This window comes from Klebsiella sp. R390, assembly GCF_051131745.1.
Classification (GTDB): domain Bacteria; phylum Pseudomonadota; class Gammaproteobacteria; order Enterobacterales; family Enterobacteriaceae; genus Klebsiella.
This window is the reverse complement of record NZ_CP180445.1, coordinates 5,040,618-5,271,303: the sequence shown is the minus strand read 5'-3', so window position 1 is coordinate 5,271,303 and position 230,686 is coordinate 5,040,618. Positions and strand designations below refer to the sequence as shown.

The 230,686-nt window shown below is 55.7% G+C and carries 213 protein-coding genes and 1 pseudogene (2 of these 214 only partly in view); 111 read left to right on the top strand and 103 right to left on the bottom strand.

Annotated elements, in window-relative coordinates:
- The 5 genes from ACMYSP_RS24675 to ACMYSP_RS24655 form a co-directional block, all read left to right on the top strand.
- Positions 1–720 carry the 3' portion of an ABC transporter substrate-binding protein gene (locus ACMYSP_RS24675; RefSeq protein WP_434584692.1) on the top strand. It extends 264 nt beyond the left edge of the window, so 720 of the gene's 984 nt are visible here — the last part of the coding sequence; its start codon lies beyond the left edge, outside the window; it ends in the stop codon at positions 718–720.
- Complete coding sequence (locus ACMYSP_RS24670; RefSeq protein ID WP_434584690.1) at positions 717–1,547, top strand: ABC transporter ATP-binding protein; 831 nt, start codon at positions 717–719, stop codon at positions 1,545–1,547. The genes ACMYSP_RS24675 and ACMYSP_RS24670 overlap by 4 nt, the downstream gene beginning before the upstream one ends.
- A gap of 1 nt (position 1,548) precedes the next feature.
- Complete coding sequence (locus ACMYSP_RS24665; protein ID WP_434584688.1) at positions 1,549–2,364, top strand: ABC transporter permease; 816 nt, start codon at positions 1,549–1,551, stop codon at positions 2,362–2,364.
- A 19-nt stretch (positions 2,365–2,383) separates the two neighbouring features.
- The gene (locus ACMYSP_RS24660; RefSeq protein WP_434584686.1) at positions 2,384–3,787 is read left to right on the top strand and encodes an FAD-binding oxidoreductase; all 1,404 of its coding nucleotides are present in this window, start codon (positions 2,384–2,386) and stop codon (positions 3,785–3,787) included.
- Between the two features lie 116 nt (positions 3,788–3,903).
- Positions 3,904–5,181 (top strand): TonB-dependent receptor, encoded by a 1,278-nt coding sequence (locus ACMYSP_RS24655; RefSeq protein WP_434584685.1) that lies wholly within the window; start codon positions 3,904–3,906, stop codon positions 5,179–5,181.
- A gap of 141 nt (positions 5,182–5,322) precedes the next feature.
- Here ACMYSP_RS24655 and ACMYSP_RS24650 read toward each other — a convergent pair whose 3' ends face one another.
- The 3 genes from ACMYSP_RS24650 to ACMYSP_RS24640 form a co-directional block, all read right to left on the bottom strand.
- The gene (locus ACMYSP_RS24650) at positions 5,323–6,153 is read right to left on the bottom strand and encodes a DNA/RNA non-specific endonuclease (RefSeq protein ID WP_434584684.1); all 831 of its coding nucleotides are present in this window, start codon (positions 6,151–6,153) and stop codon (positions 5,323–5,325) included.
- A gap of 86 nt (positions 6,154–6,239) precedes the next feature.
- A complete protein-coding gene (locus ACMYSP_RS24645; RefSeq protein ID WP_434584682.1) occupies positions 6,240–7,040 on the bottom strand; it encodes a hypothetical protein in 801 nt (266 codons plus the stop codon).
- Positions 7,041–7,593: 553 nt separating this feature from the next.
- The gene (locus tag ACMYSP_RS24640; RefSeq protein WP_434584681.1) at positions 7,594–8,196 is read right to left on the bottom strand and encodes a DJ-1/PfpI family protein; all 603 of its coding nucleotides are present in this window, start codon (positions 8,194–8,196) and stop codon (positions 7,594–7,596) included.
- A 578-nt stretch (positions 8,197–8,774) separates the two neighbouring features.
- Between ACMYSP_RS24640 and ACMYSP_RS24635 the strand changes: the two genes are divergently transcribed.
- From ACMYSP_RS24635 to ACMYSP_RS24620, 4 genes are all read left to right on the top strand, one after another.
- Complete coding sequence (locus ACMYSP_RS24635) at positions 8,775–9,800, top strand: amino acid ABC transporter substrate-binding protein (protein WP_123754368.1); 1,026 nt, start codon at positions 8,775–8,777, stop codon at positions 9,798–9,800.
- 66 nt (positions 9,801–9,866) lie between these two features.
- Positions 9,867–11,045, top strand: coding sequence for an amino acid ABC transporter permease (locus tag ACMYSP_RS24630; protein ID WP_434584680.1), 1,179 nt, complete (start codon positions 9,867–9,869; stop codon positions 11,043–11,045).
- Between the two features lie 15 nt (positions 11,046–11,060).
- Positions 11,061–12,161 carry an amino acid ABC transporter permease gene (locus tag ACMYSP_RS24625; protein WP_434584679.1) on the top strand — a complete coding sequence of 367 codons (1,101 nt, stop codon included), beginning with the start codon at positions 11,061–11,063 and terminating at the stop codon, positions 12,159–12,161.
- A gap of 8 nt (positions 12,162–12,169) precedes the next feature.
- Positions 12,170–12,931 (top strand): amino acid ABC transporter ATP-binding protein, encoded by a 762-nt coding sequence (locus ACMYSP_RS24620; protein WP_434584677.1) that lies wholly within the window; start codon positions 12,170–12,172, stop codon positions 12,929–12,931.
- Positions 12,932–12,975: 44 nt separating this feature from the next.
- On the opposite strand, the gene ACMYSP_RS24615 is transcribed toward ACMYSP_RS24620, so the two are convergent.
- From ACMYSP_RS24615 to ACMYSP_RS24595, 5 genes are read right to left on the bottom strand one after another with little or no spacing between them, the layout of a single operon-like run.
- Positions 12,976–13,866, bottom strand: coding sequence for a transglutaminase family protein (locus ACMYSP_RS24615; protein WP_434584676.1), 891 nt, complete (start codon positions 13,864–13,866; stop codon positions 12,976–12,978).
- Positions 13,863–16,409 carry a circularly permuted type 2 ATP-grasp protein gene (locus tag ACMYSP_RS24610; protein WP_434584675.1) on the bottom strand — a complete coding sequence of 849 codons (2,547 nt, stop codon included), beginning with the start codon at positions 16,407–16,409 and terminating at the stop codon, positions 13,863–13,865. Before ACMYSP_RS24610 ends, ACMYSP_RS24615 begins: the two co-directional genes overlap by 4 nt.
- A 24-nt stretch (positions 16,410–16,433) precedes the next feature.
- Positions 16,434–19,778 carry a DUF2126 domain-containing protein gene (locus ACMYSP_RS24605; RefSeq protein ID WP_434584674.1) on the bottom strand — a complete coding sequence of 1,115 codons (3,345 nt, stop codon included), beginning with the start codon at positions 19,776–19,778 and terminating at the stop codon, positions 16,434–16,436.
- Positions 19,775–20,719: an alpha-E domain-containing protein gene (locus tag ACMYSP_RS24600; RefSeq protein ID WP_434584672.1), complete on the bottom strand. Its 945-nt coding sequence runs from the start codon at positions 20,717–20,719 to the stop codon at positions 19,775–19,777. The genes ACMYSP_RS24605 and ACMYSP_RS24600 overlap by 4 nt, the downstream gene beginning before the upstream one ends.
- Before the next feature lie 5 nt (positions 20,720–20,724).
- Positions 20,725–22,176: a circularly permuted type 2 ATP-grasp protein gene (locus tag ACMYSP_RS24595; RefSeq protein ID WP_434584671.1), complete on the bottom strand. Its 1,452-nt coding sequence runs from the start codon at positions 22,174–22,176 to the stop codon at positions 20,725–20,727.
- A gap of 308 nt (positions 22,177–22,484) precedes the next feature.
- On the opposite strand from ACMYSP_RS24595, the gene ACMYSP_RS24590 reads away from it, so the two are divergent.
- The gene (locus ACMYSP_RS24590) at positions 22,485–23,306 is read left to right on the top strand and encodes an isocitrate lyase/PEP mutase family protein (RefSeq protein WP_434584670.1); all 822 of its coding nucleotides are present in this window, start codon (positions 22,485–22,487) and stop codon (positions 23,304–23,306) included.
- Positions 23,307–23,326: 20 nt separating this feature from the next.
- Here ACMYSP_RS24590 and ACMYSP_RS24585 read toward each other — a convergent pair whose 3' ends face one another.
- Positions 23,327–24,157 (bottom strand): SDR family oxidoreductase, encoded by an 831-nt coding sequence (locus tag ACMYSP_RS24585; protein ID WP_434584668.1) that lies wholly within the window; start codon positions 24,155–24,157, stop codon positions 23,327–23,329.
- Positions 24,158–24,914: 757 nt separating this feature from the next.
- Between ACMYSP_RS24585 and ACMYSP_RS24580 the strand changes: the two genes are divergently transcribed.
- From ACMYSP_RS24580 to ACMYSP_RS24565, 4 genes are all read left to right on the top strand, one after another.
- A complete protein-coding gene (locus ACMYSP_RS24580) occupies positions 24,915–25,442 on the top strand; it encodes a fimbrial protein (RefSeq protein WP_434584666.1) in 528 nt (175 codons plus the stop codon).
- 49 nt (positions 25,443–25,491) lie between these two features.
- The gene (locus tag ACMYSP_RS24575) at positions 25,492–26,169 is read left to right on the top strand and encodes a fimbrial biogenesis chaperone (protein ID WP_434584664.1); all 678 of its coding nucleotides are present in this window, start codon (positions 25,492–25,494) and stop codon (positions 26,167–26,169) included.
- 86 nt (positions 26,170–26,255) lie between these two features.
- Positions 26,256–28,682 carry a fimbria/pilus outer membrane usher protein gene (locus ACMYSP_RS24570; RefSeq protein ID WP_434584663.1) on the top strand — a complete coding sequence of 809 codons (2,427 nt, stop codon included), beginning with the start codon at positions 26,256–26,258 and terminating at the stop codon, positions 28,680–28,682.
- 16 nt (positions 28,683–28,698) lie between these two features.
- Positions 28,699–29,712, top strand: coding sequence for a fimbrial protein (locus tag ACMYSP_RS24565; RefSeq protein ID WP_434584661.1), 1,014 nt, complete (start codon positions 28,699–28,701; stop codon positions 29,710–29,712).
- 88 nt (positions 29,713–29,800) lie between these two features.
- Here the strand turns inward: ACMYSP_RS24565 and ACMYSP_RS24560 are convergent, their stop codons facing one another.
- Complete coding sequence (locus ACMYSP_RS24560; RefSeq protein WP_434584660.1) at positions 29,801–33,370, bottom strand: response regulator; 3,570 nt, start codon at positions 33,368–33,370, stop codon at positions 29,801–29,803.
- Positions 33,371–33,410: 40 nt separating this feature from the next.
- Positions 33,411–34,043 (bottom strand): acid-sensing system DNA-binding response regulator EvgA, encoded by a 633-nt coding sequence (gene evgA, locus ACMYSP_RS24555; protein ID WP_434584659.1) that lies wholly within the window; start codon positions 34,041–34,043, stop codon positions 33,411–33,413.
- Between the two features lie 439 nt (positions 34,044–34,482).
- On the opposite strand from evgA, the gene ACMYSP_RS24550 reads away from it, so the two are divergent.
- Positions 34,483–35,550, top strand: coding sequence for an HlyD family efflux transporter periplasmic adaptor subunit (locus ACMYSP_RS24550; RefSeq protein WP_434584657.1), 1,068 nt, complete (start codon positions 34,483–34,485; stop codon positions 35,548–35,550).
- A gap of 41 nt (positions 35,551–35,591) precedes the next feature.
- On the opposite strand, the gene ACMYSP_RS24545 is transcribed toward ACMYSP_RS24550, so the two are convergent.
- Both ACMYSP_RS24545 and ACMYSP_RS24540 read right to left on the bottom strand, forming a co-directional pair.
- Positions 35,592–35,894 carry a helix-turn-helix domain-containing protein gene (locus ACMYSP_RS24545; RefSeq protein ID WP_434584656.1) on the bottom strand — a complete coding sequence of 101 codons (303 nt, stop codon included), beginning with the start codon at positions 35,892–35,894 and terminating at the stop codon, positions 35,592–35,594.
- Between the two features lie 87 nt (positions 35,895–35,981).
- Positions 35,982–36,530, bottom strand: a complete 549-nt coding sequence (locus ACMYSP_RS24540; RefSeq protein ID WP_434584654.1) for a helix-turn-helix transcriptional regulator — start codon at positions 36,528–36,530, stop codon at positions 35,982–35,984.
- A 203-nt stretch (positions 36,531–36,733) separates the two neighbouring features.
- Here ACMYSP_RS24540 and ACMYSP_RS24535 point away from each other — a divergent pair, with 203 nt between their 5' ends.
- Together ACMYSP_RS24535 and ACMYSP_RS24530 are read left to right on the top strand one after the other, a co-directional pair.
- Positions 36,734–38,260, top strand: a complete 1,527-nt coding sequence (locus ACMYSP_RS24535) for an EAL domain-containing protein (RefSeq protein WP_434584652.1) — start codon at positions 36,734–36,736, stop codon at positions 38,258–38,260.
- A gap of 130 nt (positions 38,261–38,390) precedes the next feature.
- Positions 38,391–39,005, top strand: a complete 615-nt coding sequence (locus ACMYSP_RS24530) for a DapH/DapD/GlmU-related protein (protein ID WP_434584651.1) — start codon at positions 38,391–38,393, stop codon at positions 39,003–39,005.
- Positions 39,006–39,065: 60 nt separating this feature from the next.
- On the opposite strand, the gene oxlT is transcribed toward ACMYSP_RS24530, so the two are convergent.
- Positions 39,066–40,328, bottom strand: a complete 1,263-nt coding sequence (gene oxlT, locus ACMYSP_RS24525; RefSeq protein WP_434584650.1) for an oxalate/formate MFS antiporter — start codon at positions 40,326–40,328, stop codon at positions 39,066–39,068.
- 324 nt (positions 40,329–40,652) lie between these two features.
- Positions 40,653–41,852 (bottom strand): MFS transporter, encoded by a 1,200-nt coding sequence (locus ACMYSP_RS24520; RefSeq protein ID WP_434584648.1) that lies wholly within the window; start codon positions 41,850–41,852, stop codon positions 40,653–40,655.
- A 108-nt stretch (positions 41,853–41,960) separates the two neighbouring features.
- Between ACMYSP_RS24520 and ACMYSP_RS24515 the strand changes: the two genes are divergently transcribed.
- The gene (locus ACMYSP_RS24515) at positions 41,961–42,908 is read left to right on the top strand and encodes an AraC family transcriptional regulator (protein ID WP_434584647.1); all 948 of its coding nucleotides are present in this window, start codon (positions 41,961–41,963) and stop codon (positions 42,906–42,908) included.
- Between the two features lie 20 nt (positions 42,909–42,928).
- Here the strand turns inward: ACMYSP_RS24515 and ACMYSP_RS24510 are convergent, their stop codons facing one another.
- On the bottom strand, positions 42,929–43,207 hold the full coding sequence (locus tag ACMYSP_RS24510; protein ID WP_434584646.1) for a VF530 family DNA-binding protein: 279 nt from the start codon (positions 43,205–43,207) through the stop codon (positions 42,929–42,931).
- A 389-nt stretch (positions 43,208–43,596) separates the two neighbouring features.
- On the opposite strand from ACMYSP_RS24510, the gene ACMYSP_RS24505 reads away from it, so the two are divergent.
- From ACMYSP_RS24505 to ACMYSP_RS24490, 4 genes are read left to right on the top strand one after another with little or no spacing between them, the layout of a single operon-like run.
- Positions 43,597–44,625, top strand: coding sequence for an isopenicillin N synthase family dioxygenase (locus ACMYSP_RS24505; protein WP_434584644.1), 1,029 nt, complete (start codon positions 43,597–43,599; stop codon positions 44,623–44,625).
- Positions 44,626–44,649: 24 nt separating this feature from the next.
- A complete protein-coding gene (locus tag ACMYSP_RS24500) occupies positions 44,650–45,456 on the top strand; it encodes a MetQ/NlpA family ABC transporter substrate-binding protein (RefSeq protein WP_434584643.1) in 807 nt (268 codons plus the stop codon).
- Complete coding sequence (locus ACMYSP_RS24495; RefSeq protein ID WP_434584642.1) at positions 45,453–46,244, top strand: methionine ABC transporter ATP-binding protein; 792 nt, start codon at positions 45,453–45,455, stop codon at positions 46,242–46,244. The genes ACMYSP_RS24500 and ACMYSP_RS24495 overlap by 4 nt, the downstream gene beginning before the upstream one ends.
- A complete protein-coding gene (locus tag ACMYSP_RS24490) occupies positions 46,241–46,900 on the top strand; it encodes a methionine ABC transporter permease (RefSeq protein WP_434587305.1) in 660 nt (219 codons plus the stop codon). Before ACMYSP_RS24495 ends, ACMYSP_RS24490 begins: the two co-directional genes overlap by 4 nt.
- Positions 46,901–46,945: 45 nt before the next feature.
- Here the strand turns inward: ACMYSP_RS24490 and ACMYSP_RS24485 are convergent, their stop codons facing one another.
- Positions 46,946–48,013 carry an NAD(P)H-dependent flavin oxidoreductase gene (locus ACMYSP_RS24485; protein WP_434587303.1) on the bottom strand — a complete coding sequence of 356 codons (1,068 nt, stop codon included), beginning with the start codon at positions 48,011–48,013 and terminating at the stop codon, positions 46,946–46,948.
- Positions 48,014–48,104: 91 nt separating this feature from the next.
- Here ACMYSP_RS24485 and ACMYSP_RS24480 point away from each other — a divergent pair, with 91 nt between their 5' ends.
- Positions 48,105–48,947, top strand: coding sequence for a LysR family transcriptional regulator (locus ACMYSP_RS24480; protein WP_434584640.1), 843 nt, complete (start codon positions 48,105–48,107; stop codon positions 48,945–48,947).
- A gap of 6 nt (positions 48,948–48,953) precedes the next feature.
- On the opposite strand, the gene ACMYSP_RS24475 is transcribed toward ACMYSP_RS24480, so the two are convergent.
- From ACMYSP_RS24475 to ACMYSP_RS24465, 3 genes are all read right to left on the bottom strand, one after another.
- Entirely contained in the window at positions 48,954–50,132 is a 1,179-nt protein-coding gene (locus ACMYSP_RS24475; protein ID WP_434584639.1) for a YbfB/YjiJ family MFS transporter, read from the bottom strand.
- Between the two features lie 91 nt (positions 50,133–50,223).
- Entirely contained in the window at positions 50,224–50,844 is a 621-nt protein-coding gene (locus ACMYSP_RS24470) for a LysE family translocator (protein ID WP_434584637.1), read from the bottom strand.
- A gap of 150 nt (positions 50,845–50,994) precedes the next feature.
- Positions 50,995–51,441 (bottom strand): glyoxalase, encoded by a 447-nt coding sequence (locus tag ACMYSP_RS24465; protein ID WP_434584636.1) that lies wholly within the window; start codon positions 51,439–51,441, stop codon positions 50,995–50,997.
- A 191-nt stretch (positions 51,442–51,632) separates the two neighbouring features.
- On the opposite strand from ACMYSP_RS24465, the gene ACMYSP_RS24460 reads away from it, so the two are divergent.
- The 3 genes from ACMYSP_RS24460 (at position 51,633) to tam (ending at position 54,290) form a co-directional block, all read left to right on the top strand.
- Positions 51,633–52,823, top strand: coding sequence for an MFS transporter (locus ACMYSP_RS24460; protein ID WP_434584634.1), 1,191 nt, complete (start codon positions 51,633–51,635; stop codon positions 52,821–52,823).
- A 228-nt stretch (positions 52,824–53,051) separates the two neighbouring features.
- Positions 53,052–53,342, top strand: coding sequence for a hypothetical protein (locus tag ACMYSP_RS24455; protein ID WP_434584633.1), 291 nt, complete (start codon positions 53,052–53,054; stop codon positions 53,340–53,342).
- A gap of 186 nt (positions 53,343–53,528) precedes the next feature.
- Positions 53,529–54,290: a trans-aconitate 2-methyltransferase gene (tam, locus tag ACMYSP_RS24450; RefSeq protein WP_434584632.1), complete on the top strand. Its 762-nt coding sequence runs from the start codon at positions 53,529–53,531 to the stop codon at positions 54,288–54,290.
- A 215-nt stretch (positions 54,291–54,505) separates the two neighbouring features.
- On the opposite strand, the gene ACMYSP_RS24445 is transcribed toward tam, so the two are convergent.
- The 10 genes and pseudogenes from ACMYSP_RS24445 to sad all read right to left on the bottom strand — a co-directional run bounded on the left by ACMYSP_RS24445 (position 54,506) and on the right by sad (position 64,717).
- Entirely contained in the window at positions 54,506–54,946 is a 441-nt protein-coding gene (locus tag ACMYSP_RS24445) for a GNAT family N-acetyltransferase (protein ID WP_434584631.1), read from the bottom strand.
- A 369-nt stretch (positions 54,947–55,315) separates the two neighbouring features.
- On the bottom strand, positions 55,316–56,017 hold the full coding sequence (locus ACMYSP_RS24440; RefSeq protein WP_434584630.1) for a DUF2931 family protein: 702 nt from the start codon (positions 56,015–56,017) through the stop codon (positions 55,316–55,318).
- Between the two features lie 10 nt (positions 56,018–56,027).
- The gene (locus tag ACMYSP_RS24435) at positions 56,028–57,716 is read right to left on the bottom strand and encodes a T6SS phospholipase effector Tle1-like catalytic domain-containing protein (RefSeq protein WP_434584629.1); all 1,689 of its coding nucleotides are present in this window, start codon (positions 57,714–57,716) and stop codon (positions 56,028–56,030) included.
- 151 nt (positions 57,717–57,867) lie between these two features.
- Positions 57,868–58,032 (bottom strand): annotated as a pseudogene (locus ACMYSP_RS24430) (helix-turn-helix domain-containing protein); the annotation flags it as partial.
- A 218-nt stretch (positions 58,033–58,250) separates the two neighbouring features.
- A complete protein-coding gene (locus ACMYSP_RS24425; protein ID WP_434584628.1) occupies positions 58,251–59,702 on the bottom strand; it encodes a tagaturonate reductase in 1,452 nt (483 codons plus the stop codon).
- A 102-nt stretch (positions 59,703–59,804) separates the two neighbouring features.
- On the bottom strand, positions 59,805–60,332 hold the full coding sequence (locus ACMYSP_RS24420; RefSeq protein ID WP_434584627.1) for a GNAT family N-acetyltransferase: 528 nt from the start codon (positions 60,330–60,332) through the stop codon (positions 59,805–59,807).
- An 81-nt stretch (positions 60,333–60,413) separates the two neighbouring features.
- Positions 60,414–61,835 carry a GGDEF domain-containing protein gene (locus ACMYSP_RS24415; protein ID WP_434584626.1) on the bottom strand — a complete coding sequence of 474 codons (1,422 nt, stop codon included), beginning with the start codon at positions 61,833–61,835 and terminating at the stop codon, positions 60,414–60,416.
- 126 nt (positions 61,836–61,961) lie between these two features.
- A complete protein-coding gene (locus tag ACMYSP_RS24410; protein ID WP_434584625.1) occupies positions 61,962–62,327 on the bottom strand; it encodes a DUF4186 domain-containing protein in 366 nt (121 codons plus the stop codon).
- Positions 62,327–63,229: a glutaminase B gene (glsB, locus tag ACMYSP_RS24405; RefSeq protein WP_434587301.1), complete on the bottom strand. Its 903-nt coding sequence runs from the start codon at positions 63,227–63,229 to the stop codon at positions 62,327–62,329. The genes ACMYSP_RS24410 and glsB overlap by 1 nt, the downstream gene beginning before the upstream one ends.
- Positions 63,230–63,331: 102 nt before the next feature.
- Entirely contained in the window at positions 63,332–64,717 is a 1,386-nt protein-coding gene (gene sad / locus ACMYSP_RS24400) for a succinate-semialdehyde dehydrogenase (RefSeq protein WP_434584624.1), read from the bottom strand.
- A 105-nt stretch (positions 64,718–64,822) separates the two neighbouring features.
- On the opposite strand from sad, the gene ptrR reads away from it, so the two are divergent.
- On the top strand, positions 64,823–65,701 hold the full coding sequence (ptrR, locus tag ACMYSP_RS24395; RefSeq protein WP_434584623.1) for a putrescine utilization regulator PtrR: 879 nt from the start codon (positions 64,823–64,825) through the stop codon (positions 65,699–65,701).
- Here the strand turns inward: ptrR and ACMYSP_RS24390 are convergent.
- Complete coding sequence (locus ACMYSP_RS24390; RefSeq protein WP_434584622.1) at positions 65,655–66,137, bottom strand: GNAT family N-acetyltransferase; 483 nt, start codon at positions 66,135–66,137, stop codon at positions 65,655–65,657. The two genes, ptrR and ACMYSP_RS24390, sit on opposite strands and share 47 nt — an antisense overlap.
- Positions 66,138–66,280: 143 nt before the next feature.
- Here ACMYSP_RS24390 and ACMYSP_RS24385 point away from each other — a divergent pair, with 143 nt between their 5' ends.
- Positions 66,281–67,228, top strand: coding sequence for an L-lactate dehydrogenase (locus ACMYSP_RS24385; protein ID WP_434584621.1), 948 nt, complete (start codon positions 66,281–66,283; stop codon positions 67,226–67,228).
- 63 nt (positions 67,229–67,291) lie between these two features.
- Here the strand turns inward: ACMYSP_RS24385 and ACMYSP_RS24380 are convergent, their stop codons facing one another.
- Together ACMYSP_RS24380 and ACMYSP_RS24375 are read right to left on the bottom strand one after the other, a co-directional pair.
- Positions 67,292–68,086: a PhzF family phenazine biosynthesis protein gene (locus ACMYSP_RS24380; protein ID WP_434584620.1), complete on the bottom strand. Its 795-nt coding sequence runs from the start codon at positions 68,084–68,086 to the stop codon at positions 67,292–67,294.
- A 9-nt stretch (positions 68,087–68,095) separates the two neighbouring features.
- Complete coding sequence (locus tag ACMYSP_RS24375; protein ID WP_434584619.1) at positions 68,096–68,893, bottom strand: PhzF family phenazine biosynthesis protein; 798 nt, start codon at positions 68,891–68,893, stop codon at positions 68,096–68,098.
- Positions 68,894–69,095: 202 nt separating this feature from the next.
- On the opposite strand from ACMYSP_RS24375, the gene ACMYSP_RS24370 reads away from it, so the two are divergent.
- Positions 69,096–70,292 (top strand): sugar transporter, encoded by a 1,197-nt coding sequence (locus tag ACMYSP_RS24370; protein WP_434584618.1) that lies wholly within the window; start codon positions 69,096–69,098, stop codon positions 70,290–70,292.
- Between the two features lie 86 nt (positions 70,293–70,378).
- On the opposite strand, the gene ACMYSP_RS24365 is transcribed toward ACMYSP_RS24370, so the two are convergent.
- The gene (locus ACMYSP_RS24365; protein ID WP_434584617.1) at positions 70,379–71,047 is read right to left on the bottom strand and encodes a MarC family NAAT transporter; all 669 of its coding nucleotides are present in this window, start codon (positions 71,045–71,047) and stop codon (positions 70,379–70,381) included.
- Positions 71,048–71,281: 234 nt separating this feature from the next.
- Between ACMYSP_RS24365 and marR the strand changes: the two genes are divergently transcribed.
- The 3 genes from marR to marB are packed head-to-tail and all read left to right on the top strand — an operon-like array spanning position 71,282 to position 72,351.
- On the top strand, positions 71,282–71,716 hold the full coding sequence (marR, locus tag ACMYSP_RS24360; protein WP_123754409.1) for a multiple antibiotic resistance transcriptional regulator MarR: 435 nt from the start codon (positions 71,282–71,284) through the stop codon (positions 71,714–71,716).
- A 17-nt stretch (positions 71,717–71,733) separates the two neighbouring features.
- Positions 71,734–72,114: an MDR efflux pump AcrAB transcriptional activator MarA gene (marA, locus tag ACMYSP_RS24355; protein WP_123755483.1), complete on the top strand. Its 381-nt coding sequence runs from the start codon at positions 71,734–71,736 to the stop codon at positions 72,112–72,114.
- 30 nt (positions 72,115–72,144) lie between these two features.
- Positions 72,145–72,351, top strand: a complete 207-nt coding sequence (gene marB / locus ACMYSP_RS24350; protein ID WP_434584615.1) for a multiple antibiotic resistance protein MarB — start codon at positions 72,145–72,147, stop codon at positions 72,349–72,351.
- A 65-nt stretch (positions 72,352–72,416) separates the two neighbouring features.
- Here marB and ACMYSP_RS24345 read toward each other — a convergent pair whose 3' ends face one another.
- From ACMYSP_RS24345 to eamA, 3 genes are read right to left on the bottom strand one after another with little or no spacing between them, the layout of a single operon-like run.
- On the bottom strand, positions 72,417–72,893 hold the full coding sequence (locus tag ACMYSP_RS24345) for a GNAT family N-acetyltransferase (RefSeq protein WP_434584614.1): 477 nt from the start codon (positions 72,891–72,893) through the stop codon (positions 72,417–72,419).
- A gap of 11 nt (positions 72,894–72,904) precedes the next feature.
- Complete coding sequence (locus tag ACMYSP_RS24340; protein ID WP_434584613.1) at positions 72,905–73,342, bottom strand: GNAT family N-acetyltransferase; 438 nt, start codon at positions 73,340–73,342, stop codon at positions 72,905–72,907.
- Positions 73,343–73,368: 26 nt separating this feature from the next.
- Positions 73,369–74,268 carry an O-acetylserine/cysteine exporter gene (gene eamA / locus ACMYSP_RS24335; protein WP_434584612.1) on the bottom strand — a complete coding sequence of 300 codons (900 nt, stop codon included), beginning with the start codon at positions 74,266–74,268 and terminating at the stop codon, positions 73,369–73,371.
- Between the two features lie 192 nt (positions 74,269–74,460).
- Between eamA and ydeE the strand changes: the two genes are divergently transcribed.
- Both ydeE and ACMYSP_RS24325 read left to right on the top strand, forming a co-directional pair.
- Entirely contained in the window at positions 74,461–75,660 is a 1,200-nt protein-coding gene (ydeE, locus tag ACMYSP_RS24330) for an efflux MFS transporter YdeE (protein WP_434584610.1), read from the top strand.
- Between the two features lie 115 nt (positions 75,661–75,775).
- Positions 75,776–76,246 carry a helix-turn-helix domain-containing protein gene (locus ACMYSP_RS24325; RefSeq protein WP_434584609.1) on the top strand — a complete coding sequence of 157 codons (471 nt, stop codon included), beginning with the start codon at positions 75,776–75,778 and terminating at the stop codon, positions 76,244–76,246.
- A 41-nt stretch (positions 76,247–76,287) separates the two neighbouring features.
- Here ACMYSP_RS24325 and urtE read toward each other — a convergent pair whose 3' ends face one another.
- The 7 genes from urtE to ACMYSP_RS24290 form a co-directional block, all read right to left on the bottom strand.
- Complete coding sequence (urtE, locus tag ACMYSP_RS24320; RefSeq protein ID WP_434584608.1) at positions 76,288–76,986, bottom strand: urea ABC transporter ATP-binding subunit UrtE; 699 nt, start codon at positions 76,984–76,986, stop codon at positions 76,288–76,290.
- Positions 76,987–76,995: 9 nt separating this feature from the next.
- The gene (urtD, locus tag ACMYSP_RS24315) at positions 76,996–77,793 is read right to left on the bottom strand and encodes an urea ABC transporter ATP-binding protein UrtD (RefSeq protein ID WP_434584607.1); all 798 of its coding nucleotides are present in this window, start codon (positions 77,791–77,793) and stop codon (positions 76,996–76,998) included.
- Positions 77,793–78,866 carry an urea ABC transporter permease subunit UrtC gene (gene urtC, locus ACMYSP_RS24310; RefSeq protein ID WP_434584606.1) on the bottom strand — a complete coding sequence of 358 codons (1,074 nt, stop codon included), beginning with the start codon at positions 78,864–78,866 and terminating at the stop codon, positions 77,793–77,795. The genes urtD and urtC overlap by 1 nt, the downstream gene beginning before the upstream one ends.
- Positions 78,866–80,431 (bottom strand): urea ABC transporter permease subunit UrtB, encoded by a 1,566-nt coding sequence (gene urtB, locus ACMYSP_RS24305; RefSeq protein ID WP_434584605.1) that lies wholly within the window; start codon positions 80,429–80,431, stop codon positions 78,866–78,868. The genes urtC and urtB overlap by 1 nt, the downstream gene beginning before the upstream one ends.
- Before the next feature lie 102 nt (positions 80,432–80,533).
- Entirely contained in the window at positions 80,534–81,805 is a 1,272-nt protein-coding gene (gene urtA / locus ACMYSP_RS24300) for an urea ABC transporter substrate-binding protein (RefSeq protein WP_434584604.1), read from the bottom strand.
- 175 nt (positions 81,806–81,980) lie between these two features.
- The gene (locus tag ACMYSP_RS24295; protein WP_434584603.1) at positions 81,981–83,084 is read right to left on the bottom strand and encodes a cobalamin-independent methionine synthase II family protein; all 1,104 of its coding nucleotides are present in this window, start codon (positions 83,082–83,084) and stop codon (positions 81,981–81,983) included.
- Positions 83,085–83,277: 193 nt separating this feature from the next.
- Positions 83,278–83,667, bottom strand: coding sequence for a rhodanese-like domain-containing protein (locus tag ACMYSP_RS24290; protein ID WP_434584602.1), 390 nt, complete (start codon positions 83,665–83,667; stop codon positions 83,278–83,280).
- Positions 83,668–83,735: 68 nt separating this feature from the next.
- Between ACMYSP_RS24290 and ftrA the strand changes: the two genes are divergently transcribed.
- The 7 genes from ftrA (at position 83,736) to ACMYSP_RS24255 (ending at position 91,465) form a co-directional block, all read left to right on the top strand.
- Positions 83,736–84,752, top strand: a complete 1,017-nt coding sequence (ftrA, locus tag ACMYSP_RS24285) for a transcriptional regulator FtrA (RefSeq protein ID WP_434584601.1) — start codon at positions 83,736–83,738, stop codon at positions 84,750–84,752.
- Between the two features lie 50 nt (positions 84,753–84,802).
- On the top strand, positions 84,803–85,018 hold the full coding sequence (locus ACMYSP_RS24280) for a DUF4177 domain-containing protein (RefSeq protein WP_123754423.1): 216 nt from the start codon (positions 84,803–84,805) through the stop codon (positions 85,016–85,018).
- Positions 85,019–85,165: 147 nt separating this feature from the next.
- Positions 85,166–85,261, top strand: coding sequence for a protein MgtS (mgtS, locus tag ACMYSP_RS24275; protein WP_004102377.1), 96 nt, complete (start codon positions 85,166–85,168; stop codon positions 85,259–85,261).
- A 412-nt stretch (positions 85,262–85,673) separates the two neighbouring features.
- On the top strand, positions 85,674–86,057 hold the full coding sequence (locus ACMYSP_RS24270) for a DUF6515 family protein (RefSeq protein WP_434584600.1): 384 nt from the start codon (positions 85,674–85,676) through the stop codon (positions 86,055–86,057).
- Positions 86,058–86,286: 229 nt separating this feature from the next.
- Complete coding sequence (locus tag ACMYSP_RS24265) at positions 86,287–86,481, top strand: hypothetical protein (protein ID WP_434584599.1); 195 nt, start codon at positions 86,287–86,289, stop codon at positions 86,479–86,481.
- A gap of 993 nt (positions 86,482–87,474) precedes the next feature.
- On the top strand, positions 87,475–89,598 hold the full coding sequence (locus tag ACMYSP_RS24260) for a TonB-dependent siderophore receptor (protein ID WP_434584598.1): 2,124 nt from the start codon (positions 87,475–87,477) through the stop codon (positions 89,596–89,598).
- Positions 89,599–89,686: 88 nt separating this feature from the next.
- A complete protein-coding gene (locus tag ACMYSP_RS24255; RefSeq protein WP_434584596.1) occupies positions 89,687–91,465 on the top strand; it encodes a tannase/feruloyl esterase family alpha/beta hydrolase in 1,779 nt (592 codons plus the stop codon).
- A gap of 232 nt (positions 91,466–91,697) precedes the next feature.
- On the opposite strand, the gene ACMYSP_RS24250 is transcribed toward ACMYSP_RS24255, so the two are convergent.
- From ACMYSP_RS24250 to ACMYSP_RS24220, 7 genes are all read right to left on the bottom strand, one after another.
- Positions 91,698–92,138, bottom strand: a complete 441-nt coding sequence (locus tag ACMYSP_RS24250) for a GNAT family N-acetyltransferase (RefSeq protein ID WP_434584595.1) — start codon at positions 92,136–92,138, stop codon at positions 91,698–91,700.
- 216 nt (positions 92,139–92,354) lie between these two features.
- The gene (gene yajD / locus ACMYSP_RS24245) at positions 92,355–92,702 is read right to left on the bottom strand and encodes an HNH nuclease YajD (protein ID WP_123754471.1); all 348 of its coding nucleotides are present in this window, start codon (positions 92,700–92,702) and stop codon (positions 92,355–92,357) included.
- A gap of 446 nt (positions 92,703–93,148) precedes the next feature.
- Positions 93,149–93,979 carry an alpha/beta fold hydrolase gene (locus ACMYSP_RS24240; protein WP_434584593.1) on the bottom strand — a complete coding sequence of 277 codons (831 nt, stop codon included), beginning with the start codon at positions 93,977–93,979 and terminating at the stop codon, positions 93,149–93,151.
- A gap of 203 nt (positions 93,980–94,182) precedes the next feature.
- Positions 94,183–94,554: a TonB family protein gene (locus ACMYSP_RS24235; protein WP_434584592.1), complete on the bottom strand. Its 372-nt coding sequence runs from the start codon at positions 94,552–94,554 to the stop codon at positions 94,183–94,185.
- 106 nt (positions 94,555–94,660) lie between these two features.
- Positions 94,661–95,089 carry a glycine zipper 2TM domain-containing protein gene (locus ACMYSP_RS24230; RefSeq protein ID WP_434584591.1) on the bottom strand — a complete coding sequence of 143 codons (429 nt, stop codon included), beginning with the start codon at positions 95,087–95,089 and terminating at the stop codon, positions 94,661–94,663.
- 79 nt (positions 95,090–95,168) lie between these two features.
- Positions 95,169–95,579 carry a Spy/CpxP family protein refolding chaperone gene (locus tag ACMYSP_RS24225; protein WP_434584589.1) on the bottom strand — a complete coding sequence of 137 codons (411 nt, stop codon included), beginning with the start codon at positions 95,577–95,579 and terminating at the stop codon, positions 95,169–95,171.
- 450 nt (positions 95,580–96,029) lie between these two features.
- A complete protein-coding gene (locus tag ACMYSP_RS24220; protein ID WP_434584588.1) occupies positions 96,030–97,094 on the bottom strand; it encodes a LacI family DNA-binding transcriptional regulator in 1,065 nt (354 codons plus the stop codon).
- A gap of 221 nt (positions 97,095–97,315) precedes the next feature.
- On the opposite strand from ACMYSP_RS24220, the gene ACMYSP_RS24215 reads away from it, so the two are divergent.
- Together ACMYSP_RS24215 and ACMYSP_RS24210 are read left to right on the top strand one after the other, a co-directional pair.
- Positions 97,316–100,426, top strand: coding sequence for a beta-galactosidase (locus ACMYSP_RS24215; RefSeq protein ID WP_434584587.1), 3,111 nt, complete (start codon positions 97,316–97,318; stop codon positions 100,424–100,426).
- A 199-nt stretch (positions 100,427–100,625) separates the two neighbouring features.
- Complete coding sequence (locus tag ACMYSP_RS24210; protein WP_434584586.1) at positions 100,626–101,891, top strand: MFS transporter; 1,266 nt, start codon at positions 100,626–100,628, stop codon at positions 101,889–101,891.
- A gap of 56 nt (positions 101,892–101,947) precedes the next feature.
- Here the strand turns inward: ACMYSP_RS24210 and ACMYSP_RS24205 are convergent, their stop codons facing one another.
- Complete coding sequence (locus ACMYSP_RS24205) at positions 101,948–102,208, bottom strand: hypothetical protein (protein ID WP_174509397.1); 261 nt, start codon at positions 102,206–102,208, stop codon at positions 101,948–101,950.
- Between the two features lie 356 nt (positions 102,209–102,564).
- On the opposite strand from ACMYSP_RS24205, the gene bla reads away from it, so the two are divergent.
- The gene (gene bla / locus ACMYSP_RS24200) at positions 102,565–103,431 is read left to right on the top strand and encodes a PLA/ORN/TER family class A beta-lactamase (RefSeq protein ID WP_434584585.1); all 867 of its coding nucleotides are present in this window, start codon (positions 102,565–102,567) and stop codon (positions 103,429–103,431) included.
- Between the two features lie 77 nt (positions 103,432–103,508).
- On the opposite strand, the gene ACMYSP_RS24195 is transcribed toward bla, so the two are convergent.
- From ACMYSP_RS24195 to ACMYSP_RS24185, 3 genes are all read right to left on the bottom strand, one after another.
- Positions 103,509–103,739, bottom strand: coding sequence for a hypothetical protein (locus tag ACMYSP_RS24195; RefSeq protein WP_123754483.1), 231 nt, complete (start codon positions 103,737–103,739; stop codon positions 103,509–103,511).
- A 164-nt stretch (positions 103,740–103,903) separates the two neighbouring features.
- Positions 103,904–105,949 (bottom strand): peptidyl-dipeptidase Dcp, encoded by a 2,046-nt coding sequence (dcp, locus tag ACMYSP_RS24190; protein ID WP_434584584.1) that lies wholly within the window; start codon positions 105,947–105,949, stop codon positions 103,904–103,906.
- Positions 105,950–106,040: 91 nt separating this feature from the next.
- Positions 106,041–106,163, bottom strand: a complete 123-nt coding sequence (locus ACMYSP_RS24185; protein ID WP_255417649.1) for a hypothetical protein — start codon at positions 106,161–106,163, stop codon at positions 106,041–106,043.
- 464 nt (positions 106,164–106,627) lie between these two features.
- Here ACMYSP_RS24185 and ydfG point away from each other — a divergent pair, with 464 nt between their 5' ends.
- Positions 106,628–107,377 carry a bifunctional NADP-dependent 3-hydroxy acid dehydrogenase/3-hydroxypropionate dehydrogenase YdfG gene (gene ydfG, locus ACMYSP_RS24180; RefSeq protein WP_434584580.1) on the top strand — a complete coding sequence of 250 codons (750 nt, stop codon included), beginning with the start codon at positions 106,628–106,630 and terminating at the stop codon, positions 107,375–107,377.
- A gap of 92 nt (positions 107,378–107,469) precedes the next feature.
- On the top strand, positions 107,470–108,156 hold the full coding sequence (locus ACMYSP_RS24175; protein WP_434584579.1) for a GntR family transcriptional regulator: 687 nt from the start codon (positions 107,470–107,472) through the stop codon (positions 108,154–108,156).
- A gap of 50 nt (positions 108,157–108,206) precedes the next feature.
- On the opposite strand, the gene ACMYSP_RS24170 is transcribed toward ACMYSP_RS24175, so the two are convergent.
- From ACMYSP_RS24170 to ACMYSP_RS24155, 4 genes are all read right to left on the bottom strand, one after another.
- Complete coding sequence (locus ACMYSP_RS24170) at positions 108,207–108,635, bottom strand: universal stress protein (RefSeq protein WP_434584578.1); 429 nt, start codon at positions 108,633–108,635, stop codon at positions 108,207–108,209.
- A 429-nt stretch (positions 108,636–109,064) separates the two neighbouring features.
- A complete protein-coding gene (locus ACMYSP_RS24165; protein ID WP_434584577.1) occupies positions 109,065–110,399 on the bottom strand; it encodes an MFS transporter in 1,335 nt (444 codons plus the stop codon).
- A gap of 715 nt (positions 110,400–111,114) precedes the next feature.
- On the bottom strand, positions 111,115–112,578 hold the full coding sequence (locus ACMYSP_RS24160) for a mannitol dehydrogenase family protein (protein ID WP_434584576.1): 1,464 nt from the start codon (positions 112,576–112,578) through the stop codon (positions 111,115–111,117).
- A gap of 561 nt (positions 112,579–113,139) precedes the next feature.
- Positions 113,140–113,466, bottom strand: coding sequence for a YnfA family protein (locus ACMYSP_RS24155; protein ID WP_434584575.1), 327 nt, complete (start codon positions 113,464–113,466; stop codon positions 113,140–113,142).
- A 142-nt stretch (positions 113,467–113,608) separates the two neighbouring features.
- On the opposite strand from ACMYSP_RS24155, the gene ACMYSP_RS24150 reads away from it, so the two are divergent.
- Together ACMYSP_RS24150 and speG are read left to right on the top strand one after the other, a co-directional pair.
- A complete protein-coding gene (locus tag ACMYSP_RS24150) occupies positions 113,609–113,950 on the top strand; it encodes a DUF1283 family protein (protein ID WP_434584574.1) in 342 nt (113 codons plus the stop codon).
- A 60-nt stretch (positions 113,951–114,010) separates the two neighbouring features.
- Positions 114,011–114,571 (top strand): spermidine N1-acetyltransferase, encoded by a 561-nt coding sequence (speG, locus tag ACMYSP_RS24145; RefSeq protein ID WP_434584572.1) that lies wholly within the window; start codon positions 114,011–114,013, stop codon positions 114,569–114,571.
- Here speG and ACMYSP_RS24140 read toward each other — a convergent pair.
- The gene (locus ACMYSP_RS24140) at positions 114,565–115,242 is read right to left on the bottom strand and encodes a YnfC family lipoprotein (protein WP_434587299.1); all 678 of its coding nucleotides are present in this window, start codon (positions 115,240–115,242) and stop codon (positions 114,565–114,567) included. The two genes, speG and ACMYSP_RS24140, sit on opposite strands and share 7 nt — an antisense overlap.
- 136 nt (positions 115,243–115,378) lie before the next feature.
- On the opposite strand from ACMYSP_RS24140, the gene ACMYSP_RS24135 reads away from it, so the two are divergent.
- The 3 genes from ACMYSP_RS24135 to clcB all read left to right on the top strand — a co-directional run bounded on the left by ACMYSP_RS24135 (position 115,379) and on the right by clcB (position 117,878).
- A complete protein-coding gene (locus tag ACMYSP_RS24135) occupies positions 115,379–115,642 on the top strand; it encodes a DUF1161 domain-containing protein (protein WP_434587297.1) in 264 nt (87 codons plus the stop codon).
- Between the two features lie 162 nt (positions 115,643–115,804).
- Positions 115,805–116,413, top strand: coding sequence for a Tat proofreading chaperone DmsD (gene dmsD / locus ACMYSP_RS24130; protein WP_434584571.1), 609 nt, complete (start codon positions 115,805–115,807; stop codon positions 116,411–116,413).
- Positions 116,414–116,582: 169 nt separating this feature from the next.
- A complete protein-coding gene (gene clcB / locus ACMYSP_RS24125; protein ID WP_434584569.1) occupies positions 116,583–117,878 on the top strand; it encodes a voltage-gated ClC-type chloride channel ClcB in 1,296 nt (431 codons plus the stop codon).
- On the opposite strand, the gene bioD is transcribed toward clcB, so the two are convergent.
- The 3 genes from bioD to ACMYSP_RS24110 all read right to left on the bottom strand — a co-directional run bounded on the left by bioD (position 117,831) and on the right by ACMYSP_RS24110 (position 121,021).
- On the bottom strand, positions 117,831–118,526 hold the full coding sequence (gene bioD, locus ACMYSP_RS24120; RefSeq protein WP_434587295.1) for a dethiobiotin synthase: 696 nt from the start codon (positions 118,524–118,526) through the stop codon (positions 117,831–117,833). The two genes, clcB and bioD, sit on opposite strands and share 48 nt — an antisense overlap.
- 247 nt (positions 118,527–118,773) lie before the next feature.
- A complete protein-coding gene (gene mlc, locus ACMYSP_RS24115) occupies positions 118,774–119,994 on the bottom strand; it encodes a sugar metabolism global transcriptional regulator Mlc (RefSeq protein ID WP_434584568.1) in 1,221 nt (406 codons plus the stop codon).
- Positions 119,995–120,112: 118 nt separating this feature from the next.
- Complete coding sequence (locus tag ACMYSP_RS24110; RefSeq protein ID WP_434584567.1) at positions 120,113–121,021, bottom strand: LysR family transcriptional regulator; 909 nt, start codon at positions 121,019–121,021, stop codon at positions 120,113–120,115.
- A gap of 118 nt (positions 121,022–121,139) precedes the next feature.
- On the opposite strand from ACMYSP_RS24110, the gene ACMYSP_RS24105 reads away from it, so the two are divergent.
- On the top strand, positions 121,140–122,390 hold the full coding sequence (locus ACMYSP_RS24105; protein WP_434584566.1) for an MFS transporter: 1,251 nt from the start codon (positions 121,140–121,142) through the stop codon (positions 122,388–122,390).
- A gap of 34 nt (positions 122,391–122,424) precedes the next feature.
- Here the strand turns inward: ACMYSP_RS24105 and ACMYSP_RS24100 are convergent, their stop codons facing one another.
- Positions 122,425–122,517, bottom strand: coding sequence for a KPN_01571 family protein (locus tag ACMYSP_RS24100; protein ID WP_004862449.1), 93 nt, complete (start codon positions 122,515–122,517; stop codon positions 122,425–122,427).
- Between the two features lie 229 nt (positions 122,518–122,746).
- Here ACMYSP_RS24100 and ACMYSP_RS24095 point away from each other — a divergent pair, with 229 nt between their 5' ends.
- Positions 122,747–124,234 (top strand): carboxypeptidase M32, encoded by a 1,488-nt coding sequence (locus ACMYSP_RS24095; RefSeq protein ID WP_434584565.1) that lies wholly within the window; start codon positions 122,747–122,749, stop codon positions 124,232–124,234.
- Positions 124,235–124,427: 193 nt separating this feature from the next.
- Positions 124,428–124,850, top strand: a complete 423-nt coding sequence (gene asr, locus ACMYSP_RS24090; RefSeq protein ID WP_434584470.1) for an acid resistance repetitive basic protein Asr — start codon at positions 124,428–124,430, stop codon at positions 124,848–124,850.
- 229 nt (positions 124,851–125,079) lie between these two features.
- Here the strand turns inward: asr and ACMYSP_RS24085 are convergent, their stop codons facing one another.
- The gene (locus ACMYSP_RS24085; RefSeq protein WP_434584563.1) at positions 125,080–125,688 is read right to left on the bottom strand and encodes a LysE family translocator; all 609 of its coding nucleotides are present in this window, start codon (positions 125,686–125,688) and stop codon (positions 125,080–125,082) included.
- A gap of 121 nt (positions 125,689–125,809) precedes the next feature.
- On the opposite strand from ACMYSP_RS24085, the gene ACMYSP_RS24080 reads away from it, so the two are divergent.
- On the top strand, positions 125,810–126,721 hold the full coding sequence (locus ACMYSP_RS24080; protein WP_434587293.1) for a LysR substrate-binding domain-containing protein: 912 nt from the start codon (positions 125,810–125,812) through the stop codon (positions 126,719–126,721).
- Between the two features lie 652 nt (positions 126,722–127,373).
- Positions 127,374–128,186, top strand: coding sequence for a trypsin-like serine peptidase (locus ACMYSP_RS24075; RefSeq protein WP_123754506.1), 813 nt, complete (start codon positions 127,374–127,376; stop codon positions 128,184–128,186).
- Positions 128,187–128,189: 3 nt separating this feature from the next.
- On the opposite strand, the gene ACMYSP_RS24070 is transcribed toward ACMYSP_RS24075, so the two are convergent.
- The 3 genes from ACMYSP_RS24070 to mdtJ all read right to left on the bottom strand — a co-directional run bounded on the left by ACMYSP_RS24070 (position 128,190) and on the right by mdtJ (position 131,132).
- Positions 128,190–130,346, bottom strand: coding sequence for a putative bifunctional diguanylate cyclase/phosphodiesterase (locus ACMYSP_RS24070; protein ID WP_434584562.1), 2,157 nt, complete (start codon positions 130,344–130,346; stop codon positions 128,190–128,192).
- Positions 130,347–130,453: 107 nt separating this feature from the next.
- Positions 130,454–130,783 carry a multidrug/spermidine efflux SMR transporter subunit MdtI gene (gene mdtI, locus ACMYSP_RS24065; protein ID WP_434584561.1) on the bottom strand — a complete coding sequence of 110 codons (330 nt, stop codon included), beginning with the start codon at positions 130,781–130,783 and terminating at the stop codon, positions 130,454–130,456.
- A complete protein-coding gene (gene mdtJ / locus ACMYSP_RS24060) occupies positions 130,770–131,132 on the bottom strand; it encodes a multidrug/spermidine efflux SMR transporter subunit MdtJ (protein ID WP_434587291.1) in 363 nt (120 codons plus the stop codon). The genes mdtI and mdtJ overlap by 14 nt, the downstream gene beginning before the upstream one ends.
- Positions 131,133–131,694: 562 nt before the next feature.
- Between mdtJ and ACMYSP_RS24055 the strand changes: the two genes are divergently transcribed.
- The 9 genes from ACMYSP_RS24055 to mdcH all read left to right on the top strand — a co-directional run bounded on the left by ACMYSP_RS24055 (position 131,695) and on the right by mdcH (position 140,146).
- Positions 131,695–132,726 carry an AI-2E family transporter gene (locus ACMYSP_RS24055; RefSeq protein ID WP_434584560.1) on the top strand — a complete coding sequence of 344 codons (1,032 nt, stop codon included), beginning with the start codon at positions 131,695–131,697 and terminating at the stop codon, positions 132,724–132,726.
- A gap of 346 nt (positions 132,727–133,072) precedes the next feature.
- Positions 133,073–134,728 (top strand): malonate decarboxylase subunit alpha, encoded by a 1,656-nt coding sequence (mdcA, locus tag ACMYSP_RS24050; RefSeq protein ID WP_434584559.1) that lies wholly within the window; start codon positions 133,073–133,075, stop codon positions 134,726–134,728.
- The gene (locus ACMYSP_RS24045; protein WP_434584557.1) at positions 134,728–135,588 is read left to right on the top strand and encodes a triphosphoribosyl-dephospho-CoA synthase; all 861 of its coding nucleotides are present in this window, start codon (positions 134,728–134,730) and stop codon (positions 135,586–135,588) included. Before mdcA ends, ACMYSP_RS24045 begins: the two co-directional genes overlap by 1 nt.
- 10 nt (positions 135,589–135,598) lie before the next feature.
- Positions 135,599–135,898 (top strand): malonate decarboxylase acyl carrier protein, encoded by a 300-nt coding sequence (mdcC, locus tag ACMYSP_RS24040; protein WP_434584556.1) that lies wholly within the window; start codon positions 135,599–135,601, stop codon positions 135,896–135,898.
- Positions 135,891–136,724, top strand: coding sequence for a biotin-independent malonate decarboxylase subunit beta (locus ACMYSP_RS24035; protein WP_434584555.1), 834 nt, complete (start codon positions 135,891–135,893; stop codon positions 136,722–136,724). The genes mdcC and ACMYSP_RS24035 overlap by 8 nt, the downstream gene beginning before the upstream one ends.
- A complete protein-coding gene (gene mdcE / locus ACMYSP_RS24030) occupies positions 136,724–137,524 on the top strand; it encodes a biotin-independent malonate decarboxylase subunit gamma (protein WP_434587289.1) in 801 nt (266 codons plus the stop codon). Before ACMYSP_RS24035 ends, mdcE begins: the two co-directional genes overlap by 1 nt.
- Before the next feature lie 141 nt (positions 137,525–137,665).
- Positions 137,666–138,625: an AEC family transporter gene (locus ACMYSP_RS24025; RefSeq protein ID WP_174509321.1), complete on the top strand. Its 960-nt coding sequence runs from the start codon at positions 137,666–137,668 to the stop codon at positions 138,623–138,625.
- A gap of 1 nt (position 138,626) precedes the next feature.
- Positions 138,627–139,247, top strand: coding sequence for a malonate decarboxylase holo-ACP synthase (locus ACMYSP_RS24020; RefSeq protein ID WP_434584553.1), 621 nt, complete (start codon positions 138,627–138,629; stop codon positions 139,245–139,247).
- Positions 139,244–140,146, top strand: a complete 903-nt coding sequence (gene mdcH / locus ACMYSP_RS24015; RefSeq protein ID WP_434584552.1) for a malonate decarboxylase subunit epsilon — start codon at positions 139,244–139,246, stop codon at positions 140,144–140,146. The genes ACMYSP_RS24020 and mdcH overlap by 4 nt, the downstream gene beginning before the upstream one ends.
- Here mdcH and ACMYSP_RS24010 read toward each other — a convergent pair.
- The 4 genes from ACMYSP_RS24010 to ACMYSP_RS23995 all read right to left on the bottom strand — a co-directional run bounded on the left by ACMYSP_RS24010 (position 140,136) and on the right by ACMYSP_RS23995 (position 145,477).
- Positions 140,136–141,062: a LysR family transcriptional regulator gene (locus ACMYSP_RS24010; protein WP_434584551.1), complete on the bottom strand. Its 927-nt coding sequence runs from the start codon at positions 141,060–141,062 to the stop codon at positions 140,136–140,138. The two genes, mdcH and ACMYSP_RS24010, sit on opposite strands and share 11 nt — an antisense overlap.
- A 144-nt stretch (positions 141,063–141,206) precedes the next feature.
- Positions 141,207–142,406 carry a multidrug effflux MFS transporter gene (locus ACMYSP_RS24005; protein WP_434584550.1) on the bottom strand — a complete coding sequence of 400 codons (1,200 nt, stop codon included), beginning with the start codon at positions 142,404–142,406 and terminating at the stop codon, positions 141,207–141,209.
- Positions 142,407–142,600: 194 nt separating this feature from the next.
- Entirely contained in the window at positions 142,601–144,214 is a 1,614-nt protein-coding gene (gene mqo / locus ACMYSP_RS24000; protein ID WP_434587287.1) for a malate dehydrogenase (quinone), read from the bottom strand.
- A gap of 342 nt (positions 144,215–144,556) precedes the next feature.
- Positions 144,557–145,477, bottom strand: a complete 921-nt coding sequence (locus ACMYSP_RS23995) for an N-acetylmuramic acid 6-phosphate etherase (protein WP_434584549.1) — start codon at positions 145,475–145,477, stop codon at positions 144,557–144,559.
- Between the two features lie 174 nt (positions 145,478–145,651).
- On the opposite strand from ACMYSP_RS23995, the gene ACMYSP_RS23990 reads away from it, so the two are divergent.
- Both ACMYSP_RS23990 and dcuR read left to right on the top strand, forming a co-directional pair.
- Positions 145,652–147,271 carry a sensor histidine kinase gene (locus tag ACMYSP_RS23990; protein ID WP_434584548.1) on the top strand — a complete coding sequence of 540 codons (1,620 nt, stop codon included), beginning with the start codon at positions 145,652–145,654 and terminating at the stop codon, positions 147,269–147,271.
- Positions 147,268–147,987: a two-component system response regulator DcuR gene (gene dcuR, locus ACMYSP_RS23985; RefSeq protein WP_434584547.1), complete on the top strand. Its 720-nt coding sequence runs from the start codon at positions 147,268–147,270 to the stop codon at positions 147,985–147,987. Before ACMYSP_RS23990 ends, dcuR begins: the two co-directional genes overlap by 4 nt.
- On the opposite strand, the gene ACMYSP_RS23980 is transcribed toward dcuR, so the two are convergent.
- Positions 147,968–148,921, bottom strand: a complete 954-nt coding sequence (locus ACMYSP_RS23980) for an FAD:protein FMN transferase (RefSeq protein ID WP_434584546.1) — start codon at positions 148,919–148,921, stop codon at positions 147,968–147,970. The two genes, dcuR and ACMYSP_RS23980, sit on opposite strands and share 20 nt — an antisense overlap.
- A gap of 84 nt (positions 148,922–149,005) precedes the next feature.
- Entirely contained in the window at positions 149,006–151,783 is a 2,778-nt protein-coding gene (locus ACMYSP_RS23975; RefSeq protein WP_434584545.1) for a flavocytochrome c, read from the bottom strand.
- Positions 151,784–152,420: 637 nt separating this feature from the next.
- Here ACMYSP_RS23975 and ACMYSP_RS23970 point away from each other — a divergent pair.
- The gene (locus ACMYSP_RS23970) at positions 152,421–153,932 is read left to right on the top strand and encodes an anion permease (protein ID WP_434584544.1); all 1,512 of its coding nucleotides are present in this window, start codon (positions 152,421–152,423) and stop codon (positions 153,930–153,932) included.
- A gap of 54 nt (positions 153,933–153,986) precedes the next feature.
- Positions 153,987–155,636 carry a class I fumarate hydratase FumA gene (fumA, locus tag ACMYSP_RS23965; protein WP_434584543.1) on the top strand — a complete coding sequence of 550 codons (1,650 nt, stop codon included), beginning with the start codon at positions 153,987–153,989 and terminating at the stop codon, positions 155,634–155,636.
- A 73-nt stretch (positions 155,637–155,709) separates the two neighbouring features.
- Here fumA (ACMYSP_RS23965) and ACMYSP_RS23960 read toward each other — a convergent pair whose 3' ends face one another.
- From ACMYSP_RS23960 to ACMYSP_RS23950, 3 genes are read right to left on the bottom strand one after another with little or no spacing between them, the layout of a single operon-like run.
- Complete coding sequence (locus ACMYSP_RS23960) at positions 155,710–157,245, bottom strand: DHA2 family efflux MFS transporter permease subunit (RefSeq protein WP_434584542.1); 1,536 nt, start codon at positions 157,243–157,245, stop codon at positions 155,710–155,712.
- A gap of 10 nt (positions 157,246–157,255) precedes the next feature.
- Positions 157,256–158,434, bottom strand: coding sequence for an efflux RND transporter periplasmic adaptor subunit (locus ACMYSP_RS23955; RefSeq protein WP_434584541.1), 1,179 nt, complete (start codon positions 158,432–158,434; stop codon positions 157,256–157,258).
- Positions 158,435–158,457: 23 nt separating this feature from the next.
- Positions 158,458–158,913 carry a MarR family transcriptional regulator gene (locus ACMYSP_RS23950; RefSeq protein ID WP_434584540.1) on the bottom strand — a complete coding sequence of 152 codons (456 nt, stop codon included), beginning with the start codon at positions 158,911–158,913 and terminating at the stop codon, positions 158,458–158,460.
- Between the two features lie 262 nt (positions 158,914–159,175).
- On the opposite strand from ACMYSP_RS23950, the gene ACMYSP_RS23945 reads away from it, so the two are divergent.
- Positions 159,176–160,810, top strand: a complete 1,635-nt coding sequence (locus tag ACMYSP_RS23945; protein ID WP_434584538.1) for a mechanosensitive ion channel family protein — start codon at positions 159,176–159,178, stop codon at positions 160,808–160,810.
- A 197-nt stretch (positions 160,811–161,007) separates the two neighbouring features.
- On the opposite strand, the gene pcaC is transcribed toward ACMYSP_RS23945, so the two are convergent.
- Genes pcaC through ACMYSP_RS23915 form a run of 6 tightly spaced genes read right to left on the bottom strand, consistent with a single transcriptional unit; the run spans position 161,008 to position 166,072 of the window.
- Positions 161,008–161,397 carry a 4-carboxymuconolactone decarboxylase gene (gene pcaC / locus ACMYSP_RS23940; protein ID WP_123754534.1) on the bottom strand — a complete coding sequence of 130 codons (390 nt, stop codon included), beginning with the start codon at positions 161,395–161,397 and terminating at the stop codon, positions 161,008–161,010.
- Complete coding sequence (gene pcaD / locus ACMYSP_RS23935) at positions 161,390–162,154, bottom strand: 3-oxoadipate enol-lactonase (RefSeq protein ID WP_434584537.1); 765 nt, start codon at positions 162,152–162,154, stop codon at positions 161,390–161,392. The genes pcaC and pcaD overlap by 8 nt, the downstream gene beginning before the upstream one ends.
- Positions 162,144–163,496: a 3-carboxy-cis,cis-muconate cycloisomerase gene (locus ACMYSP_RS23930; protein WP_434584536.1), complete on the bottom strand. Its 1,353-nt coding sequence runs from the start codon at positions 163,494–163,496 to the stop codon at positions 162,144–162,146. The genes pcaD and ACMYSP_RS23930 overlap by 11 nt, the downstream gene beginning before the upstream one ends.
- Before the next feature lie 9 nt (positions 163,497–163,505).
- Entirely contained in the window at positions 163,506–164,708 is a 1,203-nt protein-coding gene (pcaF, locus tag ACMYSP_RS23925; protein WP_434587285.1) for a 3-oxoadipyl-CoA thiolase, read from the bottom strand.
- A gap of 10 nt (positions 164,709–164,718) precedes the next feature.
- Entirely contained in the window at positions 164,719–165,375 is a 657-nt protein-coding gene (locus ACMYSP_RS23920) for a 3-oxoacid CoA-transferase subunit B (protein WP_434584535.1), read from the bottom strand.
- A 10-nt stretch (positions 165,376–165,385) separates the two neighbouring features.
- Positions 165,386–166,072 (bottom strand): 3-oxoacid CoA-transferase subunit A, encoded by a 687-nt coding sequence (locus tag ACMYSP_RS23915; protein ID WP_154143897.1) that lies wholly within the window; start codon positions 166,070–166,072, stop codon positions 165,386–165,388.
- A 167-nt stretch (positions 166,073–166,239) separates the two neighbouring features.
- Here ACMYSP_RS23915 and ACMYSP_RS23910 point away from each other — a divergent pair, with 167 nt between their 5' ends.
- Positions 166,240–167,046, top strand: a complete 807-nt coding sequence (locus ACMYSP_RS23910) for an IclR family transcriptional regulator domain-containing protein (RefSeq protein ID WP_123754540.1) — start codon at positions 166,240–166,242, stop codon at positions 167,044–167,046.
- Here ACMYSP_RS23910 and smrA read toward each other — a convergent pair.
- Both smrA and ACMYSP_RS23900 read right to left on the bottom strand, forming a co-directional pair.
- Complete coding sequence (gene smrA, locus ACMYSP_RS23905) at positions 167,043–167,606, bottom strand: DNA endonuclease SmrA (protein WP_434584534.1); 564 nt, start codon at positions 167,604–167,606, stop codon at positions 167,043–167,045. The genes ACMYSP_RS23910 and smrA overlap by 4 nt on opposite strands.
- 99 nt (positions 167,607–167,705) lie before the next feature.
- Complete coding sequence (locus ACMYSP_RS23900; RefSeq protein WP_434584533.1) at positions 167,706–168,617, bottom strand: LysR family transcriptional regulator; 912 nt, start codon at positions 168,615–168,617, stop codon at positions 167,706–167,708.
- 166 nt (positions 168,618–168,783) lie between these two features.
- Between ACMYSP_RS23900 and ACMYSP_RS23895 the strand changes: the two genes are divergently transcribed.
- Genes ACMYSP_RS23895 through abgT form a run of 3 tightly spaced genes read left to right on the top strand, consistent with a single transcriptional unit; the run spans position 168,784 to position 173,125 of the window.
- Positions 168,784–170,094, top strand: a complete 1,311-nt coding sequence (locus ACMYSP_RS23895) for a M20 family metallo-hydrolase (RefSeq protein ID WP_434584532.1) — start codon at positions 168,784–168,786, stop codon at positions 170,092–170,094.
- Positions 170,094–171,539: a M20 family metallopeptidase gene (locus ACMYSP_RS23890; protein ID WP_434584531.1), complete on the top strand. Its 1,446-nt coding sequence runs from the start codon at positions 170,094–170,096 to the stop codon at positions 171,537–171,539. The genes ACMYSP_RS23895 and ACMYSP_RS23890 overlap by 1 nt, the downstream gene beginning before the upstream one ends.
- A gap of 59 nt (positions 171,540–171,598) precedes the next feature.
- Complete coding sequence (abgT, locus tag ACMYSP_RS23885; protein WP_434584530.1) at positions 171,599–173,125, top strand: p-aminobenzoyl-glutamate transporter; 1,527 nt, start codon at positions 171,599–171,601, stop codon at positions 173,123–173,125.
- A 230-nt stretch (positions 173,126–173,355) separates the two neighbouring features.
- Here the strand turns inward: abgT and ACMYSP_RS23880 are convergent, their stop codons facing one another.
- Positions 173,356–173,622 carry a hypothetical protein gene (locus ACMYSP_RS23880; RefSeq protein ID WP_434584529.1) on the bottom strand — a complete coding sequence of 89 codons (267 nt, stop codon included), beginning with the start codon at positions 173,620–173,622 and terminating at the stop codon, positions 173,356–173,358.
- Between the two features lie 136 nt (positions 173,623–173,758).
- Here ACMYSP_RS23880 and ogt point away from each other — a divergent pair, with 136 nt between their 5' ends.
- From ogt to uspE, 3 genes are all read left to right on the top strand, one after another.
- Positions 173,759–174,274 (top strand): methylated-DNA--[protein]-cysteine S-methyltransferase, encoded by a 516-nt coding sequence (gene ogt / locus ACMYSP_RS23875; RefSeq protein WP_434584528.1) that lies wholly within the window; start codon positions 173,759–173,761, stop codon positions 174,272–174,274.
- A 195-nt stretch (positions 174,275–174,469) separates the two neighbouring features.
- Entirely contained in the window at positions 174,470–175,222 is a 753-nt protein-coding gene (gene fnr / locus ACMYSP_RS23870; RefSeq protein ID WP_004862555.1) for a fumarate/nitrate reduction transcriptional regulator Fnr, read from the top strand.
- A gap of 138 nt (positions 175,223–175,360) precedes the next feature.
- On the top strand, positions 175,361–176,311 hold the full coding sequence (uspE, locus tag ACMYSP_RS23865) for a universal stress protein UspE (RefSeq protein WP_123754548.1): 951 nt from the start codon (positions 175,361–175,363) through the stop codon (positions 176,309–176,311).
- Between the two features lie 136 nt (positions 176,312–176,447).
- Here the strand turns inward: uspE and ACMYSP_RS23860 are convergent, their stop codons facing one another.
- From ACMYSP_RS23860 to pntA, 3 genes are all read right to left on the bottom strand, one after another.
- Positions 176,448–176,636 carry a YdiH family protein gene (locus ACMYSP_RS23860; RefSeq protein ID WP_434584526.1) on the bottom strand — a complete coding sequence of 63 codons (189 nt, stop codon included), beginning with the start codon at positions 176,634–176,636 and terminating at the stop codon, positions 176,448–176,450.
- Between the two features lie 138 nt (positions 176,637–176,774).
- Entirely contained in the window at positions 176,775–178,163 is a 1,389-nt protein-coding gene (gene pntB / locus ACMYSP_RS23855; RefSeq protein ID WP_434584524.1) for a Re/Si-specific NAD(P)(+) transhydrogenase subunit beta, read from the bottom strand.
- 10 nt (positions 178,164–178,173) lie between these two features.
- The gene (gene pntA / locus ACMYSP_RS23850; RefSeq protein WP_434584522.1) at positions 178,174–179,703 is read right to left on the bottom strand and encodes a Re/Si-specific NAD(P)(+) transhydrogenase subunit alpha; all 1,530 of its coding nucleotides are present in this window, start codon (positions 179,701–179,703) and stop codon (positions 178,174–178,176) included.
- Positions 179,704–180,221: 518 nt separating this feature from the next.
- On the opposite strand from pntA, the gene ydgH reads away from it, so the two are divergent.
- The 3 genes from ydgH to folM all read left to right on the top strand — a co-directional run bounded on the left by ydgH (position 180,222) and on the right by folM (position 183,495).
- Positions 180,222–181,172 (top strand): DUF1471 family protein YdgH, encoded by a 951-nt coding sequence (gene ydgH, locus ACMYSP_RS23845; protein WP_123754553.1) that lies wholly within the window; start codon positions 180,222–180,224, stop codon positions 181,170–181,172.
- Positions 181,173–181,350: 178 nt separating this feature from the next.
- Positions 181,351–182,733 carry an amino acid permease gene (locus ACMYSP_RS23840; protein ID WP_434584520.1) on the top strand — a complete coding sequence of 461 codons (1,383 nt, stop codon included), beginning with the start codon at positions 181,351–181,353 and terminating at the stop codon, positions 182,731–182,733.
- Positions 182,734–182,769: 36 nt separating this feature from the next.
- Positions 182,770–183,495, top strand: a complete 726-nt coding sequence (folM, locus tag ACMYSP_RS23835) for a dihydromonapterin reductase (RefSeq protein ID WP_434584519.1) — start codon at positions 182,770–182,772, stop codon at positions 183,493–183,495.
- Here folM and ACMYSP_RS23830 read toward each other — a convergent pair.
- On the bottom strand, positions 183,492–183,827 hold the full coding sequence (locus ACMYSP_RS23830) for a GlpM family protein (RefSeq protein ID WP_123754556.1): 336 nt from the start codon (positions 183,825–183,827) through the stop codon (positions 183,492–183,494). The two genes, folM and ACMYSP_RS23830, sit on opposite strands and share 4 nt — an antisense overlap.
- Before the next feature lie 218 nt (positions 183,828–184,045).
- Between ACMYSP_RS23830 and rstA the strand changes: the two genes are divergently transcribed.
- From rstA to tus, 3 genes are all read left to right on the top strand, one after another.
- Entirely contained in the window at positions 184,046–184,762 is a 717-nt protein-coding gene (rstA, locus tag ACMYSP_RS23825) for a two-component system response regulator RstA (RefSeq protein WP_434584518.1), read from the top strand.
- Between the two features lie 108 nt (positions 184,763–184,870).
- Positions 184,871–186,172 (top strand): two-component system sensor histidine kinase RstB, encoded by a 1,302-nt coding sequence (rstB, locus tag ACMYSP_RS23820; RefSeq protein WP_434584517.1) that lies wholly within the window; start codon positions 184,871–184,873, stop codon positions 186,170–186,172.
- Between the two features lie 341 nt (positions 186,173–186,513).
- Positions 186,514–187,446, top strand: coding sequence for a DNA replication terminus site-binding protein (gene tus, locus ACMYSP_RS23815; protein WP_434584516.1), 933 nt, complete (start codon positions 186,514–186,516; stop codon positions 187,444–187,446).
- On the opposite strand, the gene fumC is transcribed toward tus, so the two are convergent.
- Both fumC and fumA (ACMYSP_RS23805) read right to left on the bottom strand, forming a co-directional pair.
- Positions 187,436–188,836: a class II fumarate hydratase gene (gene fumC, locus ACMYSP_RS23810; RefSeq protein WP_434584514.1), complete on the bottom strand. Its 1,401-nt coding sequence runs from the start codon at positions 188,834–188,836 to the stop codon at positions 187,436–187,438. The genes tus and fumC overlap by 11 nt on opposite strands.
- Before the next feature lie 144 nt (positions 188,837–188,980).
- A complete protein-coding gene (gene fumA, locus ACMYSP_RS23805) occupies positions 188,981–190,627 on the bottom strand; it encodes a class I fumarate hydratase FumA (protein WP_434584513.1) in 1,647 nt (548 codons plus the stop codon).
- Positions 190,628–190,823: 196 nt separating this feature from the next.
- On the opposite strand from fumA (ACMYSP_RS23805), the gene manA reads away from it, so the two are divergent.
- Together manA and ACMYSP_RS23795 are read left to right on the top strand one after the other, a co-directional pair.
- A complete protein-coding gene (gene manA / locus ACMYSP_RS23800) occupies positions 190,824–192,002 on the top strand; it encodes a mannose-6-phosphate isomerase (RefSeq protein ID WP_434584512.1) in 1,179 nt (392 codons plus the stop codon).
- A gap of 98 nt (positions 192,003–192,100) precedes the next feature.
- Entirely contained in the window at positions 192,101–193,651 is a 1,551-nt protein-coding gene (locus tag ACMYSP_RS23795) for a YdgA family protein (RefSeq protein ID WP_434584511.1), read from the top strand.
- Between the two features lie 29 nt (positions 193,652–193,680).
- Here the strand turns inward: ACMYSP_RS23795 and ACMYSP_RS23790 are convergent, their stop codons facing one another.
- Entirely contained in the window at positions 193,681–194,709 is a 1,029-nt protein-coding gene (locus ACMYSP_RS23790; protein WP_434584510.1) for a Mal regulon transcriptional regulator MalI, read from the bottom strand.
- A gap of 176 nt (positions 194,710–194,885) precedes the next feature.
- Between ACMYSP_RS23790 and malX the strand changes: the two genes are divergently transcribed.
- Both malX and ACMYSP_RS23780 read left to right on the top strand, forming a co-directional pair.
- Positions 194,886–196,478: a maltose/glucose-specific PTS transporter subunit IIBC gene (gene malX, locus ACMYSP_RS23785; RefSeq protein ID WP_123754564.1), complete on the top strand. Its 1,593-nt coding sequence runs from the start codon at positions 194,886–194,888 to the stop codon at positions 196,476–196,478.
- Between the two features lie 49 nt (positions 196,479–196,527).
- On the top strand, positions 196,528–197,700 hold the full coding sequence (locus tag ACMYSP_RS23780; RefSeq protein WP_434584509.1) for a MalY/PatB family protein: 1,173 nt from the start codon (positions 196,528–196,530) through the stop codon (positions 197,698–197,700).
- Positions 197,701–197,752: 52 nt separating this feature from the next.
- Here the strand turns inward: ACMYSP_RS23780 and ACMYSP_RS23775 are convergent, their stop codons facing one another.
- A complete protein-coding gene (locus ACMYSP_RS23775) occupies positions 197,753–198,781 on the bottom strand; it encodes a CorA family divalent cation transporter (protein WP_123754566.1) in 1,029 nt (342 codons plus the stop codon).
- A gap of 395 nt (positions 198,782–199,176) precedes the next feature.
- On the opposite strand from ACMYSP_RS23775, the gene yedE reads away from it, so the two are divergent.
- From yedE to add, 4 genes are all read left to right on the top strand, one after another.
- On the top strand, positions 199,177–200,388 hold the full coding sequence (gene yedE / locus ACMYSP_RS23770) for a selenium metabolism membrane protein YedE/FdhT (protein WP_434584508.1): 1,212 nt from the start codon (positions 199,177–199,179) through the stop codon (positions 200,386–200,388).
- Positions 200,385–200,618 carry a sulfurtransferase-like selenium metabolism protein YedF gene (gene yedF, locus ACMYSP_RS23765; RefSeq protein WP_434584507.1) on the top strand — a complete coding sequence of 78 codons (234 nt, stop codon included), beginning with the start codon at positions 200,385–200,387 and terminating at the stop codon, positions 200,616–200,618. Before yedE ends, yedF begins: the two co-directional genes overlap by 4 nt.
- Positions 200,619–200,964: 346 nt before the next feature.
- Positions 200,965–202,485 carry a diguanylate cyclase DgcJ gene (dgcJ, locus tag ACMYSP_RS23760; RefSeq protein WP_434584506.1) on the top strand — a complete coding sequence of 507 codons (1,521 nt, stop codon included), beginning with the start codon at positions 200,965–200,967 and terminating at the stop codon, positions 202,483–202,485.
- A 186-nt stretch (positions 202,486–202,671) separates the two neighbouring features.
- Positions 202,672–203,673 (top strand): adenosine deaminase, encoded by a 1,002-nt coding sequence (add, locus tag ACMYSP_RS23755; protein WP_434584505.1) that lies wholly within the window; start codon positions 202,672–202,674, stop codon positions 203,671–203,673.
- Between the two features lie 28 nt (positions 203,674–203,701).
- Here add and ACMYSP_RS23750 read toward each other — a convergent pair whose 3' ends face one another.
- Positions 203,702–204,742 carry an oxidoreductase gene (locus ACMYSP_RS23750; RefSeq protein WP_434584504.1) on the bottom strand — a complete coding sequence of 347 codons (1,041 nt, stop codon included), beginning with the start codon at positions 204,740–204,742 and terminating at the stop codon, positions 203,702–203,704.
- Positions 204,743–204,933: 191 nt separating this feature from the next.
- On the opposite strand from ACMYSP_RS23750, the gene blr reads away from it, so the two are divergent.
- The 13 genes from blr to gstA all read left to right on the top strand — a co-directional run bounded on the left by blr (position 204,934) and on the right by gstA (position 216,891).
- Entirely contained in the window at positions 204,934–205,083 is a 150-nt protein-coding gene (gene blr, locus ACMYSP_RS23745) for a division septum protein Blr (protein ID WP_434584503.1), read from the top strand.
- A 126-nt stretch (positions 205,084–205,209) separates the two neighbouring features.
- The gene (locus ACMYSP_RS23740; protein WP_434584502.1) at positions 205,210–206,580 is read left to right on the top strand and encodes a GH1 family beta-glucosidase; all 1,371 of its coding nucleotides are present in this window, start codon (positions 205,210–205,212) and stop codon (positions 206,578–206,580) included.
- Positions 206,581–206,797: 217 nt separating this feature from the next.
- Entirely contained in the window at positions 206,798–207,013 is a 216-nt protein-coding gene (gene ydgT, locus ACMYSP_RS23735) for a transcription modulator YdgT (RefSeq protein WP_434584501.1), read from the top strand.
- 67 nt (positions 207,014–207,080) lie between these two features.
- Positions 207,081–207,521: a DUF2569 domain-containing protein gene (locus tag ACMYSP_RS23730; RefSeq protein ID WP_123754575.1), complete on the top strand. Its 441-nt coding sequence runs from the start codon at positions 207,081–207,083 to the stop codon at positions 207,519–207,521.
- Between the two features lie 79 nt (positions 207,522–207,600).
- Positions 207,601–208,182, top strand: coding sequence for an electron transport complex subunit RsxA (gene rsxA / locus ACMYSP_RS23725; RefSeq protein WP_123754576.1), 582 nt, complete (start codon positions 207,601–207,603; stop codon positions 208,180–208,182).
- 1 nt (position 208,183) lies between these two features.
- On the top strand, positions 208,184–208,762 hold the full coding sequence (rsxB, locus tag ACMYSP_RS23720; RefSeq protein WP_123754577.1) for an electron transport complex subunit RsxB: 579 nt from the start codon (positions 208,184–208,186) through the stop codon (positions 208,760–208,762).
- Positions 208,755–211,052 carry an electron transport complex subunit RsxC gene (gene rsxC, locus ACMYSP_RS23715; protein ID WP_434584500.1) on the top strand — a complete coding sequence of 766 codons (2,298 nt, stop codon included), beginning with the start codon at positions 208,755–208,757 and terminating at the stop codon, positions 211,050–211,052. Before rsxB ends, rsxC begins: the two co-directional genes overlap by 8 nt.
- Complete coding sequence (rsxD, locus tag ACMYSP_RS23710; RefSeq protein WP_434584498.1) at positions 211,053–212,105, top strand: electron transport complex subunit RsxD; 1,053 nt, start codon at positions 211,053–211,055, stop codon at positions 212,103–212,105. It abuts the gene before it with no gap.
- 9 nt (positions 212,106–212,114) lie between these two features.
- Positions 212,115–212,735 carry an electron transport complex subunit RsxG gene (gene rsxG / locus ACMYSP_RS23705; RefSeq protein WP_434587283.1) on the top strand — a complete coding sequence of 207 codons (621 nt, stop codon included), beginning with the start codon at positions 212,115–212,117 and terminating at the stop codon, positions 212,733–212,735.
- Between the two features lie 3 nt (positions 212,736–212,738).
- Positions 212,739–213,443 carry an electron transport complex subunit E gene (locus ACMYSP_RS23700; RefSeq protein WP_434584497.1) on the top strand — a complete coding sequence of 235 codons (705 nt, stop codon included), beginning with the start codon at positions 212,739–212,741 and terminating at the stop codon, positions 213,441–213,443.
- Positions 213,440–214,075: an endonuclease III gene (gene nth / locus ACMYSP_RS23695; protein WP_434584496.1), complete on the top strand. Its 636-nt coding sequence runs from the start codon at positions 213,440–213,442 to the stop codon at positions 214,073–214,075. Before ACMYSP_RS23700 ends, nth begins: the two co-directional genes overlap by 4 nt.
- Positions 214,076–214,674: 599 nt before the next feature.
- A complete protein-coding gene (dtpA, locus tag ACMYSP_RS23690) occupies positions 214,675–216,180 on the top strand; it encodes a dipeptide/tripeptide permease DtpA (protein ID WP_434584495.1) in 1,506 nt (501 codons plus the stop codon).
- Between the two features lie 105 nt (positions 216,181–216,285).
- Positions 216,286–216,891: a glutathione transferase GstA gene (gene gstA, locus ACMYSP_RS23685; RefSeq protein WP_434584494.1), complete on the top strand. Its 606-nt coding sequence runs from the start codon at positions 216,286–216,288 to the stop codon at positions 216,889–216,891.
- A 44-nt stretch (positions 216,892–216,935) separates the two neighbouring features.
- Here gstA and pdxY read toward each other — a convergent pair whose 3' ends face one another.
- The 5 genes from pdxY to anmK all read right to left on the bottom strand — a co-directional run bounded on the left by pdxY (position 216,936) and on the right by anmK (position 221,619).
- Entirely contained in the window at positions 216,936–217,796 is an 861-nt protein-coding gene (pdxY, locus tag ACMYSP_RS23680) for a pyridoxal kinase PdxY (protein ID WP_434584493.1), read from the bottom strand.
- A gap of 61 nt (positions 217,797–217,857) precedes the next feature.
- Complete coding sequence (gene tyrS, locus ACMYSP_RS23675; RefSeq protein WP_434584492.1) at positions 217,858–219,132, bottom strand: tyrosine--tRNA ligase; 1,275 nt, start codon at positions 219,130–219,132, stop codon at positions 217,858–217,860.
- 233 nt (positions 219,133–219,365) lie between these two features.
- A complete protein-coding gene (pdxH, locus tag ACMYSP_RS23670) occupies positions 219,366–220,022 on the bottom strand; it encodes a pyridoxamine 5'-phosphate oxidase (RefSeq protein ID WP_434587281.1) in 657 nt (218 codons plus the stop codon).
- Between the two features lie 57 nt (positions 220,023–220,079).
- On the bottom strand, positions 220,080–220,403 hold the full coding sequence (mliC, locus tag ACMYSP_RS23665) for a C-type lysozyme inhibitor (RefSeq protein WP_174509360.1): 324 nt from the start codon (positions 220,401–220,403) through the stop codon (positions 220,080–220,082).
- A 91-nt stretch (positions 220,404–220,494) separates the two neighbouring features.
- A complete protein-coding gene (anmK, locus tag ACMYSP_RS23660; RefSeq protein WP_434584491.1) occupies positions 220,495–221,619 on the bottom strand; it encodes an anhydro-N-acetylmuramic acid kinase in 1,125 nt (374 codons plus the stop codon).
- Positions 221,620–221,881: 262 nt separating this feature from the next.
- Between anmK and slyB the strand changes: the two genes are divergently transcribed.
- The gene (slyB, locus tag ACMYSP_RS23655; protein WP_434584490.1) at positions 221,882–222,349 is read left to right on the top strand and encodes an outer membrane lipoprotein SlyB; all 468 of its coding nucleotides are present in this window, start codon (positions 221,882–221,884) and stop codon (positions 222,347–222,349) included.
- A gap of 236 nt (positions 222,350–222,585) precedes the next feature.
- On the top strand, positions 222,586–223,938 hold the full coding sequence (locus ACMYSP_RS23650; protein WP_434584488.1) for an MASE4 domain-containing protein: 1,353 nt from the start codon (positions 222,586–222,588) through the stop codon (positions 223,936–223,938).
- Between the two features lie 38 nt (positions 223,939–223,976).
- On the opposite strand, the gene slyA is transcribed toward ACMYSP_RS23650, so the two are convergent.
- Entirely contained in the window at positions 223,977–224,417 is a 441-nt protein-coding gene (gene slyA / locus ACMYSP_RS23645) for a transcriptional regulator SlyA (RefSeq protein WP_434584487.1), read from the bottom strand.
- Positions 224,418–224,589: 172 nt separating this feature from the next.
- Here slyA and ACMYSP_RS23640 point away from each other — a divergent pair, with 172 nt between their 5' ends.
- Genes ACMYSP_RS23640 through ACMYSP_RS23630 form a run of 3 tightly spaced genes read left to right on the top strand, consistent with a single transcriptional unit; the run spans position 224,590 to position 227,775 of the window.
- Entirely contained in the window at positions 224,590–224,826 is a 237-nt protein-coding gene (locus tag ACMYSP_RS23640; protein ID WP_434584486.1) for a DUF1656 domain-containing protein, read from the top strand.
- A 10-nt stretch (positions 224,827–224,836) separates the two neighbouring features.
- Positions 224,837–225,733: an efflux RND transporter periplasmic adaptor subunit gene (locus ACMYSP_RS23635; RefSeq protein WP_434584485.1), complete on the top strand. Its 897-nt coding sequence runs from the start codon at positions 224,837–224,839 to the stop codon at positions 225,731–225,733.
- Complete coding sequence (locus ACMYSP_RS23630) at positions 225,733–227,775, top strand: FUSC family protein (RefSeq protein WP_434587279.1); 2,043 nt, start codon at positions 225,733–225,735, stop codon at positions 227,773–227,775. Before ACMYSP_RS23635 ends, ACMYSP_RS23630 begins: the two co-directional genes overlap by 1 nt.
- A gap of 30 nt (positions 227,776–227,805) precedes the next feature.
- On the opposite strand, the gene ACMYSP_RS23625 is transcribed toward ACMYSP_RS23630, so the two are convergent.
- Together ACMYSP_RS23625 and ACMYSP_RS23620 are read right to left on the bottom strand one after the other, a co-directional pair.
- Positions 227,806–228,702: an aldo/keto reductase gene (locus ACMYSP_RS23625; RefSeq protein ID WP_434584484.1), complete on the bottom strand. Its 897-nt coding sequence runs from the start codon at positions 228,700–228,702 to the stop codon at positions 227,806–227,808.
- 48 nt (positions 228,703–228,750) lie between these two features.
- On the bottom strand, positions 228,751–228,993 hold the full coding sequence (locus ACMYSP_RS23620) for a DUF1289 domain-containing protein (protein ID WP_174509365.1): 243 nt from the start codon (positions 228,991–228,993) through the stop codon (positions 228,751–228,753).
- Positions 228,994–229,132: 139 nt separating this feature from the next.
- Here ACMYSP_RS23620 and ACMYSP_RS23615 point away from each other — a divergent pair, with 139 nt between their 5' ends.
- The gene (locus ACMYSP_RS23615; RefSeq protein ID WP_434584483.1) at positions 229,133–229,732 is read left to right on the top strand and encodes a TetR/AcrR family transcriptional regulator; all 600 of its coding nucleotides are present in this window, start codon (positions 229,133–229,135) and stop codon (positions 229,730–229,732) included.
- Between the two features lie 53 nt (positions 229,733–229,785).
- Positions 229,786–230,686: the 5' portion of an alkene reductase gene (locus tag ACMYSP_RS23610; protein ID WP_434584481.1), read on the top strand. The gene runs 197 nt beyond the window's last position; only the first 901 of its 1,098 coding nucleotides appear in the window; its start codon is at positions 229,786–229,788; the stop codon falls past the right edge of the window.

Here is a 230,686-nt window from a genome sequence, read left to right as displayed (position 1 = left end):
CAGGCACTGGAGACCTGGCAGGCCGGCGTACACGCCGTCACCGTGGCCACCGTTTTTCAGCACTCACCAACGGTATTTATCACTCATGACAAAGTAGAGAACCCTGCGCAATTAAAGGATAAAACCTTTCTGCTCGCCACCGAAGCTTATACCTCCTTCTGGCCATGGGCGAAAAGCGAACTGGGGTTGGGCAATACCAAAGTCCGCCCCTATACCTTTAACGTCCAGCCATTCCTGGCGGACAAAAATCTGGTGCAGCAGGGCTACGTGACTTCAGAGCCGTTCTCTGTCGCCAAAGGGGGGAAACCGTTCTACGTTTATCCGCTCAGCGACTGGGGCTACCCTCCCTACGGCAACTCGATTATCTGTATGACCGACACCATCAAGAAACGCCCGGCCGCCGTAGCCGCGTTTGTCAAAGCCTCAATGGAAGGATGGAAAAGCTATCTTCAGGATCCCAGTGCCGGGAATATGTTGATTAGCAAAGCGAATCCGCAAATGGGTGCCGAGCAAATTGCTTTTGGTATTGCCCAGATGAAGAAATATCAGCTGGTCACCGGCGGCGATGCCATGACCAGCGGTATCGGTATCATCACGCAGCCGCGGCTGAAAAAAACCTGGGATATGTTGGTGAAAAACAAACTGATCGACGCCAGCAAAGTGCCTTTTGAACAGACCTATACCCTCGATATGGTCAAAGATGCCGGAGTGATGCCATGAATACCGCGCCCAAACTCACCGTGATGAGCGACAACCGCTTTGTTCAGACACCTGCGGCGCCTGCCATTGAAGTCCTCTCGGCGGAGAAGATTTACAGCAACGGTACCCGGGCGCTGCTGCCTGTCAATCTGACCATCAATCAGGGGGAGTTTATTACCCTGCTCGGGCCTTCCGGCTGCGGTAAGAGCACGCTGCTAAAAATGGTGGCCGGCCTGGTGGAACCCAGTGACGGCAAGCTGATGCTATGGCGACGTGACAGCCGGGAAAAGGCCCAGGCCCCGCTCTCTTTTGTCTTCCAGGAAGCCACGTTGATGCCATGGAGCAGCGTCCACAATAACGTCCGGTTGCCTCTGGATCTTGCTGGCGTCCCGCGCGCTGAAGCTAACACCCGGGTGAGCGAAGCCCTCGAGCTGGTGGGACTTGGCAAGTTTGCCAACGTCCTGCCGCGCGAGCTCTCCGGCGGCATGCAGATGCGCGTCTCTATCGCCCGTGGCCTGGTGACGCGGCCAAAATTGCTGCTGATGGATGAACCCTTCGGCGCGCTGGATGAAATTACGCGTAACAAGCTCGACAGCGATCTTCTGCGCCTCTGGCAGGAACAAAACCTGACGGTAGTGTTCGTCACCCATTCGATTCATGAAGCGGTGTTCCTCTCCCAGCGGGTGATTATGATGGCGGCACGCCCAGGCCGGGTCGTCGAAGATATCACCATCAGAGAGCCGTTCCCGCGCAATGAGGACTTCCGTGTCAGCCCGGCATTTTCCCATTACGCCAGGCAGTTACAGGATAGCCTCTTGCAGGCAAGCCAATCTGGTATGGAGCCATAATATGAAGACCGCAAACGCTAAACCGTGGGTTAATCGTCCACTTTTTCTCAAAATTCTCTATCCGACCATCGTCGCCGTGCTGGTGATCTTGCTGTGGCAGGGCGCGGTCAGCTATTTTCGCATCCCGCAATTTCTGGTGCCTTCCCCCCTGGTGATGGTGGAAAGCCTGTGGACGCATCTGACACCGCTGCTGCTGTCATTACTGTTCACGCTAAAGATCACCCTGATATCGTTTCTCCTGTCGATCGTTATCGGCACGGCTGTCGCGTTTATCCTGGTGCAGAACCGTTTTGTAGAAACCGCGCTGTTTCCGTACATCGTCTTTTTGCAGGTAACGCCCATTGTCGCTATCGCGCCCCTGATCATTATTTGGGTGAAAGATGCCACCCTCTCGTTGGTGGTGTGCGCAACCCTGATGGCGGTATTCCCGATTATCTCCAATACCACCCAGGGATTACGCAGCGTATCGCCTGGACTGCTGAGCTATTTCAGGCTGAATCACGCCAGCCGTTTGCAAGCCCTGGTGCGACTGCGCATTCCCTCCGCGCTGCCCTATTTCTTCGGCGCCCTGCGTATTTCCAGTGGCCTGTCGCTGATCGGCGCGGTAGTCGCGGAGTTTGTTGCCGGTACCGGCGGAACCAATACCGGCCTGGCCTATCAGATCCTGCAGGCGGGTTACCAGTTGGACATTCCACTGATGTTTGCCGCTCTGCTATTGATCTCCCTCGCCGGTATTGCGCTGTTTGGGGTGATGTCCTGGGTGTCGCGCCTGGCGCTCAGCGCATGGCATGAAAGCGAAGCGGTGCAATCTCACTAATTTAACAGGTAGAAAAACGATGACTCGTGAGCAACGTCAACATGCGGTCGCGCTGATACAGCAGGCATTGCCGGCGCTGGAGTGGACCTTACACCCGGCGAAGATTAAACGTCTTTCCCGCGATTTTCACTGGTTCAGCCCGGTGCTCAACCAACAGCTGGAAGGAAAACAGGCGGATGCCGTCGTCCGTCCGCGTAACGAAGAAGAGCTGCGGCAACTGGTTGCCGCCTGCGTACAGCAGCAATTGCCGATTATCCTGCGCGGCAGCGCTACCGGTAATTATGGCCAACTGGTGCCGCTGGAGGGCGGCATACTGATAGATATGACCGCGTTGAATCAAATCTGCGCGCTCAACAACGGCACGGTGCGTGCTCAGGCCGGCATTCGCCTGGCGGACATTGAAGCCGTTACCCGTCCGACAGGATGGGAGCTGCGTTGCATGCCATCGACCTTCCGCCTGGCCAGCTTAGGCGGTCTTTACTGTGGAGGTTTTGGCGGTATCGGCTCCATTAACTACGGCCCACTGGCGGCGCCCGGCAACGTGCTCAGCGTAAAAGTCATGACCGTAGAGGCTGCTCCCCGAGTGTTGACCATTCCGGCACCGCAGGCGCTGCTGCTGCACCACGCTTACGGCAGTAACGGTATCATCCTTGAAGTCGAGCTGGCGCTGGCCCCCACGCACCGCTGGATCGAACGCCTGGACGTGTTTGACGACTTCACCGACGCCCTGAATTATGCCAACGAGTGCCTCCGTTCTCCCGGATTCGTCAAGCGCCAGCTGGCGCTGCTTGCCGCACCGATCCCGGACTATTTTAGCCATCTCAAGGAGCACTATCGGGCCGGGCAGCACGCGGTCATCAGCGTTATCGCCGAGGAGAGTGAAGGATTCTGTCCCGGACTGGTGCTGAAACATAACGGGGAAAATGCCATCCGACAGCACGGCGACGAAGCCCGGGAGCGCAATGCCTCATTAATGGAATACTGTTGGAACCACACCACCTTACATGCGCTGAAGGTCGACAATACGCTGACCTATTTACAAACGGCGTTTAATTATCAGAACTTCCCGCAGCAAATTTTGCAAATGGAGCAGCGATTCTCAGGCGAAGTCATCTCGCATATTGAATTCCTGCGCGATAATGATGGCAATATTACCGCCAGCGGCCTGCAGTTAGTTCGCTATTCGACTGAAGAGCGGCTAAATGAAATTATGCAGATATTTCGTGAAAATGACGTCAACATTAATAACCCACATGTTTATCAGGTTGAAGATGGTAAGCAGGGTGTTATTCGTTCTGACGTCGTCGCCGTCAAAAAATATATCGACCCGGATGGCTTGCTTAACCCCGGCAAGCTGCGAGGCTGGGCCCAGCGCGACCAGTTAGCCTTAGACAGTAACCCCTTGTCCTTACACGATAAATAAATACCCGAGCCTTACTGGCCGCCCTACAAAATAAAAACAAGATGGTATTACCTGCCATTTTTATGGCAGGTATTTTTCTTCCCAAAATTGAAGTGATATTTAACAGGGTGATCTCAATGAAAAGCAAAGCCATGAATCGTGGACTAACGTTGGGTGCGTTGCTCATTTCCCAGGGGATATTCATCCAGGCCGGCCACGCCACAATCCCCTTAACCACCGACTGTAAATCCAGCGTCGCTGGTTCGCTCACCGAATTCTTTACCTGCGGTAGCATCAGCGGCAGCCTGCGCACATTATATTATTCAACCCATAACGCCTATTTTGTTTCGGGCCTATCGCAGGACACGGTCAGCTACGGCGGCAGCGTAAAATACGCCACAGCAGAATATTATGGCGTCAGCCTCGGCGTCAGCGGCATTCTGCAGCGCGGGATTTCCCATAACGATGACCATCTGGTTAACGAACTCGGCCCCAATCAAACCGGCGTCGGCGAAGCCTGGCTCAGCTGGCATGACGATCGGTTCAGGATCACCGCCGGCGACCAGCGGATTAATATTCCTTTTATCGGCGACTATGACTGGCGCATTACGCCAATACTTTTCCGGGCGATTGATGCCAGCTATGGCGATAGCGACAATTTCCTGCATGCCACGAAAATCACCCGCTATAAACCCTGGGGCGACGACCAGTTTCTGGATACCACCGCGTATACCGACATCGAGCAAAGCACCAACGGGATGTGGGGCGTCGGTGGCGGGCGGTCCATCGCATTTGGCGATCGCAAAGTCAACGCCCAGATGTGGTACGAAAACTATGACGACTATACGCGGATCGTCTATGCCGACAGTTTTCTCTCGTGGAATGAATATGCCACTGCACCAAAAATCGGTCTCCAGTTCATTCGCGGCCTGAGCGAAGGTAAAGCGCTGGCTGGCGAGGTGAACAGCACCAGCTATGGCGCGCAGTTCAGTATGAAACTCGCCCCGTCTCTGGCGTGGACGCTGAATTATAACCATATCTCCGCCAACGGTAATGCTTATGGCAACGGCGCTCTGGTGACGCCGTACGCGCACAATACCTCTTCCGGTCCCTACTTCGCTCAGCCCTTCTTTACCAGCACGCAGGACCTGGGCAGCGGCAACGCCTACTCCACCGATCTGAACTGGGCCGCCACGGAGCAGGTTTCCCTCGGCAGCCGCTACTCGTTTATGGATTTAACCCCCACGGCAGGCGCTTCCAGCAGCAACCAGTCTGAATATCTGATCTACGGTACCTACCGTTTCACAGGGCTGCTGAACGGGCTGAGTCTGACAGACTTTGCCGGCGTACAGACCAACTCCACCTCGGCTAAAAATTTCTGGCAAAACCGTCTCGCATTACAGTATGACTTTTAACCCTTTGGCAACCACGCAAGCCGAGGGTACCGATAAAACGTAGTTTTGCTTGCCTGGATAACCCTATCCAGGCTGCATCAAACCTTGAACAAGACGTGCAATACTCAGGATGACAGGAGGACATTGCCTGAGAAACATTATTCAGATTGATGTGCTTACAGAGCACCCCATCTCATTAGCTAAAGTTCCTTTCGTCGCTTTGATCAAGGCTGAGACGTTTGCTGGTAGCGAGGACCAAATCGTCAATTTCGGGTTTGTTTTGCTCTCAATCAGATCCACGGTCACCTGGTAATCACAAAAGTTGGCGCTTTTCGGCGTAGTTTGATCCATCAGAAAAGCCACATACTGCCCTTTATCAGGACTGACGCCGATAAAAATAATCTTCCAGTAAGCACTTGGGATCTCAACCGAAGGAGCCGCAGGTAACGTCGCAATATGCCTTTCGAAAAGAGGCCCCGTGACTGAATAAACGGCAGTAACATCACTTCGGTTGGCCAATTCGCGTTCTTTAGCTTCTAACCTTACCCATGGTCCCTGATTGAGGTCCGATTTTTGTGGTGTAATATTCGACAGATAATTAAGGGATTGCCAGTCTGACGCGCCCCCCAATCCAGCCAATGGCGCCTGGTGTCCGCGATCTACCCCTAGAAGTACATTTGCATTTATATAGGCATCTGGGGGTAGCGTATCAGCTGCAGGTAATGCAGGATCCTGTTTCCAGTCTCGTGGCCGTCCGCTTGCCTGACTGGCTTTCGTTATTTTATACGCCACCCAATTAGCAAATTTACTGTCGCTATTATTGTTCAGGGTATAGCTTTCGCGAACTAATGTTTGCACACTGCCACCGGTCGGGCATCCAACTTCACAATTATCTATTGCAACCGGCAACTGAGTTAATTGGTGATAGCCTGTTGAACAAGACATTAATAATAACACAAACCACAGACACAAATATCTATAGTAAACACGCATTTCAACCCCCATGGGATTACATATCACCGCCTGACAATCAAAATAAAACGCTGCAATAAATTGCAGCGTTTCAATTTAAAGATATATCATTCTAAACATAATGCTTTTACCGTACTGTCACTTTTCTGTGGTGTTTTCATATCATTTAACCACTGTTCCATAGTGGTTTTCTCTTGTTCAGCAAACATATCTTTCACTCGCTCCCAACTGGCGCGGGAAAGACTATATAACGCCTGCTGCAATGAGTATTCAGATTTAAAAGATATAACACCTTTGCTTTTGGTCGAAGAGATTTCAAATGTACTAGCATACAACGTGAATATCACCTGATCATCACCAGTTTGCAAAATATTTTGCGTGAAATTTGATGATTTCTGTTCTTCGTTTGCATAGCTTAGGGCTGCTTTGACTAACGAGGTTACGGATGACTTAATCTTAGACTGGTCGCTTTGTGTAAGCCCATCAAAAGCATCGACAAATGAGTTGATGAGCTCATCTGCATTATGGCTTTGTTGTTTAATATTTTTTGTTTCAGCACTCAACAACGTCAGACAAGGAACATTTGCTATGTTCTGAGTAAATTTCGTAAAATACGCTTTACTCCCGGTTCCATTAGGATCAAGTGCATTATAACCTGATTGCACACGGCAAAGGTTTACAATGGTTTGCAGGCCATCATACATCGTTTGTGGCGCTGACGATGCTGTGTTGAATAGCTGACTATCGCGAATATTTCCTTCGATATATTCTTGCGTTGCAGATGCGATCGCAGGATTCATAACAAGTATATCCTGTGAACTTCGCATAAATACATCTTCATTATTTGCAGGACTGGTAATGTAGTTAAACCAGGCAAGTGTTTTTTCTTTAAGATCTTCAGAATGCATGTTTTATCTCCAGGAAATATTAAATGATTGCAATCACCATACCATGATACGAGGCAAAACAAGTGATTGCCTTGTGATTGATTACATATTAATAGCCAATGAGTTAACATCAAACGCGCAGTATGAAGACAGACAAGTAACTTACATTGCTGGTTGCAATGATGATCGGGCCAGAATATCTGGCGGGCTGCAAATTTGATGTTTTACTAGCTTATATTCTGTCCGTATTTTATCAATCAACTATTCCAGGTAATATTCAAATGTTAGCATCGAGGTTGACTTAACATTCAAAAATCAACCCAATGATTATTATGAAAATAACACCAAAACATTACAAAGAGAAATTCACATGATGTGGATGAATGTCTTAAAATGATAATTTATTCGATCATTAAAGCTGCGCAATTTTATTTTTAAGAACATTATGCTTTTTAACGAAACGGCAGAAAGTGAAACTTCCAGAAAATAACGTAATGACTGTTCGCCATCGCCGATGGGGGGCATACAACAAAAAAATGCGCCGGCAGGCGCATCTTTCGTTCTCTTCAACACATCACTCCCCAGCGCTATTCTCGGTCCAGTCAAACGCCAGCTGTTTCGCGGTTCGTTCTGCCAGTGTTCTGTCAGCCAGGCGTTCAACTAAATGCAGGCACATATCAATACCTGCCGAGATACCGGCGGAAGAGACAATCGGCCCCTCATCGACCCAGCGCATGCCCTCTTTTACCGCTAGCTGCGGGAACATGCTGCGCAGATCGGCGATATCCTCCCAGTGGGTGGTGGCCGACTTGTCGGTCAACAAACCGGCCTTCGCGAGTAAAAATGCCCCCGTGCACACCGATGCGGTGATGGTCGTGGTGAAGGACTGCTGGCGGATCCACGCAATGACCGCCTCCTTTTTCAACTCTGCATCCACAACGCCTCCGGGGATAATCAGGCAGTCGATTGGCGGATGGTTGTCGATTGTCACTTCCGGGGTCAGCTTCAGGCCGGCACGAGCATGGATGGTGTCCTGCGTTTCACCGATCGTGAAGACATTAAACAATGCCGGCTCTCCCCGATGCACCCTGGAGGCACAGGTAAAGACCTCATAAGGTCCGGCGAAATCGAGCACTTCAACATTATCGAAAATATAAATCCCCACGTTTACAGGCATAGATTCACTCCCCTGGAGGTACAAAAAAAACCGCAAAATAGAATTTATAAACCCGATCAACATTACCCTGGCACTAACGATATTCCCTGAATTATTTGCGCGACCAAAATACAGAAATCGAATGATGCCAGGATGAAACAGTTATCGTCATCATGCTGGCGATAGTTGCATCACATAGTGTGTGGATTTTACTTTGCCGCCCTTCTGCCTGTGGGCGATGCCTTCCTCCTTCTCTTGCACAAACATTCCTCAATGCCGCGGGATACAGGCCCTCACGCCGTTGCGGCCACCAACACAACGCGGCGCTGACCGTCTCCACGCCGTGCTTTGTTTTTGTGAAACGCTTGCACCTTTTTTGACAATAACGACTCGTATTGTTCCTTTTTGGTGCTCGGGAATATCCGTAACTTTCTGGGTACTACCGGGGATAAATAAATATGTCTATATGTTTCATCAAGATAAAAAGATGGCATCAAAATTGCCTTTATCGACGTGGCAGACCGACACAGTAAAAAAAACGTACGGTTAAATGCACACACAACCACATAACAACACGATTTCTCCATACAGGATGCTTTATGAAAAAAATGATGCTCTCCACTCTGGTTGCCGCCGCGTCTCTGTTCGCTGTCGCGCAGCAAGCACATGCCGGCACCACGTTGGATGCAATTAAGAAAAAAGGGTTTGTTCAGTGCGGTATCAGTGATGGTTTGCCGGGCTTCTCCTATGCCGATGCGAGCGGCAAATTCACCGGTATTGATGTGGATCTCTGTCGGGCGACGGCGGCGGCGGTGTTTGGTGACGCCAGCAAGGTCAAATACACCCCGTTGACGGCAAAAGAGCGTTTCACCGCGCTGCAATCTGGCGAAGTGGACATTTTGTCCCGCAATACCACCTGGACGTCGTCCCGCGATGGCGGGATGGGATTCTTGTTCGCCGGGGTCAACTATTATGACGGGATCGGCTTCCTGACCCACCAAAAAGCGGGCCTCAAAAGCGCGAAAGAGCTGGATGGTGCTACCGTCTGTATCCAGGCCGGTACGGATACCGAGTTGAACGTGGCGGATTACTTCAAAGCCAACAAGATGCAATACACACCGGTGACCTTCGACCGCTCTGATGAGTCCGCTAAAGCCCTCGACAGCGGTCGTTGCGATACCCTGGCTTCCGACCAGTCTCAGTTGTATGCACTGCGTATTAAGCTCGGCAAACCGGATGAGTTTATCGTGCTGCCGGAAGTGATTTCGAAAGAACCGCTGGGCCCGGTGGTACGCCGTGGTGATGACGACTGGTTCACCATCGTAAAATGGTCGCTGTACGCCATGCTGAACGCGGAAGAAATGGGGATTACCTCGGCAAACGTCGAGCAGATGGCGGCGAAACCGTCCAACCCGGACATCGCGCACCTGCTGGGTGCTGAAGGTGACTTCGGCAAAGACCTCAAGCTCGACAACAAATGGGCATTCAACATCATTAAACAGGTCGGAAACTACCAGGAAAGCTTTGACCGCAACGTCGGCAAAGACAGCGCTCTCAAAATCGCGCGTGGCCAGAATGCGCTCTGGAACCAGGGCGGCATCCAGTACGCACCGCCGGTACGTTAATTCTGCCTTCCAGTCGGGTACCGCACCCTGCGGTACCCAATGCGCTTTTTTGATTGAGGTTTCATCATGTCGCAACGCCCAACCGTAAAAAGGGATTTTTCGTTCGGTAATCCTACGGTTCGCGCCTGGCTTTACCAGATAACCGCCATTGTGGCTGTGTTCGCTGTCGTGGGATATCTGATCCATAACACGGTGATCAACCTGGCCAACCGCGGTATCACCTCCGGTTTCGGTTTTCTCGATCGTAGTGCCGGGTTCGGTATCGTTCAGCATCTGATTGATTACTCGGAGGGTGATACCTACGCGCGGGTGTTCCTCGTAGGGTTAACCAACACCTTGCTGGTTTCCGCGCTGTGTATTGTTTTTGCCTCCGTACTTGGGTTCTTTATCGGTCTGGCGCGGCTGTCGGATAACTGGCTGCTGCGCAAGCTATCGACTATCTATATCGAAACTTTCCGTAATATCCCGCCGTTGCTGCAGATTTTCTTCTGGTATTTCGCCGTGCTGCGTAATTTACCCGGCCCGCGAGAAGCACTGAGCGCCTTCGACCTGGCCTTTGTCAGCAACCGCGGGCTGTACATCCCCTGGCCTACCTATGCCCCGGGCAGCTGGCCGTTCGTGATTGCCCTTGGACTGGCGATCGCCGGCAGCATCGGCCTGCGCCATTACAACCGGCAGCATCAGTTGAAAACCGGTCAGCCGCGACGGACCTGGCCGTTGGCCGCCGGGATGATCATCGTCTTCCCGCTGGCCGCCCATCTGCTGTTTGGCGCCGCCACCCACTGGGATGTCCCGCAGCTGCGCGGCTTCAACTTCCGCGGCGGCTTCGTGATGATCCCGGAGCTGGCGTCGCTGACGCTGGCGCTGTCGATCTACACCTCGTCGTTTATTGCCGAAGTGATCCGTTCCGGTATTCAGTCGGTTCCTCACGGGCAAAGTGAAGCTGCTCGCTCGCTGGGCTTGCCGAATCCCGTGACCATGCGCCAGGTGATCATCCCGCAAGCGATGCGGGTCATCATTCCCCCGCTGACCAGTCAGTATCTCAACATTGTGAAAAACTCCTCACTGGCGGCGGCCATCGGCTACCCGGATATGGTTTCGCTGTTTGCCGGTACGGTGCTGAATCAAACCGGTCAGGCGATCGAAACCATTGCCATCACCATGGCGGTGTACCTGATTATCAGTCTGCTGATTTCGCTGCTGATGAACCTCTACAACCGCAAAATCGCGCTGGTCGAGCGTTAAGAGAACGGAATGACTATGTCTGTTACCACACATGAAACACCGCCAGTGCCGACCAACCCGGCGAGTAAAGCCTGGGCCTGGGTACGTAAAAACCTGTTCTCCAGCTGGACGAACGCCCTGCTAACCCTGCTATGCCTGTGGATTATCTGGAGCGTGATCCCACCGGCGCTGAACTGGCTGGTCTTCCAGGCGAACTGGCTGGGGACCACCCGCGCCGACTGCACCAAAGAAGGTGCCTGCTGGGTATTTATCCATGCCCGCTTTGGCCAGTTTATGTATGGGCTGTATCCGCATGAACTACGCTGGCGCATCAACCTCGCGCTGGTTATTGGTCTGGTGTCGATCGTTCCGATGTTCATCAAATCGCTGCCGCGCCGGGGCCGGTATATTGCCTGCTGGGCGGTGCTCTATCCGGTGATGGTCTGGTTCCTGATGTACGGCGGTTTTTTCGGTCTCGAACGCGTAGAAACCCGCCAGTGGGGCGGCCTGACGCTGACGTTGATTATCGCCTCTGTCGGGATTGCCGGGGCGTTGCCGCTTGGAATTTTGCTGGCGCTGGGACGACGCTCAACCATGCCGGTGGTGCGTACGCTGTCGGTGATTTTTATCGAATTCTGGCGAGGCGTACCGCTGATTACCGTGCTGTTCATGTCATCGGTGATGCTGCCGCTGTTTATGGCAGAAGGAACCACCATCGATAAGCTGGTACGTGCCCTGGTCGGGGTGATCCTGTTCCAGTCAGCCTATATTGCCGAAGTGGTTCGCGGCGGCCTGCAGGCGCTTCCCAAAGGACAGTATGAAGCGGCGGAATCGCTGGCGCTGGGCTACTGGAAAACCCAGGCGCTGGTTATTCTCCCCCAGGCGTTGAAGCTCACCATCCCCGGGTTGGTCAACACCATTATTGCGCTGTTTAAAGACACCAGCCTGGTGATCATTATCGGCCTGTTCGATCTTTTCAGTAGCGTACAGCAGGCCACGGTTGACCCCACCTGGCTGGGAATGTCGACAGAGGGCTATGTTTTTGCCGCGCTGGTCTACTGGGTTTTCTGTTTTAGCATGTCGCGCTATAGCCAGTATCTGGAAAAGCGCTTTCACACCGGGCGTAAATCGCACTGAGGTTTTACATGACACACACAATGACTAATTCTGCTGACGCAATGATGATCTCGCTCGAAAATGTGAATAAATGGTACGGTCAGTTCCATGTATTAAAAGATATCAATCTGCAGGTGAAGCCGCGCGAACGCATAGTACTTTGCGGGCCTTCAGGTTCGGGGAAATCGACCACTATCCGCTGCATCAACCACCTGGAAGAACACCAGCAAGGGCGTATTGTCGTGGATGGTATTCATCTCAACGATGATGTCCGCAACATTGAACGTGTGCGTACTGAAGTCGGCATGGTCTTCCAGCACTTTAACCTTTTCCCTCACCTGACCGTGTTGCAGAACTGCACCCTGGCGCCAACCTGGGTGCGTAAAATGCCGACCAAAGAAGCGGAAGCTCTGGCCATGCACTATCTGCAACGTGTCCGCATTGCGGAACATGCACATAAATTCCCAGGACAGCTCTCCGGGGGCCAGCAGCAGCGCGTGGCGATTGCCCGTTCTCTGTGCATGAAACCCAAAATCATGTTGTTTGATGAGCCGACCTCCGCGCTGGATCCGGAGATGGTCAAAGAGGTGCTCGATACCATGATTGGTCTGGCAGAAGACGGCATGACGATGCTGTGCGTCACCCACGAGATGGGCTTTGCCCGCACGGTGGCCGATCGGGTCATTTTTATGGACCGTGGCGAAATTGTCGAACAGGCGCCGCCGCAGGAGTTCTTCTCTCATCCTAAATCTGAACGTACCCGGGCGTTCCTGTCGCAGGTGATCCACTAAACCTGCACGCAAACTCGCCCCTCAGCACCGAGGGGCGGTTTCACTCAGGTGGCTTCCTGACGCTGCACATCTACCGCCACTTCCAGCGCCAGCGTGGCTCCGCCGTCGAAAATCACCCCCTGTAATGGCGTGACATCGGCATAATCCCTGCCCCATGCGGTCACGATATGTTGCCCCTGAGGCATAAGATCGTTGGTAGGATCAAACTCCAGCCAGCCGCAATCAGGGATAAAAATGGCAAACCAGGCATGTGACGCATCGGTCCCGACCAGTTTTTCCTGCCCCTCTGGCGGCAGGGTTTCGATATAGCCGCTGATATAACGCGCAGGTAAGCCGACGGAACGCAGGCAGGCAATGGCCAGATGGGCAAAGTCCTGACAGACGCCGCGCCTCTCTTCCAGGACCTGCTCGGGCGGCGTGCTGACGCTGGTCGCCACCGGGTCGAAAGTAAACTCGGTAAAAATACGATGAGTCAACGCCATTGCGGCCTGCAGCACCGGGGCATCATCGTGGAACAGATCCGCCGCATAGCTGGCCAGCCGTTCCGAACGACGGATTAACCCGGAATCCAGCACATACTCCTTTGCCATGCGCAGGTCCGGCGTTGGGCAGGCATGCAGCAGGTATCGATACTCGCCGCAGGTCAGCGCGTGGCTATGCAGCAGATCTGCGTGGTGGATTTCATCGATTTCAAACTCACTCTCCATCTCAATGGTGAGCGTGTCGTGCGGTACCTGAATCGAGAAATAAAAGGTCTGGTTGCCAAAATAATCACTTCCCTCATTCTGGTAAACCGGCACCGGCGTGACGGTAATCCGACGCTGTAAACAGCGCTGGCTGGTGGTATTACGCGGCAACAGGTGCGTCATGTTGTAGCATAGCGTCACCGGCGAATTGTACTGGTACCTGGTAAGGTGTCGAACCCGATATTTCATAGGTCAGTCTTCCACTGCGCGTTAATCATTTGCTGCGGCCCGTCGGCATGATCGAAGTACTTGTCGCTCAGCAAGGTGGTAAATTGCTCCAGCTGACTGATTATCTGGGTCATCAGGGCATCCAGTTGTTCACGTTGCCCGCTGTTTTCATCGATCTGCGCCAGCAGATCGATCTCCGCAAGCTGAATATCGGTCAGGGATTTAATGATTGGCCGCAGGTCTGACGTCAGGCTGGAGGTCTGGGCCTCCTGGCGCGGCAGATCGAGGAGATATTTGCGCAGCCGGTCGACCTGATAAATCAACGAACGTGGATTCGTCCCGTCCAGCATTAATAAGTCCAGGCCGGAAATGATATTCATCTGCCCGCGATAGCGGCGACGGAAAGAAATCAGCGCCTCAACGCTCATCAGAACCGATTCCAGAATTTGCTGTTGCTGTAGACCCGGTACCGCGGGAGTCAGCGTGTGCTTCAGCAGAATGGCGGTCAGACGCGCCCGCTCGGCACGTCGGCCAATTTCCTGGAATCGCCAGTCCATACCGCGCAGCATGCTCTCATGATTTAGCCCGGATAACGCCAGCAAAGAGGTGACCAGATTATCCAGCGACTCTTCCGGAAGCTCCGGCAGCCCGTCCTGATAAGCAACTTCTACGGTGCGAATATAATCGCGTAATTCATTGATAATAATCCGTGTATCGGCCGAGAGCATCTCTTTGACCTGCTCGCCGCAGGCCAGCATATTAAGAATATTAAACTTGATGGAGCCGGTGCGCTGACCGTCGCAAACCAGCGACGCGAGTTCATGATTGAGGTCGTCGGGCGCGTCACTTTCTGGCAACGTCCCGGTCAGTGCAGATAATGCCCCCAGCAAAATGTCGCGGCTTTCTGGCATAAAATACTCAACGCCGTTGAGCTGTTTGAACAGAATACGTATCAGGCGCAGGCTCATTTCCGCGCGTTCCGCATAGCGGCCAAACCAGAACAGATTTTCGATCACCCGGCTGGGCAGATTTCCCTCATCACGCGGCAGAGAGTCCGTCAGCGGCGGTAGCGCGGTGTCGTCGTTTTCCCCAAGTATCCACGTATCTTTACTGCGTGCGCCGGATAAATCGCTGACAATACACTCCTCAGCCGACTCAGCCACCCGCGACAGGGTGCCGGGCATCACGCAGTACCCTTGCGCCGTGGCGACGGTAAACCCCCGGAAGATAGTCGGCCGATATTCAATGCGCTGATTATCCCAGACCGGGACATGTGAGCCGGGGACATAGGCCTGTGCTACGTAGTTGTGTGGGCTGGCGGTAATCTGCTGAATAATCAGTTTGCGGCTATCAGCATCGAGGCTATGGCCGTAGATACTTTTGCTGTCAAAACTGCGGTAGGCCGGTTTGATGATCAACTGCTCAAGGTGGCTAATCACAAAATCGCGATCTTCCGCACGCCCGCACCACCAGGTTTTCACCGTGGGGATCGATAGCGGTTCACCAAGCAAATACTGGCTGATGTCCGCGAGGAACGCCAACAGGGCCGGAGCCTCAAGCACCCCGGAGCCCAGCGGGTTTGCCAGCACTACGTTGCCGTTGCGTACCACTTCAAGCAGCCCCGGCACACCCAGTCGCGAGTCAGCGCGCAGTTCCGTCTGGTCGCAGTAGGCGTCATCCATCCGGCGCAGAATCACATCGACTTCCGACAGACCGTTCAGGGATTTTAGCCATACTCTGCCATTCCGTACCGTCAGGTCACCACCCTGTACCAGTTGGAAACCGAGATAGTTCGCCAGATAGGCATGTTCAAAATAGGTGCTGCTGTAGGCTCCGGGCGTCAGGACGACAATGCGCGGGGTATCGGTTTTATGGCTGGCGAGACTCGCCAGGGTATGGCGTAGCGCATGAAAGAACCCGGAAAGCCGCCGCACATGGCTGTTGCGAAACAGCGAGGGCAGCACACGGGAAACGGCAATACGGTTTTCCAGAACGTAGCCGGTGCCGCTCGGCGCCTGGGTCCGATCGCCAATCGCCACAAACTGACCATCGCCACCGCGCACCACATCGACCGCATGGAAAATCAAATTGTGCGCCCCCGGCAGGCGGATGCCATGACATTGCCGCAGAAAACCAGGATGAGAAAAGACAATCTCCGACGGGATAATCCCGTCTTTCAGCAACCGCTGTTCGCCATAGAGATCTTTTAGCATCAGATCGAACAATCGCGAACGCTGCGCCAGCCCGCGTTCTACGGCTGACCACTCCTCTTCCGCCAGCAGCGTCGGAATGATATCCAGCGCCCAGACGTTCGGTGAAAGCGGATCGCCATTGAGGTTATAGGTTGCGCCATCATCGCGCAAAATACGCTGAGCCTGGCGAAGACGGTTTTCCATCCCCTCCACGCCCATCTCGTTAACGCTATTGATCACCTCCGCCCAGTGCGGGCGGAGGGTATTGGTCAGATCGCAGGCTTCGTTATAGATGGCTGTCGGCACATTCCCGACAGAGAAAGAGGCCGGCTCACAGGCCGGCGCGCTTGATTCAGAAAAAGAAGCTGTCATGTATGCTGATTACCCGGCTCAAAACTAAATCCTAGTAGACTTCCTGCGAAGGTCCAACGTATGCGGGTATTCGTCGCCAGGCTCTTCCGCAGGCGGAGCCATCGGGCGTGGAACCTGTTCGTGCTCATAGAATGTCCTGAGCGCGCTGAAGGCCGGCGGAGGGATCAACGCCCCCTGGGTGAAGCCATGATCCCAGAAGCGGTTGACGCGCCGGGCCTCAGCTTCATTGCTGTTAACCGGTCGCGTGTCGTAGTTGCGCCCGCCGGGATGGCTGACGCGATAGCTACAGCCGCCAATGGAAAGCCCGTTCCAGGTATCAATCAGGTCAAACACCAGCGGCGTATTCACCCCCAGCGTCGGGTGCAGCGCCGACGGCGGTGCCCAGGCCCGATAACGAACCGCACCGACCATCTCCCCTTGCCTGCCGGTCGAGCGCAGCGGCACGCGGCGGCCGTTGCACGCCAGCACATAGCGGCCTTCCGTCAACCCCGACAGACGTACCTGAATGCGCTCAACGGAGGAGTCCACATAGCGTGAGGTCCCGGACAGCGTCACTTCCTCGCCCAGCACGTGCCACGGCTCGATGGCCCAACGCAGCTCCAGCTCAATATCATCAATTTGCTGGCGACCATAATGCGGGAAACGGAACTCCTCAAATGGCAGCAGCCACGCCAGTTTGAACGGATAGCCATGCCGCTGCAGGTCATCCACGACCTCTTTGATGTCCTGCCAGACGTAATGCGGCAACATAAACTTATCGTGCAGCTGGGTGCCCCAACGGACCAGCGGCTTGTGATACGGCTCATTCCAGAAACGTGCCACCAGACAGCGAAGCAGCAGCAATTGCACCAGCGACATGCGCGCGTGCGGCGGCATTTCAAAACCGCGAAACTCCAGCAGCCCCAGACGGCCGCTGCTGCTGCCTGCGGCGTACAGTTTGTCGATGCAAAATTCTGAGCGATGGGTATTCCCGGTGACATCCACCAGCAGGTTACGCATCAGCCGGTCCACCAGCCATGGCGTATCAACCAGCCCTTCCGGCATATTCTGGAAGGCGATCTCCATTTCATAGAGGACTTCATCGCGCCCTTCATCCGGACGCGGCGCCTGGCTGGTAGGGCCGATAAACATTCCGGAAAATAAATACGACAGGCCGGGATGATGCTGCCAGTAGGTCACCAGGCTGCGCAGCAAGTCGGGACGCCGCAGCACCGGGCTGTCGGCAGGCGTAACGCCCCCCAGGGTCACGTGGTTACCGCCCCCGGTGCCGGTATGGCGCCCATCAAGCATAAACTTCTCGGCCCCCAGCCGGGTCTGGTGCGCCTGCTCGTACAGCGTTTCAATATTATGAACCAGCTCGTCCCAGTGGCTGGCCGGGTGAATATTGACCTCGATAACGCCGGGATCCGGCGTCAGCAGCAGCTTCTGCACGCGGGGATCTTTCGGCGGTTCATAGCCTTCAATCACCACCGGGATCTGCAACGCGCTGGCCGTCGCCTCGACCGCGTGGATCAGGGCGACATAATTCTCCAGATGAGTGACCGGCGGCAGGAACAGATGAAGCTTGCCCTCGCGCGGTTCGAGGCACAGCGCGGTGCGGACCACGCTTTGACTGCGGTTAGCGGTCGGTTTTTGTTGCTGCAGGGCCTGGCGGGCAACGGGAGCGGCCGCCGTCTCCCCCAGCGTAAAGACCGGCAGCGGTTCACGCGGCTCGAAAGGATCGCGTTCGCTGACGCGGTCGTCCTCGGTCAGTGCCGGCAGCGAATTAAGCGGTAGACGGTAGCCCATGGCGCTGTCTCCGGGGATCAGCGTGATCAGCCCGCCGCGCATCGGCCACTGGCTACTGCGCCACTGTTGGCCATCAAACTCAACGGGCAGAATGTAGCCCGTCGCGCTTTCTATCCCGCGGCTAAGTAAAGCTGCCAACCGTCGCCGTTCGAGGTCATCATCGAGATTCGCCTTCCTCGGATCGGCCCCTTCCGGCAGCCCGTGCTCCAGCCACAGGTAGTAGAGCGCATCTTCATAGGCGGGTTGCAGAAAACCGGTATCAACGCCTAACTGGCGACACAGGGTCTGACCAAAGCGCTGCGCATCAGCAATGTCGTGACCGTAATCCCGATCGACGCGGGCCGCCAGCTGCGGATCGTGCCACAGCGCCTCGCCGTCAGTGCGCCAGAAACACCCCAGCGCCCAGCGCGGGACTTCCTCGCCCGGATACCACTTACCCTGACCATAGTGCAGTAATCCCCCGCGACTGAACTGCGCTTTTAGCCGCAGCAACAGATCTTTGGCGAGACGTAATTTGTCCTTACCCAGCGCTTCGGTATTCCACTGTGGGGAATCCATATCGTCAATGGAGATAAACGTCGGCTCGCCCCCCATGGTCAGGCGGACATCGTTAGCCTGCAGCTCAACGTCTACGGCGCGTCCCAGCGCGTTGATATTCAGCCATTCATCTTCGCTGTACGGCCGCGTAACTCGTGGATCTTCATGAATGCGGGTGACGATGTTGGTATAGCTAAATTCACATTCGCACGGGTCGGTTGCGCCGGTAATCGGTGCCGCAGACTGCGGGTCGGCCGTACAGGCTAAAGGAATATGCCCTTCACCGGCGAACAGACCGCTGGTCGGATCCAGCCCCACCCAGCCGGCACCGGGAAGATAGACTTCGCACCAGGCGTGCAGATCGGTGAAGTCCTGTTCCGGGCCTGACGGACCGTCGAGCGCCTTCACATCGGCAGTCAGCTGCACCAGATAGCCGGAAGCAAAGCGTGCTGCCAGCCCCAAATGCCGCAGTATCTGCACCAGTAACCACGACGTATCCCGACACGAGCCTTTTTGCAACATCAGGGTTTCCTGGCAGGTCTGCACGCCAGGTTCCAGGCGAATACCATAATCAATTTCATTGGCCAGCCGGCTATTGAGCTGCACCAGGAAGGTCACGATAGGTACCATCTCCTCGCAATCAACGCTGTCCAGCCATGCATCCAGTTCCGGACTCTGCTCGGTTATCTTCAGATACGGCGCGAGTTCTTCCTGCATCAAGGCATCATAAGCAAAGGGGAAATGTTCGGCATACTCTTCAATAAAGAAGTCGAACGGGTTGATCACAGTCATATCCGCGATCACCTCCACGGCAAACTCAAGGCGTTTCATTTTTTCCGGAAACACCAGCCGCGCCTGATAATTGCCGAACGGATCCTGCTGCCAGTTTATGAAGTGGTCCTCGGGCGTCACCTTCAGGGAGTAGCCATGAATATGGGTACGTGAATGCGGTGCAGGCCGCAGGCGCAATATATGCGGCGCCACGTTGATCAAACGATCGAACTCGTACGTCGTAGTATGTTGAATCGCAACCCGGATGGTCATACGGCATCCCCTTGCAGGAAATGAAACCAGTTATCGGTAATCAGGTGATGAAGCGCGATCAGGCTAAGCTGAACCTCATTAAGGTACTGGCTGAATTCGCGGTTCAGATCGTGTGAATTATCGACGCCCCGGGTTGCAAGCAGAAGACTGTCGATGTGATCCGCAACGGCAGACGCCCGCGGCAGTTCAGCGGCGGCCAGCTTGATTTGCTGCAGGCAATAGCGCTGCGAACGGGGAAAATGGCCATCAGTGAGCAGCAGAGTGACCACCAACGAGCCTTTAATCGAACAGCGCATGACCCGGCGAAAGCTGAGATAGGCGCTTTGCGATTTGAGCACCTTAGACCACACCACCTGGCCTAACTTGATGCTCTCTTCCTCACGCGCCTGCATCATCAGGGAATTCGCGGCATCCAGAATGCGCGTATTCATATCGGCGCGTTCGAGATAGCGCCCCATGTTGAGAAAATGCCAACCGGCATCACGACTCATCGACCCGGTCAGCAGGCCGATAATTTTCTGGCAGCCTTCAATAACGGTATTAAGGTAAGTATGCCGTTCGGAGCGGTTGATCCCCAGGCGGATATTCTGTCTGGCGTAGAGATCCAGCTCATTAATCAGCTCCCACATTTCGCCCGGCACCACATCGCGGCTGGTACGGATATTTTCACGGACCATTTTTAATGACGACAGCAGCGAATCGGGATTGCTCTCGTCAGCCAGCAGAAACTTCAGGACGTTGCGTTCGTCTTTAATCTTATAGCGCTGGCTAAACAAAGCGACGCCGCTGTTAATTTCAATCAGGTTATACCAGGAGACGGCGATATCGCGTGGCAGATCGTAAAGCAGATCATCATACACGCTGACTAACCGCGCGATATTCTCCACGCGTTCCAGATAACGCGCGCTCCAGTACAGGCGCGCCGCAACTCTTGATAGCATGTTCATTATCGTTTGCTCTCCACGATCCAGGTATCCTTACTGCCACCGCCCTGCGATGAGTTAACCACTAACGAACCTTTTTTCATCGCCACCCGCGTCAGGCCGCCGGTGGTCACGTAGGTCTCTTTGCTTTGCAATATAAACGGGCGTAAATCAAGGTGGCGCGGCTCGAGATAATCTTTGGCGATGAGCGCCGGTGCGGTGGAGAGCTTCAGCGTCGGCTGAGCAATATAATTACGGGGATTTTCCTGGATCAGTTCAGCAAACATCTGCTGCTCTTTTTTGGTCGAGTGTGGCCCAACCAGCATGCCATAACCGCCGGATTCGTTGGCCGGCTTCACCACCAGCTTATCCAGATTCTGCAGTACGTATTCGCGGTGGTCATCGTTCTGGCAGAGGAAGGTTTCAACATTCGGGAGAATCGGCTCTTCGTCGAGATAGTAGCGAATCAGGTCCGGCACATACGCATAGACCACCTTGTCGTCCGCTACTCCGGCACCCGGCGCATTAGCCAGCGCCACGTTGCCGGCTTTCCAGGCCCGCATCAGGCCAGGCACGCCGAGAACCGACTCAGGATGGAAGACTTCCGGGTCGAGGAACATATCGTCAATGCGCCGGTAAATAACGTCCACCCGCTCCGGGCCATAGATCGTTTTGGTGTAGACGCAGTCGTCGTCGCCGACAAACAGATCGGCACCCTCCACCAGTTCAACCCCCATTTGCTGGGCCAGGAAGGCATGCTCGAAATAGGCGGAATTATAAATACCCGGGGTCAGCACCACGATTTCCGGGCGTTCAATCTGCCGCGGCGACAGGGCCGTCAGGGTTTCCAGCAGCTGTGCCGGATAGGCATCAATCGGTTTGATATCGTCACTTTCAAACAGTTCAGGCAGGACGCGCTTGGTAATGGCGCGGTTTTCCAGCATATAGGAGACGCCGGAGGGAACCCGCAGGTTATCTTCCAGGACGTAGAACTGCCCGGTTTCATCCCGGACTAAATCGGTGCCGCAAATATGCGCCCATACGCCATACGGCGGCTTCATGCCGACACACTCGGGGCGGAAATTTTTCGATTCCTTAATGATATATTCGGGAATGATGCCATCTTTGATGCACAGTTGTTCATTGTACAGGTCATTGATAAAGCGGTTCAGGGCGGTAAGGCGCTGCTTCAGGCCGGTTTCGGCGATTGCCCAGTCTTTGGCATCAATGGTGCGGGGAATAATATCGAAGGGCCAGATCCTGTCGATATTCCCTTTGTCGGTATACACCGTAAAACTAATGCCCATTTCCTGGATCGTCGCTTCTGCCGTCAGACGACGTTTTTCCAGCTCATCTGGCGGCAGTGAATCAAGGCATTGGATCAGACGCTGTGCGGAAAGGCGGGGATTACCCTCATGGTCAATCAGCTCGTCGAAAAAGACATCGGCTTCGTAGTTTTTTATGAGTTTATGCATCAGCATTGTTCCTTGTTAAATGGCCGATCGTGGCAATAGTTACTTCACCTATACGGAACCAGCCCCCTTTGATTTGCCTGAAATAGTGAATGCCGTTATCGTCAGTCTCACAAAGATAAGCATAAAGCATGCCATTGATTATTATGTTTAATATCAATGAGATAAAAACGTCACCGTCGTCTTGTTCACGGACAGGCTGCATCATCATGATGCAGGGAAATTTCAGTGGGGCACCAAAATAAGACAGTGCTTTTACTTCTGACTGACGGTCTGATAGCCCCCTCACTTTTACGTTCCGGAGCGTGTTTATGAGCAGTAAAAGCAGCGTTTTTCGCCTTCTTCATGATTCCGGCACTATCTTTGTCATTCCGAATCCGTGGGATGTGGGAACCGCCAGAATACTTGAGCGCATGGGGTTCGCGGCGCTCGCCACCACCAGCGCTGGCCTGGCCTTTTCTCTGGGGATGCCTGAAGGTCAGGTGCCGTGGCAACAGATGATTGACCATTGCCGGACGATCGCCCAGGCAACTTCCCTGCCGGTATCTGCGGATCTTGAAAAAGGCATCGGCGACAGTCCGCAGAGCGCAGCGCAAACCATTAACATTGCCGTGGCGGCCGGGCTAGCAGGTTGTTCCCTTGAGGATCATACCGGTCAGGCAGAAAAGCCTGTCTTCGATCTGGGCCTCGCGGTCGACAGAATTGCAGCGGCTGCGGAATCACGTGATGCCTGCGATCCTGATTTTGTGATTACCGCACGCGCGGAGAATTTCATGTGGGGATATCAGGACCTCGATGCGACCATTCTGAGGCTGCAGGCCTTTGAAAAAGCAGGCGCGGATGTCCTCTACGCGCCCGGAATTCATGACCTTAAAATGATTAAAACCGTCTGCAGCGCGGTGACTAAACCGGTCAATGTGGTGATGGGATTGCCAGGGAACGTCTACAGCGTCGATGAACTGTCGCAGGCTGGCGTGCGGCGTATCAGCGTGGGCGCCTCGCTGGCGAGATATGCCTATGGCGCGTTTATTGAGGCCGCCCAGGAGGTGAGTCGTGACGGCACCTTCTCGTATTCAAAACAGGCCATCAGCTTTTCCGCACTGGAGGCGTTTTTCCGCCCGCCCTCGCAATGATCGCCCTTACATCGGTAAGTTCACCGAGGGCGCAATTCGCCGTATTTGTAAGCGGCCGTGGCGCCACCGTCTATCAGCAGATCGCTGCCGGTGACATAGGTGCCATTGGGTCCAAACAGGAATTCTGCCAGGGCGGCGATTTCATCCGGCGTCCCCCCGCGGCCAGCCGGGGATTTTGCCAGCATATCACGATAGAAGGCGCCCCTTTCCGGGCTGTTAAGTTCGTCATAGGCCAGCGGCGTAAAGACGATACCGGCGCTGATACAGTTAATGCGCGCCCCGCGCTCGCCCCACTTCACCGCCTCCGCCATCACACGCAGCGCATTGCCGCGTTTAGAAATCTGGTAGGCATAGAGGCTGTCCTCGATGGCTTTGACCAGCGGCATTTCGAGCAGCGCTTCTGGCGGTAAGGTCGCCAGATCGTCGGCCTGAGCCTGCGTCAGAGCATCAACGGCGAGGCGATGACTGGACTGTGAACCAATCACCACGGCGGAACCACCAGGCGCAATAACCTGACCAAACTCTTCAAACAGCACGGCACTCCCGTATAAATCCACCCGCAGCAGATCCTGGGCTGTGGCCTGAGAAGGCGATAATCCCGCGGTGTGGATAATCCCTTTAACCTCCCCCAGCGCGCAGGCGGTTTTCACCAGGTCTTGTATCGACTGGCGTGAACGGACGTCTACCGTGGTGAGACTGACCTCAAATCCAGCACGGGACAGGGTATTTTCAGCCTGCTGCGCGTTCCCGACCTGAATATCAGCCAGAAGAATATGTTTACCCACGCTCACACGACGGGCAATCGCCTGCGCTATGGCGCCGCTGCCGATAACGACAATCACGTCTTTCATCTTAACTCCTGATACTGGGGACATTGCGGTAACCAGCCGCCAGAGGCTGAGGAGTCAGCCTCTGGTGCTGTCGATGAGTTCAGCATAGCGGCTAGCGCAGGAGGCGGTAAGTAGGTACAGGGACATGCCCTTATGAGCGTGGTTCATTAATGTACGGTGGAAAATCAAAAATGAAATGATCATGTTAATCCGCCGATCTGCCCTGTTTTCATGCACCCCCGGTAATATTTTCAGGTTTATTTTTGGTCGATACAAAAACAACCGTACTAGTACTGGTTATCATTTACCTTTTGCATTAAATTAAAAACACCGGTACAACAACATACTATCTATTCCAGATACCATACCCCTACCCTCTGCACGTCGCCGTTTTTAAGCCTCGTCCTATACGTGTAGTCCGATCCCCACAGAAGAATAAGGCATCACTGATGTTGCTATCCTGTGATCCAGGTAGAATTAGCCCTGTTGCAACGAACTGGATTTAATGTACTAAAGAATATATGCATTATTATGTTGTTGATAAGAAATGTCGGTTGGCGAAATCCTATCCCGTCTGCCTGTCAATAAATCGCAATATATACCAGATCTACATCACGTTATTACGATGAGGGGAATCAACACACCTCGTCGCCAATACGCTTTAACGCAATCAACGGGCTCTCAGAACTGATTGGTTTGCGGAGATGATGAAAACATTAATGAATGTCGTTAACTCATCAAAATCACATTTAACACTAACTGATTATTGGATTTATATATGAAAAAGATTGCTTTGATCTCCGCGATTACCACTATTCTGTCTTTCAGCGCACTGCAGGCCGCCAATGCTGCCGATGGCGTAATTAACTTCACCGGTAATATTACCGGCACCGCCTGCGTTGTTGATCCTTCGACTATTGCGCAGCCGGTTGACCTCGGCACCGTCTCTACCAGCGCGTTCGCTGGCGGCACCGGTACCACTGCCGCCGCTAAACGTTTTAACATCGTTCTGACCTCTTGCCCGGAAAGCATTTCCAGCGCCAGCATCCGTTTTGATGGCGTCACCGACAGCGCCAACGCATCGATTCTGGCTCTGAGCAATGGCCAGACTGCCACCAACGTTGGTGTCGCACTTTATGAGCAGGACAGTACCACGCTGATCCCGGTGGGTTCTTCCTCCGCCAGCGTCGCGCTGCAGGAAAATATCGATAACACCCTGACCTATTTCGCAAAATACATGGCAACCGGTGCAGTGGGTGTCGGTACTGCGAACGCCTCAACGGCCTTTACCGTTATCTATCAGTAATCATTAAAAGGGCCATTCGTGGCCCTGAACTCTTCTTTCAGGATATCTTATGTTTGCAAAAGTATTGAACACCGCCGCGCTCGGCTCGCTGCTTGCGTCCTCACTTGCCTTCAGCGGGGTTGAAATTGGCGGCACCCGTTTGGTGTATAACGGTAATGCCAGTCAGGCATCCATCAGCGTGAAAAATCCGGATAATAAACCGTACCTGATCCAGTCGTGGGTGAGTAAAAATGAAAATAGCGACGATGGTGACAGCGTATTCTCCACCACTCCGCCATTATTTAAGCTCAATCCGCACACCCAGAACTCGGTACGCGTGACGTTAACCAACAATACCGTCCCTCAGGACCGGGAAAGTGTTTACTGGCTGAATATTAAAGCCATACCGTCTTCATCCGCGGACGCGAAAAATGAATTATTAATCGCAGTGAAAAGTAAAATGAAATTATTTTACCGCCCGGCAGGATTAAAAGGCGATCCTTCGCTGGCATATCAACAGTTAACTTTCGTACAGCAGGGAAATAAGTTAACTGTTCATAATCCATCGCCCTTTAGCGTGTCGCTTTACAAAGTAAAGGTCAATGGCAAGCCGCTAGCCAAACCACCAATGGTTTTACCTTTGCAAACGGTAACCTTGCCTCAGTCTGTCACCAAAGGTGATGAAATATCGTGGAGTGCGATTAATGACTTTGGAGGCATAACGGCTGATTATAAATTTAAAATGTAGGTTAGACTTCTATGCGCCATGCCAACGCGGTGTCAGGCTTTGCTAAATTAACACAGTTATCTGCTTTTGTTTATTTGTGCACCCATATGCCTGCGGCCCTGGCTGAGGATTATTTCTCGCCAGATTTTATTGAAACCCGAAGCGATACGCCGCGGGATATTGATATTTCCAGATTTAGCAAAACGGATGGTCAGGTACCCGGAAACTATCATGTTAATGTCTATTTAAACGGCAATTATATTGAGTCCCGTGATATCACGTTTATCGGCAATGACAGCGACCTGGCCCCGCAATTGACCCATGCCGAGTACGTAAAATGGGGCGTAAAACCCAATGCTCAGCCTGGCTGGATGGCCGTGAAAGATGCATCGACGATAGACAATATCAGCGATCTGCTGCCCGGCAGCCGGGTCAGTTTCCTGTTTGATGAGATGAAACTGGAGCTGTCGATTCCGCAGGAGTACCTGCAGCGCGATCCGCGTGGTTCGGTATCGCCGGACCGCTGGGACGACGGGCTGAACATGATGTTCCTGAACTACACCTTTTCTGCCGCCAACGGTCACGGCAGCGGTGATTCACGAACCGACAGTTACCTGAACCTGCGCAGCGGTATTAACGTTGGCCCGTGGCGGTTACGCAACTACTCAACCTATAGCAACAACGACGGCACAGCGCGCTGGAACACCATTTCCACCTCACTGGAGCGGGATATTAAAACGCTGAAAAGCCAGTTGCGGATCGGCGATGGTTATACCCAGTCCGGCGTGTTCGACAGCGTGAATTTCCGCGGCGCGCAGCTCTATTCTGACGAATCCATGCTGCCGGAAAGCGTGCGTGGCTTTGCGCCGGTAGTACGCGGCATTGCCCAGAGCAACGCCCAGGTCACTATCCGCCAGGGCGGGAATATTATCTGGCAATCCTACGTTCCACCAGGACCGTTTGTGATTGACGATCTCTACCCCACCGCCGCCAGCGGCGACCTGGAGGTCGCGGTCCGCGAAGCGGATGGCGCTGTGCACCAGTTTATCCAGCCCTTCTCGGCGGTGCCGGTCATGCAGCGCGAAGGCCAGCTCAAATACGCGCTGGCCGCGGGAAAATATCGGGCAGCGAACAGCAAAGATAAAGAGCCGGAGTTTGTACAGGCGACGGTGAGCTACGGCCTGCCGTGGGATACGACGATTTACGGCGGCACCCTGACATCGGGTGAGTACCAGTCCGGCGCGTTGGGGATTGGCAAAGGGTTTGGCGATTTTGGTTCACTCTCTTTCGACACCACCTTTGCCCATAGCCAGATGCCCGACAAGACCGAGAACGGCGTGTCGTTTCGCGCGCAGTACGGCAAAGATTTCGCCTCCACGGGCACCTCATTCAGTTTGATGGGTTACCGCTACTCCTCGTCCGGGTTCCGCGATTTCCAGGAAGCGAACGGCGATGTGAACATCTACCGTCAGGGCAGCGATGCCCAGATGGCAGGCAACGACTGGCGCTACGAGCGTAATAAACGCAGCAAGGCGCAGGTGGCGCTGAACCAGCGGCTTGGCGGCTGGGGGAATCTCAATCTCTCGGCCTGGCAGCAGGATTACTGGGGGGGAGACAAAGAGCAGAGCCTGAACCTGACCTACAACACCAGTATCCATGATATCAACTATGGCCTGAACTACAGCTATTCCCGTGGCCCGTGGCATACCGAGAACGACCATATCGTCTCCCTGACGATGCAGATCCCCTTCTCGCGCTTTTTGCCAGACAGCTGGATGACCGCATCGGTCAACAGCAATAAAAAAGGCGACACCACCTCGCAGGTTGGCCTGTCAGGTTCGGCGTTGCAGGAGCGGAACCTCAACTGGAACGTACAGCAGGGTTACAACAGTAAAGGCGCAGACGTCATGGGCAGCGCGGCGGTGGATTACAAAGGCAGCCACGGGCAGTACCAGCTTGGCTATCACTACTCCCGCGATAACCGCCAAATCTCCGCCGGGGCGATGGGCGGTATCGTGGTGCATCCGTACGGTGTCTCTGCCACCCAGCCGCTTGGCGAGACCATGGCGCTGGTGAAAGCCGACAACGCCGCGGATGTGAAAGTTGTCAACAACAGCGGTATTTACACTGACGACAAAGGTTTTGCGGTAGTGCCCTATGTTACCCCGTATCGTCAGAACAACGTTTCGCTGGACACCGCATCGTTGAATAAAAACACCGATGTGCTGAACGACACCCGGACGGTGGTCCCGACAAAAGGCGCGTTGGTGCTGGCGGATTACCCGACCGTCACCGGGTACAAAATCATGCTGCAGTTAAGCGGACACGAGATCCCTTTTGGCGCCACGGCCAGCATTAAACATCACGACAACGTTCCGGAGGGGATCGTTGACGAACGTAAACGAGTCTGGCTCAACGGCGCCCCGGAAAAAGGGATCGTTGAGGTCACCTGGACGGGAGGACGTTGCCAGGCGAGTTATCAGCTAGCGAAGCCATCAGACAGCACGCAGACGCTAACCGCGCAATGTCATTAATCCGGAGAGAAACACAATGTACCGAATGTTAACTGGCGTCCTTTTTCTCGGCCTGGGGTTGTGCTCGCCCAGCGCCATGGCGTGGGACTGCACCACCCTGACCCCCTCCACTACGGTCTCGCCGCAGAACATCACTATTGCGCGTGACCTCCCGGTGGGGGCGATTGTTGGCACACAGGTCGTGACGCCGACGATTAACGCATTTAACTGCGCAGACTCTGAGCTGGGTGTTATTTCCAATCAATACTTTGGGGTGAAAGCGCTCGGCACTTTTGATTCGGTTCAGAATGGGCGTCGGATCTATAAAACCAGCCTCGAGGGGATTGGCTACGCTATCTCCGGCTCAACGTCAAAATGCGCAGGAGGAAGTGCCACGGTCGATGGCAGTAATGCCATTCGGGGCGATGCCAATACGGCCTTACTCTGTGAAAATACCACAGGAATGATCGACCCGGTGCTGGACGGCTCGGTGACGGTCACTTTTTACAAAACCGCCGCCGAGACCGGCTCCGGAACGGTAAATGGCAAAGCGGTGGGCGCACTGGTGCTGCTGAACAACACGCTGCTCTGGCAGTATCCGGAAGCCACCGTGAATATGTCGACCTTCACGGTCACTACGCCGGCCTGTAAGCTGACCACCGCCTCGATCCCCGTTGATATGAAAGACGTCGACAGAAATGCATTTCAGGGTAAGGACTCCACCCCAGGCGATGCCTATACCCGCGCCTTCACGCTGCCGATGACCTGCAACGCCGGCACGGATGTCAGCGTCAAAATGGAAGGCGATATTTTTGACGCCGCCAGGGGGGTGTTTAACATCTCTGGCGGCAATAACGCGGCGACCGGCGTCGGCATCCAGCTGCTGTATGACAACCAGCCGATGGCGTTAGGTTCAGAGGTTGCCGTTGGATCATCGACCGCCGGTGGTGGATTTACGGTGCCGTTAAAAGCGCGTTATTACCAAACCGGGGAGCGCATCACGCCCGGAACGGCAAACGGCATGCTCTCTTTCACCATGACCTATCAGTAACGCCTGACCTGGTTCCCGTCATTCACCGCACGCGCTGGCGCTAAATGACGGGAAGCAGGACGACTAGCGGTGCGGTTACGTCAGGTTGCTACGACTTGCTGCTCCGGATATAGGCCTCGATGGCCGCGCTGAACATCACGATCTGCTGGCCAAGCTGGCCGATCCCCTCTTTTATCACCTCACCCGTTTCCCCTGCCGCCAGCGCATTTTCCTGCTCTTCGGCCATCAGGTGTAGCTTCTTCGCCCCGAGGATCTGCATTGTGCCATTGATGCGATGCAAATGATGTTGCACAACGTTCCAGTCCTGCTGCTCCAGCGCCAGCAACGCCGCGGCGATATCCCGGTCGTTCTCCACCCGGGATTGCTCCAGCATCTGGCACATCAATGTGTTATCGCCCAGGCTGTATGCTTCTAACGTGCGCATATCGACAAACGCCTCAAGCGGGAAGCGCTGGGCGGGCAGGTTGAGATTCATACCGCTTAAGGCGACTTTTAACTGCTGCAGGCTGACCGGCTTAAACAAACACAGATCCATACCCGCTTCAAGACAGCGCTCTTTCTCGTCGGTCTGGGCATTGGCGGTTAATCCCCAAATCGCGATCTGCCGGTTGAATTCTCTCACCCGCTGGGTCAGGGTAATCCCGTCCATCTGCGGCATATTGAGATCGGTGATCAGCAAGTCGTAGTCCCTTTTTTTGATCAGATTCAGCGCCTGCAGGCCGTCTTCCGCCTCTTCAACGTGGTAGCCAAAGGTATCCAGCTGACGGCGCAGCAGGAAACGGTTGGTGGGGTTATCTTCGGCAATCATGATCTTCAGGGTTGCAGGCAGAGGCGCTTCCTGCTCGGCAATTAATAAGCCCGTCGGGATCTTATTCGACACCCGGGTCATCAGCGTCACCATCATGGTCGTGCCCAGGCCCGGCTGGCTGGTCATGCTAAGCTGCCCGGACATGTGCTCGACCATTTCCCGGCAGATAACCAGCCCCAGCCCCGATCCGAGGCTCCGTTTGCCCACGCTGGTCTGGCTGAAGGGTTTAAACAACTGCTGCTGCTCCTGCACGCTGATCCCGACGCCGGTGTCTCTGACGCTGAGCGACAGATATACCCGCTCGTCGCCCAGCGTCTGGGTTTGCGCCAGCACCTCCACGCCCCCTTCAGTAGTGAACTTCAACGCGTTGCTCAACAGATTGGAGAGCACCTGTTTCATCGCCTGCGGATCGAGCCACAGCGCTTTCCCCTCCTCAAGCTGGCAGTGAACGGTAAGCCGGAGATTTTTTTGCCGGGCCACCCCGTCAAAATTCGCCACCGTAGCCTGAATCAGGGACTCGAGATCGACCCACTCCTGCACCAGGCTGAAGTTGCCGGACTCGATTTTCTCCATATCCAGCACGTCACCAATCAACGCGATCAGCGTCTGAGCAGTGCTGTATGCCAGCTGAATCGCCTCTCTGGCCTCTTCAGGACTTTGCTTATGGGTGGTTAACAGCTCAAGGAAGCCCATGATGGAGCTAACGGGCGTACGGATCTCATGGCTCATGCTGGCAAGAAAACGGCTTTTCGCCTGGTTGGCATCGATCGCTTTGTCTTTCTCCACCTGCAGCGCTTTCATTAACTGCCGGGATTCGGTGATATCCTGCCAGCCGCAAATCAGCGTCGCCGGCATATTTTCTGGCATCTGGCATGAGGTCAGCCAGTGGAGAATCAGACGGTCTTCTTCACCATTATTGAGTGTCAGTTGATGGGTGATAACCGCATCGGGCGCCAGTCCTTGCTGAATTTGCTGCTGGAGCTCGGGGAACAGGCCCGACAGCGGGCTGCGCCGGTCAAACAGTGAATAATGCATGGCATTACGGCGTTCCGGGGTGAAAAAGTCGCCGAACGCATTGTTGTAGCTGTCCAGTTCGCCATCGGGGGTGATCACATACACCGGCACCGGCATGGCGTTGGATAAGGTCTGGCGAAAAATCAGCTGGTAGCTCAGCGCCTTCTGCGACGCCTTGCCTTTACTGATGGCCCGCAGAAGATAGACGCCCCACAGCAGGCTGCTGATGACTAACAGCGCTGCCAGCCCGACCACCAGGTAAAACGGCCGGTTATACAGGTTCCAGGTGCCAATTTTCACATCCGGCGCTTTGACCCATTTTCCCGCCAGGTTGAGGATCTCTTTGGGGGGAATATCATCCAGCGCCTGGTTCAATATACTTTGCAGCTCTAACGACCCGCGCGGTATGGCAAAGGCGATTTGTGCCGAGGGCTCATCCGGGATGCGAATATAGGACATTTTGCCGGGATAATAGTGGTCGATGATAAAGCGTGAGGCGAGCTGGGTCGAGACTACCGCATCCACCTCGCCCAGCATCAGTTTGCTGAGCGCGGTACTGGTATTTTCCGCGGTAACCCAGACGATCCCTGGGTATTTCTTTTTCAGCTTATCGCTCAGGCTATGGTAGGCCGGGATCGCCACTTTCGAGCCTGGAATCAATATCTCTTCGGGCGAATGCATGGCGCGGGTGACAAAAACAAACGGGGTCGCAATAAACGGGTGAGTGAATAGCATCTCCTCTTCCCGTTCGGCGCTATAGGTGGCCGTTGCCACCAGATCCCAGCCTCCATTACGCATGGTGCTAACCATCTCCGCATTGGAGTTGGCGATGACCGGCTGAAAAGTAAACCCCGTCTGGAGCTGAATCAGATTGAGGATGTCGCCCAGCACGCCGCGGATTTCATTGTTATCATCCAGCATACTCAGCGGCGCGTAGTACGGGTTGATCAACACTTTGAGCACCGGATGTTTTGCTATCCAGCGCTCTTCACGCGGTGTAAATTTCAGCGCTTTGTTCAAGAATGAAATATTGCCGGCATCGACCCAGGATTGCGCGACCTGTTTATGGGTCTGTTCGTTCAGTGAACTAATAAAGGTATCGAGGATATCCAGCAATTGTTTCTGGCTCTCCAGCACCACAAAATGGTTGCCGAGCTGTGGTTCACGCCAGAATTTCACCATATCGAGAGACTGATAGAAGTCGCGGGCAATAATAAAGCTGGTGGTCAGGTTGCTGCCAAAGAAGTAGTCATTTTCTTTGTTGTCTACCGATGCCAGCGCCTGATAGTTATCAGCGTATTCCGTTACCTCGGCTTTTGGAAAGACGATTTTAATAAACTGCGCCGACGGATATCCGCGTTTAATCGCCACTCGCACCACATCTTTATGATTAAAGAGCGGTTTCATCACATCAGACTGGGTGGTGACCAGCGTCGGAAATGAGCGAACCAGCGGCAACGACACGGTAAACGGCGGCTGCACTGTCTCCTCGCCGGATGGCGTGGTCAGCACCATGTCGATTTTGCCCTCCCTGAGCGCGTCGAGCGCCAGCGGCTTCTCGCTATAATGCTTGATCACCACGCTGACCTGCAGCGCATTTTTCAGCAGCAGCAGATAGTCCGCATTCATCCCGCGATAGCGACCGGTGGTCACACTCATGTTCAACGGTGGCGTCTCGGTGCCGTACACGCCAATCGTCAGGGTGCGCTTCGCAGCAAGCCACAGCAGATCATAATGGCTTAATGGCAGTGCAGGCGTGAACACCTCATAATCACTGGCAAGGGTCAGGGTTGCCGGTTCGCTGTCCGCCGCATGAACCGGAAAGATCGCCGTCATGAGCATGAACAACAACCCGGTAATTCGGTGTATCGCGCATCTAGCCAATTTTGTTTCTCTGGGCAAAAGAAAAAAGATCGATTAACGATTTACAATTCAGCTTTTCCATCAGACGGCTTTTATAGGTGCTCACCGTTTTATTACTAATACACATTTCCGAGGCGATTTTCATATTTTCAGCACCATTCAGAATATAGCGCATCACTTTAATCTCCTGGCTTGAGAGCGATTGCAGCATTTCCTGCTCTGAAGACAGGCTGCCCATAAAACTATGCAGCGATAACGGAAAATAGCTGTAGCCGTTCAATGAGGCATGGATCGCCGCAATGATATTGGTCATCCCCTCTTTTTTACTGATAAAGGCATTCGCCCCGGCATCGGCACTGCGTTTGCCATAAAACAGGTCATTTTTAGCAGAAACCACAATAATAATATGCCCAAAGCCTTTTTTTCTCAGCTTCTCAACCACTTCAATCCCGCTCATCACCGGGATATCAACGTCAACGATCACCAAATTGGGAAACGCTTGCTCTACCATCTGTAACGCCTGGGCGCCGTCGCCCGCCTCTCCCACGATGGTTATGCCTTCGCTCTCCAGCAAATTTTTAATCGCCATGCGGGCCAGCGGGTGATCGTCAACAATAACTGCACTTAACTTTTTGTTTTTTATCATTTTCGCATCTCACTACAATTCAACATCGAGTATGATTGTTAACGAGTTAACAGAGACAGAAACGTTTCCCTCATGGACTGCAGCAATATCCCTTCGCAATACAGTTAAGTTTTACCTTAATCGATTCACGTTATCACGTTCAATTTTAGCCAGTAACATGATTAAGTTTACATTCTCCCGACACAATTTCCATTAATCCCTTAAAACAGTCAATTATTACCTGTTAATCTGTTATGGACTTCACGTGTAGGATATCGCCTGCAAAATTTTCCGATGTGTCCGCTGTATTTTATATGCGTCAAAGATTATCCTTATTCCACGTTTTATCAGCGTAATGATCTTCGTCATTCTCTGTTCAACAATATTATCTCTGCAACGATTAACAAGTTTCCCGCGCGTGAAGCTTTTGTTCCTATTGGATGATGGGTTCTGATTTGTCATGAAATTACGTCATGGTGCATTAATGAATAATGCTAACCACTCCACTTCCTCCCGCACTCTCCCTCGATTTTCTTTCAAGGCAGTGTTGGTCGCATCGTGTTTATTACTGCCCACTGACACTATCCCGTTTAAATATCATCTGCCCGGTACCCATGATGTTTATATCCAGGGGAATGAACTGGCTATTGTTTCGCCAATGAGCGGGCGCGTAGTTTTTGTCGATTCAAACCATGCAGATTTTGTCAATAAAGGCGATGTGCTGGTGCGCATGGATAATACCCAGGCGCTGGCAAGATATCAGCTCGCCAGTAATAAAATCATTAATCTGCTGCAAAAAACCAAAGATCGTTTTGTGAGCGATGAAACTCACCATAGCAATATGGTCAAGGCACAAATGCGCTACCAGCAGGCGCTGAGCGAATATCATCATTCCATGCAATCCCAAAACACCTCGGTGATATCCAAAAAAATGCTGCAACAATCGCTCGCGGCGGTGAGCAGCAGTAAAGTGGTGCTGGACGGCGCCATTAAACAATATCGCCAGAATCAACAGCACACCCAGGCAGCCGATCTGGCCGAACGGCGGATCATGCGTAAAGTTACAGCGGAGTTTCAGGACGCGTCACTGGCCCTGGATCGGACTGAAGTCCGCAGCCCGAGCACCGGCTATGTGGTGCAGCGCTATGTACGTCCTGGAGAAAATGTCAGCTCAGGTGCGTTATTAGTAGCCATTGTCCCTGCCGAACAAATCTGGCTCAGCGCCAGTTTTAAAATCACCCAACTCACCGGGATCCTGATGGGGCAGAAAGTCTCAGTCATAACCGATCTCTACGGCAGTCAGGTGGTACTGGAAGGAAAAGTCGACGGACTGAATCTGGATCTTTCTGCGCTGTCATACCTGAATGGGGAAAATAACTGGAATCGCACGATACCCCGCGTCTTCGTTCGTATCGCGTTGAACCCTCTGCAGATGCGTCGCTACCCGCTACGCCCAGGTATTGCCTCAACCGTGACCTTACTGGCCGACACCAGCAGTGGCCAGCAACAAGATGCGCCCGAGGCCTGACATCTGTCGTCAGGCCAAAGGCAGGACAAATGACGAGGGGTTTATTTATAATAAAAGCGCAAATCGAAACCGCACGCCTCGGCATAGCGTCTTAAAGTTTTGAAACTCGCATGGGTAAATCTTTTTTCCAGACGACTCACCGCCGGCGGCGTCAGACCCAACCTTTTCGCCACTTCTGCCTGGGTCAAGCCTGCCCGTGCGCGCATATCGTTCAGGATGTCCTCTTGCTCGTTGTTTTCCGGGTCTTTCGTTTCATAACTAATCATTGGGTCCTCTAATGCTTCCGCGCTGAGTTTTGAGCTTTTTATAAACTTCATTACTGCCCGACTGGTCTTATTTGGCATAATGACTCCTGATACGTTTTGTTGCCTGTCCATATGATGAAACACGACAGTATTAAAAATTGACGATAGCCAGTCCCCACCGGGCCATTATTTCTGACTAATGGCTTTATATCGGGATATATTTCGGTATAGTGAGATGCGGTTGCGGATATTGAGCTTGTTAATTAACCGGGCACGGTGTGAATAAAAAGCCTTGGTGCTGACACTCAGCTTCTCGACGATCTCATGGGTATCCAGCCCCTGATGCAGATAGGTGAGGATCTCATCATCTCGCTCCGAGATATAATATCTGGCGTGCTTTTCAAAGTTTGACTCATCGCGCAGCACACAGCTGACAATTTCCTGTACCTGACTACCGCGGTCAATCACCGTCACGTTATCGAGGTTTCTTAACGCATAATAGTCGAGGTCGCTGGAGATAAAGACAAATATTTTTTCAGCGCGCGCGGAACACGCCCTTATTTTTGCGTGATTGGCGGTACGCATATCGATAAAGAAACAGCCCTTCGCCACGATTTTTTTAGACAGCAGTGCGCTCAGGCCCAGCCTGAAAAAATAATCATCAGAAATGATCGCGTCAAATAATTCCATATTGCCCTCATCTGGAAAGCGACCGCGACGCCCGGTAATGACCACGCGCGTGATATCAGCTTAGAAGTATGGATACCAAGCATACCCGTCATTAGGCATAATAAAATAAGCAATGGATTATTTTGATGAATGCCAGAGACTACACCTGTAGCTTTACTCTGAATTTATTCAGCATCGTCCTGGTGTTTATTTTGCATTGAAGAAATGAATTTTAAAATATCCTGGTTAAATTTAATTTTCGGTGTCACATGTATCGTCTCCATCCGTTATTTTTGTCGTTTATGATGTTCCTGGTCATCACTGCCTGTGGTGGGCTATTGCTGCTGGAGAAAATAAAAAATAAAAATAACAAAGCCATCATCCATAGCCTGGTCACCCTTGGCAATAGCCTCGATCGCATCATCAACCACGCCACTATCGCGGTAGAAAGAACGACGACCTTGCCGGGGAACGGTTGCAGCAACGACATACAGATGGCGATACGCAAAATCGTCGCCTCCACGCCCGATATCAGAACTCTCAATCTGGCCCGGGGTGACGAGGTCTATTGCTCCTCGGTATTCGGTAAAAACCGCTTTGCAATAGACCTGCCGGAAACACGGGCCAGCGCCCTGTTCCTGCGCCCACACATTACTGACGATACTACCCGCTCATTGCTCATGTACCGGGCGGAGCAACATGGGAAAAGCGTGCTTATTGGCATCGATGATTACGCCCTGCAGCAAGCACTCGGAGGGGTAAAGCACGCCGCGGAGGTGAACATGATTGTCGGTACACTGGCCGTCAACGCCCAGGGTGAAATTCTGCACGCCTGGCGCGATGCGCAACGCATCACGGTTGCAATGCCGCAGTTTGGCTACCGCCTCAGCGCAATCCCAGCGGTTACCCTAAGCTGGCACAGCCTGACGCCACGGGATCGCCTGGCCGCAGCGTGCATTGTGCTGCTGGCGACCGGGCTGGCGATGGTCAGCTACCGTTATCTGCAACGGCGAACCACCCTGCTGTTCATGCTACGTCAGGCGATCGATAAGCAGCAGCTCAGGCCGTGTATTCAGCCGATCGTTGAGGCAAGTTCCGGAAAGGTGGTAGCTGGTGAAGTGCTGCTGCGCTGGGCGCATCCGCGGCTCGGCCCCATCGCGCCGGACCGGTTTATTCCACTGGCGGAACAGCATGGGCTCATTAGCCGTATCACGACGTTATGTCTGCAATCTGTGGCCAGCGTAGCGGCCTCTTCAGAGCTGAATGAGCAGACGGAAACGATGCTGTTTTTTAACGTCTCAGCCGATGCCTTTACAAGCCAGCAGATTCTCGAGAGCTGCCAGCGCTTTCTGCAGCAGACCCACATGACGCGGTTACGTATTGGCCTGGAAATGACCGAACGCGACAGCGTTGAAGATACCGCAGCGGTGAATGCCTTGTGCGAGCGCCTGGATGCGCTCGGGATACCGCTGTCAATTGATGATTTTGGCACCGGCAATGCCAATTATCACCACCTGATGAGGTTCCGCCCTCGCTATATCAAGATAGATAAGCTGTTTACCGCCGGTATCGAACATGACACGGCGAAAGCCGCAATCGTGCGCAACATCATCGCCATCGCCAGTGAGATGCACTGTATGACCATCGCCGAAGGGGTAGAAACCGCAAGCCAGGTAGAGACGCTGGCGGCGCTGGGGGTGTCGCATTTTCAGGGTTATTTCTTTGCCAGACCTGTTGCAGCGGCAACGTTTTTCCGCGATCGCCGCGCCGGTATCGGCCATCGACGAGAAATATAATCCTATGATATATATCAGCATGTTAATTCTGCTACCGACGGCTTTTTTTGACTGACCTGCTGGACCTGGCCCTACATCCATAACCGCGCCAGCTGCCGTCGGCACTACCCACAACAATAAGGTTGCTACGATGATGACACAAAGGGAACGGTTGGCTGGTGGATATTTATATACCGACATGGGGGAAGGCATGCCCGAGGAGCGCCTGCGCGGAAAAATGCTGACCTTTGAATTTAACCACACCTCGCCAGCGGAGCCGGAAAAGCGCGTATCGCTGATCCGCCAGTTAATGGGCAGCGTCGGTAAAAATGTGTGGATTGAACCCCCGCTGCATGTCGCCTACGGCAGTCAGATCACCCTTGGTGATAACTTCTACGCCAATTTTAATCTTGTGGTGGTTGACGACGGCAAAGTGATTATCGGCAATAACGTGATGATTGCCCCAAACGTCACCATCTCAACCACCGGCCATCCGGTCGACCCTACCGTGCGCATCACCGGTCAGCAGTTTTCGCAGACCGTCACGCTGGAAGACAACGTCTGGATCGGCAGCGGCGCGGTGATTAACCCCGGAGTGACCATCGGTCGCAACAGCGTCATCGGTGCCGGCAGCGTAGTGACCAAAGATATCCCGGCTGATGTAGTGGCCGCGGGCGTGCCCTGCCGGGTGCTGCGACCCATCGGCGAACAGGATCGCCAGAACGCGCTGGCAGGCCTGCCGCAACCGGCGGTGGCGGCGGAGTAAGCAAGAGATCCAATGCCGGGCGCAACGGCCCGGCACTGAACAATACCAGAACATCGAGGATTACCGGGCGCTGTGCTGACGGATAAACCGCGCGCGCCAGGGTTTCAGCAGGATAATCGCCAGCGCGGCGGTGATAAAATCAAGCCCGATGGCGCAGCTGAAGACCACATGCCAGCCGTGGGTATGCTGATACAGCAGCGCCGCCAGCGGGCCGCCGAAAATCGAGCCAATTCCCTGCGAGATATACAGCCAGCCATAGTTTGAACTCGCGTACTCGCTGCCAAACGTATCGGTCAGCGTGGAAGGGAAAAGCGAGAATATTTCTCCCCAACCGAAGAACACCACCCCGGACAACAGCACGAACAGCATCGGATCTTCCCGGCATGCCAGCCACAAGCTCATCGCGACCCCTTCGAGGGCGAAGGCGATAAACATGGTATTTTCCCGGCCGTAGCGATCGGAGATAAAACCAAATAGTGGACGCGTCAGACCATTGGTAAAACGGTCGATGGTCAGCGCCAGCGGGAGCGCCGCCATGCCGAAAACCACCGCTTTGCTGATGCCAAAATCTTCCGCGAAGACCGCCATTTGCGAGGTCACCATTAACCCCGAGGTCGACATCATCGCCATCATCGCAAACATCAGCCAGAACAGCGGCTGGCGCAGCATTTCACGAGAGGTAAACTGACGGGTATTCTGTGCAACGGTCTGGCTGACCGGCATCGCCTCACGTTCGGGCGGCAGCTTCAGCCCCTGACTGGCGAGCAAACCCACCGCGGCAAAAATCAGCCCGAACACCGTCATGGTCTGTTCAAGTCCGTAACTGCCCAGCGAGACAGAGATGGGAAAGGTGGTCATGATTGCCCCCATGCCGTACCCTGCCGCAACGGCGCCGGCAGCAAAGCCACGGTTACGCGGAAACCAGCGCACCATTAAACCGACGACGCCAATATAGACAATCCCGGTACCGAGTCCGCCGATGCAGCCGTAAACCAGGTACAGCGCCACCAGGCCGCTGACGTGAGCGGAGAGCACCCAGCTCAGCCCGGCCATCACGGTACCGATGGAGATAAGCAGACGGGGGCCGAATCGCTCAACCAGCCGCCCCTGGAACGGTGAGAAAAAGGTCTGCAGGATAATCAGCAGTGAAAAAGTGACCTGTAATTCCGCCAGCCCTACGCCCAGTTTCTCGGTTAAGGGTCGGGTCAGCAGCGTCCAGACATATTGTGGACTGGAAATCGATGCCATACAGATCAGGCCCAGCGAGAGTTGTGTCCATTTGCCAAATTTGGCGACAGCCAAAGATTCTCTAAGAACGGTCATAAGCAAGCTCCAACAATCCGTTAGCAACGTATAAAAACCCCAGCCGCGGCGCATTCCTGCATCCAGTGTTTGAATTCCTCGAAAACACGGCCTGTCCCGGTTCACAGCAATACTTACACTGCTAAGCATTAAGCGTGCCACGTCGAACAGTGGCTGTTTATCAGTGGGTTAGATTGGATTTCGGCCTATTGGAGGTCAGTTCTGCTCGGGTTGCACCGGCGAAGTGCGGGCGGTTGTTCCTGCAATGTGCAGCACGGTGCCGGTTCCCAACGAAAAAATGCGCCCGCAGGCGCATGAAGAAAGGCATAAAGCAAAAGGGGGACGTTATCGACTGGCAATGGTGGAAGTCACCCGTACGCTGGCAAAGACCATCACCATCGCGCTGATCAGCAGCAGCCCGCTGCCGGTAAAGACGCCGCTGGCGCCGGTGAGATCAAACACCGCCCCGCCACCGGCTGCACCGGCACTGATTGCCAGTTGAATAGACGCGACCAGCAACCCACCGGCGCTTTCCGCTTCGTCCGGCACCGTAGTCGCCAGCCAGGTAGACCAGCCGACCGGCACCAGGCCGAAGGCGAAACCCCACAGGGCGACCAGCAGTCCGTCTACCATCGCGATATGACCGAAGGTGACCATCATCAGTGCCAGCAGTCCCATCAGCAGCGGTACCAGCGCCAGCGTCAGGCGCAGGCTGCGGCTGAGCAGATGCCCGGCGATGGAGGTCCCGACGAAGTTTGCCACGCCAAAGCCCAGCAGAATCAACGAGACGCCTTCCACGCTGGCCTGAGCCACGGTTTCAAGGAACGGGCGCAGATAAGTGAAAAAGGCGAAGTGCCCACTGAAGATTAAAATGGTGGCCAACAGCCCGCCCACCATGCCGGGACGGCGCAGGACGTTAAGCAGCGTAGCAAAGCTACCGGTACTTTCCGGGCGCATGGACGGCAGGACCCACAGCTGCCACAGCAGCGCAATCAGGCTCGGTACCGTGCACAGAATAAACACGTTGCGCCAGCCAATCAGGCCCCCTAAATAGCTGCCCAGAGGGGCTGCCACCACGGTCGCAATCGACACGGCGGAAAAGATCACCGCCAGCGCTTTTGGCACAAAAACCGCCGGCACCAGGCGCATCGCCGTGGCGGTCGACATCGACCAGAATCCGCCGATGGCCACCCCCAGCAGCAGGCGTCCCAGCAGCAGAAACTCCAGCGAGCTGGCAAAAGCCACCATCAGACTGGAGACGATCTGCAGCAAAGAAAAGAACATCAGCACCCAGCGGCGGTCGATATTTTTAGTCGCCGGGGTGATCAGCAGCCCGGTCACCAGCGCGATCAGGGCCGTGGCAGTTACCGCCTGCCCGGCCATCCCTTCACTAACCCCCAGGCTGGCGGCCATCGGAGTTAACAAACTGGCGGGAAGAAACTCTGCAACAATCAGGCCGAAAACGCCCAATGCCAGAGCATAGACGGCGCGCCACGCGGGTTTGGCTGTCGCCATCTCCGCTTCAGCAGTTATGCAGGAACTCATATACATCTCTCCAGAATAATTAACATTGCGACAAGCGTAGGGGTTTCCGTTCGGACGATCTATGATGCATACTCTGCAATTATTGATAATTCGTCCGGGATTGTTTTGATGACTCGCCAGCCTATCGACCTCACCAGTGAACTCCTGCGCGGCATGCGCCTTTCCGGCGTCCACTACCGCCGTATCGAACTTGGCGCTCCGTTCGGCGTCGCGTTCAACGCGGTAGCGGGCAGAGCCCAGTTCCACTTCGTCAGTCGTGGTCCGGTGCAGTTGCGGATGGCCAGCGGCGAGCAGTTCACGCTGGAGAGCGGCGACGCGCTGTTTATTCCCAACGGTGGAAGCCATACCTTTATGTCCGATGCGCAGGCGCCGGTGATTGACGTGATGCAGCTTGCCAGCGAGCCGGTATGTAACACCGTCTGCTGCGTCAAGGACGAAAGCGCCTGCCAAACGGCGGACAAGACCGTTATCTTCAGCGGATGTATGGATTTTGAACTCGGGGGAATGCAGCCGTTGGTCAACGCGATGCCGGAAGTCATGCTGGTGAGCCGGCTGTTAAAGACCTGGCCTGAAATTCACCCGCTGCTGCTGGCAATGGAGCGGGAGTCCCTCACCCGTCAGGCGGGCTATGCCGGGATTCTGGCACGTCTGGCCGATGTGGTGGCGGCACTGATCGTCCGCGGTTGGGTCGAGTGTGGTTGCGGCAACGCAACGGGCTGGGTGCAGGTGCTGCGCGATCCCCGACTGGCCAGGGCTATCTACGCCATGCATCAGCAGCCGGGCGTGAACTGGAAGGTTGAAGCCCTTGCCCGCGAGGCCGGGACCTCCAGATCCGTTTTCGCCGAACGCTTCCTCGCCGCCACCGGCACCACCCCGGCGCGATATCTGACGGATCTGCGAATGCGGCTGGCGGTGCAGTATATTTCCCAGGAAGGCCAGGCGCTGGAGAAAGTGGCCTTCAGGCTGGGTTACAGCTCGCTCGCGGCCTTCAGCCGGGCCTTTAAACGCATTACCGGTAAAGCACCGGGCGCGCTGCGCGGCGAAATGGCGCAGTAAGCCCGCCTGGCGCCCCGCTATTATTTCTTACTCTGCCAGTTGGCCCACGGATTATCGGCCGGGGGCGCGGTGTGCTCAGAAGCTGGCTCATCCAGCGAATCAATATAGAGCTCCTCAACCTCTTTGCGCGCCCATGGCGTGCGGCGCAAAAACTTCAGGCTCGATTTGATGCTCGGATCGCTCTTAAAACAGTTGATGTTGATCCGTTTTGCCAGCTCGGCCCAGCCATATTTTGCCACCAGGGCATTCAGCAGGGCCTCAAGGGTGACGCCGTGAAGAGGATCTTTCGAAGGCTGCATTGCGATGTGTGTTCCTGATACCAGAGAAATGCCGCACACCATACTGGCTACGCCCGCCCGGTGCAAGGCGCACAAGATGTCTGCCCACCTATAGCCTAAATAATTCAGGCCACCAATGCCCAGAAGCTGACACCAGTAAGTGACTGGGGGACGCAGGCGCAGCCAGCACATATGCAGCCTGAAGTATGGCGGGCATATATCCATTTTTCGCAAAAGCACAGAACCCCGCCCGGTAATAAATTAGAAAAGAACGTTATTGGTTGATTATTTCCCGTTGCGGCAAGCTGTGCTCAACCCCCTGACTGAGGAAATCATCATGCGTTGTTGTTGTCCCCATCCGCTGAATCTGAAGAAACGATATTCCCTGAACGCTGTTTTCGGAGCACACAATGAACGCCACCACATTGCCCCTTCTCGATCTGGCGCGCTACGCCGATCCTGCTGAGAAACCGGCTTTTTTAGCTGACCTGCGTCATGCAGCACGCGAGATCGGCTTCTTTTATTTGATCAATCATGGCGTTGATACCGCGTTGCAGCATGCGGTCCAGCAGCAATCCCGCCGTTTTTTTGCTCTGTCTGAGGAGCAAAAGCAGTCAGTGGCGATGATTCACTCCCCTCACTTTCGTGGTTATAACCGCGCCGCTTCGGAACTGACACGTAGTCAGCCGGACTGGCGCGAACAGTTCGATATTGGCGCCGAACGTCCGGCGCTGCAGCTGACGCATGACACACCACGCTGGCAGCGTCTGCAGGGGCCCAACCTGTGGCCACAGGCCCTGCCGGAACTGAAACCGACGCTGCTGAGCTGGCAACGCGCCATGACGCAGGTTGGTACAACCTTGCTGCGCGCTTTTGCCGAAGCGCTGGCGCTGCCTGACAACGCCTTTGATGCCTTGTACGGTGATAAGCCCAACGAACACATTAAGCTGATCCGCTATCCAGGTCAGCATGAAACGCAAAGCCAGCAGGGAGTCGGGGCGCATAAAGATTCCGGGTTCCTCAGTTTTCTGCTTCAGGATGAGCAAAAAGGGCTACAGGTGGAAGTGGCCCCGGGTCACTGGATCGATGCCACTCCGCTGGCGGGCAGTTTTGTCGTCAACATTGGTGAACTACTGGAGCTAGCCACAAATGGCTATCTGCGCGCCACCGTTCATCGCGTAGTGTCCCCTCCGGCGCATCAGCAGCGACTCTCTATCGCCTTTTTTCTCGGTGCACAACTGGATGCCACCGTCCCCGTCTATACCCTGGCACCGGAGCTGGCGCAGGAAGCGCGCGGTCCGGACAGCGATCCGCACAATCCGCTACTGCGAGAAGTGGGCTGGAATTATCTCAAGGGGCGCCTGCGCTCGCACCCGGATGTCGCTGAACGTTACTACCAGGATGTCGTACGCGAACACACTGAGCAATTCATCGTTTAAAACTAAAAACAGAAGGAAAACACCATGAAAAACGCCGCTTTTAAACTGGCAGGGATTGCGCTGTCTCTGTCTCTGGCATGGACATCCGCACAGGCCGCCGCCCTTCGTATTGCCGCGGACCCGGTTCCGCATGCGGAAATACTCAATTACATCAAGAAAATCGATCCGAGTCTGGACCTGAAAGTCATCGAACTGACCAGCGGGGTGAATGCGAATGAACTGCTGGCGAACGGTGACGTGGATGCGAACTATTTTCAGCACGTCCCCTATTTGAAAGATCAGGAAAAAGCGCTGGGTAAAACCTTTGCCGTTGCCGCCACGGTGCATATCGAACCGCTGGGCATCTATTCGCGTAAGCACAAAGACTTCGCCTCATTGCCGGAAAATGCCACCGTCGCGGTCCCGAACAACACCACCAACCTGAGCCGGGCTCTGTTCTTATTGCAAAGCCAGGGCTTGATCAAACTGGCGGCCACATTCACCGATCCGGCCACCACGCTGGCGACACCAAAAGATATTGTGGAAAACCCAAAACATCTGAAGATTCTCGAAATTGAATCCCCACAGATCCCGCGGTCGTTGGACGATGTCGATCTGGCGGTGATCAACGGTAACTATGCGCTGGAGGCCGGGCTCTCGCCTGCCAAAGACGCCCTGGGTCTGGAAAGCGCCAACCATAACCCGTACGCCAATATTCTGGTCACCAATCCGTCTCTGGCTAACGATCCGCGTATTAAACAGCTTGCAAAAGACCTGACATCTCCGCAAGTAGCTGACTTTATTCGCAAACAGTATAACGGTTCAGTGATCCCTGTAGCCCCACAATCATGATTGAAGTCATCGGGCTGAGTAAAACTTATGCCGGAACAGGCCGACCGGCACTGAACGAGGTTTCTCTGCATATTCCAAAGGGTGCCGTTTACGGCATTCTCGGGCGTAGCGGCGCAGGGAAAAGTACGCTGATCCGCTGTCTGAATCTGCTGGAGCGGCCCAACAGGGGCCGCATTATTGTTAACGGGCATGATATTACGCAGATGGATAAAGTCGCCCTGCGCGCTTATCGCTTGCGTACTGGCATGATCTTTCAACATTTTAATCTGCTGCATTCCCGCAGCGTCGCCGACAATATTGCGGTGCCGCTGGAAATAGCCGGTGTGGATAAAGCCACACGTCAGGAACGGGTGGCTGAGCTGCTGGAACTGGTGGGCCTGAGCGATAAAGCGCAGGCCTTCCCTTCTCAGCTATCCGGAGGACAAAAGCAGCGTGTTGGTATTGCCAGAGCGTTGGCGGCAAGGCCGGATGTACTACTGTGCGACGAGGCAACCAGCGCGTTGGATCCTGAAACAACCGCCTCGGTGCTGGCGCTGCTCGCGGATATCAACCGCCGTCTGCACCTGACCATTGTGCTGATCACCCACGAACTGGAAGTGGTCAAAACCTTGTGCGACCATGCCGCGCTACTGGAAAATGGCGAGATTGTCGAAAGCGGAAGTATAGCCGAACTGCTGGCGGCGCCCTGGTCGAAACTGCGCCAGTCCTTGCTTCACGACCCGCAAACGGAACGCGATTTTCTTGCACGTCACGGTTTTCACCGGAGGCCATTATGCACAGTCGCATGAGCTGGGACGATCTCTGGCCACTGCTGCTTGGGGGAACGCTGGAGACCGTATATATGGTCAGTCTGGCCGCACTGTTTACGGTGCTGCTCGGTCTTCCAACCGGGGTGGTGCTGTTTGTTTCGCGCAAAAATGGGCTGTTGCCAATGCCGAAAGTCAATGCGCTGCTGGGGGCAATAATCAATTTTGGCCGTTCACTGCCGTTTATCGTGCTGCTTATTGCACTGATCCCGTTTACCCGTCTGATTATCGGCACCACGCTCGGCAGTACCGCAGCCGTGGTACCGGTGACCATCGGCGCATTCCCCTTTTTCGCCCGGCTGACGGAAAATGCACTGGATGAGGTGGATGACGGGCGCATCGAGGCGATCTTGTCGATGGGCGGCAATGTCTGGCATGTGATCGTTAAATCATTGCTACCTGAAGCTCTGCCGACCCTGCTGGCCGGAATTACGTTGACCATCGTGATGTTGATTGGCTTCTCCTCTATGGCGGGTGTCATCGGCGGTGGTGGACTGGGAGATCTGGCGATTCGTTATGGTTATCAGCGCTTTAATAATGAAGTGATGGTGGGCACGGTGCTGATTCTGGTGGCGATGGTACAAGGCGTGCAAATGGCGGGTGACCGTCTTGTACGCCGACTGGCCCACCGCCGCTGAATCTTACGCGCGTTCGCAATAGTGGCATATTCGCCTGAATCGTCACTATTGCGCTGTCGTAAAACCACATTCGAGAATTAGCGCGCGCATCAGTTCCGCAGCCGGCAGCGCGCGGATCATTCCGACGTTCTCCCCGGCCCAGTGGGCACCAAAGCCCTGCTCGCCCGTCGCTTTTGCCGCGCTGGCCAGCGCTTTCCCCGCATCGTAGGCCACCGGATACGCGGGGACGGCTGACGCGGCGAACTGGCGTCCGAGCTCGCAAAATGCGTTATCAATGCAGCGCGCAGGACGGCCGGAAATTGCGCTGGTCAACACCGTTGGCGGCGTGGGCTGGCGCGTCAGCGCCTGACGATATCCGGCATCGGCCGAAGATTCCGGACAGAGCAGGAACGCGGTGCCCAACTGAGCACCTTGCGCCCCCAGTTGCATCATGTGACGAATACCGGCGCCATCCATTATCCCGCCAGCGGCTACTACCGGTAGCGATACAGCGCGGCTAATGGCCTGAACCAGGGCATCCGTCCGCAGCTGGCGATCGTCGCTCTGCGGGTCGAAGATCCCGCGATGACCGCCCGCCTCATAGCCCTGAGCAATCACGATATCAATCCCCTGGGCGGCAATCTGCTGCGCCTCCGCGACGCTGGTGGCGCTGGCCATGGTCACCACGCCTTTCTCCTGCAGGCGGCGAACCAGGGTCTTGTCCGCCACGCCGAAGTGAAAACTGACCACCGCAGGTGCGAGATCGAGCAGCAGTTCGGCCATCGACTGATGCCCGAGAAAGCTGTCATAGATTTCCGCCAGCGCTTGCGGCGGCTCGCTGGCAAAACGGGTGAAATACGGCTGGAGCGCCGCAATCCACCGGGCTTCGCGCTGTGGATCTCGCTGCGCCGGCGCATGACAAAACAGATTGACGTTAAAGGGCTGCGTGGTCTGCTGGCGGGTGGCGTTGATCAGCGCTTCCGCCTGCGCCACCGTAGAGGCGCCTAATCCCAGCGACCCCAGGCCGCCGGCGTTACTCACCGCAGCGGCCAGCGCCGGGGTTGAGACGCCGGCCATCGGCGCCTGGATAATGGGATAGGCAATATCAATGAGCTGGGTGAGGCGATTCATGATGGGAACCTGTATGAAGATGTGATAGCGGATACTTAACTTCTCTTTTTGAGATGTTAAGATCAATATCATTTCCATTTTAAGAATCAAAACTATGAACCACACCACGTTGCAGATATTTAAAATGGTGGCCCAGGAGCAAAGTATTACCCTGGCGGCGAAAAAGTTAGGCCGTGCGCAATCGAACATCACCACCCGGATCCAGCAGCTGGAAGAGGAACTCGGGGTCGAGCTGTTCGTGCGGGGGAATAAAAAAATGGTGCTCTCCGCTGCCGGCAACTGCTTCCTCGATTACGCCCGGCGGATCCTGAGCCTGGCGGATGAGGCGAAACAGGCGCTGCACCCGGCGACACCGGTGGGAAGCCTACGCCTGGGTTCGATGGAAGCGGCAGCGATCAGCCGGCTGATGCCACGACTCCCGGCATTCCGGACAGCGTGCCCGCAGGTTGAACTGACGCTACAGGTGATGCCGACCCAGCCGTTAATCGAGCAGGTGTTAAACGCCACCCTCGACTGCGCGCTGGTCAGCTTACCGCTGTCGGCCGACGATGACCCCGCCTGTCCGGCGGAGATCGAATTTGCGGAGCTCTATGTCGAACAGTTGATGCTGGTCACCCCAGAAAAGGCCGGCCGCATCCGGCTGGCGGCCTTCCCGCGCGGCTGTAGTTACCGGGCGATCGCCGAAGCCCATTTTGCCGCAGTCGGGAACGTCGATATTCAGGATGTCGGCTCGTATCAGGCGATGATCGCCTGCGTGGCCTCCGGCGGCTATGCCGGGATCCTGCCGCAAAGCGTTATAGAACGGATGACGTTGCCGCAGGGCAGCCAGCTGCAAGCCATACAACCGGCACGCACCCAGCTGATCTGGCGGCGGGGCTACGGCTCCCCTGCGCTGGCTGAATTACGGCATATTATGACCCTTGCCACCGATGGTTGACGCGAGTTAATCGCGACGAGGCGTTTGCGGCAGTACGACCAGCCCCGCTGCCAGAAACAGCGCTGCGGCCGCCGCGATCAACGACAGACTAAAGGAACCGCTCAGCCGATGGAGCGTGCCGGCCACAAGCGGCCCGACGATTTGCCCGACCCCGTACAGCGCCGTCATGGCAGCGATCATATTGAAGCTGACCAGATGGCTCAGACGTCTGGCCTGCGGCAACGCGATGGTCACCGTCCCCATAAAGGTAAAACCAACCAGCAGCGCGCTCAGCAAGCACAGTCCTAATGACGGGTGCCAGGCCGGCAGAATGACGCCCGTTGCCTGAACCAGCAGATTGCCTGTCAATGCCCGACGATAGCCGAATTTCACTACCAGTTTGTGCCAGATAAAGCACGAGGGTACCGCCGCAAGGCCAAACAGCGCCCAAATTTGTATCGGGTCCACCCCGCCCAACGAGCCTGACAAAAACAGTGGCAGATAGGTCGCGGTAATGATGTAACCGAACCCTGCAAGACCGTATACCACCAGTAATGTCCAGGCTCCGGCGGTTTGCCCTTCCCCTGTCATTACTACCGCTTCCACCTGCGCTGACGTGTGCGGCATTTCGGGTGCTGGCGTCAACAACAGACGCACGGCCAGCAGCAACAGGATTGTTGCGCTGATCGCGCAAATAGGCCATATCTGCGGGCTGGAGAGCGCCCACGCTTTACCGAGCGCGATAATCTCGGCGGATAAGAATATCCCCATCCCGACGCCGGAATAGAGCACCGGCGCCCCGTGGTACTGTTTCATATGCTGGAGCAGCCACAGTGAGGCAGCAATCAGCGTCACCGCGCTGAGGATCCCGGCGATACCACGGACCACGATGATCGCCAGCGGCGTGGTAACCCAGGCCAGCAGCGCCAGGCACACCAGAGTGAGTCCGACCGAGACCAGGCTCAGTAGCGTGCTGTCAGCCGGTCGCGCTTTTGAGAGCAGTAGCGCCCCCAGCAGGTAGCCCGCGTAGTTGACCGATGCCGCGAGGTTTCCCTGGCTAAGCGAGAGGGTCTGCTCGCTCAGCATCACCGGAAGAATACCGGTATAGGCAAAACGCCCGAATCCCATCCCAATAATCAGCACCGCTGAAGCGGCCAGTGCCAGCAGAAAAGCCTGAGGTTCCGCCCGAGGTTTACGCACATTCATACCTTGTCTCTGTGATGTGAAAACCAAACTGTAGCGGAGCCCCATAAAAATACTTCGTTACCGGGCGAAATATGGCGGCAGAGTGACCCGATCAGCGGCTGCTTAACGCCAGCCGGGCGGCAAAGAGCATAAATACGCCGCCGGTGACGCGATCCATCCAGCGAACAACGGGCGGTTTTTTTAACACGCCGGAGGCGTAGCGCGTCGCCAGTATCAGCGTTAATGACCACAGCGTACCTATCAGCACATGGATCGCGACCAGCAGGAAGGTCCAGATCACCGGCGAATGGCCGGTGGGGATAAACTGCGGCAGAAAGGAGACGTAGAAGACCCCCATCTTGGGGTTCAGCACATTGCCAAGCATCCCTTTGACAAACCAGTTGTTGGTTGTCGTCGGTGTACCGGGCCGGGTATCAAAGCTTTGCCGCGGACGAAGCAAAAGCTGTATCCCCAACCAACACAGGTAGGCCGCACCGCACCACTTCAGCAGGTTATAAGCCATTTCCGAGGCGGCGAGTAGCGCCCCCAGTCCAAACGCGACGATGGCGCCCCAGATAAAGCAGCCGGTATCAATACCCAGTGCGGCCTGAAACGCTTTCTTACCGCCTTCAACGCTGGAGGTACGAAGAATCAGCGCAGTATCAAGGCCTGGGGTGAGGGTCAACAGCAAAGCGGCTAAGGAATAAGCCAGAAGGGCATCGGCGACGGACATGTACTCTTTCTCCGAAAACAATGATTCTATGGAAAACGGCCTGCGCCAGCAATAGAGAAATATCAGTAGCCGCCCGTTGCGATGGTCACGACGGGCAACTGCTGACATTGTCTTTTACTCGTTAGCTGTCGGTGGCAAGCCGGAGAGCCTTCATGATACCGCCTCGCGCAGCCAGGGCGTGATGGTCAGGCCGGTCAGCAGCCCTTCCGGGCTAAGCAGGCGCGTAACCGTCTGTCCCCATGGCTCTACCCGATTGGCGATCAGCAGTTGATAACCCTTAGCGAGCAGCTGATCGGTGGCGAGCGCAATATCGCGCACTTCGAACTCAATCCACGCCTGAGGTACCGTGACTTCGGCGGGCCATTGTTCCTGACCAAAGCAGGATGCCGCCGCCTGGGCCAGCGGCCAGAGGGCAAAATGTTTCACCCCGGGCAGCGCATCCTGTTCAGTTAACAGGTAGTCTGAGTTGCCGGGCATCGGCTTCAAGGGAAGCCCCAGCGCGTCACAATAAAACGATTGGCTGTCAGCGCTGTTCTGCGTAATCGGGCCAAAGCCCGCCACAAACAGCACATCACTTTGCGCTAAATCTTCAGTCATATTCCCTCCTTGATAAGGAGCAAGCCGGTAAGGCAGAGAGAAAATATATACAGTGAAAACCCGGGCTTGCACAGATTCGTCTTGTCGTAATGCGAATTTTGGTGGGTTCGGCTAAAAACGCATCCTTTACTCGTCCCGGCGGGTGGGTCTGCGCTATGCTGAGCGCCCCTTTGTTTCAATACCATGACGTTATGACCTCTTCAGTCAGCAATACTCAGCTTAATCTGCGCATCATTTCGATCGTCGTCTTCACCTGCATCTGCTATTTGTCGATCGGGCTTCCGCTCGCCGTGTTACCTGGCTATATCCATTATCAACTGGGCTACAGCACGCTTATCGCCGGGGTAGTCATCAGCCTGCAGTACATTTCAACCCTGTTTAGTCGCCCCCACGCCGGACGATATACGGATATCTGGGGTCCCAGGAAAGTGGTCAGCTTCGGGATCGTCTGCTGCCTGCTGAGCGGGCTGTTTACGCTGATTGCCGTAGGGTTGCAGTCGACACCGCTGCTGGCGATTGCTGCATTGTTGATTGGCCGCGTTTTTCTCGGCGTCGGCGAAAGCTTTACCGCGACCGGGGCCACGTTGTGGGGAATTAAAACCGTCGGGGCGGTACATACCGCACGGGTGATCTCGTGGAACGGCGTGGCGACCTATGTCGCAATGGCGGTGGGTGCGCCGCTGGGCGTATTGCTGAACAGCTATTTTGGCATCAGCGGCTTTGCGGTGGTGGTTGTGGTGGTGGCGTTTGTTGGCCTGCTCTTTGCCCGTACGCGCCAGGATGTCAGCGTGACGGCAGGCGTGCGTGCGCCATTCCATGTGGTGGTCCGTAAAATCTGGCCCTTCGGCCTGGGCCTGGCGCTGGGCACGGTTGGATTTGGGGTTATCGCGACCTTTATTACGCTCTACTTTTCTGCCCATCAGTGGCAAGGCGCGGCCTTTACGTTGTCGCTGTTTAGCGTCGGGTTCATCTGCATTCGGTTGGTCGCCGGCAATATGATCACCCGTTATGGCGGCGTGCGCGTCTCGCTGGTCTGTTTTGCCGTGGAGTGTGCGGGGCTGGTGATCATCTGGCTGGCCCCTTCTGCATGGATTGCCGGTTTTGGCGCCCTGCTGACCGGCTCCGGATTCTCGTTGGTGTTCCCGGCGCTGGGGGTTGAAGCGGTACGCCAGGTTGAGGAGCAAAATCAGGGCACCGCGCTCGGCACCTATTCGGCCTTTCTCGATTTAGCGCTGGGACTGACCGGCCCGGTGGCCGGCTGGGTAGCCGGGTATTACACGCTGGATACCATTTATCTTCTGGCCGCCGCGGTCGTGGTGCTGGCATTTATCCTGATTTTTCGCGTTTACCGGCAACAACGTGCCAGTTTGCACCCTGCATAAAGTACGCGCGTCGGTCATCGCCGAAGCGCGGTACCGGCAAAAAAATAATCACTCATTGACGAGGATTCTGCATCCGTGCCAACATCCCCGTCACATCTGGTAACAGGTGTACTGGCGTAACGGGTGAAATAACAGAGATCGCAGGACAACGATCCACGCCCGTTACGTGGCCCAATCCGAATCACTGGCCTGTACAGTGAGTCCCTGAGTCTGGCAGGAAATACGCAAATGCATCAGAGTTTTAATCAGCGTGTTCATTTCTACTACTGCATTCTGGTCGCGCTGAAAATACATGGAAAATCAAAAAAATCAGGTGGCGTCAGGGGAAAGAATAACTTTCTGCTGAAGTGGTTACGTAAAGCTCAGGACAACAATATCTTCCACCCGGATATCACCAGCGAAATTGAGTGGCTGCGCGGAAAAATCATTCAGGCTGGTTATGACACCGATCTGGAACCGATGCTGGATTTTGTCTATGCCACAGCAAAGCGAGCCGAAACCCTCAAAGACAGCGATTAGTCGCCCCTCAAAGCCGGGTTCTCCGGCTTCTCTCGCCGTCAAATACGTTTAGCGATGCGAATAACGTGACGCCGTCACTTTTAATAGCCCGCATCGGTAACAATAATCAGCAACACTAAATGCGTTTTACCTTTGGTCATTGCCCTCTATGCTGATGAACGACATTCATTGTATCCGGAGACATGCATGGCAGACTGGAATCCCTCGTTATATCTGAAGTTTGGTGCCGAACGTACTCGCCCTGCGGCAGAGTTAGTGGCCCGCATTGCCGACCAGTCGGTGACTTTTGCTGTTGATTTGGGCTGTGGGCCGGGAAACAGTACCGCCTTGCTACATCATGCGTGGCCAGAAGCTGCCATTGTCGGCGTAGATAATTCACCGGCGATGCTGGAAGAAGCGGCGCAGGCCCTGCCGTCCTGCCGTTTTGTCACCGCCGACATCCGCAATTATCAGCCTGAACGCCCGGCCGACCTTATCTATGCAAACGCGTCGCTGCAGTGGCTGACGGACCATGAAACGCTGTTCCCCCAGTTGGTCAGTCAGCTTGCACAGCATGGTCTGCTGGCGGTACAGATGCCGGACAACTGGCAGGAACCGTCCCATACGCTGATGCGACAGACGGCACAGGAGTTGGGGTTTGCAGAGAGCGGACGCCATCCGCTGCCGTCGGCTCAGGCCTACTACGATATTCTGACCCGCAGCGGTTGTGAGGTGGATATCTGGCGCACCACCTATTATCACCCCCTGGCGTCTCATCAGGCGATAATCGACTGGCTGCAATCAACCGGGTTACGCCCGTATCTGCAACCGCTTGATAACGAACAACGCGAAGCCTTTCTTCAGCACTATCTGGGGTTACTGCAGCAACACTACCCGTTACAGTGTAACGGGAAAGTGCTGCTGTTATTCCCGCGCCTGTTTATCGTGGCGCGCAAAACCGGCGTCTGACAAAAGATCGCAACAACGGCGCCGGAATGGCGCCGGTTGGCAGGTTTACCAGGAAAGATGGTGCACCAGTGAGAGATCCCACGCGGTGGCCAGCAGTGACAGAAACATAATCAGGTTAATGGTGGTCTCAATACGTTTTTCCATTTTTCCTTCTCCTGAGTCGTTTTCAGCGGCCAGACAGGCTGAGTAAAACCACATCCTGTTGCTTATAAACGTTACAGCGTCACGCGATAACGTACGTAATCATCGGCGGGAGTAAACTCGTCATACAGCCGGCGGGCGGGATTATCGCTGCGGGTATGCCAGTACAAGCGCGACCAACCCTGAGCTTTGCCCTCGGCATGCAGTGCCTGCAGGAGCTGTCTGGCGATGCCCCGGCCGCGCATCTGCGGTTCAACAAACAGGTCTTCCAGGTAGCAAATGGGGGTTTTCACCCATGTACCTTCGTGCAAAACGCAGATCGCAAAACCGACCACGCGGTCGTCCACCACCGCAACACGCCCCACCACTGGTGAGCGCTCATCGAGCAGACGTTGCCAGGTCAATTCGGTCACATCCTCAGGTTGCGGACTGCCATAAAATGCAGTGTAACCTTCCCACAGCAGCAACCACTGTGATTTATCATATTGATGAATATCACGAATCTCAACAACCATGGAGCTATCCTCTTTGGTGACGCATCCATCAGGCGTTGTGTGCACAAACGTGTGCGGTGTAAGCTGCCCCGGAATGTATCGATAAGCCATTATTTTCCGGCAAGAAAATTAGTTCAAGCACCGGGGGCACGATTTGCCTCTATTCGGTTTTATCTGGACGTTACCTGTTATTGCTGCAAAGCGAATGGGGCTCGATATATCAGACCTGCTCGGGCTAAGTATTCATAAAATGAATAAGCAGACCCAGTGGGAGCGAAGCTGCAAAATGCGACATATTAAAAAAAATTGAAGTTTAATCCGTCAAAACAATCAGATTGATGCTCAAAAGGATCTCAAGAAGATCCTTTTGATTTTGCTGATCGTTACGCCCTACCAGTTACCATATGGATAGGGCTTTCCCTTGATAAAATCGCGGATAAAGGGATCATAACCGTTAGCCTCGATATAACTGAAATCAATCTGGTTGGGAACGTTTTTACATATCAGCATATCATCTCCCGTCAGGGTGAACTGCTGGGCAGAATGCTGGAGCACAACAGGATCGCCGTTATCCTCCAGCCAGACCCGCACGGTCCCTCCCGGTGCCAGTCCGATAATCATATTGTCCCGGTAATACGTCTTTCCCGGCTTATAGGTATCAGGATAGGCCGTCAGCATCTGCTGCCACGTCTCTCGGCTGAACCAGACCTCCGTCTCGTACGCTTTCTTGTCGATAACCGAGTCCCAGCACACCGTCATCCTGACCGGCAGCGCCTTGCCAATATTAAAATTGGCTGAAAAACCACCTACGCGCTGGCTCCATTTCCCCACACTGCTCTGGCTGGGTTCCGTCGGATCAAGTCGCCGGAAAATACTCTCCCGGATATCGCCGTCCTCCAGATACACCATTGTCACCAGTGCCGGCAGGTTTTTCGGGTGAAAAAAATTAAACTGCCAGTGGTCGTAAGGCAGTTTCTGCCCCCACTGCTCCACGTCGTCTCCCAGCAGCGTCTTCACGCCTGCCCGGCGGTCATGGCAGCCGACAGCCAGCATTACGCCCAGCACGGTCACAATCAGCGGTAATCGTCTCATCCCTGCCTCCTCAGAAAACCACGTCCAGTGCGTCCGCGTAAACCCGCGCCTTGTCTTCCCACTGCTGCTGGTCGTCCATCCGCCATACCGTCCGCACCCAGCCTTTGCCCGGGGCCATCGGCCACACGAACGAGTGCTCGTCCGTCGGCGCATAGTGGTTTCGCAGAAAAACCTCTCCCGAGGACGGACTCACCCACAGGCTCAGATCCGAGTCGATGTTCCAGTTCGCCGAACAGTGCAGGTAGCGCCCGATGGTCCGCATATCCTCCGCCGTGAAGCTCTCAGGCTCCGCGCCGCGTCGGACCGCGCGGCCCTGAGCTATAGCTTTGTCACACAGGGGAAGCAGTTCTGACGGCAGCGCCAGCTTTTTGTTACTGCTGAGTATCGGTGCAAACATAACCCCGGTGTCCTGTGCCGCATCCAGCATCACCCGCAGGCTCACCTTCTCCCAGTCGTTCGGCACCGCCCTGCGCGTCATGAACACCGCCGCGCCCACTTTCTTCTCAAAAATAAACGCCCGCGCCTTGTTCTGATTGACCAGCGGCCACGAAATCATTTTCGTCTCCACCTCACCGTGCGGCATCAGGTACTTCAGCGCCGGCAGTGCGTACAGCGCCTGACGCATCTTCTCCGCCTGAAGGTACACCGCCGTCTGCATTTCATCCGCGCTGTCGCGCGTCACCTCAAAGTCCGGCATCGTCAGCAGGGATATTTCATCCTCTCCCGCGTTATAGCCCCCGCCGATGTCAGAGTGCGCCCCCGGCAGCGCCAGCTCCGGCCACATCCCCGCGATGCTGTTCAGGCTGAAGTTATACCGGCACTCGTACATTGCGCTTATCTGAAAGACCTTCTGCGCCACTGAGGGACGCAGTTCGAGATTCACCCCGGGGTTACTGCGTCCGTTAACGCCGTAGAAGTTAAGCAGGCTCCCGATGGCCGCCACCGTGTCAAACAGCCCCAGAAAGCGCACCTCTCCCGCCGGTTTCCCGTGGTGCCCCGCCATATCCAGCCCGTTCTCTATCGCTGCCGCTATCGCCGCGTCCTGGTTCATCACCCGGTTGGCAAAATGCCGGGCTGCCGCCGCACCGCGGCTAAATCCGAACACGTCAAACTGCACCTTCGCGATCGCCACTTTGTCACGGTTAAGTTTGATAAAGCGGGTCAGTTCTGCGCTGATCTTGTCCAGTGCTTCATCGGTCTTCGTCACCACCCCTTCAAACTGCCGGATAAGGCTGCTGCCCAGCGCCTTCCCCAGCATCGAATCACTTTCCCCGTCCGCCGTCCCGATCCCGCTGACGTAGGCTTTGACCTGCGCCTCTGTCTCACTGTCGTTGAGTTCATCACTGAGCTGATAAAGATCGTAAAGCCGTGAAATATTAGTGTGACCGCCCTGCCAACTGGCATTACCCAGCCCGGCTCTGGCGCGCTCTTCATACTTCGCGCACGCCCGGGCTCGCTCCTCGCCAACCAGACCGGCGCAGTGGGCATACGCCAGCCGCAAATCGTCTGAGTTCGCACGGTTGTTCCCCGTACCGTCAAAGAACACTCCCACCGTCAGCGTGATCCCCCTGACTGGCACCCGACGGCATTGGACGGTTTTTACAGTCCCAACAGCGCTGGTTCGAAGAGTGCAGTCCCCGATAACTTCATACCGGTAATAGCCGGTATTTTCCGGTGTGGCCCTTTCGTCTGTACTCATGGAAAATCCTTTTAGTTTAGATGGTTAATTAATATCCCATCTTACCTTAACCAAAATCAACGCTCTATCTTCAGCACATGATGCAGTAGCCATGTTCAAATGCATGGAGGGGATTGTATCCGCCTGTTCCTGTATATCCGGAAAAGAGCCGTTATATTCCGTCAGGCATAGCGGTTTTATCCGCCAGGCTGGCTGGCTTTACCCTGAGGATAGTTTGTCGGGTAGTGCTGAATTCACGGGCCACGGCACTCACAGTTATCCTCTTGCTGAGTCGTTTCAGAACCGATTTCTTTTGTTCATCATTCAGCACTGAGGGAGGTTCTGCCTGTTTATGCAGCGGTGTCAGGTGGATGTGGTTTTTCCCCTGTTCCCTGATGTGAAGAATGATTTTTACTCAGATCCAGTTCTAAAAAGTCAGATGTCGCATTTTGCAGCTTCGCTCTCGCAAGAAAAAGTATGTTGTAACTACTATTGGATAATAAAAAACCCGGCAGCAATATGGCCGGGTTCTCAGTGCATCACGACATCATGACATCAGCACAGCGGCTTGACGGCTTCGCGCATGCCACGCAGCAGAATAGCGTCCAGGTCCAGGCTCACCTGTTCTACCAGCCCTGGGATCTGCGTCAGGTCCTGTTCCCAATGGGACGTCACCGACAGCACGGCCTTGACCAGTTCACTGGTGCAGAGTTGCGCATCACGATGCTGCGCCCAGAGAGTCTGGAAACGCGTCATCCACTCGGCGTCATCCTGCACGGGATAGCTTTCGCCATCACGTTCCGCACGATAAAACGCAATCAGTGCCGCCAGTGCGAACGTTAGACGGGCCGGGAGTTTACCCGATTTTGCCTGCCCTGCCAGCAGCTGCGGCAGAATGCGAGTGCGGTATTTGGTCATGCCGTTGAGAGCGATAGACAGCAGCTGATGCTTGATGTACGGGTTACGGAAACGCCCGGTCACCGCGCTGGCAAACGATTCCAGCTCGTCACGCGGCAGATCCAGCACCGGAATGATCTCTTCATAAATGGCCTTCTCAACGAACGCGCAGATCTCCTGATCGTTCATCGCTTCACCTACGGTATCCAGACCGGCCTGGAAGGCCACCGGTACCAGTGCGGTGTGCGCGCCATTGAGGATCGCCACTTTCCGCTCTTTATACGGCTTGATATCGTCAACAATCAGGACGTTAAGCGGGAGTTTATCCAGACGCAGCTCGGCGGCCAACGACTTCGGCCCCTGAATAACAAACAGGTAAAAGTGCTCGGCGGTGGCCAGGAAGCCATCTTTATAGCCCAGCTGGGCTTCAATCGCTTCAGCTTCATCGCGCGGATAACCAGTCACAATGCGGTCAACCAGCGTAGAACAGAAAGCATTCGCCTCTTGCAACCAGGTGATAAAGGCTGACGGCAGTTCCCATTCGTGGGCATAGCGCAGCACCAGTTCACGCAGCGCTTCCCCGTTGTAGTCAATCAGCTCGCAAGGAATGATGATCCAGCCTTTATCCGCCGCGCCCGCAAAGTGGCTGTAGCGTTCGTACAGCAGACGGGTCAGCTTCGCCGGGTAGCTCACCGCCGGCGCATCGTCGAAACGATCGCCCGCGTGGTAGCTAATACCGGCTTCGGTGGTATTGGAAAACACAAAGCGCATGTCCGGGTTATGAGCCAGACGCAGGAACTCGTTGTAATCCGCGTAGACGCTGATCTCCCGGTTGACCGAACGAATCAGCCGCGCGTCGCTGACCGCCTCGCCCTGCTCGTTCAGCCCGCGAATAATGGTGGTATACAGCCCATCCTGAGTGCTGAGCGAAGGCGGGAATGCACTCTCAATCGGACGAACAATGACCACCCCGGCGTTCAGGTCGGTATGTTCATTCAGCAGATCCAGCTGCCAGTCGACAAAGGCGCGAAGGAAGTTACCTTCGCCAAACTGAATGATACGTTCAGGGTACTGCGCGCCGGGGAAGTCACGACGATTTAATGTTTTCACAATAGGTTCCCTCTTAGAGTAGTCATACAACCTGAGTAATTGGTGTAATAACTTATCAACTTTTCTAAGAATAAAACCGTGTTTTGATCAAACCTGTCTCTGTTATTGCAGGAACTTATAGAACAGTGAGGTGGCGGTCATCTTTCCGTCCGGCATCAAGGCGTAGCGCGGGATTTCTCCGGCTTTTTCCCAGCCACACTGGACATAAAAGCCTTCTGCGCCGCTGCCTGTCGCGGTGTCGAGTACCAGCACCGATTTGCCCTGCTGGCGCGCCTGCTGCTCCAGATACGCCATCAGCGCATTCGCCACTCCCTGACGTCGGGCATTTTGGTGAACCAAAAGTTTGGCGACGTCGGCGCGGTGCGGTTGGTTCTCAGGTTGATCGGTAATCAACTGTACCGTTCCGACAATCTGCCCGGCCTGTTCAGCCACCAGCACCAACCGTTCACCGGCTTCGACGCTGCGAGCCGTGCGGCGCCAGAACGCCTCAGCCGTCTGCGGGGCAAATGGCAGCATAAAGCTTACCGACGCGCCGCCATTGACGCTGTCGGCCAGAATATCGCTGAGTCGGGAAAGGTTGGTGAGAATATCGTCGTGTGAAAGGGTACGGAAAGAAAAGGATGTGGTCATGGGTCGCTCCCTGAAATTAACCACATCACTATGATTTTAACTATTATTTAACACAAGCGGCATTGTCATCGTATTTTCTTATTACCCATTCTCCGCCAGCGTCGGCGTAAAAATACGATTGCGCCCTGCTTTTTTGGCGCTGATAAGATAATCGTCGGCCACCATCAGCTGCTGATTAAAGAGTTCAGTGATCCGCCCGGAACCAATTGGTCGGCACTCAAGCCCCATGCTGATCGTCAGCTTGATCTGCTGCTGCCCCCAGACAAAAGTTTGCGCCTCAATGCCCTGGCGAATTTTCTCCGCCAGCTGCAGCCCCGCCTGCGCCGTCGCGCCCAGACTGGCCACCGCAAACTCTTCCCCGCCGATCCGCGCCACCATTCCCTGTTCGCCAGCCAGTTCCCGCACCCGCTGGGCCAGCTGCGCCAGCACGCAATCGCCACACTCATGGCCCCACTGATCATTGACCCGTTTGAAGCCATCGATGTCGAGCACCATCACCGTGAATACCTGGGCTTCTGACAGCGGCTGACGCTTCAGCGACTCACTTAATCCCGAACGCGAATAGACCCGGGTCTGGAAATCGAAATCGGCGCGCAGCGCCAGCTGTTTGACCAGGTTGTTGATCGCCTCTACGCTGGACGCCACAATCACCGGGCTAATCAACATCGCCGCAATACCGAGACGGGTTGAAAACAGCTGTAACGGTTGCAGATGGGTATCTGGGGAGAGGTGGATCAGGGCGTTGGCCACCAGCAGGATCTCACCGACGCCGGTCAGAAAAGTCAGCAGGCAGGTCAGCGGCAGCGGGTAACGAATGGCGCACCAGATCAGCGCCGGCAGCGGGAAAGTGATACTTCCGGCGCCCCCCACGGCGACCCCCAGAATAATCGACAGCACCAGCACGATGACCGGCAGCAGCTGACTCCAGCGGAAACCGCTTATTCCGGAGGGGATCGACACCGTCAGGATAAACGGCAGGATCAGCACCGCGGTAGAGAACTGTTCGCTAAACCAATCCACCAGCAGAGAAATAAACGTTTCTCGTTCCACATCCACAGAGCCCAGCGCCCCAACGGCCGCGCTGAGTAATGCCGCCAGCAGACAGTAGCAGAACAGATTAAGCACATTTATCGGCCCGGGCATCGAGTCGGCGCGCCGTTTATCCCACAGCACTAGCTGCGCCAGAGTGACAATAAAGACAATATTCGAGAAGTTAATCAGCAGCGAAGCATAGCCCATTCCCCAACGCGAGGTTAAGCCATCGTAAACCAGCATCGCGCCAAAGCAGACGGCATAAAAGTAACTACGATTAAGCCAGACATAACGCGCGAAGATCCCGGCCAGCACAGCATTCAGCGGCCAGAAGAAAGAGAGTTCCTGTACCAGTCTCAGCATCGCGCCGAGAAAATGGAGCAATAAAGTGATAGTGAATAACACCAGTGCATCACGCACGGGCTGTTCCTCACGAAACGCAGTGAATGACCGAATCGACAGTGAAGACATTCAGTAATTATCCGTCTAATTGTTTCAGGCAATTATTATGTTAATAATTAGTTAGCGGATTATCATAGCATGAGAATATTTATCAGGCATACCCATGCCTGATAAATGAACATAGGCAGATGGTGATTAACGTTGTGGGGAATTCATCTGTAGCACTAACCAGTGGTGGATAACCTGCACCACATAGCGCTGCTCCTCGGCGCTGAGCTCGCGCCCGGCAGGTATGGCGTGCCATTTTGCCAGGCACCCGCGACAGCAGGTCGCGGTGGCATGCTGGGCAATAAACACCGGATGTCCGCGCATGGGGGTCTGTTTGCCGTCATTCGCAATATAAGCCGGAGCCAGGCGACGTGCGATAAAGTCGGCCGCATGCTGGTCTATTATCTCCGCCCCTTTATCGAGGCAATATTGCCGCTCTTTGATCCCCAGCCGAAAGCGCGAGCGAAAAGCAGAACCCTGCAGACGAGTAAAAAGCGTATCGATTGAGCGCATCAGAATACCGACCGCCCCAGCTGGTGAGTGAGTTTCTCCAGCACCGCTGTCCCCGTCAGCGAGTTACCGGCGTCATCGAGCTCCGGGCTCCAGACGGCAATCGCCATCTCCTGCGGCACGATCGCCACAATCCCCCCGCCGACGCCTGATTTTGCCGGCAGGCCGACGCGCCAGGCAAACTCGCCGGCGTTCTGGTACATGCCGCTGGTCATCATCAAAGCGTTCACCTGCCGCGACTGGATCGGGGCTATCACCGGCGTATCGAGATGTGGCGCGACACCGCGGTCCGCGAGAAACAGAAAGGTTCGCGCCAGCTCGACGCAGCTCATTTCCAGCGAGCAGTAATGAAAATAGTTGTGCAGCACCGTGGCAACATCATTATGGAAATTGCCAAACGATTTCATGAGCCAGGCAATCGCGGCATTACGCGCTGAGTGGTCAAACTCTGAGCGCGCGACCACCGGGTCGTAGGCAATATCGCCGACGCCGCTCAGACGACGCACAATCTCCAGCATTCTCTGGCGTGGCGCGCTCAGTCGGCTTTGCAGCATATCGCAGACCACCAGCGCCCCGGCATTAATAAAGGGATTGCGTGGTTTGCCTTGCTCAATTTCCAGCTGCAACAGAGAGTTAAACGGTTGTCCGGAGGGATCTTTCCCCACCCGCTGCCAGATTTCGTCTTCCGGGTAATGGTTCATCGCCACCACCAGACTCAGCACTTTGGAGATAGATTGAATGGAAAAACGCTCGCAGGCATCGCCGGCAGAATAGTGCTGACCGTCTACCGTGCAAATTGCTACCCCGAGTTTATTACCGCTTACGCTGGCCAGCGCCGGAATATAATCCGCCACCTTGCCGCGCCCAATCAGCGGCCTGATTTCTGCCAGAATAGTCTCCAGCATTGCATTATTGATGACCGTCGCCACACCCGGCTCCTTGCCCGCCGTCAAATTCGGGCTGGGAGTATAGCAGAGTGCGGCGACGGTCGTCAGGCGTGACGTCGGTTAGCGACGGTCTTTCCATACGGTTTGCACATTACAGAACTCATGCAGGCCGAAATGGGACAGTTCGCGACCAAAGCCACTCTTTTTCACGCCGCCAAACGCGACGCGGGCATCGCTGGCACTGTAACCATTAATAAAGACGCCGCCACACTCCAGCTCGCGGGAAAAACGCTGCGCTTCATCAACGCTGGCGGTATAGACGGTTGCCGACAGGCCAAATTCGCTATCGTTAGCCAGCGCCAGCGCATGATCGGCATCGCGCGCCACGCTGATGGTAGCTACCGGGCCAAACAGCTCCTGGCGGAATCCGGTCATTTCCGGAGTGACATTACCCAGTACCGTTGGCGCATAGTAGTTGCCTGCCCCGGCCATTTTCTCTGCGCCCAGCAGCAAGGTTGCCCCTTCCGCCAGGGTCGCGGTCACCTGCTGATGCAGCTCATCACGCAGATCGAAGCGCGCCATTGGGCCGATGTAGTTGGCTTCATCACGGGGGTCCCCCATCTTCAGGGCATCGACGGCTGCAACAAAACGGCTGGTAAAGGCCTCGGCAATCCCGGCTTCAACGATAAAGCGCTTCGAAGCAGCACACACCTGCCCGCTATTTTGATAGCGACCAATCACCGCCGCTTTAACGGCTTCATCAAGGTCAGCATCATTGAGAACGATAAACGGATCGGAACCGCCCAGTTCGAGCACGCATTTCTTCAGCGCAGCACCGGCCTGAGCGCCGATAGCCTTGCCGGCACGCATGCTCCCGGTCAAGGTGACGGCGGCAATACGTGGGTCGTTAATCGCCTGCGACACGCCGTCATTGGTGGCATTCACCCAACCGAAGACACCATCCGGCAATCCCGCTGCATCAAAGATTTCGCCAATCAGCGCCGCGCTGCCCATGACATTCGGTGCGTGTTTCAGCAGGTAGCTGTTGCCCGCCAGCAGGATCGGTACCGCTCCACGCAATACCTGCCACAGCGGGAAGTTCCACGGCATAATGGCGAGGATCGCCCCCAATGGACGGTATTCAATCACCGCATTGTTGTTTTCCACCGCGGTGGCTTCGGTCGCCAGCATCGCCGGGCCGTGTTCAGCGTACCAGTCGCAGAGGTTGGCGGATTTGGTCACTTCGCCACGGGCCTGGGCGATCGGCTTGCCCATTTCGAGGCTGATCATCTGTGCCATCTCTTCGCCGCGGGCGCGCAGCGCGCTGCCGACACGACGGAGTGCATCGGCACGCTCGGCGACGCTGACGGTGCGCCACTGACGATAGCCCTGCTCAGCCAGCGCAATCGCCGAATCCACTTGTTGTTCAGTCGCCCAGGGAAGAGACGACACCATTTCTCCCGTGGTCGGGTTGACGGAAACCGCGTGCGTTGTCGATAAAGTCATCGTATTGCTCTCTCTGTTGATTGCGAATTAACCTCATTCTGGCGTACCCTTCCTTTCATTGAAAATGAATAATATTAAGTAACCTATTCACAAAAGAAGAACACTATGGACCTGACCCAGCTTGAGATGTTTAACGCCGTCGCCAGCACCGGCAGCATTACCCAGGCCGCACAGAAGGTGCACCGGGTTCCCTCTAACCTGACGACCCGCATTCGTCAGCTGGAGGCCGACCTCGGCGTTGCGCTGTTTATTCGTGAGAACCAGCGTCTGCGCCTGTCGCCCGCCGGGCATAGTTTTTTACGCTATAGCCAGCAGATCCTCGCGTTGGTTGATGAAGCGCGGATGGTGGTCGCTGGCGATGAACCACAAGGCCTGTTTTCGCTGGGCTCGCTGGAGAGCACCGCGGCGGTGCGCATTCCATCGACGCTGGCGCTGTATAACCAGCGCTATCCCAAAATCCACCTGGCGCTCTCGACCGGGCCGTCCGGCACTATGATTGACGGCGTGCTGGAGGGAACCTTAAGTGCGGCATTCGTGGACGGGCCGCTGGTGCATCCCGGTCTTGAGGGCCTGCCGGTGTTCCCGGAAGAGATGATGATCGTGGCGCCGGTGGGCCATGCGCCGGTCACCAGGGCCTGCGAAGTTAACGGCAGCGAGGTGTACGCCTTTCGCGCCAACTGCTCCTACCGCCGCCATTTCGAAAGCTGGTTCCATGCCGACCGCGCAACGCCGGGACGGATCCACGAAATGGAGTCCTATCACGGCATGCTGGCCTGTGTGATTGCCGGGGCCGGCCTGGCCCTGATCCCGCGCAGCATGCTCGAAAGTATGCCGGGTCATCAGCAGGTTTCCGCGTGGCCGTTGGCCGAAGAGTGGCGCTGGTTAACGACCTGGCTGGTGTGGCGCCGCGGTGCCAAAAACCGCCAGCTGGAGGCGTTTATAGCGCTGCTGAACGAAGATCGGCAACGAGCAGTTTCTCCATAAACAGGCTGAGCGGGTCGGGCTTATAGGGCGCAAAGGCGCAGCGGGTTTGATATCCGCTGCGGGTATAGAGTTTTACCGCCGCGTGCTGATGGATCCCGGTCTCCAGACGCACGGTATGGCAGTCCCGCCGCAGGGCTTCGCTTTCCAGCGCCTCCAGCAGTCTCTCGCCGAGCATTTGTCCGCGATGATTGGGGTCGATATAGACCCGCTTCATTTCACCAAAGCCCTGCTTATCCAGCACAATCGCCCCGCAGCCGACCGCCTGCTGTTGTGCGTCGCGGATTAACAGCACAATCACCGACTCCGCCGCCAGCTGGCTCAAATCCACCAGATGGTTGCTTTCGGCTGGATAGAGGGATTCCTGATAGGCGTCCAGTTGGGCGATCAGGGCAGTCAGGTCGGGGTGGGCAAGCGTGGTGGGGGCGATGGTATACATAGGTAAGCTCCTTTTTTGACCACTGTAGCGCAGCGCGTACACCTGCCCCTCATAGCGTTAACTTATACCTCCGCCCTGCTCTTGCGCTAAGCCATTGAGCGGCGGTAATTTTGAAGGAAGATCTTTGATAGCGGGACAGGACCATGAATACCAAAGCACGTAAGGTGATGATTATTGGCGCCGGCAATGTCGGCACTTCGGCCGCCTACGCCTTGTTAAATCAAAATATCTGTGAGGAGTTGATCCTCGTGGATTTAAATACCGCCCGGGCGCAGGCACAGGTTCAGGATCTCAGCGATGCCGCAGCCTATATGCCGGGCATGATGACTATTTCGGCCCGTGACGTCAGCGACTGCGCCGACGTTGACATCGCGGTGATCACCGTCTCCGGCGGTGCCCTGAAGCAGGGACAGACGCGGCTTGACGAACTCACAGCGACGGCCAGCATCGTCAACAGTATCGTGCCGCAGATGATGGCGAACGGCTTCAACGGTATTTTCCTCGTCGCTACCAACCCTTGCGACATTATTACCTGGCAGGTATGGAAACTCTCCGGTCTGCCGCGTAGCCAGGTGATCGGCACGGGAGTCTGGCTGGATACGACCCGTTTGCGCCGGGTGCTCGCGCAGGCTCTCGATATCGGCGCCCAGAGCATTGACGCCTTTATTCTTGGCGAGCACGGCGATACGCAGTTTCCGGTGTGGTCACACTCGTCGGTCTACGGCTCGCCGATTGCTGATGTTTACCGCAAACATACCGGGCAGGAGCTGGACCGTCAGCAGATTGCCGAACAGGTGCGCACCCTGGGATTCGAAATTTACGCCGGGAAAGGATGCACGGAGTATGGCGTCGCTGGCACCATCGCCGAGATCTGCCGCAATATCTTTACCGGTAGCCATCGCGCGCTGGCGATTTCGTGCATTCTTGAAGGTGAGTATGGGGAGACTAACGTGGCGGTTGGCGTGCCGGCGGTGCTGGCGCAGAGCGGCGTCCAGCAAATTATTGAGCTGCAGTTAGCGCCGGACGAGAGCGAGAAATTCGCCCAATCGGTCGCGGTAATTAAGGCCAACATTGCCCGTCTTCCCGCATAACATGATGTAATGACACGCCCGCAGATCGCGGGCGTGGTTAACGGTCATCCCCCGTCTGACGCCTCAGGCGTCGCGCAACAGGATCTTCCCCTGCAGCCAGGTCACCGCCTGCCCGGACATCAGCACCCGGTCGCCTTTCAGCTCACAGCGCATATCGCCGCCACGGGCTGAAACCTGACGCGCCAGCAGGCTAGTTTTCCCCAGCTTCGCGCTCCAGAACGGGATCAGCATGGTATGGGCAGAGCCGGTAACCGGATCTTCCCAGACGGCTTCTCCCGGAGAGAAAAAGCGGCTGACAAAGTCATATTCACCGTCGCCAGGGGCGGTGATCGTCACTTTATGCTCAATGGGGGTCAACGTGGCAATCGCCGGGCGGACCGCCTCAACGTCGGCACGACTCGCCAGTTCGATAAGCCATGCCCGGCCACGTCGGGCGCTGACGTAGCTATCGATGCCCAGACCGGCAAGCAATGCCGCGGGCGGCACACGTTCTTCGGTGGCCCCTGCCGGAAAATCCAGCGTCAGCCAGTCGCCTTCCCGGCTCACGGTCAGGCGGCCGGAGGCCGTTGCGAACGCCACCGATGCCTGGGGATAGTCCAGATGATGGAAAATGACGTGGGCGCTGGCGAGCGTGGCGTGACCGCACAGATTGACCTCATTGCGGGTAGTGAACCAGCGCAGGCTAAACGTCTCGCCCTCTCGTACCACAAAGGCGGTTTCAGACTGGTTATGCTCCTGCGCCATCTTCAGCAATACGTCATCCGCCAGCCACTCCTCCAGCAGACAGACCGCCGCCGGGTTCCCAGAAAACGGGGTATCGCTGAATGCGGAAACCAGATACATCGGAATCGCTTTCATGGCTTCTCCTTAGCGCAGGGCGATCGTACCGCTCATGTAGGTCGTTGCCTGGCCGCCGATCAGTACCCGATCGCCCTGCCATTGACAACGCAGATCGCCGCCGCGAGCCGATACCTGACGGGCGTGCATCGTCGTTTTAGCGAGCTTTTCGCCCCAGTAAGGGATCAGCATGCTGTGCGTGGAGCCGGTGACCGGGTCTTCGGCAACCGATTCACCCGGGCAGAAGAAACGACTAACAAAGTCATACTCACCATCATCGTCGGCGGCACTGATACAAATCATTTTGCCAAGCTGTTCAAGCTGCTGCATATCCGGTTTCACGGCTTCCACCTGCTGGCGGTTTTTGAGAATCACCAGATAGTCGCGCCCTTCGCGCACCTCGACAGCTTCATTCAGCCCCAGCCCGGACAACAGCGCCGGCGGCGGCGTCACCACCGGTGTGGTCTGCCAGGCCGGGAAATCGAGGGTCAGCCAGTCACCGTTACGGGTGACCCGCAGCTCACCGACAAAGCGGGTGCTGAACACAATGGTGGCGGAAGGATGATCGAGATATTCGAAAATAATATGCGCGGAGGCCAGTGTCGCATGACCGCAGAGGTTGATCTCATACTGGGTGGTGAACCAGCGCAGTTCATACCCATCGTCGGTGCGCACAAAAAACGCCGTCTCGGACTGATTATGCTGCTGCGCCATGCTCAGCAGTACATCATCCGGTAACCATTCGGTAAGTGGACATACTGCCGCTGCATTACCGCCAAAATTGCGGTCGCTGAAGGCATCCACGAGGTAAAAATCAATTTCCTTCATCCTACAATCCTTCCTGTTTTTACATCACATCAACATGACATAAAAGCGAATCATGTACACGATCTATATAAAAATGAATCTGTTAACGCTGAAATTTCCGCTGATGGAATAATGAGATCCAGATCACAAAGTGATTGTATTTTCACCACCGTTCGTTTTAAGATCGACGTCTCTCTCCTCTTCAGTTATCAGCTCAGAATTTATGATCACAAATACGGTTTCACGCAGGGTCGCGTGGCTTCGGGTCGTCACGCTTGCTATCGCCGCGTTTATTTTTAATACCACCGAATTCGCGCCGGTCGGCCTGCTGTCGGATATTGCCGATAGCTTTGGCATGGAGACCGCACAGGTCGGCATGATGCTGACCATCTACGCGTGGGTCGTCGCGTTGATGTCGCTGCCGTTTATGCTGCTGACCAGCCAGATGGAACGCCGTCGCCTGCTGATTGGCCTGTTTATTCTGTTTATTGCCAGCCACGTGCTGTCGTTTTTTGCCTGGAACTTTAACGTGCTGGTGATTAGCCGTATCGGTATCGCTTTCGCTCATGCGGTGTTCTGGTCGATCACTTCAGCGTTGGCTATTCGTCTGGCCCCGCCAGGCAAGCGCGCACAGGCCCTGAGCCTGATCGCTACCGGCACCGCACTGGCGATGGTTTTTGGTATTCCGATTGGCCGTATTGTCGGCCAGTACTTCGGCTGGCGAACCACCTTCCTGGTCATTGGTATGGGGGCGCTGGTCACCTTAGTGTGTCTGTTCAAGCTGCTGCCAAAACTGCCGAGCGAACATTCCGGTTCACTGAAGAGTCTGCCGCTGCTGTTCCGCCGTCCGGCGCTGCTGAGCATCTATCTGCTGACCGCGATTGTGGTCACCGCACACTATACCGCCTACAGCTACATCGAACCGTTTGTTCAGACCGTCGCCGGGCTGAGCGGCAATTTTGCCACCGTCCTGCTGCTGACCCTGGGCGGCGCGGGGATCATCGGCAGTATTCTGTTTGGCAAGCTGGGTAACCAGCATGCATCAGGCCTGATTAATATCGCTATTGCTCTGCTGCTGGCCAGCCTGCTGCTGCTGCTGCCGGCCTCGCAGAATGCCAACTACTTGATGATATTAAGCGTCTTCTGGGGCATCGCCATTATGATCATTGGCCTCGGCATGCAGGTGAAAGTGCTGGCGCTGGCACCCGATGCCACCGACGTGGCAATGTCGCTGTTCTCGGGGATCTTTAATATCGGCATCGGTGCTGGTGCGCTGCTGGGCAGCCAGGTCAGCACCCATCTGTCGATGGCCTCTATCGGCTACGTTGGCGCCATTCCGGCACTGGTGGCGCTGGTATGGGCGGTGATGATCTTCCGCCGCTGGCCGGTGTCGCTGGAAGAGCGACCGCATCACTCCTGATCGCTCATTTCAATAAGCACAGGCAAACAAAAGCCCGCCCGGTTTCCCGGCGCGGGCTTTTTTACGATCTTAGCGCATAGCCTGCATCAGGCGTGGTAGGTGGTGATAATCTCCAGCACGCCGTTGATGATAAACTGCACGCCCATACAGACCAGCAGGAAGCCCATCAGGCGGGAAATCGCTTCAATGCCCCCCTTGCCCACGAGGCGCATAATCGCCCCGGAGCTACGCAGACAGCCCCACAGAATAATCCCCACCAGGCCAAAGATGATCGGTGGCGCCACCAGTACGACCCAGTCGGGGAAATCGACGCCGTGTTTCACCGTTGAGGCGGTGCTGATCAGCATCGCGATCGTCCCCGGCCCGGCGGTGCTCGGCATCGCCAGTGGCACAAAGGCGATATTCGCGGTGGGCTCATCCTTCAGCTCTTCCGACTTCATCTTGGCTTCCATGGAGTCATGCGATTTCTGCTGCGGAAAGAGCATGCGAAAGCCGATAAAAGCGACGATCAGGCCACCTGCAATACGCAGGCCGGGAATATAGATCCCGAAGGTGCTCATTACCACCTGACCGGCGTACCAGGCGACCATCAGAATAATGAACACGTACACCGAAGCCATCAGCGACTGTTTGTTACGTTCTTCATTATTCATGTTGCCTGCGAGCCCGAGGAACAGCGCCACGGTCGTCAGTGGATTGGCCAGCGGTAAAATGACCACCAGCCCCAGGCCAATCGCTTTAAAAAGTTCAATCATATTAATTAAAGCCCCGTTAATATTTCGTTCATCACCGTTTTGCTGCGGCAGTATAACTTTTGTCAGCGATATCATACCAGCGCCGATGTCCCTCCAGCACCCGCCTCTCAGGCACCACCGGCTTCCTGCCCGGTTCACTTTAGCAAATCGTGTGATCAGCAATCGGTCAGGTTGACTTATGATTGCCTGGGCAATAATATCCACAGCAACTAACTAATTGCCTGGGCAACCATTGTGAAAAACACCAGTGACCTGTTCAACGAAATGATCCCTCTTGGTCGCTTGATTCAAATGGTTAACCAGAAAAAAGATCGCCTGCTCAACGAGTATCTCTCCCCGATGGATATCACTTCCACCCAGTTCCGGGTGCTCTGTTCCATTCGTTGCGAGGTATGCATCACCCCCGTTGAGTTGAAAACCGTGCTTTCGGTCGATCCTGGCGCAATGACGCGCATGCTCGATCGCCTGGTCTGCAAAGGCTGGATTGAACGGTTACCCAACCCCACTGACAAACGCGGCGTACTGGTGCAATTGACATCAGACGGTGCGGCACTTTGTGAGCAATGTCATCAGGTTGTGGGTCAGAAGTTGCACCAGGAATTAACAAAAAATCTGTCGGCAGACGAAATCGTTACCCTTGAGCATCTACTCAAGAAAGTCCTGCCGTAATAAGAAGAGGTAAGATGATGTCCAGACGCAATAATGACGCCATCACTATCCATAGTATTTTGTCGTGGATCGAAGATAACCTGGAATCGCCCCTGTCGCTGGAAAAAGTGTCCGAGCGTTCTGGTTACTCCAAATGGCACCTGCAAAGAATGTTTAAGAAAGAGACCGGTCACTCCTTAGGCCAGTACATCCGCAGCCGCAAGCTGACGGAAATCGCGCAAAAACTCAAGCAGAGCAACGAGCCGATTCTGTACCTGGCAGAGCGCTACGGTTTCGAATCGCAACAGACGCTGACGAGAACCTTTAAAAACTATTTCGACGTTCCGCCGCATAAATATCGCATGACAAATATACCGGGTGATTCCCGCTATCTGATGCCACTGAACAACTGCTGTTAACCGCCTGCAAAAAGACGTATTGAGGAAATCATGAAACTATTCGCTTCCGCTGCTTTTGTCCTGCTCGCGCTGATCTCCAGCCAGAGCTTCGCGGAGCAAACCACCACGCCGGTGCGCCACAATCAGCACGACGCAATGATTATGCCATCCGAACACAACGACTCGCCGTTTGATTTCAATCATATGGCCGCCGGTAGCGATAAGTCGGATGAACTAGGCGTACCCTATTATAACTAATTGTACTACCCGAGCATTTCGCCCCGTTTACGGGGCTTTTTTTTGCCTGCCGGAAAAACCACGGGTTACCCTTGCAGACGTTTGCTCATGTTGATGCCGGTGACATAAAAACCGGTGGCCTCATAGACGTGCCGGGCCCGCGCATTGTCACCCGCGACACGAAGCCCGATCTGCTCAAATCCCTGTTCCCGCATTGCATCCTCAAACACCTGTAAGGCCAGCTTACCCAGCCCCAGGCCCTGGCAGGTGCTGAAGATGTGAAAATCATAGATGAAGACACTACGCCGGGCGGCATCAGGTTTGTACCACAGGTAACCCACCAACCTGTCGGTGCTATCCTGACGGGTCATTAAACACAGCAGGACCTGACCTGGGGTATCGACGCCCTCAGGAAGATCGTCGGCGATAGCCTGCTTTGCTCTGGCCTGTGACTCATCAGCCGACAGTCGGTAGTTGGCGGTAATTTCTCGCGCGTAATCAGTAATAAAGTAATCCAGATACCCCTGATATTCATCCTCGCGCATCGGTCTGAGCGTAATCATTGAAATTCCTTTTACAGTGATTTCTTCATAAAAATCCGGCTGGTGCCTGCTGGTTGACAGTCAATCCGTCCAAACTCTTCCCAGCCGTGCTTTTTGTAAAAATCAGGTGCCTGAAAACTGATGGTATAGAGAAACCCCGCGCTACAGCCGCGCTTGCGCCCTTCTTCTTCAAAGCGCTGAAGAATGTCGCTGCCGACGCCCATGCCGCGCAGTGCCGGCGGAAGATAGAACAGATCGATGAACAGCAGGCCCAGCGAAGTACGCCCCTGCATCCCGCCGACAACCTGCCCGGTCTGGGTTGAGGTGACCAGCACCGACAGCGGCTTGCGATCGCCCATTCCGGTGATCATATCATTGAATTCATTCAGTCCTTTTTCGATGGGCAACAGCTGCGCCGCATCAGGATTTTCACACACCTCAAGACTGAACGCCGCCTGCGAACCGTGCATCGCCTCTATCCTTTTAAAAAGTGTACTTATCTCGGCACCGCGCCAGCCCGACGAACCCGCAGACCAAACACGTTGATATACAGCCCGCCCATGATCAACACGGCTCCCAGCATCTGCAACCCGTTCAGGGTTTCGCCGAGCAGCAGCGCGGCGCTGGCCATCCCCACCACCGGCACCAGCAGCGACAGCGGCGCCACGCGCCAGGTTTCATAGCGCCCGAGGAGGGAACCCCAGATACCGTAACCGACGATGGTGGCAATAAACGCCAGATACAGCAGGGAAAACACGGTAACCATATCGAGGTGGCGCAGGCTGTCGGCCATCACCTGCGGACCATCAATCAACCATGACGCCAGCATAAACGGCAGGACCGGAATCAACGCGCTCCATACTACCAGCGACATAATCTGCGGTTTCTCGGCATGGGACATGATCTTCTTATTAAAGATATTGCCCGTGGCCCAGCTCAGGGCGGCGGCCAGGGTCAGCATAAAGCCAATCGCCGGCACATGCTGGCCACCGAGGCTCGCCTCAACCAGCACCAGCACGCCGAAGATGGCCAGCGCAATCCCCGCCATCTGCTTGCCCTGTAGCCGTTCGCCAAAGGCAAAGACGCCGAGAATAATGGTGAAGAACGCCTGCGCCTGCAGGACCAGCGACGCCAGTCCGGCAGGCATGCCTAAAGAGATGGCGCAGAATAAAAAGGCAAACTGGCCGAAGCTGATGGTCAGCCCATAGCCCAGCAGCAAGCGCAGCGGAATTTTCGGCCGGGCGACAAACAGCAGCGCCGGGAAAGCCACCAGTAAAAACCGCAGCCCGGCCAGCATCAGTGGCGGCATATTATGAAGACCGAGCTTAATCACGACGAAATTAAGCCCCCATACCACGACCACCAGCAGTGCCAGCAGCCCGTCTTTACGTGTCATACCCTGCCTCTGTTGTTATGTAAATTTTTGTGAACTAAATCAAAGTACCGAAAAACTGCCCCGACGGATAGATCATTATTTTTGGCAGGGTCGGAAAGCATCTCCTGATACCTGGCAAGGCTATACAAGCCATTAAGAGCATGATATTTCTGGAAGGTACAACATAAAAATAACATTCTATCAGGCAAAAAAATGATACCGACCATCAGGCGCTCGACCATTGCGTTGCTGGCGTCCTCGCTGCTGCTGACCATCGGTCGTGGCGCCACGCTCCCCTTTATGACCATTTTCCTCACCCGCCAGTACCATCTGGCGGTGGATGACATTGGCTATGCGCTCTCCATCGCCCTGACGATCGGCGTGGTGTTCAGCATGGGGTTTGGCATTCTGGCGGATAAGTTTGATAAAAAGCGCTACATGCTGATTGCGATACTGGCTTTTATCGGCGGCTTTATCGCCATTCCGCTGGTCAATAGCGTGACCCTGGTAGTGTTCTTCTTCGCTCTGATCAACTGCGCCTATTCCGTCTTCTCCACCGTGCTAAAGGCGTGGTTTGCCGATATGCTGTCGCCGGAGAAGAAAGCGCGGATTTTTTCCCTCAACTATACGATCCTCAACATTGGCTGGACCGTCGGGCCACCCATCGGCACGCTGCTGGTGATGCACAGCATCAACTTGCCATTCTGGCTGGCGGCGGCCTGCGCATCGGTACCGCTGGTGTTTATCCAGCTCTTCGTCCAGCGCACGACGGCGGCGGTGGCCCAGGATAACGCAGTTCAGTGGACACCGTCGGTACTGCTCCGCGACCGGGCCCTGCTGTGGTTTACCTTTTCCGGCCTGCTGGCCTCATTTGTAGGCGGTTCCTTCGCGTCCTGCATTTCCCAGTATGTGCTGGTGGTTGCCGATAGTAGCTTTGCCGAAAAAGTGGTTGCGGTGGTGCTGCCGGTGAACGCCGCGGTGGTGGTCTCCCTGCAGTACGCCGTGGGTCGGCGGCTCAGCGCCAGAAACATCCGCCCGCTGATGACCTTTGGCACGGTCTGTTTCATCCTTGGGCTGGGCGGCTTTATGCTCTCCGACAGCAGCTTACTGATGTGGGGACTGTCTGCCGCAGTATTTACCCTCGGCGAAATTATTTATGCTCCGGGCGAATACATGTTGATTGATAACATTGCCCCGCCAGGGATGAAAGCCAGCTACTTTTCTGCCCAGTCGCTGGGCTGGCTGGGAGCGGCCTTTAACCCGATGGTGACCGGCGCAATCCTGACCCATATGCCACACTGGTCGCTGTTTGTGGTGTTGATGGTGGCGATAATTGTCGCCTGGATAATGATATTACGCGGAATGAAAGCGCGCCCGCGGCACAGCGGCGGCTGCGCAACTGCCAGCGCCTGACCCCGTGGCATGCGGCTGTCAGGTTACTGTCGGGTGGCTGTCGGGTTCAGATCGTGGTGCCCGGCGGCGTCCTGCCACAGACTCCATCTCAGGTATTCACCCGGAGAGAGACAACATGAACAGCAGCAATCAGGTTAAACAGTTACGTCTGCAGCGTGCCTGGTCCCAGGAACAGTTAGCCGAACTCACCGGCGTCAGCGTGCGGACCATTCAGCGCATCGAAAACGGCGATCGTCCGGCGCTCGAAACCCTCAGCGCCCTGGCCGCGGTGTTCGAGGTCAACGTTGCCGACATTACCGGTGATGCGCCAGCGGGCAACGAGACGTCGCTGGATCAACGGATTGAAGAGGCGAAAGCACGCCTGCATCAGGAGAGCCGCTTTTTGCGATCGCTGTCGACGGCACTGGTGGTATGCGTGCTGCTGGTGCTGTTAAACCGCTTTACTCACCCGGACTATTACTGGTCAGCCTGGGTCGCTGGGATCTGGGGCACGCTGCTGCTGGTACGCGGGTTACGCCTGTTTGTCTTCGGCGGCCTCATCCGTCACTGGCGTCAGGCTCGCCTGCAGCGCCTGCTGCGTAAATAACGGCGATGCAGATAACCATCGGCCCGCCCGGGCCGATGGTGTTAAATGGTCACCATGCCGCGCACCCCTTCGGCTTCCATATCCGCACCATTTCCTTGCTGAATAATCGTGCCGCGAGACATCACCAGATAGCGATCGGCCAGCGCGGCGGCGAAATCATAAAACTGCTCCACCAGCAGGATAGCCATATCGCCACGGTTCGCCAGCTGGCGGATGACCTCACCTATCTCTTTGATCACCGAAGGCTGAATCCCCTCCGTGGGTTCATCGAGGATCAGCAGCTGCGGGCGGCTGGCCAGCGCGCGCCCGATAGCCAGCTGCTGCTGCTGGCCACCTGACAGATCGCCACCGCGCCGCAGCTTCATGGTTTTCAGTACCGGAAACAGCTGATAAATGTCCTCCGGTACCTGGCTTGCCTCCCTGGCAGGAAAGCGCGACAGTCCCATCAGCAGGTTCTCTTCCACCGTCAGACGGGGAAAGATTTCGCGCCCCTGCGGCACATAGGCAATCCCGGCCTGTACCCGCTGGTGAGGCTTGCGCTGGGTGATAGGTTTTTCCTGCCAGATAACGTCGCCGCTGCGGGCCGGAATCAACCCCATCAGACACTTCAGCAACGTGGTTTTGCCCACGCCATTGCGCCCCAGCAGGCAGGTGATCTCGCCCTGACGGGCCTCAAAGTCTACGCCGCGCAGAATATGACTGCCGCCATAGTATTGATGTAACTGGTTAACCTGTAGCATCCGCGCTCCTTAACGTCCGAGATAAACTTCAATCACCTGTTCGTTGTCCTGCACTTCGCGCAGCGACCCTTCAGCCAGCACCTGCCCCTGATGCAGCACCGTCACCCGGTCAGCAATGGTTTCGACAAACCCCATGTCGTGCTCCACCACCATCAGCGAATGTTGTCCGGCCAGGGTGCGAAACAGCTCGGCGGTATACTCCGTTTCGGCATCGGTCATCCCGGCCGCGGGTTCATCGAGCAGCAGCAGGTGCGGCTCCTGGACCAGCAGCATGCCGATCTCGAGAAACTGCTTTTGCCCGTGGGAGAGCAACCCCGCCGCGCGCCCGCGTTCAGCCTCCAGGCGCAGCAGGCGCAGGATTTCGCTGATGCGGTCCTCCTGCTCGCCGTTGAGCCGCGCCCGCAGGCTGGCCCACACGGATTTATCTCCCTTAAGCGCCAGCTCAAGGTTTTCCGCGACGGTTAGCGCTTCAAACACCGTTGGTTTCTGAAATTTACGGCCAATTCCCTGACGGGCGATCGCGATAGGATCGAGACTCATCAAATCGATCGACTGGTCGTACAGCGCCTTGCCGCTTTGCGGCCGGGTTTTACCGGTGATCACATCCATTAGCGTGGTTTTTCCGGCGCCGTTTGGCCCGATAACGCAGCGCAATTCCCCGACGCCAATCTGCAAAGAGAGGTCGGTCAGTGCCTGGAAACCATCAAAATTGACGTTAATTTTTTCCAGCTGCAGCACCGGGTCGGTCTGTTCACGAAAGCGGTCCGTCGGTTGCTGACGGGTAAATAAACCATCATCTGGCTGCATCAACGATCTCCTTTACGCAACAGGCCGATGACCCCGCGCGGTAAAAACAGGGTTACGATTATAAAAATCAGACCGAGAAACAGCTGCCAGTATTCCGGCATGGCCACGGTAAACAGGCTCTTGGCACCGTTCACCAGTCCGGCGCCCAGCACCGGGCCGATCAAGGTCCCGCGTCCGCCCAGCGCCACCCAAATGGCGGCTTCGATAGAGTTGGTCGGCGACATTTCGCTGGGGTTGATAATCCCGACCTGCGGGACGTACAGCGCCCCCGCCAGCCCACATAACACCGCCGACAGCGTCCATACCAGCAGCTTGAATCCGCGCGGATCGTAGCCGCAGAACATCAGGCGGTTTTCCGCGTCGCGCACCGCGGTCAGGATGCGGCCAAATTTGCTCTGCGCCAGCAGGTAGCCGATCCAGAGCGTCAAGAGCAGCAGCAGGACCGTCGCCAGGAACAGCGCCGCCCGCGTGCTGGTCGCCGTCACGGAAAAGCCCAGCAGCGTGGTGAATCCGGTAAAGCCGTTATTGCCGCCAAAGCCGGTTTCGTTACGGAAGAACAGCAGCATCCCGGCATAGGTCAGCGCCTGGGTCATGATCGAGAAGTAGACGCCTTTGATTTTCGATCGGAAGGCAAACCAGCCGAACACCAGCGCCAGCACGCCAGGCACCAGCACGACCAGCAGCATCGCCCAGGCAAAATGTTGCGTTCCCCACCAGAACCACGGCAGTTCGCTCCATGACAAAAACGACATAAATGCTGGCAGGCCGTCACCTGCCGCCTGGCGCATCAGATACATCCCCATCGCATAGCCCCCAAGCGCGAAGAAGATGCCGTGGCCCAGCGACAGCATACCGGCGTAACCCCACACCAGGTCCAACGCCACCGCCACAATGGCGTAGCAGAGGATTTTGCCCGTCAGCGTCAGCAGCCAGGTCGATACCGCCAGCGGATGCGACTGGGGCAACATCGCCAGAAACGGCATGCACACCAGTCCCAGAATCAGCAGCAGCCCGAGCCACTGCAAAGGTCGCGGCGCTTTACGCGCCAGCGTCAGTGTTATCGGTTGGCTCATCAGTCAATCACCCTGCCTTTCAGTGCGAACAGTCCCTGCGGACGTTTCTGGATAAACAGAATAATCAGTACCAGGATCAGGATTTTGCCCAGTACCGCGCCGAGCTGCGGTTCAAGAATTTTATTGAAGATACCCAGGCCAAAGGCCGCCACCACGCTGCCTGCCAGCTGGCCCACGCCACCGAGTACCACCACCAGGAAGGAGTCGATGATATAACCCTGGCCCAGCTCCGGACCGACGTTACCGAGCTGCGACAGCGCCACCCCGCCCAGTCCGGCGATCCCCGAACCGAGACCAAATGCCAGCATATCCACCCGCCCGGTCGGTACGCCGCAGCAGGCCGCCATCGCCCGGTTCTGCGTAACCGCCCGCACGTTCATGCCTAAACGGGTTTTGTTGAGGATTAGCCAGGTAAAGAACAGGACCAGCAGCACAAAGCCCAGCACCGCCAGCCGGTTCCACGGCAGGATCAGGTTAGGCAATACCTGCAGACCGCCGGAAAGCCAGGCCGGGTTTGCCACTTCGAGGTTCTGCGCGCCAAACAGCATGCGCACCAGTTGGATCAGCATCAGACTGATACCCCATGTCGCCAGTAACGTCTCCAGCGGCCGGCCATACAGATGGCGGATAATGGTACGCTCCAGCGCCATCCCGATACCGCCGGTGATCATAAATGCCACCGGCAGCGCAATCAGCGGATAAAACGCCAGCCACTGCGGTGCAAATTGCGCCAGCGCCTGCTGAACCAGCCAGCAGCTGTAGGCGCCGAGCATCAGCATTTCACCGTGGGCCATATTGATAACGCCGAGCAGGCCATAGGTGATCGCCAGCCCTAGCGCGGCTAAAAGCAGCACCGACCCCAGCGACAGCCCCATAAAGGCCTGCCCAAGAATGTCGCCCAGCATCAGGCGCTGTTTAATCTGGCTCAGACTGTGCGCCGCGGCCTGACGGACCTGGGCGTCCGGTTCATGCTGAGTATCGGTAAAGGGAATTAACAACGCCTGGGTGTCTGGATCAACGGCATGACCAAGCCGCTCAACGGCCGCTAAGCGACGAGCGCTATCCGGGCTTGCCAGCTGCAACCGGGCCAGCGCAATCTCCAGCTGTGCTTTCACGCTTTCATCTGGCTCCTGCGCCATACGTTGTTCGAGCAGCCCAGCCATTTCCGGCGTCGCCTCTCGCTGCAGGGTTTTGACTGCGGACAGTCTTTCTGTGACGTTGTCACTAACCAGCAGGTGCGTCGCCAGCGCCCCGGCAACCAGATTACGCAGGCGGTTGGTAAGGCGAACCGGTTTTGTCGCCCCTTGCGGCGTCTGCGCGGTGCCCAGTGGCTGTTGCTGACTGAAGGCATGGCCGCTGCCATCCACCGTCAGCGTTTCCGCCTTGAGCGCCCGCAGCAACGGCAGTCGTTGTGCCTGAGGCGCGGCGGCCCACTGCTCCAGGAGCTGCGCCTGTTGGCTTCGGGTTGCCACGACGAAATCGTCGGCTTCCGCGGCCTGCGTCTGCCACGGCAGCAGCATTATCAGCAACGCAAAACCGTAACTCATCATGCGCCATGCGTTCATGATCGTCTCCTTGTGCTGTCACCCGTTACGAGTATCCCCGGTCATGCGAGCGCATCCCGGGGCTACGGTGAGATATCCCGGGCGTCGCCCGGGTAGACAGGATTAATTAGCGGCGGTTTTTACCGGATGATCGGGTTTCTTATCGTTACCGGCGATCCACGGGCTCCACGGCTGGGCGCGAACCGGCTCCTCGGTCTGCCAGACGACGTTGAACTGGCCGTTGGCTTCGATTTCACCGATCATTACCGGTTTATGCAGGTGATGGTTGGTGGCATCCATGGTCAGCGTAAAGCCTGACGGTGCTTTGAAGGTTTGTCCGGCCATCGCCGCCCGCACCTTATCAACATCCGTCGTACCGGCTTTTGCCACCGCCTGCGCCCACATGTGCATCCCAACCCAGGTGGCTTCCATCGGGTCGTTAGTCACTACGGTGTCGGCGTTCGGCAGCTTATGGGCTTTGGCATAGGCGCGATAATCGGCAACGAACTGCTTGTTGGTCGGGTTATCCACCGATTCAAAGTAGTTCCAGGCTGCCAGGTTCCCCACCAGCGGTTTGGTATCGATACCGCGCAGCTCCTCTTCGCCCACCGAGAAAGCGACTACCGGCACGTCGGTGGCCTTCAGACCCTGGTTCGCCAGCTCTTTATAGAACGGAACGTTGGAGTCGCCGTTGATGGTGGAAACCACCGCCGTTTTGCCACCGGCGGAGAATTTCTTAATATTAGCCACGATGGTCTGATAGTCGCTGTAGCCGAACGGGGTGTAGACCTCTTCGATGTCTTTATCCTGAATCCCTTTGCCATGCAGGAAGGCGCGCAGAATTTTGTTGGTGGTACGCGGATAAACATAATCCGTTCCCAGCAGGAAGAAGCGCTTCGCCCCGCCGCCATCTTCACTCAGCAGGTATTCCACCGCCGGGATGGCCTGCTGGTTCGGCGCCGCGCCGGTATAGAAGACGTTCGGCGACATCTCTTCACCTTCGTACTGCACCGGATAGAACAGCAGCCCGTTCAGCTCTTCAAACACCGGCAGTACCGATTTACGCGATACCGATGTCCAGCAGCCAAACACCGCCGCGACTTTATCCTGAGTCAGCAGCTGGCGGGCCTTTTCAGCGAACAGCGGCCAGTTTGAGGCTGGATCCACCACCACCGGCTCGAGTTTTTTCCCCAGTACCCCGCCTTTGGCGTTAATGTCGTCAATCGCCATCAGCGCCACGTCTTTTAACGGCGTTTCAGAAATCGCCATCGTCCCGGAAAGCGAGTGCATAATCCCGACTTTAATGGTGTCGGCGGCGTAAACCTGGAATGAGTAGCCCATGCTGATCACAGAGGCGGAGAGTGCAAAAGCTTTTAATAGTGTTCGACGCTGCATGATTCACTCCTGAATAGCGCAAAGACAAAAAATGAATTAACGACTAACCGGAAGTGATAAGGCAAAAATGGTGCCAGGTTGTCTGGCAATCAGAAAGCGCGATGTAGCGTGGGGAGAATTGAAAAAAGCGGCAGCGTTGCTTCAAAACGGTGCAACGCTGCGCTATGACGAGCGGTTACCAGACTTGTGCGGCGATCCCGGTAACCAGGCGGACTTTATCCCACTGCTGGGACTCGGTCAGCGCGTTACCCTCTTCGGTCGAGGCAAAGCCACACTGTGGGCTAAGGCAAATCTGCTGTAACGACACGTACTGGGAGGCTTCTTCAAGGCGGGCTTTCACCCCTTGCGGGTTTTCCAGTTCGCCGTTCTTGGTGGTGATTAATCCCAACACCACCTGCTGTTTGCCCGGGCGGATAAAGCGCAGCGGCGCAAAATCGCCGGAGCGGTCATTGTCATACTCCAGGAAGAAGGCGTCGACATTGACGCTACCAAACAGCACTTCTGCCACCGGCTCGTAGCCGCCTTCTGAGATCCAGGTCGAGCGGAAATTACCGCGGCAGACGTGCAGGCCAATGGTTAAATCCTCCGGCTTACCTTCCAGGGCCTTATTCAGCACCCGGGCATAGGTCTGCGCCAGCTCGTCAGGATTATCACCGCGTTCACGGACCTGCTGACGCTGTTCATCAGAGCACAGATAGGCCCAGACGGTGTCGTCGAGCTGAAGATAGCGACAGCCAGCATCATAAAACGCGCGGATCGCATCACGCCAGGTGGTCGCCAAATCGTCGAAGTAGTCGGCGAGATCCGGGTAGACGGTGGCGTCGATATCTTTACGCCCGCCGCGGAAGTGCAGCACGCTCGGGCTCGGAATGGTCATTTTCGGCTGGGCATCACCGCTGATGCTTTTCAGAAAACGGAAATCCTCCAGCATCGGGTGATCGCCAAACGCCAGTTTACCGGTGACACGCACGCCGTGCGCTTTGGTCTGAATACCGTTGAACTGGATCCCTTTGTCGGAATCGTAGCGCTCAACGCCTTGTAAACCGTCGAAGAAATCGAAGTGCCACCAGGCACGGCGGAATTCACCATCGGTCACCACGTGCAGGCCGCAGTCGCACTGCTGTTGCACCAGCTGACGGATAGCCTCGTTTTCGATCTGGCGCAGATGTTGAGGATCAATGGCGCCTTCGGCAAGCTGCTGACGGGCGTGTTTTATGGCGTCCGGACGTAAAAAACTGCCGACGATATCAGCGCGAAACGGGGGCTGTTGACGTTGCATGGTGTCTCCTTAGCGGTGAGCAGAGTTAGTTGCCTGCCGTGATAGTTCACTATTTGAATTTATAGACTTCTGGATGGCTATATGTCCAAATACTGGCATGCGCTGCCGTCAGCAGCAAACGAGAATATTTCATGGGAGATGAATTAAATTCATGTTACGGCCGGCGAGCTTACGCCCCCGGCCGTCGGCACTATTACGCGAACGCGAAACCTTCATCCTGCCAGCCGATGATCCCACCCAGCATCATTTTTACCGGTCGCCCCAGTTCTGCCAGTTTGAGGGCGGCGATATCGGCGCCGTTGCAGTGCGGGCCCGCGCAGTAGACCACGAACAGCGTCTCTGGCGGCCAGGCCTGCATCCGTTCGGCATCGATCTGCCGGTGCGGTAAATGCAGTGCCCCCGGCAGATGGCGGCGGGCAAAGGCTTCAACGCTGCCGACGACATGCAGCAGGACAAAGTCGCCCTCTCCATCACGCATGGCGCTGTGGACATCCGCGCAGTCGGTTTCGAGGCTCAGCTTGTGACGGAACCAGGCGACGGTGTCGCTGGAAGTGGCAGGGGTAAAGGCGGTGACAACACTCATGGCTTATTCTCCTTCTCTGTGGTACCACTACTTTACTGACTCTCTCCACTTCTCGTCCGCCGCTAACGATGACAGAAAACGCTGAAATCCTGACAACTTCTTCCACCACACCACCACGCCATCGGGTTGTGGCGCTGGCCTACGATGGTTTATGTACCTTTGAGTTTGGTATTGCCGTCGAACTGTTCGGCCTTCCCCGCCCGGAAATGGGCGAACGCTGGTACCGTTTTGCGGTGGCCGCGGTAGATGATGGCGAGCTGCGGGCAACCGGTGGGATCCGGCTGATGACCGATGGCGGTATGACGTTGCTCAGCGAGGCAGATACCATCGTGGTTCCCGGCTGGCGCGGGGTTGATGCCCCGGTGCCTGCGGCGCTGTGCGACGCCTTAACTGCAGCCCATGCCCGAGGATGTCGGATTATATCTATCTGTTCCGGCGTGTTTGTCCTTGCTGCCGCCGGACTGCTCAACGGCCGTCGCGCCACCACCCACTGGCGCTATACCGAGCTCCTGCGCGAGCGTTTTCCGCTTATTGATGTGGTGGCAGATGTGCTGTATGTCGGCGCCGACGGCGTGATGACCTCCGCCGGCAGCGCCGCGGGTATCGATCTGTGCCTGCACCTGGTGCGTGAAGATTACGGCATTGAGGCCGCCAACACGGTGGCAAGACGGCTGGTGGTTTCTCCGCATCGCGACGGCGCGCAGGCGCAGCAGGTGGTGCGACCGGTAGCCCAGGCGCGAGAAAGCCAGCGGCTGGGGCTGGTGTTCGATTTTCTGCATCAGCATCTTGCCGCCAGCCACACCGTCGGGTCGCTGGCGCAGCAGGCAGGGATGAGCCCACGTACCTTTTTGCGCCGTTTTCAGGCCGCCACCGGGAAAACACCGGCCCGCTGGCTACTGGAGGAACGTTTGCTGCGAGCGCAGCAGCATCTTACCCAAACCCGCCTGAGCATTGAGGAAATCGCCGGGCTCAGCGGATTTACCGATGCCAGCACCTTGCGCCACCATTTTCGCCAGCAGTTTGCCATCAGCCCTTCCCGCTATCGTCAGAAATTTTCAGCGGCCGCAGTGGAAAAATCGTCATAAGCGGTCACAATGGCGTTCACATTGATGAGATTGCGCAAGGAGCCTGTCTGATGAAAAAAGAGTGTCGTGTTGTTATCTATAAAGAAGGAATTCTCGGGAGTCTGTTTTTTGGTGAAGCCAAAGCCGATCCGGAGAAAATGAGCCGTTTCCTCAATGAGTTCACCATGCAGGGCTGGGAGGTCAAAACCATGTCCGTGGAGCGCCGCAGAACCGGGCTGTTCTGGTCGCGGGAGGCCTATCTGTTCGTGCTTGAACGCCCGCTGTGATCGTCCCGCGTTAAGTTGTTTCATCACGAAATTGTATACCTGGTTAATTATTTGTTTAGATTAACCAGGCTATGATTCATTCAACAACCGTACACCACGTTCAACAAGGACAATTTAGCGCACACTACACACTGATGGAGGTTAATCATGCTGGGAAATATGCATGTATTTATGGCAGTACTAGGAACCATTCTGTTCTTCGGATTTCTTGCTGCGTATCTAAGCCACAAATGGGATGACTGATGAACGACGATAATCCCCACCCGTAAAAGCCCCCTGCTGCAACCGCGCCAGGGGGCTTTCTGTTTTTGGCTTTTCATCAAGACGTTATTTTTATCGCGAAAAAATATTGTTGTGTTCCCGAGTCCGTGGATTCGCCACCAATAATAGTGTTCTTAATAGCCTTGCGTACGGCACTCCTCACCTGAATCAATTTTCTGCGGGATTAATCTGAGCCCCAAATCAGCGGCTGCTATTGTCCCGTTGCTAATCGTTTTTCAATTCTCAAACCGACAACCAATTATGAAGATTTTTGGGATTTACGTTTTGCTGAAGTAACCGCCCGGAATCGTATTTATAATAACCCCCTATTGTTAAACGCCCATTTTTTATAGGTGATAATGGTGACAACCATCAAATTACAGGAGATTTTCAGATGAAAAACCGCCTCTACGCTTTAGTGATGACGATGCTGATTGTCTCACCCTCATTGGCCCTTGCCGGGCCAGGTCCAGGCCCGGGAGGTCCCGGCCCTGGATTCACCCCACAGCCAGCCCCCACACCATATCCGCGACTTAGCGTACTGCCTGACCTGGCGACAACGTTGATTATCGGCGGACTGACCTATTATATTGTTAACGATATCTACTATCGCAAACAAGGAGCCGAGTATATCCGTGTTGATGCCCCCTCTGCGGTAAATTCCAGCCTGAACGTCGTTGATTACAATGGGAAACGCTACTACGTGCGTGACGGAAGCTATTATCAGAAAGACATCAATGGGAACTATATCGAAGTTCCACGGCCGTCTGGCCTCTGAAGATACCCCCCCCCCCCGAGATAACCCAGACCCACTGATGGACAAGGTCCATCAGTGTTTTTTTCTGTCAATACCTGCGCCAATCTCCATATTATCGCCATTATTCTCAGGTAACCTATTCCGCCGTTTATTTAATGCTCCGTTGATGGACATCGTATTTACTCAACCGCGTGCATTCATCATTCAGGCAGTATTTATCTGCCAGACGATATTGAATCAGGACAGACTTATGAAAAAATTCACATTAGCTATCTTCACGTCGACGCTTTTGATGTTTTCTGCAACATCGATGGCGGCTTCACAACCTGCACCAGATTCACACCAAAAAGTGGTGAAAAAAAACACGAAAAAGAAGGCAAACAAAGAGAACGTCGCCAGGCGGCCGGCGAAAAAAGTAGTCAAAGAGAACCACAAACCGCAGTGACATTCTGATGTTCAGATGACTGATGGTATTTTCTGGCTACGAGTGAACCCGCTATCACCAGAAAAGAAACGGGGTTTCTCCCGCTTTTTGCGGCAATCCGGTACGGTTTTATTCTGGATTAATCCTGGTTAATGTGCGAAGGCACGGAGAACGTGCGGCTCTCCATAAAATATCCACATTTATGCTTTTGAATTAACACTCCCAGTTCAGGAGTCATCATGAAAAAAATAATCTTCTTCGTTTTTGTGCTCTGCGGAGCGACGTCACTTTCCGGGTGCATTCTCCCTCCGGGAGGTCACGGTGGAGGGCCCGGGGGCCCCGGCGGTGGCTACTCTCATGGGCCTGACCTTCGTTAAAGTGTTAAGGCTTGTTGGCGTGGTTAGTATTAAAAAACGCCCTCTTCAAGTTAATGCTGGTCACGTAAGGTGGCCAGCATTTTTATGGCTGATTGTCGCGCTGACATCAGTAAACATGCCTGCTTTCGTTCTTCCCGCCTTTTAAAACATCCCGAATTTCAGTCATCAACCGCGACTCATTTAAGAGGACTGTCTCTGCGAGATAGCCATGAAATTAATACCACTATGTCGCCACAGAGATTACCCAGACTATTTTAGTGCCATGATTCGCATCACAAAAGTGGAGTGGTGAATATCGTTTATGTGAGTTTATTTAACCAAAATTATTTCCAATAACATGGGGTGAAAACATCATTAATACCTCGATCTTAGGGTTTGCTTTTCTCGCTACTGTATTTCACCGGGACTCGCAAGCACCTTACTGTAAGGAAGGCTTACAATAAGGAGTAATAATGAAGATATTATTTTATATGTACTACTACATTTTTTCATGCTGAAATGATTATCAATTACATTAAAACCAACGCGTGCCTTGCCTCAAATACATCCCCATCGGGCATGTTCCCCGCTCATCGTAAGCGAGAGGAATTGTACTAACACATAGAAATAACTTGTTTTAAAGACCAGGGAAAAAGAAATGAATCAATATAAAAACGCTCAGCACTGTAAGTGCCCGCGAGGGAAAATATGGCTTGCGGTATGCAGTGGGGCGTTAATTTCTTCAGCCAGCAGTTATGCCGCTGATGATGACAATACGATGACGGTGACTGCAACAGAACAAACTGACAGCGGCTATTCCAGCTCAACCTCTTCCGTCGCCAGTAAAACACCCACGTCTAAACTGAATGAAGCCCAGTCGGTTAGCGTAGTAACCAAAAAACAACTGGATGATTATCAACCCAGTAACCTCTCCGATGCCATGCGCTTTGTTAGCGGCGTAGCGCAAGCAAATACGCTGGGCCAGACGGAAGACGGTATTGTTCGTCGGGGTTTTGGCTCGAACTCCGACGGTTCGATTTTCCGCGATGGCATTCGCAGTAGTCAGGGACTCAACTTTGACGCCACTACCGATCATGTCGAAGTGCTGAAAGGATCATCCTCGTTGTTATACGGTGTGTTGAATCCCGGAGGGATGATTAATGTCGTCAGTAAGAAGCCGCAATATGAATGGCACACGATTATTGGCGGACACTACAATAGCACCGGAGGTGGCGCCGGGAGTATCGATGTTACCGGACCGCTTGGTAACGGTTTCGCCTTCCGTTTGATTGCTGAAAAACAAGCGCAAAATTACTGGCGCGGGTACGGCAACGATAAACATACCCTAATCGCACCGTCATTACAGTGGTACGGCGATAAAGCCAGCTTTAATATCAGCTATAGCAGTTATCAATATGATATTCCGTACGACCGTGGTACAGCGTTTATTAATGGCAAACCGATTAATATTGGTTACAAAACCCGTCTGGACGATTATTCAAACCATGCATGGGGACGTAATAAGACCTTTAACACATCCTGGGATTATCAATTCAACAACGTTTGGTCGACTCGCGTCACCGTAGGTCTGAACCAACGCCAGTACAGCAGCAATACGGTGACCACCACCGCCATTGATGCCACCAGCGGTGTTGTAACGCGACGCCCGGATGCTTTCCGCGGTTTTAACCACAAAACAAAATATGTTTCGTGGGATGCCATGGGTACGCCGGTACTATTTGGCATGACGCATAATCTGGTCGTTGGCACCGATTACGAAATGAATCAAACCTACCGCGCTCACGCTTATAACGGGAGCAAAAATACCGACTTCACGCTGAGTAACCCGGTATATGGCCTGGAAACCGTCACCGACAGCAGCACAGAAAAAACCGCAGATAGCCATCTGCTCAACCGCCTTCACAGCCGATCTGTTTATCTCAAAGACAGCATTGACCTGACATCACGCTGGACCGCTGTGGCCGGTGGCCGTTATCAGCATTATGAACAACGTGAATCAAAAGGCGATCCAGCGACACTTAGCTATAGCAACGAAGGTAATAAATTCTTACCTCAAACCGGGCTCATTTATAAGCTGACACCTGACGTATCTGTTTACGGCAGTATGAGTAAATCGTTTACGCCATCCACTAATCCTGACGACAACGGCAACGTTGAGGCTCCCGAACAGGGCACTACCTATGAAGTCGGTAGTAAGTGGCAAATGACGCCGGCGCTGTTCGCCACCCTCGCACTGTACCGGATTGATGAACGCAATATTGCCTTATCATTAAACGGAGAAACGTATGCTGTGGATAAAGCCCGCTCCAGCGGCGTTGAAGTAGAAATGAACGGAGAGATTTATCCGGACTGGGATGTGAGTGCGAATTACAGCTACAACCAGGCAGAAATTGTTAACGATAAGAACGATTCTGGTAATAATGGTAACCGCCTGCAAAACGCACCGCGCAATTCCGGAGCGTTATATTTAAGCCATAATATGCGTATTGCTCTGTTACCGGGAAGTTTCCGTATTGGCGGCGGCGCTCGTTATGTCGGTACCCGCGCAGGCGATCCTGACAACAGCTTCACCCTCCCGGCGTATACCGTCGCAGACAGTTTTATTGGCTGGGATAATCAGCTCTTAGGTAAAAAAACGCATCTACAGTTAAACATTAACAACCTGTTTAACAAGCACTATTATACCTCAAGCGGTGGTAATTTACGCGTCGCCGAAGGTGAAACGCGGAATCTGGTGCTCAGCGCAAATGTTGAGTTCTGAGGTGACGGACGACGCGACTTTAAACACAACTCACTATAATCCACCCAACGCCGCACAACATTCACTGATAAAAACAGAGCCAGATAAAATGAAACGGGTTTACACCAGCGTCCTTCAGTGGCTAATCACCACGGCTATTTTATTAATAGCATCACCGGCTCTCGCCGCCGATAATTTACCCACGGTAAAACCCATTATAGATTGTAGCCAGTTAGCATCTATTAACTTTAACGATCGGGTTGGTGAAGAAGTGACGGTTAATTCAGCCAGCCCCCTGAAAACTGACAAAGGGATGTACTGTCAGATAAAAGCGACCATCGGCGCATCGATTGGTGTCGAAATCGCGCTGCCACAACAGCGCTGGACGCAGCGCTTCCTGCAGGTTGGATGTGGCGGGCTATGCGGGCAAATCAACCTCACACCGAGCAACGCCAGTGGCTGCACGCCAGCCACCCAGGGCGAATTTGTGGTTGCCGCGACCGATATGGGTCACAGCGGCGGCATGATGGATGCCAGTTGGGCGGAAGATCCCCAGAAACGGATCGATTTTGCTTATCGCGCCAATCACCTCACCGCGCTGCTGGCAAAGGCTGCAATTCAGTCATACTACGGCCAGCCGCAAAAATATGCGTATTTTATGGGGTGTTCCGACGGTGGACGCGAGGCACTCATGGAAGCGCAACGCTTCCCGGATGATTTTGATGGTATCAGCGCCGGAGCCCCGGCAGCCTTCTTCCAGTTCCAGAACTCATTTTTCCACGGCTGGAACGTTGTCGCTAACCAACGCGCGGATGGCTCAGCAATCCTGTTGCAGGATCGGCTCCCCATTCTGCATCGTGCAGTACTGACGCACTGTCCGACGCTGTCCGGCGTCAATGATGGCTTATTAGCAAATCCGTATGCGTGCACCTTCTCGCCGGGTTGGGTGCAAACCTGTACCACAAATCAGGCCGATAAATCGAACTGTCTGACGGCGGAAGAAATCAACGTTGCGGAAAAACTCTATCGCGGGGCTGGTGACAGCGCGGGAAATCAGTTTGTGATTGCCGGCCTGCCTCTCGGATCCGAATTGCGCTGGCCGGTACCGGCGACATCCGATGGTCATTCCATGTCAGAAATGATGGCGCTGCCAGCACTGCAATCGTTACTGTTACCGGGTGGAAAACAAAACATCACCACCTTAGGTGATTTCCCTCTCAACAAGCAGAACTTTGCTGCTGTCGCGCAACTGGCTCCGCTCTATAACGCGGCCAACACCAATCTCAGCGGTTTTATGAAACGAAACGGTAAGCTGATTATGTGGCATGGTCTGGCTGATGACTCCGTCAGCCCGGCGTTCTCCATTGCCTACTATCGTGGCGTTGAGAGCTATCTTGGTGAGCAAGCAACCGACCAGTTTGTTCGTCTGTTTCTGTTGCCCGGTGTCGCCCACTGTGGTGGTGGCGACGGCTTAGACCAGTTCGACTTACTTTCGCCGCTGATGAAATGGACCGAACAACAAATCGCACCAAAAGCGCTGATTACAGGTAAAACGGCGGCGAATGCGCAGGAAAAACCTGGCATGCCAGGCCAGGAAAACACAGCGGAAGGGAGTACGGATGCGCAAGCACATTTCCACGGCGTACAGCGCGCCAGTTCGCCGGTGGCTGCCGAAATGCCAACGTTAACCGTTACCCGTCCGGTATTTCCTTATCCGTATATTGCAAAATATAGCGGCTCAGGATCGCCAGACAGCGCCGAGAATTATATTGCGGTGAAATCGACAGCATATGACAACCTCGTAGTAAGGAAGCCAGCCAGCGAGTTTATCGGTCCGAATAATCAGAAAACGTATGTTGCAGAAGGAAGTCAGCTGAAGGTACAGTAATCATTTACTCAAGCCGTTGCGCGACCGTGCTTCGTCAAAAACGGCGTTGCTGATAACACAAAAAAGCCCCATTTCACATTCCGGGGCTTTTACAGAATCAGGATCGGGCACATCAATTATACTGAGTCACCTTAAATCCATCACCTTGCAACCAGTGAGCAAACTTACGCGAGCGCTTAACCAGCAACGAATCGCCGTACTGAGCTAAATATCAGCCGACATCACACGTTTATTACACCAGCTTATTGTAAACGTAGAAATCATTGTCGCGTACAAAGCCACGTTGCTCATACAACGACTGTGCCCGGGTATTATCCGTGGCGGTACTGAGCATGATAAATGCCGAATCGCTCTCTTTCGCCAGCTGTTCTGCGCGGTCAATCAGCCGCTGTGCAACCCCATGCTGGCGGGCTGATGCATCGACAAACAGATCGTAAAGCAACCAGATGCGCTTCATCTCCAGCGAACAAAACAGAGGATAGAGCTGGGTAAACCCCACCGCTTTGCCGTCAACTTCAGCGAAGAAAATGACCGACTCATTTAACTGTAAGCGTTTGAGGATAAAGTCCCTTGCCTGATGAGCGCGTTCTTCTACCTCGTAGAAGCGACGATAGGCGAGATACAGCGGCAGGACAGTATCGACATCCTGGGGTTGAGCTTGATAAATATTCATACATAAAACCTCATTATTAATACAGTTATAATTGTATTACAAATGGAGTCAACAGTCTGAAGAATATCAATATCTTCTATTTTGATTGCTCTGGAGCTGCCGAAGTACCAGCGATGAACACTTAAAAAACACACCGAATCTTGCGAGAAAACACATTGGGATCGCGACCTGGTGGGCTGCGTCTGCCGCCCGACCAGGCGATCGGCTGGGCGACGATTATTTCTTCTTATTGAGCATCGACTTTAAATCGGCAAACGGATTATAGGTGGCTTCGCCAACGTCTTTTTGCGCATCCTCGCCCGCCACCACCGTCGTACCGTACTGGTCCGCTTCGGTGTATTTCGAGTGTTCGTGGTCGTGGCAATACAGGCACAACAGCTCCCAGTTGCTGCCATCTTCCGGGTTGTTGGTGTGATCGTGGTCGATATGGTGAACCGTTAATTCGCGCAGATTGGAGTAGACAAACTCGCGCGCACAGCGCCCACACACCCACGGGTAGATTTTTAACGCTTTTTCACGATAGCCGCTTTCCAGCCGCGCATAGTTTTTAGGGATCAGAGCCATGGCCGATGTTACCTGTTGCAAAGGGATAATGACGATAGTGTGCCCAATATATCCTGGAATGGCGGTAAAAGAGAAATGAGACAGCGCTAGATCTTTGATTTGCAATGGCAATAGCGGTTGATTCTCCCTATTTCCTGTAGCCATAACGTTCAATTAAATCATTGTTATTGTCCAGGTTATTAAAGACCGGACAACGCGCATCCTCCTGCGCCAGGACGGTGTAATATCAGGAATCAGTTTGTGCTCAATAATGTAGAAAGCACCACCGCCAGTCCTCTCGTATATTCTTTAGCTTCACAGAAAAATATCAATAGCACATCAACTGTTGCGTAAAATTCAGTCAGGCAGCCCGTCTCTGGCGCTGAAACACGCAGGGACGGACGGCCTGGTGGCACAGTGATGGTATTAGCGATGGCTGCAGCCAGTGCGTCGGATCGGGTGCATCGTCAGCTGTTCACAAACGCCAGCAGGTCGGCGTTGATCTGATCCGCGTGGGTGGTGGGGATCCCGTGCGGCGCCCCTTTATAAGTATTCAGGGTACCGTTCTGTACCAGGTCGACTGAGAGCACTGCGGAATCGTGGTAGGGCACAACCTGGTCATCATCGCCATGAATCACCAATACCGGGATGGCGATTTGCTTCAGGTCCTCGGTGAAGTCCGTCTGCGAGAAGGCCACGATCCCGTCATAATGCGCCTTCGCGCCGCCCATCATTCCCTGTCGCCACCAGTTCCAGATAACCCCTGGTAACGGTGTCGCGCCGGGACGGTTGTAGCCGTAAAACGGCCCGGCCGGCACGTCATAATAGAATTGCTGCCGGTTGGCGGCGAGCTGCGCCTGGAAGGATTCAAACACCTCAGGCGGCGTTCCCTGCGGATTGCTGTCAGTTTTTACCATCAACGGCGGAACGGCGCTGATCAACACCGCTTTTGAGACCTTATCCTCCGCGTGGCGTACCACATAGCGTACCACCTCGCCGCCGCCGGTCGAGTGACCGACATGCATTGCTCCCTGTACGCCGAGATGCTGAACCACCGCAGCAACATCATCCGCATAGTGATCCATATCGTGACCGCTGCACACCTGGCTGGAACGGCCATGCCCTCGCCTGTCGTGCGCCACCACCCGGAAGCCCTTATTCACGAAGAACAGCATCTGCGCATCCCAGTCATCGCTGGAGAGTGGCCAGCCGTGGTGGAAAAAAATCACCTTGCCCTCTTTTGGTCCCCAGTCTTTATAAAAAATCTCAACACCATCGCTCGTCGTTACGTAACCCATGTCTCTTCTCCTGAATACCGTTAGCTATTGAAGGTTGAAGCAGGTCTTGCGTATGGCGCTGAGGTGGCCTGTTGCCATGCACCGAGCCGCCAGCGATCGCCACCGATCGCTGAGAGAGTATAGGTTCAAAGTTGCGAGTTAGATCAAGAAATGGGATTCGCGATAGCCCGGCAGACATTCCCGGCTAATGCCTCAGGTCGCCACTACACCGAGGGCCGCGTCTTAAAGCGAATGGTTTTAGTCATGTTTTTAAAGGGTTTGTTAGGTTCGAAACGCCATTTTGCCACCGCGCGAATCACCACGTCATCAAACAGGTGCTGTGGTTCAGACGACAGGATCCATAACTTTTCGACTTTCCCGTCGGCGCCCACATCAAAGCGAATCTTCACTTCACCGCGAATATTATTGGCCGCTGCATAGTAGGGATAGTCTGGCTGGACAAGGTGAAGCTGCTTTGGCTCGTTTTGTTTGACCTGACTGCTGCAGGCCGACAACAGAATACCGGCGGCTAAAAGTAGCGCATATTTGCGTTTCATCATCACATCCATATTGATAATAATTATCAATACTATCACGGAATTCCGGCTTGATGATGATTTATTCCCGCTTCGGGAAGAGGTAACACGTAGAGATAGCACAACGGAAGACCGCTTGCGTTATTCGCAGGCGGTCAGGTCAGCATCAGACGGCTTTATCCACGCTGGTGTTCGAACCGGAGGTCAGGATGCGAACCTTGTCGCCCTGGTTAAAGCTCATCCGGCCATCGTACTGCTGGAGCACCTGGATTATCTGACCAGACTGGGTCTTGATGGTCAACTGGACTTCCTGCATGGCCTGGCGCTGTGACTGGCGATAGTGAGAAGCACTGGCTCCGGCGGCGGCGCCGGCTACGGTCATGGCGGTCTGTCCTTTACCATTACCAAACTGGTGTCCAATTACGCCCCCGACGGCACCGGCAGCAAGGGTGCGCAGCGGCCGTGAGTGGGTCTGATTACTGATGATCTGGCTTTGCTGTACCACACCATAGTCCACCACGGTTTTGGTACCGGCAACCGCAGACAGGCTGGTCAATGCGAGGAAGCTGAGAGCGATGAATGCAAGTCTCTTCATAATGTCTCATTTTAGGTTTTCGCGCGGGCGATGAGCGCATGCGGCAGGGTAACCCCGCCATTGCTGGCGGGGCTGGAAATCAGTTCAGGGCGTCAACAAGATCGTTTTTCACCTGAGTGCGCTGTTCAGGCGTCAGCACCTGGTTCACGCCAAAATAGTATTTCACGCGGTAGTAGCGCACTTGCTGATCTAACTGCCCAAAGGCCGCCAGCTGCTGCTTCACTTTCGCATCATCCCATTTGCCGGAATGGATAACATCTACCAGGGCGCCGTCTTTGAAACCGTCGATTTTGATATTGTTAACGTTGGTCTCGAATTCGCTGCGCAGGGTCTGAATTTTGCTCACCTGCTCGTTGCTCAGCTTCAGATGTTGTACCACAGGATCCTGAGATACCGGCGGAACATCAGTGGTGCTAGCCGCTTGTGCAGCGACAGAGAAACCCGCGCTCAGCGCGACAGCAATCAGGGTGTTACGGAAGAGTTTATTCACAATCAATTATCCTTAATATCCATAATCAGAGTCTTAAGTATTGATCTCCAAATAAATCCCATCTGTAACAAAGGGTTAAATTTAAATTTGGACAATTTGCCGTGGCGACTACCGCAATCCTCATTGCCAGCCAAATTCCTCCTCTGCCATCAGTATTTTATGCTGGGTCAAAAACTCTCGCCCGGGAAGGTTTTGACACCACCCACCATAAAAACAGCATGTTTATGCTGTTAACCGCGCAAAGTACGCTCAGCAGACAGAATTAAATAAAATATCAGACGGGGTTTTCCTGCGGACCGGCAAAAAAAAACCGCCAGAGGTCTGGCGGTGAATCAATGCTTGCATGGATAGATTGTGTTTTACATTTTACATAAAGGCGATGTCCATCTCCCTTTATGACTGCGGCTACGCTAGCACATCCATCTTCAATGAAGGGTAAACCAATGCCGCCTACAGCTTCTCAACCAGCGCTTTAAGCTGAGCGACCCACTGCTCCTGTTGATGTTCGCTGTCGAACGGCCAGGTAGACTGGCGGACGATCAGCCGGGTGGGCAGCAGTTCACGGATCCGCATCTGCGGGGTCACCATCAGCTGGACCAGTTGTTCTACCGCCCTTTTGCCCAGCAGATCGAAGTCCTGGGCAACGGTGGTCAGGGGCGGCTGAAAATAGAGGCTATCGGCAGTGTCGTCATAGCCGGTGACCGACACCGCGCGGCTGCCGCTACGGTTGAGCTGCGCCAGAGCGCTCAGCACTCCTAAGGCCATCTGGTCGTTGGCCACCACAATCGCACTAATACGCGGCTGGAGATGGAGCAGTTCAAAGGTTTTGTGCCAGCCGCTGGCGGCGCTCCAGTCGCCGAATACGGTCTGGGCCTGGCTGACGCCCTGGCGATGCAGCGCCTCGCGCCAGCTACCAAGGCGCATGCGCGCAGAGATCGAACTTTCCGGGCCGGCGAGCAGGCCAAACTCCCGGTGCCCCAGCTCCCAAAGGTGCCGGACGCAGGCGCCGCAACCGTCGCGATGATCAAAGCGTACGCAGGACACCTCCGTTTCCGGCGAAACATCGAGAAACAGGCAGGCAATATCGGGATTTTCCTTCACCAGCCGCTCCGCCGTGCTGCTCTCCAGCGGCAGGCTGACTATCGCCCCGCGAATATGCTGCGCACGAAACTCATCCAGCCGCGCCTGCAAGGAGGCGTAATCGCTGCGCTCCGGCATAGCAATCGAGACTTCAAGCTGATGAACGCCCGCGTGATTTTTCACCGCCGCCGCGATTTGCGAAGGCGCATGCAGCGTCAATGACGCGGTAATCAGCCCGATGGAAGGTGCCGCTTTCCCCGCCAGCAGCTGCGCCGAACGGTTGGGCACATAGTGTAGCGCCTGCATCGCGCGGACGACCTTTTCCCGGGTCCGTGCGGAGACAATCTGCGGATTATTCAGCACCCGGGAGACGGTCTGCTGCGACACGCCGGCTTCACTCGCCACATCCTCTAACGTTGCCGTACGCCGCTGCATGGTGGTCTCCTTTCAGGCCAGGTTGAGGGGTTATTGATTCAAATGTCTTCCGCTAACATTTTATGTCTTATTGACGACAAAAATCTGCGCTTTTTTGGGTGTTTCGTGATCGAAGGTCGGTTTCGTTTTCGCCAATATTGCGGCACCAGGAAAAATATCTGATAACGACATCATCTTGTCTAGCGAATGACATTTCTCTCACTTATCCGTCAGGTATGCGTATGCAACAATATGACTCAACCGCGGTTCGCTCATTGACGTTTCACGACGTACTGGCCCGCGAAGACTGGCAAAACCAGACCATCACCCACCTGAATCGCTTAACGGCCCACCCGACTTTTGCCAGCTGGCGTACGGTTGCCGATGCGCGGGATAACCGCGCCTCCGGGCGCCGTCGTCTGCTCGATGGTCAGTGGCAGTTCTCCTACTCCCATAGCCCGTTCGCTGTCGATCCTCAGTGGATCGAGCAGGATCTGGCGGATAGCCGCAGTACGCCGGTGCCGTCAAACTGGCAGATGGAGGGCTACGACGCGCCGATCTACACCAACGTTCGCTACCCTATCGACACCACCCCGCCGCGGGTCCCGGAAGAGAACCCAACCGGCTGCTACTCCCTGAATTTTACCCTCGACCCGCAGTGGCAGGCCGAAGGTCAGACCCAGGTGATTTTCGACGGCGTGAACTCGGCCTTTCACCTGTGGTGCAACGGCGAATGGGTGGGCTACTCCCAGGACAGCCGTCTGCCTGCCGCATTCGACCTGACTCCTTATCTGAAAACAGGCAATAACCGTCTGTGCGTAATGGTTGTGCGCTGGAGCGCCGGAACCTGGCTGGAAGACCAGGATATGTGGCGAATGAGCGGGATCTTCCGCTCGGTCTGGCTGCTGAACAAACCGCAGCAGCATTTGAGCGACGTCCAGCTCACCCCGCAACTGGATGCCCTGTACCGCGAGGGGGAGCTGCTGGTGAACCTGACCATGAGCGCGCCTGCCGGCACCCTGGACGAACTGGTGGCCGAGGTCAGCCTGTGGGATGGCGAGCAGCTGGTTGCCAGCGTGCGCCAGCAGCCGGGTTCACAGGTGATTGATGAGCGCGGCAATTATGCTGAACGCGCCCGACTGCGCCTGCCGGTCGATCGCCCGGCCCTGTGGAGCGCCGAAACGCCGCACTGCTATCGCGCGGTGGTGGCGCTGTGGCGCGGCGATGCCCTGCTGGAAGCCGAAGCCTGGGATATCGGTTTTCGCCGGGTGGAGATTAACAACGGCCTGTTACTGCTGAACGGCAAACCGCTGCTGATCCGCGGGGTCAACCGCCATGAGCATCACCACCAGCGCGGCCAGGTGGTCACCGAAGCGGATATGCTGCAGGACATTCTGCTGATGAAGCAGAATAACTTTAACGCCGTACGTTGCTCACATTATCCCAACGCCTCGCGCTGGTATGAGCTGTGCAACCGCTACGGTCTGTACGTGGTCGATGAAGCCAATATCGAAACCCACGGCATGGTGCCGATGAACCGCCTCTCCGACGACCCGGCGTGGCTCCCGGCCTTCAGCGCCCGCGTCAGCCGGATGCTGCAATGCAACCGCAATCATCCGTCGATCATTATCTGGTCGCTGGGCAATGAATCCGGCGGCGGGTCAAACCATGAAGCGATGTACCACTGGCTAAAGCGCCAGGATCCGACGCGCCCGGTGCAGTACGAAGGCGGCGGTGCCGACAGCACCACCACCGATATCATCTGCCCGATGTACGCCCGCGTTGAGTATGACCAGCCGATCCCGGCGGTGCCGAAATGGGGCATTAAAAAGTGGATCAGCCTGCCCGGCGAACAGCGCCCGCTGATCCTCTGCGAATATGCGCACGCCATGGGCAACAGCCTCGGTAACTTCGCCGATTACTGGCAGGCCTTCCGGGACTATCCGCGCCTGCAGGGCGGTTTTATCTGGGACTGGGCCGATCAGGCGATCGAAAAAACCTTCGATGACGGCACCACCGGCTGGGCCTACGGCGGTGATTTTGGCGATAAACCCAACGATCGCCAGTTCTGCATGAACGGGCTGGTCTTCCCGGACCGCCGTCCGCACCCTTCGCTGATTGAAGCAAAGCATGCCCAGCAATATTTCCAGTTCGCTGTGCTGGAACAATCTCCGCTGCGGATCAGCGTGGAGAGCGAATACCTGTTCCGCACGACGGACAATGAACAGCTGCACTGGCAGGTGCAATGCGCTGGCGAAACCGTTGCCAGCGGAATCCTCGCCCTGAACCTTGCCCCGCAGGCCCACGGCGAACTCACTCTCTGTGAGCAACTGACGCTACCGACTGGTGCGAAAGAGGTGTGGCTGATGCTCGAAGTGTGCCAGCCGCAGGCGACCGCCTGGTCTGACGCCGGACACCGGGTGGCCTGGGGGCAGTTCGCTCTCGCCGCACCGCTGGCTTTACCCGCGCCAACCGCCGACGGCCCGGCGCCTGAGCTGGCCATTGCTGACCAGACCTTTACCGTCAGCTACGGCTCACGGCAATGGGTTATCGATCGCCAGAGCGGTCTGTTAAGCCACTGGCTGGTCGAGGGCAAAGAGCAGTTGCTGACGCCGCTGTGCGATCAGTTCGTCCGTGCCCCGCTGGACAATGACATTGGCGTCAGCGAAGTGGAACGCATCGATCCTAACGCCTGGGTTGAGCGCTGGAAAAGCGCCGGTCTTTACCAGCTGGAAAGACGCTGCGTGCACTGCGAGGCACAACGTCTGGATCACGAGATCATCGTCGACAGCCGCTGGCACTATCTGCGCGGAGACGAAGTGGTCATCGTCAGCCAGTGGCGTATGAGCTTCGACAGCACCGGCCAGCTGCAGCTGGCGGTGAGTGGCGAGCGCGCTGGTACTCTGCCGCCGCTGCCGCGCGTAGGTCTGCATTTCCAGGTCGCCGACCAACAAACGCCGGTTTCATGGCTCGGCTATGGGCCGCATGAAAACTACCCGGACCGTAAAAGCAGCGCCTGCTTCGCCCGCTGGCAGCTTCCGCTGGAGGAGATGAGCACGCCGTACATCTTCCCGACGGAGAACGGCCTGCGCTGTGACAACAAGGCCCTGGACTGGGGACGCTGGCACGTTGCGGGCAAGCGCTTCCACTTCTCGGTTCAGCCTTACAGCACCACCCAGTTAATGGAGACCGACCACTGGCACCGGATGACGCCAGAAAGCGGCGTCTGGATCACCCTGGACGGCCAGCATATGGGCGTCGGTGGGGATGATTCCTGGACACCGAGCGTGCTGCAGCAGTGGCTGCTGCTCGAGACACAATGGCAGTATCAGCTAACGATTTATTTCCAGTAAAACGATAACGGGGGGCTGCGGCCCCTCATAATAAAAACAGTGATACCGGCATCATTCAGGATGGTTTTAGGCGGAAATCAGCGAAGTCTCATACGAGATGAAGCTCAGGGACGGATGGGTTACTGTACGAAGCGGCACGCCGCTAACGGCGCAGTAACTGGAATGATGGTGACGAGTATAATAACAACGGAACATCTCTATGAAATTCTCTGAACTGGCGCCACGAGAACGGCATAATTATATCTATTTCCTGCTGTTCTTTTTCTTTTACTACTTCATTATGTCGGCCTATTTTCCCTTTTTCCCGGTATGGCTGGCGGACGTTAACCATTTAACCAAGACCGAAACCGGGATCGTCTTCTCCTCTATTTCGCTGTTCGCCATTATCTGCCAACCGATATTTGGCCTGATTTCTGACAAGCTCGGCCTGCGTAAACACCTGCTGTGGACCATCACGGTATTATTAATTCTGTTCGCGCCGTTCTTTATCTTTGTGTTCTCGCCGCTGCTGCAGATGAATATTATCGCCGGATCGCTGGTGGGCGGACTTTATCTGGGGATTGTTTTCTCCAGCGGTTCCGGTGCGGTGGAGGCCTATATCGAGCGCGTCAGTCGTGCCAACCGCTTTGAATACGGCAAGGTGCGGGTTGCCGGCTGCGTCGGCTGGGCGCTTTGCGCTTCCATCACCGGCATCCTGTTCGGCATCGATCCCAATATCACCTTCTGGATTGCCTCCGGCTTTGCGCTGATACTGGGGGTATTACTGTGGTTTTCCCGTCCGGAAAGCAGCAACAGCGCCCAGGTAATGGATGCCTTAGGTGCCAACCGTCAGGCCTTTTCCCTGCGCGTCGCGGCAGAACTGCTGCGGATGCCGCGTTTCTGGGGGTTTATTATCTACGTGGTGGGTGTTGCCAGCGTCTATGACGTCTTCGACCAGCAGTTTGCCAACTTCTTTAAAGGTTTTTTCGCCGACCCACAGCGCGGCACCGAAGTGTTTGGCTTTGTCACCACCGGTGGAGAATTACTGAATGCGCTGATTATGTTTTGCGCCCCCGCTATCGTAAACCGCATCGGGGCGAAAAACGCGCTGCTGACCGCCGGGATTATCATGTCGGTGCGCATTCTCGGATCGTCGTTTGCCACCTCGGCGGTCGAAGTGGTGATATTAAAAATGCTGCATATGTTTGAAGTACCGTTCCTGCTGGTCGGGACCTTTAAATATATCTCGTCAGCCTTTAACCCGAAACTGTCCGCCACCCTGTTCCTGATTGGCTTTAACTTATCGAAGCAGCTCTCTGGCGTGGTGCTGTCTGCGTGGGTGGGCCGGATGTACGATACCGTCGGATTCCATCAGGCATACCTGATTCTGGGGTCGATTACGTTAGGGTTCACGGTGCTCTCGCTGTTCACCCTGAAAGGCAGTAAAACCCTGCTGCCTGCTACCGGCTATAACAACGCGGCGTAGGTCGCAGACCGGCGGCCCGTTGCGATTAACGGGCCGACCGATTGGCCCAGCCGGGTTCAGCAAAGAGACTTTTTCATGCCTCTGCTCAGCGCCACTCGTTTGAGCTTGTCAGCGTCATCGTGGGACTCACTGAACACACCAAAAAAGTAGCGTTCGTCATCAATCGTTTGCGATACGATCCGATAGCTCAGCGGCTGCCCGGATTTTGCACCATACTGCGCAGCGGTAACGGACAGCTCTGTCGCATTATCGGCGACGCTGACCAGCAGGCCATCAGCCCTTCCCCCCACCAGCATGACCTTAATTAACGGGTCCACCATGTTCCTCCTGGATGGGTCAATAAGTAATGTGTGATTACCGACATCGTAGAACATTTACGCTACCTTCAGTATATTCTTATAGTTCATACCAGCCTGAAATAAAAAAGTGCTTTTTATACCTTAAATCATTCGAGTGCTTCCAGGCGGCAAGGCCGTAAACCCCCAGGCGTTTACTCAGGTAAGTGATACTGAGCTAAGCCTTAATTATTGCTGGTAAAAGCTGGCGAATGATGAAGGAAAAAAGAGAAATTGTGAATCTTCATAAGTCTTATTTATCATGATTTCCGTTGCCCTGCCGCAGCCACTTCAGCCTCAGCGAACCCTCACAATAAGACCCAAGGAAATCCCCCAAGATGCGCCATAGTCGCTTTGCCCTGCTCCCGTTACTCGCCGCGCTGGCCCTGCCTGCCTGGGCCCACGAGTCCACCATCAGCCGCGTTAAAACCGCCGAAAGCCAACTGCAGGGCCGGGTTGGCTATGCTGAGCTGGATTTGTCCACCGGACGTTTACTGGCGGGCTACCGTGCGGATCAACGCTTTCCGATGATGAGCACTTTTAAAGTGTTGCTCTGTGGTGCAGTGCTGGCACGGGTCGACCGCGGCGAGGAACAGCTCGATCGCCGGATCCACTACCGCCAGCAGGATCTGGTGGAATATTCACCGCAAACGGAAAAGCACCTCGACGATGGACTTACCGTGGGTGAACTCTGTGCCGCCGCTATTACCCTGAGCGACAACACCGCAGCAAACCTGCTGCTGACCGCCGTCGGCGGCCCGCAGGGCTTAACCGCGTTTCTACGCCGCAGCGGCGATCAAACGTCACGGCTCGACCGTTGGGAGCCGGAGCTTAACGCCGCCGTGCCGGGCGACGTGCGCGATACCACCACCCCACAGGCGATGGCCACCACCCTGCGCCATCTGTTAACCGGCAGCGTGCTTTCCGCCACGTCGCGACAGCAGTTGCAACGCTGGATGGTCGATGACCAGGTCGCTGGCCCTCTGCTGCGCGCGGCGCTGCCGTCTGGCTGGTTTATCGCCGATAAAACCGGGGCCGGACAGCGCGGTTCACGCGGCATTATCGCCGCCCTCGGCCCGGACGGGAAACCGTCACGTATCGTGGTGATTTACCTCACCGACACCGACGCCACCATGGCGGCGCGCAATCAGCAAATTGCGGAGATTGGCGCCACGCTGGTCGAGAACTGGTCGGCAACGCCGTAGCGGCTAGCCAGACCGCAGGTGGTCCGGGCATAAAAAAGCCTCGCGATGCGAGGCCAGTCCGGTCAGCTGCGGCGAGGTTAGTCTTCCTCGTAACCTTCAAGGGCATCCTGGATGGCGTCCGCCAGCGAAGCGACTTCCTGCGCCACGTTGCGTAAATCCATCTGGCTACGAATACCGGAATTAGCGGTCGACGAAGAGACCGCTGCTTTCGAAATCTCCAATGCGGCCTGAACAGCAAGAAGACGCTTATGCTTTTCGATAGCCGTATCGCCGCTATCACCATCTAACTGAAAGTATTTATCTAACATCTCGGTTCCTTCTCAGCCATTTCATTGTCGAAGGCCATATTCTGGTCTAAACGGGCGAAAATAAACAGCTAAAAAAATATTAATTACAAAGAGTTAACTTTTCATAATCCGCAAAACAGCCAGGCCCCCGCTATTTCTCGCCGGTGACCTGTTCAGATGACGGTTTACGCGCTCAACCCGCGGTTCTCCAGCATCGGCTCAATCTTAGGGTCGTGCCCGCGCCACTGGCGATAAAGTTCAGCTAAATCAGTGCTGTTGCCGCGGGACAGAATTGCTTCGCGGAAGCGCTGACCGTTTTCGCGGGTTAAACCACCCTGCTCCACAAACCACTGATAGCCGTCGTCGGCCAGCATCTGGGTCCACAGATAGGCGTAATAGCCTGCCGCGTAGCCGCCGCCGAAGATATGCGAGAAATAACTGCTGCGATAGCGCGGTGGCACCGCCGCAAGGTCCATATGTTCCTCGCCTAATGCCTGCGCTTCGAAGGCATCGACATCCAGCGGCAGATCCGCCGACGTGAGGCGATGCCAGTGCATATCCAGCAGCGCCGCCGCCAGCAGCTCGCTCATGTCATAGCCTTTGTTAAACTTCGCGGCCCGCAGCATGCTTTCCCGCAGCGCATCCGGCATCGCCTCGCCGGTCTGGTAATGCCGCGCATAGCGGGCGAACACCTGCGGCTCGCTGGCCCAGTGCTCAAAGATCTGCGACGGAAACTCGACAAAATCGCGAGGCGTATTGGTGCCCGACAGACTGGCGTAACGCTGGCTGGCAAACAGCCCGTGCAGCGCGTGGCCGAACTCATGGAACAAGGTGATGACATCATCCCATGACAGCAGCGCACTGTGGCCGGCCTTGGGCTTCTGATAGTTGCAAACGTTGTAGATCACCGGGTGCTGGGCCAACAGCGTCGATTGTTCGACGAAAACGTCCATCCACGCCCCGCCGCTTTTCGAATCTCGCGAAAAATAGTCGCCGTAGAACAGTGCAATTCCTTCGCCGTTGGCATCAAAGATTTCCCAGACCCGCACATCCGGGTGATACACCGGGATATCAAAACGTTCGACGAAGCGCAGGCCGAACAGCTGCGAAGCGGTCCAGAACACGCCGTCCTGCAGGATGCGGTCGAGCGCAAAATAGGGTTTTAGCTGTGACTCATCGATGGCAAAGCGGGCGCGGCGCACCTGCTCGGCGTAGTAATGCCAGTCCCATGCCTCGGCGGTAAAACCGCCTCCCTGATGGTCAATGACCTGCTGGATATCTGCCAGCTCCTGTTCCGCTCTTGCCCGCGCGGCCGGGGCTATCCGGCGCATAAAGGCCAATGCGGCCTCCGGCGTCCCCGCCATCTGATCGGCCATCGACCAGCTGGCATAATCCGTCACGCCCAGCAGTTCGGCTTTGCGCGCGCGGATCTCCGCCAGACGCAGTACCAGTTCGCGGGTATCATTAGCATCGCCCTTCTGGTTACGCTGCCAGCCGGCGGCAAACAGCTTTTCACGGGTCTGGCGCTCGCGTAACGCCAGCAGCGCCGGTTGCTGGGTGGTATTTACCAACGGCAGCAGCCAGCGGTCGTTTAATCCTTTATCGCGCGCAGCCTCGGCGGCTTCGGCGATCTCATCGTCGCTAAGTCCCGCTAACTGATGGCGGTCATCCAGCACCAGACCGCCGGATTTCACCGCCGCTAACAGCCGCTGCTGGAACTGGCTTTGCAGCGCCGCGGCCTCGGTATTCAGGGCGCGCAGCGCGGTTTTTTGCTCGGGTGCCAGCGTCGCGCCCGCCAGGGTAAAGCGTTGCCACGTCACCTCCAGCAGCCGCCGGGATTCGTCATCGAGGCTCAGGGTATCGCGTTGCAGCCAAACCTGCTGTACACGCTGGAACAGCGCATCGTTCAGCCAGATATCGTTGCCCAGCCCGGCCAGTTCAGCGGAAAACTGCTCATCAAGCGCCTGCAGCGTCGGGTTGGTATGCGCTCCGGCCATGGCAAAAAAGACCCGGGTGACGCGCGTCAGCAACTGCCCGCTTTGCTCAAGCGCCACCAGCGTGTTGGCGAAATCTGCCGGTGCGGGATTATTCACAATCGCGGCAATCTCATCGCGCTGACGCCGAACCCCTTCATCAAAGGCCGGACGATAGTGCGTATCGTCAATCAGATCAAAACGCGGCGCCTGATAAGGCAGCAGGCTCATGCTCAAGAAAGGGTTGTTTTCGGCCATTCTCATCTCCTGGACTCGGTTATCCAGTTAGATTAGGCAACGTGTTGATTAACCGCAATGATTTCCCGACGTTCAGGCGGTCAGTGCAGATTCAGAGCACAAAATAGAGCACAAAAGCGATCATCACCGCACCGGTGACGCCAAGAATATCGAGTCCGGTACGGGTTATGGTCGCATGAGTCGCAATGCTCTCTTCTTCATCCCATTCATTCATCTGTTCAATCTCCTTTCATCAAAAGCCCCACCGCAGCGGGCAGGTGCAATAGGGAATCCCCATCAAAAATGGCAGCCCAGCGGGCGCGGCGCGCAGAATAACAACCGGCAAAATACCGCGATGATCAATTGATGCCATGGATACCGCTCAGTTTATTTTTCGACAAATTCACCCGAAAATAGCCCTCTGGCGTGGGCTTTATCCACCTTTTGGCGCTATCGCAATGCCCTGTTTTGAAAACGTATTGCTCGCGCGCTGAAGGTAGACGCGGTTTTCTTTTGTCGCTACAGTGCTTAGGCACAGGATCTATCATCATTACTTAATTTTTTTCCGGATAACGACCTTGTACGGTTAGATCATTCCGGGGATAAATGTAATGAAAAACATTAAGTAAGATGATATTGCCAGCCCTCTTCCGCTGTGCGTGTGGTTCAGGGCTTAATGAGAAATTGACAGGAGCGATAATGATTATTCTGGTTACCGGTGCAACCGCAGGTTTTGGTGAAAGTATGACTCGCCGTTTTATCGCCAACGGCCACAAAGTGATCGCCACCGGGCGTCGTGAAGAGCGACTGAAAACGTTGCAAGATGAGCTCGGCGATAGCCTTTACCCTGTGCAACTGGACGTCCGCAACCGCGCCGCCATCGAAGAGATGATTGCCGGGCTGCCGGCAGAGTGGCAGGCCATCGATGTACTGGTCAATAACGCGGGTCTGGCACTCGGCCTAGAGCCAGCGCACAGAGCCAGCGTCGAAGACTGGGAAGATATGATCGATACCAACAACAAAGGGCTGGTCTATATGACCCGTGCCGTTTTGCCGGGAATGGTCGAGCGTAACCGCGGTCATATCATCAATATCGGTTCCACTGCCGGTAGCTGGCCTTACGCCGGTGGTAACGTTTACGGGGCGACCAAAGCCTTCGTCCGTCAGTTCAGCCTCAACCTGCGTACCGATCTGCACGGCACGGCGATCCGCGTGACCGATGTTGAACCTGGCCTGGTTGGCGGCACCGAGTTTTCCAACGTGCGCTTTAAAGGTGATGATGCCAAAGCCGGTAAAACTTATGAAAATACCCAAGCGCTTACGCCAGAAGATGTCACCGAGGCGGTATGGTGGGTCGCAAACCTGCCTGCGCACGTCAACATCAACACCCTGGAAATGATGCCGGTAAGCCAGAGCTTTGCCGGTCTTAGCGTACATCGCGCAGGTTAAATCTCGCCACCCGGCCGCTTGACGGCCGGGTATGGGCTAACCGATAAAATACGCGTAAAATAACGCTTATAATCCACTAAAAGTAACCATCAATGGCCGCAGAATCGCAACTCAATCCGACACAGCCTGTAAACCAGCAAATTTACCGCATCCTTCGCAGTGATATCGTCCATTGTTTGATCCCTCCGGGAACCCCGCTGTCTGAGAAAGAAGTGTCTGTGCGCTTTAATGTTTCACGCCAGCCGGTGCGCGAGGCTTTTATCAAACTGGCCGAAAACGGCCTGATCCAGATTCGCCCGCAGCGCGGTAGCTACGTCAATAAGATCTCACTGTCGCAGGTCCGCAACGGTTGCTTCGTCCGCCAGGCTATCGAGTGTGCGGTAGTACGCCGTGCCGCCGGGATGATCACCGCCGAGCAGATCTACCAGCTTGAGCAAAATCTTACCCAGCAGCGTATCGCCGTTGAACGGCAGCAATTAAATGATTTCTTCCAGTTGGACGATGAATTTCATCAGAAGCTGTCGACGATTGCCGATTGCCAGCTCGCCTGGGATACGGTGGAGAATATCAAAGCGACGATTGACCGCGTGCGTTATATGAGCCTCGATCATGTCACGTCCCCGGAAATGCTCCTGCGCCAGCACCATGAAATATTCGAGGCGCTGGAAAAGCATGATGTCGAGGCGGTAGGCAAAGCAATGAACATCCACCTGCATGAAATTAGCGAATCAGTGCTGCTAATTCGTCAGGAAAATAGCGACTGGTTTAGCGAAGAATAATCGGTTCTGGCGGCAGCAGAGACAATATCACCGCTGCCGCTGGTTTTTGCCTAACGTACGACCAGCACCGGAATTCTGGCATAGCGCAGAATAGATTCGGCGTTCGAGCCAAGCAGATGGGTTGACAGCCCCGGCGTGCGGGAGCCTACAACAATCACATCGAACTCATCGACATTGCCGATCGCCACGATTTCATCACGCACGTTGCCAAACACCACCCGGGAGTGGATCCGCGAAGTGGGAATGGAGAACAGACGAGTCAGGCTCTTCATTTTCTTCTGCGACTCCTCCTCCATAAAGGCTTCGAACTTTTTAATATCGGCAGAAAAGCCACGCAAAATGGAACGACTGCTGTTGGGTAACACATTCAGTAAGGTAATTTCGCCTTCGTTCTGCGCTAAAAACTCTGCATGACGAACCGCTTTATCACTCAAATCCATTTCAAATACATCGACAGGTAATAAAATTCTTTTATACATAGTCGGCACTCCTTATCCAGAGGATATTTATTTTTTACTGCAGCCATCATGACACACTTATTTTAAACACAGCACAAATAAGCCACCCAACGGCCGAGATAATTGTCAAAATAAACCTCAGTTATATATAGTTAGCTCTGAATAACTAAAGATATGTATATTCAATGTCCTCGATCATATGATCGTCTGTTTACGATTATTTTTTGACTACGATGAGATGTGCGCATAAATACGTAGCACTCACATTCAGCTATAAGGAGGTATTTTCTGCGCGGTCAGATCGCATCACCCTGGATCCCACGCGCGGCTACCCAGGGCGATGTGGCTTATGTTAACGTTTCTTTCCAGCATCTTCGTACTGCAATCAGAAGGCGTGGATGCCCATCCGATATGCAACGTCCGTAAAAGCGGAAGAAAACATAGAGACGCCTAGTGTTTTTGCCATTGATGGTACTCACGTTTAATACGATGAGGGGCAGTTTCAGGCATCATGAAAAGTCCAATGACAGAAATGACGCCGAGGACGATAACGTAGGTTGCCAGCCCATAATAATGCCCACCGGTAACCTGAAGTATCTTCACCGCAAATAAACCAAGAATACCACCGCCAATCAGTGAACCCATCTGCCAGATCAGGGCAATACCGCTACAGCGGATATGCGTTGGGAATAATTCTGGGAAAAACGATGCTTGTGGGGCGTAGCACATGCTGTGCCCGAGGCTCAGTACCACAATCATAGCCAACTGGGTAATCCAAAAGCTGTTATGGTTGATGGCAAGGAAAAAGGGAACAATCATAATGGTGAGAATCAATGCACCCATGATATATACAGGCTTACGTCCAATTTTGTCACTTAACGCGCCCATAACAGGTATGGTAATAATTTCAAGAATGACGGCGACAATCATCGCTTCCATTAATATAGAGGCATCCAGATTATTGGCCTTGCCATACGCCAGAACAATTACGGTAAACATTCCAAAGGTACAAGCCTCAACCAGCTTCGCGCATACGCCTTTTACCACAATGCCCGGGAAATCACGTACAACTTCAATTAAAGGACGCGATTCTTCAGCCTTTGTTTCACGAATTTGCGCAAATACCGGGGACTCATCAATTTTCAGACGTATAAACAAGCCAACGATAACCAATAACAAACTCAGCAAGAACGGGATACGCCAGCCGTAGTCCATCATTGCTTCTGGCGTCAGAGTTGCATTCAGCAAGGTAAACAGTGCTAACGGGAGCAGGAAACCCACGGGGGCACCAATCTGGACCCAGCTTGCAAAAAATCCGCGTCGCGAAGGCTCTGCATATTCTGCCGTCATCAACACGGCCCCGGCCTGTTCACCACCCACGCCAAATCCTTGCAATATACGAATAAAGATAAGCAATGCCGGCGCCCAGATACCGATTTTCTCGTAAGTAGGCAAAATCCCAATGCAAAATGTTCCCAGACCGACAATTAATATCGTTATAACCAGCGCTTTCTTACGCCCGACTTTATCACCGATATGCCCGAAGACCATTCCGCCTAAAGGCCGGGCTAAAAAGCCGACAGCATAGGTTGCAAAAGCCGCTAGTGTGCTGATTAATGGATCGTCACTTGGGAAAAACAGATGACCAAAAAACAGAACCGCCGCCGTACCATAGGCAAAGAAATCATAATATTCAGCAGCAGTGCCAATCGCCGATGCTGAAGCAACACGGCGAATAACAGACTTACTATCTACATCATTTTTAATATCGACTGAACTAACCATCAGTATGCGCCTTATAAAAATATAGTCATAAATTAATATTGCTTTTGTACCACGACGCCATTTCTGGCAACCCGTCCCCCGCCAGTAAATAACAGGCCGTTAGTACGAAAAACGCCACATTACCCTTTTCAATTAAACCTCACCCCGGTAATCAGATTCAAAAACACTCATCCCCAGCAACTATTACCCTGTAAATGTTATGGCAGGAAAACATCATCAGCCTGAATATAATTGCGCGTCTTACTTTTGTCCCTTAGCATTTCCCCCTGGCAAAGATCGGGCCATTCCCAGCTACAGCGCAGCCATAAACGCCCTGTGCCAGAACAAAATTAAAGCATCAAGCCTACTACCATACAAGATCAATCATTAAAAAAGATGCCGTCGATCACATTATCAGGTGACTTAAAAGATGAATAAATTAAATATCGCTGACAGGGTCAGTCAGGACGCTTCAGGAAGACAAGCTTCAAGTGGGAAATAAATAATAAGGCATTATTGATAACGCTGCTAATGCCAGAATATATTCATATAAATTATTATATCAATGGGATACTTCTGGGGATGGCTGTGCGAGTGATAGACACATAGAGACTAAAAAATGGAGGGACAGCAAGACTCGCCCAGAATAACGGTATATTAACCGCGACGAACGTAGGGATGACTGCCAAAAAGGATTAATGCCGCCAGGCGCGGCGGCATCACAGACTAAAAAATGTTAGTGTGCCTGAACCCAGGCTTCGACGGTTGCTTTGGCGCCCTTCGCTTTTAGCGACAGCCACGCATGAGTGACCGCATCAACAAAACGCCCTTCCTGCGGCAAATCGCGACCAAAGATAGCTTCGATGCCCAGCAGCGCTTTTACCCGCTCCGGCCCTTCAACACTGCTCTGAACGGCTTGCTTAATCACCGGCAACAGCGGATCGCAAATCTCGATCGCCTGACCCTGCTCATCGACACCGCCGACATAGCGCATCCACCCTGCCACGCCCATCGCCAGCAGGGTAAAGTCGCTGCCCTGCGCCAGGTGCCAGCGAACCGAATCCAGCATTCTCTGAGGCAGTTTCTGGCTACCGTCCATGGCAATCTGCCAGGTACGGTGTTTCAGCGCCGGATTGGTGTAACGATCGATAAGAAGCCCGGCGTAGCGCTGCAGATCAACGCCCTGAACTTTCAGTGTCGGTGCCTGCTCACTGAGCATTAACGCCCGGGCCGCAAGACGATAATTTGGGTCCTGCATGCAGTCGTTGATGTGTTGATATCCGGCCAGATACCCGAGATACGCCAGGAAGGAGTGGCTGCCGTTGAGCATACGCAGCTTCATTTCTTCGAAAGGCAACACGTCGGCGACCAGTTCAGCACCCGCCTTTTCCCACTGCGGGCGGCCGGCAACAAAATTGTCCTCAATAACCCATTGACGGAATGGCTCGCACGCCACGCCGGCAGGATCGCGCACGCCGGTCAGTTGTTCGATTTTATCCAGCGTATCGGCAGTAACGGCCGGCACAATACGGTCAACCATAGTAGACGGGAACGTCACATTTTTAGTAATCCACGTCGCCAGCTCACCGTCGATGGCCCCCGCCAGCGCGCAGACCACATTACGCATCACGTGGCCGTTTTCCGGCATATTGTCACAGGACATCACGCTGAATGCCGGTAAGCCAGCGGCTTTACGGCGCGCTAGCGCTTCAACCACTACACCCGGCGCTGATTTTGGCTGATGCGGATTGCGGATATCGGCGGCAATCAGCGGATGATCTAACTGCAGTTCACCGGTGGCCGGTGAGTGGCAATAGCCTTTTTCGGTAATGGTGAGCGAGACAATTGCCACCTGAGGTTCACACAGCTTCGCCAGCACGCTTTCAAGACCGTCGACCTCGGCGTGCATCGCTTGTTTAACCACGCCAACCACCCGTGCGGTCCAGGCATCAGCCGACATTTCCGCAACGGTGTACATCAGATCCTGACGCTGCAGATCGGCAATCTGCTGCTCGCCGCCAATCAGGTTCACTTCGGTATAGCCCCAATCACTGCCATGCTCCGCAGCCAGGATATCGGCATAGACCGCCTGGTGCGCGCGGTGAAACGCGCCAAACCCCAGATGGACGATGCGCGACACCAGCGTGCTGCGGTCGTAAGAAGGAAGTGTTGCCTTGGCTGTTAAAAGCGTGTTTTCCATGGTGACTCTCATTTTTATGATTACTAATCAACCATTCTCGAGGAGAATGCCTCTGTGAGGTAAACCATCTCATGCAATTGGTATGACATCTTTGATTTTCATCAACTACCATACAAGAAGATTTTTAGCGCTCACTCTCTGGGGTCATACGTCTACCGTCATGAAAAAACCGAGTGGTTCCACGTGGCTTTTCCAGCAACGATCGGGCGGATTTTTGTTATCTGTTTGTCAGCCAACCCTGATTCAGCTTGAGGCATCATCCACAACAGCCGAATGCGCCTTCCGCTGACGAGTAAGGCTGAGTTGCCCCATATTTTCCTGACCCCTACGAATATCCGCTTAAAATTAAATCACCAGACTAACTACCATACAAGTATGACTCACAAAAAAGCTGTGCTTGATCACATTATCCTGCCGGGATCGCGCAGCAGCTGATCCGTCATTTTCCGACGGCAATATGGGGATGAGAATGAATAGTCAGCAGAACAGTAGGTAACGCAGCGCGTAAGAGACAGGCCGCCGATTAAGGCGATAGCGGCCCGTTGAGGTGATACCGGACGGTCAGGCACGTCCCCAGCCAGCGACGATGATCAGCATGCCGCACAGGGCCACCAGCGCCCCTGCCCAGTCATAATGGCTGAGCTTGACGCCATCGACAAAACGCAGCCACAACAGCGCGGTGCAGACATAAACCCCACCATATGCGGCATATACCCGCCCACTGGCGGCCGGGTGGAGAGTCAGTAGCCAGACAAACATCACCAGCGCCACGCCGGCGGGGAGCAGCACCAGCGGTGTCGCGCCACGCTTTAGCCATAGCCAGGGTAAATAGCACCCGATAATTTCACAGATCGCCGTCGCGAAGAAAAGCAGTGTTGTTTTGAACATAAAGACAGGTAAAGAGATTGGTTGGTTAGCCCATGTTACGCGATAATCCCCGGTGTCCGCACTCTTTTGTCGGGTATGCCGTCGATAGGAGATGTAGTAAACTTGAAGATGGCCGCAGGGCTATCACTCAAAGGAAATCGTGATGAAAATGACACAAAAAAAACGCTGGTGCCTGACGGCGATGCTGGCTGTCAGCGCCGTGGTGTTTACCGCGTCGTCTTTTGCGCAAACCAACAAGCTGGTGATTGAGTCCGGCGATAGCGCGCAAAGCCGTCAGCAGGCCACCATGGAAAAAGAGCAGTGGAACGACACCCGTTCACTGCGCCAGAAAGTCAATACCCGCACCGAGAAGGAGTGGGATAAGGCCGACGTCGCTTTTGATGCTCAGGATAACTGCCAGAAAAGCGCGAACGTAAATGCGTACTGGGAACCCAACACCCTACGCTGCCTCGATCGCCGCACCGGCCGTACTATCACACCTTAATCCATCACTCATGTCTGGCGCCTGCGGGCGCCCTGTTCGCCAATATCTACAGGAACCATCATGCCTGACGCTCATACCATTAAACTGCGGCCGCTGGAGCGCGAAGACCTACGCTTTGTCCATCAGCTTGATAACAATGCCAGCGTGATGCGCTACTGGTTTGAAGAGCCTTACGAAGCCTTCGTGGAGCTGTCCGATCTGTACGATAAACACATTCACGATCAGAGCGAACGCCGCTTTGTGATTGAATGCGACGGGGAAAAAGCCGGGCTGGTCGAGCTGGTCGAGATTAACCACGTCCACCGCCGCGCCGAGTTTCAGATAATCATTTCACCCGATTATCAGGGTAAAGGGCTGGCAACGCGGGCGGCGAAGCTGGCGATGGATTACGGCTTTACGGTCCTCAATCTGTACAAGTTGTATCTGATCGTCGACAGCGAAAATGAAAAAGCGATCCACATCTACCGCAAACTCGGGTTTATGGTCGAGGGCGAGCTTATTCATGAGTTTTTCATCAACGGCGAGTATCGCAATACCATTCGCATGTGTCTGTTCCAGCATCAGTACATCAGCGAACACCGCAGCCAGGGTCAGACGCTGCTGAAACCGACTGCTCAGTAATATTCGATGCTGTTTTTGATGGTGTATCGACGGGTCAATGGCGGCTGCACGCTATCGTCGATCACCTGAAGTTCACACTCCACCGGGTTATCATGGCGATCGTAATCGCAGGTTTGACGCACGCTCCCCAACTGCCGGTCATTGAAGGTGCTGGTCGCCGTGTAATCCAGTTTTTTACGCGGGTCAGACACCGGCGTGGAGAGCACCGTAAAACGCTCATCTTTCGCCACCGTGGTTTTCCCGGTTGGATAGCCTTCGCTGTCATAGTGGTAGGTTGCGGTGGTTTCTTTACCCCGCGCCGAGATCACAAAGCCGTTATCGTCCGTGTCCCAGACAATACCCGCAGACGGCAGCTCAGCCAGCTGGCATTTTCCCTGCAAACGCAGACGCTTCTCGCGGGTTCTGGCATCAAGATAAAAGTTGGCGTCCAGCAGCAGCGTCGCACCAGTTTTGTTTTCCCGGTCTTCAAAATCCAGCAGATCGAAACAGCCCTCGCTGGACATATGGGCGCTCACCCGCTTCACCACTTCGTTGTGCTCGTCGAAAAGCGTCTGGCTAAAATCCTTCACCGGCCCCCGTAGGGGGTCGAACTCAAACTCATTAGAAAAGCTCGCCATTTCCGGCGTAAATGCTTGCGGCGACGCCGGCTTATCACAGGCGCTCAGGACCATTACCGCCGATATCAGCAAAAACCGTTTGTTCACGCCAGATTCCTTTTGTGGAGATTACAATCATAGTAGCAAATACAATTGTTTACACCAGTTCTGCTATGCTTAAAACCAGATGAATTGAACAAAGGAGTCTATGATGAAACGCTCACCCTGGCTATGTGTGGTTCTGCTGCTGGGTTCAACCTCCGTGCTGGCTGCCCCCGATTCCTGCGAGCGCGTGAAAAACGATATCCAGCAAAAAATCGTCAACAACGGCGTGCCGGCGTCAGGCTTTAGCTTAGCGATCGTGCCGAACGACCAGCCTGACCAGCCCGGTACTCAGGTGGTTGGTCACTGCGCCAACGACACTTTCAAAATTACTTACACCCGTTCTTCTGGTGCCGAAAGCGACGCCCAGTAACACCCACGCATTTCAGGTGAAGGATATTCTCCCGGAGTTGACGCGGGATAATATCCTTCTTCCCCGCCTTGCGTATGATGGCTCCCCCGGATGGTCGAAAACACCGTTCGGCGCGTTTAGCCATGGGTTACAGGCCCGCGCCGCAGTAAGGAACCAGGAAACATGATGCAACCGCAATACCGCGACGCCGTCGCATTAAGCGCCCGCACGTTGGGTGCACTCTTTTCATTCCCGCCGGATAGCGAGCAGGCCGCCGCGCTGGTGAACGCCCTGCGCGACGGCAGCTGGCTGTCGCAGTGGCCCTTCCCGTTGACAAAGGTGCCGGTAGCCGGGTTTGCCCGCGAGAGCGATGAACCGCTCGCCGACGCCTGGCAGCGGCTGTTTATCGGGCCGTGGGCGCTGCCGGCACCGCCGTGGGGATCCGTGTGGCTGGATAGAGAGAACGTGCTGTTCGGTGATTCGACGCTGGCATTGCGCGAGTGGATGCGCGCTAACGGTATCGCTCACGCGGCGCAGAGTCAGGAGCCGGAAGATCACTTTGGCACGCTGCTGTTACTGGCGGCCTGGCTGTGCGAGTCCGGGCAGGACGAGGCATTTCATCAACTGCTTGCCTGGCATCTGCTTCCCTGGTCGGGGCGCTTTCTGGAGCAGTTTGTCGCCGGGGCTGAACATCCTTTTTACCAGACTCTCGGCCAGTTGACCCAGGCGACGTTGGCCGAATGGCAGACTCAGTTGCCGGTGGCTGTCGCCGATAAACCACTGTATCGCTAAGCGGTCGGCCATGTGGATATTCTCCGTTTGGCCGTTATTTCTCAGCGCCCCGATAAATCCTGTCTTATTCTGAGTGCGATATGACATCGTCAGACACACTTATCGCTTTTGCGTCTAAGCTTATTTCCTATCACAATAAGCACATGATTCTTGCTACCCGTACCCACTGATGCATCGTCTCCATCACTACCCCGATGTTCCGGTCATGTTCCGCCGTCTGCTGATTGCCACCCTGGTGGGCATTCTGGCGGCGTTTGCCGTCGCGCTGTTCCATCTGGCGATGGGCGCGCTGGAAGGCCTTTTCCTCAACGATCATAGCGGAAGCCTGGTCAATGCCGCTGAGGCGCTGCCAGGATGGCGTCGGCTGCTAACCCCTGCGGCGGGCGGCCTGGCTGCCGGCACCCTGCTGTGGCTCTGGCAGCGCCAGACCCGCCAGCGCCCTCATGCCCCCACCGACTATATGGAAGCGCTGGAGACCGGCGATGGTCAGTTTGATACGCCCGCCAGCCTGATCAAATCCCTGGCGTCATTGCTGGTGGTCACCACCGGTAGCGCTATTGGCCGTGAAGGGGCGATGATACTGCTGGCCGCGCTGGCCGCATCGCTGTTTGCCCGGCGCTTTACGCCAAAGGCGGAATGGAAACTGTGGGTCGCCTGCGGCGCTGCTGCCGGGATGGCCAGCGCCTATCACGCCCCGTTAGCCGGAAGCCTGTTTATCGCCGAGATTTTATTCGGCACCCTGATGCTGGCGTCGCTCGGCCCGGTGGTCATTTCCGCGGTTGTCGCTCTGCTGGTCACCCAACTGCTGAACGGCGGCCCGACACCGCTGTATCAGGTGGTGTTCAATGAACCGCTTACCACCCTTCACTATGCGATGATGCTGGCTACCGGGCTGCTGGCTGGGGTCTGCGGTCCACTGTTTATTGCCATGATGAGCGCCAGTCACCGGGGATTTTTGCGCGCGGGTCTCTCGCCGCCCTTCCAGCTGGCGCTGGGCGGCCTGATCGTCGGCCTGCTGTCGCTGATAACGCCGGCGGTCTGGGGCAATGGTTACAGCACGGTACAACATTATCTGCAATCGCCGCCGCTGTTCAGCGCTATCGCGCTGGTCTTTGTGTGTAAAGTGATTGCGGTATTTGCCAGCAGTGGTTCTGGCGCACCGGGCGGAGTCTTCACACCGACGCTGTTCGTCGGTCTGGGGATGGGGATGCTGTTTGCTAACCTCAGCGGGCTATGGCTGCATTACGATCAGGGGATGGCAATTCTGATTGGTTTGACCGGAATGGCGGCCTTTCTGGCGGCTACGACGCACGCGCCGATCATGTCAACCTTGATGATTTGTGAAATGACCGGACAGTATGCGTTACTGCCCGGTTTGCTGATTGCCAGCGTGCTGGCGTCGGTGCTCTCAAGGACCTTACGCGAGGATTCGATCTACCGTCATCACGCTGCCGAGCATGGGTAAATCAATATACTGGCTTAACTCGCGCTGTTCGGCACGCGGCAGATACGGCAGTTCACCAATCAGCGGCCCCGGCAGCTTTTTGCTCAACACATCGATGATTTCCGCATAGTGCGCCAGCCCCGGGTTAATACGGTTAGCCACCCAGCCAATCAGCGGCAGACCGTCGTTGGCAATAGCCTGTGCGGTCAGCAGCGCGTGGTTGATGCAGCCTTCCTGAATCCCGACCACCATCAATACCGGCAGTTGCTCCTGCACCACCCATTCGGAGAGAGGACGCAGGTCGTTCATTAAGCTACGCCAGCCGCCGGTGCCTTCGACCACCACGTGATCCACCTGCCCGCTCAGGCGCTGCAGGCCGTCGGTCAACAGACCGTAGTTGATCGGGCTGCTGTGGGCCACGCTGCTTTCATCTTCGCTTAACGCGATGGGATTGACAGCATCGTACGGTAACGCCAGCGTCGACACGCTTTGTAAAATCAGCGCATCTTTGTTACGCAATCCGTCCGGCGTCTCTTTGCTGCCCTTCGCCACAGGTTTGTATCCCGCGACGCTTTTGCCGCTGGCAGCAAGTGCCTGCAACAGCGCACGGGAAACCACCGTCTTGCCGACAGCGGTGTCAGTACCTGTTATAAAGAAACGCTTAAACATCATTAACCCCACGGTTATGTTGGTTATCCCCGTCATACTTCAAGTTGCTTGGGTGTTGGCTGCACCCGTGCACCCCAGTCACTTACCTGAGTAAGCTCGTGGGGATTTACGGCCTTGCTGCCTACAAGCAACTCGAATTATTTTGGGTATATAAAGACAAAATAATAAAGTGTGGGGAAAAGTTTACGCGAAGCTGGTGAATATCAGCTTGAGATAGCGCAATTTTTGGTGCGACGACGGGAAAATGTTAACCCTGTAACAGTCGAATCAACAAAGATCCGTTATAGAGCGCATCTTTGACCAGAGCAGCGCCGGCCATCGTTCCCCGGTTAGAGAACTGGGTACTTTCGACGGCGATATGCCGGCTGTAGGCCGGGAGAGATTGTTGTCTGATGCAGTCAGATATTGCCGGAAACAGGATATCCGCCGCCTGGCTAAAAGGCGAGCCGATCAGAATTTTTTGCGGGTTAAACAGATTCACCATGATCGCCAGAATACGCCCAACGTGCTGCCCGACGCCGCTGATAATATCCCGCGCCAGCAAATCGCCCTGCAAGGCCGCCTGACAGAGCCACTCTACGCTCAGCGGTTGCTGATGCAGCATTGAGCTCATTGATTTAGCCATCCGCACCTGCGCCAGCTCCAGTACGCTCTCAACGCTGGCGATAGTCTCAAGGCAGCCGTGGTTGCCGCAGTAGCACAGCTTACCGTACGGGTCGACCTGGGTATGGCCAATCTCCACCAGACTGCTGCTGCCGGCATGCAGCAGGCGGCCGTCGGTGATCACGCCGGCACCCACGTTATGATCGATCACCACCTGAATGACATCACGCGCGCCGCGTGACGCACCAAACAGCGATTCTGCCATGGTCCAGGCGCTAATATCATGCTGAATATAAACGGAAACCCCGGTGCGACTTGCCAGAACCTCGCCCAGCGGCAGATCCTGGACATCATCATAAAACGGCATCCGGTGGATAACGCCATTTTCGGTATCAATAATCCCCGGCATGGTGACGGCGATGGCCGTCAGGCGTTCCAGCTTCTTTTGATGACGAATAAAAAATTTGTCGATGTGTTCGACGACCCGCGTCAAAAAAGGCTGCGGATGTTCAAGCGCCAGTTCGAGCTGCTCTTCCACCACCAGCTTGCTGCTCAGATCCCGCAGCGCCAGATGGATTTCACCGCGGCTGATACGTACGGAGAGATAGTGCCAGGCTTCGGTTTCAACCATCAGGCCAACGGCCGGACGCCCGCGGCTACCCGGATCCTGAATTTCCGTCTCCTGCACCAGGTGCGCTTCCAGCATTTCACGCACAATTTTGGTAATGCTGGCCGGGGCCAGTTGCGCAAAGCGTGACAGATCGATACGCGACACCGGGCCAAGCTGATCAATCAGGCGATAAACGGCGCCGGCATTGGTCTGCTTTATTTGATCGATATGGCCTGGCTGACTGTCCGCTACCACCGTTGACTCCCTTTATTTTCGCGCTTCGAAATAAACTTTTTGCTATGGTGAAGCACTTCGAGGGCACTCGTCAAATTTTTACTTAGCCTTGTGATTTACTGCACATTTTTGACAATATTTAGTCTGAATTTATGACCGCAGAGGCGGCAAGCAGGTATTCCCGGAAGCGTTGCGCCGCCTGACTCTGTTCATGGTGCTTCGACCACACCAGCCACATTTCCGATACCGCATCCTGTTCTTTAATCGGCAACCAGCGCATTTCATTAATCTGCACCCGCTTAAACGATGCCGGTAAAATAGAAACGCCCAGCCCGGACGCCACCAGCCCGATAATGGTCATCGCCTCCCCGACTTCCTGAGCAATCGTCGGTGTTAATCCGTAGCGCCGCATCAGCCCCAGAATGTCGTCATACAGCCCGGTGCCAACGTGCGGGTCAAAAAAGACAAACGGCTCGCGCGCCAGCTCTGCCAGACTCACCGCCTCCTGACGGGCCAGCGGATGATCGCTCGGCACCATCGCCAGCAACGGCTCACGCAGCACCCTCTCCCAGACCAGCGTTTCCGGAAGCTGGGTGTTGCGCATCAGCCCCAGATCGAGCGCCCCCTCATTCAGCGGCACGATCTGCTCACGGGTGTTGGTTTCCCGGGTCTGGATATGCACGTCCGGATAGCGACGCCGAAAGGTCGACAGCGTGTCGGAGACCGGTTTGATGAACGGCGCGGAAGAGGTAAAGCCGATGTGCAGCTCGCCGGTTTCGCCATGATGCAGCCGCCCCGCCCGCGCGGCGGCATCATCCACCTGAGTAAGAATGTATCGACTGTCGACCAGAAACTGTCGCCCCGCCGCCGTCAGGCTGACGCTTCGGTTGGTGCGGGCGAACAGCCGCGCGCCAATTTGCTGTTCAAGTATCTGAATCTGCTGGCTTAATGGCGGTTGCGAAATATTCAGCCGTGCCGCCGCCCGGCCAAAATGCAGCTCTTCAGCGACGGCAATAAAGTAGCGGAGATGGCGTAGTTCGATATTCATATCTTAAACGTCTTATTTGAGATTATTAATATATTAGACAGAATATTCGCCTTTTCATACCCTTAGAAGTGTGATCTGTGACATCACATAACTCTGTGTTCTCAGCAAGGATTTTTCCGTGAGTCGTACAACTACCGTTGACAGCGTGCCGGCAAGCGAAGTCATCGACAATGTTATCTCCCAGCCAAATCAGTTTATTAAACGCGGTACCCCCCAGTTTATTCGCGTCACTCTGGCGCTGTTCTCTGCCGGTCTGGCCACCTTCGCCTTGCTCTATTGCGTACAGCCAATTCTGCCAGTGCTTTCAACAGAATTTGGCGTCACGCCAGCCAGCAGCAGCATATCGTTATCCATCTCCACCGCCATGCTGGCCATTGGTCTGCTGTTTACCGGCCCGTTATCCGATGCGATCGGCCGTAAACAGGTCATGGTCACCGCGCTGGTGCTGGCATCATGCTGCTCGCTGCTGTCGACCATGATGTCCAGCTGGCACGGAATATTGATTATGCGGGCGCTGATTGGCCTGTCGCTGAGCGGTGTGGCGGCGGTCGGGATGACCTATCTGAGTGAAGAAATTCACCCCAGCGTGGTGGCTTTTTCAATGGGGCTGTACATCAGCGGCAACTCCATCGGCGGGATGAGCGGCCGTCTGCTGACCGGGGTATTCACCGACTTTTTTGGCTGGCGCGTGGCGCTGGCGGTAATCAGTTGCTTTGCCCTTGCGGCAGCAATCATGTTCTGGCGCATCCTCCCGGAATCACGCCACTTTCGCCCGACCTCATTACGACCAAAATCGCTGCTGATCAACTTCCGTCTGCACTGGCGCGATCGCGGCCTGCCGCTGCTGTTCCTCGAAGGTTTCCTGCTGATGGGCTCCTTTGTAACCCTGTTTAATTACATCGGCTATCGCCTGATGATGTCCCCATGGTCGCTGAACCAGGCGGTGGTTGGCCTGCTCTCAGTGGCCTATTTGACCGGGACCTGGAGTTCGCCAAAAGCCGGCGCCATGACCGCGCGCTTTGGCCGCGGGCCGGTGATGTTGGGGTTTGTCGGGGTCATGTTGGCCGGGCTGATACTAACCCTGTTCTCCTCCCTGTGGCTGATTTTCGCCGGCATGCTGCTGTTCTCGGCAGGCTTCTTCGCCGCCCACTCGGTCGCCAGCAGCTGGATTGGCCCGCGTGCGCGTCGCGCTCGGGGTCAGGCGTCATCATTGTATCTGTTCAGCTACTACCTGGGGTCCAGCATCGCGGGGACGTTAGGAGGAATTTTCTGGCACAACTATGGCTGGAATGGCGTGGGTGGATTTATCGCACTCATGCTAACAGCAGCACTTCTTACTGGCGTTTGTCTGCACAAACGTCTGAGTTAACGGCTCTGTACGTGGCCTTCATCGGCCACGTCTGTCACCACATGCCCAATACCGACGACGCCCCCAGGAGTTCCCTGACGGCATCAATTGAGAGCAGTGCAATAAACAGCATGGTGAACGGATTCATAGTACCCCTCACAGCAGCGGCCTGCGCTTCAACAAGTGTAGCTGCTGGTTAAAAATTAATCCGCTATCTTGACCATACCATTGTGACAATATTTCGATCCTGCCAGCGCCTGGCGATAAATAGTACTGCGCCAACCTGTGCCCTCCGTCTGGCAGATTGGCACAGATCAGGATAGTGTAGAGCGATACGGGCTACGCCTTTCGTTCATTCGCAACAGGCCAGAATACACATGACTGAAAACAAAAATTATCAGCAGCTTACCCGCACGTTCCAGCGTCTTTCCCGCTTCTCGCATCTCGGCGCCATCGCCGGTTGGGATATGTTCGCCATGATGCCACCGGGCGGCAGTGCCGCACGAGGCGCCGCACTGGCGGAACTGGGGGTGTTGCAGCATCAGATTTTGACGGACAGCAGCGTGGCTCAGGCACTGCGCAACGCGCTGCAAGAAGATCTGAATGACGTTGAACAGGCCAACCTGCGTGAAATGACCCGCCAGTATGAACAGGCGGCGCTGCTGCCGGAAAGTCTGGTGGAAGCCAAATCCCTGGCAGGCAGCCGCTGCGAGCACGCCTGGCGTAGCCAGCGCCCGGCCAACGACTGGGAAGGTTTCTCCGAGAACCTGCGTGAAGTGGTGAAACTGAGCCGCGAAGAGGCCAGCATCCGCGCCGCGGCCAAAGGGGGCTCACGCTACGACGCCCTGCTGGATATTTTCGAACCGGATATGACCAGCGCGCGCCTGGATGTGCTGTTTGCCGATCTCAAATCCTGGCTACCCGCCCTGCTGGCTGACGTTGTCGAAAAACAGGCGCAGCAACCGCCCGTCGCACCGCAGGGTCCGTTCCCGGTGGCAGAACAGCGTGAACTGGGTCTCGAGGCGATGCGCATCCTCGGCTTCGATTTTGATAGCGGACGCCTTGATATTAGCGCCCACCCATTCTGCGGCGGCGTCCCGCAGGATGTGCGGATCACCACTCGCTATAACGAAGACGACCTGCTCAGCGCCTTGTTCGGGGTGATACATGAAACCGGCCATGCGCGCTATGAACAGAACCTGCCGCGCAAATGGCTCGACCAGCCGGTGGCACTCGCCCGTTCAACGGCAATTCACGAATCACAGAGCCTGTTTTTTGAAATGCAGCTCGGGCGCAGTGACGCCTTCCTGAAACGTCTGTTGCCAGCCGTTCGCCAGCGCTTCGGCGATCAGTCAGCCTTCAGCAGCGACAATTTCATTGCCTGGAACCAGCGCGTCAAACCCGGATTTATCCGTGTGGATGCCGATGAAGTCAGCTATCCGGCGCACGTCATTCTGCGCTATGAAATTGAACGCGCGCTGATCGATGGCGATATTGAAGTCGACGATATTCCGGCCTTATGGGATGAAAAAATGCAAAGCTGGCTGGGTCTTTCCACCACCGGCAATTACCGCAATGGCTGCATGCAGGATATCCACTGGACCGACGGCGGTTTCGGTTATTTCCCTTCCTACACGCTCGGCGCAATGTATGCCGCACAGCTGATGGCCGCGGCGAAACGCGCACTACCTCAGCTGGAAGCCAACATTGCCAGCGGTGATTTCTCCACGCTGTTTGCCTGGCTGCAACAGAATATATGGCAGCACGGCAGTCGGTTCACCACCTCGCAGCTGATTACCAACGCCACCGGCGAGGACCTGAACAGCGATTATTTCCGCCAGCACCTGACCTCACGTTACCTGTAAGCCTGTCGCGCCGGGGTTTCCCCGGCGCCATCATCCCGACGTTATCCTCGTTGTCGTCCCGGCAGTGCCACGTTGTACATATGGTTACACGCCGATACCAAACACTCACGGAAAGCCGGATAAGAGCGGCATATAGTGTTTTCAACGGCCCCGCAGTGGGGTTCACTGAAGAAACAAATTCGAGGATATCAGAATGAAAAAAGTATTAGCTCTGGTCGTTGCCGCTGCTATGGGTCTGTCTTCTGCTGCTTTCGCTGCTGATGCAGTAAGCACCACTCAGGCTCCGGCTGCTGCTCACAGCACCACTGCCAAAACCACGCATCACAAAAAACACCACAAAGCTGCGGCTAAACCAGCCACCGAGCAGAAAGCTCAGGCTGCCAAAAAACACAAAAAAGCCGAAGCCAAACCTGCGGTAGCGCAGAAAGCTCAGGCCGCTAAGAAACACCACAAAGCGGCAGCTAAACCTGCAGCAGCACAGAAAGCACAGGCGGCTAAAAAGCACCACAAAGCTGCGACCAAACCTGCAGTAGCACAGAAAGCGCAGGCGGCTAAAAAGCACCACAAAACCACCAAACATCAGGCTGCTAAACCGGCTGCACAGCCAGCTGCATAATTCTTCCGCTCCGTCGGATGAATCATAAATCGGCGCTGTTTCAGCGCCGTTTTTTTTCTGGAGGGCATTATGCTGCGGCGCTATCGTTTCGAGCTCATCCTGGTCTTATTAATCCTCTGCGCAGTGATTGCCACCCGCTTTTTCCTGTACTAACCCGGTGGCCGCCTAACCCACAATCCTTTGTATTCCTTCACGCTTTTTTGCATTTCACTCCATGACCGAATCGCGTCTACCGGCCTAGCCATGCCCAGCCGTTGTAGCCCAGACCATACAGTGCAAAAAGCAGCAAAAAGCCGGCGGATATGGTGGTGACACGATCGCGATGCGCGGCGTTCAACCAGCGACGAATTGCAAAGATATAGAGCGACAGCACGCTCAGGTCGATAACCAGCCAAATCACGGTTAACAAAACAAGGCTCAGTCCAGGATCCGCAGTGACGGGAATAAACAGCGGAAAAAACGCGACAAAAAACAGAATGTCCTTGGGATTACTCACCCCGGTCACAAACCCCATCAGCCACCCACCGCGTCGCGCCGAAGCAGCCGATGCCGACTGGGATCCTCGCAGCATCCCGACGGCCAGCCACGCAATATAACAAGACCCGGCGGCGGCCAGCAGCGTCAGCATATCCGGATGGATAGCCACCACCCCGCGCAACATCGCGGCGGCGACGGCAATCAGCAATAGCGATGCGAGATTGCTCCCGGCCATGGTATATAACGCGCAACGATAACCGTGACGCGTCGCGGCGTCGGTGACCAGCACCACAACCGGTCCCGGCGTGGCAATCAGGGCCAGCACCGTCAGGCCATACCCCATCAGCAATGCATAGTTCATGATATAAACTCACTCTTCTTTTCAGGTCGTCTATTTTATTCCTTGAATTAAGAGTTGAAAAACGATCTGTGCTGAGCTTGAATGTGAGTTTTACTCATCATTGAGGATGAACCGCGTGTCGATGCCGCCGCTGTATGCGCTACGCGCTTTTGCTACCGCCGCCCGGCTGGGCTCCTTTAGCCAGGCTGCCGCGATGCTGCACGTTACCCCCGGCGCCGTCAGCCGCCATATCAGTACGCTCGAAGCCTGGTTCGATTGTCAGTTGTTTATCCGTCAGGGACCAAAGGTGACGCTCAGCGAGGCAGGTCGCCAGCTGGCACATGCGCTGGAGGAAAATTTCGCCGCCATCGACAGAGCCTGCCAGACTTTGCGCCAGCAGGCAGGAAAGCTCCGCCTGAAATCACCCTCCACCTTAACGATGCGCTGGTTGCTGAAGGTGCTGCAACAGTTTCGTCAGCAGCATCAAAAGCCAGTTATCGAGATGAGCAGCGTGTGGATGGACCGGGACAGCGTCGATTTTGCCCGTGAACCTTATGATTGCGCGATCCTGCTCGGCGATGGCCACTTTGGCGAAGACACCCGACACGCGCTGCTGTTTGCCGAATGGCTGATCCCGCTATGCGCGCCGGCCATGGTGGAGGCCGCGCGCGAGGATTTAACCGCCTGCCCGCTGATCCATCCCACACCCGACCGCCGTGACTGGCGGCGCTGGTTGCAGGAGATCGATCCGCAGACGCCGACAGACCTTAGTCGGGGAATCGTCTTCGACAGTCTGGATCAAGGAAATATGGCAGCGATGAGTGGACATGGGGTATCGGTGGGGGATCTTTTATTGAGCCTCGAGGCCATCGACAGCGGTCTGCTGGTCGCGCCGTTTGCTCAGGCAGTCGCCACGGGCGACGGCTATTATCTGGTCTGGCCGAAGGCTACGCGTAACGAGCAAGCGGTGGAACACTTGTACCTGTTTTTGCGTGAACATCTTCCCGCCCCCTTTCCCACCGGCATCGAGCGCCGGGGAAAGGAGGCGAATTAACATCAGAAACGCCGGCTTACATCACCTGCACCGCCTGCACCACCAGATAGCCTGCTGCACCCCAGATAAAAATCGAGGCGAGAGAAACATACACTAACGCACGAATACCTTTTTTCGACATAGATCCTCCCGAAACCGGAGATAAGAAACTGGAGCTATCATCACCGGGACAACATCTCTGTTTGTTCAACGGGAAACAGGAATAACAATAATTGCCGTGAGAAAATGTTTCGCTTTGAAAGTAACTGCTAAGGTTGTAAGAATGTGCGTTATCCGATGAATGCATTCATGTTTATGTCGATTTAGCGTCATCACCCGCCCAACAACTTTACAAATAAAACCCCATCTCGCACCTGAAGCATACCCTGCGCATTTGGTACGTACCGTAACCTGATTTATGTTGCTTCCTGCCACGCTTTCTGCGGAAATAACCACGTGGTACAAAAGCGCTAACCATTTGAGTTATCGTCATTATTGTACGGAAATGCGGCGTTTTGGCGGGATTTTAATCGCGTTTCGCTTAATTAAAATTACTGTTAACTTTCATAAACTTAAATCTCCTGCTACTGTCAATATACACAAATTCATCCTCCCCAGTCTCTAAGGGATAAAGGATGAGATGTATATACATAATTTCTCCCCAGAGAGTAATATGCGCAAAGACGTACTGTTGTTGTTGTGTTCTTTTTGTTTGTTGTCCCCGTTTGCTCACGCTGATGATGACAGCATGAGCGCAAAAGATATCAAGACGCTTTTTTTTGGTCATGACGATCGAAAACCGGTCAACAATCCTGCTGAAGAGCCCTGGGATGCCATCGGTCAGTTAGAAACGGCCAGCGGCAATCTGTGTACCGCCACCCTGATTTCACCCCATCTGGCGCTGACGGCGGGCCACTGCCTGCTGACTCCGCCAAAAGGCAAACCGGATAAGGCGGTAGCCCTGCGCTTTATCTCACGCAAAGGTGGCTGGGTGTATGAAATTCACGGCATTGAGGGGCGCGTTGACCCATCGCTGGGCAAACGGCTGAAAGCAGATGGCGACGGCTGGATTGTCCCCTCGGCTGCTGCCCCGTGGGATTTTGGCCTGATCGTCCTGCGCTATGCGCCTTCAGGCATCACCCCGATCCCGTTATTTAGCGGCGATAAGGCCGATCTCACCGCCGCGCTGAAAGTCGCCGAACGCAAAGTCACGCAGTCGGGCTATCCGGAAGACCATCTGGATAATCTCTACACCCATCAGGATTGCATCGTCACCGGCTGGGCGCAGACCACGGTCCTGTCGCACCAGTGCGACACGCTGCCTGGTGACAGCGGTTCACCATTGTTGCTGAAAACCGATAGCGGCTGGCAGGTGATTGCCGTCCAGAGCTCGGCTCCGGGGCCGAAAGATCGCTGGCGGGCGGATAACCGCGCCATCTCGGTGACTGGTTTTCGTGACAAGCTGGAAACGCTGGCCGGAGAATAACCGCTAGCCCTGCTGCTGGCGCAGCTGCCGTAATGAGGCAATGGGCATCGGTTCACTAAAGTAAAACCCCTGTAAGCGATGGCATCCGGCCCGACGCAGCAGCGCCAGCTGCTGCTGGTTCTCGACCCCTTCGGCAACCACCGTCATCCCGAGCGCCCCGGCGATCCGCACGGTCCCGCGCACCAGCTCTGCGGCCTGAGCATCGACATCGACCACGCCGGCCAGCGATTTATCAATTTTGAGCGTATCGAAATGAAAGCTCCGCAGGTAGCCAATGCTGGAGTAACCGATGCCAAAATCATCCAGCGCCACCGACGTCCCCAGCGCCTTGAGATTCTCTATCGCCGCCAGCGCACGGGCCGGATTCTCCATCACATAGCTTTCGGTCACTTCAATTTGCAACCGACGGGCTGGAAAGTGACAGCGGGCCAGAACCTGGACCACCCGTGATTCAAATTCCGGGTCGCGAAACTGCGCCGGAGAGATATTCACCGACAGCATTAAATCGTCCAGCGCACGCAGATCGCTGCAGGCACGATAGAGGGCAAACTGGCCGAGGGCATAAATCAGCCCGCTGCTTTCCGCAATGCCGATAAAGGCATCCGGCGGTAGCGGGCCTTCTGGGCGACGGGGCCAGCGGAGCAGCGCTTCCACACCCACCACCACCAGCGTATCGGCGTTGACGATCGGCTGATACCAGACATCGAACTCCTCATTTTCCAGCCCCTGGCGGATGCCGTTTTCAATATTGAGCTGATACTGTCGGGTATCGTTGAGGCTCTCATCGTACCAGGTGGTGCGCCCTTTGCCTGATTTTTTCGAGTGATACATGGCAATATCGGCGCGGCGAAACAGTTCGGTGCTGGAGCACGTGGCCGGCGTACCGCTGGCGATGCCGATACTGGCGCTGATATAAATTTTGCGCTCGCCAATCGCCACCGGCGACTTCAGCATTTCCAGCACTGCCCACGCAAAAGCCGACGCCTGTGCTATCGACTGCTCTCCGCCGACGGACATGGCGAATTCATCTCCACCCATCCGCGCAAGCAGGCCGTCGGGCGGGACGCGATCCTGAAGCTCGCGGGCAATATGCGCAATCAGCGCATCTCCCACCTCATGGCCATAGTTGTCATTCACATCTTTAAAACCATCAAGGTCGATAAATACGACACACTGCACGTCGTGCTGGGTCTTTTCGCATATCTGGTTGAGTCGCCCGAACAGCGCCCGGCGGTTGGGTAATTTACTGAGCCAGTCGGTCATGGCTATCTGCCGCGCCAGTTTCTCACCGCACGACAGCTTATACAGCCCGAGGCAGCTCAACAGAATAAACAGCAGGATCAGGCTGGCAGCCAGAAAGGCGATAAGGCGAATACCGGTCGATGCTGCATGCGCCGCTTCCGCACCCGGCAGTCGCGGCTGCCAGCTGAGATATCCGACAGTCTCACCGGCGCTGGTGCGTAACGGAACGCTATACTCACCGCCGCGTTCTGTCGCATGCAACCCGCGGATCTGAAAGGTATTCCCGAGTTTTTCCAGGATATCCGCATTGATATGCCGGGTGACGACCAGATAACGGCGTGTATCATCGTGCACCTGCAAACGCCCCATTGACGGGCGTATCAGTCCGATTCCGATAAAGGCAATCCCCGCCTGAGTACGGGTAATGCCGGCATAGGCGCTCTTGCCGCTGCGCAATGCTTCAGCATGCCGGGTAATTAATGCCCGCAGACCGCTGCCAAAGAAGCGAATATCGGTGTCATTAAGCGCCTTGCTGCGAAACGATCCCCACAACACCTGATAATGCTGATCGAGGACGAACATTCCGTCGTAGAGATCGTCAATTTTGAATCCGGAGCCCCAGGAATCATAAAGCCAGTTGGTATTCAGCACCGGGGCGTAGGTTTGTCTCACGGCGTCATCCCAGATTGAATTGTCCTGGACTAACGACAGTACGCGACTTACCGAGGTTTGCACCGCGCCATCCACGGAGAGGATCGAGCGATGCTTGTCAATTTCGTTAGTTTTAATGCCGATCAGATGTTGGGAAAAATAGAGCAGTGAAATAATCGAAACAATCAGGCCGATCCCGGCAAGGAAGATCATTACCGACAGGGTTTTAGCAGAGGGGAGATTGCGCCAGCCAGGCAAATTTACCATTATCAGTCCTCTCTTACGGCCAAAGATAAACCCGCCGCCCGCACTCTTTTTTTAAAGAATACTACAGAGAACAAATTTTGCCGCCCGCATATGCAGGCGGCATCACATTACGCCAGTTTAATTAAGACCATCCCACTCACCAGCAGGATCACGCCGAGCCAGCCTTTATAATTCAGGCGCTGACCAAACAGGATCCAGCCTGCCGCGAGGGTGGCGGCAATCCCGAATCCGCCCCACAAGGCATAGGCCACTGACAGGTCAATCCCCTTCACCGCCTGGGAGAGCGCGCTGAAGGCACCAAGCACCGCCAGCAAAGAGAGAATTCCGTACATTTTTTGGCGAAAACCGTCGGAAAACTTCAAAAAGACGTTAGCGACAATTTCCAGCACGATGGCCAGCGCCAGCCAGGCGCCATGCACCCATTCAAACTGTTGCATGCGTCAACTCCTCCGGCTGTTTCTCGACCTTTTGGGTGCCGGACTTAATCAGTACAATCCCGACGACCAGCGTCGTCAGACCGGCAATTTTGACCAGCGACAGGGACTCATCAAACAGCGTCACGCTGAATAAGGTAATCAATAAAATGCCGATACCTTCCCATAACGCATAGGCCACCCCGAGGGCGATTTTTTTAACCGCAAAGGCCAGGAAAATATAGGAAACAGCGATCATCACCAGCATCAAAATAAAACCAAGGTGACCACCGCTGACGCTGGCCCATTTCATAGAGAGTGTGCCGATAATTTCAGCAACAATAGCGAGAGCTAATAAAATCCAATAAAACATCATCCGTTCTCCTGCATGAGAATATAATCCATGACGGCTTGCCACTTTGGCAGACCGAAAAAATCTGGCGTAGATTTAGCCGTGCGCAGTGCGCCAGCTCAGGCAGAGGAGAAGGACTAAAGCGCAGAGCGCCAGTGTTGCTCGCCGTCAAAGCGGCTGTCAGGAAGGGAATCGCAAACAGATGCTGAAATAAACAGGGTGAACTGATTGTCCATAAAATTACAATTATCCGCGGTATTGCTTCTCATCATTGCGGATGAATATTGTCCTCGAGAGTTAATCACCCTTAATTTGTACCATAACGCCCTTTTACTCTCAAAGCCTTTGCACTTCTTTACGCCTGGTATTTGATTTAGATTAGCTTTTTCTGATGTCAATCGTCATTATGATGGCGCGTGCACATTTTTATTTTAATGACCGGGTTGTTTTCTTCACGGTAAGACGCTTATTCGGGGCTTATACTCTTGCTGCCAGCGGCTTTTTTTGTGGTTTTTTTGCTGCCTTTTGTCCGGCATCCGACGCTACACTGTGAGAAAAACCGGTTTTATTCTCAGGGACACCTATGGCCAAACCCATCATCACTCTTAATGGATTAAAGATAGTCATCATGCTGGGCATGCTGGTCATCATTCTCACCGGTATCCGCTTCGCGGCAGATATCATTGTCCCCTTCGTGCTGGCGCTGTTTCTGGCGGTGGTGATCAACCCGGTGGTCCACCTGATGATGCGCTGTCGGGTGCCCCGGGTGTTGGCCATCGTGCTGCTGATCGGCACCATCGTGATGCTGGCGGTGATCCTGCTGGCATCGCTCGCGACGTCACTTAATGAGCTGGCGCGAACCCTGCCACAATACCGCAGCTCGCTCTCCGAGCCGGTGCATACCGTCACCCCCTGGCTTCAGCGCTTTGGCTTTAGCGTATCGGTGGTGGAGCTGAATAAATATATTGACCCCAATGCGGTCATGACGATGGTGACCAGCCTGCTGACCCAGCTGTCCAACGCCATGTCATCGATCTTCCTGCTGCTGTTGACGGTGGTGTTTATGCTGCTGGAAGTCCCGCAGCTTCCTGCCAAACTGCAGCAGCTGATGTCGAGACCGGTAGAAGGTATGGGGGCCATTCAGCGCGCCCTCGACAGCGTCTCGCGCTACCTGGTATTAAAAACCGCCATCAGTCTGGTCACCGGGCTGGTGGTCTGGGCGATGTTGGCGCTGCTGGATGTGCGATTCGCCTTTATGTGGGGCCTGCTGGCATTTGCGCTGAACTATATTCCCAATATCGGTTCGATTCTGGCGGCAATCCCGCCCATTTTGCAGGTCATGGTGTTTGGTGGCCTGTATGACGCGCTGGTGGTGCTCACCGGATATCTGGTGATCAACATCGTCTTCGGCAATATCCTCGAGCCGCGGATCATGGGGCGTGGGCTGGGGCTTTCCACCCTGGTGGTGTTTCTGTCGTTGATTTTCTGGGGCTGGCTGCTGGGACCGGTCGGCATGCTGCTCTCCGTACCGCTGACCATCATAGTGAAAATTGCGCTCGAGCAGAGCGCCAGCGGACAAAGTATTGCGGTACTACTGAGCGATTTAAGTAAGTAGGGATCCCCGTCAACAGCCTGAGTTATTTTGGGCATATAGGTGCATGCTGGCGGTGCAATGCCGCCAGCGGTTAGTTGTTCATATCTATCCTTGGTTAATGCGAATACCCGCTGTCAGCATAGAGACTACTGCATGAAGAATGCGGTAAACGTGTCGTTTATTTTGCTTTTCCCGTAGTCCACCCCCAGACTTCCTGCTTCGATCGCCGTCACATAATTACTCAGGGAATTATTACTCTCAGGCTAACGATCTGTTCCCGGGCTTAATTGATGCACTGCCCCGCTCGTCGCACACTAACTTCCACACAATGACAATCAAAACGATTTGTCGAATCAGGAGGTTAATAATGAATGGCGAACAAACGACGGGACGGGTCTGGAACCGTCGCCGGACGGAAAAGCAGCGCCGACTGGCCGCCGCGAATGTCTCCGGTAAGGTTATCCCCACTGACCAGTTGGTCAATGCGCTGGAACATCTTCTCGCCCCCGGCGACCGCGTGGTGCTGGAGGGGAATAACCAGAAACAGGCCGATTTCCTCTCCCGTATGCTGGCGGAAGTGAGCCCGCAAAAGATCCACGACCTGCACATGATTATGCCCAGCGTCGGGCGCAGCGAGCACCTGGATCTGTTTGAAAAAGGCATCGCCCGCAAACTGGATTTCTCGTTCTCCGGTACACAGAGCCTGCGTATTTCGCAGCTGCTGGAAGATGGTCTGCTGGAAATTGGCGCGATTCATACCTACATCGAACTTTACTCCCGCCTGTACGTCGACCTGTCGCCGAACGTCGCGCTGATTGCCGGTTACAAAGCCGACCGCAAAGGTAATCTCTACACCGGGCCCAGCACTGAAGATACCCCGGCGCTGGTAGAAGCCGCCGCCTTCCACGATGGCATTGTCATTGCGCAGGTTAATGAACTGGTGGATGACGAGTGCGATCTGCCGCGCGTCGATATTCCCGGCTCGTGGATTGATTACGTGGTGGTGGCCGACAAGCCGTTCTTTATCGAACCGCTGTTTACCCGCGACCCGCGCCTGATTAAGCAAGAACATATCCTGATGGCGATGATGGCGATTAAAGGCATCTACGCCGAGCACCAGGTGCAGTCCCTGAACCACGGCATCGGCTTTAACACCGCCGCCATCGAACTGCTGCTGCCGACCTACGGCGAACAACTCGGCCTGAAAGGCAAAATTTGTAAGCACTGGACCCTCAACCCGCACCCAACGCTGATCCCGGCGATTGAAAGCGGCTGGGTGGAGAGCGTGCACTGCTTCGGCGGCGAGCTGGGGATGGAAGAGTATATCCGCGCCCGCCCCGATGTGTTCTTTACCGGCGCCGACGGCTCGATGCGCTCCAACCGCGCTTTCTGCCAGCTGGCAGGCCAGTACGCGGTCGATATGTTCATCGGCTCGACCCTGCAGGTGGATGGCCTCGCGAATTCCTCCACCGTCACGCGTGGGCGTCTGTCCGGCTTCGGCGGCGCGCCGAACATGGGCCACGACCCGCACGGTCGCCGTCATGCCACTCCGGCCTGGCTGAACATGATCACCGAACCGGACCCGATGCAGCGCGGCAAAAAGCTGGTGGTGCAGATGGTTGAAACCTTCCAGGCCGGCGCGAAACCGACCTTCGTAGAAAAACTCGATGCGGTTGACGTCGCCAAAGCCTCCGGCATGCCGTTAGCGCCGGTGATGATTTATGGCGATGACGTGACGCACGTGTTAACCGAAGAAGGTATTGCCTACCTCTACCGGGCAGAAAGCCTCGAAGAACGCCGGGCAATGGTTGCCGCGGTCGCCGGGATCACCGATATCGGCCTTGGCGTGGACGCGAAGCGCGTTGCCGACCTGCGTAAGAGCGGCAAAGTGGTCTATCCGGAAGATATCGGTATCCGCCGCAGCGACGCCACCCGCTCCCTGCTCGCCGCCGGTAGCGTGGCCGATCTGGTCGAATGGTCCGACGGTCTGTACAACCCACCTGCGAAATTCCGGAGCTGGTAATGAAACTCCTGTCACAGACTTATGCCGAGGTACAGGCCGAAAAGCTGGCGTTCATCGCCCGCGACTGCCTGATCGACGAAGCGCGATTAAGCCCGAAGCCGGGTCTGGTGGACAGCCGGGGAAACGGTGCCCATCACGACCTTTCGCTTGATCTGATGGAGCGCTCGGCGCGCAGCCTGACCCCAACGTTTCTGCACCTGGCTCAGCAGAGCTGGCAGCGACCCGCCGATATCGCCCTGCGCGAAACCGTCGGCCGTTTAGGGCGCGAAGGCGAACGGCAGATGATGACCGCCACAGATGGCGTGAATACCCATCGCGGTGCTATCTGGGCACTTGGCCTGTTGGTCAGCGCCGTGGCGATGCATGGCGGTAACGCAGGCGCACAGCAGATTGCACAATCCGCAGCCCTGCTCGCCCGACTGCCGGACGGTGCCGCACCAAAGACCTTCAGTAAAGGGCTGAAAGCCACGCATCAGTACCGGGTGCCAGGTGCACGTGAAGAGGCGCAGCAGGCGTTTCCGCACGTGATGCAGCTCGCGTTGCCGCAACTGTTACGCAGCCGTGCAATGGGGGCGAACGAGAGCGAAGCCCGACTCGATGCGCTGATGGCGATCATGACCTCGCTCAGCGATACCTGCGTGCTTTCCCGTGCCGGGATGCCCGGCCTCAAAGCGATGCAGAACGGAGCCCGTGCGGTGCTGAACGCGGGCGGCAGCGCCACAGCCCGGGGGCGCAACGCGCTCGCCCGTCTCGACGTGCAGATGCTCTCACTGAACGCATCGCCAGGCGGCGCCGCCGATCTGCTCGCCGCCACGCTGTTTCTCGACAGGGTATGCCAGCCCGCGTCTTGCTCAATTTAAAGAGGATGTTATGGAACACATTACATTGTCATTCCCTGCCAGCCATACCTACAACGGTAAAGCCCTGGCAGGCGTCGTCGGCTCCGGTGATATGGAAGTGCTGTTCACCGCAGCAGCCGGGGATACGCTCAGCATTGATATCACCACCTCCGTGGACAACAGCAGCGGTCGCTGGAACGCGCTGTTTGACCGTCTGAACCTGATCAACGGCCTGCCTGCCGGCACGCTGATTATTCACGATTTCGGCGCGACGCCCGGCGTGGCGCGCATTCGTATCGAACAGGTTTTTGAGGAGGTTGCCCATGCGTAACGACCGCAGCTTTATTGAATTACGGGCCCGTGAACGCGCCCACGCGCTGCTGGACGATGGCAGCTACCGTGAACTGCTCGACCCGTTCGAAGGCATTATGTCCCCGTGGCTCGCGCAACAAGGCGTGGTGCCGCAGTCAGATGACGGCATGGTGGTTGCCCGCGGCACCATCAACGGCCAGTCGGCGGTGGTGATCGCCATCGAAGGCACCTTCCAGGGCGGCAGCATGGGCGAAGTGTCCGGTGCCAAAATGGCGGCGGCGCTTGAACTGGCGGCAGAAGACAACCGCAACGGCATCCCGACCCAGGCGGTGCTGTGTCTCGAAACCGGTGGCGTGCGGTTACAGGAAGCCAACCTCGGCCTCGCGGCTATCGCGGACATTCATGCAGCGATCGTTGACCTGCGTCGCTACACCCCGGTGGTCGGTATTATCGCCGGCACCGTCGGCTGTTTCGGCGGGATGTCCATCGCCGCCGCTCTGTGCAGCTACCTGATTGTCACCCGCGAAGCGCGTCTGGGCCTCAACGGCCCGCAGGTTATCGAGCAGGAAGCGGGGATCGAAGAGTACGACTCCCGCGACCGGCCGTTTATCTGGAGCATGACCGGCGGCGAAATCCGCTACGACAGTGGGCTGGTCGATGCGCTGGTCGGTGACGGCATCAACGCGGTGAAATCGGCGATGAATGAGGCCATTGCCAAAGGCGTTCCGGCGCAGCACCGCAGCGATAAATATGCCGATTACCTGACCCGTCTGACCAACTTCGATACCCGTCTGCAGGCGGATACCGCGCAGATCAAACAGCTTTTTGCCCGGGAGGTGAAATGATGACTCAGTCCAATAGCCGTGGGGCCGTATGGCTGGAAAAACTGGCGCCGAATGCGCCGCGCCTGAGCGGCCTGTGCCCTTCTGTACAGGTCGCTGATGGTGAACTGAATGGGGAAAGCGTGCGCTTTATCACCGTGGTACCAGATGCTCACAACCACTACCCGCGCGCCGCCAAAGGCGAAGTGGGCCTGCTGGAAGGCTGGACGCTGGCGAAAGTGGTCAATGAAACCATCGATGCAGACGCCAAAAACGACGTGAAGCGCCCGATTGTGGCGGTGATCGACGTCCCGAGCCAGGCCTATGGCCGTCGTGAAGAAGCATTTGGCATTCACCAGGCGCTGGCCGGTGCCGCGGGTGCTTACGCAAAAGCCCGTCTGGCCGGCCATCCGGTGATCGGCCTGATTGTCGGCAAGGCGATGTCCGGGGCGTTTCTGGCACACGGCTACCAGGCCAACCGCCTGATTGCCATTAACGACAAAGGCGTGCTGGTGCATGCGATGGGCAAAGCGTCCGCCGCGCGCATCACTCTGCGTACCGTTGAGGCGCTGGAAAAACTGGCGGCCACCATTCCGCCGATGGCCTATGACGTCAGCAACTTCGCCACCCTCGGCCTGCTCTCCGACCTGCTTAATCTCAGCAATCCGGATGCGCCTTCCGATGCTGACCTCGCGCTGGTGGAAATCACCGTGCAGAAGGCCATTGCAGATGCACGTAAAGATCCAACATTGAAAAACCGTCTCGGCGCGGAAAATCGCCGTAGCTCTGCCCTGGTGCGCGAACGGATGCGCGCCAGCTGGTAACGAGCAGCATCAGAAGTACGTAAAAAAAGACCTGCCGAAAGCGGCAACCGTCGGGCGCAGCATAGCGCCCACGGAACACCGCTTTTAGAAAACTATAACCATCGCGTCAGTGCTAATTTTATTATCTTCTACAGGTGATCTATGACTTACGTAATTGTTCATGCCCTTGCGCCCATTTTTATCATCATGCTGCTGGGCTTCTGGGCCGGCAAAGCTGGAATGGTCGACAATAAAAACGTCTCGTTGCTCAATATCTTCGTGATGGACTTTGCCCTGCCCGCCGCGCTGTTCAGCGCCACCGTGCAGACTCCGTGGGCAGGTATCGTTGCGCAGTCTCCGCTGATCGTGGTGCTGACCGGTGCCATGTGGGTAACCTATGCAGCGATCTACTTCCTCGCCACCGGCGTGTTTAAAAAATCCCCGCAGGATGCCGCCGTGCTGACCCTGACCGTCGCGCTGCCGAACTATGCTGCGTTGGGCTTGCCGATACTCGGTAGCGTGCTGGGTGAAGGCTCTGCCACCTCACTCTCCGTGGCCGTGTCTATCGCCTGTGGTTCCGTCCTGATGACGCCGTTCTGCCTGCTGATCCTTGAGCGTGAAAAAGCGCGCGCCGCCGGTGAAAACAGCGGTTCCACCCTGGCGATGCTGCCAGTGCTGATGTGGCGCTCGCTGAAAAAACCTATCGTCATGGGCCCGCTGCTGGGGGTGATCCTGTCGGCGATTGGCATCAAAATGCCGGACCTGCTGCTGGCGTCCATCAAGCCGCTGGGGCTGTCTGCCACCGCCGCCGCGCTGTTCCTGACCGGGGTTATCCTCTCTGCTCGTAAGCTGAAACTGAACGCGATGGTCGGCATTGCCACTATCGCCAAGCTGCTGATCCAGCCGTTTATTGCCTGGGCTATTGTACTGGCCTTCGGTCTGCACGGTTCGGTGGCCATCACCGCGATCCTGATGATTGCCCTGTCTGCCGGTTTCTTCGGCGTGGTATTTGGCAACCGCTTTGGCGTGCAGTCGCCAGATGCAGAAGCGGTGCTGCTGTTGAGTTCGGTTCTGTGTATCCTGTCGTTACCGCTGTTTATTACACTGACTTCAGGTATTTGATATGACATTCGCTCCGCGCCCGCACGATTTACTGTGGCTGAACAACGCCGACGCCTTACTGGATATTCAGGAACCGTGGGTCACCAGCCAATGGCACCCGGGATTACCGGTGGTGGTGCGGCGCGATGCGAATGACAACCATGAGATTCCGGTGGGCGTGCGCGGCATGAAGCGCGAACAGCGCGCCGCCGGATGGGTGAAGGCTGCGGCAGTTTCCCGTGTGGTGACGCCGGAAGATCTGGCAGAACGCCAGCGCCTGCTGCACTCACCGTTTGTTTCCCAGCCGCCGGTTCAGGCGGCTATTTTGCTGACCACCTTTGCGTGGCCGTGGCTGTGGGGCATCACCGGCAGCACCGGCTATGCGCTCGCTACCGAAATTCCGGTTCTGCACGCCGACAGCGATCTCGATTTAGTGATTCGCGCTCCACAGCCGCTGACCGACGATGAGCTACGCCAGTGGCAGGCGCAGGTTGAGAAGCTACCGTGCCGGGCCGATACCCAGATTGAAACGCCCTTCGGCGCGTTTGCCCTGAACGAATGGCTGCGCGAAGGACGCGTTCTGCTGAAAACCGCCACCGGTCCTGCGCTCACCGCAACACCGTGGCACAGGGAGCCATCATGAAAATCCTCTTTACCTTTCCCGGCCAGGGTACGCAACGTCCGGGGATGCTGCATAATTTGCCCGACGGCGCTGCACTTCTCGCCGAGGTCCGCGCCGTGCTCGGCGCTGAAACCGATAAGCTCGATACCCCAGAAGCGTTACAGCACACCCGCGCGGTGCAGCTGTGTCTGCTGATTGCGGGCGTCGCATGGGCCAACGAGCTTATTCGTCACGACGTCAAACCGGATATCGTCAGCGGCCTGTCGATTGGCGCCTATCCGGCGGCGGTGATTGCCGGGGCGCTCGATTTCCGTGATGCCTTGCGGCTGGTGGCGCTGCGCGGTGATTTAATGGAGCAGGCCTATCCTCAGGGCTACGGCCTGACGGCCATTGTCGGCCTGACGCTGAGTCAGGTTGAAAAGCTGATGCTGGGCAGCGGCACCTTTCTTGCCAACCTCAATGCCGAAACGCAGATTGTCATCGCCGGGCGCGATGAGGATATGGCAGCGGTGGCGCGTCAAGCGCTGAAGGTCGGAGCCAGCAAGGCCACCCGGCTGGCGGTGAGCGTGCCATCGCACTGCGCGCTGCTGGATAAACCCGCCGCTGAACTGGCTAACGCCTTCAAATCAGTGACACTGTCACGTCATTTACGCGCTTATCTGAGCGGTACGACGGGCCGGGTCCTGTGGGAGCCGCAAAAAATCGCCGACGACTTAGCCTTTAATATGGCGCGCACCGTGCAGTGGCAGGACGCCATGGTTTCCGCCAATCAGCGCGATGCACGGCTGGCAATTGAGATGCCGCCAGGCAGCGTGCTGACCGGACTGACGCATCTCGCGGGCTGGCAGGGTGAGGCCATCTGCATGGAACGCAACAGCGTTGCAGTGGCACAGCACCTCGCGCGTCGGCTTAACGCGTAAGGCTGCGGGCATACATGCGCCCTTCTGCCGCCAGCGCCAGCAGGTCCGCGTCACGCTCCCGGTGGTGCGAATAGACAATCGAGATCAGCTGGCGCATCTGGTACGGCTCCGCCAGCTTTAACAGCTGCACATCATTTTCATAGACTTTCTTCATTCGCCCCGGCAGTAGCGCAAACCCCACTCCGGCCTGAACAAGGCTAATCATCGAGAAGATATCGTTGACCCGGGTGACAATGTCGGGCTCAAAGGCCGCCACCTGGAAAGCCTCCTGAAAACCGGCATAGGTGGCAAACCCCTCCGCCAGCGAGACAAATTTGCGGTCAGCATAATCGCGCAGGTCGGCGGGCGTTGAGGTGTCGAGGCGTTCCGTAGCCGGCGCCGCAAGGAAAATATCATCCTCAAACAGCGGTACCACATCAAAGGACGACTGGCTGAACTCGCCCTCATTGGTGGCAATCAGAATAGCGTCGAGGGCATCATCTTCCAGCATATCCAGCAGCATCTGGTTAGAGCCCATGGTCAGATCCAGCTCCAGCTCCGGACGACGAAGCTTCATCCCCATGATAATACGCGGCACGGTTTCCAGCGTCAGAGAATAGAGCGTGCCGATCCGCAACCGTCCCTGGCCCACGCCGGCCACTTTGCGCGTCGCTTCCAGTCCACGGGTCATCAGCGTTGTCACATCCTGACAGTACTCCAGCAGCGTCCAGGCGGCCGGCAACGGCAGTAAATTGCGCCCCTTATGCACGAACAGCGGGCACCCCACGCCCTCTTCAAGAGTATGCAGCGCCCGGTGGACGCTCACCCCGCTCAGCTGCATGGCTTCGGCAGTTCTGGCGATATTGCCCTTCGCCATAAACATCATAAATACCGCCAGCTTGCGGAAGGTAATCTCCTGGTTGATATCGTCTTTCATGGCTGGCGCCCCGCTTCTTCGCCGTTGGCTTCGTTTTCTCTTATAAATTCAAGCCAGTATAAGCGCAAACGGCGGTGAGGGAGACCACGGTTTGCAGATCCGGCTCTGTTTTGCCAAAAACGCGCCGCGCTTTGCCCTGTTCTGTCATTCAGCTTCCTCAACCCGCGGCGCGGGCCGCGTCCAGGCCAACAGCAGGCTAAGCAGCGTGAACGCCGCCATGATCCACGCCATAGTCCACGGCGTGCCATCGCGTAACCACGCCAGCAGCAGCGAAGAGATAATCCCGCTGCCGTACTGCAACGAGCCGATAAAGGCCGATGCGGAACCGGCAAACGCGCCGGCCTCGTCCAGCGCCGCGGCGGTAGAGGTCGCAGCGATCACTCCGTTCATTGAGAAAAAGATCAGTACGCAGGCCACAATCCCGGCAATCCCTGCCAGATCCAGCCTGACGCTCAGCGCCAGCACCACCGTCGCCAGGGTGGCAACGATCAGCGCCGCTTTGAGCAGTTGACCCAGCGGATGACGCTGGACCAGCCGACGGTTCACCAGGCTCAACGCCATCACGCCAAGAATATTCACCGCGAACAGCCAACCATAGTGCTGAGGGGCCACGCCGAAATAGCGGATATAGACATCGGGCGAACCGGTAATAAAGGCGTAAGCGGCGACGTAATAGCTGGTCAGGCTAAGGGTATAGCGCATAAAGATACGGTTTTTCAGCAGCAGCCCGTAGTGATGAAAGGCTTTCAATGGCGATCCCTGCTGACGACGCTCCGGCGGCAGCGTTTCCGGCAACCAACGCAGTGCCAGCAACATCAGCAGGCCAATCACCACCAGCAGCCAGAAGATGGCGTGCCAACTGGTGATTTTAATCATCTGTCCGCCCATCAGCGGCCCGATAATCGGTGCAATCGCCATCACGATGGTCAGAGTCGAGAGCATCTGCGCGGCGCGGGTTCGGGCAAAGAGATCGCGCACCATCGCCCGCGCGAGCATCGGTCCGGTACAGGCGCCAAGGGCCTGAAATACCCGCCAGAAGATAATCTGGTCGATGCTGGTAGAGAGCGCGCATCCGGCGGAACCAATAATAAACAGCACCATGCCAATCAGCAGCGGCGTGCGACGGCCAAGGCGGTCGCTGATCGGCCCCCACACCAGTTGAGCAAGGGCAAAACCAATCAGGAATCCGGTGATGGTCAGTTCAGCATCGCCCTGCAGTTCCGCCGCCATCAGCGGCATAGCCGGCAGATAGATGTCAGTGGACAGGGAGGTAAACGCCATCAGCCCGCTTAAAATTAAAATAAACAGCGGGCCGCTGGCGGCCTGTTTGTGCGGCAAAGTCATGTGTGATATCCGTCGAGGGGAGCGTGCGATCAAGAGACTGCTATGTTATCGGTAAAGTGCCGGCCGATAATCCCCCGCTAACGTATCAAGCTTATGAACACCATTCATGAATAACGCAGACCCGCAGGATATAAAAAAGGCCAGTCGGGGTTAACCGGCTGGCCTGGGGGCATTAGTGATGATCTGGTGTCAGATTACAGCGCCATATCGTGCTGAGCAGACTCGGCGCGAGCCGGTGCAGCAGGCTGGGCGCTGGTCGCGACCGGGGCGTGCTTGCTCATGTCGATAACCGGCGGTTTCTCCAGTTGCAGCGTTGCGGCGGTGTCATCCCACACCTGCTGGGTCAGCGCGGCATTATCATTCAGCTTCTGACCGTAGCTCGGCACGATGGCATGAATACGGCTCTGCCACTGCGGGGAGGCAAACTGCTCCGGGAACATCTGCTTAATCACGTTGAGGGTGATCGGTGCTGCGGTGGAGGCACCCGGCGATGCACCCAGCAGCGCGGAGATGGTTTTCTGCTGATCGACCACCACTTCGGTACCCAGCTTCAGCACCCCGCCCTTATCGGCGTCTTTCTTGATGATCTGCACACGTTGACCGGCCTGGATCAGCTTCCAGTCTTCTTTGCGGGCATCCGGGTAGTACTCTTTCAGCGCGGCGAAACGGTCATCGTCGTTGAGCATCACCTGGCTCACCAGATATTTCACGAGGTCGAAGTTGTCGAGGCCTACGTGGGTCATCGGCAGCACGTTCTCGGTAGTGGTGGTGCTCAGCAGGTCCATAAACGAACCGTTTTTGAGGAATTTGGTCGAGAAGGTGGCAAATGGCCCAAACAGCACGACGCGTTTGCCATCAATGTAACGAGCATCGAGATGCGGAACCGACATCGGCGGTGCGCCAACGGAAGCCTGTCCGTACACTTTCTCGAGGTGCTGCTTGGTTACCGCCGGGTTTTCGGTCATCAGGAATGACCCCCCTACCGGGAAGCCTGCATAGTTATCCGCTTCGGCAATACCGGTTTTTTGCAGTAATTTCAGCGCGCCGCCACCGGCACCGATAAACACATATTTCGCATCAATTGCCTGCTCTTCACCGCTATTGACGTTTTTAATCGTGACATGCCAGGAATTATCGGCGTTACGTTTAAACTCGGTGACTTCAGCAGACGTTTGCAGCGTGAAATTACTATTTTTCTTCAGGCTACCGATCAGCTGGCGGGTAATTTCACCGTAGTTCACATCGGTACCGACCGGCGTCCAGGTGGCCGCCACTTTTTGCTGCGGATCGCGCCCTTCCATTACCAGCGGCGCCCACTGTTTAATTTGCGCGTGGTCGGTGGAGAATTTCATTCCCTGGAATAAGGTGGTTTGCTGCAACGCGGTATAACGTTTTTGCAGATAATCCACATTATCGCCCCAGACGAAACTCATATGCGGGGTGGAATTAATAAAAGTATGTGGGTCATGCAGAATGCCGCGTTTGACCTGTGCGGTCCAGAACTGGCGGGAGATCATAAACTGTTCGTTGATATCCAGCGCTTTGCTGACATCGATCGAACCATCCGGGCGCTCCGGCGTGTAGTTCAGCTCCATATTCGCCGAGTGGCCGGTACCGGCGTTGTTCCAGCCGTTAGACGATTCTAACGCGACGCCGTCCAGCTTCTCTACCATCACCTGCTTCCAGTCCGGCTGTAATTCCTGCAGCCAGGTTCCCAGAGAGGCGCTCATAATACCGCCGCCAATTAGCAGAAAATCAGTTTTTTGCGCGGCGTCGGTATTGGCGTGAGAGGCGGAACTGACGAACATCGCCAGAGCGGTCATCGTTAAAATCGTTTTTTTAATTGCAGGCATAATAGAATTATCGCATAGCATAATGAAATAAGTGCAAACATGTTAACGCACTTCTATTATATTTTAAAATATCATTTACATTTTCCGCACAGTTAATCAATTTACAGAAAACACTTTTTTAACTTAAAAAAGTAAATGACATCCTGCAGTCATCGCAGAAAAATAAAATAAACAGAGAAATAAAGGGAATAAGACCGCATCATCACTTTCTTTAATTACTTATGACCTAAATAATAACGGCGCGCTAACTTCAGCGCGCCGGAGTGGATTGATGTGGTTCAGGTGGACAAGCGTCAATTAACTGGCGGGACTCAGCGTCGCGGAATGGCTTTGCTGGAGCGCGAGGCGCAGACGATCGTTATTTTCCGCCAGCAGGTCCCGCGCCTGCCAGGCATCAAGCCCGGTCATCACCATCAGTATGGCCGTCCGGCAGTGCTGGTTACAGCTTGCCAGCGCGGCTTTGGCCTCGCTGCGTGAACACCCGGTCGCGGTCATCACGATGGCAATCTGCCGCTCGGTCCAGCGTGGACTGGTGGCCTGCAGGTCTACCCGCAGGTTGCCGTAGACCCGGCCAGAACGGATCGCCAGCCCGGTGGCTAACATCGCGAGGATCTGCCGCTGCGCCAGCTGCGCTTTCGGGTTGCCATATCCCGCCACCGCTTCCGGCCCGGTTTGCGGGGCAATGATGATGTCTGCGAGCTGGGCGGCTTCACTGTCCTGCTGTTGGGTCAGCACGGCGATAGGCGCGCCAAGAGACCAGGCGTGACGCATCGCCCCCCACACCCACGGGGTTTGCCCGCTGACCGTCAGCGCCAGCAGCATGTCGTTGCTGCTGAACTCGATAGCCTGTAACTCCAGCGCACCAAGATTATAATCGTTCGCGGCGGTTTCCATCTCCTGCAGCGCTGCCACCGGCCCCCCAGCGATAAGCCCGACCAGCGCATGTTTCTCGTCCGGGGCAAACTCGCTGACCATCTGCAATGCCGCGCGCCCGGATGACCCGGCGCCCACGACCACCAGCCGTCCTCCCCGGCTGAATGCAGCGGCGGCATTATCGACCAGACGGGCAATCTCCGGCAAACAGGCCCCGACGGCGTCGGCAATCTGCCGATCGTCGTTATGCAACATCGTCAGCATATCCTGGGTGGCGAGACGGTCTATCTGGTGGGTTTCGGGATGGCATCGTTCCATCATTGAAGCGGTTGGCTTACTGCTCATAAAAACCTCCTTTTAAAAAACTCCATATTCACTATAAGGATATTTACCACAATCTCCTGCGAGTGGGGTCACGCTTCACGGTTCTTTCACGCCGATTCTGGCTTTTTTACATTGCTTTAAGAAATGATTACCTTCAGCGATAATAGGTGCTTGCCGATTATTTCAGGGGATGTCATGAAGGATTCAGCGGCCCAGATACCACCCGTGCGTAAACGCCTGATGAGAATGAAACTGAGTACTGCCGTATCGCTGATGATCAGCAGCGTCATCGGTTCGGTGCTGCTGCTGGTGTACGCGCTGTGGTTTATCCAGATCAGCGACACCACCCGTGACGGCGTTAAGGACACGGCGCTGGCGGTTGCGCGGACCTTTTCCGACATGCCCGAGGTGAAGCAGGCCCTGAGCCAGTCGCCCGAACGCGCGCTGATCCAGCCCCTGGCGCTGGCGATCACCCAGCGTAATGACCTGCTGTATGCCGTGGTGACCGATATGCACGGCGTGCGCTATTCGCACCCGAACCCGCAGCTTATCGGCAAACGTTTTATCGGCGAGGATATTCAGCCGGCCTTTGCTGGCAAAGAGAACGTCGCCATCAACCATGGCGTACTGGCGCAGGCGTTACGCGTGTTTACACCGGTATTTAACGACCAACACCAGCAAATCGGCGTGGTGGTGGTTGGTATTTCGCTCAGCAAAGTGGATGAGCAGATTGCCCGAGGCCGCTGGGACGTCCTGCTAACCGTGCTGTTTAGCGCGCTGGTATGCGGAATTGGCACCTGGAGCCTGGTGCGTGGCCTTAAACGGGTGCTGCTGGGGCTGGAACCGCACGAGATTTCCACCCAGTTCCAGCAACGCCAGGCGATGCTTCATTCGCTAAAAGAAGGTGTAGTGGCGGTTGATGCTGAAGGACACGTCAACCTGATCAACCCCGCCGCCAGCAAGATCCTGCTGAGCGGCCCGGAGCAGCAGATCGATCATACCCCGCTGCTTGCCGATCTACAGACGGTGCTGAAAACCGGCGAGCCAATTTATGACCGCGAGCTGGGTTGCAACGGCCTGCTGCTGATCAGTAACACCGTCCCGGTACGCAGCCAGAATGCCATCGTCGGCGCCATCAGCACCTTCCGCGATAAAACCGAAATGAGCCAGTTGGTGCAGCGTCTCGACGGGATGGTTAACTATGTCGATGCCCTGCGCACCACTTCCCACGAATTTATGAATAAGCTGCACGTGATCCTCGGTCTGCTCAATATGAAGAGCTACGGCAAGCTGGAGGAATATGTGCTGCAAACCGCCCATACTTATCAGGCAGACATTGGTGAAATTCAACACCGTATAAAATCACCGGTGGTGGCGGGCTTTTTGATTGGTAAAATTCAGCGCGCGAAAGAGCGCGGCTTCAGCCTGCATCTGGCGGAAGAGAGCCTGGTGCCCGATTGCCCCAATGAAAAACAGGTCACCGTGCTGGTCACGGTGCTGGGGAATCTCATCGAGAATGCGCTGGACGCCATGAGCGGTCAGAGTGAGGGCGAAGTGGGCCTGTTGCTGCACTATCAGAATGGCTGGTTAAGTGGCGAAGTGAGTGATGACGGTCCGGGGATCCCGGCCGCGAATATTGACGCCATCTTTAACAAAGGGTTTTCTACCAAGGGCGAGAACCGCGGCGTCGGCCTGTTTCTCGCCAGCCAGCAGCTACGTGAACTGGGCGGTACGCTTGCCGTCGAGTCAGAACCTGGCGTGTTTACCCAATTTTTTGTTCATCTTCCCTGGGATAGTAAAAGGAAACGTACGTGATAAATGTATTAATTGTTGACGATGATGCCATGGTCGCCGAACTGAACCGCCTGTATGTGGCGAGAATTTCCGGCTTCCGTTGCTGTGGCACGGCGTCTACGCTGAGTAAAGCCCAGGAGATGGTTAACGATAGCGAACTGGAGATCGATCTGGTGCTGCTGGATGTCTACATGCAGCACGACAGTGGGCTGGATCTGCTACCGACCATTCGTGCTTCCGGCCGCCCTATCGACGTGATTATGATTACTTCCGCCGCCGATGCGGCCACCGTGCAAACCTCGATGCACTACGGGGTGGTCGATTATCTGATCAAGCCGTTCCAGTTCCCGCGCTTCGAAGAGGCTCTCACCGCGTGGCGTGAAAAACGCAAACTGATGACCGGACAGCCCTATTATGAACAGGCCGATGTGGACCGCCTGCTGCACGGCAGTACGCCGGAAGCCAGCGATGCGCGAAAGCTGCCAAAGGGCCTGACCGCCCAGACGCTGCGCACGCTGTGCCAGTGGATTGACGCCCATCCGGGCACCGAGTTTTCAACCGATGAGCTGGCGGTGGCGGTCAATATTTCCCGCGTCTCCTGCCGGAAGTACCTGATTTGGCTGGCGCAGATTAATATTCTGTATACCAGCATTCACTACGGCGCCACCGGGCGTCCGGTCTACCGCTATCGGCTGGTTGCCGAGCAGTACAGTCTGCTCAAACAGTACAGTCAATAAGCCGGTAGCCCTCGTCCAGCAGGTGGAAACGGAAGCGGCGCTGCGATGAAAGGATCACCTCGCGATTTTTGGTGACGAAAATCGCTTCGATATCGTCACGATGACGCAGCGCCGCACAGCCTTTCTCGACCCCAAGGCCGTAGATCAAGGTGGTCCAGATATCGCCGTCGAGTGAGTCGTCCGAAATAATCGTCACGCTCTCTAGTTCGTTATCCAGCGGATAGCCGCTGCGCGGGTCGAGGATGTGGTGCCAACGGCGCCCGTCCTGCTCGAAATAACGTTCGTAGGTACCGGAAGTCACCACCGATTGACCGTTCACATCGAGGCTGCCGACCAGCGTATCGGCCGGGGCAAAGGGCTTTTTCAGGCCAATTGACCACTCGCCGAGGGTGTGCACATTGCCACCGAGATTAATCAGCGCCGCGCGCACGCCCTGCCGCTGCAGATCGTCGCGGACGCGGTCGGCGATATAGCCTTTGGCAATCGCGCCAAGGTCAATCTCCATGCCGTGCCGGGCCAGAAACACGCTGCCGGCCGCATCATCGAGGATCACATCCTGTGGGCGGGTCAGCGGCAGCCGGGCGGCGATCTCGTCCGCCGCCGGCACGCGATCGCCCTGAAAGCCAATCCGCCATAGCTTCACCAGCGGACCGATCGCCAGATTAAACGCGCTCTCCTGCACCATGCTGGCGGCTTTTGCGCATTTAATCAGTTGATACACCGGACGGCTGACGCTGACCGGCTGGCGACCGGCGGCATGGTTAATCGCCATCACCTGCGACGACGCGCGGTTAACAGTGAACAGATCTTCGTAGTGTTTGATCAGTTGGAAAGTGCGGGAGGCCAGGGCTTCATCGTGGGAGAAGAGTTTCAGCAGGATGGGAGAGCCCATCAGCACGGCGGAGTAGCTATAAATACGCGGGTCACCTGACATGGTTGCAGCTCCTCTGTGTCGCCCGGCAGGCAGCGCGCCGCCGGGTGAAAATGCCGGGCGAACCCGGCCTGTCATCACTGAGCGTTAGCCTCTGGCGCGTTTTGCCGCCTGGTGGCCCGCCAGGGTGCCAAAGATAATAATATCGGCCACGGCGTTGCCGCCGATGCGGTTGCCACCGTGAATGCCGCCAACCACTTCACCGGCCGCATAGGCCCCGGCAATCGGCTGATGCGCGCTGTCCAGTACCGCGGTGTCGGTGTTAATGGTCACGCCGCCCATGGTGTGGTGAACCCCCGGCGCGATACGGATCGCATGGAACGGCCCTTCGTTGACCGGCGCGCGCAGTGCGGTGGTCCGGCCAAACTCCTGATCATGCTGCTGTTCAACATAACCATTGTAGCGCTCAAGGGTGGCGAGGAAGGCATGGTAATCCATCCCCAGTTTCTCCGCCAGTTCACGCGGCGAGCTGGCGCTGGTCACCAGCCCTTTGGCGATATATTCGTCGGCCGCTTTGTTTTTTGCCCGGACATGTTCGTCGAAGACAATGTAGGCGTAGTGTTCCGGCAGCGCGATGATCGCGGCAGAAACTTTATCGCGGGTCGACATTTCGTTGAAGAAGCGATTACCCTGCTGATTGACCAGAATCGCCCCGCCGCCGCGAATAGATTCGGAAATCAGGTACGAGGTATTCTGCTCAACGGTCGGGTGAATCTGAATTTCGCCCATATCCACGGTGCCGGCGCCGATGCGTTCCAGCAGCGCGATACCGCCGCCGGTCGCCCCTTTGTGGTTGGTGGTGACAAAGCCGGCCAGATCCGGGCGGTATTTCACTACCATCGCGCTGTTGGCGCTGAAGCCGCCGGTGGCGACCACGATACTCCGGGTCTGCACCACGATGCTCTCCTGCTCATCATTGAGCAGACGCACGCCGCTAACCTGCTGGCCATCCATCAGGATCTCTTCTACCGCGGTGTCGAGCATCACATCGATACCGCGTTTATTGATGTTGCGCACCAGGCCGCTAATCAGATAGCCGCCGACCGCCGATCCATCACGCGGACGGTGGGTACGGTCGATGCTCATGCCACCGGTGGTAGTAATATCGTTGAGCATAATCCCGCGACGAGCCAGCCATTCGATAGCTTCCGGCGCGTTTTCAACAAAGCGACGCAGCAGCTGCGGGTTATTTTTGTTCTGACCGCCTTTTAAGGTCTCCTGGTAGAACAGCTCTTTGCTGTCTTCAATCCCTTTCACCCGCTGGAAACGCGTCTCGGCGGCGTTCATCCCGGCTGACGCCTTGATGGTGTTCCCCCCGATGGTCGGCATTTTTTCGACGATCAGCACGCTGGCGCCTTCATCGTGTGCCTGAATAGCCGCGGCCAGACCGGCACCGCCGCTACCCACCACCACTACGTCGTAGCTTTTCGGGGTCAGGTCTTCACCGCCTTCTTCCAGCGCCAACGCTTTACTGGATTTCAGCATCGCTTTCGATACCGCTTTTTTCACCGCCTCACTCTGGCTGGTGGCGCCGGAAATGGCGTCAACATGCGGGGTGTTGGCGGTCAGAATACGTTCGCGGATCTCTTCAAAACTGGTGGTGAACTCAACGTTCTGCGCCGGGCCGGCGGCCAGGGCAATATCGGCAATACGATCGTTTTCGAGGCTGACGTTGATCACCAGCTCGTTCGCATCGTCCTGAACGGTTTCAACGAACAGGCCCGGTTTAAACTTCGCGTCTCCCATACTCATATCGCGGATCATCGCTTCCACCAGCGAGAAGCGCCACAGCGGTTCCGGAATATGGAGAGCTTCACGTTGGGTACTGTCGATAAACAGCTCGAGATTTTCGTCAGCGGCAATCCGTGCCGCCCAGTCTGGATAGGCGATGCAGGCGCGGCCTACGGCAATCAGATCGTAGCCGTGATCCAGTCCCTGCTCGGCGTCAGCCGCGTTAACCACGCCGCCCACGCCCATCACCGGGATCTGCGCCAGGGTTTCAGAGCGCAGCGCGCAATATTTTTCAATCAGCGGTGTTGGGTCGCTGGTGTCGACAATAGACGGTCGCAGCGACGCCCCCACCGAGAAGTGCAGATAATCGAGACCGCGTGCCGCCAGTTTTTCCAGCAGGTACATGGTGTCGTCAAAACGGATGCCCGGCTCTTCGAGCTCTTCCGGCGAGAAGCGGTAGCCGATAATAAAAGCGTCATCGGCGTACTGACTGGCCATTTTGCGGGTGATATCCAGCACCGCCAACGGGAAACGGGCGCGATTGTCGCGGCTGCCGCCCCACTCGTCATCGCGCTGGTTGGAGTTAGGGGAATAGAATTGCTGAATCAGGTAGGTGTTGGCCCCGTGGATTTCCACGCCATCAAAACCGGCCTGAATGGCCCGACGTACGCCGTCGCCAAACTTGCCGATCATGTCGGTTACTTCGTCCGCGCTCAGCGCACGCGGCATCGCGGCACCGTCACGCGGCGCGGCCAGCGCGCTTGGCGCCACCGGCTGGCGACCGCCAATCAGCTGCGGGTCAACCATGCGCCCGCCGTGATAGATCTGCAGAATCGCTTTTGACCCTTCAGCCTGGATGGCTTGCGCAATTTTAGCCAGGCCGGCGATTTTCTCATCGTTGTCGATACCAATCGCACCGGGGAAAGCCAGGCCGTAGTTATCGATAAAACAGCACTCAACAATAATGGTCCCGATGCTGCCGGCACGCGCACGATAATACTCCACCAGTTCGCTGGTGACGCTGCCGTCAAAATAGCCGGTACAGGTTGTCATCGGTGCCATTAGCAAACGGTTTTTCAGTTCAGTTCCGTTCGGTAAGGTAAAAGGACGCAATATACGTGAGTTACTGGTCATATTAATACTCCAGATCTTAAATATTGATAATTCAGAATGGGGTGACGGAATTGTTTTTGGTTCTGTTTTTTAATTCCTGTTGTCATGCTAATAATATAGCGCTATTTTTAGTTACCAAACTAATTACGTTAGTTAAAAAACTATTTAATACCTCGAATAACATCACTACCTCCATTGTATTATTAATTGCAAATATTACATTCACAAAAAACATAAAACCGATAACACAATGGACACGTTTGTTAAAAATAAAAACATAACAAAAACAATTTAAATATCAATAAAATCAATGATATATAAGCGCGCAATCGGTAACTTATGTTTTCCACCTCTGCAAAAAATTAACAATAAGCGCTATTTTAAACAAATAAACACCTCACCCAACAGGGTTATTGTGAAAATAAAAAAACAGTCCCACAGACAGCATTTATTGATCTCGATCAATTGCAACGGCACGCCAAAGCGCAATATATAAATAACCAACAGATTTAATTTAACGCCCAATAAAACGCGTTAAATAACCGTCAACAGCCAAACCAGAACCAACAATTAATAACTAAAGAAAGTTTTGAAATTAAAGAAAGCAATGGTTATGGCGTGACGCAACCGTATTTTCAACTACTCGCAGATACTCATTATGAAAGAGAAACAGACAACTATACCGCCTGCCGGTGCCGCCAGTCCGAAAGCGGCAAATAAAAACCGTCTGCTGATGATGGCCCTGCCCATTATTGTTGCAGTCCTTTTACTCTTCGTGCCGGTGCCTGACGGGCTACCGCCTTATGCATGGCATTACTTTGCTATCTTCGTTGGCGTTATCGTCGGACTGATTTTCGAGCCCCTGCCGGGTGCCGTGATCGGTATTACCGGGGTGGTGGTTATCGCCCTGTGCAGCCAGTGGCTGCTCTTCAATCCGGCGCAGTTGGCCGACCCGAAATTCAAACTCGCCGGCGCCTCGTTTAAATGGGCGGTGAGCGGCTTTGGTAACTCTACCGTATGGCTGATTTTCGGCGCCTTTATGTTCGCTGCGGGCTACGATAAAACCCAGTTCGGCCGCCGTTTGGCGCTGATTCTGGTGAAATATCTCGGCCGTCGCAGCCTGACGCTGGGTTACGCCATTACCTTCGCAGATCTGCTGCTGGCACCGTTTACCCCGTCCAATACCGCGCGTAGCGGCGGGACCATCTACCCGATTATCGCCAACCTGCCGCCGCTGTACGGTTCAAAACCGAATGACGCCAGCGCCCGCCGCATTGGTTCTTATCTGATGTGGGTGGCTATTACCGCCGCCTGTATCACCAGTTCAATGTTCCTTTCTGCGCTGGCGCCAAACCTGCTGGCCCTGGCGTTAGTCAAAAGCATCGTCGGTATCAATATCTCCTGGGGCACCTGGTTCATCGCCTTCCTGCCGCTGGGGATCCTGCTGATTCTGACCATGCCGCTGCTGGCCTACTGGTTTTACCCACCAGAAGTCAAAATCAATAACGAAGTCCCGCTGTGGGCCGCTCGTGAACTGGAAAAACTGGGCAAACTGTCGCGCAATGAGATCCTGCTGCTGGTGTTTGTCTGCTTCGCATTAGCGATGTGGATCTTCGCCGCCGAGTGGATTGAACCGGCACTGGCCGCCCTGCTAGTGATTGTATTGATGCTGTGGACCGGTGTGCTGTCGTGGAGTGATATCACCAATAACAAAGCCGCGTGGAACACCTTCGTGTGGTTCGCCACCCTGGTGGCGCTGGCGGACGGCCTCTCCTCTACCGGGTTTATCGCCTGGCTAGGTAAAGAAGGCGGCGCGCTGATGAGCGGCATCTCGCCGGGTGTGGCAACCATTGTGCTGCTGTTAGCCTTCTACCTGCTGCACTACCTGTTTGCCAGCACCACTGCCCACACCACGGCGCTGCTGCCGGCGATGCTGACTATCGCCTCAACCATCCCGGGCATGAACATGCAGGTGTTTGTCCTGCTGATGGTCACCTCGCTGGGTGTGATGGGCATCATCACCCCGTACGGTACCGGCCCCAGCCCGATTTACTACGGCAGCGGCTATCTGCCGACCAAAGATTACTGGCGCCTCGGTACCATCTTCGGCGCCATCTTCCTGGCCGCCCTGCTGCTGATTGGCTATCCGTGGATGTCCATGATGTTCTGATTCATAACCGCCGGGGGCCCACCTCCGGCGGTTTTACTCTTAGGGAGCTACGCAATGTCGACTAAACCGTTTGTTTATCAGGAAGCCTTTCCGCTGGCGAAAGATGACACTGACTATTATCTGCTGAGCAAAGAGCATGTTTCGCTGGCCGAATTTGAAGGCCAGCAAATCCTCAAGGTTGAACCTGAAGCCTTAACCCTGCTGGCCCAGCAGGCTTTCCATGACGCGGCGTTTATGCTGCGTGTCTCTCACCAGCGTCAGGTCGCGGCGATCCTGCTCGACCCGCAGGCCAGCGAAAACGATAAATATGTCGCCCTGCAGTTCCTGCGCAACTCGGAAATCGCCGCGAAAAGCGTACTGCCGACCTGCCAGGATACCGGCACCGCGATTATCATGGGTAAAAAAGGTCAGCGCGTATGGACCGGCGGCGGTGACGAAGCGGCGCTGGCCCGCGGCGTGTACAACACCTATACCGAAGATAACCTGCGCTACTCGCAGAATGCCGCGCTGGATATGTACAAAGAGGTCAATACCGGCACCAACCTGCCGGCGCAAATCGACCTCTACAGCGTTGACGGCGATGAGTATAAGTTCCTGTGCATGGCCAAAGGTGGCGGCTCCGCCAACAAAACCTATCTGTACCAGGAAACCAAAGCGCTGATCACCCCGGCGAAGCTGAAAAACTACCTGGTTGAGAAGATGCGCACCCTCGGGACCGCCGCCTGTCCGCCGTACCATATCGCCTTTGTCATCGGCGGGACGTCAGCGGAAGCAACCCTGAAAACCGTCAAGCTGGCCTCGACCCGCTACTACGATGGCCTGCCAACCGAAGGAAACGAACACGGTCAGGCGTTCCGCGACGTTAAGCTGGAGCAAGAACTGCTGCTGGAAGCCCAGAACCTCGGCCTTGGCGCGCAGTTTGGCGGTAAATACTTCGCCCACGATATCCGGGTGATCCGTCTGCCGCGCCACGGGGCCTCCTGCCCGGTCGGGATGGGTGTTTCCTGCTCTGCGGACCGCAATATCAAAGCCAAGATCAACCGCGACGGGATTTGGATTGAAAAACTGGAGAGCAACCCGGGGCAGTACATTCCGGAAGCGTTGCGTGAGCAAGGTGAAGGCAAGGTTGTCAGTATTAATCTCAATCAGCCGATGAGCGACATTCTGGCCCAGCTTTCCGCCCATCCGGTCTCTACCCGTCTGACCCTCAACGGCACCATTATCGTGGCGCGCGATATGGCGCATGCGAAGCTGAAAGAACTGCTGGATAACGGTGAAGCGCTGCCGCAGTACGTTAAAGATCACCCGATCTACTACGCTGGCCCGGCCAAAACCCCGGAAGGCTATGCTTCGGGCTCTCTCGGCCCGACGACTGCCGGACGGATGGATTCTTATGTCGATCTGCTGCAGTCTCACGGCGCCAGCATGGTGATGCTGGCAAAAGGCAACCGCAGCCAGCAGGTGACCGATGCCTGCCACCAGCACGGCGGTTTCTACCTCGGCAGCATCGGCGGCCCGGCGGCAGTACTGGCGCAGCAGAGTATTAAGAGCCTCGAGTGCGTGGCCTACCCGGAACTGGGGATGGAAGCTATCTGGAAAATAGAGGTAGAAAACTTCCCGGCGTTCATCCTGGTGGATGACAAAGGCAACGACTTCTTCCAGCAGATTCAGAACAAACAGTGTTCAGGGTGTTCTCAGCGCTAATGGTGGCTGACTAACCTAATGAAAAGCCGTAACGTTTTGCGTTACGGCTTTTTTACACCCTACAACCGAATGCCTAATGGCCAGCAGACGGTGCCCCTGGCGCCCCGGCACGGCTAAACGGTGGACGCGCAAACCAGATCACCGCAATCAACACCATAAAGCCCCAGCCCAGCACCCAGAAGTAATCGATGGTCGACATCATGTAGGCCTGCTGCTCAATCGTTTTATCAATCAGCGCCATATGCTGCTGCGTCGCCCCACCCATCTTTTCAACATACTCCACCGCTCCCGGATTATAGACAGACACGCTCTCCGTCAGGTTGGCATGATGAAACACCTCGCGCCGCGACCAGATCCAGGTCGTCAGCGACGAGGCGAAAGAACCGCCCAGCACGCGGAAAAATGTCGCCAGCCCCGACCCCTCCGCCACTTCCGCGCCGTTGAGGTTTGACAGCACGATGGTGGTAATCGGCATAAAGAAGAATGCCACGCCGATCCCCATAAACAACTGCACTTCGGCAATGGTGCGGAAATCAACATCGGTATTGAACTGCGCCCGGATAAGGCAGGACGCCCCCATGGTCAAAAATGACAGCGAAGCCAGGATCCGCAGATCGAACTTGTTGGCGTAGCGGCCAATAATCGGGGTCATCATCAGCGGCAGGATCCCCATCGGCGCCGCGGCCAGTCCGGCCCAAATTGCCGTATAGCCCATCTGCGTTTGCAACCACTGCGGCAGAATAATGTTGATCGCAAAGAAGGCGGCGTACCCCAAAGTCAGCGCCAGGGTACCGACGGCGAAGTTACGGTCTTTAAACAAGCGCAGGTTGACGATCGGGTGCCGCTCCCCCAGCTCCCAAATCACAAAGGAGACCAGCGAGATGGCCGAAATCGTCGACATCACAATGATGTGCGAAGACGCGAACCAGTCGAGATCGTTGCCCTTATCCAGCACCACCTGCAGCAGACCCACTCCCAGCACCAGCAACCCGATACCGATGTAATCGATCGGAGCATGGCTGGTGGTTTCTTCGCGGGCGCGCATCTGGGTCCAGACCACAATGGTGGCGAAGATACCGATGGGCACGTTGATATAGAAGATCCACGGCCAGGAGTAATTATCGGTGATCCAGCCGCCGGTAATTGGCCCGACAATCGGCGCCACCACCGTAACCATCGACAGCAGCGCCAGCGCCATACTGCGTTTGCTCGGCGGAAAAATCACCAGCAGCAGCGTCTGGCACATCGGGAACATCGGCCCGGCAAAGAAGCCCTGCAGCGCCCGGAAAATAATCAGCTCGGTCATGCTGTGGGCGAAGCCGCAGAGAAACGAGGTCAGGGTAAACATCATCACCGAGCCGATAAACAGCTTTAACTGACCGAAACGGCGCGTAAACCAGCCGGTCAGCGGCAGCGCAATGGCGTTACACACCGCAAATGAGGTGATGACCCAGGTGCCCTGATCGGCGCTGACGCCAAGGTTACCGGCAATCGTCGGCAGCGCCACGTTGGCGATGGTGGAGTCCAGCACCTGCATAAAGGTGGCCAACGACAGCGCGAGCACCGCCAGCCACATATTGGGCGGTGTAAAGGCGGCCTTATCTTGCATAACGTCTCTCTTAACGGCTGCCCACGGCTACCGTTTTGCTGTTGTCATGAAGGATTTTAGCCACCAGTTGGTCCGCTTCTTCCAGCGGGTTTTGATACACATCCGTGGTGAAACGCGGGGTGCTAACGGTTTGCTGCGGCAGCAGATGCCCTGCGCCATCGCGAATATCAACGCTGACGTTCATCGACAAGCCCACGCGCAGCGGGTGTTTCTGCATATCATGAGGATCCAGGGTGATGCGTACCGGCAGACGCTGGACGATTTTGATCCAGTTCCCGCTGGCGTTCTGCGCGGGCAGCAGCGAGAAGGCGCTACCGGTACCAATTCCCAGGCTTTCAATGGTGCCGTGGTAGGTCACGTCATCGCCGTACAGATCGGCGTTGAGGGTCACTTTCTGCCCCAGACGCATCGCGTTCATCTGGCTCTCTTTGAAGTTGGCATCCACCCAGACTTCGTTCAGCGGCACGATAGCCATCAGCGTGGTCCCCGAATCGACGCGCATCCCGAGCTGCACCGCCCGCTTCGCAACATAGCCGCTGACCGGAGCAACAATGGTGCTGCGTGAATTCTCCAGATAGCGCTGGCGCAGCGTGGCCACCGCGCTTTTAATTTCCGGATGGCTGTCGATAACGGTGTCATCGACCATCGCAATATTGGTACGTAAGGCTTCCTGCGCCGCCAGCAGATCGCTCTGCGCGCTGGTGACCGCATCGCGGTAGTGCGACAGATCCTCGGCCGCTATCGCCCCGCTCTGGAAGATTTTCTGCCGACGCGCGTAGTCATTTTGCGCCGTCTGCAGGGCCACTTTTTTCGCTGCCACCTGCGCCCGATAGTTATCGGCGGTGCTGTACAGCCCGCGTACCTGGCGTACCGTATTCGCCAGATTGGCCTCGGCCTGCTGCAGCGCAATGGCGGTATCACTCGGGTCGAGCAGCACCAGCGGCTGGCCTTTTTCCACGAAGTCGCCTTCGTCGACCGTTACCTGGGTGACCGTCCCGCCAATTTGCGGCGTCAGCGTGACCTGGTTGCCATTAACATAGGCATCATCGGTGGACTCATAGTAACGGGCATACAGCAGATACCACGCCAGGCTTCCCCCTGCCGCCAGCAGCAGAATAATGAGTAAAATAATAAAGTTGCGTTTGCGCTTACTGCCGCGCTCGGCCTGTTGTGCAGCGGTGGTTTCCATCTGTCTGGACCTTTTTTAATTCATTAGCGATGAGGGGCGACGATCTCGTCCGGCAGCATTTTTGTCATTAGCGCAACCAGTTGGCGGGATTCATCGGGAGTCAGTCGGGCGGTGAGGTCGCTGATGATCGACACCAGCGCTTCATTGACAAAGCGCTCGCAGATGAGCTGTCCTTTGTCGGTTAATGCCAGAATCACCTGGCGTTTATCCTGCGGATTCACACTCCGGCTGATGAGATCGCGCTTGACCATGCGATCGACCATTCGGCTCATGGCACCCGCGTCCATCACCAGGTTTTTGCTGATCTCAACCGGGCTGTTAAAGCCTTTGTAGATACTGATCAAAACCTTGAACTGCGCGGCGGTAATATCCATACCGGAGAAGTGCTGGTTAATCAGTTGGTCTTTGAACTGGTTTGCCAGATGAATGAGCAAACCTAAGTGAAATTTATTGTTAATAATACCCGGATGGTTACTCATGATATTTGCCTGGTCAGTAATTACAAATGAAACTACTGACCAGGCAACTGTTTGTCAACGTAACGTCAAGAAGATCGCACATTTTGTCAGCCCACCCCGGTGCGGATCGCTTCACCAGGCGCAACCCCTCTAACCTCTGGCCCCTTTTCTGCCCGCGCTTGTATTCGCTTATCGCTGGTCTATGCTCAAATCAGAGTCTGCTCAGCGTGTGACGTTGACCGACTGAAAAATAACAATAATTTTCTATTTTTGGGTGCAGCGTATGAACAGGATACCGGTGTTATTATTGGCATGGCTTGCACTGTGCCTGGCCTTCCCACTGTCGGCGGCAGAACCCCGCCAGCAGCCTACCCCACGCGAAGATGCCCGTACGGTAAAAATCTTCCACCAGCCGATTGTGATGCTGCAAGCTACTTTCGGCCAGACCACACCCGAAGAGCGCGTGCTGCGGATCCGCAATATGCTGCGCGCCTTCACCGAAGCCGATATCAGCCAGCCGCTGCAGGTGGTTCCGGTTACGCGCTATAACCAGCCGGGGCGTTTGTTTCTGATGAACGGTAAGCCGCTGATGATGTTGAGCCAGGCAGACCTTGATGAAGGTGATGACCTGACGCTTGACCAGGCGGCACAGCGCGTACTGGCCCGAATGGAAGCACAGCGCCACTCGCTGCGTGAACAGTACAACAAAACCTATCTGGCACTGGCAATCGTGAAGGTTGTGGTCGGCACGCTGGTGCTGGCTGCGATCTACTACGCGGCCTGGCGCTCATGGCGTCGGGTACGCCGCTTCTTTCATTTGCGGATCCTCGAAAAGCGCAGCTGGATCCCGCAAGGCTGGCGACGCTTCCTTGGCAATATCGAAACCAAGCTGTATGCCCTGCTGATGATCCTGCTGGGCATCCTCGCGCTGTACGCCTGGCTGAGTTGGGCGTTTGGTCTGTTTCCCTGGACCCGGGTGTGGAGTGAATCGCTCGGTGACTGGTCGGTGGGCGTCCTGCAGGAAATTGCGCTGTCCATTGCCTCCGCCCTGCCAGGCCTGATAATCGTGCTGATTATCCTGCTGATCACCTGGTTTATTATCCGCCTGGTCAAACTGCTGCTGAGCCAGGTGGAGGCCGGGCGCTTGCATATTCCCGGCCTGCACCCGGAAACCGTCGGCGCGACCCGCAAGCTGATCTCGGTGATGATCTGGCTCTTTGCCCTGTCGGCGGCCTATCCATTCCTTCCCGGCGCCAACTCGCTGGCGTTTAAGGGGATTAGCGTCTTTTTCGGCCTGATGTTAACCCTCGGTTCCGCCGGCGTCATGAACCACGCCATGAGCGGACTGGTGCTGATTTACTCCCGTGCGCTGCACAAAGGGGACGTTATCCGCATTGCCGATAACGAGGGCAAAGTCAGTGAAATCGGGATGCTGGCGACCAAAATCATCACCCGGGAAAACTATGTGGTGACGGTGCCGAATGCGGTGGTCGTTAGCGGAAAAATCACCAATCTCAGCGTGCCAGACAACGACACCGACGGCAACGGCGTTAACCTTACCACCGGCGTGACCATCGGCTATGACACGCCGTGGCGTCAGGTGCAGGCCATGCTCGAACTGGCGGCACATCGCGCCTCGGGCATCGATCACCGCCAGCCGCCGCTGGTCCGCCAGCTGGGCCTGATGGACTGGTACGTCTCCTACGAACTGCAGGTCAGGCTGCTGGAGGAAACCTCCCTGTCCGATGCCCGTACCGCGCTGCACAGCAATATTCAGGATGTCTTCAATGAATTTGGCGTCCAGATCATGTCGCCGAACTTTGTGATGCAGCCGAAGGGGTCGGTCGTGGTCGCCAAAGAGGACTGGTATGCCGAACCGGCGCTGGCGCCGCAGCAAGATGATGTGAAATCAGTGTAATGCCATGGCTGGCCGGCTCGCCCATTGCGACCGGCCAGCCACGTCAGGATTAAGAGCCTATCTCAGTAGGCGTAGATTGTTGCAGCCAGTTTGGCCACGGACAGCGCGGAACCACCGGAGCGTACACGCAGTACGTGAGGATGGTGAGCACTGCCCAGGACCAAAATGGCAAATAAAATAGCCTGATGGGATAGGCTCTAAGCCGTTTTACCGTCCAGCTCATCAAACACCTGCTGCGCCAGATGCAAGGTGGCATTGGCCGCCGGCAGGCCGCAGTAGAGCGCCGAGTGCATAATCAGCTCTTTTAACTCATCGCGGGTGACGCCGTTATTAAACGCGGCCCGCAGGTGCATTTTCAGCTCCGCCTCGCGGTTGAGCGCAATCAACATCGCGATGGTGATCATGCTGCGGGTGTGATGGTCCAGACCGGGCCGGGTCCAGGTTTCGCCCCACGCATAGCGGGTTATGAAGTCCTGAAACTCTTCATTGAGCGGGGTCAGATTGTGCAGGGTGCGGTCAACGTGGGCATCGCCAAGCACTTTGCGGCGTACCTTCATACCCTGCTCATAACGCGCCTTATCATCCATGCTGCTCCCCCTGAAAGAAGCCCAGCAGCGCGGCGGTAAACTCGGCAGACGATTCGATATTGGAGAGGTGCGATGCCGCGACCACCACCACCTGCGATGCCGGGATTTGCTGACGCAGGAAGTTGGCGTCCGCGACGGTTGTGACAGGGTCACTTTCTCCGGCGATAATCAGCGTCGGTACGCTGATTTGCCCGACTTCGCCCCGCAGGTCCGCGCCAGCCAGCGCTTCACAACACTCGGCGTAGCCTTCGGCGTTGCTGTGGGTCAGCTGATGACACAGCGCCTCCACCACTTCCGGCGCGCGCTGCCGGAAGCGTTCGCTGAACCACCGGTCCGCTGCTCCCGCCGCCACCACGTCCATCCCTTCCTGACGCACGGCCCGGGCCCGGGAGAGCCAGCCGGCCTGATCGCCAATGCGTGCCGCGGTGTTGGCCACCGCGATACCGTAAAAACGTTCTGGCGCAAAGCGTCCCAGCCACAGCCCGGTCAGGCCTCCCATGGAGATACCGCAGAACCAGGCTTTGGCGATATTAAGCTGATCGAGCAGCGCAATGACATCCTCGCCGAGCTGCGCCAGCGTCACCTTGCCGGATTTGCTGGTTTTACCATGGCCGTGGGTATCGTAGCGCAGCACGCGGAACTGGCGTGTTAAGGCCGCAAGCTGCGGCTGCCACATATCGCGGGTCGTGCCCAGCGAGTTCGAAAGCACAATCACCGGCGCGCCTTCCGGCCCGTCCAGCTGATAATCAAGGTTCATGCCGTTGCTCCTTGTAACGCGCCAGCACCTGGCGCACAAAATAGTCGGCGCTGCCGGTGGCCGTAGCCGGATCCAGCAGCTGCGTTAAACGGGAAGTAGAGAGATGCTGGCTGACCTGCGGGTCGTTCTCCAGCAGCGTCAGCAACGGGCGGGATTCGTCGATAGCCCGCCGACACAGCGCTTCAATGCAATGATGGGCATCGGCTTTGCCGATAAACGCCGCCAGCGCCAGGGTCACCGCTTCCGCCATAATCAACCCGTGGGTGATATCGAGGTCAGCACGCATTTTCTGCGGGAATACCTGCATGTCGCGAACCAGGCTCTCGCTCTGCGCCAGCGCGCCGCCGACCAGCATCAGCAGTTCCGGCAGGGTCTCCCATTCCGCTTGCCAGCCCCCGAGCGCGCGCTCATGCTGCTGGATCTGGCTGGCGTACAGTGTAGCAACCAGCCCGGGCGTGCGCTGGGCGGCAGTTAAAATGGCGCTGCAGGCAATCGGGTTACGCTTGTGCGGCATGGTGGAGGAACCGCCGCGCCCTTCGGCCACCGGCTCGCCCACTTCTGCCACTTCGGTCTGCATCAGTAATGAAAAATCGTTGGCAAATTTGCCGAGAGTGCCGCACAGGCCGGCGAACCACGCGCCGACCTCCAGCAGCCGATCGCGCTGGCTGTGCCACGGGGTGTCCGGAAGTGCCAGCTGGAGGATGGTTGCCAGCTGCACCGCCACCGGCGGGCCATCCGCTTTTAACGAATCCAGCGTGCCCGCCGCGCCGCCAAACTGCAGCACCAGCACCCGCGGGCGTATCTCCCGCAGCCGCTGCTGCCAGCGCAGCAGCGCATCCAGGGTCCCCGCCAGCTTCAGGCCGAAGGTCACCGGCAGCGCGTGCTGCATCCAGGTCCGGCCGGGCATCACGGTGTGTTGATAGCGTTGCGCCTGCAGAGCAAAAGCGTCGATCAAACGCTGAAGCAACTGGTCGGTGTCGTCCAGCGCGCCGCGTAGCTGTAGCACCAGACCGCTGTCGATGGCATCCTGGCTGGTGGCTCCCCAGTGAACATAGCGCGCGGCCTCAGCGTCCTGCGCCTTGACCCTGGCCGTCAGCTGTTTTACCAGCGGGATCGCCAGATTGCCGGCGTTGGCTGCCGCCAGCCCCAGAGCAGAAAAATCGATCTGCCTATGCTGACAGGCGTTGACGATTGGGCCGACTGCCGCCGCCGGCACGAGGCCGCAGGCGGCCTGTGCGCGGACCAGCGCCGCTTCAAAATCCAGCATCCCCTGTACCCGCTGCGCGTCGCTAAACCAGTCGGTCAGCGGACTGCCGCGCAACATTGGGGTCAACAAGCTCATTCGCGCTCCTTACACTCGTTCAATAATCAGCGCAATCCCCTGGCCGACGCCGATGCACATGGTGCACAGCGCATAGCGGCCACCGGTGCGACGCAGCTGGTAGGCCGCGGTCATGGCCAGACGTCCGCCAGATGCCCCTAAAGGATGGCCGAGGGCAATCGCGCCGCCGTTGGGATTGACGTGCGCCGCATCATCCGGCAGCCCCAGATCGCGGGTCACGGCCAGAGCCTGGGCGGCAAACGCTTCGTTCAGTTCAATCACGTCCATCTGGCCCAGCGTCAGTCCGGTCTGCGCCAGTACCTTGCGCACAGCCGGGGCCGGACCAAAGCCCATAATCCGCGGCGCCACGCCCGCAGTTGCAATCCCCACCACCCGCGCCAGCGGTTGCAGGCCGTTGACCGCGAGCGCCTGCTCGCTGGCCAGCAGCAAGGCACAGGCACCATCGTTGACGCCAGAGGCATTCCCGGCAGTCACCGACCCGTCCGGACGCACCACCCCTTTGAGTTTCGCCAGCGCCTCAGCGGTGGTGCTGCGCGGATGCTCATCCCGGGTAAACAGCAACGGTTCGCCTTTACGCTGGGGGATGGAGACGGCAATCAGCTCGTCGTCAAAACGCCCGGCTTCCTGTGCCTGAGCAGTACGCATCTGGCTGCGCAGCGCAAAAGCATCCTGATCGGCACGTGAGATGCCAAAATCGGTCGCCACGTTTTCGGCCGTCTCCGGCATCGAATCCACGCCGTACAGCGCTTTCATCCGGGGGTTAATAAAACGCCAGCCGATGGTGGTGTCTTCAATCTGCATGTTGCGGCTGAAGGCATTTTCGGCCTTGCCCATCACGAAAGGCGCACGCGACATACTCTCTACGCCGCCGGCAATCATCAGCTGAGTTTCGCCGCTTTTAATGGCGCGTGCTGCGACGCCGATCGCATCAAGGCTGGAGCCGCACAGACGGTTGATGGTACTGCCGGGCACCGTTTGCGGTAAGCCAGCCAGCAGGAGCGCCATGCGCGCGACGTTGCGGTTATCTTCCCCGGCCTGGTTTGCACAGCCGTAGATCACATCGTCAATGCGCGCAGGATCGAGTCCCGGATGGCGTTCCAGCAGCGCTTTCAGCGGCAAGGCGCCTAAATCGTCCGCGCGCACTGGCGCCAGGGTACCACCAAAACGACCGAACGGTGTACGCACCGCATCACAGATAAATGCCTGATTCATCATAGGTTCCTTACGCGCTTTCTGCCAGAAGTTCGAACGTCAGCGTCACCGGCGTGATGCGCTGCAGTTCCTCAAACGAGAGACCGTTAAAAATTTCCCGGACGACCGGTCCGCTTGGGGTAATGTCAATGACCGCCAGGTCGGTGTAAATCCGGCTGACGCAGGCTACGCCGGTGAGCGGATAGCTGCAGTGTTCAACCAGTTTGCATTCGCCGTCGCGGGTCAGGTGGTCCATCATCACGAAGACCTGACGCGCGCCGATCGCCAGATCCATCGCCCCGCCCACCGCCGGAATCGAATCCGGGGCGCCGGTGCTCCAGTTGGCGAGATCGCCGGTGGCAGAGACCTGATAAGCACCGAGCACGCAGATATCGAGATGGCCGCCGCGCATCATGGCGAAGGAGTCGCCATGGTGGAAGAAACAGCCGCCTTTGAGCAGCGTCACGTACTCTTTGCCGGCATTAATCAGTTCCGGATCTTCTTCACCAGGCTCGGGGCGGGCGCCCATTCCCAGCAGGCCGTTTTCGCTGTGCAGGAACACTTCTTTATCGCTCGGCAGGTAGTTGGCGATGCGGGTGGGTAAACCGATGCCGAGATTAACATAGGCTCCTTCCGGGATATCGCGAGCGACTCGCTGGGCCATTTCATCGCGGGTTAGTTTTTGCATGTCTGGCTCCTCAGGCGCGTAGTGCTACGTTCAGGTTTTCCAGCGAGAAGACGCGCTGAACAAAAATCCCCGGGGTAATGACGTTTTCCGGGTCAAGGTCACCAAGGCCCACCAGCGCTGACACTTCCACAATGGTGGTTTTGGCGGCGGTCGCCATAATTGGCCCGAAGTTACGCGCCGCTTTGCGATACACCAGGTTGCCCCAGCGGTCCGCCTGATGCGCTTTGATCAGGGCAAAATCGGCCTTAATCGGATACTCCAGCACGTAGTGGCGGCCGTCGATTTCGCGGGTCTCTTTACCTTCCGCGAGCGGCGTGCCGTAACCGGTCGGGGTGAAAATAGCCCCCAGCCCGGCGCCAGCGGCCTGAATTCGGGCGGCCAGATTGCCCTGCGGGACCAGTTCCAGTTCGACTTTGCCACGGCGGTACAGGTCATCAAAAATCTGTGAGTCAACCTGACGCGGGAACGAGCACACCATTTTTCTCACCCGTCCTGCCTTCAGCAACGCCGCGAGGCCAACTTCCCCGTTGCCCGCGTTGTTGTTAATAATGGTGAGGTCACGGGCACCCTGTTCGATCAGGGCATCAATCAGATACGTTGGCTGACCGGCGGGGCCAAAACCGCCGATCATGATGGTCGCGCCGTCGTGGATCCCGGCGATGGCATCGCTTAGCGTCGACACGCTTTTATCAATCATCAGGTCGCTCCTTTATGTGCGGTAATCGCACTTATATGCGTTGTTCGCACAAAATGTGACCCGCTTAACGATGTTGGTCAAGGGCGATAATCGAAATATGGTGCGATAATCGAACATCGTATATCTTTAGCGAAAGAATGTGATCGATGGCAAATATGGAGAAGAAAATGGAGAAGCATCCAGACGATGTTCTGACGGGCGATAGCGATCCGTTTAAGGGCGATCCGAACTTTATGGCCTCACTGGCTCGCGGGCTGGAAGTGATTCAGGCCTTTACCCCGCAGCGCCCGGTATTGTCGATCTCGCAAATCAGTCAGAAGACCGGGATCCCGCGCGCCGCGGTGCGTCGCTGTCTGTACACTTTGGGTAAACTGGGCTTTGTCTACGCGGAAGATGGCAAGAATTTCCAGCTGCGCCCGCGCATTCTGGCGCTCGGTCACGCGTGGCTGGCCTCTACGCCGCTGGCGCGCTCGGCGCAGCCGGTGCTCAAGCACCTGAGCGAGATGCTCAACGAGTCCTGCTCTATCGCCACCCTCGACGGCGACGATATTCTGTACATTGCCCGCGCCTCCAGCTCGCGGATCATGACCATCGACCTCGATATCGGCAGCCGCCTGCCTGCCTGGGCCACCTCAATGGGCCGGGTGCTGTTGAGCCATCAGCCGGAAGAGAAACTGAATGATATGCTGGCGCGGGTGACGATGATTCGCTATACCCCGCAAACGGTGGATTCGGTGAATAAGCTGCGTGCCGAGCTCAAGCGCGTGCACCAGCAGGGTTATGCGCTCAACGATCAGGAGCTGGAGATGGGGCTGCGGTCGCTGGCGGTGCCGCTGTTCAACCCGCAAGGTCAGGTACAGGCGGCGCTCAACGTCGGTGTACATGCCGGACAGGTCTCCACCCGGGAAATGGTGGAGCGGGTACTGCCCGAGCTGCAAAAAGCTGCCCGGGAGCTGACGCTGTTGCTGCGCTAGCGGCTGCGCTTGGCGTGCCGTTCCCAGGTTTCCTGCTTCGCCTCAGCGGATTTGCGCAACGCCACGTAGCACGCCCCGCTGCCGCCATGGTGCGCTGAGGCCACGCAGAACGCCTGAACTTCGGGCAGTTCGACCAGCCAGCGCGCCAGATAGCTGCGGATGATATTGGCGTGGGCGTTATCCTCCCGCCCTTTGCCGTGCACGATCAGCACGTTGCGCAATGCCTCTTTTTGCGCCTGCACGATAAAGGCAAACAGCATTTGCCGGCACTGCTCCACCGGCTGGCGCAGCAGATTCAGGCTGGCCTGCTGGCTGTATTTCCCCATCCGCAGCTTGTCCAGCACGCCGTTTTGCAGCCCTTCGCGTTTAAACTCCAGCGGCGTCGCCAGCGGCACAATATCGAGAAAACCGGTGGTGAGCATGTTATCCAGCTGCAGGATATCCAGACGCTGCACCGGACGGCTATTGCGCTCGGGATGCCAGTGTACGTCATTGCCGCGTTTCAGCGGCTGGACATCTTCCATGGCACCAAGAAATAGCGATTTGTCGTCAAGATTCATGAGCACTCCTCCGGATACTACCGAGGGCTACTATAGCCGCCACGCCCTGGCTGCTCAATGCGTTTGTCGGCAACTGCTGGCAATGTGAACTGCGGGACTTCAGTCAGGAAACTGGTGACGGCTCTGGCGGCGAAACTGGGTGATCAGCGATGCCGTCAGCGGCGTCTGGCGCATATCCCGCCGTTGGATCAGGTAATAGGTCGCTTTGGGCAACGTTTCACGCACGTTGATCATCACGAGCTTGTCAGCAATCATCGGGTCGCTTCCCAGCTCTACCGGCAAAATGCTGAGAAAATCGCTCTGCACCACCAGGCTAATACACGAGGAGAAGGTTTCGCACACGATGCCGACGTGGGGGATCTGCGCCCGGTGGCTGAACAGATCCTGGAGCTGTTTAAAGTAGCTGCCGCGCGGCGTCGGCATGGTCCAGCTGTAATTCAGCAGTTCATCGATGGAGGTGGCCTGCGCCGCGGGATGCCCGGTGCGGGCGAACACCGCAAACGGCTTTTCAAACAGCTTTTCAAAGCTGAATTCGTGGTCGTAAGGGCCGGGATAGTAGGTATTGATGGTGAAGTCGAGTTCGCCCTGGCGCAGTTCGTTGATCATCGATAGCAGCTGGCCTTCCATGATCCGCACCTTCACCAGCGGATGCTGCTGATGGAAACGGCAAATCACCGACGGCATCAGCGAACGCGCGACGCTGGCGCCCAGGCCGATATTAATCTGCCCGGTCAGCGCCCCCTGGCGTTGCAGAAGATCCTCCTGCGCCGCCCGCAGCTCCTCGATAATCAGGCTGGCATGCTGATAGAAGCTTTCGCCATTCTCCGTCAGCGATACCCCCTGGCTGCGGCGCACGAACAGCTGAGCCGACAGCCCCTCTTCGAGCTCTTTAATCGCCTTGGTCAACGCCGGTTGCGACAGCGCCAGCGCGCGGCTGGCACCGCGAATGCTGCCCTGACGCGCGACCTCAACGAAGGCGCGAATTTGATGAAATTTGATCTGAAAAGACATCGCCGTGGTGATAACCAGTGTTTATCAAACAGAAGAAAATGGCATCTACTGTAATGCAAAGTGTTGTGGCAACGTAAGAATGTGCTGACGAAAAACCCGCCAGTGATAAGTAAAAGCTATCACATCGTGAACAACATCACATTTTTAAATATGACAGGACCTGGTTATGCCGCTACTCAATGAATACATCCGCCAGCTGGCGCCGGAAATGACGCAATGGCGTCGCGATTTACACCACTATGCCGAGTCCGGCTGGCTCGAGTTTCGTACCGCCAGCAAGGTCGCTGAGATCTTACATCGGCTGGGCTATGACCTGGCGCTGGGCCGGGATGTTATCGATGCCGGGAGTCGCATGGGATTGCCGGATGAGGTGACCCTCGCCAGCGCATTTTTACGCGCCCGTCAGCAGGGTGCACCGGAGCCGTGGCTCAGCGCCTTTGAAGGCGGTTTCACCGGGGTGGTCGCGACTCTGGATACCGGGCGTCCCGGCCCGACGCTGGCCTTTAGGGTTGATATGGACGCCCTCGACCTGAATGAGCAAACTGATGACCATCACCGCCCGTACCGCGAGCATTTTGCCTCCTGCAATCAGGGGATGATGCACGCCTGTGGGCATGATGGTCATACCGCGATTGGCCTCGGGCTGGCCCACGTGCTGAAGCACTATGCCGACCAGCTAAACGGCGTGATTAAACTGATCTTCCAGCCTGCCGAAGAAGGCACCCGCGGGGCGCGGGCGATGGTCGCGGCAGGCGTACTGGATGGCGTTGACTATTTTACCGCGATTCATATCGGCACCGGCGTGCCGGTCGGCACGGTAGTGTGCGGCGGGGATAATTTCATGGCAACCACCAAGTTCGACGTTGAGTTCACCGGCGTCGCGGCCCATGCGGGCGGCAAACCGGAAGACGGTCGTAACGCCCTGCTTGCCGCCGCGCAGGCAGCAATTGGCCTGCACGCTATCGCCCCACACAGCGCCGGAGCCTCGAGGGTTAACGTTGGGGTGATGCAGGCGGGCACCGGCCGCAATGTGGTCCCATCCAGCGCACTGCTCAAAGTTGAAACCCGCGGCGAAACCGAAGCCATCAATCAGTATGTCTTTGACCGGGCGCAGGCGGTGATCCACGGCGCCGGGGCAATGTACGGTGCCAGCGTCAACGTCCGACTGATGGGGGCCGCCACCTCCAGCGCCCCTTCGCCGGCATGGGTCAACTATCTGCGCGAACAGGCCGCCCAGGTTCCGGGAGTTGAACAGGCCATCGATCGTATCGCCGCCCCGGCCGGGTCGGAAGATGCCACCCTGATGATGGCCAGGGTGCAGGAGCAGAACGGCCTGGCCTCGTACATGATTTTTGGCACCGAGCTCAGTGCCGGGCACCACAACGAACGATTCGATTTCGATGAGAACGTCATGGCCATGGCCGTCGAAACCTTAGCGCTCGCCGCCCTTAATTTTCCCTGGCAGCGAGGTGTGTAATGGAGCATATCTATCGCTATGTCGATGAGGCCATCGACGCACGCGCGACCGAATTTAGCGCCATCGCCGATGAGATCTGGGATCATCCGGAAACACGCTTTGAAGAGTTCTGGTCCGCCGGGCGGCTGGCGGCGGCGCTCGAAGCCGAAGGTTTTCAGCTTACCCTTGACGCCGGCGGGATCCCCAACGCCTTTATTGCCAGCGTCGGTCACGGCAAACCGGTTATCGCCCTGCTGGGTGAATATGATGCGCTGGCGGGACTGAGTCAGCAGGCGCACTGCGGGCATCAGACCAGCGACACGCCGGGGGAAAATGGCCACGGCTGTGGTCATAATCTACTGGGTACCGCCGCCTTTGCCGCCGCCGTGGCCGGCAAAAACTGGCTGCAACAGCACGGCGGCAGCGGTACCCTGCGTTTCTACGGCTGCCCTGGCGAAGAAGGCGGTTCCGGCAAGACCTTTATGGTTCGCGAGGGGCTGTTTGACGATGTGGATGCCGCCCTGACGTGGCACCCGGAAGCCTGGGCCGGCATGTTCAGCACCAGCACGCTGGCAAACATTCAGGCGGCCTGGCGCTTCAGCGGTACCGCCGCGCATGCCGCCAACTCGCCGCACCTTGGCCGCAGCGCCCTCGATGCCGTCACCCTGATGACCACCGGCACTAACTTCCTCAACGAGCACATCATCGAGAAAGCGCGCGTCCACTATGCCATCACCGACAGCGGCGGTATTTCACCAAACGTGGTGCAGGCGCAGGCGGAAGTGCTCTATTTGATTCGCGCGCCGGAGATGGCGGACGTGCAGCAGATCTACACGCGCATCGAAAAAATCGCTCAGGGCGCCGCGCTGATGACCGAGACCACCGTCAGCTGCCGCTTCGAAAAAGCCTGCTCCGGCTATCTGCCGAATCGCACGCTGGAAGCGGCAATGTATGAGGCGGTCTGCCACTTTGGTACCCCGTCCTGGAGTCAGCAGGATCGCGCGTTCGCCAGTGAGATCCGCGCGACCCTCAGCGAAAACGACCGCAACAATAGCCTGAGCAATATCGCTATAACCGGCGGTGAAGCGGGGAAATCGTTTGCCCGTCGCCATCGCGACACCCTGCTGGCGGACGAAGTCGCCCCCTGGAGCGCGACCGACAACATCCTGGCAGGATCAACCGACGTGGGCGATGTTAGCTGGAAAGCCCCGGTCGCCCAGTGTTTCAGCCCCTGCTTTGCCATCGGCACGCCGCTGCACAGCTGGCAGTTGGTAAGCCAGGGACGAACCGCCATTGCCCACAAGGGCATGCTGCTGGCGGGGAAAGTGCTGGGGGCAACGGCCATTCGCCTGCTCAGTGACCCGGCGCTGCGGCAATCCAGTCAGCAAGAACTGGCGCAGCAGCTGGCGGAGCGGCCCTATCGCTGTCCGATTCCGCGAGACGTGACACCGTCACCTTTAAAATAATAAAACCATAACCAACACAACAACATAACAACCAACACAACGACGACTGAGGAATGCCCATGAGTATGTCATCCATACCGTCGCCTTCCCCCACCGGGAAGCTCTATGGCTGGGTTGAAAAGGTAGGGAATAAGGTCCCGCACCCTTTTTTGCTGTTTATCTATTTGATCGTGGCGTTGGCGCTGTCTACCGCCGCACTTTCGGCCTTTGATGTTAGCGTGATTAACCCGACTGACGGCTCCACCGTGGCGGTGAAAAACCTGTTGAGCATTGCAGGGTTACACTGGTTTTTGCCTAACGTGATCAAGAACTTCAGCGGTTTTGCCCCACTGGGCGCTATTCTTGCGCTGGTGCTCGGCGCCGGGCTGGCCGAACGGGTGGGCCTGCTGCCGGCGTTGATGGTCAAGATGGCCTCCCACGTCAGCGCGCGTTACGCCAGCTATATGGTGCTGTTTATCGCCTTTTTCAGCCATATTTCGTCTGACGCCGCCCTGGTGATTATGCCGCCGTTGGGGGCACTGATGTTCCTGGCCGTTGGCCGGCATCCGGTCGCCGGGCTGCTGGCGGCAATTGCCGGCGTCGGCTGCGGGTTTACTGCAAATTTGCTGATCGTCACCACCGACGTGCTGCTGTCCGGTATTAGCACCGAGGCGGCAAAAACCCTCGATGGATCGCTGCACGTCAGCGTGATCGATAACTGGTACTTTATGGCCAGTTCGGTGATCGTGCTGACCCTGGTAGGTGGCCTGATTACCGATAAGCTTATTGAGCCGCGGCTGGGGAAATGGGAGGGCCGTAGCGAGGACGCCCTGCAGGCGCTGACGCCGGAGCAACGGTTTGGGCTGCGGGTCGCCGGGATCGCAGCGCTGGTGTTTATCGCCCTGATTGCCATTATGGTGGTGCCGGAAAACGGCATTTTACGTGACCCAGTCGGCCACACGGTGATGCCATCACCGTTTATTAAAGGCATTGTGCCGCTGATTATCTTTTTCTTCTTTTTCGTCTCCCTGGCCTACGGTATCGCCACCGGGAAAATTCGTCGCCAGGCTGATTTGCCGCCGTTAATGATCGAGCCGATGAAAGAGATGGCCGGATTTATCGTGATGGTGTTCCCGCTGGCCCAGTTTGTTGCCATTTTCAACTGGAGCAATATGGGGAAATTTATGGCGGTGGGGCTGACTGACCTGCTGGAGCACGCCGGATTAAACGGCATTCCGGCTTTTGTGGGCCTGGCGCTGCTGTCGGCGTTTTTGTGCATGTTTATCGCCAGCGGTTCAGCTATCTGGTCGATACTGGCGCCGATCTTTGTGCCGATGTTTATGCTGCTCGGTTTTCACCCGGCCTTTGCGCAGATCCTGTTTCGTATCGCCGATTCTTCAGTGCTGCCGCTGGCGCCGGTATCGCCGTTTGTCCCGCTGTTTCTCGGCTTCCTGCAACGCTATCGCGCGGATGCAAAACTCGGGACCTACTATTCGCTGGTGCTGCCCTACCCGCTGATATTCCTCGCGGTCTGGCTGCTGATGCTGGTGGCATGGTACTGGCTGGGCTTACCGATAGGTCCGGGCATTTATCCGCGTCTGCACTAGCAAAAAGAACGGGGTGGCCAGAATCTGGCCACCGTCAAAATCAAAAATGCTTCTTCTTAAACTGCATCCCTTTCAGGGTCTTATAAACAGACTCGACCACCATAGAGGCAGCGTTAATCAACAACGCACTGATAATTAAGATTACAATCCCAGTCAGAATGTATTGCATATCGTTACCTTTTAGGTTGGCAAAAAAATGCCAACACCGGGGTGCTGGCAAAATAATTGACTCAAGGAATGCCTGTATATTTATTGACGGCGCCGGGTGCCTCCCGGTGAATTAGCCCGTTCTCACTAATTCGCGTGCGTATGACAAACTGCAGAGAAAAATGAACAGGACGCTCCTCCGCACAGGGGAATTCGCCGCGAAGCAAAAGTAACAAAAACCCTTTGCCTACGCGCGGCGTAATTAATACAAAAATAAACATCACCAACGTGAATATATGGTGCCGGTTATCGGTTTTCACAGACGATTCAAGATTGAAAAATAGCGCCATTTTCTCCCCCAGGTACCGCCCTTCATCACCGTGCTGGTGATTCTCTTTCAGGAGTATAGTTGCCGGTAAAGGCGACGTGATATCTTGTGGTGAGACGACCGCGATTATTTTGCGGCACAGACGCTAGGGAGAAACGATGCTGGTACTGCTTCAGGACAAAATTGACACCCCGCTGGGGCCATTATGGATTATCTGTGACGAGCTGTTCCGCCTGCGCGCCGTTGAATGGGAAGAACACAGTGAGCGTATGGAACAGTTGCTGGAGCTGCACTATCGCGGCGAGGGCTACCAACGCGTGTCAACCCGTGACCCCGGCGGATTAAGCCGTAAGCTCGACGCCTACTTTGCCGGCGACCTCGAGGTCATCCGCTCCTTACCTACGGCCACGGCGGGCACACCGTTTCAGCGGGAAGTCTGGCAAGCCCTGCGCACCATCCCCTGCGGCCATGTCATGCATTATGGTCAGCTGGCGGAAACATTAGGCCGTCCTGGTGCTGCGCGTGCAGTAGGTGCAGCCAATGGCTCCAATCCGATCAGTATCGTCGTGCCCTGTCATCGGGTGATTGGTCGTAACGGCACCATGACCGGTTATGCCGGTGGCGTGCAGCGTAAAGAGTGGTTATTGCGCCATGAAGGGTATTTGCTGCTTTAGCGCTCTGTGCCTTTTATCGGAATCATCAGGCAACTTTACAATCAATTTCGGGTAAACATATTGCCTATTATCAATAAGATAAAAGTAATATTGCATTTACCCTTTTAATATTACGTGTTTCACCGGTTCGAGGCTTACCTGCTCACCAAAAAGATGTTAAAATTGACCAATATCAATTAAGGCTTGAGCAGACTTATGATCCCAGAAAAGAGAATTATTCGACGCATTCAGTCTGGCGGTTGCGCAATCCATTGTCAGGATTGCAGCATTAGCCAGCTTTGCATCCCTTTTACTCTGAACGAGCACGAGCTTGATCAGCTGGATAATATCATCGAGCGTAAAAAGCCTATCCAGAAAGGACAGACTCTGTTCAAAGCTGGTGATGAGCTGAAATCTCTGTATGCGATCCGTTCTGGTACCATCAAGAGCTACACTATCACCGAACAAGGTGACGAACAGATTACCGGTTTCCACCTGGCGGGCGATTTAGTCGGTTTTGATGCTATCGGTACCGCACTGCATCCGAGCTTTGCGCAGGCGCTGGAAACCTCAATGGTCTGCGAAATTCCTTTCGAAACGCTGGACGATCTTTCCGGAAAAATGCCAAACCTGCGTCAGCAGATGATGCGCCTGATGAGCGGCGAGATTAAGGGCGATCAGGATATGATTCTGCTGCTTTCCAAAAAGAATGCAGAAGAGCGCCTGGCGGCCTTTATCTACAATCTGTCCCGTCGTTTTGCGCAACGCGGCTTCTCGCCTCGTGAGTTCCGTCTGACGATGACCCGCGGCGATATCGGTAACTACCTGGGTCTGACGGTAGAGACCATCAGCCGCCTGCTGGGCCGTTTCCAGAAAAGCGGTATGCTGGCAGTAAAAGGCAAATACATCACCATCGAGAATAGCGACCTGCTTGCTCAACTCGCAGGCCAGGCCCGCAACGTCGCCTGACCCTTCGCTTTTCCCTTGCCAGATCGCTAATTTTTTTCTGATTTGTTGATCTGGCCAGGGTCATCCCCTGTTTCATTTCATCCATATAGGTTATCTTTTTAATTACAGACTGTGGTTACAGTTGTAAGGAGACCCTGTATGGCGAAGTATCAGAACATGCTGGTAGTAATCGACCCCAATCAGGACGACCAGCCTGCATTGCGGCGTGCGGTGTATCTACACCAACGGATTGGTGGACGCATCAAAGCCTTTTTGCCGATCTATGATTTTTCCTATGAGATGACCACGCTGCTATCGCCCGATGAGCGTACGGCGATGCGTCAGGGCGTCATCAGTCAACGTAGTGCCTGGATCAAAGAGCAGGCGCGGTTTTATATTGAGTCCGGTATTCCGATCGACATCAAAGTGGTGTGGCACAATCGCCCCTTCGAAGCCATTATCCAGGAGATCCTCACCGACAAACACGATTTACTGCTGAAGATGGCGCACCAGCATGACAAGCTGGAGGCGGTGATTTTCACCCCTACCGACTGGCATTTGCTACGCAAATGTCCCTGCCCGGTGTGGATGGTCAAAGACCAGCCGTGGCCGGAAGGCGGCAAAGCGCTGGTGGCGGTCAACCTTGCCAGTGAAGAGAACTACCACGACGCCTTAAACGAGAAGTTAGTCAAAGAGACGCTGGAGCTGGCAGACCAGGTCAACCATACCGAAGTCCATCTGGTCGGTGCCTATCCGGTCACCCCAATCAACATCGCCATTGAGCTTCCCGATTTTGATCCCAGTATCTACAACGACGCTATTCGTGGCCAGCACCTGCTGGCGATGAAAGCGCTGCGACAGAAATTTGGCATTGACGAAAACCGTACGCACGTTGAGAAAGGGTTACCTGAAGAGGTCATCCCTGACCTCTCTGAGCATCTGCAGGCGGGGATTGTCGTGTTGGGTACCGTTGGGCGCACCGGGATTTCGGCGGCGTTTCTCGGCAATACCGCCGAACAGGTTATTGACCATCTCCGCTGCGATCTGCTGGTACTCAAGCCGGAACAATACAAAACGCCGGTTGAAATGGATGACGAAGACGACGATTAATATCGCCGTTGAAGCACCCGTGTACATCACTAGATCCCCTGCTCCGGCGGGGGATTTTTTTCTCGTCACCTCAGCCTGCAGGCATAAAAAAGGGCCTTGCGGCCCCGTTCATCGCGATACTACAGCCACGTTGCTGTTAATGGATACCTAAACGCCACGCGTGATCGATCTCTTCTTTCAGTTCAATTGCGGAAAGAGACATCAGATCGGCAAATTCCAGCTCGAGTAGTTTGAATTTTTTCAGGTACTGCGCGGGGGTTAAAGCCGTTGGGTCACGACGCAGGAACTCGATTGCCATTTGTGCGGGGGTTAATTCGGTATCCATAATATCCTCAGAGTGATGAAAAAACAGGCTTATTATAGCACTCCGGGGTGATGATTTTATGAGCAATTAGTGGCCTTGCTGTATATATGAAAAAGCCGTCTCAGCAGAGACGGCTTCATAATTAAAGATTATTTAGGATTACAGTGCTTTGAGGATGGCATCCACGCTGGCTTTCGCATCACCAAACAGCATATGGGTATTGTCCTTAAAGAACAGCGGGTTCTGTACACCAGCATAACCGGTATTCATTGAACGCTTAAAGACCACCACATTCTGCGCTTTCCACACTTCCAGTACCGGCATGCCGGCAATCGGGCTCTTCGGATCGTCCTGCGCCGCTGGGTTAACGGTGTCGTTGGCGCCGATAACCAGCACGGTGTCAGTGTCGGTGAAATCATCGTTGATCTCATCCATCTCCAGCACCACGTCGTACGGCACTTTCGCTTCCGCCAACAGCACGTTCATGTGTCCTGGTAAACGACCGGCAACCGGGTGAATACCAAAACGGACTTTGATGCCACGAGCGCGGAGTCGTTCGGTGATCTCTGCCACCGGGTACTGTGCCTGTGCCACCGCCATGCCGTAGCCTGGGGTGATGATAACCGAGTGCGAGTTTTTCAGCATTTCAGCGGTGTCTTCGGCGCTGATTTCGCGGTGTTCACCCACTTCCTCATCGCTACCGGTTGAGGAACCATCGGTACCAAAACCACCGGCAATGACGCTGAAGAACGAACGGTTCATCGCCTTACACATGATGTAGGAAAGAATCGCCCCTGACGACCCCACCAGCGCACCGGTGACGATCAGCAGGTCGTTGCTCAGCATAAAGCCTGCCGCCGCTGCCGCCCAGCCCGAGTAGGAGTTCAGCATCGACACGACCACCGGCATATCTGCCCCACCGATGGAGGCCACCAGGTGCCAGCCGAAGGCCAGAGCGATAACGGTCATCACCAGCAGCGCCAGCACCTGAGTTCCGGTGCTGTCGGTACGGACAAAGGCCACCAGCAGCAGGAAGGAAACGACCAGCGCCGCCAGGTTCAGCTTATGGCGATTCGGCAGCATCAGCGGTTTAGAGGACATCTTGCCGCACAGCTTGCCAAACGCCACGATCGAACCGGTGAAGGTTACCGCACCGATGAAGATACCGAGGAACACTTCGGTCAGATGAATATTGACCAGAATCTGTTCCATGCCGGTTTCATGCTGCAGGTAGCTGTTAAAGCCTACCAGCACCGCCGCAAGGCCGACAAAACTGTGGAGAACCGCCACCAGCTCCGGCATTTCGGTCATTTCGACTTTCTTCGCCAGACGAATACCGATGGCACCACCAATCACCATCGCCAGCAGGATCCACGCGACGTTGCTGCTGTCCGGCCCCAGAATGGTCGCGATCAGTGCAATAGCCATCCCGGCAACACCGAAGTAGTTGCCCTGCTGAGATGACTCGTGTTTGGAAAGCCCGGCCAGGCTAAAAATAAAGAGGATCGCGGCAACAATGTATGCAGCTGTAACTAATCCACCAGACATGTGTTACCCCTTATCCTTTGCGGAACATTTTCAGCATGCGCTGAGTAACGGTGAAACCACCAAAAATATTAATGCTGGCGATCAGCACCGCGATAAAACTCAGGAAGCTGACCCAGCCACCGTGGCCGATCTGCAATAATGCCCCGACAACAATAATCCCTGAAATGGCGTTAGTGACTGACATCAGCGGCGTATGCAGCGCATGGGAAACGTTCCACACCACGTAATAGCCAACCACGCAGGAGAGCGCAAACACGGTGAAGTGTCCGAGGAACTCTTTCGGGGCGACGTTAGCCAGCCAGCCGAACAGAATAATCGCCAGCGCCATCAGCGCGTATTTGCGCCACGGTGAAGCCGGCTTTTCTGGCTCTTTCGGCGCCTCGACGGTCTTCGCGGCAGCCTGCGGCTGAGCGGAAACCTGAATCGGCGGTGCCGGCCAGGTCACTTCGCCTTCACGCACAACGGTCACGCCACGGACGACGACGTCGTCAAAGTCGATGGTGATGTTGCCGTCTTTCTCTTTGCAGAGCAGTTTCAGCAGGTTGACCAGGTTGGTGCCGTACAGCTGGGAGGACTGCGTCGGCAAACGGCCCGGCAGGTCGGTATAACCAATGATCTTCACGCCGTTGGCGGTAGTGACCACTTCGCCTGGGACGGTGTATTCACAGTTACCGCCATTCTGCGAGGCCAGGTCGACCACGACGCTACCTGCGGTCATGGAATCGACCATTTCGCGAGTAATCAGCTTCGGTGCCGGTTTGCCTGGGATCAGCGCTGTGGTGACGATAATGTCGACTTCTTTTGCCTGGGCGGCAAACAGCGCCATTTCCGCTTTAATAAAGGCTTCAGACATGACTTTGGCATACCCATCGCCACTGCCGGCCTCTTCCTTAAAGTCCAGCTCAAGGAACTCGGCGCCCATACTCTGCACCTGTTCTTTTACTTCCGGACGGGTATCGAACGCACGGACGATCGCCCCGAGGCTATTCGCTGCACCGATGGCTGCCAGTCCGGCAACGCCGGCACCGATCACCATCACTTTGGCCGGTGGCACTTTGCCCGCGGCGGTGATCTGACCGGTAAAGAAACGACCAAATTCATGGGCCGCTTCCACAATCGCACGATAGCCGGCGATGTTGGCCATTGAACTTAACGCATCCAGCGACTGGGCGCGCGAGATACGCGGCACCGAATCCATCGCCATGACGTTAATATTGCGCTCAGCCAGCTTCGCCATTAATTCAGGATTTTGTGCCGGCCAGATAAAACTCACCAGCGTGGTGCCTGGATTCAGCAACGCAATTTCATGTTCTTCCGGTGCATTGACCTTAAGAATAATGGGCGACTGCCAGACTTCGGCCCCCTCCACTACTTCAGCTCCCGCCTGAATAAAGGCGTCGTCATCGAAACTTGCCAGCTGGCCTGCGCCGCTTTCAACCGCGACGGTAAACCCGAGTTTCAGTAGTTGCTCCACCGTTTTCGGCGTGGCGGCTACACGGGTTTCATTGGCAAACCGTTCTTTTGGTACCCCGATACGCATAGTTTTCCCTTCCATCGGTTTTTGATGATGGTTTTCTTCTTCTCAGCGATAAGGGTCATGACAACAACGTCATGGCGACCTCATCGACGGATAAATAAAACAGTAACAAACTTTTTATAACCTACTGAAAATACCGATTGTGATCTACAGCGTTAAAACAGAAATTTTGATTTTATTGGTAAAACTCACCGTGAACCGTGTCAGGCAGCAATATTTACCTTAATTTCATGGCCAGGCCTGATAATTCGCTTAACTGAAGCGTTTAGGCACCATTAACCGCCGACCTAAACAATGAATTAACATTACATTAACTTATAAAAGTGATATCGATTATCAATTTTGCTGGTCAAGCGGCTGTTTTTTCAACATATCACAATTTGTTATGTTTCTGTGACACACCTTTCGGGCGGTCAACAAAAAATGACGCAGACAGTCGCTCCTTTTAAATGCAATAATCGAGCGTTATCAGTCAACAACAATACCAATACATGGTTTGCGCAAGGCAAAGGATTATTTTTATGAAGCTTAAGAACTCACTCCTGGCGTCTGCTCTTCTGGCTACGACAGCATTGTCAGCCCATGCAGCGACCGAGCTGACTCCGGAGCAGGCAGCGGCGTTGAAACCCTACGATCGGGTGGTGATCACGGGTCGTTTTACGGCGATTGGCGATGCAGTGAAAGCAATGTCCCGCAAAGCGGACAAAGAAGGCGCGGCCTCGTTTTATGTTGTCGACACTTCTGATTATGGCAACAGCGGTAACTGGCGCGTCACGGCAGATTTCTATAAAGACAACGCCCCGCAGGCCGATGCGCCTAAAAACCGGGTTATTAATGGCGTGATGGAACTGCCGAAAGACCAGGCGGTTGAGCTGGAACCTTTCGATACCGTGACCGTGCAGGGCTTCTATCGCAGCCAGCCAGAAGTGAATGATGCGATCACCAAAGCGGCAAAAGCCAAGGGTGCAGCCTCCTTCTTTATCGTCCGTCAGGTTGATGCCAACCAGGGCGGCAACCAGCGTATTACCGCCTATATCTACAAAGCCGACGCCAAAAAACGCGTTCTGCAGAGCCCGGATGCCATTCCGGCAGACTCTGAAGCCGGGCGTGCTGCGCTGGCTGAAGGCGGTAGCGCTGCGAAGAACGTTGAAATTCCGGGCGTCGCCACCACCGCAGCGGTCGGTGCCGGCACCGGTGTCGGTCGTTTCTTCGAAACCCAGTCCTCTAAAGGCGGACGTTACACTGTCACCCTGCCGGACGGTACCAAAGTCGAAGAAGTGAACAAGATCACCGCGGCACAGATGGCGCCATTCGACAGCATTAAGTTCACTGGAAACTACGGCAACATGACCGAAATTTCCTACCAGACCGCGAAACGTGCCGCGAAGAAAGGTGCTAAGTACTACCACATCACCCGCCAGTGGCAGGAACGTGGTGGTAACATCACCATCAGCGCAGATCTCTATAAGTAATCGCGCCTGTTCTGTCTAAAAAGGCGGCATCCAGCCGCCTTTTTGTTTTTTTTCACCCGTCACCATTGCATGCGTACAAGACACTCCGTAAAATCCCGCGCCTTAGCGTAATCCTCCATTTTTATGCGATTTCGCCAAATAAATATTCTTGATTCACTGCCGTCACCTCGGGAATACAATGGAAAAGAAACTGGGCCTCAGCGCCTTGACTGCCCTGGTACTGAGCTCCATGCTGGGCGCTGGCGTGTTCAGCCTGCCGCAAAATATGGCGGCCGTCGCCAGCCCATCGGCCCTGCTGATCGGTTGGGCGATTACCGGCGTGGGTATTTTATTCCTCGCCTTCGCGATGCTCCTGCTGACCCGTATTCGCCCCGAGCTGGACGGCGGTATTTTCACCTATGCCCGCGAAGGATTTGGTGAACTGATCGGTTTCTGTTCCGCCTGGGGATACTGGCTGTGCGCGGTGATCGCCAACGTCTCTTATCTGGTGATTGTCTTTGCCGCGCTCAGCTTCTTCACCGATACCCCTGACCACATTATTTTCGGTAATGGCAATACCTGGCAGGCGATCGTCGGCGCTTCACTGCTGCTGTGGGTGGTGCACTTCCTGGTGCTGCGGGGCGTACAAACCGCGGCAGGGATAAACCTGATTGCCACGCTTGCCAAACTGATCCCGCTCGGTGCTTTTGTCGTGCTGGCCATTATGGCCTTTCGCCTCGAGACCTTTAAGCTTGATTTCAGCGGCGTGGCGCTCGGCGTGCCGGTCTGGGAACAGGTCAAAAACACCATGCTCATCACCCTGTGGGTGTTTATCGGCGTCGAAGGTGCCGTGGTCGTTTCCGCCCGTGCGCGCAATAAGCAGGATGTTGGCCGGGCAACCCTGTTAGCGGTGCTCTCTGCGCTGGCGGTATACCTGCTGGTCACCCTGCTGTCGCTGGGTGTGGTCGCCCGACCTGAACTGGCCGAAATGCGCAACCCATCGATGGCCGGGCTGATGGTGAAAATGATGGGCTCCTGGGGCGAAGTGGTGATTGCCGCCGGGCTGATTGTTTCCGTCTGCGGCGCCTACCTGAGCTGGACCATTATGGCCGCTGAAGTCCCCTGGCTGGCCGCCACGCATAAAGCGTTTCCGCGGATGTTTGCCCGGCAGAACAAAAATAATGCGCCGTCGTCATCCCTGTGGCTGACTAATATCAGCGTCCAGTTGTCGCTGGTGCTGATCTGGCTGACGAAGTCAGATTACAATACGCTGCTGACCATCGCCTCCGAGATGATTCTGGTCCCTTATTTGCTGGTTGGCGCCTTCCTGCTGAAGATTGCCGTACGCCCGGTACATAAGGTGGTGGGTGTCGGCGCCTGCATTTATGGCTTATGGTTATTATATGCATCCGGCCCTGTGCATTTATTATTGTCAGTGATACTTTACGCTCCGGGTCTTCTGGTTTTCCTGTACGCGCGCCGTACGCACCAGCACGATCGCATGCTCAAACGCCGTGAATTAGCCTTAATTGCTTTTTTACTGGTTGCCGCCGTACCGGCAACGTGGATGCTGGTGGGGTAAGCGGTTGCCCTGCCGCTTAACTCAATGGAGATACCCATGGATACCCGACAGCCTCGCCCGATATTAATTACCGGAGGAGGCCGCCGTATTGGCCTCGCACTGGCGCACCATTTTCTGAGTCAACAGCAGCCGGTTATCATTAGTTATCGCACCCACTACCCAGCCATTGACGCGCTGCGCGATGCCGGAGCCATTTGCCTCGCTGCTGATTTCAACAGTGACGACGCGATTATGACCTTTGCCGAAGCGGTGAAGCTGCATGCCGGCAACGGTCTGCGCGCGATAGTCCATAATGCCAGCGGCTGGATGGCGGAAAAACCGGGCGTCCCGCTGAGCACGGTACTGAGCAGCATGATGCAGATCCACGTCCATGTCCCCTATCTCCTGAACCATGCGCTGGAAGGCCTGCTCCGCGGTCACGGCCATGCCGCCAGCGATATTATTCATATCACGGACTATGTGGTGGAACGCGGTAGTGATAAACATATCGCCTATGCGGCCAGCAAGGCCGCGCTGGATAACATGACCCGCTCCTTTGCCCGCAAGCTGGCGCCGGAAATCAAAGTCAACGCGGTGGCACCGTCGCTGATCATGTTTAATGAAGGTGACGATGCCGAATATCGTCGGCAGGCGCTGGATAAATCGCTGATGAAAAGCGTGGCGGGTGAGCAGGAAATTATCGACCTGCTCGAATACCTGTTTGCCAGTCATTTCGTGACCGGGCGTTCTTTCGCCGTGGATGGCGGCAGACACCTGCGTTAGTGGAACCGGCTCCAGCCGAGAATCAGAAGCCAGGCACACAAGCTCCAGCATCCGACTGCGCCCGCCAACGCGTAAGGCAGGCGCATCATTGCGGTGAAGTACCACAGCGACAGCAGATATATGAAATAGGGAATAATGGACCACATCCCAAAAACAATGGTCGTGCGCAGTGCTTCAATACCGCGCTCGCTGGCGACAATATAATGCGCGATCAGGGCAAACGTCGGAAACAGCGGAATTAATCCGGCAATATAATAGTTTTTGGTTTTAGACAGCACCCCAATCAACACCACCACCAGCGCCCCTAGTAACGCTTTAATCAACAACGCCATACCCTAAGCCTTAACCTTTTAACAACAACAAGATGAAGCAGCATAGCGGAAGTAGACAGATACACAATATCCTTCGCATGACTGACAGTCAGCCAGCGGGCGAATTCGCCCGGCGAACCGCGGAATCAACAGCACGGTGACATCCATTTTTATAAAAGAGTAATGGCAGGCACTGTAGTGCCGGTGTATGTTAATTCTTTTTCTTGAATACCTATTATATGAATAAGATCGTTTTTGTTGAGGATGATCCGGAAGTGGGTGCGCTGATTGCAGCCTATCTCGGAAAGCACGATATGGATGTGGTAGTGGAACCACGCGGTGACCGGGCGGAAGCGGTCATCGCCGTGGAAAAACCCGACCTGGTGTTGCTGGACATCATGCTGCCCGGCAAAGACGGCATGACGCTGTGCCGCGATCTTCGCGGTCAGTGGCAGGGCCCGATTGTGCTGCTCACCTCGCTCGATAGCGATATGAACCATATATTGTCTTTGGAAATGGGCGCCAGTGATTACATCCTGAAAACCACGCCGCCTGCCGTGCTGCTGGCCCGTTTGCGCCTGCATCTACGCCAGCACGTCAGCGTGGCGGTGAATGCCGCCCCGACGGCGCTCACCCAGCATAAAACCATCACTTTCGGCTCGCTGCTGATCGACCCGGTCAATCGCCAGGTGCTCCTCGGCGGCGAGAGCGTCGCCCTGTCCACCGCCGATTTTGAACTGCTGTGGGAGCTGGCCACCCATGCCGGGCAGATTATGGATCGCGATGCTCTGCTGAAAAACCTGCGCGGCGTGAGCTACGATGGGATGGATCGCAGCGTCGATGTGGCGATTTCTCGCCTGCGTAAAAAACTGCTCGATAGCGCAACGGAACCCTATCGCATCAAAACGGTGCGCAATAAAGGCTATCTGTTCGCCCCGCACGCCTGGGATAACTGACGGCTCAGCCGCTGGCAAGAGATAACAGACCTTCCTGGCCAGCGGCGCTGCTCGTGCGGGTCTACATCAACACAGTATCGTTCAGCGTGTCTATTGCGGTGAGATTTTATGAAAAAGCTGTTTGTGCAGTTCTACCTTCTGCTGTTCGTCTGCTTCCTGGTGATGACGATGCTTGTGGGGCTGGTGTATAAATTCACCGCCGAACGCGCTGGCCGGCAGTCGCTGGACGACCTGATGAAAAGCTCGCTGTATTTAATGCGCAGTGAACTGCGGGAGATCCCGCCGCGGGACTGGAGCAAAACGCTGAAAGAGCTGGATCTTAATCTGTCATTTGATCTGCACATCGAGCCGCTGAGCAAATTTAAGCTCTCAGAAAACTCGATGCAGCACCTGCGCGCCGGCGATATTGTCGCCCTTGATGACGAATACACCTTTATCCAGCGGATCCCGCGCAGCCACTATGTTTTATCAGTGGGCCCGGTGCCTTATCTCTACTTTTTGCATGAAATGCGCCTGCTGGATGTGGCGTTGATGGCTTTCATCGCTATCTCCCTGGCCTTTCCGGTATTTATCTGGATGCGTCCCCACTGGCAGGATATGTTGCGCCTCGAGACCGCCGCCCAGCGCTTCGGTGAAGGGCATTTTACCGAACGTATCCATTTTGACAGCATGTCCAGCTTCGAGCGTCTGGGGGTGGCCTTTAATCAGATGGCTGACAATATCAATGCGCTGATCGCCAGTAAGAAACAGCTGATTGACGGGATCGCGCACGAGTTACGCACCCCGCTGGTACGCCTGCGCTATCGCCTGGAGATGAGTGAAAACCTGACCGAGGCGGAGTCGCAGGCGCTGAACCGCGATATCGGTCAGTTGGAAGCGCTAATTGAAGAACTGCTGACCTACGCCCGGCTGGACCGGCCGCAGAATGAGCTGAACCTGACCACCCCCGATTTCCCCGCGTGGATAGAGACCCACATCGATGAGATCCAGCTGGTCAACCCGCAGCGCGATGTGACGCTGCATAATATCGTCGCCGGTAATTACGGCGCGCTGGATATGCGCCTGATGGCGCGCGTACTGGATAACCTGGTAAACAATGCCCTGCGCTACAGCAGTCAACGTATCCAGGTGAGCCTGACGCTGCAGGGTTCCCGGGCGACGCTACAGGTTGAGGATGACGGGCCGGGGATCGCGCCAGATGAGCGTGAGCGGGTGTTCGAGCCGTTTGTACGACTCGACCCAAGCCGCGACCGCGCCACCGGCGGCTGTGGGCTGGGACTGGCGATCGTGCATAGTATCGCCCAGGCCATGTCCGGAGACGTCAGCTGCGACGCCAGTTCGCTCGGCGGCGCCCGCTTTAGTTTTAGCTGGCCCATCTACCACCAGTTGCCCGATCTATACCCTAAATAATTCGAGTTGCAGGACAAGAGGCGAAGCCGAATTGAACAGCGCTTGCGCTGGCCCCGAAGGGGTGAGGCCGGAGGCCGAATCACGCGGCAACGCAGGGAATCCCCAGGAGCTTACTGAAGTAAGTGACTGGGGTGACAAATCTGTCTGGAACAGATTTGAACGCTGCCAGCAGCGGCCCTGATAAGGGTGAGGCTCATGGATGAGCCGAATAACGAGGACAGCCAACGCTCATGCAACTTGAAGTATGACGGGTTTAAGTACTGTTTGACGATTCTTGCACCGAAGCCGCGGCCTGCGTATAGTCATTAATCAAACAGTATGTTGTAACTAAGGTAAATGTAATGGCTGACTATGACCTCGTTGAACGTCTGAGTGATACCTTCCGCCAGTTGGAGCGCGAACTACAGCAGCTCCAGCAGCGCCTGCGTGACTGCCGCCTGCTGGCCGCCCGGGTCTTTGAGCTGCCTGCCGTTAGCAAGGAGACGGAACACCTGCCGCTGGAGACGATCCAGGTAGTCCAGCACCTCGGTCAAACCGCGCTCGAGATGAGCCTGCGCCATTACAGCCATCTGTTTATTCAGCAGCAATCGGAACGCCGGAGCAGCAAGGCCGCAGTGCGCCTGCCCGGCGCTATCTGCCTGCAGGCTGACGGTGAGCAACAGGTGGCGCTGCATCAGCAGATTGCCCGTATCAACGCCCTGAAAGCGGCGTTCGAGAAGATCGTCACCGTTGAATCTGGCCTGCCTGCCGCCGCCCGTTTTGAGTGGGTCCACCGCCATCTACCGGGGCTTATCACCCTCAGCGCCTACCGCACCCTGACGGTCTTAAGCGATCCCAGCACCATTCGCTTTGGTTGGGCCAATAAACACGTCATTAAAAATCTCACCCGCGACGAGGTACTGGTTCAGCTGGAAAAAAGCCTGCAATCGCCGCGCGCGGTTCCGCCATGGACGCGCGAGCAGTGGCAAAGCAAGCTGGAGCGAGAGTATCAGGATATCGCCGCCCTGCCGCAGCGGGCAAAACTCAAGATTAAACGGCCGGTGAAAGTGCAGCCCATTGCTCGGGTGTGGTACGCGGATGCGCAAAAACAGGTGCAGCACGCCTGCCCTGGCCCGCTGATTGCGCTGATATCCGGCACGCGCGGGGTGAGCGTACCGGATCTCGGAGAACTGCTGAATTATGACAGTGACAATGTGCAATACCGTTATAAGCCCCAGGCGCAGTCGCTGAGATTGCTGATCCCGCGACTGCACCTGTGGTTGGCTAACGAGTAGCCATGCTGCCGACCATCTCTTGCGGGCGCACCCAGCTGTCGAATTCAGCTTCCGTCAGGTAGCCCAGCGCCAGCGCGGCGGCTTTCAGCGTGAGCCCCTCTTTATGGGCCTTTTTCGCGATTTCAGCCGCTTTGTCGTAGCCGATATGGGTATTCAGCGCGGTCACCAGCATCAGGGACTCGTTGAGCAGCTGGTTGATGCGCTCCCGGTTGGGTTCAATCCCGACGGCACAGTGCTCATTGAAGCTCTCCATGCCGTCAGCCAGCAGCCTGACCGACTGCAGGAAATTATGGATAACCATCGGGCGGTAGACGTTGAGCTCAAAGTTACCGGAAGCCCCACCGATATTGACCGCCACATCATTCCCCAGCACCTGGCAACAGAGCATCGTCAGCGCTTCACACTGCGTCGGGTTGACCTTGCCGGGCATAATAGACGAGCCTGGCTCATTTTCCGGAATCGCAATCTCACCAATGCCGCAACGCGGGCCCGAGGCCAGCCAGCGCACATCGTTGGCAATTTTCATCAACGAGGCCGCCAGCCCTTTCAACGCGCCGTGGGCATGCACCAGCGCATCGCAGGTAGCGAGGGCTTCAAACTTGTTCGGCGCGGTCACAAACGGCTGACCGCTGAGGGCCGCCAGTTCCGCCGCAACGCGAACGGCATATTCCGGATGGGTATTCAGCCCCGTCCCCACCGCCGTCCCTCCCAATGCCAGCTCGCTCAGGTGTGGCAGGCACAGCTCCAGATGACGAAGATTATGTTCCAGCATCGCCACCCAGCCGGAGAACTCCTGACCGAGAGTCAGCGGCGTGGCGTCCTGTAGATGGGTGCGACCGATTTTGACGATGTCATTGAACGCGGTGGATTTATCGCTGAGGGTCTGGGTCAGCGTCCGCAGTTGAGGGATAAGCTGTTCACGCAGGGCGATAATTGCCGCCACGTGCATCGCAGTCGGGAAAACGTCGTTGGAGCTCTGGCTCTTATTCACGTCATCGTTCGGATGCACTTTACGTTCCATCCCCCGCACGCCGCCCAGCAGTTCGCTGGCTCGGTTTGCCAGCACCTCATTCATGTTCATGTTGCTCTGGGTACCGGAACCGGTCTGCCAGATAGCCAGCGGAAACTCATCCGGATGGCGCCCCGCCAGCACTTCATCCGCGGCGTTCATGATAGCTTCCGCCTTTTCCGCCCCCAGCAGGCCCAGGTCCTGGTTAACCCGCGCCGCCGCCCGTTTGGTCAGCGCCAGCGCATAGATCAGCTCGCCCGGCATTTTTTCCGTCGAGATGCGGAAATGTTCCAGCGAACGTTGGGTCTGCGCGCCCCAGAGTTTGTCGTCAGGCACCTCAATCGCGCCCATAGAGTCTTTTTCACTGCGATGCGTTGTCATTACTTTCTCCTTGAATACAAAGTCAGTCGTTGTGACAAGGCTCACCTGCTTTAAAACCTACAGTATTGGTCAGATTTTTAATTATGGATTGGTGGTTCGTGCCGCTAAGCGACATAAAAAAACCGCCCCGAAGGGCGGCGAGGATTATTTCACACAGCGTGTACACTGCGAGGTCTGAATCTGCTGGAAGAAGTCGTTACCTTTGTCATCCACCAGAATAAACGCCGGGAAGTCTTCCACTTCAATTTTCCAGATAGCTTCCATTCCCAACTCCGGATACGCCACGCACTCCAGGCTGCGAATACTTTGCTGCGCCAGCACCGCCGCCGGGCCACCGATACTCCCGAGGTAGAAACCACCATGCTTATGACAAGCATCAGTCACCTGCTGGCTGCGGTTGCCTTTCGCCAGCATGATCTTACTGGCGCCGTGGGACTGCAGCAGATCGACGTAGGAGTCCATCCGCCCTGCCGTTGTCGGACCGAGCGATCCGGAAGCATACCCGTCCGGCGTTTTCGCCGGACCGGCGTAGTAGATCGGGTGGTCTTTGACGTACTGCGGCAGCGTTTCGCCGTTATCCAGCAGCTCTTTCAACTTGGCGTGCGCAATATCGCGCGCCACGATGATGGTGCCGCTTAGCGACAGTCGCGTCGATACCGGATACTGCGACAACAGGGCCAGGATCTCGCTCATCGGCTGATTGAGGTTGACCTTGACCGCCTCGCCTTCACCGGCCTGGCGCAGCGCTTCCGGGATATACTTCCCAGGGTTGCTTTCCAGTTTTTCCAGCCAGATACCGTCGCGGTTGATCTTGCCTTTGATATTGCGGTCCGCAGAGCACGATACTCCCATCCCGACCGGACAGGAGGCGCCGTGGCGCGGCAGGCGCACAACGCGGATATCGTGGGCAAAGTATTTACCGCCAAACTGCGCGCCAAGGCCGAGGTTCTGGGCTTCCAGCAGCAGCTCTTGCTCCAGCTGCACGTCGCGGAACGCCTGACCGTGCTCGTTCCCTTCGGTCGGCAGGCCGTCGTAGTAGTGGGTTGAGGCCAGCTTGACGGTTTTCAGGGTCGATTCCGCCGAGGTCCCACCAATCACGAAGGCGATATGGTACGGCGGGCAGGCGGCGGTGCCCAGGGTACGCATCTTCTCAACCAGGTAGTTTTTCAGCTTCGCCGGGGTGATCAGCGCTTTGGTTTCCTGGTAGAGATAGGTCTTGTTGGCAGAGCCGCCGCCCTTGGCGATGCACAGGAATTTGTACTCGTCGCCATCGGTGGCGTAGAGGTCGATCTGCGCCGGCAGGTTGGTGCCGGTATTGACCTCGTTATACATATCCAGCGGGGCATTCTGCGAATAGCGCAGGTTGTCCTGGATATAGGTGTTATAGACCCCTTGCGCCAGCGCCGCTTCGTCACCGCCGCCGGTCCACACGCGCTGACCTTTTTTACCGGTGATGATCGCCGTCCCGGTATCCTGGCAGGTCGGTAAAATGCCTTTAGCCGCGATATCGGAGTTGCGCAGGAACTGCAGGGCGACGTATTTGTCGTTTTCGCTGGCTTCCGGGTCGCTAAGGATATCGGCAACCTGCTGCTGATGGGCCGGGCGTAACATAAAGGAGGCGTCGTGGAAGGCGTGTTGTGCCAGAAGGGTCAGTGCCTGGGGTTCTACCTTGAGGATTTCCTGGCCGGCGAACTCGGCGACAGAGACGTAATCACGACTGAGGAGATAATACTCGGTGTCATCCTTTTTGAGGGGAAAAGGATCCTGATAAACAAACGGTTTATTCGACATTGTGCTCTCACTTACTGCTTGGCTGATTATATTTCAGGCAGACACTCCATTTGCCTGTAGAAAAGCGAGTCGATCAATTTTACACAAATTTTTAACAAAAACTGAGACAAGGACGACTTTTTCTTTCAGCAGTTGCTTATCAGCGGTTTGCTGGTTTAATAGAACGATTATCATCAAGTGGAAACAGGGATTGAGAATGCAAAAACTCATTAACTCAGTGCAGAACTATGCCTGGGGAAGTCATACCGCCTTAACAGAACTGTACAGCATCGCGAACCCGGACAACCTGCCGATGGCGGAGCTGTGGATGGGCGCGCACCCGAAGAGCAGCTCAAAGATTGTCGATGCTAACGGCAATACACGATCGCTGCGCGACGTCATTGACGGCGACAAGTCGGCGCTGCTCGGTGACAAGGTCGCCCAGCGTTTCGGCGAATTGCCGTTCCTGTTTAAGGTGCTCTGCGCCGCCCAGCCGCTGTCTATTCAGGTCCACCCGAACAAACAGGCCTCTGAGATTGGCTTTGCCAAAGAGAACGCTGCCGGTATTCCACTTGATGCCGCTGAACGCAACTATAAAGATCCGAACCATAAGCCGGAGCTGGTCTTTGCGCTGACGCCGTTCCTGGCGATGAATGCCTTCCGTGAGTTTGCCGAGATTGCCGCCCTGCTGCAGCCGGTCGCCAGCGCCCACCCGGCCATTGGCGAGTTCCTGAGCCATCCGGATGCGCAACACTTAAGCCAGCTGTTCGCCGGCCTGCTGAACATGCAGGGCGAAGAAAAAGCGCAGGCCCTGCGTGTTCTGCAGACGGCACTGGACAGCCAGCAGGGTGAGCCGTGGCAGACCATTAAGCTTATCGCCGGGTTCTATCCGGACGACAGCGGTCTGTTCTCGCCTTTATTGCTCAATGTCGTCAAGCTGAACCCTGGCGAGGCCATGTTCCTGTTCGCCGAAACCCCACATGCGTATCTGCAAGGGGTAGCGCTGGAGGTCATGGCTAACTCCGATAACGTCCTGCGCGCGGGCCTGACGCCGAAATATATCGATATTCCGGAACTGGTGGCCAACGTGAAATTCGTGGCTAAACCGGCAGACGAGCTGCTGACTCAGCCGGTTCAGCAGGCGACAGAACTGGACTTCCCGATTCCGGTTGATGATTTCGCCTTCTCCCTGCACGACCTGTCAGCACAGGCGGCTCCTCTTGCGCAAGAAAGCGCCGCGATCGTCTTCTGTGTGGAAGGTGAAGCGGTATTGTGCAAAGGCGACCAGCGCCTGAGCCTGAAACCGGGCGAGTCGGCATTTATTGCCTGCAACGAATCGCCGGTAGAGGTCAGCGGCAGCGGTCGTGTGGCGCGCGTGTTCAATAAGCTCAAGTAAGTTACTGAACTTTTTAGCTGCGCTTGCTAGACTTTCCCACATCATGACAACATGACCAGGCGGCCTAATCCGCCTGGTTTTATTTATGGACAAATGCTATGAAGAAAACGCTGGTCGCAGCAGGAATTATCGTGGCTCTGGGTGTTATCTGGACAGGTGGCGCCTGGTATACAGGGAAACAGCTGGAAAATCATCTCGACGAGGTGGTGAAACAGGCGAATGCACAGCTTCAGAACAGCGCGCCGGAAGCCGGTGTTGAACTCGCCTCGCAGAACTACCAGCGCGGCCTGTTCAGCAGCCGCCTGCAGCTGGTAGTTAAACCGATTGCCGGTAAAGAACATAGCTGGCTCGCCGCCGGGCAGAGCCTGGTCTTTGATGAAGTGGTCGATCACGGTCCCTTCCCGCTGGCCGCGCTGAAATCCGGTCAGCTGGCGCCGGCAATGGCCTCCGTCAACACAACCCTGGTGAATAACGACACCAGCAAAGCGCTGTTTGAGATTGCTAAAGGTGAAACCCCGTTCATCATTGACACCCGTATCGCCTACAGCGGTGACAGCCGCTCGGCTATCACGCTAAAACCGCTGGACTATGCCAAAGGGGATGAAAAAGTCACCTTCAGCGGCGGGCAGTTCCAGCTGAATGCCGATGCCGAAGGCAAATCCGTTAGCCTCACCGGCGACGCGAGCGGCGGTCAGATCAACGCGCTGAATGAGTACAATCAGAAGGTGCAGCTGAGCTTCAGCAACCTGAAGACCGATGGCGCAACCGAAATGACCAGCTTCAACGAGCGCATCGGTAAACAAAAAATCGCGCTGGAAAAACTGTCGATCGGCGTGGAAGGGAAAGAGCTGGCCCTGCTGGAAGGCATGAACATTGATGGCCAGTCTTCACTGACCGACGATGGCAAAGGGATCAACAGCCAGCTGGACTACACCATCAACAGCCTGAAACTGCAAAACCAGGATATCGGCAGCGGTAAGCTGACGGTGAAGCTGGCAAACCTTGACGGCCAGGCCTGGCATCAGTTCAGCCAGCAGTACAACACTGAAGCCCAGGCGCTGATGGCGAATCCTGAGCTGACGCAGAACCCGGAGCTGTACCAGCAGGCGCTGACCGAAACCTTCTTTAAGGCGCTGCCGATTCTGCTGAAAGGTAACCCTTCCCTGACGGTAGCGCCGCTGAGCTGGCGCAATGCCAAGGGCGAAAGCACCTTTAATATGTCAATCCTGCTGAAAGACCCTGCGCAAACCACCACCGAGCCGCAAACCCTGGCGGATGAAGTGGACCGCAGCGTGAAATCACTCGATAGCAAACTGGTGATCCCGGTTGATATGGCCACCGCTTTTATGACCCAGATCGCCGGCCTGGAAGGCTATCAGCCGGCAGACGCCGCGAAGCTGGCTGACCAGCAGGTGAAAGGGATGGCGGCCATGGGCCAGATGTTCCGCATCACCACCATGGAAGACAACGCGATTACCTCCAGCCTGCAATACGCTGACGGTCAGGTTACCCTGAACGGGCAAAAAATGCCGCTGGATGAGTTTGCCGGCATGTTTGGCTATGCGCTGCCGACAGCGCCAGGTGGCGCGCCGCAGGACGCTCAGCCACAAGAGCTTGTGCCGCCGGTGACGCCAGCAGTACCGCAGTAGTCATCCTCCGGATAGCCCCTTCTCAGGGGCTATTTTCGGGTGACCAGCCGCGGAGGCATAATCTGATTTCTCGTGCTCAGTTGCCCGTTGTCAATCCGACGCAGAATGCTCTCCGCCAGGCTTTGTCCCATCTCTCTTGCCGGTGTCGTCACCCAGGTTAACGGCACATCATCCAGCGCGTTTTCGGGCACCTCAGCAAACGCCGCTAGCGCCACCCGCTGTTCAAAATAGCTTTCGACGCTGTCCTCACCGCTCTGCCGCCCGGCACGCATCAGCCCAAACCATGCTCCGGTAGCAATCACGCTGTTGTAGCACAGGACTGCGGTCAGGGTTGGATTCTGCCGGAGTAACGTGATCATGGCTTCCGCCGCCAGTTTCTGGCTGGAGTCGCACTCCACTACCCACTCACTGTGAAACGGCAGGCCGTACTTCAGCAAGGTCGCGCAGTAGCCCCCCACCCGTTCCGCTCTGGTTAGCGAGGCGCTTTGCCCCCCCAACCAGGCGATACGCTGATGGCCGCGACGAATCAGATGCTCGGTGACCAGCTGCGCCGCCTGCATATTATCCGGGCGGATAAGGTCGATATCATCGAGATAGCTGGCGCGGGAGGCGAACACCAGCGGCATCCCGACCTGCGCCGCGCGATCGCGCAGTTCGCCCCCTTTATCAATGGCGCCGGCAATAATGACCCCATCAACCCCCTGCGAAATCAGGGTTTCAAAGCGCTGCAGCATTTTCTCGCCACGGTGACCGCCCTGGGTCAGAAACACCATTTTCCCGTCGGACTCGAGAGCGTCCGTCAGGCCGGCGGTCAGCTCGGCGTAAAAGGGCTTTGACAGGTCGCTGACGATCAGGCCAATCACCCCGCTCTGGCCGCCCCGTAGCGAGGACGCCTGACGATTACGCACGAAGCCGAGTTGCTCAATCGCCTGATTGACGCGCTCGCCGGTGGCCGATGAGATACGACCTTTGCCGGTCAAAACCAGCGACACCGTGCTGACCGACACCCCGGCCGCTTGTGCAACGTCATTAATGGTGATCTTTTTTGCGATAGCCATATTCTGCAACCGTCTCCCTTCGGCGGTCGATAAAACGTTTTATCAATGGGTTATCTTTATAAACGTTATCATCGCTTGATTATGTGATTTTTATCGCACTAAAAAATGATAAAACGTTTTATCTTTCCGTCACGTTACACCTTACCCATAACTTAAAATAAACAGGATTCGTGTTAATGACGGCAAAAACGACACCAAAAATTACTTTGTGGGAGTTTTTCCAGCAGCTGGGAAAAACGTTTATGTTGCCCGTGGCCTTGCTTTCATTCTGCGGGATCATGCTGGGGATCGGCAGCTCCTTAAGCAGCCATGATGTGCTCACCCTGCTGCCATGGCTCGATATTCCGCTGCTGCAGGCGGTGTTTATCTGGATGAGCAAAGTCGGCTCTTTCGCCTTTAGCTTCCTGCCGGTGATGTTCTGTATCGCCATCCCGCTGGGCCTGGCGCGCGAAAATAAAGGCGTCGCCGCCTTCGCCGGCTTTGTCGGCTACGCGGTGATGAATCTGGCGGTTAACTTCTGGCTCACCGCCAAAGGCATTCTGCCGACCACCGATGCCGCCGTGCTGAAAGCCAACAATATCCAGAATATTATCGGTATTCAGTCCATCGACACCGGGATCCTCGGCGCCGTGATCGCCGGGATCGTCGTCTGGATGCTGCACGAGCGTTTTCATAATATCCGCCTGCCGGATGCGCTGGCCTTCTTTGGCGGCACCCGTTTTGTGCCGATTATCACCACCGTGGTACTGGGGCTGGTCGGCCTGGCGATCCCGCTGGTGTGGCCGGTGTTTGCCATGGGTATCAATGCCCTTGGCCATATGATTAACAGCGCCGGTGATTTCGGCCCAATGATCTTCGGTACCGGCGAACGCTTACTGCTGCCGTTCGGCCTGCACCACATCCTGGTTGCGCTGATCCGCTTTACCGAGGCGGGCGGCACCATGGACGTCTGCGGTCATAGCGTCAGCGGCGCATTGACTATCTTCCAGGCACAGCTGAGCTGCCCGGAAACCCACGGCTTCTCTGAAAGTGCGACCCGTTTCCTGTCGCAAGGTAAAATGCCGGCCTTCCTCGGCGGCCTGCCGGGTGCGGCACTGGCGATGTACCACTGCGCCCGCCCGGAGAACCGTCATAAGATCAAAGGGCTGCTGATTTCCGGGGTGATTGCCTGCGTGGTCGGCGGCACCACCGAGCCGCTGGAGTTCCTGTTCCTGTTCGTGGCCCCGGTACTGTACGTGATTCACGCGCTGCTGACCGGCCTGGGCTTCACCATCATGGCGGTGCTCGGCGTCACCATCGGCAATACCGACGGTAACGTGATCGACTTCGTGGTCTTCGGTATTCTGCACGGCCTGTCGACCAAGTGGTATCTGGTGCCGGTAGTGGCGGCCATCTGGTTCGCGGTCTATTACGGCATCTTCCGTTTCGCCATCACCCGCTTTAACCTCAAAACGCCGGGTCGCGATATCGAAACCAATGCCGCCTTTGAGAAAGCCGTCTCCGGCGTAACCGGCAAGTCAGGTTACAACGTCCCGGCGATTCTGGCCGCCCTCGGCGGCGCAGATAACATCGTCTCTCTCGATAACTGCATTACCCGTCTGCGCCTGTCGGTGCATGACATGAGTAAAGTGGACAGTGCTGCACTGAAAGCCAACCGCGCCATCGGCGTTGTGCAGCTCAACCAGCATAATTTGCAGGTCGTCATTGGCCCGCAGGTTCAGTCGGTGAAAGATGAAATGGCCGTACTGATGAATACCGTCCAGGCATAAATGCCAGCCCCCTCTGAGTCTGGAGGGGGCGTTGATTAAGGAAGTTCAGATGTTTGATTTTGCCACGCCTGTCGACCGCCACGGTACCTGGTGTACGCAATGGGATTACGTTGCCGACCGCTTCGGCGCAGCCGACCTGCTGCCCTTTACGATCTCCGATATGGATTTCGCCACTGCCCCCTGCATTCTTGACGCCGTCAGTAAACGCCTTGCCCACGGCGTCTTCGGCTATAGCCGCTGGAAAAACGATGAGTTTCTCGGCGCGGTGACCCACTGGTACGCCAGCCGTTTTCACACCCCGGTAGACAGCGACACCATCGTCTATGGCCCGTCGGTTATCTATATGGTGGCAGAGATGATCCGCCAGTGGTCCAGCCCTGGCGACGGCGTGGTGGTGCACACGCCCGCCTATGATGCCTTCTATAAAACCATTGAGGGCAATCAGCGTCAGGTTGCGCCGGTCCCGCTGACGTTAAAGGATAACCAGTGGCAGTGCGATATGGCCCTGCTCGAGCAGACGCTGGCGCAACCGCGCAACACCGTACTGCTGTTGTGCAGTCCGCATAACCCCACCGGTAAAGTCTGGCAGCGTGAAGAGCTTGAAACGATGTCGCAGCTGTGTGAAAAGCATGGTGTGAAGGTAATCAGCGATGAGATTCACATGGATATGGTCTGGGGTGAAAACCGGCATACGCCGTGGTGCGACGTGGCGCGTAGCCCCTGGGCGCTGTTCACCTCAGGTTCCAAAAGCTTCAATATTCCTGCCTTTACCGGCGCTTACGGCCTGATCGATGACGCCGGCGCCCGCGAGCAGTATCTCACCGCCCTGAAGAGTCGCGACGGGTTATCCTCGCCGTCGGTGCCGGCATTGGTTGCCCATGTTGCCGCCTACCGGGAAGGGGCACCGTGGCTGGATGCGCTGCGGGCCTATTTGCAGGACAACATGCGCTACATCGCCCGGGAGCTCAATCAGGCGTTCCCGCAGCTAAACTGGCAGCCACCGCAGGCGACCTACCTCGCGTGGATCGATCTGCGCCCGCTGGCTATCGATGACCGTGCCCTGCAGAACGTGCTGATCGAGGAACAAAAGGTGGCCATTATGCCGGGCTATACCTATGGCGAAGAGGGGGTCGGGTTCCTTCGCCTCAACGCCGGTTGTCCTCGCGAAAAGCTAGAGAAAGGCGTTAACGGGCTGATTGCCGCCCTGCGCGCGTTATCGTAGTCACCCTGTCGCGCAGTTTCGGCTGCGCGACATCGGTTTCCCCTACCGTCCCCTACAAATCATCCCGCCGCCGGAAGGCCAGATACCCGGCCCCAAGGGTAAACACGCCGACAATCACCACCAGCAGAATAAAGCCATGATGGTTGCTCGAAAGCGGTATTCCGCCGACGTTCATGCCAAAAAATCCGGCCACGATATTAATGGGTAACGCCAGCACGGTGATCACCGTCAGGGTATACAGCGTGCGGTTGCTTTGCTCCATCTGTCGGGCGCTGATCTCTTCCTGCAACAGGCTAATCCGCTCGGTCAGCCCGGAGAGATCATTCAGCACCACGGTAAACTCCTCGGTGAACTGGCGGAACTCCTGCACCACGGCGCGATCGATCCACGCCGGCGGGCGGTTCAGCAGACGGAACATCGCCGCCGGTTCAGGCGCCAGCAGGCGCTGAAAACGCAGCAGCATACGCCGCAAACGCGCGAGGTCTGCCCGGTTGCGCTGCACATGGTTGCTGAGCAGGCGCTCTTCAATAGCATCGACGCGGCGGCTGGCCTGCCTGACCACCTGCTCCAGCACCTCTTCCTGCTCTTCCAGCAAAAACGCCAGCAGCCCGGTTGACGCGTTCACCTTTAAGGTCGCCAGGCGCGGTAGCATCCATTCAATAAAACGCAGCGGTTTATAGCGGGCCGTCACCACCAGCGTCTGGCTGCAGTAAAGCCACAGGGTTGAGGTTTCCGCCGTCGCCTCTTTGGGGTGGAAAATGACATCGTTGAGAACGGCAAACAGGATCTCATCCTGACGCTCAATCCGCGTCGTATGGGAACCATCACGGATCTCTTCGAAGAAAAAGTCATCGACAGGAAAATGGCTGGTCAACCATTTCTCAGCGGTGGCGTGATTGAGGTTCAGGTGAAGCCAGACAAAATCATTTTCGCCGTCCAGTTGCTGGTATCGGGCACAGACCTCATGGGAGTTGATTTGTTGTGGAACCTGGCCTTCACGAAACAGAAATCCATGCACCAGTCCGGAGACTTCCAGATCAAAATCGGGTTTTAACATCTTTCCGGCGACATCTTGACTCATATAACCCTCAGGATTTCATCTGGCACTTTCAGAGCGAATAACAGCATGTACACAAAATCATTCAAGATGCATCGAGGCGGCAAAGGAAAAAATCCCCAGCAGCATAGCTGACTATGTGACTGGGGTTTCTAAGCGCAGCCAACAAAGAGGCAGCCCGAAGGATGACGGGTATATTTCGCTATTTTTCAGAGTCAGGCAAGGGTAATGATTTGTTCACAAAACGGACACCTGACTGACATCTCATCAGCAGCAGAAGGCTCGTAGATCCACATCGTATCGTCGCCGACACCGCTCCTTTGATCCGGTCGAGCGTTTTAACGTCCTGAGCGGCGTATTATCCCCCTTCTTTAACCCCGCCCGGGGTGATTTACCTTCTGAGTTCAGAGGCATTTTTTATGACATGGCAACAATTCAAACAGGCCTACCTGATTAAATTCTGGGCGCCGGCTCCCGCGGTGATCGCCGCCGGTATTCTCTCCACCTACTATTTCGGCATTACCGGCACATTCTGGGCCGTTACCGGTGAATTTACCCGCTGGGGCGGGCAGTTATTGCAACTTGTCGGCGTGCATACCGAACAGTGGGGCTATTACCAGTTGATCCACCTTGAAGGCACGCCGCTCACCCGCATCGACGGGATGATGATTATCGGCATGTTCGGCGGCTGTTTTGCCGCTGCACTGTGGGCCAATAACGTCAAACTGCGCCTGCCTCGCAGCCGCATTCGCATTTTTCAGGCGGTGGCCGGCGGGATCATTGCCGGTTTTGGCGCACGTCTGGCGATGGGCTGTAACCTCGCGGCCTTTTTTACTGGGATTCCACAGTTTTCACTACACGCCTGGTTTTTTGCCATCGCCACAGCGATCGGTACCTGGTTTGGCGCCCGTTTTACCCTGCTACCTATTTTTCGCATTCCGGTCAGGATGCAAAAAGTCAGCGCGGCGTCGCCGTTAACGCAAAAACCGGCCCAGGCGCGCCGTCGTTTTCGTGCCGGGATGCTGGTGTTCTTCGCGATGATCGCCTGGGGCCTGCTGACCGCCATCGACCGGCCAAAACTGGGTCTCGCGATGCTGTTTGGCGTTGGGTTCGGTTTGCTGATTGAACGTGCGCAGATCTGTTTTACCTCGGCGTTCCGCGATATGTGGATCACCGGGCGCACCTATATGGCGAAAGCGATTATCTTCGGAATGGCCGCCAGTGCGATTGGGATTTTCAGCTACGTCCAGCTGGGCATGGAGCCAAAAATCATGTGGGCTGGTCCTAATGCAGTTATCGGCGGCCTGCTGTTTGGCTTTGGCATCGTGCTGGCCGGCGGTTGCGAAACCGGCTGGATGTATCGCGCCGTTGAGGGCCAGGTTCACTACTGGTGGGTAGGGTTGGGTAACGTGATTGGCTCAACGATTCTGGCCTACTTTTGGGATGATCTGTCACCCGCGCTGGCGACAAACTGGGATAAGGTCAACCTGTTGACCACCTTTGGTCCGTTTGGTGGCCTGCTGGTCACCTATCTGTTGCTGTTTATCGCCCTGATGCTGGTCATCGCCTGGGAGAAACACTTTTTCCGCCAGAAATCGCTGGTTGCCGTTAACGCTAAGGATGCCGCATGAACAATATTGTGCCTGATTATCGTCTCGACATGGTTGGTGAACCCTGCCCCTATCCGGCCGTGGCGACCCTTGAAGCGATGCCTTCACTCAAAAAGGGGGAGATCCTGGAAGTGGTCAGCGACTGCCCACAATCGATCAACAACATTCCCCAGGATGCTCGAAACTACGGCTATACGGTTCTGGATATCCAACAGGATGGGCCAACTATCCGTTATTTAATCCAGAAATAAGCCCTGACTCAGGCCGGGTCGGACGCAGTCCGTACCCGGCCCGCCCTCGCCATCATGATATTTGGCATAAAAAGTAAAATACTGGTTTAATTAACTGGAAATATCTACCCTACAAGCCTAAAATTTCAATTTATAGAAAACACTCAGGCATTGTCATTAGTGGTAATACCCATGAGCCGATATTGACAACCGCCCGATGCGCCTTAAGGATGAGGAACAGAAGCCGCCATGCCGTTTACTTTTCACGCCATTGTTAACCTGCTCATAGGAGACGTTATGCATGGAAATGTCACCTTACCTGGGCTCCGGCGCCTGATGAGCCTTTTTGGCGGAGAGGTCATCTAATATGGAACACACCACGCTTTCCCTGCGCTATCGCTATATCAATATTCTCACCCTCATTCTGACTACGACGATATTCATTGGATTAATGATGCGTGAATATCGCGAGCTGGAAAGATACATGGGCTATGTGGCAGAAAACGGCGAGGCCGCACTCTCCCATACCGAATACGTCAACCAGCATATGGCACTGCAGCTCTCGAGAGCCTTTTCTGCCGCCCCGTTAATGCCCGACGGGCAAAATGATAAAACCCGCACGGTTTGCGAGCATCTTGAATCGGTGAACGGGGTTTCCGGGCTGAATCTGACCCGCCAGACCTTCCAGGGGTTAAGCGGCACCTTACAAACCCGCAATCCTGATTGCCATGTCTGGGGACGCGATGTATCGGCCCTCCCCATCATCCAGAGCGACTATAGTCAGTCGGCCTCAAAATATGCTTTTTCTAACTACCGGGGATATGTTTTTCATAACACCAAATATTATATCGACCTGGCCAACAACTATATTTACATTAACAAAATTATTGATGCCAACCAGTATCGCTTTGATAACTGGTTAGTTCGCGATGATAACCTGATTGATATCACCCGCAGCGCCCACACCATTAATATTGACCCGCGCGCGCTCAATGATTTGCTGCACGGCGAAAATATCACATCGCATATCTATAAGGATGGGTATACTAAGAAAAACATTATCAGCATGTTAACCCCGGTGTTTCAAAATGGCATGATTAAAGGGGTTATTGTGACCGATGTTAATATTGAGGATCTTGCCACCTCATTTCACACCGCTGACCGACCGGTACTCTGGCGTTTCTTATCGCTGTACGTCACCGATCGTTCGACCGGCGATGATATTTACTTCCATCGTTCGAAAATAAAAACCTTCAACATTATAAAATATAAAGAGAAGCTGACTCCATTTTATATTTTAAATATCAAAATGGATCTGCTTTATTTTGTCCTCAATAACCTGTGGCTGGCAGTCCTGTACATCCTCAGTAGCTGGCTGCTGTGCCGTTATACCAAAACACAAATGACCCGCCACGCCATGCTGTCCAAAGATAACGTCACCGACACGCTGACCGGCCTGTACAACAGAAAAGTGCTGAACGATGCGCTGAACCGCAAGCTAGAGATAGCTGCCAGTAAAAAAATCCCGGTGACCGTGGTATCCATTGACAGCGACGGTCTGAAAAAAATCAACGACACTCGCGGGCATGACGTAGGCGACAAAGTCATTCAGTTATTAGGCCAGGCCATCGAACAATCTATTCGGAAAAGTGATTACGGCATCCGCCTCGGTGGTGATGAGTTTATCCTGATTCTTATCGATACGCCGTACAACAAGAGTCTGGAAATCATCGCCAGAATTAAAGCGCATCTACAGCAAACGGATATCGACAAACTGGTGGCTTTTTCACACGGTAATCATCAAATGGAGCCCGACGACTCACTGGAATCGGCGATAAAAAAATCTGACAAACTGCTGTATGTACAAAAAAGAGACAAGTATCGTTAAGTCTCGCCAACAAGAATTAGCAGGCTGGCATGACGATGGTGATATATATCTTTATCGCCGCAAATCCTCATTCCCACCCTGCTGCTAGTATCAAAAGAATGGTAGCTGCCGATTCTTTTGATACTTTTAACTCGTTAAACAGATGTTGTATAATACTGTGCACTTTACCTAAAAATGAGTGCGACCATGATTGATTCAACTTTGCCATTAACCGACATTCATCGCCATCTTGACGGCAATATCCGTGCCCAAACTATTCTCGATCTTGGCCGCCAGTTCAATATCGCGCTTCCGGCAACCACGCTTGATACCCTGATCCCACACGTCCAGGTCACCAGCAATGAACCTGACCTGGTAAGTTTCCTCGCCAAGCTGGACTGGGGCGTAAAAGTCCTCGCGTCGCTGGAAGCCTGTCGTCGTGTGGCTTATGAAAACGTGGAAGATGCGGCGCGAAACGGCCTGCACTACGTTGAATTACGTTTTTCCCCACGCTACATGGCGATGACCCACCAACTGCCGGTCGACGGTGTGGTCGAGGCGGTCATTGCCGGCGTCCGTGAAGGCAGCCGCGATTTTAAGGTCGATGCCCGTCTGATTGGTATTCTCAGCCGCACCTTCGGTGAAGCCGCCTGCCAGCAAGAGCTGGACGCCCTGCTGGCCCATCGCGATGGCATTACCGCACTCGACCTCGCCGGTGATGAACTCGGTTTTCCCGGCGAGCGCTTCACCGACCACTTTACCCTCGCACGAAATGCCGGCTGGCGCATTACGGTTCACGCGGGCGAAGCCGCGGGTCCCGAGAGCATCTGGCAGGCTATTCGCGAGCTGGGTGCAGAACGTATCGGTCACGGCGTGAAAGCCGTCCAGGATCCGGCGCTGATGGATTATCTCGCGGAGAAACGCATTGGGATCGAATCCTGCCTGACCTCCAACATTCAGACCAGCACCGTAGCTTCCCTGGCGCAGCATCCGCTGAAAACCTTCCTCGAGCACGGCGTGCTGGCGTCGATCAATACCGACGATCCTGCGGTACAGGGCATCGATATTATTCATGAATATACCGTCGCCGCGCCGGCGGCGGGCCTGAGCCGCGAGCAGATTCGCCAGGCGCAGATCAATGGCCTGGAACAGGCGTTTCTGAGTCCTCAGGAAAAAATCGCGCTGATTGAACGCGTTAAAGTCGCTTAACCTGTAGCCCGGCAGACGTTCTGCCGGGCTAAACCAGCGACAATGTGGCGCGGTGTTTGGCTGATTCCAGTCCCAGCTCGATTAATTCCATTATCTGAATCGCCTGGCTGGCGGGGACCGGGTTCTCACCATTGCCGTTCAGCGCATCGCGAATCGCCGCATAGTAGGCCGGATAGTTGCCCGGTAAAGTCAGCCAGCTCTCTTCATGACGCTCTTCCCCCTCCGCGCGAGTCAGAATGCCATCACGCATATCGTAGCCCCAATCCTCCTGGGGGAGACGCTCGCCGTTTTTCAGCCGCGCTTCCTGCGGATCCAGACCATATTTCACATAGCTCGCCCGGGAACCGTGGACGATATAGCGTGCGGTTTCTGCCGCCGCCAGCAGCGTACCGTGCAAAACCACGCGGCGCTGGGGCCAGGCCAGTACCGCATGAAAATAGTCGGTCGCCTGACCCCCCGGACGCAGTTGTGCCAAATCAACATGGATACTGACCGGCAGACCAAACAGATTGACCACCTGATCGAGAAGGTGCGGCCCAAGATCGTACCAGATCCCGCTGCCGGGGCCGCCCTGTTCACGCCAGCGCTGGCGAACCTGGGGACGGTAGCGGTCAAAATGCGATTCGAAATAGCACACCTCGCCCAACAGTCCTTCATTAATCAGCGACTTCACCGTCAGGAAGTCGCTGTCCCAGCGGCGGTTATGAAAAACCGACAGCAGTCTGCCGTCGCTTTTTGCCATCGCCTCTAATGCACGTGCCTGTGACAGTGTCACCGTAAACGGTTTATCGACGATAACATGCTTACCCGCGGCCAGCGCGGCCTGTGCCAGCGGAAAATGGGTATCGTTGGGGGTCGGGATCACTATCAGATCAAGATGAGGGTCGCTCAGTAAGCTGGCGGCATCGGCGACGACGCGCAGCGCGGGCCAGTCGGCATGCACTTTAGTTGCATCGCTGCTCGAGACCGCGGCCAGGGTCATTCCCGGCGTGCCACTGATCAATGGCGCATGGAAAGTTTTACTGGCATATCCGTACCCTATGATTCCGACCTGAATATTGTCACTCATCGTGTCACCCCCGTTCACCGGTAGATTTCGCCTTACCTGTTAACTATAAGACGCATTTTATTTATTAGCTTTCCTAATGTATTATTGCTGTTCATCTTTACGACAGTCGTGACAATTCCCCCAGGTAGTTCTTGCGTTGCTGTCGTCGTTTAGTAACATTTAGCTCTGCTTTAACTTTTAATTTTAGAATTATGTCGAACGTTTTAAACAGAATTGTAGAACTTATCGGATGGGTTGTTTTCGGGGTTTCCGCCCTGCTTCTGGTTATCGCGCACCACATTGATAACTACCAGTCACCGCCTCCGGCTAATGTGGTGACCTCCACTGTTCAACCCCATTAGTGCGTTATCCCCCTCTGACGGGAAACAGTGACCCACTTCGCAGTTGTGCAACCGGTTTCTGAAACCGGTTGCACAACTGCGAACACATTCATACACTCTCTTTATCATTTGATAAGGAGTTTTATCATGTCCGCATTTCCACAACAGTTCCTTTGGGGCGCCGCCACCGCAGCCTATCAGGTTGAAGGCGGTCACGACGCTGACGGCAAAGGCCCGTCAATCTGGGATATTTACGCCCATCAGCCGGGTGCGACGTTTGAGAACACCAACGGTGATATCGCCGTGGATCACTATCACCGCTTTCGCGAAGACGTTGCGCTGATGGCGGAGATGGGCCTGCAAAGTTACCGCTTTTCTATCTCCTGGCCGCGCCTGCTCCCTCAGGGTCGTGGCGAGATCAATGAAGCCGGCGTTCAGTTTTATAGCGATCTGATCGATGAGTTGCTGGCCCATAATATCGAACCGATGATCACCCTCTATCACTGGGATCTCCCGCAGGCGCTGCAGGATGAAGGTGGTTGGGAGGCACGCAGTACCGCAGAAGCGTTCGCTGAGTATGCCCGTTTGTGTTACGCGCGTTACGGCTCCCGGGTAAAGCTGTGGGCCACCTTTAACGAGACCATTGTCTTTATTGGGCATGGCTATATTAATGGCTGTCATCCACCGGCCGTACGCGACCCGGCCCGTGCCATCCAGGCGTGCCACCACGTGTTCATCGCTCATGCCCTGGCGGTAAAGTCATTCCGTGAGTCCGGCATTAACGGCGAAATTGGTTTTGTTAACGTGCTGCAACCACACACTCCGCTCACCGATAGCGACGCAGATCGTCAGGCTACCGCTATGGCCGACGCCGTGCATACCCACTGGTTATATGATCCGGTATTAAAAGGCCACTACCCTGAAGCGCTGCTCCAACAGACCCAGGCGCTGTGGGGCGTCCCGCGCTTCGCGCCAGAAGATGATGCCCTGCTGCGCGAAAGCCGCTGCGACTTTATCGGACTGAATTACTATCGTCGTGAAACCGTTTCGGCCGAGCCGCAGGAAGGGCCTGGCGGCGGTGAACCGGGCGTGGACGGGCTGTTCCATTTCGTGCGTAACCCGCAAAGCACCTATACCGAATGGGGCTGGGAGATTTGGCCTCAGGGGTTAACTGATGGGATTATGATGATTAAGGAACGCTACGGCGATATCCCGATTTATATCACCGAAAATGGTTTAGGAGCCAAAGACCCTATTATTGATGGCGAGATTGTCGACGATCCGCGCATTGACTACCTGAGCAGCCACATTACTGCGCTGGAAAAAGCGATTGAGGCCGGTGCCGATGTCCGCGGTTATTATCCGTGGTCCTTTATTGATCTTCTGAGCTGGCTGAATGGTTATCAAAAACAATATGGCTTTGTGTATGTTGACCATCAACAAAACCTTGCCCGCAAACGCAAAAAAAGCTTCTTTTGGTATCAAAACGTGATTGCCACCCGAGGCGAACAGCGTTAATCTTCCCCACCAGGCGCCGTCCGGCGCCTGTTCTGTCTCTGGAAAACTCTTAAATATCTTTTTGCTACCTCAGGAACGAAATCAGTTCTTGTTTTTCGTCATGGCAACCGAAATAATTCGACACAGACCCGTCAAGCAGGCTCTGTCGTTGAACGCTGATTTATTAAGCGCAGAAATTATTCGTCTTATTTATTCCGATTATAAAATGGAAACGCAAATGACCGTTCAGGATTACTTATTAAAATTTCGAAAAATCAGTTCGCTTGAAAGCCTTGAAAAACTTTTCGACCACCTCAACTATTCCATGACCGACACCGTCGAGATCGTCAATATGTATCGTGCCGCCGATCATCGTCGGGCAGAGCTGGTTTCCGGTGGGAAATTGTTCGACATCGGCCAGGTGCCTAAATCCGTTTGGCGTTACGTGCAATAAATCCTGTTCTCAACCATGCCAGTTGCTTATACTCCCGCCCTTCATTTCATGGAAACCGGGAGAAATAATGTCTTCTCAATCTGCTGAACGTATCGGCGGGTGGCTGCTGGCCCCACTGGCATGGCTACTGGTGGCATTGCTGAGCACGTCGTTGTCGCTGTTGATATTCGCTAACGCGCTGATGTCCTCCCGGACCTTTGCCCTGTTGTCGGAGATGAGCACAGGCCACCTCCTGCTGTGGGTAGGATCGCTGCTGTTTGCTATCGGGATGTGGTACTACACCCTGTGGTTAACCTTTGCCTTTTTCAAACGCCGGGCGCTGGTGCCAAAGCATTACATTATCTGGCTGCTGGTATCTTTGCTGCTGGCGATTAAAGCGTTTGCCTTCTCACCGATCACCGATGCGATGGCCCTGCGCCAGCTGGTGTTCCCGCTGCTTGCCGCGGCGCTGCTGGTGCCTTACTTCAAACGTTCCAAACGGGTTAAGCGAACTTTCGTGAATTCGTAATACCCACACAGTTAACCTGTTGTCGCCGGTATCGATTTATTCGATAATAGGCGGCTTTTTCTGTTTTCAGGTCGAGTTGATGGCTGATTATTTACTGCTCTTTATTGGTACTGTCCTCGTTAACAACTTCGTTCTGGTGAAGTTTCTTGGATTATGCCCGTTTATGGGGGTCTCCAAAAAACTGGAAACCGCTATGGGAATGGGGCTGGCCACCACGTTTGTGATGACCCTGGCCTCTATCAGTGCCTGGTTGATTGATACCTGGATTCTAATCCCGCTCAATCTGATTTACCTGCGCACGCTGGCCTTTATTCTGGTCATCGCGGTGGTTGTGCAATTTACCGAAATGGTGGTTCGCAAAACCAGCCCGGCGCTGTATCGCCTGTTAGGCATTTTCCTGCCGCTGATTACCACCAACTGCGCGGTGCTCGGCGTGGCGCTGTTGAATATAAACCTCGGCCATAACTTTCTGCAGTCCGCGCTGTACGGCTTTGCCGCCGCGGTCGGTTTCTCATTGGTGATGGTGTTGTTTGCGGCAATTCGCGAGCGACTGGTGGTAGCGGATGTCCCCGCGCCGTTTCGTGGTAATGCGATTGCCCTGGTGACAGCGGGTCTGATGTCGCTGGCATTTATGGGCTTTAGTGGTTTGGTGAAGTTGTAATATGAGTGCTGTCTGGATAGCGGTGATCGCCATCAGCCTGCTGGGGCTGATTTTTGGCTTGATTTTGGGATACGCCTCCCGCCGCTTCAAAGTAGAAGATGACCCGGTGGTTGAAAAAGTCGATGAACTGCTCCCGCAAAGTCAGTGCGGGCAGTGCGGCTACCCGGGCTGCCGCCCTTATGCCGAAGCCGTCGGTACTCAGGGCGAGAAAATTAACCGTTGCGCCCCAGGCGGCGAAGCGGTGATGCTGAAAATCGCGGCCTTGTTAAACGTCGACCCGCAACCCATTGATGGCGATGAGCAGGCGCAGGAACCCGTCCGCATGCTGGCCATTATCGACGAGAACAACTGCATCGGCTGTACCAAATGCATCCAGGCCTGCCCTGTCGATGCGATCCTTGGCGCCACCCGTGCCATGCATACCGTGATGAGCGATCTGTGTACCGGCTGTAATCTCTGCGTCGCGCCATGTCCGACGCAATGTATAGAAATGGTGCCGGTCGCGACGACCACTGAAACCTGGAAATGGGATCTTCACACTATTCCGGTACGCAATATTCCTGTGGAACAACATGTTTAAGTTATTCTCCGCATTCAGAAAAGACAAAATCTGGGATTTCAACGGTGGTATTCATCCGCCAGAAATGAAAAGCCAGTCTAACGCGACGCCACTGCGCCAGGTTCCCCTGCCACAGCAATTTGTCATCCCGCTGAAGCAGCACATTGGTGCCGAGGGTGAGCTGTGCGTAAAACCGGGCGATCGGGTATTGCGTGGTCAGCCGCTGACCCGCGGATGGGGTCGAATGCTGCCGGTACATGCGCCGACCTCCGGCGTGGTGAGCGCCATTGCTCCGCACTCAACGGCCCACCCCTCCGCGCTGGCAGAAATGAGCGTGATTATCGATGCCGATGGCGAGGACCGTTGGATCGAGCGTGACGGCTGGAGTGATTATCAGAATAAGAGCCGTGAAGCGCTGATTGAGCGCATCCATCAGTTCGGCGTTGCCGGCCTTGGCGGTGCAGGATTCCCGACGGGAACCAAATTACGCGGCGGTGGCGACAAAATCGAAACCTTGATTATTAACGCTGCCGAGTGCGAACCATACATTACCGCCGACGATCGCCTGATGCAGGACTGCGCGGCACAAATTATTGACGGTATCCGCATCCTGGCCCACATATTACAGCCCCGCCAGGTTCTGATCGGCATTGAAGATAATAAACCGCAGGCCATTTCGATGCTGCGCGCGGTGCTGTCTGATGCCCACGGTATTGAGCTGCGCGTCATTCCGACCAAGTACCCGTCGGGTGGGGCCAAACAGCTGACGCAAATCCTCACCGGGAAACAGGTTCCCCACGGCGGGCGCTCCTCCGACATCGGCATTCTGATGCAAAACGTTGGAACAGCCTATGCGGTGAAACGCGCGGTGATTGACGGCGAACCGCTCACCGAGCGGGTCGTTACCCTGACCGGCGAATCGGTTACCCGCCCTGGCAACGTCTGGGCGCGACTGGGTACGCCGGTGCGTCACCTGCTGGAAAATGCCGGTTTTTGCCCGAGCGCAGAGCAGATGGTGATCATGGGTGGCCCGCTGATGGGGTTCACCCTGCCGTGGCTGGACGTTCCGGTCGTTAAAATCACCAACTGCCTGCTGGCGCCATCCGTTGATGAAATGGGTCAGGCCGAAGAAGAGAAAGGCTGCATCCGCTGCAGCGCCTGCGCCGACGCCTGCCCTGCCGACCTGCTGCCTCAGCAGCTTTACTGGTTCAGCAAAGGGCAACAGCACGACAAAGCCACGAGCCATAACCTGGCAGACTGTATTGAGTGCGGCGCCTGCGCCTGGGTCTGCCCGAGTAATATTCCGTTGGTACAATACTTCCGCCAGGAAAAAGCGGAGATTACCGCTATCCGTCAGGAAGAGAAACGCGCGGCGGAAGCTAAAGCCCGGTTTGAAGCACGCCAGGCACGTCTGGAGCGGGATAAAGCCGCACGCCAGGAACGACATAAGCAGTCCGCGGTACAACCGGCGGCGAAAGATCAGGATGCCATCAACGCCGCGCTGGCCCGGGTGCGTGACAAACAGCGCGATGCCGCACAGCCGATTATCATCCAGGCCGGCACAAAACCGGACAACAGTGATGCCATTGCTGCACGCGAGGCGCGTAAAGCCGAGGCGCGTGCCCGCAAGGCCGAGCAGCAGAATGCCCCGCAGGCTGAAGCTCAGCCCGTAGCCGACGCCGCCGTTGACGCGCGTAAAGCGGCGGTCGACGCGGCGATTGCCCGCGCTAAGGCCCGCAAGGCCGAGCAGCAGAATGCCCCGCAGGCGCAAGCTCAACCCGTGGCCGACGCCGCCGTTGACCCGCGTAAAGCGGCAGTCGACGCGGCGATTGCCCGCGCTAAGGCCCGCAAGGCCGAACAGCAAAATGCCCCGCAGGCGGAAGCTCAGCCGGTGGCCGACGCCGCCGTTGACCCGCGTAAAGCGGCAGTCGACGCCGCCATTGCCCGCGCTAAGGCCCGCAAGGCCGAGCAGCAAAATGCCCCGCAGGCGGAAGCTCAGCCCGTGGCCGACGCCGCCGTTGACCCGCGCAAAGCGGCAGTCGACGCGGCGATTGCCCGCGCTAAGGCCCGCAAGGCCGAGCAGCAAAATGCCCCGCAGGCGGAAGCTCAGCCCGTAGCCGACGCCGCCGTTGACCCGCGCAAAGCGGCAGTCGAAGCGGCGATTGCCCGCGCTAAGGCCCGCAAGGCCGAGCAACAGCAAGAGCATCATCCGGCAGCCGCCAATGACGATCCGCGCAAAGCCGCGGTCGCCGAAGCAATCGCCCGTGTTCAGGCCAGGAAGACATCCCGGCAGGCAGTCAACGAGGAATAAATGGTTTTCAGAATCGCAAGCTCCCCTTATACCCATAACCAGCGGCAGACCTCACGGATAATGCTGCTGGTGTTGCTCGCGACCGTGCCCGGTCTGGTAGTCCAGACCTGGTTCTTTGGTTGGGGTACCGCTATACAGCTTATTCTGGCAGCCCTGACGGCCTGGGGGACGGAAGCCGCCATCCTCAAATTGCGCAAACAAAATATTGCCGCCACCCTTGCCGATAACTCCGCGCTGCTGACCGGCTTGCTGTTAGCCATAAGCATTCCGCCGCTGGCCCCCTGGTGGATGGTGGTATTAGGGACTGCCTTTGCCATTATTATCGCCAAACAGCTGTACGGCGGACTGGGTCACAACCCGTTTAACCCGGCGATGATTGGTTACGTGGTCCTGCTTATTTCGTTCCCGGTGCAGATGACCTCGTGGCTCCCGCCGCATGACATTGCCGCGACCATCCCGGGCTTCACCGACGCCCTGCAGGTGATCTTTACCGGTCACACCGCCAGCGGTGGCGATATCAATACCCTGCGAATGGGCATTGATGGGATAAGCCAGGCCACGCCGCTCGACACCTTTAAAACCTCCCTGCGTGCCGGGCATGAAGTCAAAGAGATCATGCAGTACCCTATTTTTGGCGGCGTACTGGTGGGGCCGGGCTGGCAGTGGGTTAATCTCGCCTATCTGGCCGGCGGCCTGTTCCTGCTGTGGCAGAAAACCATCCGCTGGCATATTCCGCTCAGCTTCCTGCTCAGTTTGACCCTGTGCGCCACCCTCGGCTGGCTGTTTTCACCGCAAAGCCTCGCCGCACCGCAGATTCATCTGCTGTCTGGCGCCACCATGCTGGGGGCATTCTTTATTCTGACGGATCCGGTCACCGCCTCCACAACCAACCGTGGTCGCCTGATTTTCGGCGCCCTCGCCGGCCTGCTGGTCTGGCTGATCCGCAGTTTTGGTGGGTATCCCGACGGCGTGGCCTTTGCCGTACTGCTGGCAAACATCACCGTTCCGTTGATTGATTACTACACGCGCCCGCGCGTTTATGGCCACCGCTGAGGATTGATGATGTTAAATAGCATGCGCAAACACGGGATCACGCTGGCGCTGTTTGCCGCCGGTACCACCGGGTTGACCGCAGCCATCAATGCGCTGACGAAATCGACGATTGATGAGCAGGCGGCCACGCAACAAAAAGCGTTATTCAATCAGGTTCTGCCAGCCGAACGCTACAATAACGATCTGCTGAAGAGCTGTTTTCTGGTGGCGGAGCCGTCGCTCGGCAAAGGCCAGCATAAGATTTGGATAGCCAAAAACGAAGATGCCCCGGTTGGCGTCGTGATGGAAGCCACCGCGCCGGATGGCTACTCCGGAGCCATTCAGCTGCTGGTCGCAGCCGATTTTAAAGGTACGATTCTGGGTACCCGTGTGACCGAGCATCATGAGACCCCAGGGCTTGGGGATAAAATTGAGTTACGCCTGTCGGACTGGATCACCCATTTTGCCGGTAAAGTGATCCACGGCGCAGGCGACAGCCATTTTGCCGTCAAAAAAGATGGCGGTGATTTTGATCAGTTCACTGGTGCCACCATCACTCCACGTGCGGTGGTCAACGCCGTGAAGCGCGCCGGTTTGTATGCCCAGACGCTGCCGGCAGACATTCCCGAACTTACCCCCTGCGGAGAGTAGACCATGAGCGAAGTAAAAGAGGTCATTGTTCAGGGGTTGTGGAAAAACAACTCCGCCCTGGTGCAGTTGCTCGGCATGTGCCCCCTCCTCGCCGTGACGTCAACCGCCACCAATGCGCTCGGGCTTGGGCTGGCGACGACGCTGGTGCTGACGCTGACCAACCTGGCTATCTCCAGCCTGCGCCGCTGGACGCCAGCCGAGATCCGTATTCCCATTTACGTGATGATCATTGCCTCAGTGGTGAGCGTGGTCCAGATGTTGATTAACGCCTACGCCTTTGGCCTCTATCAGTCTCTGGGGATATTTATTCCGCTGATCGTCACCAACTGTATCGTCGTCGGTCGGGCGGAAGCCTTTGCCGCCAAAAAAGGGCCAGCCCTGTCAGCGCTGGATGGTTTCTCCATCGGTATGGGTGCCACCTGCGCAATGTTTGTGCTGGGGTCGCTGCGCGAGATTATCGGCAACGGTACCCTGTTCGACGGCGCAGACAGCCTACTGGGCAGCTGGGCTAAAGTGCTGCGTATTGAGGTATTCCATACTGATACGCCGTTCCTGCTGGCGATGCTGCCACCGGGCGCGTTTATTGGCCTGGGAATGATGCTGGCGGTAAAATACCTTATTGATGAACGCACTAAACAGCGTAAAGCCAAAGCGGTAGCGGCGTCACCTGCCGCCCCCGTTGATGCGCGCAGGGAAAGTCTGGGATGAATAAAAGCAAGCGTCTGGAAATCCTCACCCGGCTGCGGGATAACGACCCGCACCCAACCACAGAACTCAATTTCACCAGCCCGTTTGAGCTCCTGATTGCGGTGTTGCTGTCCGCTCAGGCAACGGACGTCAGCGTGAACAAAGCCACGGCAAAGCTCTACCCGGTGGCCAATACCCCGGCCGCGATGCTGGAACTGGGTGTCGACGGCGTCAAGTCGTACATCAAGACTATCGGGCTGTTTAACAGCAAAGCGGAAAACGTCATTAAGACCTGCCGGATCCTGCTCGAACAGCATAATGGTGAGGTTCCCGAAGACAGAGCGGCGCTGGAGGCCCTTCCCGGCGTGGGCAGGAAAACCGCCAACGTGGTGCTGAATACCGCATTTGGCTGGCCGACGATCGCGGTCGACACGCACATCTTCCGCGTTTGCAACCGGACACAATTTGCCCCCGGAAAGAACGTTGAACAGGTTGAGGAAAAACTGCTAAAGGTGGTTCCTGCCGAGTTTAAAGTCGACTGCCATCACTGGCTTATTCTGCATGGGCGTTACACCTGCATTGCCCGCAAACCGCGCTGTGGCTCCTGCCTGATCGAAGACTTATGCGAGTTTAAAGAGAAAGTCTACCCCTGATGCCAGTGCAGAATCATGACCACTCCATAACAGTGATTCTGCTCTCAACCCCACCTTCCTGCCTTTAACACCAATAATCATCCACTTTGCAGAAGAATTAACCGCTTATATAACACACAGCCAGGTTAATCATTTTTTATGTAGCAAAAATTTCTATACATTTGTGATCCAGATCACCTTGGCAACCTGATGTTAATTTTTTGTTTCTTTGATGATAATAAAATCCATCATTTGCAATACCAGAGCGGCAGCAGTCAGGACAATACCCCGTCTATTTTTAGGAATATGGGCTATATCACTAGGTTCAAGGCTTATCAGCAGAACATATCGCCGTTATCCAATTTTTTTCGTAAGCCGACAGATAAAAATGTCACCAATACCTAAAAGATGAAATTTAACTCTGCATAACATTTAAATGACTGGCGTATTATAACGCCTGAGATATATGTAACAGAGTATTACAAACCCCTTGCCTGAATGCCCAGGATAGTGAACATTACTTCCCGTTTTCCCTCCAGAATAACTATAAAGGCGGCGCTCTTCTCAGATTGTGCCCCGAACACCCCCCGTTAATATGGGATGTAAAAAAAGAGGTATATGTGTCAACTGCAAACAATAAACCAGCAGAAAGCGTGAGTTTAAACGCTTTCAAACAACCGAAATCGTTCTATCTGATCTTCTCGATCGAATTATGGGAGCGTTTTGGTTATTACGGCCTGCAAGGGATCATGGCCGTTTACCTGGTAAAACAGCTGGGTATGTCAGAAGCGGATTCTATTACACTCTTCTCCTCCTTTAGTGCACTGGTTTATGGCCTTGTCGCTATCGGCGGCTGGCTGGGCGACAAAGTCCTCGGTACCAAACGTGTCATCATGCTGGGTACTATCGTACTGGCGATTGGTTACGCGCTGGTCGCATACTCCGGCCATGATGCAGCAATCGTGTATATGGGTATGGCGACTATCGCCGTCGGTAACGGCCTGTTTAAGGCTAACCCGTCCTCCCTGCTCTCGACCTGTTATGAGAAAGACGACCCGCGTCTCGATGGCGCATTTACGATGTACTATATGTCCATCAACATCGGTTCGTTCTTCTCTATGCTGGCTACCCCGTGGCTGGCCGCGAAGTTTGGCTGGAGCATCGCCTTCTCTCTGAGCTTCGTCGGGATGCTGATCACCCTCGTGAACTTTATGTTCTGCAAAAAATGGGTGAAAAACTACGGTTCTAAACCTGACTTTGCACCGGTTCACTACGGCAAACTGCTGGCGACTCTCGTCGGTGTGGTCATCCTTGTGGTGATTGCAACCTGGCTGCTGCACAACCAGGGTATTGCTCGTATGGTACTGGGCGTGGTTGCGCTGGGTATCGTGATTATCTTTGCTAAAGAAGCTATGGGAATGCAAGGCGCTGCACGTCGTAAAATGATTGTGGCCTTTATTCTGATGCTTCAGGCGATCGTCTTCTTCGTGCTGTACAGCCAGATGCCGACCTCCCTGAACTTCTTCGCAATCCGCAACGTTGAGCACGCTATTCTGGGTATCAGCTTCCAGCCGGAGCAGTTCCAGGCGCTGAACCCGTTCTGGATTATGATCGGCAGCCCGATTCTGGCCGCGATCTATAACAAGATGGGCGACCGTCTGCCGATGCCGCACAAATTTGCTATCGGTATGGTGCTGTGCTCGTTGGCGTTCCTCGTGCTGCCGCTGGGCGCGAAATTCGCTACCGACGCCGGCATCGTTTCCGTGAACTGGCTGATTCTGAGCTACGCGCTGCAGAGTATTGGTGAGCTGATGATCTCCGGTCTCGGTCTGGCCATGGTAGCGCAGCTGGTTCCTCAGCGTCTGATGGGCTTCATCATGGGTAGCTGGTTCCTGACCACCGCTGGTGCAGCAATCATCGCCGGTAAAGTCGCTAACCTGATGGCGGTACCAGAAAACGTAACCGACCCGCTGCAGTCTCTTGCCGTCTATGGTCACGTGTTCCTGCAGATCGGTATTACTACCGCCGTTATCTCTGTGCTGATGTTTGCCTTCGCGCCGAAGCTGAACCGTATGACTCAGGATGACGACACCGTCGCTAAAGCTCGCGATACGGCTACCGTCTAAGCGCTTCGGGAAAACCAATAAATTTAGGCCGCTAACGTTTTGTTAGCGGCTTTTTTTTTACCCCTGGGCTAACATACAGAAAACTGCAGCCACGAGGAGTTACTGATGAAACTGTTCTACAAACCCGGTGCGTGTTCCCTTGCCTCACATATCGCCTTGCGCGAAAGTGGACTTGACTTCACTTTGCAAGGGGTCGATCTGATGCATAAGCGCCTGGAAAACGGTGATGATTATCTGCAGATCAACCCGAAAGGCCAGGTACCGGCGCTGCTGCTTGACGACGATATTCTGCTCACCGAAGGCGTTGCCATCATGCAGTACATCGCAGACCAGGTCCCGGACCGCCAGCTACTGGCACCGGTCGGCTCCGTTGCCCGTTACCAGACGCTGGAATGGCTCAACTACGTCGCTACCGAGCTGCATAAAGGCTTCACGCCGCTGTTTCGCCCGGACACCCCGGAAGACTACAAACCGACAGCACGTGCTCAGCTGGAGAAGAAGCTGCAGTATGTTGATGGGTCGCTTGCGGATAAGCAGTGGCTGAACGGTCACCGTTTTACTATTGCCGACGGCTATCTGTTTACGGTGCTGCGCTGGGCGTATGCGCTGAAGTTAGATATGACAGGCTATCCGCATATTGCGGTCTGGATGCAGCACATGGCGGCGCGTCCATCGGTTGCCGCAGCGCTGGCAGCTGAAGGGCTTCAGTAAGGCGAGAAGAACTGCCCGGCGCAATACCGGGCAGTTAACGAGGTTTACAGCGGTGTCGCGCTGAAGTGCTGCTCCGGCAGCGCAATACGATCCTGCGCGGCAACGACCTGCAGTTCATACTCCTGCATATTTTTGGTCGCCAGCATGATTTCATAGACCGCGGCGGTCACATGTTCCAGCGCTTCACGCAGCGTTGCCCCCTGCAGCAGCTTAACCAGCAGCAGCCCGCTGGTCACATCCCCCACGCCTACCGGCTGGCGCAGGCCAAAATCCACCAGCGGACGGCTGATATGCCATGCTTCGTCGTGCGTCACCAGCAGCATTTCAAAACGCTCCATGCTGCGTCCTGCGCGGGCAAGATGTTTCACTAACACCACCTGCGGCCCCTGGGCGATCAGTTCACGCGCGGCGGCCACGGCTTGCTCGACGTTTGCTACCGGATGACCGCACAAAATCTCCAGCTCAATCAGGTTAGGCGCAATGATATCGCTTGCCGGCAGCGCATGACGAACATGAAACTCCGCGACGCCAGGTGCCACAATGCAGCCCTTCTCCGGGTGACCCATCACCGGATCGCAGAAGTATTTCGCCGCCGGATTGGCCGCCTTCACCTGACGTACTATCCCGAGAATATGCTCGCCCTGCTCAGCAGAGCCCAGATAACCGCTCAGGACTGCATCACAACGCTGCAGCTGATCGATATCCGCAATCCCCTGGACGATCTCGGTGAGATGCGCAGGCGGCATCACACACCCGGTCCATTTCCCGTACTGGGTATGATTGGAAAACTGTACGGTATTAAGGGGCCAGACGTTCGCGCCCAGGCGGCGCATCGGGAATTCTGCGGCACTATTGCCGGCGTGGCCAAACACAACGTGGGACTGGATGGCGAGGATGTTCTTCATCTTGGGTACCTGACAGCAAAAAATAAGGGGCGTGGTTTCCCACGCCCCTGCCTTTACGCAATTACTTCCAGCAGACCAGACAGTAATTTTTCTTACCGCGACGCAGTAAGGTATAGCGGCCAAACAGACGGTCGCTATCGGTGAAGACATATTCCGGGTCGGACTGTTTTTCACCGTTGATAGTAACCGCATTGGAGGCGATAGTTTTACGCGCCTGGCCACGAGAAGGCTGCAGCTCGGAATCTACCAGCGCCTGCATCAGGTCGGCACCGCGGTCCATTTCAATCATCGGCACGCCATCCTGCGCCAGCTGTTCGAAGTCAGCTTCGCTCAGGTCGCTCAGATTGCCGTTGAACAGGCTTTCTGTAATGCGTTTAGCGGCGATCAGGCCTTCTTCGCCATGTACCAGACGGGTGACCAGCTCTGCCAGCACGTACTGCGCGCGTGGCGCCTTACCGCTGTTTTTGTCTTCTTCTTCCAGGGCATCGATCTCAGCGATGTCCATAAAGGTGAAGAACTTGAGGAAGCGGTAAACATCGGCATCCGCAGTGTTAATCCAGAACTGGTAGAATTTGTACGGACTGGTTTTCTTCGGATCCAGCCATACTGCACCACCTTCCGTTTTACCGAACTTGGTACCATCTGCTTTGGTGATCAGCGGCACGGTCAGACCAAAGACCTGGTTCTGGTGCAGACGACGGGTCAAATCGATACCCGAGGTGATGTTACCCCACTGATCGGAGCCGCCAATCTGCAGCGCCACGCCGTGCAGTTTGTTCAGGCACGCGAAGTCATAACCCTGCAACAGGTTATAAGAGAATTCAGTAAACGAGATGCCCTGATCGTCACGGTTGAGGCGCTGCTTAACCGCTTCTTTGTTGATCATCTGGTTGACGGAGAAGTGCTTACCGATATCGCGCAGGAAAGTCAGCACGTTCATGCCGCCAAACCAGTCGTAGTTGTTCGCGGCAATCGCGGCGTTATCACCGCAATCAAAGTCGAGGAACGGTGCGACCTGCTTGCGGATTTTATCCACCCACTCCTGCACGGTATCTTCGGTGTTGAGTTTACGCTCGGCGGCTTTGAAGCTCGGGTCACCGATCAGACCGGTTGCGCCTCCCACCAATGCCACGGGTTTATGGCCTGCCTGCTGGAAGCGTTTCAGGCATAACAATGGAACAAGATGCCCCAAATGCAAGCTGTCAGCGGTAGGATCGAAGCCGCAATAGAGCGCGATCGGGCCTTGCGCCAGTCGCTCTGCTAACGCTTCCTCGTCCGTCACCTGGGCTACCAGCCCCCGCTCTTGCAATTGTTTAATCAAGTTACTGCTTGCCATCAAATTCTCCATGTATAAAACGACTGCACCTTTGCCGGTACACGACTTTTCGCCAGACGCGAAAAAAGATATTTCTGCAAAATCATTCACGATACGCCACGCAAGCAGCGCAGGCCAGAAAATCACCGGGATTAGCGGGTGCGGCCCACCACGACGCAGCATGAAAAATGAAGGCTATAGAATAAAGCGCCAGCCCATCGATCACCAGCGCTTAACACAACAAATTTCCGGGATTACGGGGCCAGGCGATCGATTTTCCACGCGTCATGGTCGCGCTGGTATAAAAAACGATCGTGCAGACGGTGTTCACCGCCCTGCCAGAACTCCATCTGATCGATAGAGATGCGGAATCCCCCCCAGAAGCTCGGCAACGGCACTTCGCCCTGCTGGAATTTCTGCTTCAGTTCGAGGAATTTGCTTTCAAGTATCCCGCGGGCCGAGATGCGGCTTGATTGCTGGGACACCCAGGCGCCGATCTGGCTGTCGCGCGGGCGACTATGGAAATATTTCACCACTTCGAGGGTAGACAGGCGTTCGGCTTTGCCGACCACCATCACCTGGCGCTCCAGCATATGCCACGGGAACAGCAGGCTGACATGCGGATTTTTTTCAATCTGGTGCGCTTTGCGGCTGCCGAGGTTGGTATAGAACACCAGCCCTTTTTCGTCATAGTGCTTAAGCAGTACGATGCGCTGCCAGGGTTGGCCGTTTTCATCGACGGTGGCGACAACCATTGCCGTAGGATCGGCCAGTCGGGCATCACAGGCCTGGCGAAGCCAACGCTCAAACAATGTTAGCGGTTCAGCGGGAAGATCGTGGCGACGCAGGCCACCACGGGTGTACTCTCGGCGCAGATGCGCGATTTGCTGCAAATCATCGTTATCAGACATGGCACTGAAGAAAGTTGTCATCGGGTGGCGTCATTGTGCGCCCCCGGGACAGAAATCTCAACGTTTGGCCGTCTGCAGCTGGCAGTTGTCCAGCACCACGTGGTCGCGTTTGTAGACGGTAGCGCTGTCGCCTTTCGACCAGAAGACGTAAACACCGTCGGTATAACGCGCGCCGGAGGCCGAGATACCCTGCTGCAGATTCAACTGCTGATTGTCATAAATGAAGCTGGCAACCTGACGAGTGTTGTTGATATGTACCGTCAGCGGTTTCTGATCGCACTGATATTCCAGGGTGTTGGTCTGCATCCGGTCCACAAACTGGTTGTAGTAACTACAGCCTGCCAGCATAAAAGGGAGAACAACAATAAGGATTTTTTTCATTCGTTTGCCTTCGACTTTCCCGGTCCAGAGGGGCCTGTCGCCCCCCGTTAATTAAGCCAGTTTACGGGTTAATCCATAAGAGAGATTTCAGTTAACTCTGATTTTGCCGCGGACTGGCAGGGAAAATCGCCCCGAGTATCGACGCCTCGGAGGCGCCGGTGACCGAGGGTAAATTGCCGGGCAGACCGGACATTGTACGCCACGCCAGCCAGGCAAACGCCAGGGCTTCCATATCATCGCCGCTGATACCTGCCGTGTCGGTGGTGGAGACCTCGGTTCCCGGCAGCAGTGCCGCCAGACGAGCCATCAACAGCGGGTTACGGGCGCCGCCGCCGCACACCAGCAGGCGTTCGCAGCCGCCGCTCAGCATAACCTGTTCGGCGATGGTCACCGCCGTTAACTCAACCAGCGTCGCCTGAACATCCTGGGCACGTAGCCCGGAAAAACGCGCCAGATGCTGTTCCAGCCAACCATAATTAAAATATTCGCGCCCGGTGCTTTTCGGCGCAGGCAACGCAAACCACGGGTCACTGAGCATATTCTGCAGCAGCGGTAGCAGAACTTTGCCTTCGCTGGCCCATTGCGCATCTTTATCGTAGGGTTTCCCGCACTGGCGCCAGATCCAGGCATCCATCAGCATATTACCCGGCCCCGTATCGTACCCGCGCACCGGCACACCCGGTGCTAACAGTGACAGGTTGGCAATCCCTCCGATATTGAGCACGATGCGCCGCTCGACCGGATGCGCCAGCAGCGCATGGTGGAACGCCGGCACCAGCGGCGCCCCCTGTCCACCGAGGGCAATATCGCGGCGGCGAAAATCGCCGACGACGGTCACGCCGGTCTTTGCCACAATCTGATTGTTATCACCGATTTGCAGGGTGTGCGGCGCCTCACCGGTAGGCTCATGCCATACCGTTTGCCCATGACAGCCAATGGCAATGATATCCGCCGCCTGCAGTTTTTCCTGACGCATCAGCGCCAGCACCGCATCGGCAAACAGCCGCCCCAGACGCGTGTCCAGACGACCGAACTGCGACAGCGTCAGTTGCTGACCCTGACAGATGGCGAGGATGTCCTCTTTTAAGGCAATGGGAATGGGGTATGACAGGCTCGCCTGCTGTGCCACCACGTTTTCATTGATTGCCGCCAGCACAACATCGATACCATCAAGGCTGGTACCGGACATGACGCCAATAAAGTGACCTGATTTCATACACCTTCCTCATTCCATGATTCGTTTACGCCACACTCAATCATAAAGCGATGGGCATTGCTATGGCGTAATAATGTTTATTAACACTAAATCGCCAGGGTTGCGCATAGCGTAAAGCACCGGTGTTTATGTTAGGTTGAGAAGCGTCTGATTATTATTTTTGCATACTCCATGCTGCAGGTATGCCCGTCGTCGATGAAATACCATATAATTGAGCGCATGGACGTTCAACAGAACACTATTTAGTGAAGGAGATTCATCAATGATTTTACGTGTTTTGGCTGTCTCGATGATTGGTTTATCACTTGCCGGCTGCGTCAGCAGCAGTGGCCTCTCCGGAGACGTTTACTCCGCATCAGAAGCCAAACAAGTGCAGAGCGTCACCTACGGGACCATCGTACATACTCGCGCCGTACAGATTCAGAGCGGCGATGACAGCAATGCGATTGGTGCTATCGGTGGTGCGGTTCTTGGTGGTTTTCTGGGTAACACCATCGGTGGTGGTACCGGTCGCTCACTGGCAACTGCCGCGGGCGCTGTCGCCGGTGGCGTAGCAGGCCAGGGCGTGCAAGGCGCAATGAACAAAACCCAGGGTGTAGAACTGGAAATCCGTAAAGATGACGGTAACACCATTCTGGTGGTACAGAAACAGGGCGCTACCCCGTTCTCCGTCGGTCAGCGTGTTGCCATTGCTGGCAGCGGCAGTCAGGTTACGGTTTCCCCGCGTTAATTTTCTCGATAATGCGGCCTGTTCGGGCCGCATTATTTTTTAACAGGCCCGATTAATCACTATTCGGTTATCTTCCATTCAACTCCATACTTCCCTCTCCGCCCTTCACTTTCTCATCCATCATTTGCGTTTGCTCAATATTCCGCTGCCCCAGCTCTGTATATTATTAAGAAAAATCGGATTTCAAACATAATAATTCCTGGCCAGCAACCTAACCTATCACATGGATGTAACTAATGTTTATTGAGCGTCATCACTTAGTGAAAAGAACATTAATTTTTCTGGCCATCGGCATTATCGCCATTGGCCTAATACATTTGTTCTCCGAGTCATTAATTAGTCGTATGCCGACATTTAACCCACTACTTTTCCCCATACTCACGGTTTTCCTGTTAATACTCCATGTAACCATTTCTTGTTTTATGGTCATGAAGTACTGGTGTAACCGAAAGCGCCTGTACCTGATCGCAATTGCCTGCGCCTTTGCGGGTTCGTCACTGCTGATGTTTGGCACGTTGAGCAGCTATCCGGGGTGGTTCCTGTGTGACTCGGGGTTGTTGACCAACGCCAATGATGCGCTGATATTTTACAGCTTCCGCAATATGATGATGATGGTGTTGTTTATTCTCAGCATTACCTTATACCACTTCCGCCATAGCGAGAAACTGACGCGCAAAGCACACACCTTCATCTTAATGTTTTGTATCTTATTTACTGGTTTCATTTGCGCGTTATCGTGGATGTATTCAAGTCACAATTCATTACTTTATATCACATTAATTGACAATATTACCTTAGCTCATTCGGATTTCTGGAATAATATCCTTGGCTGCCTGATGGCGATCGGGTGGTTTATCACTTTGTTATTTCTGGTTTCCATTACCCAGCTTCGCAACATATTTTGGTACAGCGGCGCGTTTTTCTGCAGCGTCTATATATTTACATTGGCTTTTCTTTTACTGACAAGCGGAAATACTGAGTACGCCTGGTATTACGCCCGGATTTTTGAAGTTATCAGCACGCTATTTATGTTTTTTATCCTGCTATGTGATGTATTCAGTCTGTACCGCAAATCCGAGCTGAAATATATGACGTCGTATCAAAACTCGATTCGCGATTCGTTAACCCGGCTGTACAACCGTAGCCACTTCTACGACACCCTGACCAGGCAGCTGTCGACAGTGTCCGCCATACAACCGCTGTCGGTGATCGTCTGCGACCTCGACTTCTTCAAACGCATTAACGATAACTATGGCCACGTGCAGGGAGACAAAGTCATCCAGTTTGCCGCCAGCGTTCTGCAGAAGAGTGTCCGGTCACAAGACGCCGCCGCGCGTATCGGTGGAGAAGAGTTTGCTTTGCTATTGGTCAATACCGGCCAGCAAGATGCCCTTGCAGTGGCGGAGCGCATTCGTCTGGCGGTCAACGAGAAACAAGATGACTTGCCGGAGCAAATGACCATCAGCGCAGGCATATTCACCGTTTCTGACGCTACCCTGAGTCCGGAAGAGTGTGTGAAGCGAGCCGATGCGGCAATGTATCAGGCCAAAAATAGTGGCAGAAACCGCGTGGTGGTGTGGGGAGAATAAGCAAAAAAGGGCCTTGAGAAATCAAGGCCCTGAATAGATTAATCTTTTGCCTGCAAATCGAGGATATTGTGTTCCAGTTTACGCACCAAATGGAGCAGCGTTTCCACCTCTTCTGGCGAAACGCCGGACAGAATTTCATCGCGTGTCTTACCGATCACCTCTTCCATTTCATTGATCAGCGGTTCCGCTTTTTCCGTCAACCTGATGCGTTTCGCGCGCCTGTCGTTGGCACAGGTCTGGCGAGAAATAAGACCTTTCTCTTCCAGCTGATCCAGGGTACGCACCAGAGAAGGTTGCTCAATACCAATCGCTTTCGCCAGCTGAATTTGCGACTGCTCAGGCGGCAGCTGATGAATATTGTGCAGCGTAACCCAGTGCGTCTGCGTTAACTCCAGAGGTTTCAGGCGATGGTCGATCAGCGCGCGCCAGACGCGGACTAAACGTGCCAGATCAGAACCTAGTGGCGATTCCAATTTCATCTCCTTATAATTAGCTTGCTAAGTTATTATACTGATTTTAGAATAGTTTGCAGTATTTAAATTAGCAAAACAAATGAATTACCTGATTCACCAACATCAAAACAATGATTTACACTGTGTAATAGTAGCATGCCCTGAACTTACTCCCTGCAATAGCAAAGGATTTTTGCTTGTGAAACTGAGTCTTAACACGTCGGGATTGTCGCTCCAGGACCTGATTTTTGGTGCGTCCATCTACTTTCCTCCCCTGTTTAAAGCCGTTCTGCTGGGATTTTTTGTCTGGCTGGTGATCCATCGTCAACTACGTGACTGGATGTATGCCGGTGATATCTGGCATCCCCTGCTAATGGACCTGTCCTTATTCGCGCTTTCTGTTTGTCTGGCTCTGGTTCTACTGACCGTCTGGTAATGTTCACGACATGAAAAAACTAAAATATCTTTCGACCTTAATTGTTGCCGCCCTCGCCCTCATTGCTGCCTGGCTGGTGTGGAACTACTACACTCAATCGCCCTGGACCCGGGATGGCAAAGTGCGCGCTGAGCAGGTCAGCATTACGCCCCAGGTTTCCGGAAGCATCCTCCAGCTTAACGTACGCGATAATCAGCTCGTGAAAGCAGGTGACGTGCTGTTTCGCATCGATGATACCCCTTACCGCATCGCCCTCCTGAACGCCCAGGCGCAGCTCGCTAAGGCTCAGGCGGAGATGGCGAAAGCCAAAGCGGAACAGAGCAAAGCGGCGAACGATGCCCAGCGCCGCCGTCACCTGACGAAGGACGCGATTTCCGCTGAAGACCTGGAGAACGTTAATACCGCGCTGAACACCGCCAGCACCGGTCTTGAGGCTGCCAGAGCGGTTGTCGGGGTGGCGCAGGCCAGCCTGGAACACGCCCGCTGGCAGCTCGGTCAAACCGAGGTGAAATCCCCGGTAGACGGCTGGGTCACCAATCTCAGCACCCGGGTCGGTGACTATGCCGCCGTCGGTCATCCGGTTTTCGCCCTGGTCGACAGCCATTCGTTTTATGTCATCGGTTACTTTGAAGAAACCAAGCTGCGTCATATCCGCGCCGGCGATAGCGCGCAGATCGTTCTCTACAGCAGCAAACAAACATTACAGGGTCACGTAGCCAGTATCGGTCGCGCCATCGTCGACCAGAGCGTCGAGGGGGGAAACAGCCTGGTGGCGAACATCAAACCCAATATCCCGTGGGTGCGCCTGGCGCAACGCGTGCCGGTACGCATCGAGTTTGATGCCCTGCCGCCAGAAACCACGCTGGTTTCCGGTACCACCTGCACCGTCTCGATTGGCACACCATGATGAAACTGCAGGCCCTGTCGTGGCGTGCTCTGCCGTGGGTTAAGGCCAGCCGTCCGCAGTGGCGCTACGCGCTGCGCAACGGCATCGCTATGTGTCTGGCGCTGAGCATCGCCTACTGGCTGAACCTTGATGAGCCCTACTGGGCGATGACCTCCGCCGCCGTCGTCAGCTTCCCGACCGTCGGCGGTGTGATCAGCAAAAGCTTTGGCCGTATCGCCGGCAGCCTGCTCGGGGCCTGCGCCGCGCTGTTGCTCGCCGGGCATACCCTCAACGATCCGTGGCTGTTCCTGTTCAGTATCTCGGCGTGGATCGCCTTCTGTACCTGGGCCTGCGCGATGTATACCAACAACGTAGCCTATGCCTTCCAGCTCGCTGGCTATACCTGCGCCATAATCGCCTTCCCGGTAATTAACATTACCGATGCCAATGAGCTGTGGACCATCGCGCAATCGCGGGTGTGCGAGGTGATTGTCGGGATCCTCTGCGGCGGTCTGATGATGATGATCATGCCCAGCACCTCCGACGGCACCACGCTGCTGACGGCGTTGAAAAACATGCATGCGCGCCTGCTTGAACACGCCAGTCTGCTGTGGGTGCCGGAAACCACCGATGCTATTCGTAGCGCCCATGAAAGCGTGATCGGGCAAATTCTGACCATGAACCTGCTGCGCATTCAGGCCTTCTGGAGCCACTACCGTTTTCGTCGGCAGAACCCGCTGCTCAATTATTTACTCCACCAGCAACTGCGCCTGACCAGCGTCATCTCCAGCCTGCGCCGGATGCTGATCAACTGGCCGGCAGCGCCGGCAGAGACCCGCCAGGTGCTGGAAACGCTGCTCGTCGCGCTTGCCAGTCCGCGGGCCGATTTTTACAGCATCGCGCGGATTATTGCCCCGCTGGCACCCTCCGCCGGAGCCGACTACCGCCACCTCGCCGTCTGGAAACGCCTGCGCTACTTTTGCCGATTGTATCTCGACAGCAGCCGCTGGATCCGCCGGGTGGAAAATGCCTCGGCGATCGCCGAGTTTAACGTCCCTTCCGCTCCGGCCTTAGCGCGCCATACCGATCAGGCTGAAGCGTTGTGGAACGGCATCAGGACCTTTTGCGCCCTGGTCGCGGTCGGTGCCTGGGGTATCAGTACTCAGTGGCAGGCCTGCGCTGCCGCGCTAACTCTGGCGGCAATCTGCTGCGTGCTCTACTCCGTCTCGCCGTCGCCGTTCAAATCATTAACGTTATTGATGCGTACGCTGGTTTTGCTGTCGGTGTTCAGCTTTGCGGTGAAGTTCGGCCTGATGGTACAGATAACCGATCTATGGCAGTTTTTGTTATTTCTGTTCCCGCTGCTGACCACCATGCAGTTGCTCAAGCTGCAGATGCCCAAACTGGCTGGTCTGTGGGGGCAGCTGATTGTTTTTATGGGGTCGTTTATTTCGGTGACCAACCCACCGGTGTATGACTTCGCCGCCTTCCTCAACGACAACCTTGGCAAAATTATTGGCGTCGGCTTTGCCTGGCTGGCGTTTGCGGTAATTAGCCCGGGTTCCGATGCACGTAAGAGCCGGCGCCATATTAAAACGTTACGCCGTCACTTTGTCGATCAGCTTAGCCGTCACCCGCAGCACAGCGAGCATGAGTTTGAATCGCTGGTGTATCACCACATCAGCCAGTTAAGCCACAGTCAGGATGCCCTGGCCCGCCGCTGGCTGCTGCGCTGGGGGGTGGTGCTGCTTAACTGTTCACACGTGGTCTGGCAGCTGCGCGAATGGGAAACCCGCTCGGATCCGCTGTCGCAGGTTCGTGATTTGTGTATTAGTCTGCTGCGCGATGTCATGAGCGAACGTGGCGTTCAGCAACGCCCGCTGGCCTCTACGCTGCGTGAGCTGCAGCATATTTGCGACACCCTGAACCATCACCATCAACCGGCGGCGAAAGAGCTGGCAGCGGTGATTTGGCGGTTGTATTGCGCGCTGTCTCAGCTTGAGCAGGCACCCGCCATCGGGACGATAACGGAAAGCGCGATTGCGGAGAAAAAACCTGAGTAAACGCCTCCGCCACTGCGGAGGCGGGATTTCTTATGGTACGTCGTAACCTAACGCCGCTTTACGAATGCGGAACCACTGCTGGCGTGACATGTTCAGCTTCTCTGCCACCACCGCCGAGCGCACGCGCTCTATTTTACCGGAGCCGATAATCGGCAGCGGCTGGGACGGCAGACGCAGGATCCACGCATACACCACCTGCTCAATGCTCTCGGCATTCAGCTCATGAGCCACCTGCGCCAGCTCATCACGCAGCGGCTGGAAGCGCTCGTCATTGAACAGGCTGCCGCCGCCAAGGCATGACCAGGCCATCGGCCGAATGCGCAGTTGCTGGAGCTGATCCAGCGTGCCATCCAGCAACAGCGGCTGGTGTACCGGAGAGATTTCCACCTGGTTAGTCGCCAGAGTAAACGGCAGACGCGATTGCAGCAGCGTAAACTGTGCCGGCGTAAAGTTGGACACGCCGAAGTGACGGACTTTACCGCTGTGATGCAGCGCGAGGAAGGCTTCCGCCACGTCATCCGCGTTCATCAACGGGTCCGGGCGGTGAATCAGCAGCAGATCCAGATGGTCGGTTGCCAGATTACGCAGAGACTGTTCCGCGCTTAAGACGATATGGTCGCGGTCGGTAATATAGTGGCCGATGGTGTTTTCGGCGCGGGCTTTGGTGGCAATCCCGCACTTGCTGACAATCTCCATCCGGCTACGCAGGTGCGGCGCCAGCTTGAGGGCTTCACCAAACGCCGCTTCACACTGATAATCACCGTAAATATCCGCATGGTCGATGGTCGTAATGCCCAGATCCAGGTGCTGCTCGATAAAACTTACCAGCGCGCTGGGGGACATGTTCCAGTCCATCAACCGCCAGTAGCCCATAACAAAACGCGAGAATTCCGGCCCCTGTGGAGCCATAGCAATACGCTGAACCATAACGACATCCTCAACAAATAAGTGGGTTGAGTATACGCAATTTTGTCATTAAAACAGTGAGGGTTGCTGCGGTTCTTCCGCGGCCTGGGGTTTATTCGCACGTAATTTGCGCAGTAAACGCTGGCGACACAGGCGCAGGACATCCTGTTTTTGCACATCACTCATGGTTTGCCATTGAAAGCGCTCCTCGCGACTGCGAAAGCAGCCCCGGCAAAAACCGCGTTCATCTGACTGACAAATTCCCCGGCACGGACTTTGTACCGGGAAAAACTCCAGCTGCTCTGCCACCACACTGCCCTCGTCGCTTATCTGTACCGTTTATTGAAGACGTTTCAACCGGACTACGCAACTTTTGTTCTCCAGGCTCTGCGCCGTGTGGCACTTTACTTTTTTCTTGCATTAGACCAATCGGTCTATTACAGTGAGCCCCATGAACAAACATAGCGAATGCGATACCCGCGAACACATCCTTGCCACCGGTGAACAGCTGTGCATGCACCGCGGTTTCACCGGAATGGGGCTGAGTGAACTATTAAAAATAGCGGAAGTGCCGAAAGGCTCTTTCTACCACTATTTTCGTTCCAAGGAAGCTTACGGCGTCGCGCTGCTGGAATATCACTATGCCGGCTATCTTCAGCGACTGGTGGATCACTTTTCCCACGGCGAAGGCAACTATCGCGATCGTCTGCTGGCGTACTATCAGCATACGCTGACGCAGTTTTGCCAGCAGGGCATTATCAGCGGCTGCCTGACGGTGAAGCTTTCCGCTGAAGTGTGTGATCTGTCTGAATCGATGCGTGCGGAAATGAACAAAGGCGCCAGCCAGATTATTCATCTGCTGGGTGACGCGCTGGAGCACGGGCGCCAGGAAGGCAGCCTGCAGTTTAGCGGCGACGCATTCACCCTCTCTCAGGTGCTGTATTCCCTGTGGCTGGGCGCTAATTTGCAGGCCAAGATAACCCATAGTGCGATGCCGCTGGAAAGCGCCCTTGCCCATGCGAAACACATTATTGCTGCGCCTGACGTTTAACAGGCGTTTTTATTTAACGAATTTCTAGACGACCGGTCTACTCAGGAGTCATTATGTCCGAATCAAAACTGTTTTCTCCCTTGAAAGTCGGTGCGGTAACCGTACCTAACCGCGTATTTATGGCTCCATTGACGCGTCTGCGCAGCATCGAGCCGGGCGATATCCCGACCCCGCTGATGGCAGAGTACTACCGTCAACGCGCCAGCTCCGGCCTGATTATCACCGAAGCCACGCAGATTTCAGCTCAGGCGAAAGGCTATGCCGGCGCCCCGGGTCTGCACAGCCCGGAACAGATTGCCGCATGGCAGAAAATTACCGCCGGCGTTCACGCTGAAGAGGGGCATATCGCCGTTCAGCTGTGGCACACCGGCCGCATCTCCCACAATTCCCTACAGCCGGGCGGCGAAGCGCCGGTCGCGCCCTCTGCTATCAGCGCGGGCACCCGTACTTCTCTGCGTGATGAAAACGGCCATGCGATCCGCGTCGATACCTCAATGCCACGTGCGCTTGAGACCGCCGAAATCCCCGGTATCGTTGACGATTTCCGCCAGGCGGTAGGTAACGCCCGTGATGCTGGTTTTGACCTTGTTGAACTGCACTCGGCACATGGTTACCTGCTGCACCAGTTCCTCTCCCCGTCCTCCAACCACCGTACAGACCAGTATGGCGGCAGCGTCGAAAACCGTGCGCGCCTGGTGCTGGAAGTGGTTGATGCGGTCAGCAAAGAGTGGAGCGCCGATCGTATTGGTATCCGCGTTTCACCCATTGGCAGTTTCCAGAATGTCGATAACGGCCCGAATGAAGAAGAAGATGCACTGTATCTGATTGAAGAACTTGCCAAACGTGGCATCGCCTACCTGCATATGTCCGAACCGGACTGGGCCGGTGGCCAGCCGTACAGTGATGCGTTCCGTCAGAAAGTTCGCGCTCGTTTCCCAGGCGCAATTATCGGTG

Bases quoted from the DNA above. Each gene is read 5' to 3' on its own strand.
- speG (WP_434584572.1), top strand. From the start codon at position 114,011: ATGCCTGACGCTCATACCATTAAACTGCGGCCGCTGGAGCGCGAAGAC.
- ACMYSP_RS24440 (WP_434584630.1), bottom strand. From the start codon at position 56,017: ATGAGACGATTACCGCTGATTGTGACCGTGCTGGGCGTAATGCTGGCT.
- ACMYSP_RS23960 (WP_434584542.1), bottom strand. From the start codon at position 157,245: ATGCAAGATAAGGCCGCCTTTACACCGCCCAATATGTGGCTGGCGGTG.
- ACMYSP_RS24005 (WP_434584550.1), bottom strand. From the start codon at position 142,406: ATGACTTTGCCGCACAAACAGGCCGCCAGCGGCCCGCTGTTTATTTTA.
- ACMYSP_RS23930 (WP_434584536.1), bottom strand. From the start codon at position 163,496: ATGAGCTTGTTGACCCCAATGTTGCGCGGCAGTCCGCTGACCGACTGG.
- anmK (WP_434584491.1), bottom strand. From the start codon at position 221,619: ATGAAATCAGGTCACTTTATTGGCGTCATGTCCGGTACCAGCCTTGAT.
- ACMYSP_RS23750 (WP_434584504.1), bottom strand. From the start codon at position 204,742: ATGAGTGACAATATTCAGGTCGGAATCATAGGGTACGGATATGCCAGT.
- ptrR (WP_434584623.1), top strand. From the start codon at position 64,823: ATGGACCTGACCCAGCTTGAGATGTTTAACGCCGTCGCCAGCACCGGC.
- ACMYSP_RS24140 (WP_434587299.1), bottom strand. From the start codon at position 115,242: ATGGTCCTGAGCGCCTGTGATAAGCCGGCGTCGCCGCAAGCATTTACG.
- bla (WP_434584585.1), top strand. From the start codon at position 102,565: ATGCGCCATAGTCGCTTTGCCCTGCTCCCGTTACTCGCCGCGCTGGCC.
- ACMYSP_RS24055 (WP_434584560.1), top strand. From the start codon at position 131,695: ATGGCCAAACCCATCATCACTCTTAATGGATTAAAGATAGTCATCATG.
- ACMYSP_RS24415 (WP_434584626.1), bottom strand. From the start codon at position 61,835: ATGTCTTCACTGTCGATTCGGTCATTCACTGCGTTTCGTGAGGAACAG.
- ACMYSP_RS24510 (WP_434584646.1), bottom strand. From the start codon at position 43,207: ATGCAGCCTTCGAAAGATCCTCTTCACGGCGTCACCCTTGAGGCCCTG.
- clcB (WP_434584569.1), top strand. From the start codon at position 116,583: ATGCATCGTCTCCATCACTACCCCGATGTTCCGGTCATGTTCCGCCGT.
- ACMYSP_RS24390 (WP_434584622.1), bottom strand. From the start codon at position 66,137: ATGTATACCATCGCCCCCACCACGCTTGCCCACCCCGACCTGACTGCC.
- bioD (WP_434587295.1), bottom strand. From the start codon at position 118,526: ATGTTTAAGCGTTTCTTTATAACAGGTACTGACACCGCTGTCGGCAAG.
- mdtI (WP_434584561.1), bottom strand. From the start codon at position 130,783: ATGCAACAGTTTGAATGGGTGCATGGCGCCTGGCTGGCGCTGGCCATC.
- ACMYSP_RS23840 (WP_434584520.1), top strand. From the start codon at position 181,351: ATGGAAAAGAAACTGGGCCTCAGCGCCTTGACTGCCCTGGTACTGAGC.
- ACMYSP_RS24535 (WP_434584652.1), top strand. From the start codon at position 36,734: ATGTATCGTCTCCATCCGTTATTTTTGTCGTTTATGATGTTCCTGGTC.
- mqo (WP_434587287.1), bottom strand. From the start codon at position 144,214: ATGTTCGTCAGTTCCGCCTCTCACGCCAATACCGACGCCGCGCAAAAA.
- ACMYSP_RS23880 (WP_434584529.1), bottom strand. From the start codon at position 173,622: ATGGCGCTATTTTTCAATCTTGAATCGTCTGTGAAAACCGATAACCGG.
- tus (WP_434584516.1), top strand. From the start codon at position 186,514: ATGGCTGACTATGACCTCGTTGAACGTCTGAGTGATACCTTCCGCCAG.
- ACMYSP_RS24410 (WP_434584625.1), bottom strand. From the start codon at position 62,327: ATGCGCTCAATCGATACGCTTTTTACTCGTCTGCAGGGTTCTGCTTTT.
- ACMYSP_RS24495 (WP_434584642.1), top strand. From the start codon at position 45,453: ATGATTGAAGTCATCGGGCTGAGTAAAACTTATGCCGGAACAGGCCGA.
- ACMYSP_RS24170 (WP_434584578.1), bottom strand. From the start codon at position 108,635: ATGTATAAAAGAATTTTATTACCTGTCGATGTATTTGAAATGGATTTG.
- ACMYSP_RS24070 (WP_434584562.1), bottom strand. From the start codon at position 130,346: ATGGTAAATTTGCCTGGCTGGCGCAATCTCCCCTCTGCTAAAACCCTG.
- add (WP_434584505.1), top strand. From the start codon at position 202,672: ATGATTGATTCAACTTTGCCATTAACCGACATTCATCGCCATCTTGAC.
- dgcJ (WP_434584506.1), top strand. From the start codon at position 200,965: ATGGAACACACCACGCTTTCCCTGCGCTATCGCTATATCAATATTCTC.
- ydeE (WP_434584610.1), top strand. From the start codon at position 74,461: ATGATACCGACCATCAGGCGCTCGACCATTGCGTTGCTGGCGTCCTCG.
- ACMYSP_RS23790 (WP_434584510.1), bottom strand. From the start codon at position 194,709: ATGGCTATCGCAAAAAAGATCACCATTAATGACGTTGCACAAGCGGCC.
- ACMYSP_RS24480 (WP_434584640.1), top strand. From the start codon at position 48,105: ATGAACCACACCACGTTGCAGATATTTAAAATGGTGGCCCAGGAGCAA.
- rstB (WP_434584517.1), top strand. From the start codon at position 184,871: ATGAAAAAGCTGTTTGTGCAGTTCTACCTTCTGCTGTTCGTCTGCTTC.
- urtA (WP_434584604.1), bottom strand. From the start codon at position 81,805: ATGCAGCGTCGAACACTATTAAAAGCTTTTGCACTCTCCGCCTCTGTG.
- ACMYSP_RS24365 (WP_434584617.1), bottom strand. From the start codon at position 71,047: ATGATTGAACTTTTTAAAGCGATTGGCCTGGGGCTGGTGGTCATTTTA.
- ftrA (WP_434584601.1), top strand. From the start codon at position 83,736: ATGACAGAAAACGCTGAAATCCTGACAACTTCTTCCACCACACCACCA.
- nth (WP_434584496.1), top strand. From the start codon at position 213,440: ATGAATAAAAGCAAGCGTCTGGAAATCCTCACCCGGCTGCGGGATAAC.
- smrA (WP_434584534.1), bottom strand. From the start codon at position 167,606: ATGAATCTTGACGACAAATCGCTATTTCTTGGTGCCATGGAAGATGTC.
- ACMYSP_RS23980 (WP_434584546.1), bottom strand. From the start codon at position 148,921: ATGTCAGGTGACCCGCGTATTTATAGCTACTCCGCCGTGCTGATGGGC.
- ACMYSP_RS23950 (WP_434584540.1), bottom strand. From the start codon at position 158,913: ATGAGTAACCATCCGGGTATTATTAACAATAAATTTCACTTAGGTTTG.
- dcp (WP_434584584.1), bottom strand. From the start codon at position 105,949: ATGGCCGAAAACAACCCTTTCTTGAGCATGAGCCTGCTGCCTTATCAG.
- ACMYSP_RS24470 (WP_434584637.1), bottom strand. From the start codon at position 50,844: ATGTCCGTCGCCGATGCCCTTCTGGCTTATTCCTTAGCCGCTTTGCTG.
- ACMYSP_RS23650 (WP_434584488.1), top strand. From the start codon at position 222,586: ATGTTTATTGAGCGTCATCACTTAGTGAAAAGAACATTAATTTTTCTG.
- ACMYSP_RS24100 (WP_004862449.1), bottom strand. From the start codon at position 122,517: ATGAATCCGTTCACCATGCTGTTTATTGCACTGCTCTCAATTGATGCC.
- mliC (WP_174509360.1), bottom strand. From the start codon at position 220,403: ATGAAAAAAATCCTTATTGTTGTTCTCCCTTTTATGCTGGCAGGCTGT.
- ACMYSP_RS24600 (WP_434584672.1), bottom strand. From the start codon at position 20,719: ATGCTATCAAGAGTTGCGGCGCGCCTGTACTGGAGCGCGCGTTATCTG.
- mdtJ (WP_434587291.1), bottom strand. From the start codon at position 131,132: ATGTTTTATTGGATTTTATTAGCTCTCGCTATTGTTGCTGAAATTATC.
- slyA (WP_434584487.1), bottom strand. From the start codon at position 224,417: ATGAAATTGGAATCGCCACTAGGTTCTGATCTGGCACGTTTAGTCCGC.
- ACMYSP_RS23990 (WP_434584548.1), top strand. From the start codon at position 145,652: ATGAAGGATTCAGCGGCCCAGATACCACCCGTGCGTAAACGCCTGATG.
- ACMYSP_RS24325 (WP_434584609.1), top strand. From the start codon at position 75,776: ATGAACAGCAGCAATCAGGTTAAACAGTTACGTCTGCAGCGTGCCTGG.
- ACMYSP_RS24110 (WP_434584567.1), bottom strand. From the start codon at position 121,021: ATGAATATCGAACTACGCCATCTCCGCTACTTTATTGCCGTCGCTGAA.
- ACMYSP_RS24475 (WP_434584639.1), bottom strand. From the start codon at position 50,132: ATGAATGTGCGTAAACCTCGGGCGGAACCTCAGGCTTTTCTGCTGGCA.
- ACMYSP_RS24220 (WP_434584588.1), bottom strand. From the start codon at position 97,094: ATGCAGCGGCGTACGGCAACGTTAGAGGATGTGGCGAGTGAAGCCGGC.
- mdcC (WP_434584556.1), top strand. From the start codon at position 135,599: ATGGAACACATTACATTGTCATTCCCTGCCAGCCATACCTACAACGGT.
- ACMYSP_RS24255 (WP_434584596.1), top strand. From the start codon at position 89,687: ATGAAACGGGTTTACACCAGCGTCCTTCAGTGGCTAATCACCACGGCT.
- rstA (WP_434584518.1), top strand. From the start codon at position 184,046: ATGAATAAGATCGTTTTTGTTGAGGATGATCCGGAAGTGGGTGCGCTG.
- ACMYSP_RS23890 (WP_434584531.1), top strand. From the start codon at position 170,094: ATGGAGCATATCTATCGCTATGTCGATGAGGCCATCGACGCACGCGCG.
- ACMYSP_RS24370 (WP_434584618.1), top strand. From the start codon at position 69,096: ATGATCACAAATACGGTTTCACGCAGGGTCGCGTGGCTTCGGGTCGTC.
- ACMYSP_RS24270 (WP_434584600.1), top strand. From the start codon at position 85,674: ATGAAAAACCGCCTCTACGCTTTAGTGATGACGATGCTGATTGTCTCA.
- pcaC (WP_123754534.1), bottom strand. From the start codon at position 161,397: ATGGATGATAAGGCGCGTTATGAGCAGGGTATGAAGGTACGCCGCAAA.
- pdxY (WP_434584493.1), bottom strand. From the start codon at position 217,796: ATGAAGAACATCCTCGCCATCCAGTCCCACGTTGTGTTTGGCCACGCC.
- ACMYSP_RS23830 (WP_123754556.1), bottom strand. From the start codon at position 183,827: ATGGCGTTGTTGATTAAAGCGTTACTAGGGGCGCTGGTGGTGGTGTTG.
- ACMYSP_RS24575 (WP_434584664.1), top strand. From the start codon at position 25,492: ATGTTTGCAAAAGTATTGAACACCGCCGCGCTCGGCTCGCTGCTTGCG.
- ACMYSP_RS23635 (WP_434584485.1), top strand. From the start codon at position 224,837: ATGAAAAAACTAAAATATCTTTCGACCTTAATTGTTGCCGCCCTCGCC.
- yedF (WP_434584507.1), top strand. From the start codon at position 200,385: ATGAACAATATTGTGCCTGATTATCGTCTCGACATGGTTGGTGAACCC.
- urtB (WP_434584605.1), bottom strand. From the start codon at position 80,431: ATGAACGCATGGCGCATGATGAGTTACGGTTTTGCGTTGCTGATAATG.
- ACMYSP_RS24175 (WP_434584579.1), top strand. From the start codon at position 107,470: ATGGCCGCAGAATCGCAACTCAATCCGACACAGCCTGTAAACCAGCAA.
- urtE (WP_434584608.1), bottom strand. From the start codon at position 76,986: ATGCTACAGGTTAACCAGTTACATCAATACTATGGCGGCAGTCATATT.
- ACMYSP_RS23915 (WP_154143897.1), bottom strand. From the start codon at position 166,072: ATGATTGATAAAAGCGTGTCGACGCTAAGCGATGCCATCGCCGGGATC.
- ACMYSP_RS24625 (WP_434584679.1), top strand. From the start codon at position 11,061: ATGTCTGTTACCACACATGAAACACCGCCAGTGCCGACCAACCCGGCG.
- ACMYSP_RS23995 (WP_434584549.1), bottom strand. From the start codon at position 145,477: ATGAGCAGTAAGCCAACCGCTTCAATGATGGAACGATGCCATCCCGAA.
- ACMYSP_RS23615 (WP_434584483.1), top strand. From the start codon at position 229,133: ATGAACAAACATAGCGAATGCGATACCCGCGAACACATCCTTGCCACC.
- ACMYSP_RS24215 (WP_434584587.1), top strand. From the start codon at position 97,316: ATGCAACAATATGACTCAACCGCGGTTCGCTCATTGACGTTTCACGAC.
- ACMYSP_RS24345 (WP_434584614.1), bottom strand. From the start codon at position 72,893: ATGATTACGCTCAGACCGATGCGCGAGGATGAATATCAGGGGTATCTG.
- uspE (WP_123754548.1), top strand. From the start codon at position 175,361: ATGGCGAAGTATCAGAACATGCTGGTAGTAATCGACCCCAATCAGGAC.
- ACMYSP_RS24620 (WP_434584677.1), top strand. From the start codon at position 12,170: ATGACACACACAATGACTAATTCTGCTGACGCAATGATGATCTCGCTC.
- rsxG (WP_434587283.1), top strand. From the start codon at position 212,115: ATGTTAAATAGCATGCGCAAACACGGGATCACGCTGGCGCTGTTTGCC.
- marA (WP_123755483.1), top strand. From the start codon at position 71,734: ATGTCCAGACGCAATAATGACGCCATCACTATCCATAGTATTTTGTCG.
- tyrS (WP_434584492.1), bottom strand. From the start codon at position 219,132: ATGGCAAGCAGTAACTTGATTAAACAATTGCAAGAGCGGGGGCTGGTA.
- ACMYSP_RS24605 (WP_434584674.1), bottom strand. From the start codon at position 19,778: ATGACCATCCGGGTTGCGATTCAACATACTACGACGTACGAGTTCGAT.
- ACMYSP_RS24465 (WP_434584636.1), bottom strand. From the start codon at position 51,441: ATGACTGAAGATTTAGCGCAAAGTGATGTGCTGTTTGTGGCGGGCTTT.
- ACMYSP_RS24650 (WP_434584684.1), bottom strand. From the start codon at position 6,153: ATGCGTGTTTACTATAGATATTTGTGTCTGTGGTTTGTGTTATTATTA.
- ACMYSP_RS24515 (WP_434584647.1), top strand. From the start codon at position 41,961: ATGACTCGCCAGCCTATCGACCTCACCAGTGAACTCCTGCGCGGCATG.
- ACMYSP_RS24435 (WP_434584629.1), bottom strand. From the start codon at position 57,716: ATGAGTACAGACGAAAGGGCCACACCGGAAAATACCGGCTATTACCGG.
- pdxH (WP_434587281.1), bottom strand. From the start codon at position 220,022: ATGTCTGATAACGATGATTTGCAGCAAATCGCGCATCTGCGCCGAGAG.
- abgT (WP_434584530.1), top strand. From the start codon at position 171,599: ATGAGTATGTCATCCATACCGTCGCCTTCCCCCACCGGGAAGCTCTAT.
- ACMYSP_RS24150 (WP_434584574.1), top strand. From the start codon at position 113,609: ATGAAAATGACACAAAAAAAACGCTGGTGCCTGACGGCGATGCTGGCT.
- ACMYSP_RS24630 (WP_434584680.1), top strand. From the start codon at position 9,867: ATGTCGCAACGCCCAACCGTAAAAAGGGATTTTTCGTTCGGTAATCCT.
- ACMYSP_RS23780 (WP_434584509.1), top strand. From the start codon at position 196,528: ATGTTTGATTTTGCCACGCCTGTCGACCGCCACGGTACCTGGTGTACG.
- ACMYSP_RS24560 (WP_434584660.1), bottom strand. From the start codon at position 33,370: ATGACGGCGATCTTTCCGGTTCATGCGGCGGACAGCGAACCGGCAACC.
- ACMYSP_RS24550 (WP_434584657.1), top strand. From the start codon at position 34,483: ATGAAATTACGTCATGGTGCATTAATGAATAATGCTAACCACTCCACT.
- ACMYSP_RS24185 (WP_255417649.1), bottom strand. From the start codon at position 106,163: ATGAATGAATGGGATGAAGAAGAGAGCATTGCGACTCATGCGACCATA.
- ACMYSP_RS24230 (WP_434584591.1), bottom strand. From the start codon at position 95,089: ATGAAGAGACTTGCATTCATCGCTCTCAGCTTCCTCGCATTGACCAGC.
- sad (WP_434584624.1), bottom strand. From the start codon at position 64,717: ATGACTTTATCGACAACGCACGCGGTTTCCGTCAACCCGACCACGGGA.
- ACMYSP_RS24385 (WP_434584621.1), top strand. From the start codon at position 66,281: ATGAATACCAAAGCACGTAAGGTGATGATTATTGGCGCCGGCAATGTC.
- mdcA (WP_434584559.1), top strand. From the start codon at position 133,073: ATGAATGGCGAACAAACGACGGGACGGGTCTGGAACCGTCGCCGGACG.
- ACMYSP_RS24490 (WP_434587305.1), top strand. From the start codon at position 46,241: ATGAGCTGGGACGATCTCTGGCCACTGCTGCTTGGGGGAACGCTGGAG.
- ACMYSP_RS24265 (WP_434584599.1), top strand. From the start codon at position 86,287: ATGAAAAAATTCACATTAGCTATCTTCACGTCGACGCTTTTGATGTTT.
- mdcE (WP_434587289.1), top strand. From the start codon at position 136,724: ATGACTCAGTCCAATAGCCGTGGGGCCGTATGGCTGGAAAAACTGGCG.
- ydgT (WP_434584501.1), top strand. From the start codon at position 206,798: ATGACCGTTCAGGATTACTTATTAAAATTTCGAAAAATCAGTTCGCTT.
- malX (WP_123754564.1), top strand. From the start codon at position 194,886: ATGACGGCAAAAACGACACCAAAAATTACTTTGTGGGAGTTTTTCCAG.
- mdcH (WP_434584552.1), top strand. From the start codon at position 139,244: ATGAAAATCCTCTTTACCTTTCCCGGCCAGGGTACGCAACGTCCGGGG.
- ACMYSP_RS23910 (WP_123754540.1), top strand. From the start codon at position 166,240: ATGGAGAAGCATCCAGACGATGTTCTGACGGGCGATAGCGATCCGTTT.
- ydgH (WP_123754553.1), top strand. From the start codon at position 180,222: ATGAAGCTTAAGAACTCACTCCTGGCGTCTGCTCTTCTGGCTACGACA.
- fumC (WP_434584514.1), bottom strand. From the start codon at position 188,836: ATGACAACGCATCGCAGTGAAAAAGACTCTATGGGCGCGATTGAGGTG.
- ACMYSP_RS24020 (WP_434584553.1), top strand. From the start codon at position 138,627: ATGACATTCGCTCCGCGCCCGCACGATTTACTGTGGCTGAACAACGCC.
- ACMYSP_RS23625 (WP_434584484.1), bottom strand. From the start codon at position 228,702: ATGGTTCAGCGTATTGCTATGGCTCCACAGGGGCCGGAATTCTCGCGT.
- rsxD (WP_434584498.1), top strand. From the start codon at position 211,053: ATGGTTTTCAGAATCGCAAGCTCCCCTTATACCCATAACCAGCGGCAG.
- ACMYSP_RS23920 (WP_434584535.1), bottom strand. From the start codon at position 165,375: ATGCAAAAACTAACCCGCGATGAAATGGCCCAGCGAGTCGCTCGCGAT.
- ACMYSP_RS24460 (WP_434584634.1), top strand. From the start codon at position 51,633: ATGACCTCTTCAGTCAGCAATACTCAGCTTAATCTGCGCATCATTTCG.
- asr (WP_434584470.1), top strand. From the start codon at position 124,428: ATGAAAAAAGTATTAGCTCTGGTCGTTGCCGCTGCTATGGGTCTGTCT.
- pcaD (WP_434584537.1), bottom strand. From the start codon at position 162,154: ATGAACCTTGATTATCAGCTGGACGGGCCGGAAGGCGCGCCGGTGATT.
- ACMYSP_RS23945 (WP_434584538.1), top strand. From the start codon at position 159,176: ATGAACAGGATACCGGTGTTATTATTGGCATGGCTTGCACTGTGCCTG.
- ACMYSP_RS24295 (WP_434584603.1), bottom strand. From the start codon at position 83,084: ATGCAACGTCAACAGCCCCCGTTTCGCGCTGATATCGTCGGCAGTTTT.
- slyB (WP_434584490.1), top strand. From the start codon at position 221,882: ATGATTTTACGTGTTTTGGCTGTCTCGATGATTGGTTTATCACTTGCC.
- ACMYSP_RS24670 (WP_434584690.1), top strand. From the start codon at position 717: ATGAATACCGCGCCCAAACTCACCGTGATGAGCGACAACCGCTTTGTT.
- ACMYSP_RS24505 (WP_434584644.1), top strand. From the start codon at position 43,597: ATGAACGCCACCACATTGCCCCTTCTCGATCTGGCGCGCTACGCCGAT.
- ACMYSP_RS24610 (WP_434584675.1), bottom strand. From the start codon at position 16,409: ATGACAGCTTCTTTTTCTGAATCAAGCGCGCCGGCCTGTGAGCCGGCC.
- ACMYSP_RS24380 (WP_434584620.1), bottom strand. From the start codon at position 68,086: ATGAAAGCGATTCCGATGTATCTGGTTTCCGCATTCAGCGATACCCCG.
- ACMYSP_RS24655 (WP_434584685.1), top strand. From the start codon at position 3,904: ATGAAAAGCAAAGCCATGAATCGTGGACTAACGTTGGGTGCGTTGCTC.
- ACMYSP_RS24420 (WP_434584627.1), bottom strand. From the start codon at position 60,332: ATGACCACATCCTTTTCTTTCCGTACCCTTTCACACGACGATATTCTC.
- fumA (WP_434584513.1), bottom strand. From the start codon at position 190,627: ATGTCGAATAAACCGTTTGTTTATCAGGATCCTTTTCCCCTCAAAAAG.
- ACMYSP_RS23795 (WP_434584511.1), top strand. From the start codon at position 192,101: ATGAAGAAAACGCTGGTCGCAGCAGGAATTATCGTGGCTCTGGGTGTT.
- urtD (WP_434584607.1), bottom strand. From the start codon at position 77,793: ATGCAGCCAGATGATGGTTTATTTACCCGTCAGCAACCGACGGACCGC.
- ACMYSP_RS24240 (WP_434584593.1), bottom strand. From the start codon at position 93,979: ATGGGTTACGTAACGACGAGCGATGGTGTTGAGATTTTTTATAAAGAC.
- ACMYSP_RS23630 (WP_434587279.1), top strand. From the start codon at position 225,733: ATGAAACTGCAGGCCCTGTCGTGGCGTGCTCTGCCGTGGGTTAAGGCC.
- ACMYSP_RS24250 (WP_434584595.1), bottom strand. From the start codon at position 92,138: ATGAATATTTATCAAGCTCAACCCCAGGATGTCGATACTGTCCTGCCG.
- ACMYSP_RS24580 (WP_434584666.1), top strand. From the start codon at position 24,915: ATGAAAAAGATTGCTTTGATCTCCGCGATTACCACTATTCTGTCTTTC.
- ACMYSP_RS24155 (WP_434584575.1), bottom strand. From the start codon at position 113,466: ATGTTCAAAACAACACTGCTTTTCTTCGCGACGGCGATCTGTGAAATT.
- ACMYSP_RS24035 (WP_434584555.1), top strand. From the start codon at position 135,891: ATGCGTAACGACCGCAGCTTTATTGAATTACGGGCCCGTGAACGCGCC.
- ACMYSP_RS23975 (WP_434584545.1), bottom strand. From the start codon at position 151,783: ATGACCAGTAACTCACGTATATTGCGTCCTTTTACCTTACCGAACGGA.
- rsxA (WP_123754576.1), top strand. From the start codon at position 207,601: ATGGCTGATTATTTACTGCTCTTTATTGGTACTGTCCTCGTTAACAAC.
- pntB (WP_434584524.1), bottom strand. From the start codon at position 178,163: ATGTCTGGTGGATTAGTTACAGCTGCATACATTGTTGCCGCGATCCTC.
- pntA (WP_434584522.1), bottom strand. From the start codon at position 179,703: ATGCGTATCGGGGTACCAAAAGAACGGTTTGCCAATGAAACCCGTGTA.
- ACMYSP_RS24290 (WP_434584602.1), bottom strand. From the start codon at position 83,667: ATGAGTGTTGTCACCGCCTTTACCCCTGCCACTTCCAGCGACACCGTC.
- ACMYSP_RS23700 (WP_434584497.1), top strand. From the start codon at position 212,739: ATGAGCGAAGTAAAAGAGGTCATTGTTCAGGGGTTGTGGAAAAACAAC.
- ACMYSP_RS24455 (WP_434584633.1), top strand. From the start codon at position 53,052: ATGCATCAGAGTTTTAATCAGCGTGTTCATTTCTACTACTGCATTCTG.
- yedE (WP_434584508.1), top strand. From the start codon at position 199,177: ATGACATGGCAACAATTCAAACAGGCCTACCTGATTAAATTCTGGGCG.
- ACMYSP_RS23775 (WP_123754566.1), bottom strand. From the start codon at position 198,781: ATGAGTCAAGATGTCGCCGGAAAGATGTTAAAACCCGATTTTGATCTG.
- oxlT (WP_434584650.1), bottom strand. From the start codon at position 40,328: ATGACCGTTCTTAGAGAATCTTTGGCTGTCGCCAAATTTGGCAAATGG.
- ACMYSP_RS23860 (WP_434584526.1), bottom strand. From the start codon at position 176,636: ATGGATACCGAATTAACCCCCGCACAAATGGCAATCGAGTTCCTGCGT.
- rsxC (WP_434584500.1), top strand. From the start codon at position 208,755: ATGTTTAAGTTATTCTCCGCATTCAGAAAAGACAAAATCTGGGATTTC.
- ACMYSP_RS24660 (WP_434584686.1), top strand. From the start codon at position 2,384: ATGACTCGTGAGCAACGTCAACATGCGGTCGCGCTGATACAGCAGGCA.
- rsxB (WP_123754577.1), top strand. From the start codon at position 208,184: ATGAGTGCTGTCTGGATAGCGGTGATCGCCATCAGCCTGCTGGGGCTG.
- ACMYSP_RS24195 (WP_123754483.1), bottom strand. From the start codon at position 103,739: ATGTTAGATAAATACTTTCAGTTAGATGGTGATAGCGGCGATACGGCT.
- ACMYSP_RS24585 (WP_434584668.1), bottom strand. From the start codon at position 24,157: ATGAAAGACGTGATTGTCGTTATCGGCAGCGGCGCCATAGCGCAGGCG.
- ACMYSP_RS24640 (WP_434584681.1), bottom strand. From the start codon at position 8,196: ATGCCTGTAAACGTGGGGATTTATATTTTCGATAATGTTGAAGTGCTC.
- evgA (WP_434584659.1), bottom strand. From the start codon at position 34,043: ATGATAAAAAACAAAAAGTTAAGTGCAGTTATTGTTGACGATCACCCG.
- ACMYSP_RS24135 (WP_434587297.1), top strand. From the start codon at position 115,379: ATGAAACGCTCACCCTGGCTATGTGTGGTTCTGCTGCTGGGTTCAACC.
- ACMYSP_RS23895 (WP_434584532.1), top strand. From the start codon at position 168,784: ATGCCGCTACTCAATGAATACATCCGCCAGCTGGCGCCGGAAATGACG.
- ogt (WP_434584528.1), top strand. From the start codon at position 173,759: ATGCTGGTACTGCTTCAGGACAAAATTGACACCCCGCTGGGGCCATTA.
- ACMYSP_RS24045 (WP_434584557.1), top strand. From the start codon at position 134,728: ATGAAACTCCTGTCACAGACTTATGCCGAGGTACAGGCCGAAAAGCTG.
- folM (WP_434584519.1), top strand. From the start codon at position 182,770: ATGGATACCCGACAGCCTCGCCCGATATTAATTACCGGAGGAGGCCGC.
- tam (WP_434584632.1), top strand. From the start codon at position 53,529: ATGGCAGACTGGAATCCCTCGTTATATCTGAAGTTTGGTGCCGAACGT.
- fumA (WP_434584543.1), top strand. From the start codon at position 153,987: ATGTCGACTAAACCGTTTGTTTATCAGGAAGCCTTTCCGCTGGCGAAA.
- eamA (WP_434584612.1), bottom strand. From the start codon at position 74,268: ATGACACGTAAAGACGGGCTGCTGGCACTGCTGGTGGTCGTGGTATGG.
- ACMYSP_RS23730 (WP_123754575.1), top strand. From the start codon at position 207,081: ATGTCTTCTCAATCTGCTGAACGTATCGGCGGGTGGCTGCTGGCCCCA.
- ACMYSP_RS23970 (WP_434584544.1), top strand. From the start codon at position 152,421: ATGAAAGAGAAACAGACAACTATACCGCCTGCCGGTGCCGCCAGTCCG.
- pcaF (WP_434587285.1), bottom strand. From the start codon at position 164,708: ATGAATCAGGCATTTATCTGTGATGCGGTGCGTACACCGTTCGGTCGT.
- ACMYSP_RS24210 (WP_434584586.1), top strand. From the start codon at position 100,626: ATGAAATTCTCTGAACTGGCGCCACGAGAACGGCATAATTATATCTAT.
- ACMYSP_RS24280 (WP_123754423.1), top strand. From the start codon at position 84,803: ATGAAAAAAGAGTGTCGTGTTGTTATCTATAAAGAAGGAATTCTCGGG.
- ACMYSP_RS24080 (WP_434587293.1), top strand. From the start codon at position 125,810: ATGCCGCCGCTGTATGCGCTACGCGCTTTTGCTACCGCCGCCCGGCTG.
- ACMYSP_RS24500 (WP_434584643.1), top strand. From the start codon at position 44,650: ATGAAAAACGCCGCTTTTAAACTGGCAGGGATTGCGCTGTCTCTGTCT.
- ACMYSP_RS24615 (WP_434584676.1), bottom strand. From the start codon at position 13,866: ATGAAATATCGGGTTCGACACCTTACCAGGTACCAGTACAATTCGCCG.
- ACMYSP_RS24520 (WP_434584648.1), bottom strand. From the start codon at position 41,852: ATGAGTTCCTGCATAACTGCTGAAGCGGAGATGGCGACAGCCAAACCC.
- ydfG (WP_434584580.1), top strand. From the start codon at position 106,628: ATGATTATTCTGGTTACCGGTGCAACCGCAGGTTTTGGTGAAAGTATG.
- urtC (WP_434584606.1), bottom strand. From the start codon at position 78,866: ATGAGCCAACCGATAACACTGACGCTGGCGCGTAAAGCGCCGCGACCT.
- ACMYSP_RS24545 (WP_434584656.1), bottom strand. From the start codon at position 35,894: ATGCCAAATAAGACCAGTCGGGCAGTAATGAAGTTTATAAAAAGCTCA.
- ACMYSP_RS24260 (WP_434584598.1), top strand. From the start codon at position 87,475: ATGAATCAATATAAAAACGCTCAGCACTGTAAGTGCCCGCGAGGGAAA.
- ACMYSP_RS24075 (WP_123754506.1), top strand. From the start codon at position 127,374: ATGCGCAAAGACGTACTGTTGTTGTTGTGTTCTTTTTGTTTGTTGTCC.
- ACMYSP_RS24160 (WP_434584576.1), bottom strand. From the start codon at position 112,578: ATGGAAAACACGCTTTTAACAGCCAAGGCAACACTTCCTTCTTACGAC.
- gstA (WP_434584494.1), top strand. From the start codon at position 216,286: ATGAAACTGTTCTACAAACCCGGTGCGTGTTCCCTTGCCTCACATATC.
- dmsD (WP_434584571.1), top strand. From the start codon at position 115,805: ATGATGCAACCGCAATACCGCGACGCCGTCGCATTAAGCGCCCGCACG.
- ACMYSP_RS24085 (WP_434584563.1), bottom strand. From the start codon at position 125,688: ATGAACTATGCATTGCTGATGGGGTATGGCCTGACGGTGCTGGCCCTG.
- ACMYSP_RS23955 (WP_434584541.1), bottom strand. From the start codon at position 158,434: ATGGAAACCACCGCTGCACAACAGGCCGAGCGCGGCAGTAAGCGCAAA.
- ACMYSP_RS24565 (WP_434584661.1), top strand. From the start codon at position 28,699: ATGTACCGAATGTTAACTGGCGTCCTTTTTCTCGGCCTGGGGTTGTGC.
- ACMYSP_RS24340 (WP_434584613.1), bottom strand. From the start codon at position 73,342: ATGCACGGTTCGCAGGCGGCGTTCAGTCTTGAGGTGTGTGAAAATCCT.
- ACMYSP_RS24165 (WP_434584577.1), bottom strand. From the start codon at position 110,399: ATGGTTAGTTCAGTCGATATTAAAAATGATGTAGATAGTAAGTCTGTT.
- ACMYSP_RS24595 (WP_434584671.1), bottom strand. From the start codon at position 22,176: ATGCATAAACTCATAAAAAACTACGAAGCCGATGTCTTTTTCGACGAG.
- manA (WP_434584512.1), top strand. From the start codon at position 190,824: ATGCAAAAACTCATTAACTCAGTGCAGAACTATGCCTGGGGAAGTCAT.
- ACMYSP_RS24025 (WP_174509321.1), top strand. From the start codon at position 137,666: ATGACTTACGTAATTGTTCATGCCCTTGCGCCCATTTTTATCATCATG.
- marB (WP_434584615.1), top strand. From the start codon at position 72,145: ATGAAACTATTCGCTTCCGCTGCTTTTGTCCTGCTCGCGCTGATCTCC.
- mgtS (WP_004102377.1), top strand. From the start codon at position 85,166: ATGCTGGGAAATATGCATGTATTTATGGCAGTACTAGGAACCATTCTG.
- yajD (WP_123754471.1), bottom strand. From the start codon at position 92,702: ATGGCTCTGATCCCTAAAAACTATGCGCGGCTGGAAAGCGGCTATCGT.
- ACMYSP_RS23740 (WP_434584502.1), top strand. From the start codon at position 205,210: ATGTCCGCATTTCCACAACAGTTCCTTTGGGGCGCCGCCACCGCAGCC.
- ACMYSP_RS24095 (WP_434584565.1), top strand. From the start codon at position 122,747: ATGACTGAAAACAAAAATTATCAGCAGCTTACCCGCACGTTCCAGCGT.
- ACMYSP_RS23900 (WP_434584533.1), bottom strand. From the start codon at position 168,617: ATGTCTTTTCAGATCAAATTTCATCAAATTCGCGCCTTCGTTGAGGTC.
- fnr (WP_004862555.1), top strand. From the start codon at position 174,470: ATGATCCCAGAAAAGAGAATTATTCGACGCATTCAGTCTGGCGGTTGC.
- ACMYSP_RS24445 (WP_434584631.1), bottom strand. From the start codon at position 54,946: ATGGTTGTTGAGATTCGTGATATTCATCAATATGATAAATCACAGTGG.
- blr (WP_434584503.1), top strand. From the start codon at position 204,934: ATGTCGAACGTTTTAAACAGAATTGTAGAACTTATCGGATGGGTTGTT.
- ACMYSP_RS24530 (WP_434584651.1), top strand. From the start codon at position 38,391: ATGATGACACAAAGGGAACGGTTGGCTGGTGGATATTTATATACCGAC.
- ACMYSP_RS24645 (WP_434584682.1), bottom strand. From the start codon at position 7,040: ATGCATTCTGAAGATCTTAAAGAAAAAACACTTGCCTGGTTTAACTAC.
- glsB (WP_434587301.1), bottom strand. From the start codon at position 63,229: ATGCTGGAGACTATTCTGGCAGAAATCAGGCCGCTGATTGGGCGCGGC.
- ACMYSP_RS24635 (WP_123754368.1), top strand. From the start codon at position 8,775: ATGAAAAAAATGATGCTCTCCACTCTGGTTGCCGCCGCGTCTCTGTTC.
- ACMYSP_RS24665 (WP_434584688.1), top strand. From the start codon at position 1,549: ATGAAGACCGCAAACGCTAAACCGTGGGTTAATCGTCCACTTTTTCTC.
- ACMYSP_RS24375 (WP_434584619.1), bottom strand. From the start codon at position 68,893: ATGAAGGAAATTGATTTTTACCTCGTGGATGCCTTCAGCGACCGCAAT.
- ACMYSP_RS24590 (WP_434584670.1), top strand. From the start codon at position 22,485: ATGAGCAGTAAAAGCAGCGTTTTTCGCCTTCTTCATGATTCCGGCACT.
- ACMYSP_RS24010 (WP_434584551.1), bottom strand. From the start codon at position 141,062: ATGAAAGACGATATCAACCAGGAGATTACCTTCCGCAAGCTGGCGGTA.
- ACMYSP_RS24570 (WP_434584663.1), top strand. From the start codon at position 26,256: ATGCCTGCGGCCCTGGCTGAGGATTATTTCTCGCCAGATTTTATTGAA.